General features: G+C 58.1%; 236 protein-coding genes, 1 tRNA gene and 3 pseudogenes (1 of these 240 only partly in view). 145 read left to right on the top strand and 95 right to left on the bottom strand.

The genetic code is table 11. The annotated features are described in order from the left end of the window. The 3 genes from topA to ACWKV9_RS14845 form a co-directional block, all read left to right on the top strand. A protein-coding gene (gene topA / locus ACWKV9_RS14855; RefSeq protein WP_483836864.1) for a type I DNA topoisomerase crosses the window boundary here: on the top strand, positions 1-193 show its end. 2,414 nt of this gene lie to the left of the window's left edge; 193 of the gene's 2,607 nt are visible here — the last part of the coding sequence; its start codon lies beyond the left edge, outside the window; the stop codon is at positions 191-193. Positions 194-331: 138 nt separating this feature from the next. Next, entirely contained in the window at positions 332-853 is a 522-nt protein-coding gene (locus ACWKV9_RS14850; protein ID WP_483836863.1) for a DUF6586 family protein, read from the top strand. A 75-nt stretch (positions 854-928) separates the two neighbouring features. Next, a complete protein-coding gene (locus tag ACWKV9_RS14845; RefSeq protein WP_483836862.1) occupies positions 929-1,162 on the top strand; it encodes a hypothetical protein in 234 nt (77 codons plus the stop codon). 89 nt (positions 1,163-1,251) lie between these two features. Here the strand turns inward: ACWKV9_RS14845 and sulA are convergent, their stop codons facing one another. Then, the gene (sulA, locus tag ACWKV9_RS14840; protein WP_483836861.1) at positions 1,252-1,743 is read right to left on the bottom strand and encodes an SOS-induced cell division inhibitor SulA; all 492 of its coding nucleotides are present in this window, start codon (positions 1,741-1,743) and stop codon (positions 1,252-1,254) included. A gap of 12 nt (positions 1,744-1,755) precedes the next feature. Then, positions 1,756-2,364 (bottom strand): transcriptional repressor LexA, encoded by a 609-nt coding sequence (gene lexA, locus ACWKV9_RS14835; protein ID WP_349802667.1) that lies wholly within the window; start codon positions 2,362-2,364, stop codon positions 1,756-1,758. 250 nt (positions 2,365-2,614) lie between these two features. Here lexA and psrA point away from each other — a divergent pair, with 250 nt between their 5' ends. From psrA to ACWKV9_RS14820, 3 genes are all read left to right on the top strand, one after another. Next, the gene (gene psrA, locus ACWKV9_RS14830; protein WP_483836860.1) at positions 2,615-3,319 is read left to right on the top strand and encodes a transcriptional regulator PsrA; all 705 of its coding nucleotides are present in this window, start codon (positions 2,615-2,617) and stop codon (positions 3,317-3,319) included. Positions 3,320-3,418: 99 nt separating this feature from the next. Beyond that, complete coding sequence (gene nagZ / locus ACWKV9_RS14825) at positions 3,419-4,417, top strand: beta-N-acetylhexosaminidase (protein WP_483836905.1); 999 nt, start codon at positions 3,419-3,421, stop codon at positions 4,415-4,417. Between the two features lie 9 nt (positions 4,418-4,426). Continuing rightward, entirely contained in the window at positions 4,427-5,167 is a 741-nt protein-coding gene (locus ACWKV9_RS14820; RefSeq protein WP_483836859.1) for an S-methyl-5'-thioinosine phosphorylase, read from the top strand. Between the two features lie 111 nt (positions 5,168-5,278). Here the strand turns inward: ACWKV9_RS14820 and ACWKV9_RS14815 are convergent, their stop codons facing one another. The 4 genes from ACWKV9_RS14815 to ACWKV9_RS14800 form a co-directional block, all read right to left on the bottom strand. Continuing rightward, the gene (locus ACWKV9_RS14815) at positions 5,279-5,692 is read right to left on the bottom strand and encodes a cupin domain-containing protein (RefSeq protein WP_483836858.1); all 414 of its coding nucleotides are present in this window, start codon (positions 5,690-5,692) and stop codon (positions 5,279-5,281) included. A gap of 147 nt (positions 5,693-5,839) precedes the next feature. Continuing rightward, complete coding sequence (locus ACWKV9_RS14810) at positions 5,840-7,171, bottom strand: OprD family porin (protein ID WP_483836857.1); 1,332 nt, start codon at positions 7,169-7,171, stop codon at positions 5,840-5,842. 344 nt (positions 7,172-7,515) lie between these two features. Continuing rightward, positions 7,516-7,809 carry a hypothetical protein gene (locus ACWKV9_RS14805; RefSeq protein ID WP_483836856.1) on the bottom strand — a complete coding sequence of 98 codons (294 nt, stop codon included), beginning with the start codon at positions 7,807-7,809 and terminating at the stop codon, positions 7,516-7,518. A gap of 101 nt (positions 7,810-7,910) precedes the next feature. Then, complete coding sequence (locus tag ACWKV9_RS14800) at positions 7,911-8,594, bottom strand: GntR family transcriptional regulator (protein WP_483836855.1); 684 nt, start codon at positions 8,592-8,594, stop codon at positions 7,911-7,913. Between the two features lie 296 nt (positions 8,595-8,890). On the opposite strand from ACWKV9_RS14800, the gene ACWKV9_RS14795 reads away from it, so the two are divergent. The 7 genes from ACWKV9_RS14795 to pstB all read left to right on the top strand — a co-directional run bounded on the left by ACWKV9_RS14795 (position 8,891) and on the right by pstB (position 16,398). Further along, positions 8,891-9,718 carry an enoyl-CoA hydratase/isomerase family protein gene (locus ACWKV9_RS14795; protein WP_483836854.1) on the top strand — a complete coding sequence of 276 codons (828 nt, stop codon included), beginning with the start codon at positions 8,891-8,893 and terminating at the stop codon, positions 9,716-9,718. A 1-nt stretch (position 9,719) separates the two neighbouring features. After that, complete coding sequence (locus ACWKV9_RS14790; protein ID WP_483836853.1) at positions 9,720-10,916, top strand: CaiB/BaiF CoA transferase family protein; 1,197 nt, start codon at positions 9,720-9,722, stop codon at positions 10,914-10,916. A 62-nt stretch (positions 10,917-10,978) separates the two neighbouring features. Then, on the top strand, positions 10,979-12,286 hold the full coding sequence (locus tag ACWKV9_RS14785; RefSeq protein ID WP_483836852.1) for an MFS transporter: 1,308 nt from the start codon (positions 10,979-10,981) through the stop codon (positions 12,284-12,286). 372 nt (positions 12,287-12,658) lie between these two features. Next, a complete protein-coding gene (gene pstS / locus ACWKV9_RS14780) occupies positions 12,659-13,678 on the top strand; it encodes a phosphate ABC transporter substrate-binding protein PstS (RefSeq protein WP_483836851.1) in 1,020 nt (339 codons plus the stop codon). Positions 13,679-13,748: 70 nt separating this feature from the next. Further along, the gene (gene pstC / locus ACWKV9_RS14775; protein WP_483836850.1) at positions 13,749-14,744 is read left to right on the top strand and encodes a phosphate ABC transporter permease subunit PstC; all 996 of its coding nucleotides are present in this window, start codon (positions 13,749-13,751) and stop codon (positions 14,742-14,744) included. Beyond that, positions 14,741-15,619 carry a phosphate ABC transporter permease PstA gene (pstA, locus tag ACWKV9_RS14770; RefSeq protein ID WP_483836849.1) on the top strand — a complete coding sequence of 293 codons (879 nt, stop codon included), beginning with the start codon at positions 14,741-14,743 and terminating at the stop codon, positions 15,617-15,619. The genes pstC and pstA overlap by 4 nt, the downstream gene beginning before the upstream one ends. Then, positions 15,619-16,398 carry a phosphate ABC transporter ATP-binding protein PstB gene (pstB, locus tag ACWKV9_RS14765; RefSeq protein WP_483836848.1) on the top strand — a complete coding sequence of 260 codons (780 nt, stop codon included), beginning with the start codon at positions 15,619-15,621 and terminating at the stop codon, positions 16,396-16,398. Before pstA ends, pstB begins: the two co-directional genes overlap by 1 nt. Here pstB and ACWKV9_RS14760 read toward each other — a convergent pair. Then, a complete protein-coding gene (locus ACWKV9_RS14760) occupies positions 16,395-17,330 on the bottom strand; it encodes a LysR family transcriptional regulator (RefSeq protein WP_483836847.1) in 936 nt (311 codons plus the stop codon). The two genes, pstB and ACWKV9_RS14760, sit on opposite strands and share 4 nt — an antisense overlap. A gap of 295 nt (positions 17,331-17,625) precedes the next feature. Here ACWKV9_RS14760 and ACWKV9_RS14755 point away from each other — a divergent pair, with 295 nt between their 5' ends. The 5 genes and pseudogenes from ACWKV9_RS14755 (at position 17,626) to ACWKV9_RS14735 (ending at position 22,481) form a co-directional block, all read left to right on the top strand. Continuing rightward, positions 17,626-18,426: an SDR family oxidoreductase gene (locus tag ACWKV9_RS14755; protein WP_483836846.1), complete on the top strand. Its 801-nt coding sequence runs from the start codon at positions 17,626-17,628 to the stop codon at positions 18,424-18,426. Beyond that, positions 18,419-20,269 carry a glycoside hydrolase family 15 protein gene (locus tag ACWKV9_RS14750; protein WP_483836845.1) on the top strand — a complete coding sequence of 617 codons (1,851 nt, stop codon included), beginning with the start codon at positions 18,419-18,421 and terminating at the stop codon, positions 20,267-20,269. The genes ACWKV9_RS14755 and ACWKV9_RS14750 overlap by 8 nt, the downstream gene beginning before the upstream one ends. A 195-nt stretch (positions 20,270-20,464) precedes the next feature. Next, a complete protein-coding gene (locus ACWKV9_RS14745; RefSeq protein WP_483836844.1) occupies positions 20,465-20,674 on the top strand; it encodes a hypervirulence associated TUDOR domain-containing protein in 210 nt (69 codons plus the stop codon). Positions 20,675-21,526: 852 nt separating this feature from the next. Beyond that, positions 21,527-22,023 (top strand): annotated as a pseudogene (locus ACWKV9_RS14740) (type VI secretion system amidase effector protein Tae4). Between the two features lie 29 nt (positions 22,024-22,052). Next, complete coding sequence (locus ACWKV9_RS14735) at positions 22,053-22,481, top strand: type VI secretion system amidase immunity protein Tai4 (protein WP_483836904.1); 429 nt, start codon at positions 22,053-22,055, stop codon at positions 22,479-22,481. Between the two features lie 479 nt (positions 22,482-22,960). Here ACWKV9_RS14735 and ACWKV9_RS14730 read toward each other — a convergent pair whose 3' ends face one another. From ACWKV9_RS14730 to ACWKV9_RS14700, 7 genes are all read right to left on the bottom strand, one after another. After that, the gene (locus tag ACWKV9_RS14730) at positions 22,961-23,485 is read right to left on the bottom strand and encodes a hypothetical protein (protein ID WP_483836843.1); all 525 of its coding nucleotides are present in this window, start codon (positions 23,483-23,485) and stop codon (positions 22,961-22,963) included. A gap of 200 nt (positions 23,486-23,685) precedes the next feature. Then, on the bottom strand, positions 23,686-25,125 hold the full coding sequence (locus ACWKV9_RS14725; RefSeq protein WP_483836842.1) for a DUF2723 domain-containing protein: 1,440 nt from the start codon (positions 25,123-25,125) through the stop codon (positions 23,686-23,688). Between the two features lie 46 nt (positions 25,126-25,171). Then, the gene (locus tag ACWKV9_RS14720) at positions 25,172-26,143 is read right to left on the bottom strand and encodes a lysylphosphatidylglycerol synthase transmembrane domain-containing protein (RefSeq protein ID WP_483836841.1); all 972 of its coding nucleotides are present in this window, start codon (positions 26,141-26,143) and stop codon (positions 25,172-25,174) included. Next, positions 26,140-26,880: an SDR family oxidoreductase gene (locus ACWKV9_RS14715; protein ID WP_483836903.1), complete on the bottom strand. Its 741-nt coding sequence runs from the start codon at positions 26,878-26,880 to the stop codon at positions 26,140-26,142. Before ACWKV9_RS14715 ends, ACWKV9_RS14720 begins: the two co-directional genes overlap by 4 nt. Before the next feature lie 32 nt (positions 26,881-26,912). Next, entirely contained in the window at positions 26,913-28,229 is a 1,317-nt protein-coding gene (locus ACWKV9_RS14710; protein WP_483836840.1) for an FAD-binding oxidoreductase, read from the bottom strand. After that, positions 28,226-29,677, bottom strand: a complete 1,452-nt coding sequence (locus ACWKV9_RS14705; RefSeq protein ID WP_483836839.1) for a UbiA family prenyltransferase — start codon at positions 29,675-29,677, stop codon at positions 28,226-28,228. The genes ACWKV9_RS14710 and ACWKV9_RS14705 overlap by 4 nt, the downstream gene beginning before the upstream one ends. A 217-nt stretch (positions 29,678-29,894) precedes the next feature. Next, a complete protein-coding gene (locus tag ACWKV9_RS14700) occupies positions 29,895-30,137 on the bottom strand; it encodes a transmembrane sensor/regulator PpyR (RefSeq protein WP_483836838.1) in 243 nt (80 codons plus the stop codon). Positions 30,138-30,353: 216 nt separating this feature from the next. Between ACWKV9_RS14700 and norR the strand changes: the two genes are divergently transcribed. Further along, entirely contained in the window at positions 30,354-31,910 is a 1,557-nt protein-coding gene (gene norR, locus ACWKV9_RS14695; protein ID WP_483836837.1) for a nitric oxide reductase transcriptional regulator NorR, read from the top strand. A 547-nt stretch (positions 31,911-32,457) separates the two neighbouring features. Here the strand turns inward: norR and ACWKV9_RS14690 are convergent. Next, positions 32,458-33,906, bottom strand: coding sequence for an MFS transporter (locus ACWKV9_RS14690; protein ID WP_483836836.1), 1,449 nt, complete (start codon positions 33,904-33,906; stop codon positions 32,458-32,460). A gap of 105 nt (positions 33,907-34,011) precedes the next feature. Here ACWKV9_RS14690 and ACWKV9_RS14685 point away from each other — a divergent pair, with 105 nt between their 5' ends. Continuing rightward, on the top strand, positions 34,012-35,331 hold the full coding sequence (locus ACWKV9_RS14685; protein WP_483836835.1) for an Nramp family divalent metal transporter: 1,320 nt from the start codon (positions 34,012-34,014) through the stop codon (positions 35,329-35,331). Between the two features lie 197 nt (positions 35,332-35,528). Beyond that, positions 35,529-36,995 carry an MFS transporter gene (locus ACWKV9_RS14680; protein WP_483836834.1) on the top strand — a complete coding sequence of 489 codons (1,467 nt, stop codon included), beginning with the start codon at positions 35,529-35,531 and terminating at the stop codon, positions 36,993-36,995. A 176-nt stretch (positions 36,996-37,171) separates the two neighbouring features. Here ACWKV9_RS14680 and ACWKV9_RS14675 read toward each other — a convergent pair whose 3' ends face one another. Further along, positions 37,172-38,806: a phosphoethanolamine transferase gene (locus tag ACWKV9_RS14675; RefSeq protein WP_483836902.1), complete on the bottom strand. Its 1,635-nt coding sequence runs from the start codon at positions 38,804-38,806 to the stop codon at positions 37,172-37,174. A 320-nt stretch (positions 38,807-39,126) separates the two neighbouring features. Between ACWKV9_RS14675 and ACWKV9_RS14670 the strand changes: the two genes are divergently transcribed. After that, positions 39,127-39,738: a glutathione S-transferase family protein gene (locus ACWKV9_RS14670; RefSeq protein ID WP_483836833.1), complete on the top strand. Its 612-nt coding sequence runs from the start codon at positions 39,127-39,129 to the stop codon at positions 39,736-39,738. 152 nt (positions 39,739-39,890) lie between these two features. On the opposite strand, the gene ACWKV9_RS14665 is transcribed toward ACWKV9_RS14670, so the two are convergent. Genes ACWKV9_RS14665 through ACWKV9_RS14655 form a run of 3 tightly spaced genes read right to left on the bottom strand, consistent with a single transcriptional unit; the run spans position 39,891 to position 42,785 of the window. Next, a complete protein-coding gene (locus tag ACWKV9_RS14665) occupies positions 39,891-40,652 on the bottom strand; it encodes a hypothetical protein (protein WP_483836832.1) in 762 nt (253 codons plus the stop codon). Between the two features lies 1 nt (position 40,653). Further along, on the bottom strand, positions 40,654-42,000 hold the full coding sequence (locus ACWKV9_RS14660; protein WP_483836831.1) for a GGDEF domain-containing protein: 1,347 nt from the start codon (positions 41,998-42,000) through the stop codon (positions 40,654-40,656). A 2-nt stretch (positions 42,001-42,002) separates the two neighbouring features. Beyond that, positions 42,003-42,785 (bottom strand): substrate-binding periplasmic protein, encoded by a 783-nt coding sequence (locus tag ACWKV9_RS14655; RefSeq protein ID WP_483836830.1) that lies wholly within the window; start codon positions 42,783-42,785, stop codon positions 42,003-42,005. A gap of 453 nt (positions 42,786-43,238) precedes the next feature. On the opposite strand from ACWKV9_RS14655, the gene ACWKV9_RS14650 reads away from it, so the two are divergent. The 5 genes from ACWKV9_RS14650 to ACWKV9_RS14630 all read left to right on the top strand — a co-directional run bounded on the left by ACWKV9_RS14650 (position 43,239) and on the right by ACWKV9_RS14630 (position 49,299). After that, the gene (locus ACWKV9_RS14650) at positions 43,239-45,296 is read left to right on the top strand and encodes a 2Fe-2S iron-sulfur cluster-binding protein (protein ID WP_483836829.1); all 2,058 of its coding nucleotides are present in this window, start codon (positions 43,239-43,241) and stop codon (positions 45,294-45,296) included. Positions 45,297-45,323: 27 nt separating this feature from the next. Further along, entirely contained in the window at positions 45,324-45,533 is a 210-nt protein-coding gene (locus tag ACWKV9_RS14645; RefSeq protein ID WP_483836828.1) for a hypothetical protein, read from the top strand. 118 nt (positions 45,534-45,651) lie between these two features. Next, positions 45,652-46,080 carry a TOBE domain-containing protein gene (locus tag ACWKV9_RS14640; RefSeq protein WP_483836827.1) on the top strand — a complete coding sequence of 143 codons (429 nt, stop codon included), beginning with the start codon at positions 45,652-45,654 and terminating at the stop codon, positions 46,078-46,080. Positions 46,081-46,182: 102 nt separating this feature from the next. Next, a complete protein-coding gene (bla, locus tag ACWKV9_RS14635) occupies positions 46,183-47,034 on the top strand; it encodes a class A beta-lactamase (RefSeq protein ID WP_483836826.1) in 852 nt (283 codons plus the stop codon). 153 nt (positions 47,035-47,187) lie between these two features. Beyond that, positions 47,188-49,299 carry a hybrid sensor histidine kinase/response regulator gene (locus ACWKV9_RS14630; protein WP_483836825.1) on the top strand — a complete coding sequence of 704 codons (2,112 nt, stop codon included), beginning with the start codon at positions 47,188-47,190 and terminating at the stop codon, positions 49,297-49,299. Positions 49,300-49,456: 157 nt separating this feature from the next. On the opposite strand, the gene ACWKV9_RS14625 is transcribed toward ACWKV9_RS14630, so the two are convergent. Next, positions 49,457-50,518, bottom strand: a complete 1,062-nt coding sequence (locus ACWKV9_RS14625; RefSeq protein ID WP_483836824.1) for an SDR family oxidoreductase — start codon at positions 50,516-50,518, stop codon at positions 49,457-49,459. A 109-nt stretch (positions 50,519-50,627) separates the two neighbouring features. Next, positions 50,628-51,110: a DUF2938 family protein gene (locus ACWKV9_RS14620; protein ID WP_483836823.1), complete on the bottom strand. Its 483-nt coding sequence runs from the start codon at positions 51,108-51,110 to the stop codon at positions 50,628-50,630. 215 nt (positions 51,111-51,325) lie between these two features. On the opposite strand from ACWKV9_RS14620, the gene greB reads away from it, so the two are divergent. After that, a complete protein-coding gene (gene greB / locus ACWKV9_RS14615) occupies positions 51,326-51,799 on the top strand; it encodes a transcription elongation factor GreB (RefSeq protein ID WP_483836822.1) in 474 nt (157 codons plus the stop codon). Between the two features lie 573 nt (positions 51,800-52,372). On the opposite strand, the gene ACWKV9_RS14610 is transcribed toward greB, so the two are convergent. After that, the gene (locus ACWKV9_RS14610) at positions 52,373-54,886 is read right to left on the bottom strand and encodes an ABC transporter permease (protein WP_483836821.1); all 2,514 of its coding nucleotides are present in this window, start codon (positions 54,884-54,886) and stop codon (positions 52,373-52,375) included. Continuing rightward, complete coding sequence (locus ACWKV9_RS14605; RefSeq protein WP_483836820.1) at positions 54,886-55,569, bottom strand: ABC transporter ATP-binding protein; 684 nt, start codon at positions 55,567-55,569, stop codon at positions 54,886-54,888. The genes ACWKV9_RS14610 and ACWKV9_RS14605 overlap by 1 nt, the downstream gene beginning before the upstream one ends. 10 nt (positions 55,570-55,579) lie before the next feature. Between ACWKV9_RS14605 and ACWKV9_RS14600 the strand changes: the two genes are divergently transcribed. The 3 genes from ACWKV9_RS14600 to ACWKV9_RS14590 all read left to right on the top strand — a co-directional run bounded on the left by ACWKV9_RS14600 (position 55,580) and on the right by ACWKV9_RS14590 (position 57,675). Then, positions 55,580-56,185: an arylesterase gene (locus ACWKV9_RS14600; RefSeq protein ID WP_483836819.1), complete on the top strand. Its 606-nt coding sequence runs from the start codon at positions 55,580-55,582 to the stop codon at positions 56,183-56,185. A gap of 66 nt (positions 56,186-56,251) precedes the next feature. Further along, positions 56,252-56,545 (top strand): hypothetical protein, encoded by a 294-nt coding sequence (locus tag ACWKV9_RS14595; protein WP_483836818.1) that lies wholly within the window; start codon positions 56,252-56,254, stop codon positions 56,543-56,545. A 164-nt stretch (positions 56,546-56,709) separates the two neighbouring features. Beyond that, complete coding sequence (locus ACWKV9_RS14590) at positions 56,710-57,675, top strand: L,D-transpeptidase family protein (RefSeq protein WP_483836817.1); 966 nt, start codon at positions 56,710-56,712, stop codon at positions 57,673-57,675. 161 nt (positions 57,676-57,836) lie between these two features. On the opposite strand, the gene oprI is transcribed toward ACWKV9_RS14590, so the two are convergent. Next, positions 57,837-58,088 carry an outer membrane lipoprotei OprI gene (gene oprI / locus ACWKV9_RS14585; RefSeq protein ID WP_003199355.1) on the bottom strand — a complete coding sequence of 84 codons (252 nt, stop codon included), beginning with the start codon at positions 58,086-58,088 and terminating at the stop codon, positions 57,837-57,839. 659 nt (positions 58,089-58,747) lie between these two features. On the opposite strand from oprI, the gene ACWKV9_RS14580 reads away from it, so the two are divergent. Further along, on the top strand, positions 58,748-59,029 hold the full coding sequence (locus tag ACWKV9_RS14580) for a GNAT family N-acetyltransferase (RefSeq protein WP_483836816.1): 282 nt from the start codon (positions 58,748-58,750) through the stop codon (positions 59,027-59,029). A 75-nt stretch (positions 59,030-59,104) separates the two neighbouring features. Here ACWKV9_RS14580 and ACWKV9_RS14575 read toward each other — a convergent pair whose 3' ends face one another. Further along, entirely contained in the window at positions 59,105-60,178 is a 1,074-nt protein-coding gene (locus ACWKV9_RS14575) for a 3-deoxy-7-phosphoheptulonate synthase (RefSeq protein ID WP_483836815.1), read from the bottom strand. A gap of 268 nt (positions 60,179-60,446) precedes the next feature. Between ACWKV9_RS14575 and ACWKV9_RS14570 the strand changes: the two genes are divergently transcribed. From ACWKV9_RS14570 to cysB, 5 genes are all read left to right on the top strand, one after another. Next, on the top strand, positions 60,447-60,782 hold the full coding sequence (locus tag ACWKV9_RS14570; RefSeq protein ID WP_483836814.1) for a thioredoxin family protein: 336 nt from the start codon (positions 60,447-60,449) through the stop codon (positions 60,780-60,782). A gap of 47 nt (positions 60,783-60,829) precedes the next feature. Beyond that, positions 60,830-61,786, top strand: a complete 957-nt coding sequence (locus ACWKV9_RS14565; RefSeq protein ID WP_483836813.1) for a putative 2-dehydropantoate 2-reductase — start codon at positions 60,830-60,832, stop codon at positions 61,784-61,786. A 378-nt stretch (positions 61,787-62,164) separates the two neighbouring features. Next, a complete protein-coding gene (locus ACWKV9_RS14560) occupies positions 62,165-63,085 on the top strand; it encodes a 5'-nucleotidase (RefSeq protein ID WP_483836812.1) in 921 nt (306 codons plus the stop codon). Positions 63,086-63,221: 136 nt separating this feature from the next. Next, on the top strand, positions 63,222-63,716 hold the full coding sequence (locus ACWKV9_RS14555) for a universal stress protein (RefSeq protein ID WP_483836811.1): 495 nt from the start codon (positions 63,222-63,224) through the stop codon (positions 63,714-63,716). Between the two features lie 137 nt (positions 63,717-63,853). Continuing rightward, positions 63,854-64,828: an HTH-type transcriptional regulator CysB gene (gene cysB, locus ACWKV9_RS14550; RefSeq protein WP_483836810.1), complete on the top strand. Its 975-nt coding sequence runs from the start codon at positions 63,854-63,856 to the stop codon at positions 64,826-64,828. Between the two features lie 98 nt (positions 64,829-64,926). Here the strand turns inward: cysB and ACWKV9_RS14545 are convergent, their stop codons facing one another. Then, positions 64,927-65,661, bottom strand: coding sequence for a phosphoadenylyl-sulfate reductase (locus ACWKV9_RS14545; protein WP_483836809.1), 735 nt, complete (start codon positions 65,659-65,661; stop codon positions 64,927-64,929). A 153-nt stretch (positions 65,662-65,814) separates the two neighbouring features. Between ACWKV9_RS14545 and thrH the strand changes: the two genes are divergently transcribed. Continuing rightward, positions 65,815-66,432: a bifunctional phosphoserine phosphatase/homoserine phosphotransferase ThrH gene (gene thrH / locus ACWKV9_RS14540; RefSeq protein WP_483836808.1), complete on the top strand. Its 618-nt coding sequence runs from the start codon at positions 65,815-65,817 to the stop codon at positions 66,430-66,432. 113 nt (positions 66,433-66,545) lie between these two features. Here the strand turns inward: thrH and pabB are convergent, their stop codons facing one another. From pabB to rloA, 4 genes are all read right to left on the bottom strand, one after another. Then, positions 66,546-67,889 carry an aminodeoxychorismate synthase component I gene (gene pabB, locus ACWKV9_RS14535; RefSeq protein WP_483836807.1) on the bottom strand — a complete coding sequence of 448 codons (1,344 nt, stop codon included), beginning with the start codon at positions 67,887-67,889 and terminating at the stop codon, positions 66,546-66,548. A gap of 71 nt (positions 67,890-67,960) precedes the next feature. Continuing rightward, positions 67,961-68,929, bottom strand: a complete 969-nt coding sequence (locus ACWKV9_RS14530; RefSeq protein WP_483836901.1) for an alpha-L-glutamate ligase-like protein — start codon at positions 68,927-68,929, stop codon at positions 67,961-67,963. Then, the gene (gene rloB / locus ACWKV9_RS14525) at positions 68,929-70,479 is read right to left on the bottom strand and encodes an osmotic stress tolerance membrane protein RloB (protein WP_483836806.1); all 1,551 of its coding nucleotides are present in this window, start codon (positions 70,477-70,479) and stop codon (positions 68,929-68,931) included. The genes ACWKV9_RS14530 and rloB overlap by 1 nt, the downstream gene beginning before the upstream one ends. Positions 70,480-70,483: 4 nt before the next feature. After that, complete coding sequence (rloA, locus tag ACWKV9_RS14520) at positions 70,484-71,017, bottom strand: retropepsin-like aspartic peptidase RloA (RefSeq protein WP_483836900.1); 534 nt, start codon at positions 71,015-71,017, stop codon at positions 70,484-70,486. A gap of 296 nt (positions 71,018-71,313) precedes the next feature. On the opposite strand from rloA, the gene ACWKV9_RS14515 reads away from it, so the two are divergent. The 5 genes from ACWKV9_RS14515 (at position 71,314) to prpF (ending at position 78,420) form a co-directional block, all read left to right on the top strand. Continuing rightward, positions 71,314-72,027, top strand: coding sequence for a GntR family transcriptional regulator (locus ACWKV9_RS14515; protein WP_483836805.1), 714 nt, complete (start codon positions 71,314-71,316; stop codon positions 72,025-72,027). Continuing rightward, positions 72,024-72,917, top strand: coding sequence for a methylisocitrate lyase (prpB, locus tag ACWKV9_RS14510; RefSeq protein WP_483836804.1), 894 nt, complete (start codon positions 72,024-72,026; stop codon positions 72,915-72,917). Before ACWKV9_RS14515 ends, prpB begins: the two co-directional genes overlap by 4 nt. Positions 72,918-73,103: 186 nt before the next feature. Further along, positions 73,104-74,231 (top strand): bifunctional 2-methylcitrate synthase/citrate synthase, encoded by a 1,128-nt coding sequence (gene prpC, locus ACWKV9_RS14505; RefSeq protein ID WP_483836803.1) that lies wholly within the window; start codon positions 73,104-73,106, stop codon positions 74,229-74,231. Positions 74,232-74,499: 268 nt separating this feature from the next. After that, positions 74,500-77,091 (top strand): Fe/S-dependent 2-methylisocitrate dehydratase AcnD, encoded by a 2,592-nt coding sequence (acnD, locus tag ACWKV9_RS14500; RefSeq protein WP_483836899.1) that lies wholly within the window; start codon positions 74,500-74,502, stop codon positions 77,089-77,091. Between the two features lie 138 nt (positions 77,092-77,229). Then, complete coding sequence (gene prpF, locus ACWKV9_RS14495) at positions 77,230-78,420, top strand: 2-methylaconitate cis-trans isomerase PrpF (RefSeq protein WP_483836802.1); 1,191 nt, start codon at positions 77,230-77,232, stop codon at positions 78,418-78,420. 126 nt (positions 78,421-78,546) lie between these two features. Here prpF and ppsR read toward each other — a convergent pair whose 3' ends face one another. Beyond that, on the bottom strand, positions 78,547-79,365 hold the full coding sequence (ppsR, locus tag ACWKV9_RS14490) for a posphoenolpyruvate synthetase regulatory kinase/phosphorylase PpsR (RefSeq protein ID WP_483836801.1): 819 nt from the start codon (positions 79,363-79,365) through the stop codon (positions 78,547-78,549). A gap of 182 nt (positions 79,366-79,547) precedes the next feature. Between ppsR and ppsA the strand changes: the two genes are divergently transcribed. From ppsA to ACWKV9_RS14450, 8 genes are all read left to right on the top strand, one after another. After that, a complete protein-coding gene (ppsA, locus tag ACWKV9_RS14485) occupies positions 79,548-81,923 on the top strand; it encodes a phosphoenolpyruvate synthase (protein WP_483836800.1) in 2,376 nt (791 codons plus the stop codon). A gap of 161 nt (positions 81,924-82,084) precedes the next feature. Then, positions 82,085-83,077 (top strand): alpha/beta fold hydrolase, encoded by a 993-nt coding sequence (locus ACWKV9_RS14480; RefSeq protein WP_483836799.1) that lies wholly within the window; start codon positions 82,085-82,087, stop codon positions 83,075-83,077. 186 nt (positions 83,078-83,263) lie between these two features. After that, a complete protein-coding gene (gene rraA, locus ACWKV9_RS14475) occupies positions 83,264-83,752 on the top strand; it encodes a ribonuclease E activity regulator RraA (protein ID WP_483836798.1) in 489 nt (162 codons plus the stop codon). 27 nt (positions 83,753-83,779) lie between these two features. After that, on the top strand, positions 83,780-84,775 hold the full coding sequence (locus tag ACWKV9_RS14470; protein WP_483836797.1) for a zinc transporter ZntB: 996 nt from the start codon (positions 83,780-83,782) through the stop codon (positions 84,773-84,775). A 98-nt stretch (positions 84,776-84,873) separates the two neighbouring features. Further along, the gene (locus tag ACWKV9_RS14465) at positions 84,874-85,122 is read left to right on the top strand and encodes a CrfX protein (protein ID WP_483836796.1); all 249 of its coding nucleotides are present in this window, start codon (positions 84,874-84,876) and stop codon (positions 85,120-85,122) included. A 2-nt stretch (positions 85,123-85,124) separates the two neighbouring features. After that, positions 85,125-85,949: a mechanosensitive ion channel family protein gene (locus ACWKV9_RS14460; RefSeq protein ID WP_483836795.1), complete on the top strand. Its 825-nt coding sequence runs from the start codon at positions 85,125-85,127 to the stop codon at positions 85,947-85,949. Positions 85,950-86,036: 87 nt separating this feature from the next. Next, on the top strand, positions 86,037-86,627 hold the full coding sequence (gene sigX / locus ACWKV9_RS14455) for an RNA polymerase sigma factor SigX (protein WP_483836794.1): 591 nt from the start codon (positions 86,037-86,039) through the stop codon (positions 86,625-86,627). Between the two features lie 106 nt (positions 86,628-86,733). Beyond that, positions 86,734-87,768, top strand: a complete 1,035-nt coding sequence (locus ACWKV9_RS14450) for an OmpA family protein (protein ID WP_483836793.1) — start codon at positions 86,734-86,736, stop codon at positions 87,766-87,768. A gap of 65 nt (positions 87,769-87,833) precedes the next feature. Here the strand turns inward: ACWKV9_RS14450 and cobA are convergent, their stop codons facing one another. The 5 genes from cobA to ACWKV9_RS14425 all read right to left on the bottom strand — a co-directional run bounded on the left by cobA (position 87,834) and on the right by ACWKV9_RS14425 (position 93,783). Then, entirely contained in the window at positions 87,834-88,595 is a 762-nt protein-coding gene (cobA, locus tag ACWKV9_RS14445; RefSeq protein ID WP_483836898.1) for a uroporphyrinogen-III C-methyltransferase, read from the bottom strand. Positions 88,596-88,684: 89 nt separating this feature from the next. Next, positions 88,685-90,379 carry a bifunctional protein-serine/threonine kinase/phosphatase gene (locus ACWKV9_RS14440; RefSeq protein WP_483836792.1) on the bottom strand — a complete coding sequence of 565 codons (1,695 nt, stop codon included), beginning with the start codon at positions 90,377-90,379 and terminating at the stop codon, positions 88,685-88,687. A 34-nt stretch (positions 90,380-90,413) separates the two neighbouring features. After that, positions 90,414-91,625: a nitrate/nitrite transporter gene (locus ACWKV9_RS14435; RefSeq protein ID WP_483836791.1), complete on the bottom strand. Its 1,212-nt coding sequence runs from the start codon at positions 91,623-91,625 to the stop codon at positions 90,414-90,416. A gap of 360 nt (positions 91,626-91,985) precedes the next feature. Then, positions 91,986-92,561 (bottom strand): ANTAR domain-containing response regulator, encoded by a 576-nt coding sequence (locus ACWKV9_RS14430; protein ID WP_483836790.1) that lies wholly within the window; start codon positions 92,559-92,561, stop codon positions 91,986-91,988. A gap of 13 nt (positions 92,562-92,574) precedes the next feature. Further along, complete coding sequence (locus tag ACWKV9_RS14425; protein ID WP_483836789.1) at positions 92,575-93,783, bottom strand: CmpA/NrtA family ABC transporter substrate-binding protein; 1,209 nt, start codon at positions 93,781-93,783, stop codon at positions 92,575-92,577. Between the two features lie 293 nt (positions 93,784-94,076). Here ACWKV9_RS14425 and ACWKV9_RS14420 point away from each other — a divergent pair, with 293 nt between their 5' ends. Next, complete coding sequence (locus ACWKV9_RS14420) at positions 94,077-95,108, top strand: quinone-dependent dihydroorotate dehydrogenase (RefSeq protein WP_483836788.1); 1,032 nt, start codon at positions 94,077-94,079, stop codon at positions 95,106-95,108. 125 nt (positions 95,109-95,233) lie between these two features. Here ACWKV9_RS14420 and rmf read toward each other — a convergent pair whose 3' ends face one another. Continuing rightward, positions 95,234-95,449 (bottom strand): ribosome modulation factor, encoded by a 216-nt coding sequence (gene rmf / locus ACWKV9_RS14415; protein WP_080290409.1) that lies wholly within the window; start codon positions 95,447-95,449, stop codon positions 95,234-95,236. Between the two features lie 589 nt (positions 95,450-96,038). Here rmf and rlmKL point away from each other — a divergent pair. Together rlmKL and ACWKV9_RS14405 are read left to right on the top strand one after the other, a co-directional pair. After that, the gene (gene rlmKL, locus ACWKV9_RS14410; RefSeq protein ID WP_483836787.1) at positions 96,039-98,291 is read left to right on the top strand and encodes a bifunctional 23S rRNA (guanine(2069)-N(7))-methyltransferase RlmK/23S rRNA (guanine(2445)-N(2))-methyltransferase RlmL; all 2,253 of its coding nucleotides are present in this window, start codon (positions 96,039-96,041) and stop codon (positions 98,289-98,291) included. 161 nt (positions 98,292-98,452) lie between these two features. Then, positions 98,453-100,462 (top strand): sensor domain-containing diguanylate cyclase, encoded by a 2,010-nt coding sequence (locus tag ACWKV9_RS14405; protein ID WP_483836786.1) that lies wholly within the window; start codon positions 98,453-98,455, stop codon positions 100,460-100,462. Positions 100,463-100,638: 176 nt separating this feature from the next. Here ACWKV9_RS14405 and dacB read toward each other — a convergent pair whose 3' ends face one another. Beyond that, positions 100,639-102,105 carry a D-alanyl-D-alanine carboxypeptidase/D-alanyl-D-alanine endopeptidase gene (gene dacB, locus ACWKV9_RS14400; RefSeq protein ID WP_483836785.1) on the bottom strand — a complete coding sequence of 489 codons (1,467 nt, stop codon included), beginning with the start codon at positions 102,103-102,105 and terminating at the stop codon, positions 100,639-100,641. A gap of 379 nt (positions 102,106-102,484) precedes the next feature. Here dacB and ACWKV9_RS14395 point away from each other — a divergent pair, with 379 nt between their 5' ends. Continuing rightward, positions 102,485-102,829, top strand: coding sequence for a YggL family protein (locus tag ACWKV9_RS14395; RefSeq protein ID WP_483836784.1), 345 nt, complete (start codon positions 102,485-102,487; stop codon positions 102,827-102,829). 104 nt (positions 102,830-102,933) lie between these two features. Here ACWKV9_RS14395 and ACWKV9_RS14390 read toward each other — a convergent pair. The 10 genes and pseudogenes from ACWKV9_RS14390 to ACWKV9_RS14345 all read right to left on the bottom strand — a co-directional run. Continuing rightward, positions 102,934-104,634: pseudogene (locus tag ACWKV9_RS14390) on the bottom strand (ATP-binding protein); the annotation flags it as partial. A gap of 87 nt (positions 104,635-104,721) precedes the next feature. Then, positions 104,722-105,825, bottom strand: a complete 1,104-nt coding sequence (locus ACWKV9_RS14385) for a phage integrase Arm DNA-binding domain-containing protein (protein ID WP_483836783.1) — start codon at positions 105,823-105,825, stop codon at positions 104,722-104,724. Continuing rightward, positions 105,806-106,048 carry an excisionase gene (locus tag ACWKV9_RS14380; protein WP_483836782.1) on the bottom strand — a complete coding sequence of 81 codons (243 nt, stop codon included), beginning with the start codon at positions 106,046-106,048 and terminating at the stop codon, positions 105,806-105,808. Before ACWKV9_RS14380 ends, ACWKV9_RS14385 begins: the two co-directional genes overlap by 20 nt. Before the next feature lie 19 nt (positions 106,049-106,067). Next, on the bottom strand, positions 106,068-106,325 hold the full coding sequence (locus ACWKV9_RS14375) for a hypothetical protein (RefSeq protein ID WP_483836781.1): 258 nt from the start codon (positions 106,323-106,325) through the stop codon (positions 106,068-106,070). A gap of 104 nt (positions 106,326-106,429) precedes the next feature. Continuing rightward, positions 106,430-106,669 carry a hypothetical protein gene (locus ACWKV9_RS14370; RefSeq protein ID WP_483836780.1) on the bottom strand — a complete coding sequence of 80 codons (240 nt, stop codon included), beginning with the start codon at positions 106,667-106,669 and terminating at the stop codon, positions 106,430-106,432. Then, on the bottom strand, positions 106,666-107,055 hold the full coding sequence (locus tag ACWKV9_RS14365) for a DUF7694 domain-containing protein (protein WP_483836779.1): 390 nt from the start codon (positions 107,053-107,055) through the stop codon (positions 106,666-106,668). The genes ACWKV9_RS14370 and ACWKV9_RS14365 overlap by 4 nt, the downstream gene beginning before the upstream one ends. After that, a complete protein-coding gene (locus ACWKV9_RS14360; protein ID WP_483836778.1) occupies positions 107,052-107,714 on the bottom strand; it encodes a hypothetical protein in 663 nt (220 codons plus the stop codon). Before ACWKV9_RS14360 ends, ACWKV9_RS14365 begins: the two co-directional genes overlap by 4 nt. After that, positions 107,711-108,277, bottom strand: a complete 567-nt coding sequence (locus ACWKV9_RS14355; protein ID WP_483836777.1) for a hypothetical protein — start codon at positions 108,275-108,277, stop codon at positions 107,711-107,713. Before ACWKV9_RS14355 ends, ACWKV9_RS14360 begins: the two co-directional genes overlap by 4 nt. Continuing rightward, positions 108,274-108,600, bottom strand: a complete 327-nt coding sequence (locus ACWKV9_RS14350; RefSeq protein WP_483836776.1) for a hypothetical protein — start codon at positions 108,598-108,600, stop codon at positions 108,274-108,276. The genes ACWKV9_RS14355 and ACWKV9_RS14350 overlap by 4 nt, the downstream gene beginning before the upstream one ends. Before the next feature lie 90 nt (positions 108,601-108,690). Then, complete coding sequence (locus tag ACWKV9_RS14345; RefSeq protein ID WP_483836775.1) at positions 108,691-109,371, bottom strand: hypothetical protein; 681 nt, start codon at positions 109,369-109,371, stop codon at positions 108,691-108,693. Between the two features lie 441 nt (positions 109,372-109,812). On the opposite strand from ACWKV9_RS14345, the gene ACWKV9_RS14340 reads away from it, so the two are divergent. Continuing rightward, a complete protein-coding gene (locus ACWKV9_RS14340; protein ID WP_483836774.1) occupies positions 109,813-110,028 on the top strand; it encodes a hypothetical protein in 216 nt (71 codons plus the stop codon). 130 nt (positions 110,029-110,158) lie between these two features. Here ACWKV9_RS14340 and ACWKV9_RS14335 read toward each other — a convergent pair whose 3' ends face one another. The 3 genes from ACWKV9_RS14335 to ACWKV9_RS14325 all read right to left on the bottom strand — a co-directional run bounded on the left by ACWKV9_RS14335 (position 110,159) and on the right by ACWKV9_RS14325 (position 112,220). Continuing rightward, positions 110,159-110,509, bottom strand: coding sequence for a DUF4406 domain-containing protein (locus tag ACWKV9_RS14335; RefSeq protein WP_483836773.1), 351 nt, complete (start codon positions 110,507-110,509; stop codon positions 110,159-110,161). A gap of 66 nt (positions 110,510-110,575) precedes the next feature. Then, a complete protein-coding gene (locus ACWKV9_RS14330; RefSeq protein WP_483836772.1) occupies positions 110,576-110,830 on the bottom strand; it encodes a hypothetical protein in 255 nt (84 codons plus the stop codon). Positions 110,831-110,876: 46 nt separating this feature from the next. Continuing rightward, positions 110,877-112,220: a DNA-methyltransferase gene (locus tag ACWKV9_RS14325; RefSeq protein ID WP_483836771.1), complete on the bottom strand. Its 1,344-nt coding sequence runs from the start codon at positions 112,218-112,220 to the stop codon at positions 110,877-110,879. Positions 112,221-112,283: 63 nt separating this feature from the next. Between ACWKV9_RS14325 and ACWKV9_RS14320 the strand changes: the two genes are divergently transcribed. The 4 genes from ACWKV9_RS14320 to ACWKV9_RS14305 all read left to right on the top strand — a co-directional run bounded on the left by ACWKV9_RS14320 (position 112,284) and on the right by ACWKV9_RS14305 (position 114,378). Further along, positions 112,284-112,499: a hypothetical protein gene (locus ACWKV9_RS14320; protein ID WP_483836770.1), complete on the top strand. Its 216-nt coding sequence runs from the start codon at positions 112,284-112,286 to the stop codon at positions 112,497-112,499. A 117-nt stretch (positions 112,500-112,616) separates the two neighbouring features. Continuing rightward, entirely contained in the window at positions 112,617-112,943 is a 327-nt protein-coding gene (locus ACWKV9_RS14315) for a hypothetical protein (RefSeq protein ID WP_483836769.1), read from the top strand. A 162-nt stretch (positions 112,944-113,105) separates the two neighbouring features. Next, positions 113,106-113,318, top strand: a complete 213-nt coding sequence (locus tag ACWKV9_RS14310) for a hypothetical protein (protein WP_483836768.1) — start codon at positions 113,106-113,108, stop codon at positions 113,316-113,318. A gap of 139 nt (positions 113,319-113,457) precedes the next feature. Beyond that, on the top strand, positions 113,458-114,378 hold the full coding sequence (locus ACWKV9_RS14305) for a hypothetical protein (protein ID WP_483836767.1): 921 nt from the start codon (positions 113,458-113,460) through the stop codon (positions 114,376-114,378). A gap of 71 nt (positions 114,379-114,449) precedes the next feature. On the opposite strand, the gene ACWKV9_RS14300 is transcribed toward ACWKV9_RS14305, so the two are convergent. The 9 genes from ACWKV9_RS14300 to ACWKV9_RS14260 form a co-directional block, all read right to left on the bottom strand. Beyond that, positions 114,450-115,196, bottom strand: a complete 747-nt coding sequence (locus ACWKV9_RS14300) for a DUF2303 family protein (RefSeq protein ID WP_483836766.1) — start codon at positions 115,194-115,196, stop codon at positions 114,450-114,452. A 38-nt stretch (positions 115,197-115,234) separates the two neighbouring features. Next, the gene (locus ACWKV9_RS14295; RefSeq protein ID WP_268797550.1) at positions 115,235-115,582 is read right to left on the bottom strand and encodes a hypothetical protein; all 348 of its coding nucleotides are present in this window, start codon (positions 115,580-115,582) and stop codon (positions 115,235-115,237) included. Positions 115,583-115,667: 85 nt separating this feature from the next. Continuing rightward, on the bottom strand, positions 115,668-116,051 hold the full coding sequence (locus ACWKV9_RS14290) for a hypothetical protein (RefSeq protein ID WP_483836765.1): 384 nt from the start codon (positions 116,049-116,051) through the stop codon (positions 115,668-115,670). After that, positions 116,048-116,314: a hypothetical protein gene (locus tag ACWKV9_RS14285; RefSeq protein WP_483836764.1), complete on the bottom strand. Its 267-nt coding sequence runs from the start codon at positions 116,312-116,314 to the stop codon at positions 116,048-116,050. The genes ACWKV9_RS14290 and ACWKV9_RS14285 overlap by 4 nt, the downstream gene beginning before the upstream one ends. Before the next feature lie 619 nt (positions 116,315-116,933). After that, positions 116,934-117,113, bottom strand: coding sequence for a hypothetical protein (locus tag ACWKV9_RS14280; protein ID WP_483836763.1), 180 nt, complete (start codon positions 117,111-117,113; stop codon positions 116,934-116,936). 44 nt (positions 117,114-117,157) lie between these two features. Next, positions 117,158-117,328, bottom strand: a complete 171-nt coding sequence (locus ACWKV9_RS14275) for a DUF3927 family protein (RefSeq protein ID WP_483836762.1) — start codon at positions 117,326-117,328, stop codon at positions 117,158-117,160. Continuing rightward, complete coding sequence (locus ACWKV9_RS14270; RefSeq protein ID WP_483836761.1) at positions 117,329-117,766, bottom strand: tellurite resistance TerB family protein; 438 nt, start codon at positions 117,764-117,766, stop codon at positions 117,329-117,331. It abuts the gene before it with no gap. A 637-nt stretch (positions 117,767-118,403) separates the two neighbouring features. After that, positions 118,404-118,655 carry a DUF1654 domain-containing protein gene (locus ACWKV9_RS14265; RefSeq protein ID WP_483836760.1) on the bottom strand — a complete coding sequence of 84 codons (252 nt, stop codon included), beginning with the start codon at positions 118,653-118,655 and terminating at the stop codon, positions 118,404-118,406. Between the two features lie 143 nt (positions 118,656-118,798). After that, positions 118,799-119,458, bottom strand: a complete 660-nt coding sequence (locus ACWKV9_RS14260) for a LexA family protein (protein WP_483836759.1) — start codon at positions 119,456-119,458, stop codon at positions 118,799-118,801. Positions 119,459-119,568: 110 nt separating this feature from the next. Here ACWKV9_RS14260 and ACWKV9_RS14255 point away from each other — a divergent pair, with 110 nt between their 5' ends. The 30 genes from ACWKV9_RS14255 (at position 119,569) to ACWKV9_RS14110 (ending at position 141,232) form a co-directional block, all read left to right on the top strand. Next, complete coding sequence (locus tag ACWKV9_RS14255) at positions 119,569-119,745, top strand: Cro/CI family transcriptional regulator (protein WP_483836758.1); 177 nt, start codon at positions 119,569-119,571, stop codon at positions 119,743-119,745. Between the two features lie 82 nt (positions 119,746-119,827). Beyond that, a complete protein-coding gene (locus tag ACWKV9_RS14250; RefSeq protein WP_483836757.1) occupies positions 119,828-120,250 on the top strand; it encodes a phage regulatory CII family protein in 423 nt (140 codons plus the stop codon). A 145-nt stretch (positions 120,251-120,395) separates the two neighbouring features. Then, entirely contained in the window at positions 120,396-121,070 is a 675-nt protein-coding gene (locus ACWKV9_RS14245; RefSeq protein ID WP_483836897.1) for a phage antirepressor KilAC domain-containing protein, read from the top strand. Continuing rightward, positions 121,070-121,819: a DnaT-like ssDNA-binding domain-containing protein gene (locus tag ACWKV9_RS14240; RefSeq protein WP_483836756.1), complete on the top strand. Its 750-nt coding sequence runs from the start codon at positions 121,070-121,072 to the stop codon at positions 121,817-121,819. Before ACWKV9_RS14245 ends, ACWKV9_RS14240 begins: the two co-directional genes overlap by 1 nt. Next, positions 121,816-122,604, top strand: coding sequence for a replication protein P (locus ACWKV9_RS14235; RefSeq protein WP_483836755.1), 789 nt, complete (start codon positions 121,816-121,818; stop codon positions 122,602-122,604). The genes ACWKV9_RS14240 and ACWKV9_RS14235 overlap by 4 nt, the downstream gene beginning before the upstream one ends. After that, positions 122,597-122,797, top strand: coding sequence for a hypothetical protein (locus ACWKV9_RS14230; RefSeq protein WP_483836754.1), 201 nt, complete (start codon positions 122,597-122,599; stop codon positions 122,795-122,797). The genes ACWKV9_RS14235 and ACWKV9_RS14230 overlap by 8 nt, the downstream gene beginning before the upstream one ends. A 106-nt stretch (positions 122,798-122,903) precedes the next feature. Then, positions 122,904-123,209, top strand: coding sequence for a DUF1364 domain-containing protein (locus tag ACWKV9_RS14225; protein ID WP_483836753.1), 306 nt, complete (start codon positions 122,904-122,906; stop codon positions 123,207-123,209). Positions 123,210-123,220: 11 nt separating this feature from the next. Beyond that, complete coding sequence (locus ACWKV9_RS14220) at positions 123,221-123,637, top strand: VRR-NUC domain-containing protein (protein ID WP_483836896.1); 417 nt, start codon at positions 123,221-123,223, stop codon at positions 123,635-123,637. Further along, positions 123,634-124,929, top strand: coding sequence for a tyrosine-type recombinase/integrase (locus tag ACWKV9_RS14215; RefSeq protein ID WP_483836752.1), 1,296 nt, complete (start codon positions 123,634-123,636; stop codon positions 124,927-124,929). The genes ACWKV9_RS14220 and ACWKV9_RS14215 overlap by 4 nt, the downstream gene beginning before the upstream one ends. Before the next feature lie 4 nt (positions 124,930-124,933). Beyond that, positions 124,934-125,182, top strand: a complete 249-nt coding sequence (locus ACWKV9_RS14210) for a hypothetical protein (protein WP_483836751.1) — start codon at positions 124,934-124,936, stop codon at positions 125,180-125,182. After that, positions 125,179-125,478, top strand: a complete 300-nt coding sequence (locus ACWKV9_RS14205; RefSeq protein ID WP_483836895.1) for a hypothetical protein — start codon at positions 125,179-125,181, stop codon at positions 125,476-125,478. The genes ACWKV9_RS14210 and ACWKV9_RS14205 overlap by 4 nt, the downstream gene beginning before the upstream one ends. Positions 125,479-125,488: 10 nt before the next feature. Then, positions 125,489-126,187, top strand: coding sequence for a hypothetical protein (locus tag ACWKV9_RS14200; RefSeq protein ID WP_483836750.1), 699 nt, complete (start codon positions 125,489-125,491; stop codon positions 126,185-126,187). 129 nt (positions 126,188-126,316) lie between these two features. After that, positions 126,317-126,688: a hypothetical protein gene (locus tag ACWKV9_RS14195; protein WP_483836749.1), complete on the top strand. Its 372-nt coding sequence runs from the start codon at positions 126,317-126,319 to the stop codon at positions 126,686-126,688. 202 nt (positions 126,689-126,890) lie between these two features. Continuing rightward, positions 126,891-127,229: an MFS transporter gene (locus ACWKV9_RS14190; protein ID WP_483836748.1), complete on the top strand. Its 339-nt coding sequence runs from the start codon at positions 126,891-126,893 to the stop codon at positions 127,227-127,229. After that, on the top strand, positions 127,226-127,558 hold the full coding sequence (locus ACWKV9_RS14185) for a hypothetical protein (protein ID WP_483836747.1): 333 nt from the start codon (positions 127,226-127,228) through the stop codon (positions 127,556-127,558). The genes ACWKV9_RS14190 and ACWKV9_RS14185 overlap by 4 nt, the downstream gene beginning before the upstream one ends. Before the next feature lie 3 nt (positions 127,559-127,561). Continuing rightward, positions 127,562-127,690 carry a hypothetical protein gene (locus tag ACWKV9_RS14180; RefSeq protein WP_483836746.1) on the top strand — a complete coding sequence of 43 codons (129 nt, stop codon included), beginning with the start codon at positions 127,562-127,564 and terminating at the stop codon, positions 127,688-127,690. A gap of 9 nt (positions 127,691-127,699) precedes the next feature. Beyond that, a complete protein-coding gene (locus ACWKV9_RS14175) occupies positions 127,700-128,425 on the top strand; it encodes a hypothetical protein (RefSeq protein ID WP_483836745.1) in 726 nt (241 codons plus the stop codon). A gap of 315 nt (positions 128,426-128,740) precedes the next feature. Next, a complete protein-coding gene (locus tag ACWKV9_RS14170) occupies positions 128,741-129,268 on the top strand; it encodes a terminase small subunit (RefSeq protein WP_268797528.1) in 528 nt (175 codons plus the stop codon). Beyond that, a complete protein-coding gene (locus ACWKV9_RS14165) occupies positions 129,240-131,147 on the top strand; it encodes a phage terminase large subunit family protein (protein WP_483836744.1) in 1,908 nt (635 codons plus the stop codon). Before ACWKV9_RS14170 ends, ACWKV9_RS14165 begins: the two co-directional genes overlap by 29 nt. Before the next feature lie 2 nt (positions 131,148-131,149). Next, a complete protein-coding gene (locus tag ACWKV9_RS14160) occupies positions 131,150-131,359 on the top strand; it encodes a hypothetical protein (RefSeq protein ID WP_483836743.1) in 210 nt (69 codons plus the stop codon). Between the two features lies 1 nt (position 131,360). Continuing rightward, entirely contained in the window at positions 131,361-132,980 is a 1,620-nt protein-coding gene (locus tag ACWKV9_RS14155; protein WP_483836742.1) for a phage portal protein, read from the top strand. Between the two features lie 2 nt (positions 132,981-132,982). Beyond that, entirely contained in the window at positions 132,983-134,212 is a 1,230-nt protein-coding gene (locus ACWKV9_RS14150; RefSeq protein WP_483836741.1) for a S49 family peptidase, read from the top strand. Then, positions 134,209-134,559: a head decoration protein gene (locus ACWKV9_RS14145; protein WP_483836740.1), complete on the top strand. Its 351-nt coding sequence runs from the start codon at positions 134,209-134,211 to the stop codon at positions 134,557-134,559. Before ACWKV9_RS14150 ends, ACWKV9_RS14145 begins: the two co-directional genes overlap by 4 nt. A gap of 59 nt (positions 134,560-134,618) precedes the next feature. Then, positions 134,619-135,620: a major capsid protein gene (locus tag ACWKV9_RS14140; protein WP_483836739.1), complete on the top strand. Its 1,002-nt coding sequence runs from the start codon at positions 134,619-134,621 to the stop codon at positions 135,618-135,620. Continuing rightward, the gene (locus ACWKV9_RS14135; RefSeq protein WP_483836738.1) at positions 135,617-135,943 is read left to right on the top strand and encodes a head-tail joining protein; all 327 of its coding nucleotides are present in this window, start codon (positions 135,617-135,619) and stop codon (positions 135,941-135,943) included. Before ACWKV9_RS14140 ends, ACWKV9_RS14135 begins: the two co-directional genes overlap by 4 nt. A 5-nt stretch (positions 135,944-135,948) precedes the next feature. Further along, entirely contained in the window at positions 135,949-136,419 is a 471-nt protein-coding gene (locus ACWKV9_RS14130) for a hypothetical protein (RefSeq protein ID WP_483836737.1), read from the top strand. Continuing rightward, a complete protein-coding gene (locus tag ACWKV9_RS14125; RefSeq protein ID WP_483836736.1) occupies positions 136,412-136,621 on the top strand; it encodes a DUF7210 family protein in 210 nt (69 codons plus the stop codon). Before ACWKV9_RS14130 ends, ACWKV9_RS14125 begins: the two co-directional genes overlap by 8 nt. A 3-nt stretch (positions 136,622-136,624) precedes the next feature. Further along, entirely contained in the window at positions 136,625-137,383 is a 759-nt protein-coding gene (locus tag ACWKV9_RS14120; RefSeq protein WP_483836735.1) for a phage tail tube protein, read from the top strand. Positions 137,384-137,447: 64 nt separating this feature from the next. Further along, positions 137,448-137,735, top strand: a complete 288-nt coding sequence (locus ACWKV9_RS14115) for a hypothetical protein (protein WP_483836734.1) — start codon at positions 137,448-137,450, stop codon at positions 137,733-137,735. 116 nt (positions 137,736-137,851) lie between these two features. After that, positions 137,852-141,232, top strand: a complete 3,381-nt coding sequence (locus ACWKV9_RS14110; protein WP_483836733.1) for a tape measure protein — start codon at positions 137,852-137,854, stop codon at positions 141,230-141,232. 4 nt (positions 141,233-141,236) lie between these two features. Here the strand turns inward: ACWKV9_RS14110 and ACWKV9_RS14105 are convergent, their stop codons facing one another. Further along, positions 141,237-141,749 carry a DUF4124 domain-containing protein gene (locus ACWKV9_RS14105; protein ID WP_483836732.1) on the bottom strand — a complete coding sequence of 171 codons (513 nt, stop codon included), beginning with the start codon at positions 141,747-141,749 and terminating at the stop codon, positions 141,237-141,239. Positions 141,750-141,929: 180 nt separating this feature from the next. Between ACWKV9_RS14105 and ACWKV9_RS14100 the strand changes: the two genes are divergently transcribed. From ACWKV9_RS14100 to ACWKV9_RS14060, 9 genes are all read left to right on the top strand, one after another. Beyond that, the gene (locus ACWKV9_RS14100; RefSeq protein WP_483836731.1) at positions 141,930-142,439 is read left to right on the top strand and encodes a hypothetical protein; all 510 of its coding nucleotides are present in this window, start codon (positions 141,930-141,932) and stop codon (positions 142,437-142,439) included. A gap of 65 nt (positions 142,440-142,504) precedes the next feature. Then, positions 142,505-144,169, top strand: a complete 1,665-nt coding sequence (locus tag ACWKV9_RS14095; RefSeq protein WP_483836730.1) for a hypothetical protein — start codon at positions 142,505-142,507, stop codon at positions 144,167-144,169. Continuing rightward, on the top strand, positions 144,170-144,628 hold the full coding sequence (locus ACWKV9_RS14090) for a hypothetical protein (protein WP_483836729.1): 459 nt from the start codon (positions 144,170-144,172) through the stop codon (positions 144,626-144,628). Between the two features lie 8 nt (positions 144,629-144,636). Continuing rightward, the gene (locus ACWKV9_RS14085; protein ID WP_483836728.1) at positions 144,637-145,326 is read left to right on the top strand and encodes a hypothetical protein; all 690 of its coding nucleotides are present in this window, start codon (positions 144,637-144,639) and stop codon (positions 145,324-145,326) included. Positions 145,327-145,343: 17 nt separating this feature from the next. After that, positions 145,344-146,873, top strand: coding sequence for a hypothetical protein (locus ACWKV9_RS14080; RefSeq protein WP_483836727.1), 1,530 nt, complete (start codon positions 145,344-145,346; stop codon positions 146,871-146,873). A gap of 28 nt (positions 146,874-146,901) precedes the next feature. Beyond that, positions 146,902-147,642, top strand: a complete 741-nt coding sequence (locus ACWKV9_RS14075) for a hypothetical protein (RefSeq protein ID WP_483836726.1) — start codon at positions 146,902-146,904, stop codon at positions 147,640-147,642. A gap of 3 nt (positions 147,643-147,645) precedes the next feature. Continuing rightward, the gene (locus ACWKV9_RS14070; protein WP_483836725.1) at positions 147,646-148,140 is read left to right on the top strand and encodes a hypothetical protein; all 495 of its coding nucleotides are present in this window, start codon (positions 147,646-147,648) and stop codon (positions 148,138-148,140) included. Between the two features lie 3 nt (positions 148,141-148,143). Further along, on the top strand, positions 148,144-149,349 hold the full coding sequence (locus tag ACWKV9_RS14065) for a hypothetical protein (RefSeq protein WP_483836724.1): 1,206 nt from the start codon (positions 148,144-148,146) through the stop codon (positions 149,347-149,349). Next, the gene (locus ACWKV9_RS14060; protein WP_483836723.1) at positions 149,316-149,864 is read left to right on the top strand and encodes a hypothetical protein; all 549 of its coding nucleotides are present in this window, start codon (positions 149,316-149,318) and stop codon (positions 149,862-149,864) included. Before ACWKV9_RS14065 ends, ACWKV9_RS14060 begins: the two co-directional genes overlap by 34 nt. A 118-nt stretch (positions 149,865-149,982) precedes the next feature. Here ACWKV9_RS14060 and ACWKV9_RS14055 read toward each other — a convergent pair whose 3' ends face one another. Then, positions 149,983-150,480: a helix-turn-helix domain-containing protein gene (locus tag ACWKV9_RS14055; protein ID WP_483836722.1), complete on the bottom strand. Its 498-nt coding sequence runs from the start codon at positions 150,478-150,480 to the stop codon at positions 149,983-149,985. Positions 150,481-150,664: 184 nt separating this feature from the next. On the opposite strand from ACWKV9_RS14055, the gene ACWKV9_RS14050 reads away from it, so the two are divergent. From ACWKV9_RS14050 to ACWKV9_RS14040, 3 genes are all read left to right on the top strand, one after another. After that, complete coding sequence (locus ACWKV9_RS14050) at positions 150,665-151,090, top strand: cell wall hydrolase (RefSeq protein WP_483836721.1); 426 nt, start codon at positions 150,665-150,667, stop codon at positions 151,088-151,090. After that, positions 151,087-151,602 carry a DUF2514 domain-containing protein gene (locus ACWKV9_RS14045; protein ID WP_483836720.1) on the top strand — a complete coding sequence of 172 codons (516 nt, stop codon included), beginning with the start codon at positions 151,087-151,089 and terminating at the stop codon, positions 151,600-151,602. Before ACWKV9_RS14050 ends, ACWKV9_RS14045 begins: the two co-directional genes overlap by 4 nt. A 178-nt stretch (positions 151,603-151,780) precedes the next feature. Then, on the top strand, positions 151,781-152,548 hold the full coding sequence (locus ACWKV9_RS14040) for a DNA adenine methylase (RefSeq protein WP_483836719.1): 768 nt from the start codon (positions 151,781-151,783) through the stop codon (positions 152,546-152,548). Between the two features lie 627 nt (positions 152,549-153,175). Here ACWKV9_RS14040 and ACWKV9_RS14035 read toward each other — a convergent pair. The 11 genes and pseudogenes from ACWKV9_RS14035 to ACWKV9_RS13985 all read right to left on the bottom strand — a co-directional run bounded on the left by ACWKV9_RS14035 (position 153,176) and on the right by ACWKV9_RS13985 (position 162,399). Beyond that, positions 153,176-153,412, bottom strand: a complete 237-nt coding sequence (locus tag ACWKV9_RS14035) for a hypothetical protein (protein WP_483836718.1) — start codon at positions 153,410-153,412, stop codon at positions 153,176-153,178. Next, on the bottom strand, positions 153,409-154,062 hold the full coding sequence (locus ACWKV9_RS14030) for an SOS response-associated peptidase (protein ID WP_483836717.1): 654 nt from the start codon (positions 154,060-154,062) through the stop codon (positions 153,409-153,411). Before ACWKV9_RS14030 ends, ACWKV9_RS14035 begins: the two co-directional genes overlap by 4 nt. A gap of 12 nt (positions 154,063-154,074) precedes the next feature. Further along, positions 154,075-154,827, bottom strand: a complete 753-nt coding sequence (locus ACWKV9_RS14025) for a hypothetical protein (RefSeq protein WP_483836716.1) — start codon at positions 154,825-154,827, stop codon at positions 154,075-154,077. Positions 154,828-155,083: 256 nt separating this feature from the next. After that, positions 155,084-157,039: pseudogene (locus ACWKV9_RS14020) on the bottom strand (transporter substrate-binding domain-containing protein); the annotation flags it as partial. Between the two features lie 8 nt (positions 157,040-157,047). Beyond that, positions 157,048-157,674: a response regulator gene (locus ACWKV9_RS14015; RefSeq protein WP_483836715.1), complete on the bottom strand. Its 627-nt coding sequence runs from the start codon at positions 157,672-157,674 to the stop codon at positions 157,048-157,050. A gap of 291 nt (positions 157,675-157,965) precedes the next feature. Beyond that, positions 157,966-158,364 (bottom strand): response regulator, encoded by a 399-nt coding sequence (locus tag ACWKV9_RS14010; protein WP_483836714.1) that lies wholly within the window; start codon positions 158,362-158,364, stop codon positions 157,966-157,968. Positions 158,365-158,658: 294 nt separating this feature from the next. Continuing rightward, entirely contained in the window at positions 158,659-159,990 is a 1,332-nt protein-coding gene (locus ACWKV9_RS14005; RefSeq protein WP_483836713.1) for a deoxyguanosinetriphosphate triphosphohydrolase, read from the bottom strand. Positions 159,991-160,062: 72 nt separating this feature from the next. Next, positions 160,063-161,226 carry an EAL domain-containing protein gene (locus ACWKV9_RS14000; protein WP_483836712.1) on the bottom strand — a complete coding sequence of 388 codons (1,164 nt, stop codon included), beginning with the start codon at positions 161,224-161,226 and terminating at the stop codon, positions 160,063-160,065. 122 nt (positions 161,227-161,348) lie between these two features. Next, positions 161,349-161,690, bottom strand: coding sequence for a hypothetical protein (locus tag ACWKV9_RS13995; RefSeq protein WP_483836711.1), 342 nt, complete (start codon positions 161,688-161,690; stop codon positions 161,349-161,351). Then, the gene (locus ACWKV9_RS13990) at positions 161,687-162,079 is read right to left on the bottom strand and encodes a phage holin family protein (RefSeq protein ID WP_483836710.1); all 393 of its coding nucleotides are present in this window, start codon (positions 162,077-162,079) and stop codon (positions 161,687-161,689) included. Before ACWKV9_RS13990 ends, ACWKV9_RS13995 begins: the two co-directional genes overlap by 4 nt. A 5-nt stretch (positions 162,080-162,084) precedes the next feature. Then, the gene (locus ACWKV9_RS13985) at positions 162,085-162,399 is read right to left on the bottom strand and encodes an ElaB/YgaM/YqjD family protein (protein WP_483836709.1); all 315 of its coding nucleotides are present in this window, start codon (positions 162,397-162,399) and stop codon (positions 162,085-162,087) included. A gap of 233 nt (positions 162,400-162,632) precedes the next feature. On the opposite strand from ACWKV9_RS13985, the gene ACWKV9_RS13980 reads away from it, so the two are divergent. After that, on the top strand, positions 162,633-162,869 hold the full coding sequence (locus ACWKV9_RS13980; protein WP_483836708.1) for a glutaredoxin family protein: 237 nt from the start codon (positions 162,633-162,635) through the stop codon (positions 162,867-162,869). 39 nt (positions 162,870-162,908) lie between these two features. On the opposite strand, the gene ACWKV9_RS13975 is transcribed toward ACWKV9_RS13980, so the two are convergent. Then, positions 162,909-163,175 (bottom strand): hypothetical protein, encoded by a 267-nt coding sequence (locus tag ACWKV9_RS13975; protein ID WP_483836707.1) that lies wholly within the window; start codon positions 163,173-163,175, stop codon positions 162,909-162,911. A gap of 463 nt (positions 163,176-163,638) precedes the next feature. Between ACWKV9_RS13975 and ACWKV9_RS13970 the strand changes: the two genes are divergently transcribed. Beyond that, positions 163,639-164,529, top strand: a complete 891-nt coding sequence (locus ACWKV9_RS13970) for an RluA family pseudouridine synthase (RefSeq protein WP_483836706.1) — start codon at positions 163,639-163,641, stop codon at positions 164,527-164,529. A gap of 150 nt (positions 164,530-164,679) precedes the next feature. On the opposite strand, the gene ACWKV9_RS13965 is transcribed toward ACWKV9_RS13970, so the two are convergent. Both ACWKV9_RS13965 and mobA read right to left on the bottom strand, forming a co-directional pair. Continuing rightward, positions 164,680-164,901 (bottom strand): YgdI/YgdR family lipoprotein, encoded by a 222-nt coding sequence (locus tag ACWKV9_RS13965; RefSeq protein WP_483836705.1) that lies wholly within the window; start codon positions 164,899-164,901, stop codon positions 164,680-164,682. A gap of 88 nt (positions 164,902-164,989) precedes the next feature. After that, entirely contained in the window at positions 164,990-165,583 is a 594-nt protein-coding gene (gene mobA, locus ACWKV9_RS13960; RefSeq protein ID WP_483836704.1) for a molybdenum cofactor guanylyltransferase MobA, read from the bottom strand. A 79-nt stretch (positions 165,584-165,662) separates the two neighbouring features. Between mobA and moaB the strand changes: the two genes are divergently transcribed. Both moaB and ACWKV9_RS13950 read left to right on the top strand, forming a co-directional pair. Next, on the top strand, positions 165,663-166,202 hold the full coding sequence (gene moaB, locus ACWKV9_RS13955) for a molybdenum cofactor biosynthesis protein B (protein WP_483836703.1): 540 nt from the start codon (positions 165,663-165,665) through the stop codon (positions 166,200-166,202). Between the two features lie 3 nt (positions 166,203-166,205). Beyond that, positions 166,206-167,420, top strand: coding sequence for a molybdopterin molybdotransferase MoeA (locus ACWKV9_RS13950; protein WP_483836702.1), 1,215 nt, complete (start codon positions 166,206-166,208; stop codon positions 167,418-167,420). A gap of 799 nt (positions 167,421-168,219) precedes the next feature. Here the strand turns inward: ACWKV9_RS13950 and ACWKV9_RS13945 are convergent. Then, positions 168,220-170,028 carry a monovalent cation:proton antiporter-2 (CPA2) family protein gene (locus ACWKV9_RS13945; protein WP_483836701.1) on the bottom strand — a complete coding sequence of 603 codons (1,809 nt, stop codon included), beginning with the start codon at positions 170,026-170,028 and terminating at the stop codon, positions 168,220-168,222. A gap of 214 nt (positions 170,029-170,242) precedes the next feature. Between ACWKV9_RS13945 and ACWKV9_RS13940 the strand changes: the two genes are divergently transcribed. From ACWKV9_RS13940 to ACWKV9_RS13930, 3 genes are all read left to right on the top strand, one after another. Continuing rightward, positions 170,243-170,431, top strand: coding sequence for a hypothetical protein (locus tag ACWKV9_RS13940; RefSeq protein ID WP_483836700.1), 189 nt, complete (start codon positions 170,243-170,245; stop codon positions 170,429-170,431). A gap of 103 nt (positions 170,432-170,534) precedes the next feature. Beyond that, a complete protein-coding gene (locus ACWKV9_RS13935) occupies positions 170,535-170,801 on the top strand; it encodes a PepSY domain-containing protein (RefSeq protein WP_483836699.1) in 267 nt (88 codons plus the stop codon). A gap of 153 nt (positions 170,802-170,954) precedes the next feature. Further along, positions 170,955-171,392 (top strand): GNAT family N-acetyltransferase, encoded by a 438-nt coding sequence (locus tag ACWKV9_RS13930; protein WP_483836698.1) that lies wholly within the window; start codon positions 170,955-170,957, stop codon positions 171,390-171,392. Here ACWKV9_RS13930 and ACWKV9_RS13925 read toward each other — a convergent pair whose 3' ends face one another. Together ACWKV9_RS13925 and ACWKV9_RS13920 are read right to left on the bottom strand one after the other, a co-directional pair. Further along, complete coding sequence (locus ACWKV9_RS13925) at positions 171,393-172,121, bottom strand: aspartate/glutamate racemase family protein (protein WP_483836697.1); 729 nt, start codon at positions 172,119-172,121, stop codon at positions 171,393-171,395. Positions 172,122-172,211: 90 nt separating this feature from the next. After that, the gene (locus tag ACWKV9_RS13920; RefSeq protein ID WP_483836696.1) at positions 172,212-173,453 is read right to left on the bottom strand and encodes an NAD(P)/FAD-dependent oxidoreductase; all 1,242 of its coding nucleotides are present in this window, start codon (positions 173,451-173,453) and stop codon (positions 172,212-172,214) included. Between the two features lie 125 nt (positions 173,454-173,578). On the opposite strand from ACWKV9_RS13920, the gene ACWKV9_RS13915 reads away from it, so the two are divergent. The 5 genes from ACWKV9_RS13915 (at position 173,579) to map (ending at position 177,158) form a co-directional block, all read left to right on the top strand. Continuing rightward, positions 173,579-174,610, top strand: coding sequence for an Ldh family oxidoreductase (locus ACWKV9_RS13915; RefSeq protein ID WP_483836695.1), 1,032 nt, complete (start codon positions 173,579-173,581; stop codon positions 174,608-174,610). Positions 174,611-175,086: 476 nt separating this feature from the next. After that, the gene (locus ACWKV9_RS13910) at positions 175,087-175,293 is read left to right on the top strand and encodes a hypothetical protein (protein WP_483836694.1); all 207 of its coding nucleotides are present in this window, start codon (positions 175,087-175,089) and stop codon (positions 175,291-175,293) included. A gap of 381 nt (positions 175,294-175,674) precedes the next feature. Then, positions 175,675-176,019, top strand: coding sequence for a helix-turn-helix domain-containing protein (locus tag ACWKV9_RS13905; RefSeq protein WP_483836693.1), 345 nt, complete (start codon positions 175,675-175,677; stop codon positions 176,017-176,019). Positions 176,020-176,097: 78 nt separating this feature from the next. Next, positions 176,098-176,352 (top strand): ParD-like family protein, encoded by a 255-nt coding sequence (locus ACWKV9_RS13900; RefSeq protein WP_483836692.1) that lies wholly within the window; start codon positions 176,098-176,100, stop codon positions 176,350-176,352. Then, positions 176,349-177,158, top strand: coding sequence for a type I methionyl aminopeptidase (gene map, locus ACWKV9_RS13895; protein ID WP_483836691.1), 810 nt, complete (start codon positions 176,349-176,351; stop codon positions 177,156-177,158). The genes ACWKV9_RS13900 and map overlap by 4 nt, the downstream gene beginning before the upstream one ends. A 180-nt stretch (positions 177,159-177,338) precedes the next feature. Here map and ACWKV9_RS13890 read toward each other — a convergent pair whose 3' ends face one another. The 4 genes from ACWKV9_RS13890 to ACWKV9_RS13875 form a co-directional block, all read right to left on the bottom strand. Then, positions 177,339-177,593: a hypothetical protein gene (locus ACWKV9_RS13890; protein WP_483836690.1), complete on the bottom strand. Its 255-nt coding sequence runs from the start codon at positions 177,591-177,593 to the stop codon at positions 177,339-177,341. Between the two features lie 84 nt (positions 177,594-177,677). Further along, positions 177,678-177,902, bottom strand: a complete 225-nt coding sequence (locus ACWKV9_RS13885) for a DUF6555 family protein (protein WP_483836689.1) — start codon at positions 177,900-177,902, stop codon at positions 177,678-177,680. Between the two features lie 339 nt (positions 177,903-178,241). Continuing rightward, a complete protein-coding gene (locus tag ACWKV9_RS13880; protein WP_483836688.1) occupies positions 178,242-178,943 on the bottom strand; it encodes an endonuclease in 702 nt (233 codons plus the stop codon). Positions 178,944-178,946: 3 nt separating this feature from the next. Then, complete coding sequence (locus tag ACWKV9_RS13875) at positions 178,947-179,195, bottom strand: DUF1654 domain-containing protein (RefSeq protein ID WP_483836687.1); 249 nt, start codon at positions 179,193-179,195, stop codon at positions 178,947-178,949. Positions 179,196-179,396: 201 nt separating this feature from the next. On the opposite strand from ACWKV9_RS13875, the gene ACWKV9_RS13870 reads away from it, so the two are divergent. Next, positions 179,397-179,621 carry a YgdI/YgdR family lipoprotein gene (locus ACWKV9_RS13870; RefSeq protein ID WP_483836686.1) on the top strand — a complete coding sequence of 75 codons (225 nt, stop codon included), beginning with the start codon at positions 179,397-179,399 and terminating at the stop codon, positions 179,619-179,621. A 72-nt stretch (positions 179,622-179,693) separates the two neighbouring features. Here the strand turns inward: ACWKV9_RS13870 and ACWKV9_RS13865 are convergent, their stop codons facing one another. Next, the gene (locus ACWKV9_RS13865; protein WP_483836685.1) at positions 179,694-180,797 is read right to left on the bottom strand and encodes an asparaginase; all 1,104 of its coding nucleotides are present in this window, start codon (positions 180,795-180,797) and stop codon (positions 179,694-179,696) included. A 440-nt stretch (positions 180,798-181,237) separates the two neighbouring features. Here ACWKV9_RS13865 and ACWKV9_RS13860 point away from each other — a divergent pair, with 440 nt between their 5' ends. From ACWKV9_RS13860 to ACWKV9_RS13830, 7 genes are all read left to right on the top strand, one after another. Beyond that, a complete protein-coding gene (locus tag ACWKV9_RS13860; protein ID WP_483836684.1) occupies positions 181,238-182,197 on the top strand; it encodes a substrate-binding domain-containing protein in 960 nt (319 codons plus the stop codon). Positions 182,198-182,266: 69 nt separating this feature from the next. Next, complete coding sequence (locus ACWKV9_RS13855; protein WP_483836683.1) at positions 182,267-183,817, top strand: sugar ABC transporter ATP-binding protein; 1,551 nt, start codon at positions 182,267-182,269, stop codon at positions 183,815-183,817. Further along, positions 183,817-184,815, top strand: coding sequence for an ABC transporter permease (locus ACWKV9_RS13850; protein WP_483836682.1), 999 nt, complete (start codon positions 183,817-183,819; stop codon positions 184,813-184,815). Before ACWKV9_RS13855 ends, ACWKV9_RS13850 begins: the two co-directional genes overlap by 1 nt. A gap of 1 nt (position 184,816) precedes the next feature. Continuing rightward, positions 184,817-185,839 carry a LacI family DNA-binding transcriptional regulator gene (locus ACWKV9_RS13845; protein ID WP_483836681.1) on the top strand — a complete coding sequence of 341 codons (1,023 nt, stop codon included), beginning with the start codon at positions 184,817-184,819 and terminating at the stop codon, positions 185,837-185,839. A gap of 27 nt (positions 185,840-185,866) precedes the next feature. Further along, positions 185,867-186,784 (top strand): ribokinase, encoded by a 918-nt coding sequence (rbsK, locus tag ACWKV9_RS13840; RefSeq protein ID WP_483836680.1) that lies wholly within the window; start codon positions 185,867-185,869, stop codon positions 186,782-186,784. Continuing rightward, positions 186,781-187,185: a D-ribose pyranase gene (rbsD, locus tag ACWKV9_RS13835; protein WP_483836679.1), complete on the top strand. Its 405-nt coding sequence runs from the start codon at positions 186,781-186,783 to the stop codon at positions 187,183-187,185. Before rbsK ends, rbsD begins: the two co-directional genes overlap by 4 nt. 44 nt (positions 187,186-187,229) lie before the next feature. Further along, positions 187,230-188,258, top strand: coding sequence for a nucleoside hydrolase (locus tag ACWKV9_RS13830; protein ID WP_483836678.1), 1,029 nt, complete (start codon positions 187,230-187,232; stop codon positions 188,256-188,258). A 7-nt stretch (positions 188,259-188,265) separates the two neighbouring features. Here ACWKV9_RS13830 and ACWKV9_RS13825 read toward each other — a convergent pair whose 3' ends face one another. Beyond that, positions 188,266-188,463 carry a hypothetical protein gene (locus ACWKV9_RS13825; protein ID WP_483836677.1) on the bottom strand — a complete coding sequence of 66 codons (198 nt, stop codon included), beginning with the start codon at positions 188,461-188,463 and terminating at the stop codon, positions 188,266-188,268. A 370-nt stretch (positions 188,464-188,833) separates the two neighbouring features. On the opposite strand from ACWKV9_RS13825, the gene ACWKV9_RS13820 reads away from it, so the two are divergent. Further along, complete coding sequence (locus ACWKV9_RS13820; protein WP_483836676.1) at positions 188,834-189,160, top strand: I78 family peptidase inhibitor; 327 nt, start codon at positions 188,834-188,836, stop codon at positions 189,158-189,160. Positions 189,161-189,222: 62 nt separating this feature from the next. On the opposite strand, the gene ACWKV9_RS13815 is transcribed toward ACWKV9_RS13820, so the two are convergent. Continuing rightward, a complete protein-coding gene (locus ACWKV9_RS13815) occupies positions 189,223-189,435 on the bottom strand; it encodes a cold-shock protein (RefSeq protein WP_007905882.1) in 213 nt (70 codons plus the stop codon). A 297-nt stretch (positions 189,436-189,732) separates the two neighbouring features. Further along, complete coding sequence (locus ACWKV9_RS13810) at positions 189,733-190,047, bottom strand: hypothetical protein (protein ID WP_483836675.1); 315 nt, start codon at positions 190,045-190,047, stop codon at positions 189,733-189,735. Between the two features lie 406 nt (positions 190,048-190,453). Between ACWKV9_RS13810 and thrS the strand changes: the two genes are divergently transcribed. The 10 genes from thrS (at position 190,454) to ACWKV9_RS13760 (ending at position 198,297) form a co-directional block, all read left to right on the top strand. After that, entirely contained in the window at positions 190,454-192,376 is a 1,923-nt protein-coding gene (gene thrS, locus ACWKV9_RS13805; RefSeq protein ID WP_483836674.1) for a threonine--tRNA ligase, read from the top strand. Beyond that, the gene (infC, locus tag ACWKV9_RS13800) at positions 192,376-192,927 is read left to right on the top strand and encodes a translation initiation factor IF-3 (RefSeq protein WP_170826312.1); all 552 of its coding nucleotides are present in this window, start codon (positions 192,376-192,378) and stop codon (positions 192,925-192,927) included. The genes thrS and infC overlap by 1 nt, the downstream gene beginning before the upstream one ends. 60 nt (positions 192,928-192,987) lie before the next feature. After that, on the top strand, positions 192,988-193,182 hold the full coding sequence (gene rpmI, locus ACWKV9_RS13795; RefSeq protein WP_483836673.1) for a 50S ribosomal protein L35: 195 nt from the start codon (positions 192,988-192,990) through the stop codon (positions 193,180-193,182). A gap of 28 nt (positions 193,183-193,210) precedes the next feature. Further along, complete coding sequence (gene rplT, locus ACWKV9_RS13790) at positions 193,211-193,567, top strand: 50S ribosomal protein L20 (protein WP_056839923.1); 357 nt, start codon at positions 193,211-193,213, stop codon at positions 193,565-193,567. A 105-nt stretch (positions 193,568-193,672) separates the two neighbouring features. After that, the gene (pheS, locus tag ACWKV9_RS13785; RefSeq protein ID WP_483836672.1) at positions 193,673-194,689 is read left to right on the top strand and encodes a phenylalanine--tRNA ligase subunit alpha; all 1,017 of its coding nucleotides are present in this window, start codon (positions 193,673-193,675) and stop codon (positions 194,687-194,689) included. Positions 194,690-194,725: 36 nt separating this feature from the next. Then, the gene (gene pheT, locus ACWKV9_RS13780; protein ID WP_483836671.1) at positions 194,726-197,104 is read left to right on the top strand and encodes a phenylalanine--tRNA ligase subunit beta; all 2,379 of its coding nucleotides are present in this window, start codon (positions 194,726-194,728) and stop codon (positions 197,102-197,104) included. A gap of 3 nt (positions 197,105-197,107) precedes the next feature. Then, positions 197,108-197,410 (top strand): integration host factor subunit alpha, encoded by a 303-nt coding sequence (gene ihfA / locus ACWKV9_RS13775; protein ID WP_002553164.1) that lies wholly within the window; start codon positions 197,108-197,110, stop codon positions 197,408-197,410. Continuing rightward, positions 197,391-197,747 (top strand): MerR family transcriptional regulator, encoded by a 357-nt coding sequence (locus tag ACWKV9_RS13770; RefSeq protein WP_483836670.1) that lies wholly within the window; start codon positions 197,391-197,393, stop codon positions 197,745-197,747. The genes ihfA and ACWKV9_RS13770 overlap by 20 nt, the downstream gene beginning before the upstream one ends. Positions 197,748-197,835: 88 nt before the next feature. Then, positions 197,836-197,912, top strand: a tRNA-Pro gene (locus ACWKV9_RS13765). An 85-nt stretch (positions 197,913-197,997) separates the two neighbouring features. Beyond that, positions 197,998-198,297 (top strand): excalibur calcium-binding domain-containing protein, encoded by a 300-nt coding sequence (locus ACWKV9_RS13760; RefSeq protein ID WP_483836669.1) that lies wholly within the window; start codon positions 197,998-198,000, stop codon positions 198,295-198,297. A gap of 22 nt (positions 198,298-198,319) precedes the next feature. On the opposite strand, the gene ACWKV9_RS13755 is transcribed toward ACWKV9_RS13760, so the two are convergent. Further along, complete coding sequence (locus ACWKV9_RS13755) at positions 198,320-200,839, bottom strand: PAS domain-containing protein (RefSeq protein WP_483836668.1); 2,520 nt, start codon at positions 200,837-200,839, stop codon at positions 198,320-198,322. Positions 200,840-201,181: 342 nt separating this feature from the next. Here ACWKV9_RS13755 and ACWKV9_RS13750 point away from each other — a divergent pair, with 342 nt between their 5' ends. Next, positions 201,182-201,715 carry a putative ATP-dependent zinc protease gene (locus ACWKV9_RS13750; protein ID WP_483836667.1) on the top strand — a complete coding sequence of 178 codons (534 nt, stop codon included), beginning with the start codon at positions 201,182-201,184 and terminating at the stop codon, positions 201,713-201,715. Positions 201,716-201,722: 7 nt separating this feature from the next. Here the strand turns inward: ACWKV9_RS13750 and ACWKV9_RS13745 are convergent, their stop codons facing one another. The 6 genes from ACWKV9_RS13745 to ACWKV9_RS13720 all read right to left on the bottom strand — a co-directional run bounded on the left by ACWKV9_RS13745 (position 201,723) and on the right by ACWKV9_RS13720 (position 207,908). Beyond that, positions 201,723-202,688 (bottom strand): hypothetical protein, encoded by a 966-nt coding sequence (locus ACWKV9_RS13745; RefSeq protein WP_483836666.1) that lies wholly within the window; start codon positions 202,686-202,688, stop codon positions 201,723-201,725. 14 nt (positions 202,689-202,702) lie between these two features. Next, positions 202,703-203,671, bottom strand: a complete 969-nt coding sequence (locus tag ACWKV9_RS13740; protein ID WP_483836665.1) for a diacylglycerol/lipid kinase family protein — start codon at positions 203,669-203,671, stop codon at positions 202,703-202,705. A 15-nt stretch (positions 203,672-203,686) separates the two neighbouring features. Next, positions 203,687-204,766, bottom strand: coding sequence for an LPS export ABC transporter permease LptG (gene lptG, locus ACWKV9_RS13735; RefSeq protein ID WP_483836664.1), 1,080 nt, complete (start codon positions 204,764-204,766; stop codon positions 203,687-203,689). After that, positions 204,763-205,836 (bottom strand): LPS export ABC transporter permease LptF, encoded by a 1,074-nt coding sequence (gene lptF / locus ACWKV9_RS13730; protein ID WP_483836663.1) that lies wholly within the window; start codon positions 205,834-205,836, stop codon positions 204,763-204,765. Before lptF ends, lptG begins: the two co-directional genes overlap by 4 nt. Positions 205,837-205,969: 133 nt before the next feature. Then, a complete protein-coding gene (locus tag ACWKV9_RS13725) occupies positions 205,970-206,782 on the bottom strand; it encodes a nucleotidyltransferase family protein (protein ID WP_483836662.1) in 813 nt (270 codons plus the stop codon). Continuing rightward, entirely contained in the window at positions 206,766-207,908 is a 1,143-nt protein-coding gene (locus ACWKV9_RS13720) for an N-acetyltransferase (RefSeq protein WP_483836661.1), read from the bottom strand. The genes ACWKV9_RS13725 and ACWKV9_RS13720 overlap by 17 nt, the downstream gene beginning before the upstream one ends. A 377-nt stretch (positions 207,909-208,285) precedes the next feature. Here ACWKV9_RS13720 and ACWKV9_RS13715 point away from each other — a divergent pair, with 377 nt between their 5' ends. From ACWKV9_RS13715 to cptA, 8 genes are all read left to right on the top strand, one after another. Beyond that, the gene (locus ACWKV9_RS13715) at positions 208,286-210,037 is read left to right on the top strand and encodes a fatty acyl-AMP ligase (RefSeq protein ID WP_483836660.1); all 1,752 of its coding nucleotides are present in this window, start codon (positions 208,286-208,288) and stop codon (positions 210,035-210,037) included. Continuing rightward, positions 210,037-210,948: an NAD-dependent epimerase/dehydratase family protein gene (locus tag ACWKV9_RS13710; RefSeq protein ID WP_483836894.1), complete on the top strand. Its 912-nt coding sequence runs from the start codon at positions 210,037-210,039 to the stop codon at positions 210,946-210,948. Before ACWKV9_RS13715 ends, ACWKV9_RS13710 begins: the two co-directional genes overlap by 1 nt. Positions 210,949-210,982: 34 nt before the next feature. After that, on the top strand, positions 210,983-211,243 hold the full coding sequence (locus ACWKV9_RS13705; protein WP_483836659.1) for an acyl carrier protein: 261 nt from the start codon (positions 210,983-210,985) through the stop codon (positions 211,241-211,243). Then, positions 211,230-212,420 (top strand): serine palmitoyltransferase, encoded by a 1,191-nt coding sequence (gene spt / locus ACWKV9_RS13700; protein ID WP_483836658.1) that lies wholly within the window; start codon positions 211,230-211,232, stop codon positions 212,418-212,420. The genes ACWKV9_RS13705 and spt overlap by 14 nt, the downstream gene beginning before the upstream one ends. Positions 212,421-212,529: 109 nt before the next feature. Then, positions 212,530-214,254 carry an ABC transporter ATP-binding protein gene (locus ACWKV9_RS13695; protein WP_483836657.1) on the top strand — a complete coding sequence of 575 codons (1,725 nt, stop codon included), beginning with the start codon at positions 212,530-212,532 and terminating at the stop codon, positions 214,252-214,254. A gap of 24 nt (positions 214,255-214,278) precedes the next feature. After that, positions 214,279-215,079: a nucleoside/nucleotide kinase family protein gene (locus ACWKV9_RS13690; protein ID WP_483836656.1), complete on the top strand. Its 801-nt coding sequence runs from the start codon at positions 214,279-214,281 to the stop codon at positions 215,077-215,079. A 6-nt stretch (positions 215,080-215,085) separates the two neighbouring features. After that, a complete protein-coding gene (locus tag ACWKV9_RS13685; RefSeq protein ID WP_483836655.1) occupies positions 215,086-215,814 on the top strand; it encodes a nucleoside/nucleotide kinase family protein in 729 nt (242 codons plus the stop codon). Between the two features lie 46 nt (positions 215,815-215,860). After that, on the top strand, positions 215,861-217,606 hold the full coding sequence (gene cptA, locus ACWKV9_RS13680; RefSeq protein WP_483836654.1) for a phosphoethanolamine transferase CptA: 1,746 nt from the start codon (positions 215,861-215,863) through the stop codon (positions 217,604-217,606). Between the two features lie 25 nt (positions 217,607-217,631). Here cptA and ACWKV9_RS13675 read toward each other — a convergent pair whose 3' ends face one another. Continuing rightward, a complete protein-coding gene (locus ACWKV9_RS13675) occupies positions 217,632-218,441 on the bottom strand; it encodes a TatD family hydrolase (RefSeq protein WP_483836653.1) in 810 nt (269 codons plus the stop codon). A gap of 186 nt (positions 218,442-218,627) precedes the next feature. Here ACWKV9_RS13675 and ACWKV9_RS13670 point away from each other — a divergent pair, with 186 nt between their 5' ends. From ACWKV9_RS13670 to ACWKV9_RS13660, 3 genes are all read left to right on the top strand, one after another. Continuing rightward, a complete protein-coding gene (locus tag ACWKV9_RS13670) occupies positions 218,628-220,046 on the top strand; it encodes an MltF family protein (RefSeq protein WP_483836652.1) in 1,419 nt (472 codons plus the stop codon). A 102-nt stretch (positions 220,047-220,148) separates the two neighbouring features. After that, the gene (locus ACWKV9_RS13665; RefSeq protein ID WP_483836651.1) at positions 220,149-220,583 is read left to right on the top strand and encodes a DoxX family protein; all 435 of its coding nucleotides are present in this window, start codon (positions 220,149-220,151) and stop codon (positions 220,581-220,583) included. 226 nt (positions 220,584-220,809) lie between these two features. Further along, on the top strand, positions 220,810-221,118 hold the full coding sequence (locus tag ACWKV9_RS13660; protein ID WP_483836650.1) for a class I SAM-dependent methyltransferase: 309 nt from the start codon (positions 220,810-220,812) through the stop codon (positions 221,116-221,118). Positions 221,119-221,238 lie beyond the last annotated feature (120 nt).

The following is a 221,238-nucleotide window of genomic DNA, read 5'->3' as shown; positions in this document are numbered from 1 at the left end:
CAAAGACGAGATAGATCCCAAGTATCACTTCTTGTGCGAAGCGCCGAAGAAAGACCCGGATGGCCGACCGACTGTCATTCGCTACAGTCGCAAGTCCAAAGAGCAGTACGTGCAGACTGAAGTGGAAGGCAAGCCAACGGGCTGGCGTGCGTTCTACGACGGCAAAGCGTGGAAGGTCGAAGATAAGCGCTGATAACGGTCGCCTGACTCCACTGGCAGGCGCCTGCGGTTTGCGTTAAAAGTGTCCCTCGGTTCGCCGGGGGATTTTTTTGTCCCGACGATGAATACCGTCTGCGCCGGTTCTTATTCGTTAATGGTGGAGGCCACTGTCATGGCTCACGAACTTTATACCCGTACCAATCAGAAACTGTTTTTTGCAGGCCTCGCACTTGAGGCCATGGCTAAGGCAAAAACCAGCGGTGCGATGAACGCTCAAGGGCTTGAGACGGCTGAGCGTGAAGCGGCGGTGTTTCATTTGTATGGCGCGCTGCTTGGGCTATGCCATGAGATTGCAGGCTACTACCGCCTTCCACAGGCGAGCGCGCCTCGTGCTGAAGCGCTGCTGACCCCGCAAGTACTTGAAGCCATCGCCATTCCGGAAATGGCCGAGCTGGTCGAACTCGCCCAGCAGCGGGAAACCTGGCTGGCGCAGTTGCTGGCTTCCTACAATGCGTTGTTTCAACCGCCACGCGAGCCGAAGAAACCCAAGGGCGATGTCACCCAGCCGCTAATTATCTCAGTGGGCAATGAGGAACAGGCTGAGCCGGAATTGAGTCGTGAGGAGATGGAAAGCTGGCGTCAGCAGCTCAAAGGGCTGGCAATTCGTTTCAGGGAAGGGCTCAGCGAGTGCTGAATCCGGGTGATCGATGGGCTAGGGCCTGAGGCATCCGGCTGGTACAATGCCGGCCTTTCGTGGAGAACTGTGTTAATGCCAACGTCTTTTCTGGAAATTGTCGAACTGCCTGACGGCCGTATCGAGTTACGTCGTGCTGAAGATGAAGGGTCGCTGGTTACCCTGAATTTCTCGGAAGACGCCAAAGTGTTTCTGCAAGGCCAGCATGTTGAAGTGGCCAAGGCGATGTTGAGTGTTGGTGTACAGATGGCTGGTCGTCTTGCCGAAGGCGAGCTGGAAAAAGACGATGGCCCGCGGGTGCTTCACTGAGTCGTCGTTGCTCGGTTCACGGCAACTGTTTTTTTCGGACTTTCGCCTGAGAAGTCCTGCGAGCCCTGAAACGCAATTGCCTGGCGACCTTAGCCCAGGCGAATGTTCAGGCTTTGTGCATCCCCGATCTTCGCTGCGCTGACAAGCTGTTGCCGCGCGGCGCCGCCGATTAGATTGATCCAGCTCACTACGGTATGACTACGCCCGAGTCTCAACGCTTCTTGCGTCAACTCAAGTGCGCTTTGTGTGCCCCTTGGTTGCAACAAGAGAATGCGTTCCCGATTCAGCCCTGCGTCCCTCAGCCATGCCTGCGTAACGCTGGCGGGTGGAGCGATCAATGTCAGCCAGCGTGCATCCTGATCCTGGCTCAGTTCGCGCAGGATAGGTGCCAGAAGATTCAGGCAGTTCCCGGCAGCGCCACGCAATGACAACTCACTGAAAGCTTCCGGTTCATTACCCCACGGAGCTTCGATCACCTCTTCGAGGATCGGCACATTGCGCATTGGCGTCAGCGGCTGTGCCATGAATGCTTCGAACAATGGCAGTTGCGCATGCTGTTGCTGTGTGTGTGGGAACTGCATAGACGTTCTCCTTTAGCGGCGAATAACGCCGACGCTCAACCCTTCGATAACCAGATCCTGGTCTTTTAGGTTCACTTCAATGGGGGCGAAGTCCGGGTTTTCTGCGATCAACCAGACCCTGCTGCCTTCACGCTTGAATCGTTTGACGGTGACTTCATCACCGATGCGGGCTACTACGATCTGACCGTTGCGAGCCTCACGAGTGGTGTGTACCGCGAGCAGGTCGCCGTCCAGAATGCCGACGTCCTTCATGCTCATGCCATGCACACGCAGCAGGTAGTCAGCACTTGGATGGAAGAAGGCAGGATTGATGCTCAGGGATTCTTCGATGTGCTGCTGAGCCAGGATAGGCGCGCCGGCAGCGACTCGGCCAATGATCGGCAGCCCGCTATCGTCAGCCTTGGCTTCGAAGCCTGGAATGCGTATGCCGCGGGAGGCGCCCGGGGTCATTTCGATAGCGCCCTTGCGGGCAAGGGCTTTAAGATGTTCTTCAGCAGCATTGGGCGACTTGAAGCCCAGTTCCTGAGCGATTTCCGCACGGGTAGGCGGATAGCCATTGTCTTCCAGGCAGCGTTTGATGAAATCCAGGATTTCGGCTTGGCGTGACGTGAGTTTGATCATTGGGCTCGCTCTGTCTTTTTATACAGTGACTGGGATTATATACAGTGAATTGAACTTGGCAATCTTCCTTTTTAGTCCATGCGCCAGGTGGTAATGACGACGCTGAAGCGTCCACGGGCATCGGACCGCTACAGCCCCCGGCTGATATGATTAAATGGGCGTGACCGGGCGGCCAGAAAACGAACGGCAGGGTTGACAGTCACCCGGCTGAAACGTATGTTTCAAACAGTTGTTTGTCAGGCAGAGAACCATGGCCCAGTCGGAAACAGTTGAACGAATTCTCGATGCAGCAGAGCAGTTGTTCGCAGAAAAAGGTTTCGCCGAAACCTCCCTCAGGCTGATTACCAGCAAGGCATCGGTCAATCTTGCGGCAGTTAACTACCATTTTGGCTCCAAGAAGGCGCTGATCCAGGCGGTCTTTTCGCGTTTCCTCGGGCCGTTCTGCATCAGTCTCGATCGCGAGCTGGAGCGTCGCCAGGCCAAGCCTGATCACAAGCCATCCCTTGAAGAATTGCTCGAAATCCTCGTCGAGCAGGCACTGGTAGTGCAGCCACGCAGCGGCAACGATCTGTCGATATTCATGCGTTTGCTGGGCCTTGCGTTCAGCCAGAGCCAAGGCCACTTGCGGCGTTATCTGGAAGACATGTACGGCAAGGTGTTCCGCCGCTATATGTTGCTGGTCAACGAAGCTGCCCCCCGCATCCCTCCCATCGAGTTGTTCTGGCGTGTGCATTTCATGCTCGGCGCCGCTGCGTTCAGCATGTCGGGCATCAAGGCTTTGCGCGCGATTGCCGAAACCGATTTTGGCGTCAATACCTCGATCGAGCAGGTAATGCGCTTGATGGTGCCGTTCCTGGCAGCTGGCATGCGCGCCGAAACCGGCGTGACTGACGCCGCGATGATCAGCGCCCAGCTCAAGCCGCGCACCAAAAGTCAGGCCCCCGCCAAAGTCTGATCTCCGTCGGATGCGCGCGTATTTGCGTCGCATCCGTCGATCAAGCACCATGCCCGCCATGTGCATGGTTTGTTGAAGGATTTCCGTATGAGTTCTGGCCTGCAAGGCTCCCTGATGGTAGACGTCGCCGGTACCTGGCTGACGTCTGAAGACCGTCAGTTTCTGCGTCAGCCCGAAGTGGGCGGACTGATCATTTTTGCCCGCAATATCGAAAGTCCGCGCCAGGTGCGTGAACTGAGTGCGTCCATTCGTGCAATCCGTCCTGATCTTTTACTGGCAGTGGATCAAGAGGGCGGGCGTGTTCAGCGTCTGCGTCAGGGCTTCGTTCGATTGCCCGCCATGCGCCTCATCGCCGGCAAGCCCAATGCTGAATCCCTGGCGGAAGACTGCGGCTGGCTGATGGCGACCGAAGTCCTCGCCGTCGGCCTGGACCTGAGTTTCGCCCCCGTGCTCGACCTCGATTACCAACGCAGCGCTGTGGTCGGTACCCGTGCGTTCGAGGGTGATCCCGAGCGTGCGGCCTTATTGGCAGGCGCTTTTATCCGGGGCATGAACGCTGCGGGCATGGCCGCAACCGGCAAGCATTTTCCCGGACACGGTTGGGCCGAGGCCGATTCCCACGTCGCCATCCCTACCGACGAGCGCAGCCTGGAGTCCATCCGCGCCAACGATCTGGTGCCGTTCGCCCGTCTGAGTAAACAGCTTGCAGCGGTCATGCCTGCCCACGTTATCTACCCTAAAGTCGATGCTCAGCCCGCCGGTTTCTCCCGCCGCTGGTTGCAGGACATCCTGCGCGGCGAACTGGGTTTTGACGGAGTGATTTTCAGCGACGATCTGTCCATGGCAGGTGCGCATGTGGTGGGGGATGCTGCCAGTCGTATCGAAGCTGCACTGACTGCCGGTTGCGACATGGGCCTTGTCTGCAATGACCGAGGCGCTGCCGAGTTGGCCTTGAGCGCGGCGCAACGGATGAAGATCAAGCCGGCCTCGCGTATCGCCAGAATGCGTGGGCAGGCTTGGGCCACGACCGAATATCGCCAGCATCCACGCTGGCTCGCAGCGTTGTCCTCACTGCGCGCTGCGCAACTGATCGATTAAGGAAACCCCATGACGGTCTACGCGATTATCGGCGGCACAGGTCTGACGCAACTCGAAGGGCTGACTATTCGGCAATCGCTACCGATGAACACGCCTTACGGCGCGCCGTCTGGCGATATTCAGTTGGGCGAGTACGCAGGCCGTGAAGTGATGTTCCTGGCGCGGCACGGGCAGCCCCATCGCTTTCCCCCGCACAAGATCAATTACCGCGCCAACCTGTGGGCTTTGCAGCAGGCGGGCGCGCAAGCGATTCTCGCGGTGAATGCGGTTGGCGGTATCCATCCTGACATGGGCACCGGCCACTTCTGTGTGCCCCATGACCTGGTGGACTACACCAGCGGCCGTGAGCACACATTCTTCGCCGACGATCTGGAGCAGGTCACTCACATCGATTTCAGTCGTCCCTACAGCCAACCGCTGCGTGCGCGATTGATCGATGCGCTGAACGCCGAAGGTGGCGGCTTCAGTGATTTTGGGGTTTACGCCTGCACCCAAGGCCCGCGTCTTGAGACCGCCGCCGAGATTGTTCGCTTGGAACGTGACGGCTGCGACATCGTCGGCATGACCGGAATGCCGGAAGCGGCACTCGCTCGCGAGCTGGGGCTTGAATATGCCTGTCTGGCGCTGGTGGTGAACCCGGCGGCAGGCAAGTCGTCCGCCGTGATTACCATGGCTGAAATCGATCAGGCGTTGCAGGCAGGGATGGGGAAGGTCAAAGCGACCCTGGCTCGTGTGCTGAGCGCGGCGTAACGATGTCGCAACTCTGTAGGAGCCAACTTGTTGGCGAGCTGACAGCGCCGTCTGTCAATTGCATCCTCTCGCGAACATTTCGCTCCTACAGAAACGTGCACTTGTGGCAGATCACTTACCCATCGGCGTCAGCACCTCACCTTTCTCGTCCATGAACACAAACACCAGCAATCTTGCTGGCTTGGTCGCGCTGGCATTTTTGGATTCGTAGTGTTTGGAGCCCGCAGGCTCATAGAACGTCTGACCCGGCTTGTAGGTGATCGCCTTGCCATCGTTGACCCGTGAGATCACTTCGCCTTCCAGCACGTAAGCCATCGCCGAGCCCTTATGCGTGTGGGCGATGGAGGCCTGGCCCGGCGCGTAATCAACCGTGAGCATCACGGCTTTCTTACCAGGCGCGTTGAGCATCGAGTGTTCTTCGAGCACAGTGACCTTTTCAGATCCGGCTTCATGGGCTACAGCGCTGAGCGAGATTGACAACGCTACGCAGGACAACGCTGTGGCCATCAGTTTGAGAGAGTTCATGATCGATCCTTGGATAGGGGGTGTGCAGACAAGTTAGGCCTGCGCCGCACCCGGTCACACTCCCAATAAGCACAAAGATCACCAGTCCAATTTTTCCGCAGGACCCGCGTCATTCGTCCTTGAATGACGCAAGCCAATCAGCCGCTGTTAAAGAATCGAAATCGGGTAGTCGACGATCAGCCGAAACTCATTCTGATCGCCCTCGGCCTGATCGGCGTTGCCCCGATGCCAGGCCTGGCGGATGCGAAAGGAAAGGTCTTTGGCGGGACCGGCCTGCACCACATACTTGGCTTCCAGGTTAGTCTCGTGATGCTTGCCGTCTGAGCCGTAGCCGTATGCCTGATAGGGGCTGTTGGCGGCCATCTTGCTGCCGTCAATGTCCGTGCCGTTGGCATAGCGCGCCATGAAACTCAGCCCCGGCACGCCGTAGGCGCCCATCGCCAGATCGTAGCGTGCTTGCCAGGATTTTTCGCCGGGGCCATTGAAGTCCGAGTACTGGATGGAGTTGGCAAGGAAGATCGAGTCGCCTGTGGTCCCCGGCCCGTTATCGCCGAAGGAGGCATAGTCGAACGGCTCATCGCCGTGCACTTTCTGGTAGGCGAGGGTAAAGGTATGGCCTGCCATGAAGCTGTAGGCCGCCGCAAGAGACCAGGTGGTGTTATTGATGTCACCGGCCTTGGCCTGACCTTCATCGGTGGTTCGATAAATATTGAAATCGAATGCCAACGATTGGTCGCTCGGCAGTCCCAGCACGTAGTTGGCGTTACCGTAGTACTGACGCCAGATGTCTTCGAATTCCGAACCGTACAGCGAGACCGAAAGGTTGTCGCTGATCGCGTACTTACCCCCGACAAAATCCACGCTGTTGGCCGTTACGCCTGCGTAACTGGCGTAGATTTCTCCGCTTGAACTGGTGTGTTGCGGGCCATTGCCCGCTGTGAAATGACCGCCTTCCAGATCAAGCCCACTGAATTCGCTGCTTTGCAGACTGAACCCGGTGGCCGTCTGCGGGAACAACCGCGTGCCGCCCGCCGCGAACACTGGCGCTGTAGGTTGCATCGTGCCCCACTTAAGTTCGGTCTTGGACAGGCGCATTTTGAGCGCCCCGCCTGCGGTAGAAAATTCGTCTTCGGGGCTGCCGCTGCTGTCGACCGGAATGTTGCCGGTGCCGGAATGCCCTGCGCCGCCGTCGAGTTTCAGGCCATACCAACCGTAGGCGTCTACGCCGAAGCCAACCGTGCCGGGCGTAAACCCTGAGCTGAAATTGGCCATCGCGGCCTGGGACCAGTCACGTCGATCCCCTGCGCCACTTTTGCCGTCACGATTGAAGTAATAGTTACGCAGAAGCACTTTGAGTTTGGCGTCCTCCACAAACCCTTTGGCATCAGCCTGATCGCTGACTAGCGCGTCAGCTTCCACCGTCTGGACGTACCCTGCTGACACCGCTAGGGCAATCAGACTTAGACCTATCGCTTTCATGATGACTTCACCTCTGGCTGCTTTAAGGCTGTTTGCCGTTCCTGTGAACCGAACGGCACCGACTTACGCGCAAGAGGCAAAGGATAATCGCTGACACTCAGTTCGCCACCAACACCTGCCAAACAACCGTGCGCATCCACCTGTTTCAGACGATTGGTTTAATAACAGCCAATTAAGCGATGAGGTTCATCTGGTTTGTGAGGTCGGGTCGCATACGTCCAACCCCGTGAAGGCAGCCTGAGTTCAAGACATGGTGCTCTGGATGTGTAAGCAGACAGCAAACGAGGCGGGGATCGATTTGATCGCCGCCTCGTTCACAGATTGACGTGGGTCCAGCGTGCCGCTTATTTGGTGCCGCTTGCTTTGTCTTTGCCGCTCTCGGTGCTGCCGCTGGCGTCGCCGTTGGTGGTTGGCGTGCTGCCGTTACCGTTGTTGCTGCCCATCCCTTTCGTGCCTGGTGTAGAGGAGGTATCGGAACGGGTGGTGCCGTCAGTGCTTTGGCCCATGCTCGATGAGCTGTTTTTCGGGCCGGTGCTGTCTACCGGATTAGTTGGGCCGGTGGAACCTGCGAATGCGGAGCCAGTGGCGGCCAGCATGAGACCGGTAAGAGTAAGGGCAGTAAGTTTTTGCTTGATCATGATGTGAATCCCTTGTTGTCGTGGATACACATTGGTCTTGTGCCCATTGGAAGAGGTGCCCTTCGACCCGACAGACGGTCATGGCCTCTTGCGATCATTCCTCAGGCGGAGCGCTGCACACTGACAATTCCGTGCTCAAGCATTGTCGCCAGAAACACATCGACCTTATTACGCAGGTGGTCCTCCATCAGGGTGCGCAGTTTTTTGCTGTCGCCTTTCTTCAGATATACCAGCATCTGTTCATGCTCTGTCACCGCCTGCAGCCAGCGGCCCGGCGTAGGCGTCAAGCGTTTGCGCACATGACGCAATCGGGCGTTGAGGTTGCTGAACATCTCCGAGAGCACGCGGTTGTCAGCCACCGCCAGGATCTTCAGGTGGATGGCCTGGTTCAGTTCGAAATAGCCGGGCAGGTCGCCTTGATCGTAGCTGACGCGCATGGCGGCTTGCAGGGTCTCCAGCTCGGCGATGTCGGAGCCGGAAATCTTCTGACACGCCTGTTCGCCTGATAAGCCCTCAAGCGCTGCGAGCAGCGTCAGCATGTTGGCCGCTTCATCCAGGGTCACGCTGGCAACTTTCGCCCGCCGAGTGGCCGAGATTTCTACCAGTCCCTCACGCGCAAGCATTTTGATTGCTTCGCGAAGCGGCGTGCGGGACACCTCCAGCGCTTCGCACAGCGCGCGCTCCGAAAGCGGGGCGCCGGGCTGCAATTCACCGCTGATGATGCGTTCGCGCAGCGCGGCATAAGCCGCCTCGTTGATGTTTGTCGACGTAGTGGTCTCAGGCATCGGCTCAATCTCCATCGGTATCCCAGATCCTTTTTATTGGGTGCGGTCAGCTGCTCACCGCAATGCACCCGATTATCCGGGCGAACGAAGAAATTATCTACGCGCGCCCTGTATATCGCCCGCTGACCCACTGTTTGCGCTGTTTTCACAGTTGAATTCAGGTGATGTCATTCGTCAGCGCGGGCTCTGATCCGAAAAAAATCTCTTGCGAAGAAAGAAACCAAGTCTATATTTGGGATACCAAAACGAAGAAACGGTATCCCAAATACCGATTTTTAGAACAAAAAAGGTACGCTATGAACAGCCACGCTATTCCTCAAATCCCTTCCGCCGAATCATCCTTGGCAGCGCCGCTGATCTTGGTCGTGCGCGATGCGGATGTTGTTACCGTCATCCTCAATCGCCCCGAAAAACTCAACGCCACCACCATGCCCATGTGGCAATTGCTCGACGAAACCGTCAGCGCACTGGATGCCGACGATTCGATTCGCTGCATCGTGATTCGCGGCGCTGGCACTCGCGCATTCGGGCCGGGCAACGATATCTCCGAATTCGAAAGTCATCGCAGCAATGTCCAGCAGGCGCGTTTGTATGGCCCGGTGATGCATGGCGCATTGCGTGCCATTGCCCGCTGCAGGCATCCGCTGGTGGCGATGATTCACGGCATCTGCGTCGGCGGCGGTCTAGGTATCGCGTCACTGTGCGACATCCGCATCTGCGGCGAATCGAGCCGCTTCGGTGTGCCAGTCAACAAGCTGGGCCTGGCGATGTCCCACGATGAAATGTCCGGGTTGATGCGCATCGCCGGTCCCGACATCACTTTGGAAATGCTCCTGGAAGGGCGCGTATTCGGTGCGGCTGAAGCGCTGCAAAAACGTATTGTCAGCCGCGTCGTCCCTGATGCCGAAGTCGAGCAACATGCACTGGAAAGCGCCCGCGCAATCGCTACAGGTGCGCCACTGGTTGCGCGCTGGCACAAGAAATTCGTGCAGCGCAGCACCGACGCCAGCCCATTGACCGCCGATGAATACGACGAGGCCTTCGATTGCTTCGGGACCGAAGATTTCCAGACCGGTTATCAGGCTTTTCTCGCCAAACGCACCCCTGTTTTTGGAGGCAAATGACATGGCCGGTCCACTGCAAGGCATGAAAGTCATCGAGCTGTCGCACATCATGTCCGGCCCCATCTGCGGGATGATGCTGGCCGACATGGGCGCCGACGTGATCAAGGTCGAGAAAATGGACGGCGGCGACGATTGCCGTCGTTTCGCGCCGATCCTTGAACACGGCGAATCGGCGTCGTTCATGATCCTCAACCGCAACAAGCGCGACATCGCTCTTAATCTCAAGACCGAAGGCGGCAAGGCCGTGCTGCGGCGCATGTTGGCCGACGCCGACGTCGTCACCGAGAACTACCGCAAAGGCACGATGGAGAAACTGGGACTGGGATACGACAGCCTCAAACAGCTCAATCCCGGCCTGATTTACTGCTCGGTGTCCGGATATGGCCGCACAGGGCCTTACGCCAACAAGGGCGGTTTCGATCTCATTGCCCAGGGCCTGTCGGGCATGATGAGCGCCACCGGTGAGCCGGGACAGGACCCGATCAAGGCCGGTTCGCCGATTGCCGATATCAACGCCGGGATTCTCGCGGCGCTGGGTATTGCCGCCGCTTACGCCCATAAACAGAAGACCGGGCAGGGCCAGGTGGTCGACACCTCGTTGCTCGAAGCAGGGTTTCAGCAGATGTACTGGCCCGCCGCCAATTACTTTTCCGAAGGCGTGATCCTGCCGAAGATGGGCTCGGCCAACTCCACCAGCACGCCGTATCAGGCGTTCCGCACACAGGATGGCTGGATCAACATTGGCGCGGCCAATCAAGGCAACTACGAGCGCCTGGTGCAAGTGCTCGACGCACCTCACATCAGTGACGATCCGCGTTTTGCCAGCAATGTGTTGCGCATGAACAACCGGGAAGCGTTGGTCGCCTTGATCACCGAATGCCTGTCTCACGACACCACTGACAACTGGGTCAAGCGGCTGGATGTTGCGGGTCTGCCAGTAGGCGCGGTGCTGGATATCTCCCAGGCGGTGGAGCATCCGCAGATCCTCGAGCGCGAAATGATCGTCGAAACCCATCACCCGGTCACTGGAACGGCGCGGAGCATTGCGCTGCCGATTCGTTTCTCCGAAACCCCGAAACAGGTCAGCCGGCCGTCGCCGCTGCTGGGCGAGCACACCGAGGAAATTCTCCAGGAATACGGCTTTGACGCCGAACAGATTGCCGACCTGCGACGGGAGGGCGCGATCCTGGCGTTGTAAGCCCGATCCAAACACGAGCGCGTTAGTGAACAACTACAAAAAAGACACTGAGGATCGCAACCATGAAACGGCTAAAACTCAAGGCCACCACCACCGTATTGGTGATGCTGTGCCTGATGTACTTCATTACCTATGTCGACAGGGTCAACATCAGCACTGCAGCGAGCCAGTTCAGCTCCGAACTGGGGCTGAGCAACACGCAGCTGGGCTTTATCTTTTCCGCGTTCGCGTATCCCTACGTGATCTTTCAGTTCATCGGCGGCTGGGTGAGTGATCGCTACGGCGCCAAACGCACGCTGATCGCCTGCGCGTTTATCTGGGCGATCGCCACGGCGTTGACCGGCATGGCCGGCGGTTTCGTGTCGCTGGTGCTGGCGCGTTTGCTCCTGGGGCTGGGGGAGGGCGCGACTTTTCCTGCGGCCACCAGCGCCATGGCTTCGTGGATTCCCAAGGACAAACGCGGCATGGCCCAGGGCATCACCCATTCGGCGGCGCGCCTGGGTAACGCCGTTGCGCCGGTGCTGGTGATGGGGTTGATGACGGCTTACGACTGGCGCTTTGCGTTTTACCTGCTGGGCGCCTTGAGTTTCGGCTGGCTGGTGCTGTGGGTTGTGACCTACACCGAGAAGCCGGCCGATCACCCGCGCATCACCGAAGAGGAGCTGCGCAGCTTGCCCGCGCCGAAGATTCATCCCAAGGACGTGCCCGGCACCTGGGCGCGGCTTTATAAAAGGATGCTGCCGGTCTCCAGTGTTTACTTTTGCTACAACTGGATTCTCTGGTTGATGCTCAGCTGGATGCCGCTGTACTTCATGCACAACTTCAACCTGAACATCAAAAGCGCGGTGATCTTCACCTCCGGCGTGTTCTTCGCAGGGGTCGTGGGAGATTTGGTCGGCGGCATGATCAGCGACCGTTTGCTGCGCCGTACCGGGAATCTGCGTGTTGCCCGCAGCTATATGGTGGCGACGTGCATGGCGCTGACCGGCCTGTCGCTGATTCCGGTGCTGATCCTGCATGAGCCGATGTATGCGCTGCTGTGCCTGGGCGCGGCGATGTTCTTCAATGAAATGACCATCGGCCCGATGTGGGCGATCCCTATGGACATCGCTTACGACCGCTCAGGCACCGCCAGCGGAATCATGAGCGGCACTGGTTTTACCGCAGCCATCGTCAGCCCGGTGCTAGCCGGTTACCTGATTGACCAGACCGGTAACTGGAACATCACCTTTCTGGTGTCCATCGGCATCATGGCCTGTGGGGTGTTGCTGACCTTCACCATGAAACCGGAAAAACCCTTTGTGGCCGACCTGAAGCCGGTGCCGCAAAACTTTGCAACACATGAGGGCAAAGACGCTATCGCGAAGTAGAAATCCTTTGCTTAGCGGTGGCATAAGGGAGGGTGCCCTGTAGGAGCGAACTTGTTCGCGAAACGCCCGCCCTGACAACGCGTATGAGGACCCCTCGCCAACAAGTTGGCTCCTACAGAAGAAGTTTGCAGCGTGTGTCGGGGGCAACATGGCCCATTGATACTAATTTTCAACAAAACTAGACAACCCCCGGTTTCTTCAATGAAACCGGGGGTTTCGTTTTTACAGGCTGTAGGAAAACGCCTACAAAAACCCGCTGATTTCCGCCGTTGTCGAGAGACTGTCATCAGACTGAAATGTTTCCAGTTTTAAATCTGCCTCGGGTCATGAAGAGTGACCACACACACCAAATTCCCTTGTTGAGGTACTGCCGTGATTCTGCTGACTAAAAAACGCCTGTCACTCCTTCTGGCTTCAATGTGCTTGAGCGGGATGGCACACGCTGTTGACGTCACTGGTGCAGGTTCGAGCTTCGTATTCCCGGTGATCTCCAAGTGGTCGCAGGACTACAGCAAGAGCGCTGACAACCGCGTCAACTACCAGTCGATCGGTTCGGGCGGTGGTATCGCTCAAATCAAGGCCGCCACCGTTGACTTCGGCGCTTCCGACGCACCGATGTCTGCCGAAGACCTCAAAGCAGCAGGCCTGGGTCAGTTCCCAAGCGTAATCGGCGGTATCGTTCCGATCTACAACGTTGAAGGCATCGAATCCGGCAAGCTCAAACTCGACGGCCAGTCCTTGGCTGATATCTTCCAAGGCACCATCAAAACCTGGAACGACCCTAAACTGGTTGCTCTGAACCCTGACCTGAAACTGCCAGCGACCGCGATCACAGTGGTTCACCGTTCGGACGGTTCGGGTACTTCGTTCAACTTCACCAGCTACCTGGCAAAAGTCAGCGACGCCTGGAAATCCGGTCCAGGTACTGGCTCAGCCGTTCAATGGCCAGTGGGCGTGGGCGGCAAGGGTAACGAAGGTGTGGCTGCCTACGTAAAACAGATCAAGGGTTCGATCGGTTACGTTGAATATTCCTACGCTACTCAGAACAAAATCTCCTACTCGCAGTTGAAAAACGCCGCAGGCAAGTTCATCGAGCCTAACGCCAAAGCCTTCGCTGCTGCCGCTGACACCGCCGATTGGGCAAGCGCCAAAGACTTCAACCTGATCATGACCAACGCTCCGGGCGACGCTGCATGGCCGATCACCGCGACCACCTGGATCATCATGTACAAGCAACCTAAGAACGCCGAGAAAAGCGCCGCTGCTTTCGACTTCTTCAAATGGTCGCTGGAAAAAGGTCAGTCCCAGGCTGAAGCCCTTGAATACGTAGCACTGCCAAAATCGCTGGTCAGCAAGATCGAAGACTATTGGAAAACCGAGTTCACCAAGTAACTCAACGCTTCTGAGTCTTACCCCTGTCATCGCCACCCGGTGACAGGGTTTCTTTGCGAGTGGACCTACCATGACTGAAAACACCCAATACATGTCCGCTGTCATTCCGGATGTCGAATCCGAGAGCGAAAAACGCGCGGCCCGCGATCACCGTCATGACGCCTGGTTTCGGCGCACGATGCTCGGCGCGGCTCTGTTGGTGCTGGTTCTGCTGGCAAGTATTGCTGGCTCGACGCTGTGGGGCGGTGCCCTGGCGTTCAAGACCTTTGGTTTCGAATTTCTCACCAGTACCGAATGGGACGTGGTCAACGGCAAGTTTGGCGCGTTGGTCCCAATCTACGGCACGTTGGTGACCTCCTTTCTCGCACTGCTGATCGCCGTTCCGGTGAGTTTCGGCATCGCGATTTTTCTGACTGAAGTTGCGCCGCCCTGGTTGCGCATGCCGATCGCCTCGGCCGTCGAGCTGCTGGCAGGCATTCCTTCTATCATCTACGGCATGTGGGGCCTGTTCGTCTTCGGCCCGTTCATGGCGGAAAACATGGCGCCCTGGATCAACGACAATCTGGGCGCCTTGCCTTTGATCGGTCCGATCTTCCAGGGTCCGCCGCTGGGCATCGGTATGCTCACCGCCGGTATCGTGCTGGCTATCATGATCACCCCGTTCATTACCTCGGTGATGCAGGAAGTGTTTCGCAGCGTCCCGGTTGCACTTAAAGAATCGGCCTACGCCCTGGGCGGCACGACATGGGAAGTGGTCTGGGACATCGTCCTGCCTTACACCCGCTCGGCGGTGGTCGGCGGGATTTTCCTGGGTCTGGGCCGCGCCCTTGGCGAAACCATGGCGGTGACCTTCGTTCTGGGTAACGCCCATCAATTTTCGGCCTCGTTAATGATGCCGAGCAGCTCGATCGCTTCGGTGATCGCCAACGAGTTCAGCGAGGCCTACACCGACCTGCACCGTTCGGCACTGATCGCTCTGGGCTTCCTGTTGTTTGTTGTGACGTTCATCGTGCTGGCGCTGGCCCGTCTGATGCTGTCTCGTCTGTCGCGCAAGGAGGGAGTATGAGCAAGGTCGAAAACGAGAACCTGTACCGCGTTCGCAGCATAAAAAACATCATCGCTATGGTGTTGAGCTGCGGCGCTACGGCGTTCGGGCTGCTGTGGCTGGTGTGGATTCTGCTGACCACCGTGGTCAACGGCTTCCAGGCGCTCAACACCCGTTTGTTCACTGAAATGACGCCGCCGCCCGGTTCCGAAGGCGGTTTGGCCAACGCCTTCTACGGCAGCTTCCTGATGTCCGGGATCGGCTTGTTGATCGGTACACCGATTGGCTTGATGGCCGGTATCTGGCTGGCCGAGTTCGCTCGTCACACCAAGCTCGGCAATGCCGTGCGCTTCATCAACGACATCCTGTTGTCGGCGCCGTCGATTGTGTTGGGCTTGTTCGTTTACACCGCTGTGATTTTGCCGTTGAGCGCTGTCACCAACCATCAGGTCGGCTTTTCGGCACTGGCTGGCGCCTTGGCCCTGGCGCTGCTGGTCATCCCGGTCGTCGTGCGTACCACCGATGAAATGCTTCAGCTGCAACCGTCGACCATGCGTGAAGCCGCGCTGGCCCTGGGCGTGCCGCAGTGGAAACTGACCCTGCAAATCGTCCTGCGTGCCGCCAAGGCTGGCGTCGTCACCGGCGTGTTGCTGGCGCTGGCGCGCATCACCGGCGAAACCGCGCCGCTGTTGTTCACCGCCTTCGGTAACCAGTTCTGGAGCAGCGACATCCTCAAGCCGATCGCCAGTGTCCCGGTGGTGATCTTCCAGTACGCCATGAGCCCCTTCGATGACTGGCACTCCCTGGCCTGGGCCGGCGCGCTGATCCTGACAATGTTCGTTCTGGTCCTGAGCCTGAGCTCCCGTTTAATTCTTTTGCGTAATAGGTCGTCCTGATGAATAACCTTTCCCTTGCCGATGAAAAAACCAAGATCCAGGTGCGCGGCCTCGAGTTTTTCTACGGCGACAACAGGTCGCTCAAGTCCATCGACATGAACATCCCCGAGAAGCGCATCACGGCGATCATCGGCCCGTCCGGTTGCGGCAAGTCCACGCTGCTGCGGGTGTTCAACCGCATCTACTCGATGTACCCGAAACAGGAAGCGCGCGGCGAAGTGCTGCTCAACGGCGAGAACATCCTGGCCCCGAGCTATTCAATGAACCGCCTGCGCAGCAACGTCGGCATGGTGTTCCAGAAGCCGGTTCCGTTCCCGATGTCGATTTTCGAGAACATCGCCTACGCCGTGGGTCACCACGAGAAGCTGTCGCGCCGCGAGATGGAAGAGCGTGTTGAACAGGCGCTGCGTGGCGCGGCGTTGTGGGATGAGGTGAAAGACAAACTCAAGCAGAGCGCCCAGAGCCTGTCCGGCGGTCAGCAACAGCGTCTGTGCATCGCCCGGACCATCGCGCTGCGCCCGCAAGTGTTGCTGCTGGACGAACCGACTTCAGCGCTTGACCCAATCTCCACCGGGCGAATCGAGCAGTTGATCACCGAGCTCAAAGAACAGTTCACCGTGATCATCGTGACCCACAACATGCAGCAGGCCGCGCGTTGCTCGGACTACACCGCGTTCATGTTCATGGGTGAGCTGATCGAACACGGCGACACCGACACCATCTTCACCAAGCCGTCCAAGACTCAGACCGAGGACTACATTACCGGTCGTTTCGGTTAAGGCTTTTTCGGCAAAGGGGGGAGCACGCTGTGGTCCCCCATGAACAACTCCAGCTTCCTGCGCAACCAGCGTTCCGCCGGGTCAGTGTCCATGACGCTGAGCCAGACCATCGATAATTCCAGATTAGGCGTGATGAATGGCAGCGGCTCTCCGTAGAGCAGGCCGCTTTTGATCATGGCTGCCGTCAGGTGGTCGGGCAGATTACATAGCAAGTCTGTATTAGCCATCAAGGCGGGCAGGGTGCTGTACTGAGGCACCGACAGCACGGCTTGGCGTTTGCGGCCGATAGCGTCTAGCCACTCATCGGCGAAACTGCTGATGTTCGCCACATGCGACACCACCACATGCGGGCGCGAGCAATAGTCGTCCAGCGTCAACGGCTTGGTCGGTTTGTCGGCCCGCGCCACCATCGGCTGTACGCTTCTGAGCAGCTTGCGCTTGGCGTTGGCTGGCAATTCCCGGGTCAGGCAGACGCCTACAGTCACTTCGCCGGACATCAGCAGTTCCGAGATATTCCAGTAGTTGACCTGTTTGATCACGATCACTATGCCCGGCGCTTCCTGACGAATCGAACGCAGCAGGGCAGGCAGCAGGCTGTATTCGACGTCATCGGACAGGCCCAGGCGAAAGGTCATGTCGCTGCTGGCGGGGTCGAATTCCCGGGTCAGGCTCAACGCCACTGACATGGCATCCAGCGCGGGCGACAGGTGATGAATGATCTCTTGAGCCCGGGCGGTGGGCTCCATGCGGTGTCCGACCCGAATGAACAACGGATCGTTGAACAGCGCTCGCAAGCGGTTGAGGGCGGCACTGATGGTGGGCTGGCCGAGGAACAGCTTTTCCGCGGCGCGAGTCACGTTACGTTCTTGCATCAAGGTCTCGAACACCACCATCAGGTTGATGTCGGCCTTGCGCAGTTCATTTCGATTCATCGGTCGATGTCCCTAATTCCCATCATTTGGTCACCCGCTGTTACGAAATGATGGGCGACAGTTTATGGAGTGGGGTTGCGCTGCGTCTAGCGCGGTGGGCCAGATAACCGATATTTCATCTCGATGAAACTGATTTCTGTAGGAGCTGACGAGCTGCCGAAGGCTGCGAGCCGGTACATCTGACCCACCGCAATCGCAGCCTTCGGCGGCTCGTCAGCTCCTACAGTGACGGGCACTGAACTTACATCCGCAGCCACCAGTCAGCATTTAAACGCTCACATGAGGCTCGACATTTATGCTGATTTCTTTGAAAGGCCAGGTTGCCTTGGTCACGGGCGGCAGTTCAGGGCTGGGCGCTGCGTCCGCCAAGGGGCTGGCCGATGCAGGCGCGGCCGTGGTGATCAACTACAACTCCCAGCAAGAGCCTGCTGAAAAGCTTGCGCAACAGATTCGCGATGCTGGCGGCCAGGCCATCGCCGTTGGCGCTGATGTCTCCAAAGAGGAAGACGTTGAAAAACTGTTCGCCAAGACCCTGGAAGCGTTCGGCCGCCTGGACATCCTGCTTGCCAATTCAGGCCTGCAGAAGGATGCCGCCATCGCTGACCTGACGCTGGCGGACTGGAACAAAGTCATCGAAGTCAATCTGACCGGGCAGTTTCTTTGTGTGCGCGCCGCGTTGCGCCAGTTTGCCAAACAAGAGATCCGCCCTGAAATATCCCGTGCTCTGGGCAAAGTCATCCACATGAGCTCGGTGCATCAATTGATTCCCTGGGCCGGGCACGTCAACTACGCGGCGTCCAAGGGCGGCATCGACCTGTTGATGCGCAGCATCGCCCAGGAAGTCGGCGAGCAGCGCATCCGCGTCAACAGCATTGCGCCAGGCGCCATCCGCACGGCCATCAACACCAAGGCCACCGAGGGCGATGCTGAGAAAAAGCTGCTGGAATTGATTCCTTACGGGCGCGTGGGGGAGGCCGAAGACGTTTCCAACGCCGTGGTCTGGCTGGCTTCCGATGCTTCGGATTACGTGCATGGCACCACCCTGTTTATCGACGGCGGCATGAGCCTGTATCCGGAGTTCCGAAACAATGGTTGAACACGCCCAACAACCCCAGACCAAGCCCCGCGACGAGTTGCAAAACCCGATCGAGAATCACGGCATCATCGGCGACATGCGCAGCGCAGCCTTAGTGGCCGACACCGGCAGCATTGATTTTTGCTGCTGGCCGGATTTCGACAGCCCGTCGATCTTCACGGCGCTGCTCGACACCCCCGACGCCGGGATTTTCCAGCTTTCTCCCGACTTGCCAGATGCGCGCCGCCAGCAGTTATACCTGCCGGAAACCAACGTGCTGATGACGCGCTGGATCGCTGAGGATGCGGTCGTTGAAGTTACTGATCTGATGCCGATTGCGGCCGAACCCGAAGACTTGCCGCGTCTATCTCGAAGGGTTCATGTCCGACACGGGCGCTGCACAGTGCGCATGGTCTGCCGGGTTCGCCACGACTACAGTCGCGCCGACACCACGGCACGCATGGACGGAGCGGATGTGTTGTTCGAAGCCGAAGGGCAGCCGTCGATGCGTCTTTCATCGACCACCGAGCTAGGTCTGGATGACTACGCGGCCGTGGCCGAGTTTGAAGTGGAGCAGGGCCAGATCGTTGAATTCATTCTGGGCGGCGCAGACGATGAACAGGTCAGTGCCGGCAAGTGCGATCGCTACCTGCAAGACACCCTGAAGTTCTGGCGCAGCTGGAGTCGACAGTCCGAATACCGTGGGCGTTGGCGCGAGATGGTCAACCGCTCGGCGTTGGCGCTCAAGCTGCTCACCTCCCGCAGGCACGGCGGCATCGTGGCGGCGGCAACCTTTGGTCTGCCCGAAGAAGCCGGTGGCGAGCGCAACTGGGACTACCGCTATACCTGGATCCGTGACGCCTCGTTCACGGTTTACGCCTTCATGCGCCTGGGTTACACCGACGAGGCAAACAGTTTCATGCGCTGGGTCCGAGAACGCATGGGCGATTGCTGCGAAGACGCCAACAAGCTCGGCATTTTGTACGCCCTGGATGGGCAGGAAAAATTGCCGGAAGAAGAGCTGGATCACTTGTCCGGCCACGGCGGCGCCACGCCGGTGCGTATTGGCAACGAGGCCTATAAACAGACGCAACTGGATATCTACGGCGAACTGCTGGACGCGGTGTATCTGGCGAACAAATACGGCGAAGCGATCTCCCACGAAGGCTGGAAGCACGTTACCCGACTCACCAACGAACTGTGCGACACCTGGCGCAGCAAGGACGTCGGGATCTGGGAAATGCGCGGCGACGATAAGCACTTTCTGCACTCGCGGCTGATGTGCTGGGTGGCGTTTGACCGAGCCATCCGTTTGTCATTGAAACGCTCGTTACCCGCACCGTTCGACCGCTGGGACAAAGAGCGCCAGGCCATTCACGACGACATCTGGAACAACTTCTGGGACGCCGAGCGCGGGCATTTCGTGCAGCACACCGGCAGCAAAAACCTCGACGCCTCCATGTTGCTGATGCCGTTGGTGCGATTCGTCGGCGCCAGCGATCCGCGTTGGTTGTCGACGCTTGAAGCCATTGAACGCACGTTGGTGCGCGACGGCATGGTCTATCGCTATCGCAACGACGATACCCACGACGATGGACTGATGGGCGAAGAGGGCGCTTTTGTCGCGTGTTCGTTCTGGTACGTCGAATGCCTGGCGCGGGCCGGTAAGGTCGAACAAGCGCATCTGGAATTCGAGCAGCTGCTGCGCTACGCCAATCCGCTGGGCCTGTACGCCGAAGAGTTCGACGCCCATGGGCATCATTTGGGCAACACGCCACAGGCGTTGAGTCATTTGGCGTTGATCAGTGCTGCAAGTTTTCTGGACCGCAAGCTTGATGGCACCAAGACCCAGTGGCAGCCGTGAATTCAATGACGTCTTCGCGGACAGGTCCGCTCCCACAGGATCTGCGCAACCGGTAGGAGCTGCCGAGCCGCCGAAGGCTGCGAAACGGTGTGTCAGACGAACCGCAATCGCAGCCTTCGGCAGCTCGGCAGCTCCTACAAAGGATTGCGTCGGACTCACTGTCTTATTCATTCATCCACTTCGGTGCTTCTTACCATGACCCATCCTTTCAAAGTCGGCGACCACGTTACCTGGAACTCCGAAGTCGGCCACATCAAAGGCAAAGTGACCAAGGTCCACACCAGCGATGTGGAATTCATGGGCCGCCATCGAAAAGCGTCCAAAGACGAGCCGCAATACGAAGTCAAAAGCGACAAGACCGGGCATCTGGCAATGCATAAAGAAGATGCGCTGAAAAAGGTCTAGTCGCCTCGTCGGCAAGCCGTTTCAGGGCTGCTTTGCGGCCCATCGTCGGCAAGCCGGACTCCTACGCCCTCCGGGCAGAGGCGCAACGTCGCCCGCCGCGTATTGCTTTTGATTCTGGGCGCAGCCCGTAGGAGCCTTGCTTGCAGGCGATCTGCCGGGCACCGGCAGCAAAACCTGTGCATGCGGTATGACGGATGTGCCGAGGTGCCTGGTTTCAGGGCTGCTTCGCGGCCCATCGTCGGCAAGCCGGACTCCTACGCCCTCTGGGCAGAAGCGCAACGTCGCCCTCCGCACATTGCTTTTGATTCTGGGCGCAGCCCGTAGGAGCCTTGCTTGCAGGCGATCTGCCGGGCACCGGCAGTAAAACCTGTGCATGCGGTATGACAGATGTACCGAGGTGCCTGGTTTCAGGGCTGCTTCGCGGCCCCATCGTCGGCAAGCTGGACTCCTACGCCCTCTGGGCAGAAGCGCAACGTCGCCCCCCGCGTATTGCTTTTGATTCTGGGCGCAGCCCGTAGGAGCCTTGCTTGCAGGCGATCCGCCGGGAACCGGCAGCAAAACCTGTGTATGCGGTATGACGGATGTACCTAGGCCCGGTTTCAGGGCTGCTCGGTCAGACTGATCCCGACCACGTCGCTGCCCTCCGGGCACCATCATCATCCGCCCCATGTAGGAAAACTCCTGATCTCCTCATAGGACAAATCCGGATTTTTCCGCTTGGCGTCGATACCTCCTAAATGCTGATAGCGTCGAGGCTCTGGTCGTGAATCGAACTTTGTTGCTCGGATCAACGGAGTGAGACCACTGGAGCATTGCACGACCGTCACCAGGAACTGAAATCAAGGAAGACAAATGAATCGACCGTCGTTTGCTACCGCATGGAGTGCATCCCAGCGAATTTATGAACCTTTGAACACAAGCGCAAAAGTCGCAGAGATGATTGGCGGATATGTTGAATTCAATATAAACAACCCTGATCCGGAACAACAATGGACCAATACTTGCGCCGTGCGCATGAGTTATATCTTGAATGAGGCTGGGTTGGTTATCCCGACGATTCCCCGAGAAACAGTCTCAGGAGCGGATAAGCGTCAATATTTCTATCGCGTCAAAAATCTCATCAAATTCCTGGAGCGTCGCTGGGGACGCCCGGAGATTGTGAAATATCCAACTCTGCAGACGCCTTGGCAGGCAGGAAGGGCCTCATTCTTTTTGAGATATCTGGATGGTCGGATGCGCAGGGGCACGCGACTTTGTTCGACGGACGACTTTGTTACGATCATTGCTACTTCAATCAGCCAGAGGCTGCATATCGTACCGATAAGGCTAACTTTTGGAGTTTAAAGTGATAAAAAAAGTACTAGGTGTATATAGCGCCATGCTTATTGGCATTTGTTCGTCAGTCACTCATGCCGAGGACCAAAACCGAAATTCTCCACAAGCCGGGGCTCGTACTTATGCTCAGAACTACAAGGATATAGCTCTCGCAACATGTATCACCACAGCCTACAAATATGACGCGGATGTGGGCAAAGACGCCGGGAGCAGTGTGAGCGCGTTGAGGGACTGGGGATCTTACGATTTGGAACAGGGCCCACTTGCCATCCGCAGGTTGGTGAATGATTACCTTGCCAGGGATTATCACAATCCGATGGTAGAGTCAGAAATCAAAGGTGTGCGTTTTGATTTATTGAAGTGTCTTGACCTTTATCACAGCACCGATCTAGAAGTGCAGGTGAAGCAAATGGTCTTCGATCCTGAGCGCACTTACAGACAAGACGCATCATCGCCGCTGAATTCGAAATAAGCGGACGGCTTCTGAGCGATCCGCCAACAGGCAATGATCGGTTCCACGCGCAGCATTAGGATCATTTGCCGGACCCGCTTCTGCCGAAGGCGTAGGAGCCTTGCTTGCAGGCGATCTGCCGGGCACCGGCAGTAAAACCTGCGCATGCGGTATGACGGATGTACCGAGGTGCCTGGTTTCAGGGCTGCTTCGCGGCCTCATTGTCGGCAAGCCGGACTCCTACGCCCTCCGGGCAGAAGCGCAACGTCGCCCCCCGCGTATTGCTTTTGATTCTGGGCGCAGCCCGTAGGAGCCTTGCTTGCAGGCGATCTGCCGGGCACCGGCAGCAAAACCTGTGCATGCGGTATGACGGATGTGCCGAGGTGCCTGGTTTCAGGGCTCCTTCGCGGCCCATCGTCGGCAAGCCGGACTCCTACGCCCTCCGGGCAGAAGCGGCAATTCGACGCGCAAGCTCACACAACTTCGTAACCGCCCCACTTCTAAACCCTGATACTGACCGATGATTGGGCCCGAGGGGTTTTACCGTGCGCTTCAAGCGCTTTCACTACCGCTATAGCAGCATTTAAATCAATGAGCGTAGCTTTCGAATAGTCGTCACCCTGCGCGATGTGCTTTTTCAAGAACTCCAGACTTTGGTTAAAGAACGCATACGCATCGACTGCTTTGTCGCTGTAGATCTCTTTGCCCTGGTTGTCGAACTCGACATCGATGCTGGCGATGGTAGTTACTAAATCTTCGTCAATTATTCCGAGGTCGCTCAGCATCGTCGCAACCGAAAAAAGCTCTTTTGAAGTGGTGTTACGAGGGTCGAAGCCTCTTAAGTTGATGTTCAATCCCTGCAGCTTTTTTACGTTGGAAATGTCTGGGTCCGCCCAGTACTGGCGTACTTTTTCCTTAACTTCGGACCCGGGAGTATTGGCCTGGGATTTGATGCTGAACCGCTTGTCAGGCACTGCGAAATACGATTCCAGTCGCCCCTGAACTTTACTTAGATTTCCGATCATAAAACCTCCTGAGATCCTGGTGGGTCTTCAGAAGTGTCGGGCGTGCTTTGGAGATATTGAGCGGTTAGTCGTGAAGACGGAATCATTGCCTTATTCAGAGACCGTTCCTACATCGTCCGCAGTAGCCATCCTACAAGCCAACTAAAAAATGCGCCCCGAAGGACGCATTTTCGACCACCAACAGTTTGAGCCTGAGCGCGCTACAGATTCCCCTTCGCCTTCACCGCATACCCCACCGGTAACGCGTCTAGCTGGAACCGGTTGGCGATCACCCCGCAATAGCTGGTACGTGCCAGATACGCCCCCGGCCCTTGCAGATAAGGGGTAATGTCCTGCACCTCTTCACACAACTCAAAGGTGCGGTTTTTCAGGCGTCCGCTCGCTTGTGCCGAGCGCAGGGCGCCGTTGGGCGTCCAGTCGGAGATGATCAGCGCGCCTTCCGGGGCGGATTCTTCGTAGCTGCGCACGAACGCTTCGGCGGAGCGGTCGGGCAGGTAGGGCACCATGAAGTAGTGAATATCATCGCGAAACGGCAGTTTTTCGGTGTGGGTCGGCAGCTGAATGATGTTGCTGGCGTAGACCGAATACACCACCAGGATCGCTACCGGGGAGCAGAGTGCGGACGCTGGCATCAGCTTCTCTGCGCGCACTTTGTGCAGCAACTTCTGCAATTGAAGCACTCCCAGCAGGCTCAGCAGCACCACCCCCGGCAGAAAAAAAGTAAACCGGTCAGTGACGTTGTAAGACACCGCGAACACAAAGTTGAGCATCGCCGCCGCCCACAGCAGGCGCAGCGCCGGGCTCTTGGGGAACAGCACCAGACCGAGTATTTGCGGGCCGATCAGCGACAGCATGAGCAGCACTACCGAGTTTTTCTCGTGCCACATATCATCGAAGCGAAACAGCGAACCCTGCCAAGTCAGCTCTGATGCCCGGTCAGGAATGCCGATCAGGTAGCGGTGGCCAATCTCGATCAGGCTGCGGCCGGCTTCCAGGTCCTGGATGATCGCCGGAAAGGTCACGGCAAACCCCAACGCCGCGCCGGGAATGGTCATCAGCGTACGCCAACGCTGCTGCCACAGCAGTTGCAGGTACAGCGGCAGCAACACAATGAAGGTCAGTTGATGGATCGCCGCGGCCAGGCCGGTAAACACACCAATGAGAAACAACCGCTGCAATTGCCCAAGCTTCAAACGCGCATCGAAATGCACCATGTACGCCAGCATCACCAGCAGCGTGTGCAGCAGATACACCTCGGCTTTGGTCGAGATCCAGAACACCGCATGGGACAGAATCGCCACGGCCACCGCCAGCAGCGCCTGGCGCGAATTGGCGCCGACACCGATCCCCAGCCGGTAAACCACCCACGCCAGCGGAATCAGCAGGAACGAGTTGAGCAGGCTCAGCAGCAGCGGGCCGAACAGGTTGTACACCGCCGTGATGAAAAACTGATACAGCGGATGATCCAGCGGCCCCAGCGATTCGCTGAAGTACTGGCCCTGTGAGGCATCGGCGAGGAACACGCCATTGTCCATCCATTGAATCGGCCCGCTGGACGCCAGAAAGCTCCAGACGATAGCGCCGATGACCAACAACAGCGGGATGAGCGTCGATGACCGACCTCGTTTGCCTGCAACCATGACTTCTACTCCTGTCCCTTTCTTGCTTGAGAGTGCGTGTTGAGTGTTATTGGGCCGGCTGACTGTGCAGCGGCGTCTGGCCCTTGATCTTGAGCAACATCACCGCGCCGATGGCCACCGCGAACCACAAGGTCGCCAGGCGGATCAGCACCGTGGCAGCAATGGCGTCTGCGCTGGACATGCCTTTCCAGACCAGCAGACCGACCATTACCGCTTCGGCGCCACCCAGCCCGCCAGGCATGAAACTCACCGCGCCTGCCAGCATCGCCAGGGCGTAGACGAACACGGCGAAAGTCAGCGGAATGTCGGCGCCCATCCATTTCAGAATCCAGTCGAACGCCAGCGCTTCGGCGCTCCACGCGATCACGCTGAGCAGCGTCAGGCCCAGCAGCAGCCCCAGGCGATTACAGCGTTGCGCCTGCAACAGCACCTGCATCAGGTGTTGCAGCAGTTTGATGACCTTGCCGCCCTGGGTCGGCAGCATCAGGGTCAGGCGTTCGAGCAACCGGCGTTGCGACAGCACCAGCAAACCGACCAGCACCAGGCTGACGCCCACCACGATCATCGGCAGCGCTTCGGGGTACAGCGACAGGCCGAACAACGTGAGCAGCACCACAGCGAACAGGTCCGACAGGCGCTCACTGATGAACGCCGCAAAGCTCTTCGGATACGGCACGCCCCATCGCTTGAGCAGCACGCCGCGCAGCGCTTCCCCAGCCTTGCCGGGCGTGGTGGTCAGGGCAAAACCGGCCAGATAGATATTCAGGCTTGGGCGCCACGGCATCGGGTGGCCCAGCACTTTCAAATACGCTTGCCAGCGCACGAATCGCAGCCCGTAGTTGACCGACGACATAAAGAGCGCGATGAGGATGCCAATCAGGCCGACTTCGCCTACCGCCAGGCCGACAGCGTGCCAACCGCCCCAGAGCGAGAAGCCCAGGTAGCCCAGCGCCGAGCAGACCACCGACAGCACCACCGCCCGGAAGCGCCAGCCGGACAGCTGCACTGGCTCGGTCACAAGTTGAGCCTCTTGAACACCGGTTGCGGAATCGAGCGGATGATCCACATGATCAGCGCCCAGAAGCCTGGGGCATACAGCGTCGGCACTCTGTTGGCGATGCCGGTGACAATGCGCTGCGCCACCTGCGCCGGTTGTGCGAGCAACGCTGCAGGCAGCGCCAGGCCCTTGGTCATCGGCGTATCGACAAAGCCCGGCTTGATGGTGGTGACGTGCACGCCGACCTTGAACAGCCGGGCCTGCAAACCTTCGCAGTAGGTCGAGACCGCCGCCTTGGCGCTGCCATACAAGTAGTTGGAAGGGCGACCGCGATCCGCTGCCACCGACGAAATAATCGCCAGACTGCCACAGCGCTGAATCTCGAACTGCACTGCCAGCACCGTCAGCAGTGCAATCACCGACGTGCAGTTGTTGGCGAATTCCCGCAGCGCCAGGTCAACGTCCACTTCGCAGGCTTTCTGGTCGGGCAGGGTGCCGTGGGCGATCAGGGCGATGTCGATCTGGCCCAGCGCGGTCAGGCAACGGCTCACCATCAAGGGGTGCGCCTGAATGTCGTTGGCGTCCATTTCATGCAGCGTGACATTGCGCGCGCCACGCCCTTTGAGGTCGGCAGCGGTCTGTTGCAGTTTGTCGACGTTGCGCGCCACGAGGAAAAAATCACTGCCCTGAGTGGCCCACAAACGAGCGCAGGCGCTGGCGATGGCCGAGGTGGCGCCGATGATCAGAACGCGTTTCATGGCGGTGGGGGTAGCGGTGTTCAGAGCTGGTTTCATAAGATCACGCGTCTCCAGAAACGGGACATCAGGGAGGGATCGCGCAGCGCTTCCAATTGCTCCCAGGCGGGGTAGGCCTGACGAAAGTCGGCGCCGCTCATGTGGGCATCCTTGGCCGGATACAAGCGGCCTCCCGCTGCCCGAACGATGTCGTCAAGGCGCGGGAATACAACGTTTTCAAGGGTTTCGCTCTGGGGGAAATCCAGCGCCAGTGAGGTGCCCGGCAGCGGGAACGACAACAGCCCCGGTGAGCGGATGTCGCCACAGCGCTTGAGTACCGCAAGAAAGGACCCCTGACCCGACTCGGCGATCGCTGCCAGCAACTCGCCCATGGCGACTTCGGCATTGGCGTCGGGGATGACGCACTGGTATTGCTGAAACCCGCGCCGGCCGTAAATCCTGTTCCAGTGCAGCACACGGTCCAGTGGGTAGAAAAACGGCTCGTACCGGCTGCGTTTCTGTGTGCGCTGGCTGGGGTGCAGGCGCCAGTAGGCGTTGTTGAAAGCGCTCAACGACAGCTTGTTGATCAACGAAACCGGCGGCGTCACCGGCATGCTCAGCTTCGAGCGCTGACCGACTTCCAGTGAGCCGTATTGCGCGTGATCGCCGACGATGAACACGCCGCGCCCGGTGTCGGCGCCCTTGGCCAGACAATCGACCCAAGCCACGCTGTATTCATGCTGAGCATCTAACTCAGCGGACAGCGCAAAGAACTCCGCCAGATTGCCGAAGCGCTGCACCGTGAAATCAATCTGGCTGGCGCGGATGGGTATCAGCTGGATGTCCGCCCACTCAATCACCCCGGTCAGGCCGAGGCCGCCAATGGTGGCAGCGAACAGCTCGGTATTGAGGCTGGGTGAGCAGGTGATCGCAGCCTGACCCTGTCGCAGCAGGCCGAAACTGCGCACATGCCGGCCAAAGGTGCCGCGCACGTGATGGTTCTTGCCGTGTACATCGTTGGCGATGGCGCCGCCGATGGTCGCAAATTGGGTGCCGGGAGTGACGGGCAAAAACCAGCCCTTGGGGATTGCCACCGCCAGCAAGGCGGCCAGGGTGATGCCCGCTTCGACACGCAGGGTGCCCGCCAGCCAGTCGGCACCGATCACCCGGTCCAGCGCGGTCATGTGCAGCACTTCATTGCTGCTGGCAAGACAACTGTCGCCGTAACTACGCCCATTGCCGAACGGCAGACTGCTCTGGTGGCGGTCGATGACCCGGTCCAGATGCGCGGGCAAATCGTCGAGCCATTCACAACGGTGACCACGCTGCGGCGTACGCGGGAAGCGCCCCCAGGAATACAACGGCGTGCTCATGCCGCGATCCAGAACATCATCATGAACGCCGCGCCGATGAGCTGGCTGGTGCGGTCACGGATGGCAAACACCACCGGATCGTCGTTCATCATGCCGCGATGGGTCAGCATCCAGACGCGCGTCACCCAGAACAACAGCAATGGGCACGCCAGCCAGATGATGTGCGGAGTGCCATACAGCGCCGTGGTCGCAGCGTCCTGGATGTACAGCGCCAGGACCATCACCGCCAGGTAGCCGGATGACGCGCCGAGGGATGCGATCATGTCTAGATCGCCCGGGTAATAGCCGCGCCCTCGGGCCATGGTGTTCACCTCTCGCGCCCTCGCGTCGCGCAGTTCGGCGTAGCGTTTGACCATCGCCAGGCTTAGAAACATGAACATCGAGAACGCCAGAATCCAGAACGTCAGCGTCAGGTTGAACGCGGCGACGCCGGCGATAATGCGCGCGGTGTAGAGCATTGCCAGCACGATCACGTCCACCGCCATCATGCGTTTGAGGTGCAGCGAATACGCCAGCGTCAGGCCGTAATAAGCGGCCATGACGGCTGAGAATTGCCAGGGCAACAGCATCAGCGCGCCGCCGAACGACAGTACGAGCAGGGTCGGTACCAGCAACAGTCCGGCCTTGATTGACAACTTGCCGCTGGCAAACGGACGGTTGCACTTGCTTTTGTGATGGCGGTCGTCGCCCAGATCCAGCAGGTCGTTGAGGATATAAACGCTGGAGGCGCACAGGCCGAAAAACAGAAACGCCAACACCCCATCACGCACCAGTTCGAACTGGCTGATGCGATGGGACGCCAGCAACGGCACGAACACCAGCGCGTTTTTCAGCCACTGATGCATGCGCAACGCTTTGCGCCAGTCGCGCAAGGAGGAGGTGTTGGAATGAATAACCGGCTCGATCTGGCGCACTGCTTTAATGCGCTGTTCCACACCGGAATCGGGATTCACTAAATACGCCTGGCGGGACACGTTCCAGATTGGCAAGTCATCTTTGGAGTTGCCCAGATAATCGAAACCGCCTTCACCGTAGTGCGCGACTAACAAGTCTCGCTTGTTATTGCCGGACAAGTTGCGCTGCGCATTGGAGGCCAGTACCAGATCAAACAACTCCAGATGATCGGCGATCTTCTCGGCCAGGCTGACATGACTGGCAGTAGCCAATACGATCATCCGCCCATCGGCCTTTGCGGCCTTGATCATCTCGATGACCTGAGGATCGTAAGGCAGCACCGACACGTCAATCTGCGTCTCCAGCGCCAGGCCTTCCTTCAGCGCCGCCTTGCCCTTGAGCAACCAGCCAAGCAGCTTGTAGGCCTTGAGCGGCTGGCTTCTGACGAAGGCCATGGCGGTTTCCATCAGCAAGTCTGAACGCAGCAAAGTGCCATCCAGATCAACTACCAGCGGCGGATAAGTTTCGAGAACTCGTCCCTGAATTCTGGCCATAGTGAGTGCTCCTTTGGGGTCGACCCGACTATAGCCACAATTGTTTTTTTTCCGACTTCATTTAAATTAAACAGCGCCGGGGAAGACGACGGCGACCTGACGTCAGAATTTTTTACTATGTTGAAGAGGCACTTTAGCCAGGGGCCGTTTCAATAATGAAACAGTGGGCTGGCAACTTTTTGGCGAACGGTTGATGCCTGTTATTTGGCGATAGGCATCAAGCCGATATCGTGTGCTTACGCAGATTGTGTTGAGCCAGCAGGCGCATGACATAGCCAATTTTGATCAGCGTCGGGCCAACAATGGTCATAGCGTGCAGGCTGACCAATTCCACCAGGTTTACATGCAGGTCCAGCACGTAGGCGCCGATGATGCCTGTCAGCAGCATGACCAACCCGGTCCACAGCACGCGAGTGGAAAGGGACAGCACATTGATTGGGTTGTTGAGGAAGTCAAACATGGCCGTATCTCCTGAATCGATGATGACGTGGCAAGTGCCCGCCGGTATCTAGTCTTTATCAGGAACCGTGCCAGTTATATCGGGCTTATAAATCAAGTGGTTAGCAGTGCTGTGTCTTATCGACCTGTTCGGTGTGCTGTCGATTTAACGAGGGTCGCTGTCATAATGACCGCGATTTAAATTCCGTTGCCTGCATTAGCCGCTTCTGAGGTTGTTATGACGAATCCCTTGCTGTTGGCGTTGGTGCCGCTGGTGGCCGACCTTTCCCGCGAGCTGCCGGATGAAGAGCGCTATCGACGTCTTCTGCGCTCGTTGCGCCAATTGCTGCCGTGCGACGCCGTTGCACTGCTCAAGCTCGACGGCGATGTGCTGGTGCCGCTGTCAGTGGAAGGGTTGAGTCCTGACACCCTCGGGCGGCGCTTCAAAGTGGAGGAACATCCTCGGCTCAAGATCATTCTGGAGCACCGGGGTCCGACGCGTTTCTCCACTGACTGCGATCTCCCGGACCCTTACGATGGTTTGGTCGATGGTCATCACGGGCATCTGGAAGTCCATGATTGCCTGGGCTGTCCGCTCTATGTGCAGGACAAACCGTGGGGCGTGATTACCCTCGACTCTCTGGACCCCTCCAACTTCGGCGCGCTGGATCTGGACAACCTTCAGGCGTTTTCCAGTCTGGCAGCAGCGACGGTGACCGCCAGTGAGCGGATCAATCAGCTGTCGCGCAATTTTGAAGACCAGCGCCAGTTGGCCGAAGTCTATAAACGCGCCGCTGGCGGTCGCGGACCTCGGGAGCTGATCGGCCAAAGCGCGGTTCACAAACGTTTGCAGCAAGAAATCCAGTTGGTCGGCAATAGTCCGTTGACGGTGTTGATCACCGGCGAGACCGGCGTGGGCAAGGAGTTGGTGGCCGAATCCATCCACCTCAGCTCGTCACGGGCGCACAAGCCGCTGATCAGCCTCAACTGCGCGGCGTTGCCGGAACTGCTGGTGGAGAGCGAGCTGTTTGGTCACGTCAAGGGCGCGTTTTCCGGCGCGGTCAATGGCCGCAGCGGCAAGTTCGAACTGGCCGATGGCGGCACGATCTTCCTCGATGAAGTCGGTGAATTGCCGCTGCCGGTGCAGGCCAAACTGCTGCGGGTTTTGCAGAGCGGGCAGTTGCAGCGTGTCGGGTCCGATCAGGAACACCGCGTAGATGTGCGGATCATCGCCGCGACCAATCGCGATCTTGCGCAAGAAGTGAAGGAGGGGCGTTTTCGTTCTGACTTGTACCATCGTCTGAGTGTGTACCCGCTGGTGGTGCCGCCGCTGCGCGACCGTGGCCGTGATGTGTTGCTGCTGGCCGGTTTTTTTCTCGAAGAAAACCGCGCGCGTATGGGGCTGCGCAGCTTGCGCATGAGCCCCGAGGCGCAAAAATTGCTGGTGGGTTATACGTGGCCAGGCAATGTCCGCGAGCTTGAACATTTGATCAGCCGCGGCGTGCTGAAGGCCTTGTCCGGGCACGTAGAGCGTCCGCGAATCCTGACCATTGAAGCTGAAGCGCTGGGTCTTGACGAGGGCGCCGCTGTACCGGCACCGACCCATGCGATCAACGGCGCCGTGCCCATCGTCAAACCTGGCGAAGGGCTGAAGGAGGCGGTGGACGCCTATCAAGCCATCCTCATCAGCGAAGCCCTGCAGCGACATCACGGCAAATGGGCCGACGTGGCGCGGGAGCTAAACGTCGACCGCGCGAACCTGAGCCGACTGGCCAAGCGGTTGGGGATTCGGTGAAGCAATAAGCACGACAGCGAGTTCTCTGTAGGAGCGAACTTGTTCGCGAGGCGATGTTACTGCCGAAACCATAAACCGCCTCGCCAACAAGTTGGCTCCTACAGAAATACGGCTCATGCGTTGATCGTCAGCGCGAGGCGTGCCCGTGAAGCTCTTGCTTCTGCCCGCAGGCCGTGTCGATCAATGCACAAATCCGTGGGAGCGGACCTGTCCGCGAAGGCAATGTGTCAGGCGCTACAGATGGACTGGATGTACCGGCCTATTCGCGGACAGGTCCGCTCCCACATGTCTCATACCCCATGATCAACTACAGGACGCTCTGGATTCTGGCCGCAGGCCGTAGGAGTCCGGCTTGCCGACGATCTGCCGGGGTCGCGCTCGACCGCGCAGCGGCAGTAATCCGGTGCCTCCGGCGTGTCAGGTGTAAACGATGTCCCGGTTTCAGGGCCGCTGCGCGCCCCATCGCTGGCGTCGTAACCTCCGTGAGCTCCTACGCCTTCGGCAGAAGCCAGTCACCGTTAATATCTGTGAGCCCGCGTCCCGGGCCTCAATGCGCAATATCTTCCAACGCCAGATTCCGCGTTCTGGGCCCGAACGTGGCGATGGTGATCATGACGATCAACATGCTGACTACGATGAATGTCAGCACTCCAGGCGTGCCGAAGTGATCGAGGAAGAAACCGATCAGCAGGCTGCTGAACACCGTCGACAACCGGCTGAACGAATAGCAGAAGCCCACCGCGCGGGCGCGGATGTTGGTGGGGAAAAGCTCGCTCTGGTACGAGTGATAGCTAAAGCTCAACCAGGCGTTGCAGAAGGTGATCATCACGCCACAGAAGATCAGCCCGAAAGCGGTCGTCTGTTGCGCGAACAAGGTGCCGAAAATCATCGCACCCAGCGCCGAGCCAACGATCTGCCATTTGTTCTCGAACCGGTTGGCGAATTTGACGAACAGCAACGGCCCCAACGGATAGGCGAGGGTGATGACGAAGGCGTACGCCAGACTGTGGGTCACGCTTACGCCCTGACCGGACAGCAGCGCCGGCAGCCAGTTGCCGAAGCCGAAAAAGCCGATGGCCTGGAACACGTGAAACACGATCAACATCAACGCGCGGCGGCGATACGGCGGCTGCCAGATGTCGGCGAAACGGCCTTTGCCTTCCACCGTCACGGTGTGAGTCTCGGGCTCGTCGAGGGCTTTGCCGGGCTCTTTGCGTTGCAGGTCGGTGACGCAGCGCGCTTCTAGGTCATCCATGATCCGTTCGGCTTCATCGAAGCGTCCATGCTGCGCCAACCAGCGCGGCGACTCCGGCAAGCGTGAACGCAGCCACCAGATAAACAGCGCGAACACCGCGCTCGCCAGCACCACCCAACGCCAGCCGGAAATCCCGAACGGCGCTTGCGGCACCAGCCACCAGGACATCAACGCCACAGACGGCACCGAGAGAAACTGCACGAAGAATGCAAAGGCAAACGCTGAACTGCGCATGCGCTTGGGCACCAGTTCCGACAGGTACGCGTCGATGGTCACCAGCTCGATCCCCAAGCCGATGCCCACCAGAAAGCGCATGCAGATGATGCCCAGCGCCGAAGTCTGGATGCCCATCAACACAGTGGCAACGGTGTACCAGATCAGCGCAAAAGTGAAGATCGCCCGACGGCCGAAACGGTCTGCAATAGGGCTCAGGCAACTGGCCCCCAGAAATAGCCCCAGGAAGGTGGCAGACGCAAACGCCGCCTGATCGGAGAAGCCGAACACACCCTGATTCCCCGTCGCAAACAGCCCGTCACGAATCAGACCGGGGCTGATATAGGCGGTCTGAAACAGATCGTACAGCTCGAAAAAGCCGCCGATGGACAGCAGGGCGACCAGTTTCCAAAGCGTAGCAACAGCGGGCAGGCGATCAATGCGCGCCGAAATATGCGCGGCCCGCACCGGGTCGATACCGTCGGAGCCATTAGCCGTCTTCGCGGCCGTTTGTGCAGAAGCAGACATGTCGAAGTTCCAGTTCCGTGGGACCGACCATGGTAACGGAATCGAGACAAAACATTTCTGCGCGTTTAAGCTCCGTGGCTTGTCGCCATCAGCCACCGGATTCCTGTGAAGTACAAACTCCCCACCACCGCCACAGCGCCGTTTTGCCCTTCTGCTGTGACTGACACGGTCGCGATTCCGGCCAATGCCTCATTCGCCCGCAAAATGATGCTGTTCGTCGGGCCGGGATTGTTGATTTCCATCGGCTACATGGACCCCGGCAACTGGGCCACAGCCATTGAAGCGGGTTCGCGTTTCGGCTATTCGCTGCTGTTTGTCGTAGTGCTGGCCAGCCTGTCGGGCATGGTCCTGCAAAACCTCTGTTCGCGCCTGGGCATCGCCACTGGCCGGGATCTTGCGCAGCTGTCGGCGCAGCGCTACAGCCCTAATGTCGCCAAAGGCCAATGGATACTGGCGGAACTGTCGATTCTGGCCACCGATCTGGCCGAAGTGCTGGGCGCGGCGCTGGCGTTCCATCTGCTGCTGGGCGTATCGATTACCACTGGCGTGGCGCTGACAGCGTTCGACACGGTTATCGTGCTGGCGCTGCAGGGCGCCAATTTCCGACGTCTGGAAGCGATCATTCTCGGGCTGATCGTCACCATTGCGACGTGCTTTTTCATCGAGCTGGTGCTGATCAAACCGTTCTGGCCCGACGTGGTGGCCGGGCTCAAGCCTTCGTGGGACGTGCTCAGCAATCAGGAGCCGCTATACATCGCCATCGGCATTCTGGGCGCGACGGTCATGCCGCATAACCTGTATCTGCACTCATCGGTGGTGCAAACCCGGGTCAATGGCACGACACAAGCGGCCAAGGCCAGCGCGATCAAATACGCGCGGGTCGACACCATTGGTTCGCTGAGCCTGGCGCTGATCATCAACGCGGCAATCCTGATTCTCGCGGCAGCGGCTTTTCATGGCACCGGGCATACCGCAGTGGTTGAAATTCAGGACGCTTATCACCTGCTCGACCCGCTGGTGGGCGGCACATTGGCCAGCGTGTTGTTCGGCGTAGCCTTGCTGGCGGCCGGGCAAAGCTCGACGTTCACCGGGACCATTGCCGGGCAGGTGGTGCTGGAGGGGTTTCTCAACGCGAAGATTCCGTGCTGGCAGCGGCGGCTGATCACCCGAGGGCTGGCGCTGATCCCGGCGTTCATCGGGGTGATCTGGTTCGGTGACGGGGCGGTGGGCAAGATGCTGGTGCTGAGCCAGGTCGTGCTCAGCCTGCAACTGCCGTTTGCGCTGTGGCCGTTGATTAAGTTCACCAGCGACAAACAGCTGATGGGGCCGTTCGCCAACAGCATTACCACCAAAGTCCTCGCTTGGGGCCTGTTCGGCCTGATCTCGCTGGCCAACCTGACGCTGATGTATTTTTGGGTGAGTTGAACGCGCAGCGCCCTGTAGGAGCGAATTCATTCGCGAGACGCCGGTTCTACCGATACATCTTTATCGCCTGACACTTTGCTTCGCGAATAAATTCGCTCCTACAGGATCTGTGAGGGGTCGTGATTTCGCTGAACTCCATGGCCGCCCAGGAACTCTGAACCCAAAGGCCGCCACGGCCTGACGGTGAGGATGAGGGCATGGCGACCACCAGCATTTGCGCGCAGGCCGACACTCGGGGCAAGTTGTTTGAAACCGATCTTCCTGCACGGCTGGACCGTTTGCCGTGGGGCCGGTTTCATACGCTGCTGGTGATTGCACTGGGCATCACCTGGTTGCTCGATGGCCTTGAAGTCACGCTGGCAGGCTCGGTATCCGGCGCGCTCAAAGACAGCCCCGTCCTGCACCTGACCAACAGCGACATCGGTCTGGCGGGCGGCGCGTACATCTGCGGTGCGGTGCTGGGCGCTTTGTTCTTCGGCTGGCTGACCGACCGTCTCGGGCGGCGCAAGCTGTTTTTCATCACCCTCATTCTTTACGTCAGCGCCACAGCGGCCACCGCGTTCTCCTTCAGCCTGTGGAGCTTCATGCTGTTCCGCTTTCTCACCGGTATGGGCATCGGCGGCGAGTACACGGCGATCAATTCAACCATTCAGGAATTCACCCCGGCGCGTTTTCGCGGCTGGGTAGACCTGACCATCAACGGCACTTTCTGGATCGGCGCAGCCCTTGGCGCTGTGGGCTCGATTGTTCTGCTGGACCCCGGCTGGATTGGCGGCGATCTGGGCTGGCGCCTGTGCTTTGGCATCGGCGCGGTATTGGGCTTGTTGATCCTGGTGATGCGCCTTTGGCTGCCGGAAAGCCCGCGCTGGTTGTTGATCCACGGTCAGACGAAGGAAGCGACGCAGATCGTCGAAAACATCGAAAAGCGTTTTCGCGAACAGGGCCATGAATTGCCAGCGCCCACCGGGAAACCCCTACGCCTGCACGCTCGGGATCACACGCCGCTGAAGGAAATCTTCCAGACGCTGTTCGTCAGTTATCGCCAGCGCGCGTTAGTGGGCATGACGCTGCTTACTGCTCAGGCGTTTTTCTACAACGCGATTTTCTTCACCTACGCGCTGGTGCTGACTGAGTTCTACGATGTGCCGTCCTCCCACATCGGCTGGTACGTATTGCCGCTGGCGCTGGGCAATTTCTGCGGCCCGCTTTTGCTGGGGCGGCTGTTCGATGTCATCGGCCGCCGCGTGATGATCAGCCTGACCTACGCGGTTTCCGGCGTTTTGCTGGCCATCAGCGGTTACCTGTTTCAGCAAGAACTGCTCACCGTGACCCAGCAAGCCATTGCGTGGATGGTCATCTTCTTCTTCGCATCGGCGGCTGCAAGCTCGGCTTACCTGACCGTGGCAGAAACCTTCCCTCTGGAAATCCGCGCATTGGCGATTGCCGTGTTCTATGCCTTCGGCACCGGACTCGGCGGGATCATCGGCCCGACGCTGTTCGGTGAATTGATCGACAGCCATGATCGCGGCAACGTGTTCATCGGCTATCTGATCGGCTGCGCGCTGATGCTGATCGCGGCGTCCGTGCAAGCCATCTGGGGCGTGGCGTCGGAGCGCAAATCCCTCGAAGAAGTGGCCCGGCCGTTGTCCCAGGCTCATGACTGATTCAGGGCCGCTGCGCGCCCCATCGTCGGCAAGCCGGACTCCTACGCCTGCGGCAGAAGCGGCTATGCGGCGAGGCCACGCTTTTGATTCTGGCCGCAGGCCGTAGGAGCCTGACTTGTCGGCGATCTGCCGGGCACCGGCAGCAAGCCATGCCTGCGTGGTGGATCAGATTATCCTCACCCACCTGTCCTGCAACTGCTGAAAATATCCAGCTTGGGCTGATACTCCGCCGTCGTTACACCCAGCAAACCCAGCACCGAATGGAACATGTAATCGTGGCTCAGGTCCGGTTGATCGCGCTTGGCTTGCAGGCATTTGAGGTCGACGGCGGCGTCTTTGAGTGTCTGATTGCCGAACCACATGACCATCGGCACATGGGTTTGCGCAGCCGGGGCAATGGCGTATGGGGCGGCGTGCAGGTACACGCCGTTTTCACCCAGGGATTCGCCGTGATCGGACACGTAGATCATTGAGGTGTCGACCTTGTCCTGATTGCGCTTGAGCAGTTCGATGGTCTGCGCCAGGAAATGATCGGTGTACAGAATAGTGTTGTCGTAGACGTTTTTCAGCTCGTCCGAGGTGCAGCTCCCCAGTTGATTGGTGTGGCAGACCGGAGTGAAACGCTCCAGCGACTTGGGGTAGCGGTCGTAATATTCGGGTCCGTGGCTGCCATCGGAATGCAGCACGATGATGGCGTTGTCCTGGAGTGTGTCGATGTAGTCCTGCAGCCCCACCAGCAGCGACTCATCCAGGCAATTGGTGCCGTCGCAGAACGGGCTCGGCTGGTTTTTCGGGATGTCACTGTGGGGCACGCGCAGACAGGCGCCTTTGCAGTCACTGTTGTTGTCCAGCCACACTACTTTCAAGCCCGCGCGCTGGAGAATGTCCAGCAGGCCTTCGTAGGTTTTGCCCTTCTTGTCGCTGTAATCGGTGCGCGGGAATTTGGAGAACATGCACGGCACCGAAACCGCTGTCGACGTGCCACAGGACTGCACCTGGGTGAAGTTGAGAATGTCCAGCTTCGCCAGCTCAGGGTTGGTCTCACGGCCATAACCGTTGAGCGAGAAGTGATCCGCCCGAGCGGTTTCGCCGACCACGAAGATCATCAGGCTTTTCTTCGGACGTTGCTGCGCTTGGGCGCTGAGTGCGGCATCGGCGCCCACGGTCTGAACCTTCAGGGTTTCCTTGATCGCCACGCTTTGCTTGGTCAACTTGCCCAATGCGTACACGTAATTGGTCGGATTGATGAAGTGCGTGAGTTTGTCTTCGTCGCGAAAGATCGGCGCGTAGGTCGAATAAAACGCGCCCACCGACACCGCAATCACCAGCACGCAGCCAATAGCGACCAACACTTTGTTGACCAGACCCGGCAATACCCGGCGATAGCTCACTGGCGCCCACCAGATCAGCACGATCGGCAGCACGCCGAGCACCAGCAGATACCCGAACAGCTTGGCACTGAGCAAGGCGCTGGCTTCAGCAGGATTGGTTTCCAATACGTTCTGCATCATCACCGTGTCGATGGCGATGCCGTAGCTGCCCATGAAGTAAGCCGCCGCCGCTGAGCACAGCGCCACCAGACTCAGCACCGGCTTGAGCGTTGGACGGAACGAGAAGGGGATCAGCAGCAGCGTGAACGCGGCCCACAGGAAAAACGCAAACGACACCTGAAACGCTATTGCCTTGATCCCTTGCAGCTCGGTCAGGCCGACCAGCGCATGCCAGGTCGAGAGGTTATAAAACGCCACCAGGCACAGCGAAAACAGCAGAACCAGGCGGGTGGAAGTCAGGCGCTTGAACATCGATTTCATTTCCATATAAAACGCTGATCATGGCGAAGCGGGCGCGCACTGGTCTGCGCCGTCAAGGTCAGGGGAGACCTGCGCGTACGTTCGATGGCTCAGCCTATGAAGCATGGGGAAGGAGTTGTCACAAAGTTTTTCAGATCAAATGTGAATAACTCGTGAAGCCCGCAGCGCTCGTCCGTGGATTATGCTCAATTGGCCGAAACGGCTGCATTGGCAAGCGCATACGTCCAAGAATCTATCCAAATGCTATGCCAACGTGGGCTGGATCGGGAAGGTGTCCCAAGGGTCGCCAATCGTTGAAAGAGAGCGAAAAAGGAGAGCACATGAAACTCATCGGTATGCTGGATTCGCCCTATGTTCGGCGGGTCGCTGTCAGTCTGAAACGCATGGGTGTTGCATTCGAGCATGAGTCGATTTCGGTGTTTCGCGGGATCGAGCAATTCAAAGCCATCAATCCGCTGGTCAAGGCGCCGACGCTGGTGACCGACGACGGTGTGGTGCTGATGGAGTCGTCATTGATTCTGGATTATGTGGAAAGCCTGGTCGGGCCGGGACGAGGGCTGATGCCCGACGCGTTGGCAGAGCGTGTTCAGGTATTGCGCATGACCGGCCTGGCGCTGGTGGCCTACGAGAAAGCCGTGCAGATTTATTACGAGCGCAATTTGCGTCCCGCCGAGATTCAGCATGCGCCGTGGCTTGATCGGGTCGGGTCGCAACTCAAATGCGCGTGCGCAGAGATTGAAGCCGAACTCGCCCGGCGCCCACTGGCTAGTGATGCGCGCATCGGTCAGGACGGCATCAGTGTCGCGGTGGCGTGGAGCTTCATTCAGCTGGTAGTGCCGGATCAGGCTTCGGCGCAGGAATATCCGCTGCTGGCGCAATTCAGTGCCGAGGCCGAGAAGCTGGAGATATTTATGAGTTCGCCGTTGGTGTGAGGCTTCGCTCTTTGAGCGCAAGTAATCACAGGTCATTGCAGGTGTGGGAGGGGGCTCGCTCGCGAAAAGTCCGGTGCATCATTAGCGGATCAGCGACCGGATTCGCGAGCAAGCTGCCTCCCACCGGTTAGATCTGGGAATTGCCATGCACCTCAACGCGGCCTTTGCGCCAGCGCCCTGGCCAGGCTGCCATCGGCTTTGAGCGTCTCGAATGCCTGGCGTATGCGCTTGACGGTGGTGTCGGGGGTGGTCTGGCTCAGAGCGATGTAAAGACCTTTTGAAAGCTCGTCCAGGGTGTAAACCGCTTCCAGATCCTCAAACGCAATATGCAGGTCTTCGCATTGTTCCCGCGCCTCGCGTTCGGGCATAGGCACCAGTTCCAGCTGACCACTGACCAGTTTGCGCAGGTTGTCCAGATTATTGGCCGACACCACCACTTTGGTAAAACCCTTGCCTTCGAGGTATTGCTGCCGGGCGTCATCACGCACAACCCCTACGCTGTAGCGCATTGCATCCGGCAAATCCTTGACCACGACATCCCTGCGCTCACGCAGCTTGTAGAAAACCGGCGTGACCTGATCCAGTTCGCCCACCCATTTGAACAACGCCTCGCGCCCGGCACTGCGGATGATCGGGAAGATCATCACGTTGGATTCCAGGCGCGCGATGTCGTAGGCGCGGGCCCACGGGTACAGCGTCATCCGGTAATCGGTGATCCCCGCCAAGGCCAGCGTCTGTTCGACAATGACACTGGCGGAACCGGCCACCTTGCCGTTTTCCAGATAGCTGTAGGAAGAGTCCTCGGTAACAACCTGCAGGGTCTCAGCCTGCGTCATCGCGCAGGGCGTCGCCAGAATCGCTGCGCAGATCACGCTCGCGCAACGGCTAAAGGAGTACTTCGAAAAAGCGCTCATGTCAGCTCACGCTCCTGTTTCTGCCTTGGCTTTTAGCACGGTATAACGCTTTGTCGGCGCTTTGCAGCAACTGATCGAAGCGCTCCATCGTGCCTCGGTTCAGCTCGGCAATGCCGATGCTCAGCGTGACATACGGTGAAACGGGTGAGGCCCCGTGAGGCAATTTTCTGCGGCCGAGCATCTGGCGCAGATGCTCGGCCGCAGCGTGGGCCTGCAACTCGTCGAAACCGGGGAGCAATACCGCAAACTCCTCACCCCCCAGGCGCGCCACCAACTCGCCGGAGCGGGTGAACAGCGTGCTCATGATCAACGCTACATCGCGCAGGCACTGATCGCCCACGGCGTGGCCATAGGTGTCGTTGTAAAGTTTGAAGAAATCGATGTCGCACATCAGCACCGACAATGGCTGGTGATGGCGCAAGGCGCGATTGAATTCCAGCTCTTTGAGTTCGTCGAAATGCCGGCGGTTGGCCAGGCTGGTCAGCGGATCAAAACGCGACAGCGCTTCAAGCCGGGTATTGGCTGCCTGCAACTGCATGGTGCGTTGTTCCACCAGTTCGGCCAAATGGTCACGACTGGCGGCCAGTGCCACTTCGTCACGGGCCTGACGCTCAAGGTGCGTGGCCAGTTTGTCCTGCAAATCATTGACCCCGGCTTCGAGCAAGGTCAGCTCATCGCCGGTCTTGCGGCGTCGTTCCAGGGTCAGGCGTTGCGTCAGATTCTGCGGCGTCAGCTGGCTCAGATGCCGGGCAATGTGCCGCACGTGCAGCGTCACCGAGCGGTTGAACATGCCCATGATCAGCCCGGCCAGCGCCAGCGACTGAATGATCTGGGTCAGCATGATGATTGCCACTTCCCGCCAAAGCCTCGTCCACAGCAGGCTTTCATCGCCCTCGATCGACAGCTCGCCAACCACTTCGTTTGCGCCGGGGTAGGGTGCAACGGTCAGTTGTCGGTGCAGGGCCGGCGCAAGGCTTGAGCCGTTGTGGCCAGGCCGATTGCGCTCAAGCACTTCCGGCACACGGCCGGGTCGCAGGATCTTCAATTCGACCCGACCGACCGGCGCGGCCAGTGCGACGCTATCGACCTGAGTCTGCAACGCGTCGCTGTCCATTTCCCAGACGGCTTTGGACAACGTGCCCTGGAATACTTGATCGATCAGCGTGAGTTCGGCATTCATGGTCGCCAGGTTGCTGTCCCAGGCAAACCATGTGCGCACAGCTACCGTCGCCACAGTAAACAGCACGCAGAACGCCAGCGTCGCCACCACCAGTCGCCGCGCCAGCGAGCCTGTCTGCAGCGGCACTTGAGGAGTTGCTTGCAGCGGTTTTTCGGGCTCTGGCGGCATGCTCAATTCCATTTTCGGGCAATCGCGTCATAGGTCCCGTTGTCGCGAATGGCCTGCAGGCCGTCCTGAAAGCGCTGCACCGTGGCGTCCGGTGTCTTGCGGCTGAAGGCCATGCTGAAACCGCCGCTGTCCTCCAGTTCTGGCAAGCGCAAGGACTGGACCAGGACGCTGGAGGGATCATCACCGGCTTTGCGTGCCAGATAACGTGCATTGAGTTCGTCGGATATCCAGAGATCGACGTGGCCCAGCTTGAGTTTTTCGTAGTTGAGCTCGTACCGGTTACTGCTCTGCAATTGAACACCGAGCTTGAATTGCTTGCTGATCAGGTATTGCTCACCGACGTCTTCGTTCACGGTTGCGGTCTGGAAGCGCTTGGCATCGTCGAGTTGCTGCAGCGTCAGACGGTGGTTGGCGTAGGAATACAAATACCAGCGGCACGGCGCAATGCTGCCCACCCACTTGAACAGTGCCTCGCGATCGGGGCTGCGGGTGATCGAGTAAATCAGAATATTTTCGCCGTGCAGTGCCAGGTCATAGGCCCGCGCCCACGGCATCGACTGAATGCTGGCCTGCACACCGACGTGCTTGAGCACCGCCTGGACCACCTCGGTGCTCATGCCCGTAAGCTTGCCGTCCTGAGTCATGTTGTAAGGAGGCAACTCTTCGGTAACGATGCGAATCGCCGGTGGTGCGTCGGACGCACAGGTAGGCGCCCCAAGCAGGCACAGCAGGGCGGCACTCACAAGCGCTGGGATTAATCGACGAAGCAACAGCGGCGATGTCATGGACAACAATCTCATTGACTGCAATCGCGAGCGTTACTGCGCCCCGGGCAGGGTTGGCAGCTAACGAGCGGACGGCTTCTTACAGTTGCTTTATCGGCGCGTATGGCGGCGGCTTTAGCCACTGCGCATCAATACACCCAATCCGGCCGAAGCGTGCGATAACCCGCCAGCATCGCAGTTGCTTTGGCGTTTTGCTACGACGCACTTCACTCGCGGTGCGATATAGAAGCGAATTTCCTTGCGAAGGCTGATTGTCAGGCGCGACAGGTGCGTCGGATGTACCGGCCCTTTCGCGGGCAAGCGCGCTCCTACAGGTTTCGGGTCGGACGGGTTTAGATGGGCATTGCAATTTCTGCAACGGTGGGTTGCCTTGTCTGGTTATTCCGCTCACAAGATGAAGCGATCAAACTGATTTCCCTGCGCAGTCTGACGCTGCTGACCGGAGACGCCGCCATGAACCCATCTTCCCAAACCACTCCATCCCTCTGGCACGCTGGCGAACAGCGTTTGCAGGCCCATGTCGGCGTAGCTAAACGCATGGAGCAGCACGGCAGGAAGGTGGTGCGTGATTACATGCCCGAGCAGCATCGGCATTTCTACGAGCAGTTGCCGTATATCGTTGTCGGCGCGGTCGACGATCAGGGCTGGCCATGGGCGAGCGCGCTGGATGATCACGCAGGCTTTATCGCCTCGCCTGATCCTCGTCTGCTGAGGATCACCCGGCTGCCAAATGCCGATGACCCGATCAGCCAGGGTTTCACTGCGGGTGCGGCACTGGGCATGCTGGGGATCGAGCTGAACACGCGACGGCGCAATCGCATCAACGGCCGAATCGGCGAACTCGATGCCAGTGGTTTTTCCGTCGAAGTCGAACATGCCTTCGGCAACTGCCCGCAGTACATCCAGTTGCGTCAGCTCAAGCAAACATCCCGCCCCGCGCCTGTCGATGGACCAAAACCGACGCCCATGAGCGAACTGGACGACGCGGCCATGGCCACAATCCGCGCTGCCGACACGTTCTTTGTCGCCAGCTACGTGGACGTGGATGGCGATCCGCAGCGCCGGCAGGTGGACGTGTCCCATCGCGGCGGTCAGGCCGGATTCGTCAGGGTCGAGAGCAATGTGCTGACCATCCCTGATTTCGCGGGCAATCTGCATTTCAATACCCTGGGCAATTTTGTGCTCAATCCCAGAGCAGGCCTGCTGTTCATCGATTTCGAGTCCGGCGATGTCCTCCAGCTAATCGGCCACGTCGAAATCATCCTCGAAGGGCCCGAAATCAACGCCTTCCAAGGTGCCGAACGGCTCTGGCAAGTCACCGTTCACGCCGTGATCCGCCGGCCTGCTGCCTTACGCTCACGCTGGACGCTCGAAGCTTTTTCCCCCAACAGCTTGATGACCGGCAATTGGCAACAGGCCGCCACCCGCCTGAAAGCCCACACCCTCGCAGATCAGTGGCGGCCCTTGCAGGTGACGCGGATTGAGGACGACGCCCAAGACATCCGGTCTTTCTACCTGGAGCCCACTGACGGCGCCGGACTGCCGGTGTTCAAGGCGGGTCAGCACCTGCCATTGCGCTTGATGCTGGCCGGACAAGAAAAACCCGTGATCCGCACCTACAGCCTGTCCAGCGCGCCCTCGGACGACTTTTTCCGCATCAGCGTCAAGCGTGACGGCGCGGTGTCGACGCACCTGCACGACCAGGTTCGCGTGGGTGATGTGCTGGACGCGCGCGCGCCCCAAGGCGGCTTCACAGTTGATCCTTCAGAACAGCGGCCGCTGGTGCTGATGGGCGCTGGCATTGGTGTGACGCCGATGCTGTCGATGCTGCGAGAGGTCATCTATGAGGGCAAACGCGTGCGCCGCATGCGTCCGACGTGGTTCGTCCAGAGTGCACGTCGTCTGGTCGATCTGGCATTCCGCGCAGAAGTGGACACACTGATTGAAGAAGCTGGCGATTCGCTGACCGCCATCCGGCTGCTCAGCCAGCCTGAATCAGGCGGATGGCAAGGCGAAGGGCTGCAGGCTCGCGGCCGGATTGACCTGGCGCTGCTCAAATCATTGTTGCCGTTCGACGATTTCGATTTTTACCTCTGTGGACCGACAAGTTTCACGCAGGCGTTGTACGACGGCCTCAGGGCCATGCACATCCGCGACGAGCGCATACACGCCGAAACGTTCGGGCCGTCGACACTCACCCGCACCCGCGATCAACTCTCTGCGGGCCTGGAACAGCCGCCAGCCTCCACCACTTCAGTGGCGGTGGTATTCGAAAAGTCAGCCAAGGAAGGGCGCTGGCAGCCAGACGGTGGCAGCCTGCTGGAACTGGCCGAAAGCCGAGGCCTCAACCCCGAATACAGTTGCCGTGGCGGTTCATGCGGCACCTGCAAGACCCGGCTCATCAGTGGCCAGGTGCATTACCCGGTTCCACCCGCCGATATACCGGCGGCGGACCATGTGCTGATCTGCTGCGCAGTCCCGGCTTCAGGGCCGTTGGTGCTCGATCTGTAATCATCCATGCGTGTGCAGGAGGTTGTGATGAGTCAATGGCCGGTAGGAAAAGACGAAACACCCACCCCCTTTCAACAGACGGAACAGGAAGCGTCGTGGCTGGCGCCGCAGTGCATGTGCCCGCTCTCCGGCGAGATGCCGGAATCGCAACAGCCCGAGCAGCGTCCGGTCACGCTGGGGTTCATCGCCTGGGTGCGCACGGCGTCGATCTTCCATCGGGGCAGGCATCGGCATTGAGCGTTAGCGATTAGGGAAGCACCAGGCTCAATGACGGGGTTGAATGCGCGACAGGGTAGCGGGATGATGAGCGCCGATTCGTCAGCCATATTCTTTCCCCAAAAAGGACTGCTCCCGCATGAAAGTCAGCGCCCGCAACGTGTTCAAAGGCACCGTCAGCAAGATTCAGGAAGGTGCCGTCAACGCCGAAATCGTTCTGCAACTACCGGGCGGCGAGCCATTGGTGGCCGTGGTCACTCTGGCTAGCGTCAAGAGCCTGGGTCTGGCGGTGGGTAAAGAGGCCATCGCGTTGATCAAGGCGCCGTGGGTCATGTTGATGACCGACTCCAGCGGGTTCCGTCTGTCGGCGCGCAACTGCCTGGAAGGCACTGTCACCCGCGTCAGCGATGGTGCGGTCAACGCCGAAGTGGTCGTGACGCTGCCCGGGGGCACCGAAGTTTATTCCATTGTGACCCGCGAAGCCGTCACTGAGCTGGGCCTCAAAGCGGGCGTAGGTGCCACTGCCGTGATCAAAGCCTCGCATATCATTCTGGGCGTGCCGGCCTGATTTTCACCCCTGTTCCGTCCGAGGGCCGCGCCGCAAGGCTCGGCCTTTTTGCATTGAACTGCCGTCACAAGGACGTCCATTTTGATCTCAAGAAGAAGCGTTTTGACTGCCTCGTTGCTGGCCGCGCCAGCGTTGTCCAGCTTTAGGGCTTTGGCGGCTGATTCATTGAAGCCGTTGCAGTCCCGGCTCGTTGAGCTTGAACGTCGATGGGGCGGGCGACTGGGCGTTGCCATTCTCGACACCGGCAGCGGCGAAACGCTGTCGCAGCGCGGCGATCAACGCTTTGCAATGTGCAGCACCTTCAAATGCCTGGCCGTAGCATTCGTTCTGGCAAGGGTCGATGCAGGCAAGGAAAAGCTGTCGCGGCGTATTACCTACGCCACGAACCAGTTGGTGCCGTACTCACCGGCCACTGAATCCCACGCTGGAAAAGACGGCATGACCATGGGGCAGCTGTGCGAAGCCGCCGTCACCCTCAGCGACAACACCGCTGCCAATCTGATACTCGACAGCTTCGGCGGGCCTGCAGGCCTGACCGAGTGGCTACGCACCCTGGACGACCTGGTGACCCGACTGGACCGGCGCGAACCACAGCTCAACGAAAACAAACCCGGCGACCTGCGCGACACCACCACGCCGATCAGCATGCTCTACACCCTGAAAAACATTGTGCTGGGCATGGCGCTGTCGGACGCATCCCGCGACCAACTCATCACTTGGCTGGTAGCCAATACCACCGGCGATAAAAAACTGCGGGCGGGCCTGCCGAAAGATTGGCGCGTGGGTGACAAAACCGGCTCCGGTGCAAACAAGGCGACCAACGATGTGGCTGTGATCTGGCCCCCTCAACGCGCACCGATCATCGTCACGGTTTTTTATTCCGAGGGCGGCGGCAGCGACGATGAGCGCAGCGCGGTGATCGCCGACGTTGGGCGCCTGGTGGCCGCGCTTTGAACAAGGCGCAGGGGTAGACGTTCGCCTGATTGCAACGATCAGTGAAGTTAGCTATACGACGTTGAAATTTTTCTCATTTCCAATGCTCGAAACATCGGTGAGAGGAACCAATAGCAGCAGGCCTGTCGGGCCGTCGTAGAGCAGAGTACACCGATGCCTTTTTTGACTGATGATCATGGATGTGCCGGATGGGGCGGCGAAATGGCCGAGCGCATTCGGGTGTTCAACTGGTCCATGACCGGCTTGGGACCGATTGACAGCTGGTCGCGCAGTTTGCGTACGGCGGTGCAGTTTTTACTCGCCTCACCGGTGCCGCTCGTAATGCTCTGGGGCCGCCAGGGCTACATGATCTACAACGACGCCTATTCGTTATTTGCCGGTGGTCGCCACCCGTATTTGCTCGGCACGCCAGTGGAGCTGGGCTGGCCGGAAGTCGCCGAATTCAACCGCAATGTGGTCGACACCTGTCTGGCGGGCGGCACCTTGTCTTTCCGCGACAAGGAACTGGTACTGCTGCGCGACGGCAAACCCGAAGACGTATGGATGGACCTCTATTACAGCCCGGTGCCGGGAGACGATGGAGCGCCCGCCGGGGTCATGGCGATCGTGGTCGAGACCACTTCGCACGTTGTGTCCGAGCGCCTTCGAGAGTCCGCCGAACAAGCTTTTCGGGCGACCAATGAGCGTCTGCAACTGGCGCTCAATGCCGGTTCCCTGGTGGGCTCGTTCGTCTGGGACATCAAGGCTAATCGGCTGTCGGGTGATGAACGCTTCGCCCGTACGTTTTGTTATCCCGCTGATCAGCCTGTCGAAAGCGTACCCATTGAGGGCGCAGTTGACATCATTCACCCCGATGACCGCGAGCGCGTAGAACAGTTGATTGCGCATACCGTTGCGCACGGCGGGCCGTACAACGCCGAATATCGGATTCGGCGGCCTGACGGCAGTTACATCTGGATCCTGGCCAGCGGGCGTTGCGAGTTCGACGCCGATGGCGAGCCGTTGCGTTTCCCCGGTGTGCTGATCGATATCCACGAGCGCAAGATCGCCGAGGAGTCGTTGCTCCAGCTCACCCGCACCCTCGAACAGCGCGTGGCAGAGGAAGTGCGTGCTCGCTCGGAGGTGGAGGAGCGGCTGAGGCAATCGCACAAACTCGAAGCCATCGGCGGACTCACCGGCGGTGTCGCCCACGACTTCAACAACCTGCTGCAGGTCATTGCCGGCAACTTGTATTTGCTGGCGCGTCAGGAGCCGGATAATCCGCGGGTGCAAAAGCGCGTCAACGCGGCCACAGCGGCCGTTGAGCGGGGCGCCAAATTGTCTTCGCAGTTGCTCGCATTCGCCCGGCGGCAGGCACTTTCACCTGCGGTTTACGACCTGCGGCGCATTTACGAGGGGCTGGGTGAACTCCTGCAGCGCGCGCTCGGAGAGACCATCCATGTGGACATTCTGCTGCCCGAAGACAGCTGGCGGATTCATGTGGATCGTAACCAGTTGGAAAACGCTCTGCTGAACCTGGCAATCAACGCTCGCGACGCCATGAAGGGCGAGGGAACGATCACCGTCAGCGCAGAAAACGTGGTGCTTGATAAAAAAGCCTGTGCGGGCAAAGAACTCAGCCCCGGTGATTATGTGCTGTTGAAAATAGCCGACACGGGCAGCGGCATGGCGCCGGATGTCGTGGCGCGAGCCTTTGAACCCTTCTTTACGACCAAACCCGACGGCCACGGAACGGGGCTTGGCCTGAGCATGGTGTTCGGCTTCGTCAAACAAACCGGTGGTCATATCGAAATCATCAGCGTCGTGGGCAAGGGCACCGAAGTGCGCATGTATTTTCCGCGAAGCCTCCAACCCGAAGTGCTGGAGAAACCCAATCACACCATCATGTTCGCAGGCGGCCACCAAACCATTCTGGTGGTCGAGGACGACGAGGCGGTGCGCGCGACTTCCGTGGAGCTGTTGCAACAGGCGGGCTACAACACATTGGTCGCCGCCCATGGAGATGACGCCATGGCCATATTGCGCAGCGGCGTGATGATTGACTTGATCTTCACCGACGTCGTGATGCCGGGACTGATCAAGAGCGCGGATCTCGCGATCTGGGCCCGGCAGCAGTCACCGCAGGTGCCGGTGCTGTTCACCTCCGGCCACACCCGCGACGTGCTGTCTCGCAATCATGAGCTAGACAGCAGCACATTTCTGCTGAGCAAACCCTACGGGCCTGATGCGCTGGGCGAGATGGTTCAGGCGGCTTTGAGGGGGTAGAAGTCGCGACCCATACCAGTGCGAGCATGAAGACTGGTGACTAGACGCAAATCCAGTGGGAGCGGCCCTGTCCGCGAAGAGACCAGTACATCCGACGCATGTGTTGCGCCAGATGAATGGTCTTCGCGGACAGGTCCGCTCTCACAATGGATGTTGATCAAGGAATCAAACGTGCCTCGCGCAGCCGATCGAACACATCGAAAAATGCCTGATCACTGGCTTTGAATCCGGTAAAGCCCAGAGCGCGGCTTTTCGACATGTCAGTGACCACTTCAATCGGACGCCCCAGGTCTGCGTCGGTGTGCCAGGCCGAGACCAGACGGCTGATATCTGACTCTTTCAAACCGTGCTCGGCAACGATGTCATTCCACGCGGCTTGATCGTCAGCCATCTGGGTCTCCAGCGGGGAGAGCTTCTCAGGGTAATCGGCTGGGTGCAGGCCGAAATATTCAGCGATCTGGCCCCACATCCAGCTCCAGCGGAACACATCACCATTGGTGACGTTGAACGCCTGATTCGCGGCCGCCGGGGTGGTCGCTGCCCACAGCTGTTGCTCGGCCAGTTGGCGCGCGTCAGTCATGTCCGTGAGGCTGTCCCATTGCACACGGGACCCTGGAAACACGAACGGCCGGCCAGTGGCTTTGCAGATCGAGGCGTAGACGGCGAGGGTGGTAGCCATGTTCATCGCATTGCCGACTGCAACGCCAGTGACTGTGTGCGGGCGATGCACGCTCCAGGTGAACCCGTCTTTTTCAGCGGCAGCGAATACTTCATCTTCCTGGGCGTAATAGAAGTTTTCGATGTCCAGACGGCCTTGAGATTCGCGGAACGGCGTCTGCGGCAGGCTGCCTTTGCCATAGGACTCGAAGGGCCCGAGGTAGTGTTTCAAACCGGTCACCAGCGCCACGTGCTGGACACTACCGGCTGGTCGCAGAGCGTCGAGGACGTTGCGCACCATGGCGGCGTTGACCCGAATGTTTTCGGCTTCAGTGGCCTGTCGCGACCAAGTGGTGATGAACACGTGAGTAGGTTTTACATCCGCCAGCGCTTGGGTGAGCGAAGCGGGGTCTTGCAGGTCGGCGGCCACCGGGATCACGCCCGGTACTTGTGATGGCTGGCGTGAAAGCGCAGCGACCTGCCACTGGTTCTCAAGCAATAGTTGAGTGATGGCGCTGCCGACGATGCCGCTGGCGCCGACGACCAAGGCGGTCTGGGTCATGGGGTTCTCCTGAGAAAAAAGATGAGGCGATGACCCGAAGCAATTTCTGTCCGGATGAGGTTGTCAGAGCCTGGGCGAGCGGCAGAGGTTCAACCGGATGCGCTGCGCCTCAGCCCACCAGCACCGCCGTGGCGTACATCCCGATGGCAAACACCACGTGGCCGACGACGTTCTGTAACCGGGCAACCGGCGGGTTCGGCGCCTTGTTGCACGCCATGCCCACGCCCATCCCCGGCTGCAAAATGAACCAACCCGCACCTACCGTGACCAGTCCCACCACCAGCGCAGGGAGAAAGCTCGGGCTATGCGCCCACTGCACGCCCCAGACAATCAACACGACAGCGGCGAAAAGGATGCCGACGGCGTAATGCATCGCCCAGCCGATGGTCAGCTCGTTGCTGACGGGCGCTGCATTGGCAATGCCTTCACGTCGCACGAAGCGCCCCCGGGGCAGACCGGCAAACCAGCGTCCGACCAAATGCCAGGGCGGGGTCGGCAGGCCCAGGGTGGCTTTGAGCAGTAGCGCCCACAGGTCCAGCAACGCAGTGCCGCCGATGCCGATGAGTATCGACAGGTAGATGAATTCGAACATTACGATCCTTGGCTTTATCGAGAGAGAAGTCGTGGCCGGCTGGCGCGCAGGCGACCCTGGGGCTCTATGATTCGTTACGACATCAAAAGGCCGATCAGCACGTTGTATCCGGCGCAGTGGGCAAAGGGAAGTCAAAGGCGCAAATACTTCGAACCATGGGTTACGCTACGCGCCAACAAAAACAGCGGCCGGTCAGGGTTGGGAGACGGATTTAAGTGAACACCAAAATCATCACCCGCGAGGGCCATGAAGCGCTCAAACAGGAGCTCGACCATCTCTGGCGTGTCTACCGGCCGGAGATCACGCAAAAAGTTGCGTGGGCGGCGTCGCTGGGTGATCGCAGTGAAAACGCTGATTACCAATACAACAAGAAGCTGCTGCGCGAGATCGATCGACGCGTGCGTTATCTGCGCAAGCGCCTTGAAGACATGCGAGTGGTGGATTACGCCGCGGAGCAAGAAGGGCGAGTGTATTTCGGCGCCTGGGTCGAAATCGAAAACGAAGCCGGGGAGTGCAAGACTTTTCGGGTCGTGGGCTACGACGAGATTTACGGGCGCATGGATTACATCTCCATCGACTCACCTATGGCCCGAGCGCTGTTGAAAAAAGAAGTCGGCGATGAATTCGTCGTGCAAATCCCCACCGGTGAAGCGTTGTGGTGGATCAACGAAATCAGGTATCCCAAGTAGCCCGAATCATCCTGACCTGAAGCCGATCCCGGGGGAGCAGCAGTGTTATTGAATCCACGCATGACGCTGGATCTGTAGGAGCGCGCTTGCCCGCGAAGACGGTGGTACATCCAACCGACCTTCGGCGCCTGACGAGTAGCTTTCGCGGGCAAGCGCGCTCCTACAGTGGTTTCAGCGACGCTGGCATCCGATTCAACACAATGACTGTTGGAGCGAGGCTTGCCCGCGAAGCTAGCGCTCCGGTTTACCTGACACTGCACGAAGGAAGCGCCTTGCTTTGACCAAGACACTGCACGAAGAAAACGCCTTGCTTTGACCTGACACTGCGCATCGTTAGCTTCGCGGGCAAGCCTCGCTCCAACAAGATCAATGGCGCCTCGGATATCCCGAGCTGACGCTGACCCCTTGGGACCTGCAGTGTTGTTGAATCCAGGCATGGCGCTAACTCGGTAGGAGCCAACTTGTTGGCGAGCCTTAGTACCTGACACACCGCGTTGTCCGGCTCGCCAACAAGTTGGCTCCTACAGATTCGATTGCCTGTCAGCGTCCACCGCTGAGGTCCGATGGGATCGATCACCCCTCACGCAATACCGTCAACGGACTCGCATTGAGCGCTCGCCGGGTGCCGAACACGCCTGCGCCGCCGACCAGCAGGGCGCCGATCACCGGGAGCAACAGCAGCCACACGTGCGGCGCCCATTGCAGGTTGAAGGCGTAGCGGTACAGGGCGAAGCTCACCAGTTCGCAACCCAGCGCTGCCAGCACTCCGCTGACCGCGCCCAGCAGGCCAAATTCGATGCGACGCGCCTTGGTCAACAGTGCCCGGTTGGCCCCCAGTGCCCGCAGCAGCGCGCCCTGTCGGATGCGTTCATCCAGTGTCGCCTGCAGCCCGGAGAACAATACCGCCATCCCCGCGGCCAAGACGAACAACAGCACGAATTGCACCGCGAGCGTTACCTGATCGAGGATGCTGCGCAGTTGTTCCAGCAGCGCCTCCACTTGCAGGATGGTCACCGCCGGGAAGGTCCGGGACAGCTCGACGATCTGCTTGTCGTTGCCCGGCGCCAGATAGAAGCTGGTGAGGTAAGTGGCGGGCACATCCCTGAGCGTGCCCGGCTGGAAAATCATGAAGAAATTGGGCTGGAAGGTGTCCCAGTTGATGTCACGCAGACTGGTCACCTTGACCTCACGCGTCAGCCCGCCAATCACGAAGCTCAACGTATCGCCCAGCTTCATGTCCAGACTTTTCGCCAGTTTGGTCTCGACCGAAACGCCGGGAACGGTATCAGCTGCAGGCGGCTGATCGCTGGCCCACCACTGACCTTCGGTGATGGTGTTGCCCTCCGGCATGGTGGCGGCCCACGTCAGATTGAGATCGCGCTGGGTCGCGTTTTCGCCGCGCGAATCCTTGGTGACGAACTTGCTGACCGGCTCACCGTTGATGCTCATCAAACGCCCCGGAATCATCGGGTACAACGGGGCGCTGTGGGTCGACAGCTGACCGATGCGCTCGGCAAAATGGTCCTTGTCGTTGGGCAGAATGTTCAGCGCGAAATAGTTGGGCGCGTCTTTGGGCAACTGGTTTTGCCAAGTGTCCAGCAGCTCGCCGCGCAGCAGCGCAATCAGCCCCATGGACAGCAGAATCAAACCGAAGGCCAAAGATTGACCGGCGGCGGCCAGCGGGTGACGCAACAACTGCCCCAAACCCAGACGCCACGGCAGTGACGCATTGGCCAACAAGCGGCGCAGGCTGGTGAGCGTGAGCAGCAAAATGCCGCCCAGCACCAGCGCCGCAATCAGACCGCCGCCGAGCAGGGCGAAAGTCAGCACCAGATCCAGGCTCAAACGCCACATGATCAAACCCAATGCAAACAGCGCAGCGCCATACACCAGCCAAGTACTCGCCGGGATCGGCAGCATGTCGCGGCGCAAAACTCGCAGCGGTGGCACGCGGCCCAATGCAGCCAGCGGCGGCAACGCGAACCCGGCCAAAGCCACGAGACCGGTGCCGATACCCGCCAGCGCTGGCAGCAAGCCACCCGGCGGCACAGCTGCTGGCAACAGGTTTTCCAGCAAATAAAACAGCCCCAGCTGCGCGAGCCAACCGACGAATGCGCCCGCCAGGCTCGCCGCAACGCCGAGCATCGCCAGTTGCAGACTGAACAACACCAGCGCTTCATTGCGTGACAGGCCAAGGCAGCGCAAAAGTGCGCTGGCATCAAAACGGCGTACGGCAAAACGCGACGCCGACAGCGCCACCGCCACACCGGCCAGCAACACCGCCACCAGACTGGCCATGTTCAAATAGCGCTCGGCCTTGCCCAAGGCGCCGCCGATCTGTTGGTTACCATCGCGGGCGTCGTCGATTTTCTGATTCGGTGCCAGACCCGGTTCAATGGCCTTGCGATAGGCCGCCAGGGCTTCAGGCGTGCCACGCCACATCTCGCGATAGCTCACGCGGCTGCCCGGTTGCACTACGTTGGTGGCCTTGAGGTCGGCGAGGTTGATCATCACCCTTGGCGTCAGGCTGTAAAAATTGCCAGCGCGATCAGGCTCGTAAGTAAGCACGCGGCTCAGCTTCAGAGTTTTGGCGCCGACATCAATGCTGTCGCCGACCTTGATGTTCAGTGCTACTAACACCCGCGCTTCCGCCCAGGCTTCACCGGGCTGCGGCTCACCGCCGGTGGTTTCGGTTTCGTAAGGAGCAGGGGCGCTTTTCAGCTCGCCGCGCAGGGGATATGCCGCGTCCACCGCTTTGACACTCGCCAGCTGGATGCCTGCGTCGGTGGCTACAACGCTGGAAAAAATCACCGTCTGTGAGTGATCAAGCTTGAGCGCTGTTCCGGTGTCGATCTGCTCGGCACTAGCCGGGCTGGACCCGCCCAGTACCAGATCGGCCCCCAGAAACTCTGTGGCCCGAAGGGTCATCGCGCTGTTGAGCCGCGCGCCGAAATAACCAATCGCGGTACTGGCCGCGACCGCCACTACCAGCGCGAAAAACAGCACGCGCAGCTCGCCCGCGCGGAAGTCGCGCACCAACTGGCGGCTGGCGAGATTGAGCAGACGTTGAAACGGCAGACGTGCCATCAAGGCTCCAGAGGGGCGACCAGACGGCCACCTTCAAGACGGATCAGGCGCCGGCAGCGATGGGCCAGGCGTTCGTCGTGCGTGACCAGCACCAGTGTGGTGTTGCGCTCTTTGTTCAGCTCGAACAACAGATCGCTGATGCGCTCGCCAGTGTGGCTGTCGAGGTTCCCGGTGGGTTCGTCGGCAAACAGAACGCTGGGGTCGGCGGCGAATGCGCGGGCAATCGCGACGCGCTGTTGCTCGCCACCGGAGAGTTGGCGTGGCGTGTGGGTCAGGCGTTGGCCCAGACCGACACGTTCGAGCAAGCCGCGCGCCTGTTCACGGGCGTCCTTGCGGCCTTCGAGCTCCATGGGCAGCATGACGTTTTCCAGTGCGTTCAAACTGTCGAGCAGTTGAAAGGACTGAAATACAAAGCCCACGTGTTCGGCGCGAATGCGCGCGCGTTGGTCTTCGTCCAGATCGCTGAGATTGCGACCGGCCAGTGTGACCGAACCTGCACTCGGCAGATCGAGCCCTGCCAACAGCCCAAGGAGGGTAGATTTGCCCGAACCCGATGCGCCGACGATGGCCAGCGTGTCGCCCTTGTTTAGTTCCAGGGAGAGTTCGTGCAGGATGGTCAGGTCACCTTCGGTGCTGGGGACCACTTTGCTGAGGTTCTGCGCACTGAGAATACTTTCGCTCATGGAGAATCCGATGCGTGCGTGGTTTTTAAGTGCTGGCCTGGGTTTGCTGCTGTTGTCTCAAGGGGCTACGGCGGGCACGGTGCTGATCGTTGGCGATAGTATCAGCGCGGCTTTCGGCCTGGATACCCGGTTGGGGTGGGTCAGCTTGCTGGAGCAACGCCTGGCGAAGGAAGGTTACAACGACAAAGTGATCAATGCTTCGGTCAGCGGCGACACCAGTGCCGGTGGCCAGGCGCGGCTGCCGGCGCTGCTTGCGGAGCATAAACCGGATCTGGTGGTGCTTGAATTGGGCGGCAACGACGGCTTGCGCGGCCAGCCTCCGGCGCAATTGCAACAGAACCTTTCAGCGATGATCGACAGCTCCCGCGCTGCCGGAGCAAAAGTCCTGCTACTGGGGATGCAGATTCCTCCCAACTACGGACCGCGATACACCACCGCGTTCAAGGAGGTCTACAGCAACCTGGCGACTGATAAAAAGGTCGCGTTGGTGCCGTTCATGCTTGAAGGGGTAGGGGGTGTTCCGGAGTTCACCCAGGCCGATGGTTTGCATCCGGCCGCCAACGCTCAGGGCAGATTGCTGGAAAACGTCTGGCCGAGCCTCAAACCGCTACTTTAAAGGGCTGCGGGGCTTTTCTGGGCAAGGGGTTTGGGCTAAGGTGGCGCCCCCGCTCCGGAGCCCCCCATGCCGCGCCGTCCGTCCTGGTCCCTTTTTGCTTATCAACTGATCGAGCCTGATGAACAGCTCGACCTGTTTGCGTGCCAGGAAATCCGCGTGCACCTGGTCGCACGCCAGCTTGAACTGGCCGGTTCTGCGGACCGTACGCTGTGTGGTTCACTGCTCCCGGCGCAGCCGCGGTGGTCGGCGGTCGAGCAGACGATTTATCAGGACGAACGACTGTGCCCACTGTGCCGCGCGATCATCGATGCACAACGCCGGGGCTGGGCGCCGATCTGGCCGGAGCTTGAAGACGCTTGAGGTTCATGTAAGCGCGAACTTGTTCGCGAGAAGGTCGGCACAGCCCGTGCCTTCGTCTGCGCTTGTAGCCCGGGCTTCGCGAACAAGTTCGCTCCTACAGACGGGTGTTGGCAGTGTACAATCGCTTTTTTCGATCCCGCCCTGTTTACCCAAGGATTCTCCGGATGTTGTCGCGCATTCCAGCCTTCGCTCGCTGTCTGTCGCTCGCTGCACTGTGTGCGGCCGGCCCTGTTTCCGCTCTGGAGTTTCCGTTGCCGCCCCCTGGCGAGGACATCATTGGTGAGGTCCAGACCATCACCGCCAAGTACGAAGACACCTTCGCCGATCTGGGCACCCAGTACGATCTTGGCTATCTGGAAATGATCGCCGCCAACCCCGGCGTCGATGCCTGGCTGCCGGGCGCGGGCAAGCAGATCGTCTTGCCGACCCGTTTCATCCTGCCGCCGGGTCCCCGTGAAGGCATCGTTATCAACCTTGCCGAGTACCGTTTGTACTACTACCCCAAAGGCCGAAACGTGGTGTACACCTTCCCGCTGGGTATTGGTCGCGAGGGCTGGGGTTCACCAATTTCCACCACCAAGGTCACAGCCAAGACGCCGAACCCGACCTGGACCCCTCCGGCCTCGGTCAAGGCCGAACATGCCGCTGATGGCGACATCCTGCCGAACGTCGTACCGGCTGGCCCTGATAACCCGCTGGGCCCGTTCAAGTTCGGCCTGAGTCTACCCGGCTACTTGATTCACGGTTCGAACAAGAAGTTCGGCATCGGCATGCGCACCAGCCACGGCTGCTTCCGCATGTACAACAACAACGTGCTGGAAATGGCCGACATGGTGCCGGTGGGCACGACCGTGCGCATCATGAGCGAGCCGTACAAGTTCGGCGTCAGTGGCGGGAAGGTCTATCTGGAAGCGCACACGCCTCTGGACGAGAGCGGCAATCCTTCCGTGGTCGACAAGCACACAGCGGTGATCAATGCCCTGCTCAAGCGCGAAGACCTGGCCAACAAGGTGCTGATCGATTGGAATGAAGTGCGGGACGTGGTCGCCGCTGAGGACGGGATGCCGGTGGAGATTGCGGTACCCACTAGCGCGCCTGTGGTGCCCAGCGCTCCTGTCGTACTGCAATAGCTTATAGCGTGCAGTAACAGGGCGCCGATACCCGTCCGCAGGGCCTTGTGAAGGGGCTGAGCGGACGGGTTTTTTATTGTCCGGATATCGCCTCTTGAGCGTCCGGCAACAAAAAAGCCGATCCGAAACCGGATCGGCTTATCAATAATCCCGGGGGACTATTACTTGCGGCTTGCCTTGTCCAACATACGCAGAGCGCGTTCGTTGGCTTCGTCAGCAGTTTGCTGAGCTTTCTGAGCAGCAGCCAGAGCTTCGTCAGCTTTGCGATAAGCTTCATCGGCACGGGCTTGCGAACGAGCTGCTGCGTCTTCAGTTGCAGTCAAACGAGCTTCGGTTTCTTTGGATGCGCTGCTGCAACCGGTGGCCAGAACTGCGGCCAGAGCCAGAGCAGAGAATTTCAGAACGTTGTTCATCGTGTTCCCCTTAAAGGACTTCTATCAAATTAGTCATCTCTCGGAAGTGAGAAAATGACCGGCGTACATACTACCCATTGTTTGTAGTAAGTAAACGGACGAAGCGCAAGATGTGAACAAAATTCTTTGCTTTGAAAGTGTTCCATTCAACTTCTCACGCCTTTTGTACGAAAAAAGCCCGCACTGTCGGGCGAACTGCCGACAGTCCATTGATATTAGGCGACGACTCAAAGGTCTGCCTATTATCGATAAATCAGTCGCGTGCATGTTGAGAAGTGCGTCGCATGTATGCGCTGTTCGCTGTGGCTGTATATCGCATTTATGTGTCTTATGTGTACTCGCGGCATTAGGCAGCAATCTGACTGTGTCAATGGACATTACTGGCGTTGTCAGGTTCCACCGTTAACACAGTCTGATGTTCGGCGATGCATTTACCGATGATTCACTTGAGCACGTTCGGCAATGACGCCTACTATTTGCTGGTGCTCATTTGTTTGAGAACAGCGATGCTCTTCTCGGTGTCCAAATCTGGCACAAGGTGGCGTAGCACGTTGCGTAAAAACCACGTGAATTGGTTTTCCCGCTGCGTGAAGAGGTTCCTTCGCCGGGGAAACATCGGTAAGGTAGGGGTCAAAATCCAAGACCCGCGAGGAGTAGTGATGAGCGAGGCGTTGTCGATCCACCATGACAAGACCGGTCACCAGTTTGAAATAAACATAGACGGTCACCGTGCCTATCTGACGTACATGGACCTGGGCAAGGAAACCCTGGACATCTACCGTACGTTTGTCCCCAACGCACTTCGGGGACGAGGCATCGCAGCGGCATTGACCGAGGTTGCCCTCGATTACGCCGACAGCATTGGCTATACCGTCATTCCATCGTGCTCGTATGTCGAGCGCTATATGGAGCGCAACCAGCGCCAGGCTGCAAAGATCTGACGCGTCGCACTGTTTCACCAGCACCATGAAAAACGCCGAGCATATGCTCGGCGTTGTTGTTTCTGCGTTGCGCGATCAGCGCTTGCGGTTAGGCAGCACGCCCTTGAGTTTGGCGTGCATGCTGCGCAGGGTTTTCTCGGTACTTTCCCAATCGATGCAGGCATCGGTGATGGACACGCCGTATTTGAGGTCAGCCAGATCCTTGGGAATCGACTGAGCACCCCAATTGAGGTGGCTCTCGACCATCAGGCCAATGATCGATTCGTTGCCTTCCAGGATCTGGTTGGCAACGTTCTCCATCACCAGAGGTTGCAGGGCCGGGTCTTTGTTGGAGTTGGCGTGGCTGGCATCGACCATGATGTTGGGCTTGATGTTGGCTTTGTTCAGCGCCTGTTCGCACAGAGCGACGCTGACCGAATCATAGTTCGGTTTGCCGTTGCCGCCACGCAGCACCACGTGACCGTAGGCGTTGCCTTTGGTTGTGACGATGGAGACGCCGCCTTCCTGATTGATGCCCAGGAACCGGTGGGGGCTGGACACAGACTGCAGAGCGTTGATCGCTACCGTCAGGCCGCCGTCGGTGCCGTTCTTGAAGCCCACGGCCGAGGACAGGCCTGAAGCCATTTCCCGGTGCGTCTGGGATTCAGTGGTACGCGCGCCGATGGCCGACCAACTGATGAGATCCTGCAAGTACTGCGGGGAAATCGGGTCCAGCGCTTCGGTGGCGGTGGGCAGACCTTTTTCGGCCAGCTCCAGCAGCAATTGCCGACCGATGTGCAGACCGTCCTGAATCTTGAAGGAGTCATCCAGATACGGATCGTTGATCAGGCCTTTCCAGCCCACTGTCGTGCGAGGCTTCTCGAAATAGACGCGCATCACCAGATACAGCGTGTCGGACACTTCAGCGGCCAGCGCTTTAAGGCGGTCGGCGTATTCGTGGGCAGCCTTGAGGTCGTGGATCGAGCAGGGCCCGATCACGATGAACAGGCGGTGATCCTTGCCATCGAGAATGTTGCGAATCACTTCGCGACCCTGGCTCACGGTCTGCTGGGCAGCCGCAGTCAGGGGGATTTCGCGCTTGAGCTGATCCGGAGTGATCAGTGTCTCGTTGGAAGCAACGTTGAGATCGTCAATCGGTAAATCAGCCATCGTGTTACTCATCAGGTCACGGATGCTGGCCGCCAACGTCCCCGTGCGGCGGAGCCGAGCATGATTGAGCGCAGCGGGGGAGCGGAACCTTAGCGCGTTATCCTGCCTTTGGACAATGGGCAAACAGCGCTTTCGTCCAGTCTGCGCGGCTCAAGACGACGCGCTACGACAAAAAGTTCGGGCTCGCGAAGGCTTTGCATCGCAGTTTTTGTAAACTGCCCACGCGCCAGGCCTATAGTGTGCAGCTAACGCCAGAAGGGGGAACCGCGTGGAACAACTGCAATTGACCGATTTCGACGTGGACCAGCAACTGCTCTCGCTGGACGGCACTTCCCTGCTGATTTTCACCGGCGCAGGCTGCGCCAGTTGTCGCTGGGCCCGCGACTATCTGCCGCAGCAACCGCTGCCGCTGGATCGACTCTGCTGGATCGATGCCGAGGAAAATGGCGGAGCAGTGCAGCGCTATGGGGTGTTTCATCTGCCCGCGCTGTTCGTCATACGTGACGGCGAATTTTTCGGGGCCCTGCGCAGCAAGCTGCTCCTGCCGGACATCAGTCTCGCACTTGATCGAGCGTTGAGCCTGGCCCCAGACGAATTACCCTGACACAACCCACCGCTTACACCCCGATGAATGCTCTAAATGGGACCCACATGACCAAAGACACCTCGAAACCGCGCATCGGCATTATTGGCACCGGCGCCATTGGCGGCTTTTATGGCCTGATGCTGGCGCGTGCCGGCTATGACGTTCACTTTTTGCTGCGCAGTGAGTTCAGCGCGGTCTCGGAAAACGGGCTGCGGCTGGACAGTAAAGTCCACGGGCTGTTGACCCTGGACAATGTGCAGGCGTACTCGTCAGCCTCCGACATGCCGCCTTGCGAATGGCTGTTGGTGGGCGCCAAGACCACCAGCAACGCCGACCTTGCCCCTTCGATCACTCAGGCGGCTGCGCCGAACGCCAAGGTGCTGTTGTTACAGAACGGGCTGGATGTCGAAGAAGAGTTGCGTCCTTTATTGCCGGACTCGCTGCACTTGTTGGGCGGTCTTTGTTTCATCTGCGTGCATCGCTCTGGGCCTGGGCAGATCGCCCATGAAGCTTTCGGCGCCGTCAATCTGGGTTATCACAGCGGCCCTGGCTATGGAAATAACCTGCGCCAGTCGATTCTTGAACACGGCGCCGACTTGTTCCGCGCCGCCGGGATCGAAGCTACCGCGATGGAAGATCTGGAGCATGCGCGCTGGCAGAAGCTGGTGTGGAACATCCCGTACAACGGTCTGTCGGTATTGCTGGGTGTGGGTACAAGCGGGTTGATGGCCGATCCGGACAGCGCCGAGCTGATCCATGAGGTGATGAACGAAGTGGTCGAAGGCGCGGCGGCGTGCGGGTTTGACTTTCCGGCGGGTTACGCCGAGCGCTTGTTCAACGTCACCAGGCAGATGCCCGATTACCGCCCGAGCATGTTCCACGACTTCATCGAGAAACGCCCGCTGGAGCTGGAGGCTATTTATGCCAAGCCATTGGCTGCGGCGTTGGCAGGCGGGTACGACATGCCCAAGATCCGTGCGTTGCTTCATGCGCTGGCGTTTATGGATCGGCGTAATCGGTAGTTCTGAGTATTTCCGATATCTGTAGGAGCGAATTTATTCGCGAAGAGATGGGCCTGACGCCGGAGGCAGATCGGATGCACCGCCGTCTCGCGAATAAATTCGCTCCCACAGAATTGCGGGTTGTGCCGAGATCAATCTGTAGGAGCGAATTTATTCGCGAAGAGATGGGCCGGACTCCGGAGGCAGGTCGGATGCGCCGCCGTCTCGCGAATGAATTCGCTCCCACAGAATTGCGGGTTGTGCCGAGATCAATCTGTAGGAGCGAATTTATTCGCGAAGAGATGGGCCGGACGCCGGAGGCAGATCGGATGCACCGCCGTCTCGCCAATGAATTCGCTCCTACAGAACAGTGTGATGCATTCAACGATGGGAGCACCGATGTCAAACGAGCTAACGACAAAAGCCCCGAACAACAAACTGGTGCTGGCGATTTCCTCCCGAGCGCTGTTCGACCTGCGTGACAGCCATCAGATTTACATGGCCGAAGGCGTTTCCGCTTATCGCCAATACCAGATTGACCACGAAGACGAAGTGCTGGAGCAGGGCGACGCGTTTCAACTGGTACAAAAGCTGCTCAGCCTCAACACCAGTCTGAGCAAAGCCCGGGTCGAAGTGGTGCTGGTCTCGCGCAACAGCGCCGACACCGGTTTGCGGGTGTTCAACTCGATTCAGCATTACGGCCTGGATATCTCCCGTGCGGCGTTCGTTGGTGGGCGCAGTCCGTTTCCTTATCTCGCCGCATTCGGCAGCCATCTGTTTCTCTCCACCCATGCCGAAGATGTGCGCAGCGCTCTGGATGCCGGGTTCGCTGCCGCGACCATTCTTTCCGGCGGTGCTCGACGTGCCGCCAGCGCTGAACTGCGCATCGCGTTCGATGGCGACGCCGTGCTGTTCTCCGATGAGTCCGAGCGGGTTTATCAATCCGGTGGTCTGGAAGCGTTTCAGGCCAGTGAGCGGGAAGCCGCCCGGCGTCCGCTGAGTGGCGGGCCGTTCAAACCGTTTCTCGAAGCGCTGAATCTGTTGCAACGCGAGTTTCCCGAAGAAACCTGCCCGATCCGCACCGCGCTGGTGACTGCCCGATCAGCGCCGGCACACGAACGAGTTATCCGCACATTGCGTGAGTGGGATATCCGTCTGGACGAGTCGCTGTTCCTTGGCGGGCTGGAAAAGTCTGCGTTTCTTGAAGCCTTCGCCGCCGACGTATTTTTCGATGACCAGCCGGGCCACTGCGAGAAGGCCCGTGATGTGGTCGCCACCGGGCACGTCCCCCACGGCATCAGCAACGAACTAAAACCGTGAGCCGTTAGACCTTAATGATGTATCGGACCGGTTGGTTTGCTGCGGCACTGCTAAGCTGAATCAGATCTGAGCAAATGGCCGCAGGCCGATCGTCGTCCAGTGTCTGCGTTGCCGTTCCTGGTTGTCCGGAGGTCCCATGATTCGTTCGATGCTGTATGCCACGGACCTCGGTCTGTACGCGCCTTACGTGTTGCAACATGCGTTGGCGCTGGCTCGAACGTTCAACGCCGAGCTGTATGTGATCCATGTCGTCGAGCCAATGGGGCTGTTTGCGGAGTCGGTTTTACAGAGCTATCTGGAAGAGGATGTGCTCAAGACGCTGCACAGTGAAGGCGTCAATAATGTCATTGAAAGCATTGAGTCGCGGGTACTGGACGGCTTTCGGGATGAGCTGGGGGTGGGCAACACAGACCTGGAGCTAATTCGCACGGTAAGGGTGGTTCAGGGCGATCCGTCCAACGTGATACTCGATCAAGCGCAAAAGCTGGCGGTCGATCTGGTAGTCGTCGGCAGCCACAGTCATGGGACTCAAGGCGATACACCCATAGGGCGTACGGCAGCGCGGGTTTTGCAACTTTCCGAGGTGCCGGTGTACATGGTGCCGATGATTCAGAACCGTGCTGGGGGCTAATGACGCGCAACGGGTGAAATGCAGCGTGCCATTACCGTCTAAAAGTGATAAAAAGTTCTAGCTGCGCTCTCCTGACCAATAATCCAGTTATATACCGTCGTGATGCCCGTGGCGTCTGCCGGCCTTGAGGGATACATATGAAGCTTCAACAACTGCGCTACATCTGGGAAGTGGCGCACCACGACCTCAACGTTTCGGCCACGGCACAGAGTCTTTACACCTCTCAGCCCGGCATCAGCAAACAGATCCGTTTGCTGGAGGACGAACTGGGCGTCGAGGTTTTCGCTCGCAGCGGCAAGCACCTGACCCGAGTGACACCAGCAGGAGAGCGCATCATTACCACCGCAGGGGAAATCCTGCGCAAGGTCGAGAGCATCAAGCAGATTGCCCAGGAATTCTCCAACGAGAAAAAGGGCACCCTGTCGATCGCCACCACCCACACCCAGGCGCGCTATGCCTTGCCGCCGGTGATCAGCAATTTCATCAAGCAATACCCGGACGTGGCGCTGCACATGCACCAAGGCTCGCCGATGCAAATCGCCGAAATGGCCGCCGACGGCACCGTGGATTTCGCCATCGCCACTGAAGCGCTGGAGCTATTCGGCGATCTGGTGATGATGCCGTGCTACACTTGGAACCGATGCGTGGTCGTACCCCAGGGCCATCCGCTGACTAAGGTGCCGAAACTGACCCTGGAAATTCTCGCCGAATACCCGATCGTGACCTACGTGTTCGGCTTTACCGGTCGCTCGAAACTCGACGAAGCCTTCAGTCATCGCGGCCTGACACCGAAAGTGGTGTTCACGGCTGCCGATGCCGACGTCATCAAAACTTACGTTCGACTGGGTTTGGGTGTGGGCATCGTCGCCAAGATGGCGGTGGACCCGAAACTCGACAGCGACCTGGTGGTGCTCGATGCCAGCGAATTGTTCGAAGCCAGCGTGACCAAGATCGGTTTCCGTCGCGGCACCTTCTTGCGCGGGTTCATGTGCGATTTCATCGAGAAATTCGCCCCGCACCTGACTCGCGATGTCATGGCCAAGGCTATCGCCTGCCACAACAAGCAAGAGCTCGAAGAGCTGTTTGCCGGGGTAAAACTGCCGGAGCATTGATTAAAGCGATCCCTGTAGGAGCGAACTTGTTCGCGAGGCGGCATTACTGACTCGCCACTGGATCGCCTCGCCAACAAGTTGGCTCCTACAGAAAGCGGTTAGGCTTTCCCGATGATATTCCCCGCATGCAGCCCGCATTCCTTTTGCGTCGCTTCTTCCCACCACCAGCGGCCTTCGCGTTCGTGCTGGTTGGGCAGAACAGGGCGGGTGCAGGGCTCGCAGCCGATGCTGATGAAACCGCGCTCGTGCAACGGATTGAACGGCAGCTCCAGCATGCGGATGTAATTCCACACATCGGCGCTGGTCATCTGCGCCAGCGGATTGAATTTGTACAACGGGCGTTCCGGGGTCGAGAACGCACCGTCGATTTCGACCACCGCCACACTGTTACGAGTGCTCGGGCTCTGATCCCGACGCTGCCCCGTGGCCCAGGCCGTTACACCACTGAGTTTGCGCCGCAGCGGTTCGATCTTGCGCACGCCGCAACACTCGCCATGCCCATCCTTGTAGAAACTGAACAGACCTTTCTCTTTGACGAACGGCTCAAGTGCCCGCTGGTCGGGGGAGACGATCTCGATCTGGATCTTGTACTGCTCGCGCACCTGCTCAATGAAGCGGTAGGTCTCGGGATGCAAACGACCGGTGTCCAGACTGAACACCTTGACGTTCTTGTTGATCTTCCAGGCCATGTCGACCAACACGACATCTTCCGCGCCGCTGAAGGAAATCCACAGCTCGTCACCGAAGTGCTGGAATGCAAATTTGAGAATGTCCTGGGCGGACTTGCTGGCGTAAGTCGCGGCGATATCAGCGATGTCGAAGGGATGGCTCATCAGGCGGCTTCCTAATATGAAGTGGCGCTTAGGCGCTCGTAATGGCGGCGATGGTAACAAAATCCTTCGCCTGTTTGCCCATAAGCTGTGTTTACGCAGGCCTCAGCCAGTGGTTAGAGTGCCGCTTCATCAATGTGCATCAAGGAGTGTGCTGTGGAAATTGCCTGTCTGGACCTGGAAGGTGTGCTGGTCCCGGAAATCTGGATCGCGTTTGCGGAAAAAACCGGTATCGAGTCGCTGCGCGCGACCACCCGGGACATTCCCGATTACGACGTACTGATGAAACAGCGCCTGCGGATACTCGATGAACATGGGCTCAAGCTGTCGGACATTCAGGAAGTGATCAGCATGTTAAAGCCCCTGGACGGCGCCATTGAGTTTGTGGACTGGCTGCGCGAGCGGTTTCAGGTGGTGATTCTGTCAGACACGTTCTATGAGTTTTCCCAGCCGTTGATGCGTCAGTTGGGTTTTCCAACGTTGCTTTGCCACCGCCTGATCACCGACGACACCGATCGCGTCGTCAGCTACCAGTTGCGCCAGAAAGACCCCAAGCGCCAGTCGGTGCTGGCGTTCAAGAGTTTGTATTACCGAGTGATTGCCGCCGGCGATTCCTACAACGACACCACCATGCTGGGCGAGGCGGACGCCGGCATTCTGTTTCACGCACCGGACAACGTGATCCGCGAATTCCCGCAGTTCCCGGCAGTGCATACGTTCGAGGCGCTGAAGCAGGAATTCATCAAGGCGTCGAATCGGGTGTTGAGTTTGTAAACCGGGGGGCAAGTGTAGGAGCGCGCTTGCCCGCGATATCGGTGTGTCAGGCGCTGGTAATTGGAGGGTGCAGACGCAATCGCGGGCAAGCGCGCTCCTACAGGTTTGCGGCGTTACAGCTTTTCCAGCGTCTGCAACAACACCCGCACCTTGGTAAACGTCTCCTGATACTCGGACTCACAATCCGAATCCGCAACGATCCCGCCGCCGCCCCAGCACGACATCTGCCCATCTTTCGCCAGCAAGCTGCGAATGGTGATGGAACTGTCCATTTCCCCACGCACGTCCAGGTACAGCAACGACCCGCAATATAAAGCGCGCCGGGTCGGCTCCAGTTCGTCGATGATCTGCATCGCCCGAATCTTTGGCGCGCCGGTGATCGAGCCACCCGGGAAGCTGCCGCCGAGCAAGTCCAGTGCGTCGTTTTCAGCGGCCAGCTCGCCCGTGATGCTGCTGACCAGGTGGTGCACGTTCGGGTAACTCTCCAGACTGAACAATTCTGGCACCTTGACCGAGCCGGTTCGGCAACTGCGGCCCAGGTCGTTGCGCAACAGGTCGACGATCATCAGGTTCTCCGAGCGGTCCTTTGCGCTGGCGAGCAGTTCTGCGGCGAGCGCTGCGTCTTCCTCAACAGTTTTGCCCCGTGGCCGCGTGCCCTTGATCGGGCGTGTTTCCACCAGGCGCTCGCTGACTTTGACGAAGCGTTCGGGGGACAGGCTCAGAATCGCATCGCCCTCGGGCAGCGCCATATAACCGGCAAAAGGCGTGGGGCAGGCGATGCGCAAAGCGCAGTACGCAGTCCAGGGGTCGCCGGTGTAAGGGGCGCGAAACCGTTGCGTGAGGTTGACCTGATAGCAGTCACCGGCGTGGATATACGCCTGAATGCGCTCGAATGACTCCCGGTATTGCTCGGCGTTGATATCGGTACGGAAGGGGGCGTCAAGCTTGAAAGCTGGCGCGTCATCGGATGACGGCTGTGCGAACAGCCGGATCAGGCGATCACGCTCGTCGTGTGGCAGTGACGGATGAAACACCAATTGGCTGGTCTGTTGCTGGTGATCGCTTACCAGCGCCCAGGCAAAAAGACCCAAGTGCGCAGAGGGAAAGTGCAGGTCATCTGCAGCTTGGGCGGGCATCGGCTCCAGCAACCGGCCAAAGTCATAGGCCAGATAGCCTATCAATCCGCCTGCAAAGGGCAGCGGGCAATTCTCGGGTAGTTGCGCTTCGCCCAAGCGCTTGAGGCTGTCACGCAAGCGCTGGAGAAAAATCAGTCCTGACTCGTCGGCATACGGCGAAAATTGCTCCAGCGGCCAAGCGCTGAGAATGTCAAAGCGCCCGCGATCCGCTTCAGGCCGACCGCTGTCCAGCAATACCGCGCCGGGCTCATGGCGCACGGCCGCAAAGTAAACGGCAGGGTTGGCGTGATAGGGCAGCGGATGTACGGAGCAGATTGGCATACGAAGACAGTCATGGAGCGCGGGGAGGGCGATTGTAAGCTTCTATGTAAGGATTCGCGAAAGGTCATGACTCAAACATGCCCAAACAACTCCTGCACGAACTGCACGCGCTCTTCCGGGCTTTCTACTCGACCATTCAGGGCGAACATGTCGAGGCGGTCTTCCACCGCGCGGGTGCGATGGGTCAGGCCGCAATCGTTAGCGATCTGGATGTTCAGGCCGGGGCGGGCGTTGAGTTCCAGAATCAAGGGACCGCGTTCCTGGTCCAGCACCATGTCCACGCCGATGTAACCCAGTCCACACAGCTCATAGCATTCAGCGGCCAGCTTCATGAAACCGGTCCAGTTGGGCAGTTGCACGCCATCCACCGCGTTGGTGGTGTCCGGGTGTTTGCTGATGATGTTGTTCAGCCAGGTGCCGCGCAGGGTCGTGCCGGTCGCAAGGTCGACGCCGACCCCGATCGCGCCCTGATGCAGATTGGCCTTGCCGCCGGACTGTCGGGTTGGCAAGCGCAACATCGCCATCACCGGGTAGCCCATCAACACGATAATCCGGATGTCCGGAACGCCCTCGTAGCTGATGCTTTTGAAAATCTGATCGGGGGTCACCCGGTATTCGATCAGCGCTCGATCGCGATGCCCGCCCAGAGAATACAGGCCGGTGAGGATGCTGGAAATCTGATGCTCGATCTCATCATGGCTGATGATCCGGCCGGAAATGGTGCGGTACCGATCTTCAAAACGATCGGCGATCACCAGGATGCCGTCGCCGCCAGCCCCTTGTGCGGGCTTGACCACGAAATCGCTGCGCCCGCCGATGATCTGGTCCAGCTTGCTGATTTCTTTTTCGGTGGAAATGATCCCGTACATCTCCGGCACGTGCATGCCGGCAGCGATGGCCCGTTCCTTGGTGATGATCTTGTCATCGACGATAGGGTAGAGGCTGCGCTTGTTGTACTTGAGCACGTAATCGGCATTACGCCGGTTGATGCCCATGATCCCCTTGGCTTCCAGTGCCTTCCAGGTTTTCCACCATCCGATCATTTGGCGTCTTCCCTCGCTTCATCTTCTTTGATGAATGCTTTGAAACGGATCAGTTCGGTCAAGCGATAGCCGCGGTAGCGACCCATTGCCAGCATGAAGCCCACCAGAATCAGTAGCACCGCCGGGAAGGTGAACACGAAATAGATCAGCTCCGGCACGCTCATGATGATGTGCGCCAGGGATGCAGCAAACAGCGTGCCGATGGCGACTTTCATGGCATGGCCGCCGCCGCGTTCTTCCCAGGTGATCGACAGGCGTTCGATGGTCATGGTCAGAATCACCATCGGGAACAGCGCCACCGAAAGGCCGCGCTCCAGGCCCAGCTTATGGCTGAACAGGCTGATGGCGGCAATCAGCACCACCACGAACGTCAGCACCACCGACAGACGCGGCAGCATTTGCAGCTTGAGATGCTCCAGATAGGAGCGCAGTGACAGCCCGAGCGCAGTAATGATCGTGAACAGCACAATGCCGAAGCCCAGTTGCGTTTCCCTGAACGCCAGCGCAATCAGCACCGGGGTGAAGGTGCCGAGGGTTTGCAGGCCGATCAGGTTGCGCAGGATCAGGATCACCAACACGCCAATCGGGATCATCACCATGATCATGAAGGTCTGCTGGGTCTGCAGCGGCAGTCCGTACAGCGAGTACTCCAGAAAGTCGGCGTCGGTGTTTTCGTCGGTCAGCTTGGCCAGGCGGATGGCGTTCATCTCGCTGTTGTTCAGGCTGAAATTGACCGTGGCTTTTTTACCACCCTCCACCGAAATCAGGTTTTCATCGCCGATCCACCACAGCAAACGGTCCTGTGGCAGGCCTGCCTCGCCGGTGTCCGGATTGAAATACAGCCAGTCCTTGCCATTGAAGCTGCGCAGCCACAGTTCAGGTGTTTGCGGCTGATCGGCCACCAGGCGAATGGTGTGCACCTTCTCGACCGGCACATGGGCAATGGACAGCAGGATTTCAGTAATACGCGCCTTGTTGGCCACTGATGTATCGCCGGCCAGCAGCAGCTTGACGTTGTCGTCGCTCAGGTTGTTGACGCGCTTGATGGCTTCGGTGACGAACGTCTCGACGTCAGCCGAGTGCTGGCGAATGGGCGCAAGCAGGGCGTCGGCGGCGATTTTCTCAGGACCTTCGACGACGATGCTGTCGCGAAAGATAGGGCCTTTGACCTTGGCTTTTTCGCCGCTGTAGCGCTTGGTCAGGACCAGTCGGTAATACAAGGTCTGATTGCCAGTGGCACGTCGCGCGGACCAGGTGACCTTGCGGTTGCCATCGGCGCGATTGACGCTGACACCGTAATTGTTGGAGATAAAGCTCTCATTGAGGCTGATGTAGTCTCGGGCCAGGGGCGGGACGAACATCTGGATCTTGACCGGGTCTTTGGGATTGGCGACGAACTCGACCTTGGCGTCGATGTTCCACAAGTCGTCGGTTTCGTCTTCGGTCACCGGAATCCCGAGAACCAGTATCTGATAGGCCGTGATCGCAATACCCAGTCCTACCAGGATTGTGATCAGGATTTTCAGATGGAGGGTAAGCGCGCGCATGTAGTTACTCTGCGGTTAAAGCATCGGTCGCACAGGCTGGTTTGCCTGCTGCGTATTTAAGGCCGGGATCGACCAGCGCATCGAAGTGTTTCAGGGCTTCGGAGCCAATCAAAAGCGGGTATTGGAATGCACTTCGGTCGGTCAAGTTCACTTCCACGGTTCTTAAAGCTGAACCCATGCACACATTCAGGCTGATAACAGGCCGAGCGGTGTATTTTTTCTCGTCATCGGGGTCGATGTCGCCCGCGCGCCGCTTGATTTTGCTGACCCGCGCCAGAGGCCGCTCGATCGGATGTGCGTGGGCATCGTCGATGGCCAGGTAGAAGCGCACCCAGGATTCGCCGTCACGCTTGAAACGCTTGATGTCGCGCGCACTGAGGGACGCGGTTTTTGCGCCGGTGTCGAGTTTAGCGGCCACTTGCAAATCGATGTCTGCAAGCTCTGCGTACTCATTGAGGCCGTAGACGGTCTTTTCGGCGGCGAGGCTCATGCCGGGCAGCAGCAGGCACAGCACAATAAGGAAGGGGTTGAGGCTCATAAGTCCTGGCAAGGTAACAAAGGGGTCAAGCAGCCGTCGTGAAGTCGGGGCAGCGGCGCGACGCATTCTAGCATGAAGGTTTTGCCGCTCCGGAAAATCCCCCGAACCTGGACAGCTCTGTAGGAGCGCGCTTGCCCGCGAAGGTTGCTACTGCTGGAGGGTATCTATCCGATGCGCAAATTTTTCGCGGGCAAGCGCGCTCCTACAAAGCACACTGTCGACAATTGTGTTTTTGGCTTTGACTATTCAGGGCGAATTGGCTAGCTTTAGCGCTATAAATTTAAAAGGTGTCAACAATGTTGGATACCGCAGAAATTCTTCCTCCCGCCCACGACGAATCGGAAACACTGTCCGAAAATGTCTTCCGGCGCATTCAGGCCGCTATCGTCAAAGGCGATATCAAGCCTGGCAGCAAGATCTCCGAACCAGAACTGGCGCGCACCTATGGCATCAGCCGTGGTCCGCTGCGTGAGGCCATTCACCGCCTTGAAGGTCAGCGCCTTTTGGTGCGCATTCCCCATGTTGGCGCCCGAGTCGTTTCGCTCAGCCATGCCGAACTGGTCGAGCTGTACGAAATCCGTGAGTCCCTCGAAGGCATGGCCTGTCGTCTGGCCGCCGAACGTATGACCCAAGTTGAAATCGACGAACTGCGCGCGGTGCTCGAAACCCACGAGCGCGATACGGCGTTCCAGGCTGGCGTGGGTTATTACCAGCAGGAAGGCGACTTCGATTTCCACTACCGAATCATTCAGGGCGCGGGCAACAGCACGCTGACCCAGATGCTCTGCGGCGAGCTGTATCAATTGGTGCGCATGTACCGGATTCAGTTTTCCACCACGCCTAACCGTCCGCGTCAGGCGTTTGCCGAACACCACCGCATTCTCGACGCCATCGCCGACCGTGATGGCGAATTGGCCGAATTGTTGATGCGCCGCCATATCGGCGCGTCGAAACGCAACATTGAGCAGCACTATCACGCTGCGCCTGCCCGAGGTGAAAAAGAAAAATGAGTCTGATCAGAAGCACTCCCGGCCAACGTTTCCGCGATGCCGTGGCCAGCGAACATCCGCTGCAAGTGGTCGGCACGATTAACGCCAATCACGCATTGCTGGCCCAGCGCGCCGGTTTCAAAGCTATTTACCTGTCTGGCGGCGGCGTGGCGGCAGGCTCACTTGGCGTGCCGGACCTGGGGATTACCGGGCTGGATGATGTGCTCACTGATGTTCGCCGCATCACTGACGTCTGCGATCTGCCGCTGCTGGTGGACGTCGACACCGGTTTCGGCGCCTCGGCGTTTAACGTGGCGCGCACGGTCCGGTCGATGATCAAGTTCGGCGCAGCAGCGATGCACATCGAAGATCAGGTCGGCGCCAAGCGCTGCGGTCATCGTCCGGGCAAGGAAATCGTTTCGCAGCAGGAGATGGTCGACCGCATCAAGGCGGCAGTGGACGCGCGCACCGACGAGAGCTTCGTGATCATGGCGCGTACCGATGCGCTAGCCGTCGAAGGCCTGGAATCGGCGCTGGATCGTGCCGCCGCGTGCATCGAAGCCGGCGCGGACATGGTGTTCCCGGAAGCGATCACCGAGCTTGAGATGTACAAGCTGTTTGCCAGCCGCGTGAAGGCGCCGATTCTGGCCAATATCACCGAGTTCGGTGCGACGCCGCTGTTCACCACCGACGAACTGAAAGCCGCCGAAGTGGCGCTGGTGTTGTATCCGCTGTCGGCGTTCCGTGCCATGAACAAGGCGGCCGAAAACGTCTACAACGCGATCCGCCGCGACGGCACCCAGCAGAACGTCGTCGATACCATGCAAACCCGCATGGAGCTGTACGAGCGCATCGACTACCACGTCTTCGAGCAGAAACTCGATGCGTTGTTTGCGCAGAAGAAGAGCTGAAACACTCAACATGGATCAACCGATGATCCCCCGTGGGAGCGGACCTGTCCGCGAAGAGGCCGGTACATCCGGCATCTGTCTGTCGGACAAACGATTGTCTTCGCGGACAGGTCCGCTCCCACGAGTCCCTATTCATAGAACGAACGAATTGCCAAATCCCTAACAAATTCAAGATTGGAGACAGCAATGGCTGAAGGAAAAGTATTGAGCGGTGCTGGCCTGCGGGGCCAAGTTGCGGGGCAGACTGCATTGTCGACCGTCGGGCAGGCCGGGGCTGGTCTGACGTATCGAGGTTACGACGTCCGCGAACTGGCAGCAGATGCGCAGTTTGAAGAAGTGGCCTACCTGCTGCTTTACGGCAACCTGCCGAACCAGAGCGAGCTGGACGCCTATTTGAAAAAACTCCAGGGCCTTCGCGACCTGCCGCAAGCGCTCAAAGAAGTGCTCGAACGCATTCCGGCTGATACCCATCCCATGGACGTCATGCGCACCGGCGCGTCGATGCTTGGCAACCTTGAGCCCGAAGAAAACTTCGGTCAGCAGCACGACGCCACCGACCGCATGCTGGCCGCCTTCCCGGCGATCATGTGCTACTGGTATCGGTTCAGCCACGACGGTAAACGCATTGATTGCGTGACCGATGAAGCTTCCATCGGAGGCCATTTTCTCAAGCTGCTGCTGGACAAGACCCCGAGCGAGCTGCACCGCAAGGTCATGAGTGTGTCGCTGATCCTCTACGCAGAGCACGAATTCAACGCCTCGACTTTCACCGCTCGGGTTTGCGCGTCGACCCTGTCTGATCTGTATTCGTGCATCACCGCCGCCATCGGCACCTTGCGCGGCCCGCTGCACGGCGGCGCCAACGAGGCAGCCATGGCGATGATCGAAAAATTCGCTTCGGCCGATGAAGCGGTCAAAGGCACCCTCGGGATGCTGGAGCGCAAGGACAAGATCATGGGCTTTGGCCACGCGATCTATAAAGACAACGATCCGCGCAACGAAGTGATCAAGGGCTGGGCGAAGAAGCTGGCGGACGAGGCGGGCGACACGGTGCTGTATCCGGTCTCTGAAGCCATCGACAAAACCATGTGGGAACAGAAAAAGCTGTTTCCCAATGCCGACTTCTACCATGCCTCGGCGTACCACTTCATGGGCATCCCGACGCCGCTGTTCACGCCGATTTTCGTCTGCTCGCGCCTGACCGGCTGGGCTGCGCATGTGTTTGAGCAGCGTGCCAACAACCGCATTATCCGTCCAAGCGCCGAATATATCGGCGTCGAACAGCGCAAGTTCGTGCCAATCGAACAACGCTGAAGGGGTGAGGAGAAGGCTGCGCCGGACTGACTGAGGCGAAGCATCCCTGTAGGAGCCAACTTGTTGGCGAGAAGGCTTGACGCGGTGCATCAGGCCTGACGCGCTCGCGAACAAGCTCGCTCCTACAGGTGAGTTTGAAATCTGTAGGAGCCAACTTGTTGGCGAGAAGGCTTGACGCGGTGCATCAGGCCTGACGCGCTCGCGAACAAGTTCGCTCCTACAGGTGCCAGCCCCCGCCTTCTGAAATAACCGTGACCGAGTGCTGATGATGAACACTGAATACAGAAAACGCCTGCCCGGCACCGACCTGGATTATTTCGACGCCCGCGCGGCGGTCGATGCCATCCATCCCGGTGCCTACGCCACGCTGCCGTACACCTCTAGGGTGCTGGCGGAAAACCTGGTGCGCCGCTGCAACCCGGCCACTTTGAAGGCCTCGCTGACGCAACTGATCGAGCGCAAACGCGACCTCGACTTCCCTTGGTTCCCCGCGCGCGTGGTTTGCCATGACATCCTCGGACAGACCGCGCTGGTGGACCTGGCCGGTTTGCGTGACGCGATTGCCGACATGGGCGGCGATCCGGCGCAGGTCAATCCCGTGGTGCCGGTGCAGTTGATCGTCGATCACTCGCTGGCGGTGGAGTGCGGCGGCTACGACCCGGACGCCTTTACCAAGAACCGCGCCATCGAAGACCGCCGCAACGAGGACCGATTTCACTTCATCAACTGGACCAAACAGGCGTTCAAGAATGTTGAAGTCATCCCGCCAGGCAACGGCATCATGCATCAGATCAATCTGGAGCGGATGTCGCCGGTGATTCAGGTGCAAGGTGGGCTGGCTTTCCCCGACACACTGGTCGGCACTGACAGCCACACGCCACACGTCGACGCCCTGGGTGTTGTCGCCATTGGCGTTGGTGGGCTGGAGGCGGAGAACGTCATGCTCGGCCGCGCTTCGTGGATGCGCCTGCCGGACATCATCGGCGTCAGCCTGTCGGGCCGTCCGCAACCGGGTATCACCGCCACCGACGTGGTGCTGGCGCTGACCGAATTCCTGCGCAAGCAAAAAGTCGTGGGCGCCTGGCTGGAGTTCTACGGCGAAGGTGCCAGCGCCCTGACCCTGGGCGACCGCGCGACCATTTCCAACATGGCCCCGGAATACGGCGCTACGGCGGCGATGTTCTCCATCGACCAGCAGACCATCGACTATCTCAAGCTCACAGGCCGTGAGGACGAGCAAGTGAAGCTGGTGGAAACCTACGCCAGAGAAGCCGGGTTGTGGGCGGACACCCTGACCGCTGTGGAGTACGAACGGGTTTTGAGCTTTGACCTGTCCAGCGTCGTGCGCAACATGGCCGGGCCGTCCAACCCTCATGCCCGCGTTGCGACCAGTGATCTTGCGGCCAAAGGTATTTCCGGCGCGTGGGAAGATGTGCCAGGGCAGATGCCGGACGGCGCGGTGATCATTGCCGCCATCACCAGTTGCACCAACACCAGCAATCCGCGCAACGTGATCGCCGCCGGGCTCTTGGCGCGTAATGCCAATCGGTTGGGCCTCACTCGCAAACCGTGGGTGAAATCCTCGCTGGCGCCGGGCTCCAAGACCGTCGCGCTGTATCTGGACGAAGCGGGCCTGACCACCGAACTTGAGCAGTTGGGTTTCGGCGTCGTCGCCTTTGCCTGCACCACCTGCAATGGCATGTCCGGCGCGCTGGACCCGGTGATCCAGCAGGAAATCATCGACCGCGACCTGTACGCCACGGCGGTGCTGTCAGGCAATCGCAACTTCGACGGGCGCATTCACCCTTATGCCAAGCAGGCTTTTCTCGCCTCGCCGCCACTGGTGGTGGCCTACGCCATTGCCGGGACGATTCGCTTTGATATCGAGAAAGATGTGCTGGGCGTGGTCGACGGCAGGAAAATCCGCCTGAAAGACCTCTGGCCCACCGATGAAGAAATCGACGCGGTGGTCAAGGCCTCGGTCAAGCCGGAGCAGTTCCGCCAGGTCTACATTCCGATGTTCGCCATCCACGAAGACACTGGCCCGAAAGTGGCGCCGCTGTATGAGTGGCGGCCGATGAGCACCTACATTCGGCGCCCGCCGTATTGGGAAGGTGCGCTGGCCGGTGAGCGCACCCTCACTGGCATGCGCCCGTTGGCGGTTCTGCCGGACAACATCACTACCGATCACCTGTCGCCGTCCAACGCGATCATGCTCGACAGCGCGGCGGGCGAATACTTGGCGCACATGGGCGTGCCGGAAGAGGATTTCAACTCCTACGCCACCCATCGCGGCGACCACTTGACCGCGCAGCGTGCGACGTTTGCCAACCCGAAGCTGTTCAACGAAATGGTCCTGGAGGACGGCAAGGTCAAACAGGGCTCCTTCGCACGGGTCGAGCCGGAAGGCCAGGTCACGCGCATGTGGGAAGCCATCGAAACCTATATGGCGCGCAAGCAGCCGCTGATTATCATTGCTGGTGCCGATTACGGTCAGGGTTCGTCCCGGGACTGGGCGGCCAAGGGCGTGCGGCTGGCGGGTGTGGAAGTGATCGCAGCCGAGGGCTTCGAACGCATTCACCGCACCAATCTGGTGGGCATGGGCGTGCTACCGCTGGAGTTCAAGCCGGGGGTCAATCGCCTCACGCTTGGCATTGACGGAACGGAAACCTACGACGTCATTGGCGAACGCACACCGGGCGCCACGCTGACCCTAGTGATTCGTCGCCGAAACGGGGAGATCGTTGACGTCCCGGTGACCTGCCGTCTGGATACCGGTGAGGAAGTGTCGATCTACGAGGCGGGCGGTGTGTTGCAGCGCTTTGCCCAGGATTTCCTTGAGTCTTCAGCCGTCGCCTAAGCGTATTTCTGTAGGAGCCAACTTGTTGGCGAGCGGGACGATGCGGTGTGTCAGGCACGACGTCTCGCGAACAAGTTCGCTCCTACAGAAGGCGCCTGGCGCAGGAATTCTTGTGGCTTATATATAGGAAGCATCTTTATGGCCCACCCAGCACAAATCAAAATCGCCGCCACCTACATGCGTGGCGGTACCAGCAAGGGCGTGTTCTTCCGCCTGCAGGATTTGCCTGAAGCCGCACAAGTGCCGGGCGCTGCTCGCGATGCTTTGCTGTTGCGCGTCATTGGCAGTCCGGACCCCTACGCCAAGCAGATCGACGGCATGGGCGGCGCAACGTCGAGTACGAGCAAAACCGTGATCCTGTCCAAAAGCACTAAAGCGGATCACGACGTCGATTACCTGTTCGGCCAGGTGTCCATCGACGAGCCGTTCGTGGACTGGAGCGGCAACTGCGGCAACCTGTCGGCAGCGGTCGGCCCTTACGCCATCAGCAACGGGCTGGTGGCGGCCGATCGCATCCCGCATAACGGCGTCGCGGTCATCCGCATCTGGCAGGCCAACATCGGCAAGACCATCATCGCCCACGTACCGATCACCGACGGTGCGGTGCAGGAAACCGGTGATTTCGAACTGGACGGCGTGACCTTTCCCGCAGCCGAAGTGCAGTTGGAGTTCATGGACCCAGCGGCGGAGGAAGAGGGCGCAGGCGGCTCGATGTTCCCCACCGGCAACCTGGTGGATGAGCTGGAAGTGCCCGGCGTCGGCACGTTCAAAGTGACGATGATCAATGCCGGTATCCCGACCATCTTCGTCAACGCGGGCGACATCGGTTACACCGGCACGGAACTGCAGGACGCGATCAATAGTGACCCGCAGGCGCTGAACCGTTTCGAGACCATTCGTGCCTATGGCGCCTTGAAAATGGGCCTGATTGCCGACGTCGATGAAGCCTCAAAACGTCAGCACACGCCGAAAGTAGCCTTCGTTGCGCCGCCGGCTGAGTACGTGTCGTCCAGCGGTAAAAGCGTCGGGGTGTCGGACACCGATCTACTGGTGCGGGCAATGTCCATGGGCAAACTGCACCACGCGATGATGGGCACGGCGGCGGTGGCGATTGGCACGGCGGCGGCGATTCCTGGCACGCTGGTGAACCTGGCAGCGGGCGGCGGCGAGCGCAGTGCGGTACGTTTCGGGCATCCGTCGGGCACCTTGCGAGTGGGAGCCCAAGCGGTGCTGGTGGATGGTGAGTGGTCAGTGAAAAAAGCCATCATGAGCCGCAGCGCGCGGGTGTTGATGGAGGGATTTGTTCGGGTGCCGGGTGATGTCGTCTGATCGACGCCAATCCCTTTGTAGGAGCGCGCTTGCCCGCGAATAGGGTTTGTCAGCGACAGAATGGGTAACTGACAAAACGCTTTCGCGGGCAAGCGCGCTCCTACTGGGGGCGTCGCCGCATCTGGTTTATTTAAAACGCCGCTCTACGCCTTTCTCCACCAGCACTTTCGCTGAGATTTCCTCGACGGAAAAGTGAGTGGAATTGATGTTCGGGATGTTCTCGCGGCGGAACAGGTTTTCCACTTCGCGCACCTCGAATTCGCATTGGGCGTAGCTCGAATACCGGCTGTTGGGTTTGCGTTCGTGCCGAATGGCGGTGAGGCGATCCGGATCGATGGTCAGGCCGAACAACTTGTCGCGATGCTGCTTCAGCGCTGCCGGCAGTTGAAGGCGCTCCATGTCGTCTTCGGTCAGCGGATAGTTGGCGGCGCGGATGCCGAATTGCATGGCCATGTACAGGCAAGTAGGGGTTTTCCCACAGCGTGAAACACCCACCAGAATGATGTCTGCCTTGTCGTAATAATGCGTGCGAGCCCCGTCGTCGTTGTCCAGGGCGAAGTTCACCGCCTCGATGCGTTCCATGTAATTGGAGTTGTGACCGATGGAATGCGATTTCCCCACCGAGTAGGAAGAGTGTGAACTAAGCTCCTGCTCAAGCGGCGCCAGGAAGGTCGAAAAAATATCGATCATGAAGCCGTCGGACGTCGCCAGAATCTCGCGGATGTCCTGATTGACGATGGTGTCGAAGATGATCGGACGCACCTCGTCTTTCTCGGCCGCCTTGTTGATTTGCTGCACCATTGCTCGCGCTTTCTCGACGCTGTCAATGTAGGGGCGCGTGAACTTGTTGAAGGTAATGTTTTCAAATTGTGCCAACAGGCTCTGGCCCAGGGTTTCGGCCGTAATGCCGGTGCCGTCGGAGATGAAGAAAGCGGATCGTTTCATTTGCGCTCTGGGCCTTAAGCTGGTGACGATTGTTGGATATCATAGGCGCGTTTGCGGGCCATGACCTGACCGCATTCTTACCTGTAATCCAGATCCAGACCAACCCGTGCAACGAGCCGCCTTTATAAGGGTTTGAGCACCGAAGCTTTTCCCAACAACAATCGGTTAGTGGAGAGATCACCTTGGTAGAGTACGTAGTTTCCCTCGATAAGCTCGGCAAGGACGATGTTGAGCACGTAGGGGGCAAGAACGCATCCCTCGGCGAGATGATCAGTAACCTCGCGGGCGCCGGTGTTTCGGTCCCCGGTGGCTTTGCCACTACAGCTCAAGCCTATCGTGACTTTCTTGAGCAGAGTGGTCTGAACGATCAGATACACGCGGCACTCGATGCCCTTGATGTCGACGACGTCAACGCCCTGGCCAAAAACGGCGCGCAGATTCGTCAGTGGATCATGGAGGCTGAATTCCCCGAGAAACTCAACGCCGAAATCCGCGTCGCCTTCGCCGAGCTGTCGGCAGGCAATCCGGACATCGCCGTTGCTGTGCGTTCTTCTGCCACCGCAGAAGACTTGCCCGACGCATCCTTCGCAGGTCAACAAGAAACCTTCCTCAATATCCGCGGCGTCGAGAACGTCATCCGTGCGGCCAAGGAAGTCTTCGCTTCACTGTTCAACGACCGCGCCATTTCCTACCGTGTGCATCAGGGTTTTGATCACAAGCTGGTCGCGTTGTCCGCTGGCGTGCAGCGCATGGTCCGCTCCGAAACCGGTACAGCTGGCGTGATGTTCACCCTGGACACCGAATCCGGTTTCCGTGACGTAGTGTTCATCACCGGCGCCTACGGTCTGGGCGAAACCGTCGTACAAGGCGCGGTTAACCCGGACGAATTCTACGTTCACAAACAAACCCTTGAAGCCGGTCGCCCGGCGATCCTGCGCCGCAACCTGGGCAGCAAGGCGATCAAGATGATCTACGGCGAAGTGGCTACGGCCGGCAAGTCGGTCAAGGTGATCGACGTCGATGCCGCCGATCGTGCGCGTTTCTGCCTGACCGATGAAGAAGTCAGCAACCTTGCCCGTCAGGCGATGATCATCGAAAAGCACTACAAGTGCCCGATGGACATCGAGTGGGCTAAAGACGGTGACGACGGCAAGCTCTACATCGTTCAGGCTCGTCCTGAAACCGTGAAAAGCCGCACCTCGGCCAACGTCATGGAACGCTATCTGCTCAAAGAGAAGGGCACCGTGCTGGTTGAAGGCCGTGCCATCGGTCAGCGCATCGGCGCGGGCAAGGTCCGGATCATCAAGGACGTGTCCGAAATGGACAAAGTCCAGCCGGGCGACGTGCTGGTGTCCGACATGACCGACCCGGACTGGGAACCGGTGATGAAACGCGCCAGTGCCATCGTCACCAACCGTGGCGGCCGTACCTGTCACGCGGCGATTATCGCCCGCGAACTGGGCATTCCTGCTGTCGTCGGTTGTGGCAATGCAACTCAGCTGTTGCGTGACGGCCAGGGCGTGACCGTCTCCTGCGCTGAAGGCGACACCGGTTACATCTTCGAAGGCGAGTTGGGTTTCGACATCAAGCAGAACTCCATTGATGCCATGCCCGAACTGCCGTTCAAGATCATGATGAACGTCGGCAACCCCGACCGTGCGTTCGATTTTGCCCAGTTGCCCAACGCCGGTATCGGCCTGGCGCGTCTGGAGTTCATCATCAACCGCATGATCGGCGTGCACCCCAAGGCGCTGCTTAACTACCCGAACCTGCCGCAGGACATCAAGGACAGCGTCGACAAGCGTATCGCCGGTTACGACGACCCCGTCGGTTTCTACGTCGAGAAGCTGGTTGAAGGCATCAGTACGCTGGCCGCCGCGTTTTCCCCGAAAAAGGTCATCGTGCGCTTGTCGGACTTCAAGTCCAACGAGTACGCCAACCTGATCGGCGGCAAATTGTACGAGCCGGAAGAAGAAAACCCGATGCTGGGTTTCCGGGGTGCTTCGCGCTACATCAGCGAAAACTTCCGTGACTGCTTCGAGCTGGAATGCCGCGCCCTCAAGCGTGTGCGCAACGAGATGGGCCTGACCAACGTCGAAATTATGGTGCCGTTCGTGCGCACCCTGGGCGAAGCGAGTCAGGTCATCGACCTGCTGGCGGAAAACGGTCTGGCCCGTGGCGAGAACGGTCTGCGCATCATCATGATGTGCGAATTGCCGTCCAACGCGATTCTGGCTGAAGAGTTCCTTGAGTTCTTCGACGGCTTCTCCATCGGTTCCAACGACCTGACCCAGCTGACCTTGGGTCTGGACCGTGACTCCGGGATCATCGCGCACCTGTTCGATGAGCGTAATCCGGCGGTCAAGAAGCTGTTGTCCAACGCTATTCAGGCCTGTAACAAGGCCGGCAAATACATCGGTATTTGCGGCCAGGGCCCGTCCGATCATCCGGATCTGGCGCGCTGGCTGATGGAACAGGGCATCGAAAGCGTTTCCCTGAACCCGGACTCAGTGCTGGAAACCTGGTTCTTCCTGTCGGAAGAAGACGCACCGACCTGATGGAAATTGGGTAAAATGCTGGCCCACTTCGGTGGGTCAGTTTATTTGGAAGGGCGGTTTCACAGATACCGCCCTTTTTTGTGCGATTTTTTCAGCGTCTGCCGGCTATCTGTCTAATCACAGGCCCCAGGCGATGAGCTTTCCGAGCCCAGCAAGACGATATGCAAAGCAGCAGCGATCTTTTTCCCGTGGCCTTGATCAGCGCCGAACGCCGTGGCGACCTGATCGAGGACGTGTACCGTTTAAAGCCCGGCAACAGTCTGGATTTCACCGTCGAGCTGGCCGTCACGCGCCTGGGTCTGGTTACAAACCCCGATGTGCGAGGGGTGCCGGTCATCCTCTTGCACGGCAGTTTTTCCAATCGTCGTTTCTGGTATTCACCCAAGGGCATCGGCTTGGGCGCCTATCTGGCGCGTGCCGGGTTTGATGTCTGGATCCCGGAGATGCGCGGCCACGGCCTGTCCGCACGTAATCAGGCCTACCCCCATAACCGCGTCGCTGATTACGCGCGATACGATCTGCCGGCCATTGCCGCGTTCGTGCGTGAGCAGAGTGGCCAGATTCCTCACTGGATCGGCCATTCCTTGGGCGGCATCACATTGGCAGCTGCGCTCGGCGGTCATTACATCGGTGTCGAGCAGGCCGCGTCTGTGGCGTTGTTCGGCAGCCAGGTCACGCGCAATTTTTGGCCGCTGAAAATACCCCCGGTGCAATGGGCCGGGCGCATCCTGCTCAAGCGTTTCGAGCACTTTTCGGGGTCGCGTTTCAAGCGCGGGCCTGAGGACGAGCCCATGGGCGTGATCCTTGAAAGCATGAGCTGGCGCGGGCTGTTCGGGCGTTTCGGTGACAAGAAGGAAGACTGGTGGGCGGGGTTGCAGCAGGTTCAGGTTCCATTGCTGGCGGTAACTGCAACTGGCGACCATCAAGACCCGTCTTGGGCCTGTCGCGAGCTGTTCGAGCAGTTTGGCAGCGAACGCAAACAGTTTCTTTGTCTGGGCCGTGAGCAAGGCTTTACCGAGGACTTCGATCATGTGCAGATGCTGGTCAGCAAAGCCGCGCAAACCCAGGTCTGGCCATTGGTTCAGGACTGGCTGAATCAGGCGGCGGTGGCACCGGTTGCTGAATCTACGCTGAACGCCTCGGCGACGGCCTGACAGAGCGGCGTGCTGAGCATTTCGCTGAGCGTGAGTTGCGGCTAAGCTACGACGCACCCGCCGGCTGACGGCAAATTGTTCTATCTATATGGAAGCAATGCGTGATTGAGTGTGGTCCGATTCAGGTGCCATACGAGCCTTGTCAAAACAGCTTTACCCTTGCTCATCACTGACAGGAGTTACCCCATGCACTACCTCACTCCGGATTTGTGCGACGCCTACCCTGAACTGGTTACGGTCGTTGAGCCAATGTTCAGTAATTTCGGTGGTCGTGATTCATTCGGTGGCGAAATCGTCACCATTAAGTGTTTCGAAGACAACTCACTGGTGCGCGAACAAGTGGACCAGAACGGCAAGGGCAAGGTGCTGGTGGTCGATGGGGGTGGCTCGTTACGCCGTGCGTTGCTCGGTGACATGTTGGCCGAGAAGGCTGCCAAAAGCGGCTGGGAAGGCATTGTGATCTACGGCTGCATTCGCGACGTCGATGTCATCGCGCAGACCGATCTGGGCGTGCAAGCGCTTGCCAGTCATCCACTCAAGACCGACAAGCGCGGCATTGGCGACCTCAATGTCGTCGTGACCTTCGCCGGCGTGACGTTCCGCCCCGGAGAATACGTGTACGCCGACAACAACGGCATCATCGTCTCACCCAGCCCTTTGAAGATGCCGGACTGATCGGTCAACGATTAAACAGGACACCGAATGTTCGACGAGACAAACGCGCAATGGGGTTTGCTGCACGCCCTTGTACTGGATGGTAAAGGCGGTTCGCGCTCGATCGCTCGTACTGAACTTGATTGTCTGCAACTGCAGCCCCACGAAAGCGTGTGGCTGCACTGGGATCGCAGTCATCCGCAAACCCAGACCTGGCTGCGCACTGCCAGTGGGCTTAGTGAGTTTGTCTGTGATTTGCTGCTTGAGGAGAACACGCGTCCCAGATTGTTGCCGTTGCCGGATGACGAATTGCTGCTGTTCTTGCGCGGGGTCAACCTCAATCCCGGTGCCGAGCCCGAAGACATGGTGTCCGCAAGGATTTTCGCCGCCGCGCAGCAGGTGATCTCCCTTCGCTTGCGTTCGTTGCGCGCAACCGATGAGCTGATCGAGCTGCTTGGTCAGGGCAAAGGTCCGAAAACCGCGTCCGAGCTGCTTCTGTATTTGTCCCAATACCTGACCGACAAGGTGCAAATGGTAGTCAGTGAACTCACTGAACTGGTCGACGAAGTGGAAGAAGCGATGGATGCCGACGAACGGCATGTGCCAGAGCACGGCAAGATGCTTCATATTCGTCGGCGAGCGGCCGGGCTGCGTCGTTTTCTGGCTCCCCAGCGCGAAATCTACGCGCAGTTGACCAGGATCAAAGTGCCGTGGTTCGTTGTCGACGATGCTGATTACTGGAACGAGCTGAACAACAGTCTGACTCGCTATCTTGAAGAGCTGGAATTGAGTCGAGAGCGAGTAGGGCTGGTGCTCGAGTCCGAAGATAGACGGCTTAGCGAGCGCATGAACAGAACCATGTATCGATTCGGAATCATCACCGGAATCTTTCTGCCCATGAGTTTTTTGACGGGTTTGCTGGGGATTAACGTGGGGGGTATTCCGGGCTCGGATAATCCTTATGGTTTCCTGATTGCATGCTCTTTGATGGTGGTCGTTGCACTGGGCCAGTGGTGGATGTTCAGGCGTTTAAGATGGGTTTGAAACGGGCTCGAGTAGGCCTTTTCCTACATCAGTGAAATTGCAGTTGTGACTCTTCCAAATTTGGCTGCGTCTTTCAGTGACATTGCGAGAGATACCCGATGCACGATCCGTTTGAAGAATCATTGCGTGACATGCTTAATTCGTCTTCCTCCAGCCGGGATGACGATGCTTGCCTGGGTCGTGTTCTGAAAACGGCCAACCGTCAGGTCGGGGCAGGTGATTTGTTTGGATTGCTGGGTCGTTGTTCTCAAGCGTTGATGATCGCGCTGAATAACGGTTCGGCCCATGTTTCTCCGGTTTCACGTCGCAAGGCGACGCTTGCCAGTATTACAGACAAGGCTGATTGAATATGGAATTGGATCTCTGGACGCAGAGCCTCGTTACAGCAATGACTGCGTTGTGGACCAAAGTTGCGAATTTTATTCCGAACCTCTTCGGAGCGCTGGTTGTCGTACTGCTGGGATTTGTCGTAGCCAAGCTGCTTGACACCCTGCTGTCGAAATTGCTGGCCAAGCTTGGCCTCGACCGTTTGATGGGTGGCACTGGCCTGACCAAGCTGTTAAGTCGTGCTGGCGTTCAGGTTCCGATATCGACGCTGATTGGCAAGATCGTTTACTGGTTTGTGCTGTTGATTTTTCTGGTGTCGGCGGCAGAGTCCCTTGGGCTGGAACGGGTTTCTGCGACGCTGGACATGCTGGCTCTGTATCTGCCGAAGGTTTTTGGCGCGGCGCTGGTGTTGTTGGTCGGTGTACTGCTGGCGCAATTGGTGAACGGGATTGTTCGCGGCGCAGCAGAAGGCGTAGGTCTGGATTACTCGGCAGGCCTGGGGCGTTTGGCTCAGTGGCTTGTGATCATCATCAGTATTTCGGTGGCGATCAGTCAGCTTGAGGTCAAAACCGACCTGCTGAACCACGTCATTGTCATTGGTTTGATTACCGTTGGTCTGGCGGTTGCGCTGGCAATGGGTTTGGGTAGCCGCGAAATCGCGGGCCAGATACTGGCAGGAATTTATGTGCGGGAGTTGTACCAGGTAGGGCAACAAGTGCGTGTTGGCGAGGTCGAAGGGCAGATCGAAGAGATTGGCACGGTGAAAACCACCCTGCTGACCGATGAAGGGGAGTTGGTGTCAATGTCCAACCGAGTCCTTCTCGAGCAGCGAGTGAGCAGCCGCTGAACCGGCGAATCTGCTAATGTATGCCGCCGCAAAATCCTGGAGTTTCCGGGGTGGCGGACATTCACCTGACTGTCGGCACGACTTGTTTTGAATAGACCCCAACCGCTCTCCCTGCGCTATGATCCCCGCGAGCTCTCTGATGAGGAGTTGGTCGCGCGCGCGCATGACGAGCTGTTCCATGTGACGCGGGCTTATGAAGAGCTGATGCGTCGCTATCAGAGAACACTTTTTAACGTCTGTGCACGTTATTTAGGGAACGATCGCGATGCTGACGATGTCTGTCAGGAAGTGATGCTTAAGGTGTTGTATGGCTTGAAGAATTTCGAGGGTAAATCGAAATTCAAAACCTGGCTCTACAGCATTACGTACAACGAATGCATCACGCAGTACCGTAAGGAGCGAAGGAAGCGGCGATTGATGGATGCCCTGAGCCTGGATCCGCTGGAAGAAGCGTCTGAAGACAAGACGCCCAAGCCGGATGAGAAAGGTGGGCTTGATCGCTGGCTTGTGTATGTGAACCCGATTGATCGGGAGATTCTGGTCCTGCGATTCGTCGCCGAACTTGAGTTTCAAGAGATCGCAGACATCATGCACATGGGCCTGAGTGCCACGAAAATGCGATACAAAAGGGCACTTGATAAATTACGTGAGAAATTTGCAGGCGTTACCGAAACTTAACTCGGTGCAAATATCTCTAACGAGCAGGCAAGTTCTGATAGACTTGCCGATGAGTTGTCCCCGTTATGCGGGACTGCTTTACAATCACCAGATGGGGATTTAACGGATGAAACTGAAAAACACCTTGGGCTTGGCCATTGGTACTATTGTTGCCGCAACTTCGTTCGGCGCTCTGGCACAAGGCCAAGGCGCAGTCGAAATTGAAGGCTTCGCCAAGAAAGAACAGTTCGACAGCGCTCGTAATTTCAAGAATGACGGCAACCTGTTCGGCGGTTCGATCGGCTACTTCCTGACTGACGACGTTGAATTGCGTCTGGGCTACGACGAAGTTCACAACGTCCGTAGCGATGACGGCAAGAACATCAAAGGCGCTAACACCGCTCTTGACGCTCTCTACCACTTCAACAACCCGGGCGACATGCTGCGTCCATACGTTTCCGCAGGTTTCTCTGACCAAAGCATCGGTCAGAACGGCAGCGGCGGTCGTAACCGCTCCACCTTCGCCAACATCGGCGGCGGTGCGAAGCTTTACTTCACCGACAACTTCTATGCTCGTGCTGGCGTTGAAGCTCAGTACAACATCGACCAGGGTGACACCGAGTGGGCACCTAGCGTCGGTATCGGCGTAAACTTCGGTGGCGGCTCCAAGAAAGTTGAAGCAGCACCTGCTCCAGTTGCTGACGTCTGCTCCGACAGCGACAACGATGGCGTTTGCGACAACGTAGACAAGTGCCCAGACACCCCAGCCAACGTAACTGTTGATGCTAGCGGTTGCCCGGCAGTTGCTGAAGTTGTTCGTGTTGAGCTGGACGTGAAATTCGACTTCGACAAGTCGGTAGTCAAGCCTAGCAGCTACGGCGACATCAAAAACCTCGCTGACTTCATGACTCAGTACCCACAAACCACCACCACTGTTGAAGGTCACACTGACTCCGTCGGTCCTGACGCTTACAACCAGAAACTGTCCGAGCGTCGTGCAAGCGCCGTTAAGCAAGTTCTGGTTAACCAGTACGGTGTTGGTGCAAGCCGCGTGAACTCGGTTGGCTACGGCGAAACCCGTCCAGTTGCTGATAACGCAACTGACGCTGGCCGCGCTGTTAACCGTCGCGTAGAAGCTGAAGTAGAAGCCCAAGCTAAGTAATTAGCCAAAGCCTCAAAAAAACCCGGCCTCTGCCGGGTTTTTTCATGCCTGGAATTCGCTCTATCTCAAGCTTCGTATTGATGCATGACTATGGCAGCTGCGGTACTTGCAACCATCTCTGCATTGCCCACGACTTCACCAATCACAAGAATGGCCGGACTCTTGAGTTCAAATGCCAATGCATCACGATGCATATCCAGCAATGAGGTTCTGCATTCCCGTTGATGGGGCAGGGAAGCGTTTTCGATCATCGCTACCGGCGTATTCTCCCGCAAACCGCCATTCAATAGTTGGCCCTGAATTTCTGTCAGCTTCGCAACGCCCATATACACCACAAGCGTCGTACCACTTTGTGCCAGTGCCTGCCAGTTGAGCGTACTGTCGTCCTGAGTGTGAGCCGTAACCAACGTTACCCCCCGCGCAACCCCTCTCAATGTCAGCGAGATGCCGCATTGCGTTGCGCCCGCCAACCCTGCCGTAATGCCATTGACTACTTCTACCTCAACGCCATTTTCGCGCAGCCACTGCGCTTCTTCGCCGCCGCGTCCAAAAATACAGGGGTCTCCGCCTTTCAGGCGCACCACGCATTTGCCTTGACGGGCATAACGCAGCATCAGGCGATGGATGAAGGCCTGTGGCGTCGAGCGGCAGCCGCCTCTTTTGCCGACAGGGATGATACGAGCGCCGCGGCAGTGTTCGAGCGCCGCGCTGTTGACCAGATCGTCGATCAAGACGATATCGGCCTCACGCAATGCCCTGACAGCTTTCAGGGTCAAAAGCTCGGGATCGCCGGGACCTGCGCCCACCAGCCAGACTTTTGCGTTCATTGCGTTACCTCGACTTTTGATACCAGCGCGCAGCAGGCTGCCCGCCATGGGATTATGTGAAGTACATCAGCCGCAAGCTGCGCGGCGTATCAGGTCTTGATCAGCCAGAGCCACATCAATAAGTTGGCGATCAGCGAAAGCACAGCGATGGTCTGCCAGACCTTTAGCGGCTCTCGTTCAAGCAATGGACGGGGGCGTGCGTTCAGGGTTTTCAACTCACCCTGTTGCAACTGCAACAGCCATTGTTCTGCGGTTTCGTAGCGTTTTTCCGGATCGGCCTGGAGCGCCTGGCTCAGGTTGTGTTCGATCCATTCAGGCACGTCTGGACGGTATCGCCCGGCAGGCACGGGGCTGCCAAAGCGCGGATGCTGAAATGCTTCGATCTCGCCGTAGGGGTAGTGACCCGTGAGCAGGAAATACAGGGTGACGCCCGCAGCATAAATATCCTGCCGCCGTTCAGGCGCCTGGCCGTTGAATGCCTCCGGGGCAATGAAGCTGGGCGTTCCCGGCAGATCATTGGGCTGGACCGCTGACAGCCCCGGGCAGAATGCCAAGCCAAAATCCAGGACTTTCAACGCACCATCGTCGTCGAGCAGGAGGTTTTCCGGTTTGATATCCCGATGCACGATGTTGCGACGATGCAAAAGCCCGAGTGCACTGACCAGATCAGTTGCAAGGCTCAGCCAGAGCGACAGGCGCAGCGGTCCGTTCTGCTCGAAGATTTCGCCGAGTGTCTGGCCGGAGTATTCACGCATGACGTAGTACAAATGCTGGCGCTGCGCTGCGGCATGCACCTCCGGATAGAAGCGCCCGGCCACTCGCCGCAAAAACCACTCTTCCAGCAGCAGCGCCTGCTCGGCGCCTGATTCGCCTGATAGCGCGGCGGGCAAGGTTTTTAGCAACCAGGGCTGATTTTGCGCATCCCGCACGCGGTAGATTCGTGATTGCCTGGAGTCGGCCAGTTGCGATTCAACGTGCCAGCCCTCAAAAGTCTGGCCCGGCTTGAGTTGCGGTAGCATCGGCCATCGCTGCAGTTGCAGCAGCGCGTCCCCGAGACTGTCAGTGCCGAGCTGATGGACATTAATCAGCAGTGCACTGGCGTTGTCTTGACTGCCCGCCAGATGTGCCGCGCTGACCAGCGTTTTGACGGCGTCATCGAGATTGTCCTGCTCATTGAGAATCGAGCGGATGCGCTCGTCCCCTAAAGTCGCCCATACACCATCGCTGACCAGCAGCAGGCGTTCGCCTTCACGCAACTCGCCGTCCAGATAGTCCATGACCACGTATTGATCCAGCCCGAGCGCACGTTTGAGTACGTGCTGCATGTCGCGCTGTTCCCAGACATGATCTTCGCTGATGCGTTGCAGCTCGCCAGCGTACCAGCGGTAAACCCTGCAATCGCCGACGTGGGCAAGAGTGAAACGGCGACCGCGCAAGACCAACACGCTCAAGGTAGTCAGCAAGCCATTGGCTTGCAGCCAGCGATTTTGCGCAAGCAACAAGCGATCGAGTGCTTGCGCGATCCCCCAGGTTTCTGGCGTCGAATAGTAGTCCAGCGCCAGGGCCTGAAGGGTGGAGCGAGCAGCGAGCCCGCCGTCCAGGCATTGACTTACCCCATCCGCCAGCGCAAATAAATAGCCTTTGCTCGCGGCCAGTGCCGGTGCGGGGGTCACCCAACGCACCGCGTCCTGATTTTCATCACGCGGACCGCTCGCGCTGAACTCGGCGCAGCTAAATTGCAAGTCCGTCGCGGTGACGTTGGGCAAGTCTGCTGACGAGTTCATTGGCCGATTCTCGCGTCTGACATTTTAGAAGCGTTCAGACCCGAGCCGCCGTCACTGCCGCCGAACCCCACGTGGTTCTCCAGCGACGCTTGACGTTCATCAGTCCAAACCACGCCAGTACACCGAGCAAGGCAAACAGCCACAGGCCCAGTTGGTAATCGCCGGTGTTTTGCTTGATTGCGCCAAGACCAGCCGCCAGCAGGAATCCGCCGATGCCGCCAGCCATCCCGATCAACCCGGTCATGACCCCGATTTCCTTGCGAAAACGTTGTGGGACCAATTGGAAGACGGCGCCGTTGCCTGCACCGAGACCCAACATGGCGGCGACGAACAGCGCCAGTGCCGCCCAGGAACTTGGCAGGTTGAAGCCAACCGCAGCGATGCAGATTGCGGCGACCGCATACATGCCCGACAGGGTGCGAATGCCGCCGAAACGGTCGGCCAGTGCGCCACCCAAAGGACGCATCAGGCTGCCACCGAACACGCAGGCCGCCGTGTAGTAGCCGGCGGTAACCGGGCTGAGGCCATATTGGTCGTTGAAATAGCCGGGCAGGGCACTGGCCAAGCCAATGAAGCCGCCAAAGGTAACGCTGTAAAACAGCATGAACCACCAGCTGTCGCGGTCACCCAGGGCTTTGAAGTAGTCGGCCATGGATTTGGCTTTAGGCCGTTCCGGGGCGTTGCGGGCCATCAGCGAGAAAGCGATCAGCGTGAGCACCAGCGGGATCACTGCAAATCCGAACACGTTGCTCCAGCCGAAACTGGCGGCCAGCAAGGGTGCGATCAATGCCGCAAGCACGGTGCCGGAATTGCCTGCGCCGGCAATGCCCATGGCTTTGCCCTGGTGTTCAGCCGGATACCATTGCGAAGCCAGCGGCAGGGCAACGGCGAACGATGCGCCAGCCATGCCCAGGAACAGACCTAGCACCAACGCTTGTTCGTAGCTGTGAATGCCCAGCTGCCAAGCGCCGAACAGCGCCACGATGACGATGATCTGGCCGATGATGCCGGCGGTTTTCGGCGACAACTGATCAGCCAGCATGCCCATCAAAAAACGCAGGATGGCGCCTGCCAGGATCGGCGTGGCGACCATCAGCCCTCGTTGTTGAGTGGTCAGGTGCAGGTCGGCGGCAATTTGAACGGCCAGCGGACCGAGCAGGTACCAGACCATGAAGCTCAGGTCGAAATACAGGAACGCTGCAAACAGTGTCGGTTTGTGGCCGGCCTTCCAGAAACTCGTATTCATCAAACACCTCATCTGCAAAGGAATGTGGCGGGCGAGGCGAACTCGCACTGCAACGGGTCAGATCCTGCAGGTGAAGCACCACAATCCGGCGCTCCACCCGGCCCAAAAACACTGGGTCCAAAACGCAAAAAACGTCGCAGCCCGATCCGCCTGAGCGAAGAGGGGTGCGACGTCTTTGTCGTGAGTGGGGCAACCGCCGTTGGCTACCTGTGCGGTTTACAAAGCAAAACGTGGGCCAGTATGTCCGGTGATCGAAATGTAGGAGCGCGCTTGCCCGCGAAAACGGTGTGTCAGTTTCATATCCCCTTGCGGACAGAAAACCTTCGCGGGCGAGCGCGCTCCTACAAGGGTTGTTGGACGCTAGCCCAGCAACTCGCTCATGGCGATGATCTGCTCGGCCACTTGAATCAGCTTCTGTTGCCGGCTCATGGCCTGACGGCGCATCAGGGTGTAAGCCTCTTCTTCGTTACAGCTTTTCATTTTCATCAGCAGCCCCTTCGCCAGTTCTATGCGCTTACGCTCGGCGAGTTGCTGATCACGGGCATGCAGCTGGGCGCGCAAGTCCTGATCGCTTTCGAAACGCGCCATGGCGACATCAAGAATCGGCTGCAAGCGCTGTGCGTGGATGCCTTCGACGATGTAGGCGCTGACGCCTGATTTGATTGCCTGGCGCATGACGCCGGGGTCGTGTTCGTCGGTGAACATCACGATCGGTCGCGGCAGATCGCGGGTCACCAGCACCACTTGCTCCATCACATCGCGGCCCGGGGATTCGGTGTCGATCAAGATTACGTCCGGACGTACCGCCTCGACGCGCGCGGGCAAGTCGATGATCAGTCCTGACTCGTCGATGACCTCAAACCCGGCTTCGATCAGTGCGGCCTTGAGGCGTCCGACCTTTTTCGGCGTGTCGTTTATCAGCAGGATACGCAGCATGTTGGCATCCTCCTCAACGATCGAGCGCGATGGGGGCGGTATCGGCCAACGCATGCAGCTTGAAGCTGCGCGCATAGCCCGCCGGATCACTGCCGTCCCAGACCTTGCCGTCGATCAACTGACTGCTGCGCATGGGCGCGGAGGGGACCGGCACGCCGAGCGCTTCGGCCGCCTGGGCATAAAGCGCAAGTTGCTGCACCTGCCGGGCAATGGCCAGGTAGTCGGGGTCTTCGCGCAACAATCCCCACCGACGGAACTGGGTCATGAACCACATGCCGTCGGACAAATAGGGCAGGTTGACCTCGCCATTATTGTAGAAACGTACCGGGTGATGGTCCTGCCAGTGATTACCCAGCCCGTCGACGTACTTGCCCAGCAATCGCGACTCGATGGATTCCACCGGGGCATCGACATAGTCGCTGGCGCTGAGCAATTGCGCCGTACTGCAACGGTTGTCGACACTTTGTTCGATGAAGCGGCTTGCCTCTAGTACCGCCATGATCAGTGCCCGTGCGGTGTTGGGATACTGCTCGACAAATTCACGGGTACAGCCGAGTACTTTTTCCGGGTGATCCGGCCAGATTGCCTGAGAGGTGGCCATGGTAAAGCCCAGATCCTGAGCCACTGCGCTGGCGCCCCACGGTTCACCCACGCAGAAACCGTCAATGCGGCCAGCCTCAAGGTGGGCAACCATTTGCGGCGGCGGCACCACCACGCTGTCGACATCGTTGAGCGGGTGAATGCCTTGACTCGCCAGCCAGTAGTACAACCACATTGCGTGATTGCCGGTGGGAAAGGTCTGGGCGAAGGTCAGTTTTGGATCGCTTTGGTGCGTGCGCCGGTCCAGCGCCTCAGGAGTGATCACTCCGGCGTCCTGCAAGGCCCGGGAGACATTGATGCTCTGGCCATTCTGATTAAGCCCCATCAACACCGCCATGTCCGTGGCTTGTCCGCCAATGCCCAGTTGCGCGGCGTAGATCAGGCCGTACAGGCTGTGGGCGGCGTGGAGCTGGCCGTTGACCAGTTTGTCCCGCAGATTGGCCCAGGACGTTTGCCGATGCAGATTGATGTTCAGTCCATACGGCTGCGCGAAGCCCTGAGTCGCCGCGACCACCAGGGATGCGCTGTCGGTCAGCGCCATGAAGCCGACATCGATACTGCTAAGTTCCGGGGCGTCGCTGCCCGCCACCCAGGCCAATGTGCTGCTTATTGATTCATTCATGTTTTCGGTCCCGCTTGAAGTCGCGATGGCTGGCTTATGTTGCGTCGCTGAGCTGTACCACACGACTTCCATAAAAAAAGCGTCGCTCCACCCGCTGCCTGAGCAAGGATAGTCGCGACGCCATTGTCAGATGATCCGCTCCGTCATTGGAACGAGTTCGATGCATAAGCGAAGCAAGCGATATGCCAGCGACGGGGCGGTCGCTGCGCAAAGTTCAGGACAGGCCTCGCGCTGCATCGGTGTGGCGTCTATAATCGCCCGCTGAATTCAGCCGCAACGAGCCGCGCCCGCCCATGTATAACCTGGCCCGCCAGTTACTGTTCAAACTTTCCCCGGAAGCCTCCCACGACCTGTCGATCGACCTGATCGGTGCGGGAGGGCGGTTGGGCATCAACAGTCTGTTCAACAAGGCGCCGGTCAAGTTGTCGACGACGGTCATGGGCCTTGAATTTCCGAACCCGGTTGGTTTGGCGGCAGGCCTGGACAAAAATGGCGCGGCCATCGACGGCTTCTCGCAACTGGGCTTCGGTTTCGTCGAAATTGGCACTGTCACCCCCCTGGCACAGCCCGGCAATCCCAAGCCACGCATCTTCCGCCTGCCCCATGCCGAAGGCATCATCAACCGCATGGGGTTCAACAACCTGGGCGTTGATAACCTGGTCAGCCGCGTGCAGGCCGCCAAATTCGACGGCATCCTGGGCATCAATATCGGCAAAAACTTCAGCACTCCGGTGGAGCGCGCCGTTGACGATTACCTGATCTGCCTGGACAAGGTTTACGCCCACGCCAGCTACATCACGGTCAATGTCAGCTCACCCAATACACCGGGCCTGCGCAGTCTGCAGTTTGGCGATTCGCTCAAGCAACTTCTTGAAGCGCTGAAGGTTCGCCAACTCGCTTTGACTCAAATCCACGGCAAGCACGTGCCACTGGCAATCAAAATCGCGCCCGACATGAGCGATGAAGAAACCGCGCTGGTCGCTCGCGCTTTGATCGAATCCGGAATGGACGCCGTGATCGCGACCAACACTACCCTCAGCCGCCAAGGCGTCGAAGGGCTGCCCCATGCTGATGAGACGGGCGGGTTGTCCGGCGCACCGGTACGTGAACAAAGCACGCACATCGTCAAGGTGCTGGCCGCTGAGTTGGGCGGTAGGTTGCCGATCATTGCCGCTGGTGGGATCACGGAGGGCAAACACGCGGCCGAGAAAATCGCTGCCGGTGCCAGTCTGGTGCAGATTTATTCTGGCTTCATCTATAAAGGGCCGGCGCTGATACGCCAGTCTGTCGATGCAATCGCGGCGATGCCTCGTCCCGCCAGCTGAACCTGGACCAATAAAAAGGGGGTTCCTTGACGGAACCCCCTGGGCTTTGGCCCGCGGCCCGGATGGGGCACGCATGGTGTGATGAGATCGAAAAATTATTTAGTCGCACGTTCCCTTATGTGTGTTTAGCCGACCGCGTGAAGTTCGTTGAGTCTGTGGATACCCGCAGTGCCGGTCATACCGTCCCAGTTGTCGCCGCGTCCTTCTCGCCAGCCGTTGATCCAGGCTTGGCGTACTGACGGTAGAGTAAAGGGGCAAAGCTCACGGGATTTTCCATGAACACCAAATTGATATCCGCGTAAAAATGCTCTTTCCAACGGATCACGCTTAAGTCTTCTCATAGGGTGTTGCCCTCGTTTGTTGACTGTAATGTCCCTTGAGACCTCATGTCGAGGTCGGGCAGAAATTCTCTGCCGTTGGTACCCGCTGCCGGCGTCGCGGGCTTAGGTGCTGCCGTCATTGCGACGACAACCTGTGTTGTTTCTAACCAATGCATCGGGCGCTGTGAATGACCGTTTTGTCATAAGAAAGTCATGTTTGGGGTATTAAGACCATAAGCAGAGGCTTCATTCGCAGGCAGTTATTTTTGTGAACCCCTGTATATGGGGCTCTACAGGCATATCGAGACTGTGTCTCAATATCGACTGCTGGCTTTTTGAAGTCAGGGTCAAAACGACGAAGGGTCGGGGATGTGACTTTTTATTACTGACGTCGTCGGGCTCAATAGTGGTTTTTTAATATCAGTTTTACTCAGGTTTTCGGGCCTGCTAACCGACTGCCATGGCATTCGCCTTCTTTGATGGAGGCATCGTCGTGGTGGACCGGCACAATGTATGTGCCACGCAGGCGCTCTCCAAGAAAGACGCCTGTTTTAAATCGGGTGGGGCAATGCGTTGTCCCGCCGCTCAAGCCAAAGGCTCTGGAATAATCATGTCGGACCGTTACGAACTCTTCCTCACTTGCCCCAAAGGCCTGGAAGGCCTGCTTGCTGAGGAAGCCACCGCGCTTGGCCTCGAAGACACCCGCGAGCACACTTCGACCATCCGTGGCACCGCCGACATGGAAACAGCCTACCGGTTGTGTCTGTGGTCGCGTCTTGCCAACCGCGTTCTTCTGGTGCTCAAGCGCTTCCCGATGAAAGACGCCGAAGACCTCTACCACGGCGTGCTCGACGTCGATTGGCAGGATCATCTTGAGCCGGACGGTTCATTGGCGGTCGAATTCAGCGGCCACGGTTCGGGCATCGACAATACCCACTTCGGGGCATTGAAGGTCAAGGACGCCATCGTCGACAAACTGCGCACGCCTGAAGGCCTGCGTCCTTCCATCGACAAGCTCAATCCTGATCTGCGCATCCATCTGCGCCTGGACCGTGGCGAAGCCATTCTATCGCTGGACCTGTCCGGTCACAGCCTGCACCAGCGTGGTTATCGCTTGCAGCAAGGCGCCGCGCCGCTCAAGGAAAACCTGGCGGCAGCGATCCTGATTCGCTCCGGCTGGCCACGTATTGCTGCCGAAGGCGGCGCGCTGGCTGACCCGATGTGCGGCGTCGGTACATTCCTGGTCGAAGCGGCCATGATTGGTGCCGATATCGCGCCCAACCTCAAGCGCGAGCGCTGGGGCTTTTCGGCTTGGCTCGGTCACGTTCCGGCCCTGTGGCACAAGCTGCATGAGGAAGCCTCGGCACGGGCGCAAGCGGGCCTGGCCAAAACCCCATTGTGGATTCGCGGTTATGAAGCCGACCCTCGTCTGATTCAACCGGCACGCAACAACATCGAGCGCGCAGGGCTGAGCGACTGGATCAAGGTTTACCAGGGCGAAGTCGCGACCTTCGAGCCGCGTCCTGATCAGAACCAGAAAGGCCTGGTCATCTGCAACCCGCCGTACGGCGAGCGTTTGGGCGACGAAGCGAGCCTGTTGTATCTCTATCAGAATCTCGGCGAGCGCCTGCGCCAGGCCTGCTTGAACTGGGAGGCTGCGGTGTTCACCGGCGCGCCGGACCTGGGCAAGCGCATGGGCATTCGCAGCCACAAGCAGTACGCGTTCTGGAACGGTGCCTTGCCGTGCAAATTGCTGCTGATCAAGGTTCAGCCGGACCAGTTCGTTACCGGCGAGCGCCGCACCCCGGAGCAGCGCCAGATCGAACGCGAGCAGGCCGAGCACGAGGTTGCGCCCGAGCCGGTCAAGCTTAACAAGAATGGCAATCCGATTCGTGAGCCGGCACCTGTGGTTGAGCAGGCGCGCTTGAGCGAAGGCGGGCAGATGTTCGCCAACCGCCTGCAGAAGAATCTCAAGCAGTTGAGCAAATGGGTGCGTCGCGAAGGTATCGATTGTTATCGCGTGTATGACGCCGACATGCCTGAGTATTCCCTGGCGATCGATCTCTATGAAGACTGGGTTCATGTCCAGGAATACGCTGCGCCCAAGTCCATCGATCCGGAGAAGGCCTCGGCCCGTCTGTTCGATGCCCTGGCCGCTATCCCTCAGGCGCTGAACATCGACAAGAGTCGCGTGGTCATCAAGCGTCGCGAGCGCCAGAGCGGCACCAAGCAGTATGAGCGCCAAAGTGCTCAAGGCCAGTTCGTCGAGGTCAAGGAAGGCGGGGTCAAGCTGCTGGTCAACCTGACAGACTACCTGGACACCGGCCTGTTTCTGGACCACCGTCCGATGCGCATGCGCATTCAACGCGAAGCAGCCGGAAAGCGATTCCTCAATCTGTACAGCTACACCGCGACCGCCAGTGTGCATGCGGCCAAGGGCGGCGCGCGCAGTACCACCAGTGTCGATCTGTCGAAAACCTATCTGGACTGGGCGCGCCGCAATCTGTCGCTCAACGGTTTTTCCGACAAAAACCGTCTGGAGCAGGGCGACGTCATGGTCTGGCTGGAAAGCAGCCGTGAAGAGTACGATCTGATCTTCATCGACCCGCCGACCTTCTCCAACTCCAAGCGCATGGAGGGCATCTTCGATGTGCAGCGCGATCAGGTGCAACTGATCGATCTGGCCATGGCACGTCTGGCGCCGGGCGGCGTGCTGTATTTCTCCAACAACTTCCGCAAGTTCCAGCTGGAGGAAAACCTGGCCGAGCGTTACGCGGTCGAGGAGATCACCGCGCAGACTCTGGACCCGGATTTTGCCCGCAACAGCAAGATTCACCGTGCCTGGAAAATCACTGCACGGTAAGTGAGGGCTACCGTTCACCTGATCCGGCGGCCGCTTCGTCGGGCAGGTGCGCGATGTCCCCCATGAGCGACATGCAGCACTAGGCAAGCTAGTGGCGAATCGCTATAAGAGATGCATGGCCATATGTCGCGGCAACACAGTGGCGTCATGAGTTTTTGCATATGTCGTCAACTCCCCCAAACCCCAAGATAATGGGCTTTATCAGCGAAGAGGCCAGCTCGTGGGTGGTCGCCGTTCTGACGTTCGCCTCCGGTGCAGTACTGACCGGTTTGCTGGCATGGGCCAATATCGAATTGTTCCGGCGCCAGTTGCAGCAGCGTTTCGAATTGCTGGGCAACGAGCGTTTCAGTCGGGTGCAGGAGCGCCTGGACGGTCAGGTGCAACGCCTGGACGGCCTGCGGCGTTTCTTCGTTTACTCCAATGAAGTGTCCCAAGACGAATTCAACGGTTTTGCCAATACCATGCTCAACTGGACCGAGGCCTATTCCTGGGCGCCTCGCGTGCTGGATGTCGATCGCCCGGAGTTTGAAGCACAGGCCAGGCGCGACGGACTTCAGGGGTATTCGATCAGGTCGATCGCAGCCTCTGGCGCATTGGAGCCATCGCCCCGACGTGAGCTTTACTACCCGGTCCGCTACAGTCAGACGCGCGCCGCGACGCCAGCAGCCTTGGGTTTTGATCAGAACTCCGAGAGCGTAAGGCACGCGACTTTGGAACAGGCTCGCGAGTCAGCGCGTATGGCGGCCTCTCCGCGTATGGAAATCCTTGGCGTTGATCCGCGCTTCAGCAATGGCGTTTTGCTGGTTGCGCCGGTGGTCAGCCGCGATCGCAACGGGGTCATCGATCCCACGCTGCTCGATGGTTATGTCTCGGCGGTAATCAGTCCGCGCAAATTGATGTCCGACGGCTTGCCACGACCGGATCAGGACAATCTGTCACTTACGCTCAGCGACATGACTGTGCCGCAATGGCCAGACGTGCTGTACCAGTCAAGCGTCGACCCGGCCGCCAGCCAGCTATATATCCGCAGCGAACTGACCTTCGCCGACCGAAAGTATCTGCTGGAGATCAAGCCGACCGCTGCATTCTTGACCGCCAATCCTTCGGCCACAGACAGCGTTGTGATACTGGGCGCTTTGCTGAGCTTTATGCTTAGCGCGCTGTTGTATGTGCTGATTAGTCAGCGCCAGCGTGCGCTGCGGCTGGTCGAACAGAGCACGGTGCAGTTGCGTCAGCGCGAACTCCAACTTCGCGATGCTCACGGGCAACTGCGCAACGTACTCGACGCCGCTACCCAGGTGGCGATCATTGCCACCGACCTCAATGGCGTGATTACCACCTTCAACATCGGAGCAGAGCGGATGCTTGGCTACGACAGCGCCGCGGTTTGCGGACGGCTGACGTTGCAACAGTTGCACCTGCCGGCCGAGCTTCAGGCGCACACCCGCGAACTGACCCAGCGCTATGGTCGGGCGATCGACTCCAGCGACGCCATGCTGGTCGAAGCGGTGGACGAGCCGGGTCAACAGGCCCGTGACTGGACGTTTTTGCGCCAGGATGGCAGCACGCTACTGGTCAGCATGCAGGTCAGTGCGGTGGTGGACGAGCACGATCAATGGGTGGGTTATCTGGCGGTCTGCCTGGACGTGACCGAGCGCAAGCGGGTTGAAGAGGAACTGCGCACGATGTCGGTCACTGACTCCCTGACCGGGGTCTATAACCGGCGTTATTTTCAGGAGCAATTGCAGACGGAAATGGTGCGCGCCGAGCGTCAGGGCGGACGGTTCTCGGTGATCATGCTCGATATCGATCACTTCAAGGCGATCAATGACAATCAAGGGCACGCCACCGGTGATCTGGTGTTGCAGATCGTGTGTCAGCGCATCGGCAAACGGCTTCGGCGCAGCGACGTGTTCTGCCGGCTGGGCGGCGAGGAATTCATGATTCTGTGCCCTGACACCGATCCCTCTCAGGCTTACCAGCTGGCGCGAGAACTCTGGAGCGAATTACGCGCCGCGCCTGTGGACGGTGTGGGACAGGTGACCGCCAGTTTCGGTCTGGCAAGTTGGCGGGCAGGGGAGAAGGGCGATGCGTTGCTGTTGCGCGCAGATTCAGGTGTCTACGCTGCCAAGCTCGCGGGGCGTGACCGGATTGAGCCGGAGTTGCTTTGACCGTAGATCTGTATCGCTGATCTGTAGGAGCGAACTTGTTCGCGAGCCTCGATCATTCCCACACCGTATCGCCAGCAAGTTGGCTCCTACAGAGGTATGTGTTTGGCTTCGCTAGCGTGCAGCACGTACAAAAAAAGGCCCATCAAACGATGGGCTTTTTGCTGGTGCGGTAGCGCTTATTGCTGCAGCGAAATCGCCGTGTTGGCAAGTTTAGGCTGCGCATACATATCGACGAGGATTTCATCGAGTACCGAGGATGCGCCCCATGGACGCGGGTCGTTGAGGATCGCTACCACCGCCCATGTGTTGCCGTTGCTGTCGCGGCTGAAGCCGGCGATGGCTCGCACAGTGTTCAAGGTCCCGGTTTTGATATGCGCCTCGCCACGCAACGCGGTGCGTTTGAGGCGTTTGCGCATTGTGCCGTCCATGCCTGCAAGCGGCAGCGAGCTCATGAATTCAGCCTGGTAAGGACTGTTCCAGGCGGCCTGAAGCATTTGTGCCATCTCGCGGGCGCTGACACGTTCCGCACGGGACAGCCCGGAGCCGTTTTCCATGACCAGGTGCGGCGCAATAATGCCTTTCTTCGCCAGCCACTGACGGATTACCCGTTGCGCTGCTTTGGCATCGTCGCCGTCAGCCTCGTTGCGAAACTCCGCACCCAGGCTCAGAAACAACTGCTGCGCCATGGTGTTGTTACTGAATTTATTGATGTCGCGAATGATTTCCGCAAGGTCAGGCGAAAAGGCTTTGGCGAGCAACTTTGCATTGCCCGGTACGACGTCCAGTCGATCCTTTCCCAGGATAGTGCCGCCCAACTCCTGCCAGATCGCCCGGACGGCACCTGCTGTGTAAGTGGGATGGTCCAGCAGCGACAGATAGGTCTGAGAGTTGCAGCCGTCGCCCAACTGACCGCTCACCGTGACCAGGATGCCGCCATCGGCCTGGGGGACCGGGTTGTACAGAACATCGCCAGCGCATTTGCTGGAAGACAGTGCCTTGACCTGATTATTGATATGAATCGCGGCAATCGGAGGCTCGACCGAAACCACAATCTTGCCGCCGTCGTTGCGGGTCACGAAGCGTAGGGCTTTGAGGTTGACCATCAACGAGTCCGGCTTGACCAGAAACGGTTTGTTCTTGTCATTGCCATCGTCATCGAACACAGGCAGTTGCGGCTGCACGAAATGGCTGCGGTCGAGCACCAGATCACCGGTGATCTGTTGCACGCCGTTGGCGCGAAGATCGCGCATCAACAGCCAGAGCTTTTCCATGTTCAGCTTGGGGTCGCCGCCGCCCTTGAGATACAAGTTACCGCGCAGCACGCCATTGCTAAGTGTGCCATCGGTGAAGAATTCGGTTTTCCACTGGTGAGTCGGGCCAAGCATTTCCAGCGCAGCGTAAGTGGTAACCAGCTTCATGGTCGATGCAGGATTGACCGACACATCAGCGTTGAACACGGTTGCGGTGCCGGGGCCGGTAAGTGGCAGCATCACCAGCGACAAAGCGTTGTTATCCAGTTTACTGGCCTTGATAGCCTGCTGGACCTTTGGGGGCAGTGCGGTATTGATTGGAACGGCGAAAGCAGGGAGGGACAACGGCAAAAGAAGGGTGGCAAGTACTAACGGACGCAAAGATTTGATCATCAATAAAACCCTACTGCAAAGGGGATACGAGGAGGGGATGGATTCCCTCAATACTCATGTCGCTCAAATGACCCCGCGGCAACGCAGTGCAAATACCTTCGCGAAGCGCGCCGACAGGTGAAAAATGTATTCGACCCACGCTGTATGTGTAGAAAGTTACAATTGGCATGGGTAATAACGCGGCATTATGCCCCAAGCGGGCGTGACTTGCGCCGGGGTAAGGCCGTCGAACCGAGCTATTTTTTTATAAAGCGCACCGTGGTATTGGTCGCGGCCGGTTTTCTGCCCCGTTCAAGGGCGGGGGATGGCGTCGGTTTCGGGCTTTTATCGATACAAACTGGTAAAGTGCCGCCCGATATTTACTTCTGAGGATTGTTTCATGGCGACTAACCGTTCCCGCCGTCTGCGTAAAAAACTGTGCGTAGACGAATTCCAAGAGCTGGGTTTTGAACTGAACCTGGATTTCAAGGAAGACCTGAACGAGGCGGCAATCGATGCATTCCTCGACGCGTTCCTGACAGAAGCCATGGATGCAAACGGTCTGGACTACGTTGGCGGCGACGACTTCGGTCTGGTTTGCTCGGCCAAGCGTGGCTCGGTTACCGAAGAGCAGCGCGCTACCGTTGAAAGCTGGCTCAAGGGCCGCAGCGAGCTGACCAAGGTCGAACTGACCCCGCTGGTCGATGCCTGGTATCCGGAAAAGCCGATCAATCCGGCTGCCTGATAGCACAAAAGGGGAGGCTGGCATCGCGCCGGCTTCCCCTGATTTTACCTCGACGACATTGCGCCGAGTTCTGCACTACCCCGGTTACCCCCTATTGCCTACCCTCACAGCGTCTTCTCCAGATGCGCGCGCAGCGCGTGTTCCAGTTGTAGCAGTGCTGAGTCCAAAGCCGTCAGCCGCGCGACAATGACCTCGTCCGGCGTATCTTCATCGCACGCATCTTCAAGCGCTTCGCACATTTCGATCACATGCCGTGCGCTGATAATTCTCGCGGCACCACGAATCTTGTGGCCGATATCACGCAGCTGTTGACGATTGCCCTCAGGTTTCAATGCCTCCAGCTCTTGGCGGTCGTCTACGTTACTGACGATGAGTTGTTCGATCAGGCGCCGGGACATACCTGCCCGACCTCCCGTCAAGACAGTGATGCTGTCCGGAGCGAATGTGTCTGTATCTTCAGTCGGCGCAGGTTTGGCAAGGGGGCTTACCTTCGATAGCCGGTCATTGAGGGCAGTGAGGCTGATGGGTTTGAACAGGCAGTCGTCCATGCCTGCGTCGCGACAGCGCTGGATTTCTTCGGCCTGGGCGTTGGCGGTGAAGCCCAGGACTGTGCAGTGAACACGCGAGTCGCTGCGTTCCTGATCCCGAATACCCCGGGTCAGGTCATAGCCGTTCATGACAGGCATGTTGCAGTCGGCTATCACCAGATCGAAATGTCCGCTGCGCCAACGCTGCAACCCCTGCGCGCCATCGACCGCCATCTCGCAGCGGTGACCGAGAAAGCACAGTTGCTCGAACAGGAGCAACCGATTGGCGGGGTGATCGTCGACGATCAGAATGTTCAGCTGCCCTGCGGTGTGAGGTGTCGTGTCGCGGGGCAGGCTGCCCACTTCCAGATCGTCCAGCGTGGTGAGGTCGAAGGTCATGTCGATGCGCGTGCCCTGTCCTGGCTGGCTGTCGAGGCTCAGCGTTCCGCCCATCATTTCACACAGGCTGCGGCAGATGACCAGTCCGAGCCCGGCCCCGGTTCGCGCCAGTTGACCTGAGTTGTCAACCTGGGCGAACGGTTCGAACAGGCGCTGCTGATCCTCCTGACTGATGCCGATACCGCTGTCATGAATGATCACGTGCACCCGCAATCGCTGGGCCCCCGCGCCGTCTTCGGTTTGCAGGCTTATCTTGATCTGCCCATGCTCGGTGAACTTGATGGCATTGCTGATCAGGTTGGACAGGATCTGTTTGAAGCGCATCGGGTCGATCAGCACGTCGGTATTGATTCTGGCGTCCAGATCCAGCACCAGCGTCAGGCTCTTCTGCCGCGCGAGCCCGTCGAACACCCGCACCACAGACTCGACCAGTTGTCGCAAGTTGGCGCGTTCGGGGCTCAGGCTCAACCGGCCCGATTCTATGCGCGCGATATCCAGAATATCGCCGATCAGTTCCAGTAAATCCTTGGCCGAGCTGTAGGCAACCTCGATGGCGGGGCGGTCAAGTTGACCCTGGTCGGCGCGCATGAGCGCCAGTTCGAGCATGCCGATCACGGCATTCATCGGGGTGCGGATCTCGTGGCTCATGGTCGCCAGAAAGGTGCTCTTGGCGCGGTTGGCGTCATCGGCAAGGTCCTTGGCGGCTTGCAGCTCTTCGATCAGTTGTCGGCGATCACTGATGTCGATCCATCCGCCGATGATGCCTTGTACTTTACCCAGCGAGTCGCGAAAGGGCAGGATCCAGTGATAGATCGTCAGGTGCCGATCGCCCAGGTGCAGCGACCGATCTACCACCAGCGGCGTGTCCTGCTCCAAGATACTGCGGTCGTTTAACTAGCTGAATTAAAAGGGGAAATATTCCTCCCCAATATCTCCCCAATATATTCCTAAAACTCTTTCCGTGGATCATGCAACATCGATCCATTCTGTCCCGCGGCTATCCCGGTACAGCTCGGTCATGGCAGCGTTGCGGTGTCCTAGCAGTTTCTGAGGATCGCGGCCTTCAGCCGCATGCAGTCGTGCTGCCAAAGATCGCATTTCGTGAAATGACGGGGGGGTTCCACCGAGAGTGATTCCAAGTTTCTCGGCCGCTTTATCCCTGGCTTCGGCGAATGCTCTAGATAAGCTGTCCAGCTTCAACCGTGTCCCGGCTTTAGCGCTGCCGACGGTTTTCGGATGGTGAATCATGTACTTTGAAACAACGCGGTCCCGGCAACGCTTAATTGCTGTCGCAAGATCTAGGTCAAGTGCGTCTAATCGGATAGCGGTATTGATTCGGACCTTGGCCTTCGTCTTCGACTGCACCACATGAAGGAATCCACCGACTTCTTCGGAAAACAGCATTGCACCGATATCTTCACGGCGCTGGGCTGTTAGAAGAGCCAGTTCCATCGCGCGCTTCAGCCATGGCCTTTCGGCTTCTTCATAGATCGCTTTCCACAACTCTAAACTCAGCCTCTCCCGCTTCACTTGGATGCGGGGTGCCTTCGTTGCATCTACTGGGTTACTGTCACACCAACCCGCTGCAATTGCCTCGGCGAAGACATCGCGTAGTAACGAACGCAAAGCCTTCGACATATTGCCTTTGCCTGCCTTCGATAGTGACGACAGGAAACCCGCGACATCCATTGTGCGGATGCCCCGTATTTCCTTCGAGCCAAATTCATCCTCCAGCCTCTGGATCCGGCTTTTGTAGCTCTTCAGGGTGTGGGTGGACAGCCCTTTATCCGCGTAAATAACCCTATGCTCGGACACCCACTCAGAGAAGGTGCGGCTTTTTTCTGCTGGCTGTGCGGAAACCCTTGAAGCCAAGGTAGGTTTCAAAACCTCCGCATGATTGGCTGCCACGGCTTCGCGTATTGCCGATTCCTTTTCTTTGCCCAGGCCGAACATGCGCCCGCTCACGGGATCACGGTAGGTGTAGTAAGTCATCCCGTTGCGTTGGTCCGTTTTGCGGTAGAGGTTTGGGGGCAGATCCTTTGATCCTGGATTACGCGGCCTTGGCACCATGTCGAGCGCTCTCTATTCGGCTAATTAGGCTTGAGCCCATTGGGATTTTGTTCTGCTTCTCAGGTTCACGGTAGCAGGCGTCAGACTCAACGTAGTACCGCTTGCCGTGCTTCACTGGCGCGGGAGATATCCGGCCTTCGCGAGCCCAGGTCCGGAGTGTGTTGAGGTTGGGCGGCGATTTGAACTGGTCCGTTGCCCACTCTTCAAGTGTCAGCTTTGTCATGGCTTTCTCCGTCCGGGGTCTATGCGGGGTTGAGTGATTGCGTGGCAAACCACTTGATCAGGTTGGCCTCATCTTCCGGATAATTCTTGAGCTGGCTCCAGCTCAGGCCGTTAATGATTCCTAGGATCTCGCAGGCATTCATCCCGCCGCGTTCGGCCAACCTCTGCAAAGACTGGCTGTGATTGCGCAGCGCTTGCTTCTCAAATGGCTGCAGCAACCGCATAGGGATCGATTTGATTTGCTTCCCGTGCATGACGGGCATGTTTCCGATAGGCATAGGAATTTCCTCGCCCGCCATACACCGGCAGGCATTCAAAGGTGATTGTCTTGTATGCGATGCATAACCGCTGATTGGCGCGGGATGCATTGGAGGTGATGCAGTCAGCCGTCCAGGGAAATCCGGCCGGTGAGGCGTTCGCGCCAGGTGAGTCGGCGCGGGAGATGTTCGCGGTCGTCGATCTCGACCAGAGTGAAGTCGTTGGTGTAGAACCCGCGCCGCTCACGATGGAGAAGAGCGGCTTCCATCTCTGCCTGAAGCCGATCGAGCGCGCTCAGCGCCACCGTTTCAAACCCTCGACTATGCACATGCCATTCATGAAATACCGCGATGAACCTGCTCATGATCGCTTCCACTTGAAAGTGACAGGGGTTGGTGGGAAGAACAGATGCCGCATGTTGGCAACGTTCACGATGTCGACGTCAGCGGGGTAAACCTCCAACGCATCTTTGTCACCGCGCCCGCACTCACGCTTGAGCTGCATCAGCTCGTCCCACGTCACCTGGTCCACCCAGCTATCACCATTGTGGAATGCCCGGCACACGCTCATGCGTTGAAAGTCGCTGGGCTCAGTGTAGACCTGCACAAGAAAACCCCGCGATCGCCAGACCTCAATCAGGTGTGCGGGAGCGAAAGCTGGCCACTGCTCCCGAGGAACTTGTTGAAGCGTGGCAGGGCGGCTGGCGCTTTCCTTAACGAGCAAGCGGCGCTGATTGCGATCCAACTTCATGGCATCACCCGCTTGAACTCGACGACCCACACCCAGGGGTTTGCATCCCATGCGCCGGTGCCGTTGATGTGATCCCACAAGATTTCGTAAAGCTGCTTCGCTGTCAGCGTCTCATCGAAGTCAGGCGCGGCGCGCAGAAAGTCCACCCCTTCTGCCTCTGATTGTTCTTCGCTGACGCCCTGCAGCCGCTCGACTCGAACGTCCGTGATTTCTAAAAGAATGCGGCTGGCCCAGCGTGGCATATGGATGCTGGGGCGGCCTCGGCCTTGAGAAATCATCGAGCAACCCGATGTGCGCGTAACGCCATCCGCTGGGTACAGAATTGGTTCGCCGCGGCTTAGATCACGGGGCGCCACTGCGTCGACTTGTGCATCTGCCGCCCAAGCCTCGCGCACCCATAGCCGATCGCCTGGTTGGCCGTATGGGCACCCGAAATCCCAACCTTGGCTTGGTACGCCGTTGAGGTGTCCATGCTGCGGGCGCCAGTACCAATCAGAGGTGGGGGGACCATGCGGGAAATTTCGTTTCGGAATGGCATCGGACACAGGAACTTCAGGCTGATGTTTAACCGCCCGCCGCGTAACTGTCTTCCGCCCATCCAGCAGGGCGCGCACCATCGGCGCCGAGAACAGGATGCCGCGTTCTTTGATGGTGGTCATGGCGTCACCCGCTGGCCCAGCAGCACATCGGTGACGATTTCCCAGAGCTTGGCCGGTGACCACTGGAAGCGGTCGAAGTCGGTGTCTGGATCGAATCCTGCCCGGCAGGTGGAGTGGGCACCGGCCGGCCATTCGCCTGTTTTCTGCATGATTGTCGCCACTCGACCTTCACCGCCCGGCTCGGTGCGGTGGTACACGTACGCGGTGCTGTTGTATTCCTCCCCGGCGCGGGCGTTGAACGAAGCAATTAGGGTCAGATCGGCGCAGCCGTCTGGGGTCCATGGGCGTCCGCCATTTGCTGACCGCTTCCCTTCGTGCAGATAAAGGATGAAATCGCCGTCGTGTTTTTTCCGGATCGCGTAAACGTGATTGGTCTGCGTCCCTACCAGCACCCGCGACACAAAGTCGAAGCGGTGATCGTGGATGGCCGAGTGCTCGAAGCAGGAGCGGCGCGGCAATTCGGGGTGCCAGGCATGCAGGCGCTGACCGCCTTCAAGCTGAACCTGGACAAAGCCCAGGCCGTGCAGGGTGATTTTGTCGGTCATGATGTCGTCGATGATCATGGCGTTACCTCCCGACGAGCCCACCAGCAGACCGGGCCATCATCGGCGTCATGCATGGCGAGGCAGAACCACCCATCGCCATCTGGGGGCTCAGGCTCCCAATAGCTGAAATCAGCTTCACCGGCCTCGAAGTAGCGCTCGGCAATTGCCTCCTCTGCATATTCAAGGCTGACCATGGCAACTGTCAGGCCCTGCTCAGATACCCAGGCTTTCACCTTGTCTCCATCACCTTCGTCGAAGTCGGGCATGTCAGGGTGAGCAAATGTGCCCTCGGCATCGCGCACTACCGGCGCCGGCTGGATCAATTTGATTTCTTCAGGCATGACTTCGTCCTTGCCCCCGCAAGGGGGCACTGATGTGAGATTTATGAATGCTTAAATAGACTGCATTAAATATTTAGTTATGTTCAACGGTTACTTTGTTACTTCGAAAATCCACTGGATGAACGGAGTGATTGCAAGTCTGACTATAGCCAATAGCGAGGCGGTGATCGCAAGCCAGGAAACAAATTTATTGTGGCGCTCAAAAAAGTTTCTAATTTTGAAATCGACTCTTTCTTTATTTACTACCCATTCGCGGCCATTAAAATAGGTCATATAGAAATCGATGTAATGTGACCCGGATTTTATGTTCTTCCTCGTAGGAAGGCTGTAGGTGAATGGAGCGTTTGTTAGCCTGAGCTCAGTTATTACACTGTTGATTTGGTCGCTGTTTCCATCTATGAATGGGGTTTTCCGTTCCGCAGAAGTTCCCCGATGAAATACAAACATATTGGGAGACAATCTAAATCCATCGTCTTCAACATTGTTTCTTTCAACCCCCCATCTGGCAGGCTGGGATTCGCCACTGCTGCCCAACCCCAGAAGTACATGAGCTTGAGCGTTATCAAAAACGTTAGAAGATATGTAGCACTGAATTTTGACGTCTGTCGCCTCACCGTAGCCAGTCACAAACTGCTCGAATTTCAGCGTGTCTCCAGGATTAAGGATTGTTTCTCCGACCCGCGTTGCGATACTGTATGAGCCGGGACTGTCGCAATTGGGGAAGCTTCTTGGTGTTACCCTTTCCATTATATTAATGCTTGGTCGTTCCATCCGTATTTCTCCTTAATGTAATCCCTAAGCTTTGATGCAGCAGACGGTTGCTAATCTTGTTCTTAATTGTTATCCCAACGCTTGGGAACCTTGAACTCCATTTTCGAATGATTCCGCTGTCACCATTGTCTCGCAACCAATTTTTTTTACCATCGACCTGAACGGCTAGAACATCGAAACTGTCGGCTTCAGCGCCAACACTTCCAGCCGGGAAACTGTCGAAATCGCCCATCATGGGTGGACAGAGATTAGCATCCCCTTCGATTTATTGATCGGTATTCGGGGTTCACGCGGCATACGCAGCAGGCAATAGGGATAGGGATTGTTCGAGTAAGACGGCAGCTATTTGCCATCTATCCGACTGGGTTGAATTAAGCGGAAGGTGATGTGGTCGGTTGTATATGTGGTCGATCACCGATTGCCTTACAGAAAGGCGTCATCATGCAAAGCGCTGAAGATTTTCGTTTTACGTCGCATCAACTCTTGCTGGCGCTCGACGCCTCCACGATAGAGATGATGAAGCTAGTCGCGATCTCGGGTATGGGCTCGATTGAGTGGCACGATATCGTGCGTTTGCACCATGAATCCTACGCAGCGCTCCATCTGCACCTTGAACATCCTGATGCAGCGGTCCTGATGGATCAGGTATCTCATTGAGCGATTCGGATAGTGCCGGTTTAGCGGGTGAGTTCGCGGAGGAGCGGGCCTACCCGTAGGGCGATCTTGAACGAGATGTACGTCCACGCGGCCAGGACGCCGCAGACGATGATTGTCCATTCAAGCCAGTTCATGGCTTCACCTCTGCGGATGGCGTCACCTGGTGTTCGGTGAGGCTGGCGGCCTCTACGCTTGGGATTTCCAAGCGGTCGGCCAGATACACCTCAAGCTGTGCGCCTATCGATTTGTGCCAGTCGGGCAGGGTGGCCACAACGTCGCAGACAACCATCTGGCGGATGGCAGCGCGCATGCACTGATGCCAAGGCGCCTCGGCGGGCAGCGGATTTTCTGCGGGGTTTTCCACACGGTATCCCAAGGCCCGGAGTCGAGCAGCTTCGGCGTTGAAGGCTGGGTAGTTGAACTCGGGAAGGCCAGTCATCGGCCCGGCCAGATAGACCCGAGGAACTTTGGTCGATAGCATTTTGACCCCAATGTAGCCTCACAAGGCTACTATTGGAAAAGTAGCCTCTAGAGGCTACATCTGGGGTTAAGCGGCTGGCGCTTCATTCAGAATCAGCGTGACCGGCCCTTCGCGCGTATCGCCGGCCAACCGGCCATCCAACTCCTCGATTTCCTCTTCGGTCAGATTTCGCCATTTCGCAATGACCACATCACCCTTCATCACCCCTGCGGGCGAGCCGCGACAGGTTGATGCGTAGCTGTAACCGTTCTGGCTAAGCCACTTTTCGGCCGCATATAGCGCCTGGAAAGTGCCGACGTCATTGAAGGTTTTTGTAAACATAGTGATCCTCGCCAGGCGGCGTGATTTGTTAGAGAAGAGGGTCGGGTTACGCGGTGAACAGGCTCAGTTGTTGATCCTGCAGGCGCCGCTCGCGCTGCTGGCGCTGAATTTGGGCATGGGCATATGCGATGCGGGCCTTCGCAATTGCCATGTACTCGGGATCACGCTCGATCCCGATAAAATCGAATCCCTCGAGCGCTGCCGCTTTACCGGTGCTACCTGAGCCCATGAACGGATCCAGAGATTTACCGCCCGCTGGCGTTACAAGTCTGAGCAGGTAAGCCATCAACCCTGTGGGCTTCACGGTGGGGTGGTTGTTGCCCTTGGTGTCAGTCGTTTGAACCTTGCGCAGCGTGGTGCCCTGTTTAAACTGTGGGCCGGGGTCGATCAGGCCTTCATGGCGATCGGCGCGTGATGTCTTGGCACAGTAGAAGAAACGGGCAGCGCTTCCCGAGTCGAGGCGCCGTTCGCCTGGCTTCATCTTGAAGCCGACAAATCCAAAGTTCTCGCTCTGTGCGGATGCTTCTGTGCCTCTTCCTCGCTTCATGACCCCGTATGTGTTCTGTCCACCGCGTAGGGTATCGCTGGTGCTGGCGTTGGCCAGCTGGCCTGGCGCGTCGGGGAAGATAGCCAGAACATCGGGGCTGCCGTCGTGGATGAGGTTCGCTGGCCATCGGCCCGGCTTCATGACACCAATGAACGGGACGTCCTGTTTGTATGCGCCGGTAGCGTTGACGACATGACCCGGCGCCATACGCATTTGGGAGTACTCGCCGCCGATCGCGTCTTCTGCGTGAATCCGGCAAGCGTCGATGTTTATTGCGCCGGTTCCGTGAGCCTCCACATTGGAGGCTACTGTTCCGGGGAATGGCTTGCGGGCCATGCATATTGGCTCATGTGCCGGTTTCAGCGCCGTGCCCCAGCCTTCGTGATCACCCTTGAGGTTGTGCGACTTCGGGAAGCCAGAACCGAAAACCCACATGATCTGGTCGCGGATCTCGAAGCCCGCCATTTCAATGCCGACCGCCATGTGGTGGTACGTTCGAGCGGCGGCAAAGGAGAGCAAGTGTCCACCCGGCTTGAGTACTCGCAGCGCTTCTGTTGCCCATTCCAGGGTGAAGGCCTGAAAGGCGCGCATGCCTGCGGGAGTTAGGTCGTATTTCCCGGCTTCAGCGGCAACAGATCGATGACCACCATTTGGCCCGCAAGCATCTGCGTGTGAGGGCATGCTGGCGCGGTAGGCCGCTCGGTCTTCAATGTCCTGTCCATCCCAGCTTTTACCCATGAAGCGAATGCCGTAGGGTGGGTCGGTTACAACGCTATCAACCGAGTTCGCAGGCAGGCCCCGTAGCACCTCCAGGCAATCGCCCAGGTGGAGTTCGTATTTCATGGCTCGATTCCGGTGGAAGTTGAGATTCGTCTACGCTTACAGCTCCACAGGGAGGGAACCGTCATGAGCGAAGAGCGAGTGATTGCGCTGGAGATAGCGCTGAAGGCCGTTTTGAACACGGCGCGGGAACAGGGGATAGACGTTGAGCAGTTATCCGAAGCTGCGATTGACGAGCTGGTGAAGTACCAGCGCTATAAGTGCAGGCATCTTTTTAATGCGGTATATCAGATCGAGAACACCGTTGATGCGCTGGAGTATCCGTGGCCTGCGGTGGGCTGATCTAAAAAAGTTTGATCTGGTCAAATGGCCGTATTACTAGCTTGGCTCCCTTCAGTTGGACCTTGGCCGCTTGGATATCGAAAGCTAAAATGGCCATTCATTCAGTTGGATAACGCCATGCCGTACAGCTACGCCGCAGAACAGTTTAGAAACGCAAGTCGTTTGCTACACACTGAGCACCCTCAGGGCAAAGCCTATTCCATGGGCGCGGCTCTGAGAGCGTGCGCTCTTGGCATTGCCGAGGTGCATCGTTTCGGGTTGGATCCTGAAGCCCAGTCGAGCTTCCGGATGATGGACTACATGATTGAGTCGTCAGGACTAAGCGAAGCCGCTCCGCTTGATGCTTGGGTATCCAAGGCCGGTGCATTTGAACCTGATCAGGTAGCGAAGCTGTCCGAACTCATTAATGATTTATTGGCGTGGTTTGAAGATCACAACGGCTAGAAACGTCGGCCGCATGCGCGCGAGTACTCGCACCCCGCTGCGGGTTGATCAGCGCGTAATTTCATTTTTCTACCCCGCTTTTGAAATACTTTCTCCTCGCTGGACGGCGCTTTAATAAGATCAGTGCCGGTCTACGCTTACCCTCCACGCGGAGGAACAGTCATGAGCGAAGATCGAGTGAAGGGTTTGCAAATCATGTTGCGGCTGGTGCTGGAGGACGCGCGGCGCCAGGGTGTTGATGTGGACGCGCTTGTGGAGCGGGTGCATCGCAAGCTGATCTTTTCGCCGATCACCAATGATGTCGGCGCGTATGCGCTTATTGCGATTGAAGATGCGGTTGATGCGATGGAGCAGCCGGGGCCGGAGTTGGGGTGACTGGCGGCTGCTTTAAATAGACGGTTATCGGGCCATTGCGGAGATCACCGTCAATACTTCCATCCAGCGCCGCTACCTCTGCCTTGGTCAGATTTTTCCATTTGGCGATAACGAACTCACCCTTCAAGACCGGGATTGGGTGCATTACGCAGCTCGACCCGTAGCTATACCCGTTTTCTTCCAGCCAGTGCTGAGCGGCATAAAGCGCCTGGAAGGTGCCAGGCTTTTCAAAGACTTTATTGAACATCGTATTCTCCCGCCACAGACCGGCAAGCAGGGGTGGCATTCGTATTTTAAGTGCGGTATGAGGGAGGCCTGGGCTGTCGCGGCCTGCATTTTATCGTTAGCTATTGGAGGCCGTGTGCAGCATCAAACAGCAGTGGTATATCTTGAGGAGATACCTAAAATCGTGGTGGATGCCGGATTTGATCTGGCGACGTTTTTGAGTTTTCTAGTTACGATCGTCATTTTCATCATCGGTACTTGGTTGACTATCCGGAACTCAAACACGAATGCGGCCGGGCAGCAGGAACAGATGAATAAGACGCTGGACGCGCAGAGGGCTTCCCTCGAACTTACGATTGCAAACCAGAGAGAGACTCTCGATTTAACCATCGCAAACGAGAAGGCCATTGCTAGATCCACTGCTGTAAAAGTAAGCAGGCAAGCGTGGATCGATGAGCTTCGCCAGTGTTGCTCTCTCTACATGGCACAGCTTTATATCCTCAATGGGCACTGCCAAGCGCAGGATGTGCATTCAGAGCTCGGAATGAGCCTCACGAGAGCCAACGAAGGTCAAACCGGAGTGAGCGTCGTGGTAGCGTATGCCACAAAGCTGACCGAGCTAAGATCTCAGCTGTTCGAGCTTCGCTACAGGATTGAGCTTTTAGCAAACCCTAAAGAGGCACCCTTTCAACGGTTGATCACCAGCGTGGTCAACTCGCTTTCGATAGCAGAATCAGCGACCTCCGAACAAATGCTTCGCGCATGTGACGAAATTAAACGCGCTGCTCAGGATATTTTGAAGATCGAATGGGATAAGACAAAGGCGATGCTTTAGGCTCATGTATCGAGGTAATGAATTATGGCCTGCGCATCATCCTTATTCTGATATACGCAGGCCTTGAATTATCAAGCGGTAAAGCTACCAAGTGATAAATTGGCAGACGATCCGATCTTCGCTTCCAGCACCGGCACAGGACCACTTGTGATCACCGAAACGCGCAAGGTGATCTGCTGTTCAGTCAGCCCCTCGAACGGCACGACATGGAAGTGCAAAGCCGCCGGCAGGGTTTCTTTGCTGCGCGCTTCAATCTGGTCCATCGCGCTACGGCTGGCGCTGGTGTCACCAACCGTCGTTTCTGACTCGCTGGTTGCTTTGATCGTGATGGTTCGAACTGCCGCGATTGCCTTAGCGATCGGGATGGCGGTGCCTGCGTCGTCAACCGGCGTCAGGTACTGGTGCCAGTCCTCGATCCAATCGCTGAGGTCCTTCTGCGCGAGGCGCTCACCGGCAATTGCCTGGACGGCCTTATAGCCAGCGGACGCTTTCAGCTTCAGCACAGCGCGGTCATCGGCGTGACCAGGCTCGTTCACGTCGCCGAGGTTGAAGAGCAGTGCGCAGCTCATTTCATCCTGATTGATGAAACCGCGAGCAGCATCAGTGGGACGGTCAGTCACGTAGGCGCTGAAGTCGGCAAGCGAATGGGTGGAGAAGATGCCGCGAAAGCGACTGCGCAGCGCCTGGTATTTCTCAAGGTCGACGACCTTGGTGTTTTCAGGCAGCACCACCGTCGGCACCAAAGTGGCCAGCGACTTGCCGGTCGCCTGGAGCGACGTGTCGGTGATGAGTTGAATTGCTTCTTTGCTCAGGGACATTTTCAAAGTCTCTTGGGGAAGGGAGGTGCAGCGGTGAATCAGGTGCGTGGTTTGATCGGCGCTTCGTCACGGCTGAAGAGCTGGTCGTGTTTCTCCTGAAACAGTGAAATCTTGCCGCCGGTGCCGACATGCATCGGGGTGTCGAGGCTGGTGTTCTCGCTGCGGGTGCCGCGTTTGGTTGGCACCTTGTAGTCGAGCTTGTGCTTAATCTTCACCATCTGGCCTTCGCCGATTTGGCTCAGGTCCAAGGTGATGACCAGCTTCCCTGCTTTGCCGTGGTCAACAACGCCGGCGGCTACCTCTGAGAGGGCGTGACCGATCTGGCTGGCGAAGGCCCCGCCGTTGAGCTCCTCGAGGAACTCGGCGGTATCAGTTGGTGTGGACATGCATGATTCTCCGGAAGGCCCTTGAGGCCGCTGGGTGGAAGTTGGTGCTGGGATGCGCGTTTGTGGCGTTGAGGCAGGGTTCGTCTCACTGGCCGAAAACCGTCTTGCCGCAGCCTGATCTCTGCTTCGGATAGTCGAGGTTGTATGTCTCGATAAGCCGGGTTTGCCGCGTTCTGCTGATGCCCAGGCGTTTCGCGGACGTCCACTGGCTGACGCCCAGATCACGCATTGCGGTGATTCGCTCCAGCAACACGCGGTCAGACGACTCGTCGTTGTACCGGCGGAATTGCGCGCCGTTGGGTCTGGGGCGTTTCACCGTCGGCGCCGGTTCGTTGCGCGGTGGGCGTGGTTCGAACTTGAAAGGCTCCAGCACCTCGGCCTGACCGCCAGCCGAAAAGTACTGATCAATCTGGGCAGCCAGCCGCGCGGCGTTCAGCTTGTGCTGATCTGGTACGTTCTCGCCGATCATTGCACCAGCCTCAAAGGAAGCTGGGATTCGAGGCGCTGCGCGAAATTGACAGCCTCTTTCCAGCTGGTGAACGTGCGGCGAACAACGCGGGTGCTCAGCTCAATGACGCGGTAGCAGTCACTGGTCTGGCTGATGACCTGAAATCGAACCTTGCTACCAGGCATTGCCCGGTCGGTGCGCTTGCTGAACTCGCCGCGTGCGGCGCTTGAGCGCTGGAGCAATTCCCCCAGCTCAACGATACGATCCTGAAATGCCTGATGCATGGCGTGTCCTCTTGTGGTGTTGCGTCTATTCGTCAGCGCTCTGGTGGGAGAGGGCTGGCGGATAATCGCGGGCATTAAAAAGCCCGGTCGGAACCGGGCTTTCATTGGGTGAGCATGCCTCCATACGTCACCCCGGGCTGGCCGGCAGCATGAGGCTGCGTGACAGTTGATTTCGTTTACATGGCTGCAAATCCTCCGCGTTAAAGTGAACGGTGGTCAGCTTTAGCCACGTTAGGGCTCACCGTGGTGGGTATTACTGACTTGATACAGGTGGCCAGCACTTTCTGGTGCCAGGTGTTCGTCCGCATCGGAGATTGATCGAAACACCGGGGTGCTGACCCGCTTGTTTCCCGCCGCGTTTTTGGTATTGGCCGTCATGCGAGTATCGGCTCAGGACATTTACGGGGCTTTGCGATCCTAGCGCTGCAGCCCGCTTGGGCACGCTTCGATCAATCTCCGATGCGGCCTGGTGCTGGGGAGTACCAGGGCTCGGGCCCGGGCTTGCACCGGACTTCCACGTCACCATTACTTTTATATGGGGTTCATACGTGTAGTTCGCCCATTTCCGGAGGCTTTCGCCATCCCGCTGCCCACTCATTGAATGGGCAGAAGTGATGATTCAGCGCTTACTGCTGAGCAGGTGCGCAATCAACCAACCGATCCCCACAAATGCCATGAAGATCGCCAACACCGCGAGCGGAGCCCAGAATGGCGCAGTCACCCACCACCAAGACCATGCGATATATCCGGTCAGCTTGAGTACGACGAAAGCCACCCCGAGCAATCCCAGAACACTCACGCCCCTGCCTGTAGAACTGCTTTTTGTCGACATCGCGACAGCTCCTATTTGGATTTGATCAGCGGCCAGATCAGCACCAGGATCAGCACCGCAAGAAACCCGTCGGCGCACATGCTGATGATTCGTGAAACCGAGTCGATCAGCACTACGCCGATGAGAAGGGCCAGAACGAGAACCGCTCGGAGGCGATTGCCCATTGCCTTGACCCATGGCATTTACAGGTAGTCTTTCAGGTTAAGGTTCAAGATCTTTGCTGCCTTCTCCAGCACGGACGTTTCTTCCGGCTCGATCTCGCCGTCAGCTTCGGCAACGGTGAGCATGAAGTTCAGGACCGTCGCTGCGTCTTCAGTGCTGTGAGCCAGGTCCTTCAATTCCTTCTCAGCGTTCTGGCGCAGAATGCGCGGTCCGCCGTTCAGGAAGTCATTCTTGGCGCGGTCGATGGTGTTGCTCAGCTCCGAACCAAAGCCCTGGAGCGCCGGCGCGTTGCTGATGAGTTTTTCGATTTTGTCGAGTTCGGATTGCTCCAGATCGCCGTCTGCCGCAGCAACGTAGAAGCAGCCATAAACGCAGGCCTGCATCAGGTCGCGGTTGGTCATCACGGCAATCGCCTGACGCGCTTCACCGGACTTCTTGCCAAACAATTTGCCGAACATGTGGTTTACCTCGGATGGGTTGGGGCATTTCCCAATGCAGCCTGTTGCCAAGCTGCATCAGGAAGCGACCGCTCTGTCTGTGCGCCCCGTGCCCGCTGCTGATTGCAGGCCGTGGGATCTGGTTGGGTTGGGCATTGCGCTTCCTCCTCGCCACCGCAATCAGCATCTGTGGGTGTCGAATCGAGGGTCTATACAACATGCACGCTGCAGCGCGATATGCCCGATTGAGTGGGGCAGGGTGCATGAGGTCCGGCGTTCCCAGCCGAGGCTATCGGGACCGCTAATTCAGTTCTGTGTCTCTCCCTTCTGCCGCTGGGATTCGCGGTTTGCATTGCTTGCCGGGTCATTCACGCGGTTCGGGCATTTCGCCCTCGATCAGCCGGCCAGGGTTCTCCCTGTCGTTGGCAGGCTTTCCTCTTTCGCCTGTCTAATCGCCGGTCGCCGGTAGAGGCAATGCGGTCTGTTGTGTTGTTGCGCTGGCTTTTAAAGAGCGGCGCTGCTTTCGCGGCTGGCCGATGTTGTCTGGCTTGAGATGGATTTAAGCAAGCTGAAATAAACTAGTCAAGCATTCTGAATAAATAATTTCACCTTGCTTAATTCTCGGCGCGCAAAAAAGCCCGCACTTAGCGGGCTTTGTTTAACCATCGATGTATTTTTGCCAGCCTATCCGTACTGAACCGTCAGTAAAGCGCTCGAGTACTACACCGTCAGTAGCCTCCAGATCCGCAAGCACGCGCTGCCATAGCGCGTCGGGTTCATCATCAAGCTTCGTCACAGTTACCGCCATGACCTTCTGTACGCCCGGCGCCGCAACAATTCTCTGTATTCGCTGCCCTACTTGCTCGTAGGAAAGGGGAAGGGTTCTGGTAAAGCTACCGCCGTCTCTCATGTCGTCCTCCATGCATGACTGTATGCATAGACAGTATTTCAAGCGCGAGAAATCGGCAAGTGTTACGAGTACATTTGTACTCTTTTGGGCGTTAGGCATAAAAAAGCCCGCGCAACGGCGGGCAGTGGTTTCGCATTCAGGCCTCAATAAAACTTCTGTAATGCCTGGACAACTACGCCAACTATCCGGCAATTTTCCCCAAAGGGCTCAATTGGATAGGCGCTGTTCAGAGGCTTCAGGTAGAGCCTCCCGCCATCACTGACAAGCTTTTTGAAAGTCGCTTCATTGCTGTCGGGTAGTTTTGCAATAACCAGTTTGCCAGGTGTGACTTCAGCTTCTGTATCTACCAATATCAAGGTCCCTTCAACGACTGTCTGTCCGTTGGGGGAGGTCATTGAATCACCCTTGACCTTCAGCCAAAACGCCGGCCCTTTCGAGTCGTATTCCGAGAATTCGTAGGTGTCTGAGAACCCATCAGGATATGGCTGCACCGCCTCCGACCAAGATCCGGCGGAAACCCAGCTGATTACTGGATAGCGGAAAGCCAAGTTTGGCTGATCAACTTGACCGACGTTCCCATCTTGCATGGAATCTCGTTCTGGACCCTTGCCGATCGCGATCCATTCGGCACGGAAGCCCGTAGCCTCAGCCAGCGCATAGAGATTTTCTGGGCGCAAGCTTTTGCTCTCTCCAGAAATCCATTGAGTCACGGCTGAGTTGGCCACCCCGCATGCGGCGGCAATTTCGCCCTTCCTTTTGCCACTGGCCGCAATGGCCTTGGCGATTCGTTCATGTCTGTCCATAGGCTCAATATTAAGCTAGCTGAATTTAAGTATGCAGATTGCTGAAGAATTCGTTGACTGCCTCTTATTAAGCATGCTGAAATTACGGCAAGCTCCAGAGAGGACGCGTGATGAAGACCCAGCAAGTGGCTGAATTTTTCGGCAACAAGAAAAAACTAGCGGAAGCCCTGGGCATTCGTCCGAGCGCCGTGACCATGTGGGGAGAAACCATTCCCGTATCTCGCCAGTTTCAAATCGAAGTCCTGTCGAAGGGCAAGTTCAAAGCAGATCGATGCCTCGCTGCCTGACATCCGTGTCTCCTAATTCATGAGACACATTCTGATACGCGTGATGGCACGCCGCCACATAAACAAACTCGGGGTTTTATGAATGCAAAGTTTTCTGAAGGCTTGTGACGCGGTGGTTGAAGAGGCTGAGACCAAGAGCCTCGCGACGCTCATGAACATGCCGCCGGTAAGCCTGCTTCAGCGTGCCAACGCGAATTACGACGGCGCATGGTTCAACGTCAAGCACCTGTACGCCTTGCTGCTACATACCGGTGACATCCGGCCATTGGCTGCTCTCGCTGGTGAGTTCGGTTACACGATCGCGAAAGCGGTTGAGCCGGTGCCGATCGACATCCACCAAGCACTTGGCCGCGCCACCCTGGAGTTCGCAGAGGTCACCGTCGAGACGCACTCGGCAATGGCTGACGGTCGAGTCGACCAAGTCGAGCGCGCTCGAATCTTGAAAGAGATCGCTCACGCCGAGAATGCGCTGGCTCAGCTGAAGGCTTCCATCAAGGTCGCTTAAATCGCAGGCAATAAAAAAGCCGGTGGCTAGACCGGCTTCTTCAACAACACTTGTGGAGCCGATTATGCACACCACGACCACCCAGAGCAATAGGGCCACTGATTCGTCAGCTTTCCCGATGCGCAAGAATATGACACGCCAGTCTATGTCTTCGCGTGAGATATCAGATCTGCTGAATTCGCGCCACGACAAGGTGAAGCAGTCAATCGAACGCCTCGTTCAGCGCGGGACTATCGTCCAACCCCCAGTGGGGGACGAACAAAATAACGACTCGTTGGGGCGTCCTCGGACCGAATCCGTTTACCACCTTTGCAAGCGTGATAGCTTCGTCGTGGTCGCCCAGCTCAGCCCGGAGTTCACCGCGCGACTCGTTGACCGCTGGCAGGAACTGGAAGATCAGGCCGATGGCCGTATTCGCATCCCTGCTAACTACGCCGAGGCGCTGCAGGTCGCAGCCGATCAGGCCAAAGAGAGTCAGCGCCTCCAACTGCTGGTTGATTATCAGGCGCCCAAGGTAGCCGCAATCAACCGTCTTGCTGCTGCCTGTGGCTCGATCTGCATCACTGACGCCGCCAAGCACCTTCAGATGCGTCCAGCGCAGCTGTTCGACTGGATGCAGCAGAATCGGTGGATCTACCGGCGCAGCGGTTCCACACGATGGATTGCCCGAGAGCCTCGCATCACCTCGGGTCTGCTGATCCACAAAGTCACATCCCTCAAGCCTGATCAAGAGACTGGAGTAGAGCGCGCGGCATTCCAACCCCTGGTAACTCCGAAGGGCCTTACTCGCCTCGCTGAGCTTTTACAGGAGCGTGTGTAATGGCCGGTGATTGGATCAAGTTCGAGCTGACAACCCTGGATAAGCCTGAAGTTTGCCAAATAGCAGACCTTGCTGATATCGATCCTGACGCTGTCGTCGGTAAGTTGATGCGTGTCTGGGGTTGGTTCGATCAGCAGACTCAAGACGGTAACGCTCCAAGCGTTAGTAAAAAGTTACTCGATCGTATGGTTGGCGTTACCGGTTTCTGCGAACACATGAAGTCTGTCATGTGGATGGTGGAAGCCGACGGAGTGATCAGCCTTCCGCATTTCGAACGACACAACGGCAAGACCGCCAAGAACAGGCTTCTTACTGCGAAACGGGTAGCAAATCACAAATCCGCTAACGCCAAAGGTAACGCTCCAATCGTTAGCGATGCGTTACCTAAAGAAGATGTAGAGAAGAATAAACACCCTCTCTCTGCGCAGGGTTCTGTTGATCCTCGCATGCCCAGCGAAATGACCCTCGATTGGCAGCCTGACGCCAAGTTGCTGAAGACCTATGCGACACATTCTGGTGTGGCCATGGACTTGTTCACCGATGAGATTCACCGGGCATTCACCGCTTTCTACGAGTCGCGTGGGCAAGTGAACACTCAGGCTGAATGGGTGCAGATGCTGGTGAAGTGGGTGCTGAGCGATAAGGCTCGCGCTGCTTCATCAAACGTTCGTCAGTTTCCAGCCCGCCCGGCGAGCGGTCCTGACTTCGATGACACCACCTGGGCAGACGATTTCGGGGGTGGCCTGTGAACGCCAAGCCCAAAGCTCCGCGAAGCGCCGAGCAGCTCCTGAAACTGGCAGGCGCAACGACCGATATTCGGGTGGCAGTCGTTAGCTACCAGTCGCCGGCTCCAACTCCAATGCCTGAATCCCTCCCGTCTGGAACGGTCGAGGTCGTCAACGCATTGTTCAAGGAGCTGCAGTCCATATTCCCCGCTTGGAAGCAGGCATGGCCGACCGATGCCGCATTAAATTCCGCGAAGCGCAGTTGGACCAAGGCTTTCATCGTTGCGGGCATCAATCGGATTGAGCAGATTCGCTTCGGCATCGAGAGATCGCGGGCTCTCGGCGTCGACTTCATTCCGAGCGTTGGTAAGTTCGTATCGCTTTGCCAGCCAACCCCAGAGATGCTGGGCATCCCGTCGCACATCGCGGCGTTCACCGAAGCCTTACTCAATCTGCATGCAGCGCGCCGGACATCCCGTGAATGGTCTCACCCGGCGATTCGCCATGCTGCTCTCCAATGCGAGATGTACAACCTGACTGAGTTGACGCCGGAGAAAGCCAGCAAGGTATTCGACCGGGCCTACGACATCACCATTCGCATGTTGGTCCAGGGACTGCCGCTGGAAGATATCGCTATTGGCATTGGGCACGACGGCCAGAAGACTGAGGCTGAACTGGCCGACGAACACGCGAATCAGTTTCAGGCGAGGGTGATGGCGAAGCAGGGCATCCCGTCATCTGGCGCCGTAGCGCGGGAACAATTGCTCGCAAAGTTTGGATCAAGGTCACGGGGTCAGGGTCATGCGTAATCCAATGCTGCTCGCTCCAGCTCCTGATGCTCATCACTTCGCCGTGTACAGCGGCTCATACGAACTGGATCTGACTACTGATCCTGAGCCACCTCAAGCGTTATTCGCGGACCTGATGCTTGCGGTTGCCTACGGCGCTCGTAAGTGGCCCAGCACCTTCAAAGTTGTCGACCTTTCGGAGCTGCACCCATGAGTGCCATCAAGTCACTAATACTCGTCGCGCAGTGCTTCATCACCTTCATGGAAGCCGGGTACGACGGTTCAGTTCCGCCTGTGGAATATCAGTTTGGGACCTGGCTATGAGCAAACAGACCAAGCTGACGAAGGCTGCGCGCGGCCGTGACTGTCAGATTCGTGTACCCGGCATTTGCAATGGTAATTCGGACACCACCATCCTCGCGCATTTCCGCATGGCCGGTACCCGCTGTGGCACTGGCTTGAAACCAAACGACTTGCAGGGCGCCTGGTCTTGCAGCGCTTGTCACGATGCTGTCGACGCCCGGGCCAAGACTGAATTCAGCCACGCTGAATTGCGCGTCATGCATCTGGAAGGCGTGGTCCGCACCATCGACATTCTGGTCGCGGAAGGGAAGGTGGCCGCTTGAAAGCACTCTCCATGAAAGCCTTCAAGCCGAAGGTAACCCGCGCCAAGCCAATCGACTGGGAAGGCATGGAGCAGAAAGCCTTGCTGCTGGAGCTGGCGCTGCGTCATCCACTGGCGGCCAAGCTGATCTTCCACGTTCCCAACGGTGGGCATCGGCACAAGCAGGTCGCCATCGAATTGAAGAAGCAGGGCGTTAAGGCTGGAATTCCTGACCTCATTCTGCCGATGGCCCTCGGCGGCTTCTTCGGTCTGTACCTGGAGTTTAAGGCCACGCCGCCGCACGACTCACCAGTGTCGCCCAGTCAGGACGCAATGCTTCATGCCCTTATTGAGCAGGGCTATCTGGCGATTGTCTGCCGTGGTCACGCCGATGCCATGGATGCGCTGACCGCATATCTCAAACTCCCCCGCACTCAGGTGGCTGCATGACTCTTGCGATCGCGTTTTCAGATGCCGAGCTGCGCCGGCGCGCCGAAGATCCGGCCGCAGTTCTGATGCGTGATCCGCGTCATCCGGGGCTTTACTTCCGGTTCACCGAGGCTCGCCCGCGTGGCACATGGTCGTTGGTGGTTCGCAAGAAGTGGAAGCGCATCGGCGCGTATCCCGACCTGACAGCAAAGGCCGTGCTGGCTGCATTGCCTGACTTGCGCATGCGCCTGGGTGCTGATCCGGCATCGGGCGCTGCTGTGTCGCCTTGGTCGACGCTGGGCGAACTGCTGGCCTGGTACTCCGACCGCATGAGCCGCGACCGCAATCTGTCGAAGAAGCGCAAGGACACCAGCAAGTCGGCTATCGCCTGCCACCTGATCCCGCGCTTGGGTGATCTGCCGCTGACCAACATCACGCACGGCACGCTGGACACGCAGCTGATGTGGCCGCTGCAGGAGACGTTGTCGCTTGAGTTCGTGCGACTGATCTTCGGGCTGCTGGTCGTTGCTTGCCGCCAGGCGCATAAGCTCGGGCTGCTTCCCACCAATCCGATGGCCGCCATCAAATTCAGCGACTTCTCCAAGACCAAGATCAAGGCCAAGCCCGGGCGCCTGCGTGGCGCGCAGATCGACAACCTGCTGGCGCAGTTGGCCCGGGTGATAGTGGTGGATCGGCAGTCCGCCATGCTCGCCCTGATGATGCTCTGTCACGGCACGCGCATTGGGGAAACCCGGAAGGCCCAGTGGTCGCACATCAGCATCGCCGACCGCACCTGGTATCTGCCAGTAGGGAACACCAAGACCCGCGTCGAGCACTCGCTGCCGCTGACCGATCAGGTATGCGCGCTTCTCGTTCAGCACCGTGCCGCGCAACAGGCCAGTGGCTACGACGGCGACTTCCTGTTCCGCTCCCACAAGATCCGCAGCGGTAAGGGCATGAGTGAGGGCCAGGCCAGTGCCGTGTTTACCGGTCTGGGAAAGGGTGCTTGGAGCAGTCACGACCTGCGCAAGTTGGCGCGCACCAGCTGGGCCGACCTCGGCATCGACTTCATGATCGGCGAGATGCTGATCAACCACGCCATGGGCCACAACGTGCAGGCCTACATCCACACCACCGTTGAAGAGCGCAAGCGTGCTGCCCTCGAACTGTGGCACTCCCATTTAGACCTGAAAGGTTTTGCCCTGATTCATGGTCTGGAGGGAGTCGGAAACGAAAATTCGGGTAACGGGCTGAAAGCCACGTCGCACAAGGGCTGCGACCCCATTCAAAAATCAACCATAGGCGAGGTTTAAAAACGTGGAAATCGAACAGAAAACCGTCCTCGTCGCTGGCATTGATGTCGCAGAGGATCGCTTTGAAGGGGAAATATTCATCTTCGATAACGGCGACTGGGGGCGGGTTGGCTACTTCAATCGCAATCCCACCGTCGTAAAGCTGACCCCTGATACGCCTTCGCCTATTCCGACGCGTGTCGCTGTTGCGCCGTCTTACCGCGCAGGTTCTCGTCCATGGCTTGGCCGCAAAAAGGGGAGGGCAATTCATTGAAAAAGAGCCACGGGCCGGCCTTCCGGAAAGAACTGATGAAGTTAATCGAGTGCGGCATCTGTCGCGGAACCACAGTGACCAGCGGCATGTTCCATCAGCTCGACTGCATTGCGTGCAATGCCTCTGGCTGGGTCTGCGCCGAGACAGGCGACGCCCTGCCGGTCGAGGTGATGGTCCAGCAGTTGAGCATGCGGCTTCGCAACACCACCGCCGCCTTGGCCAGGGCGAACAATCGCGGCACAGAAGAACTGAACAACCGCCGGGGCGCCGGCGGCTCGCATTACACCGTTGATTAAAGGGGAAGTCATGAGCATTTATACAAGCGTACTAAGCGGTGTCGTGTCAGCCCTCGCTGCTGAGGCAATCGACAACACCAGCAAGCAGGCGTGGCAAAAGCTGTACAGCCCGCATGAAGAAGACCAGCGCGATCTTTCTTCATTGTTCCGATCCGGTGCGGGCGGCTCGATTTATCGAACTCATGCCGATTGCTGGCTCGCCGCTCGCCTGCACCATGGCCTTGAGAAACGGCACATGAACGCCTTGGTCGCGAAGTTCAGCACCCATAAAGCCCGAAAGGTGCAGGCGATTACTGAGCTGCGCCTGCTGGTATCCACTCCCGCGCCAGCTCTCTTCCTATATAAGGCAGTGACGGCTTGGGCAATCCCCAAGCTGAAAGGCATTGCCCCTGCGGTAAGCAAGAACGTGACAATCACCATCCCTGTGGACGCGCCGGATTGGCGGCGTGATGCACTGGTCGCTGCGTCAGTTGCTGCCGGGCGCGCCAATAACAAGAAAGCTGAGTCGCGATCGGCTGACATGATTGTTTTGCCGAAGAGCTTCTACGACATGAACACCTGGGATATGGATGCCCGCCCCGAATCGACTCGCCGCGAATGGCGCCGCAATATAAATGCCGCCCTCGACGCTCTTGTCGATGTGGCTCTGTGCCACGCTGGGGAGATTCTCGACATAGAAGGGCTGATCATTTCCGAAGCTGCCGCGTAATGTAATATTGACAGCGACCCATCGTTCCATCAGTATTCGTCCCATCCTGTCATTCCTGCGCGTTTAGGAGTGAGCAAAAAGCCTCGCCGCCGTGCGGGGCTTTTTTGTAATCATCGAAGGACACGTCACATGGAAATGTGGGAGCTCATAAAACACCTTCTCGCCGGAGCGGTCGGCGGAGGTCAATCTTTCAGCCCGGAGCTGATTGCGTCATCACTGCATCGCAGACTCACGCGAGCCGGTCACGTAGTAAATCAATCAGTTCTTGAGGCGCAGGACGCTTCCGTATATTTGGCGGAGCAGATGCAGGAGGCTGGCTTGATTCGCGCAGCCGGAGTTCGTGGCGGTGGCATCGCGATAATCAATGCGATGGAGCGAACCGAGTTTGGTGACGAGCTTTACGAATCTCTAGAAAGGGGGGCAACTGTCCTTTTCGAGGCAATGCATGTTGAGGTTGACTCGGGCGAGATCCGCCGCGTCCTCCACCAGTGGAACTCCTGATGGGTAGCTGAGACGAGACTCAGTATTCGTCCGATACTCCAACTGACGTTCACAGAAGCCCCGCCATTGTGCGGGGTTTTTTGTTTTCGGCTCACCCACCCCCATCGACCTAGCTGGGAGTGCCGGTGATGCCGTCTCAAACTGCTCCTCCTTGCCCGTTCCCTCGGGCCTTTTATTCCTACCCATCTCAAGAGGTCCGAGCATGGAGTTCTTTCAGCGCCTGCTCGACAAGACCGATTGGGTCGTTGCCGGACTTGTAGGCGCCATCGTCGCGAGTTGGTGGCACAAGGATGACCTCACGAGTAAGCAAGCCTGGGCAATCTTCCTGATTACCGGGGTGGCCTGCTCGCTTTACCTGACAGGGATTGTCAGTTCGCACCTTGGCATCACCGAGCCAAGCAACGTCGCCGGCGTCGGCTTCCTGCTTGGCACCTTTGGCGGCTCTCTCATGGCTGCCATTAACCGAGCCATCAAAGCCGCCGACTTCTGGTCGTTCCTCAAGGAACTGATCAGAGCCAAATTCGGGGGAGGCGCCCCATGAATACCCAACTGTTGAGTACGTTCTTCATTTCAATTATCGCCATTTGGGCAACCTGGTCTGTGCTGAGCCACAAGGTTCGAGACGGCGTTATCGGCAAGGTGATCTACGCCACCATTGCGCTCGCCGGATACGCCATCGTCACCCGTAGTGAGATGATCATCTTTACGCCCACGGTTGCAGGCGTGACGTTCCATGCGTCTCTGGCATGCGCCGGGGTGAGGCACATTTTCATGGTTACTTGGTGGGTCAGGGTCAAGCGCTGGCTGTGCGCTCACATGAATTGCGAGCATTGCCTGAGCTGCGATAAGCATCCTGAAAAGCAGGAGTAGCCTGTGAAGAAGAGTTGGTATGTCACAGCACCCGGCTACAAGCCCTTTCCAATGATCATGCAAGAAGATCGCGACCACGCTGACGCATTGGCATTTGCCCAATGCATCTGGCCTGCCTGCACCGTTGAGTGAGGACGTCCAATGATCCGCGTGCAGACGTCAGGACTTGCCGACAACCTCGCAGAGCTGACGGACATTGAGCGTAACCAGATCCCGTTCGCTACTGTTCTCGCCCTTACTGAGACGGCCAAGCTGATCAAGGAACGGTTGGTCGGTGAGATGCGGACAGTGTTCGATAGGCCGACGCCTTACACGCTCGATAGCCTAAGGCTGATACCGGCGACCAAGCAGAAGTTGGAAGCGCGGGTTTGGATCAAGGATGAGGCAGACGGCGCGGCCCCGGCCACACGCTGGCTTACGCCTGAGGTGTATGGCGGTGATCGCAGCCACAAGCGCAGCGAGGCGCTGTTGCGAGCACGCGGCATTCTTCCTGAAGGGAAGTTCGTCGTACCTGGTGCGGGCATGAAGCTCGACAGTTACGGCAACATCGGGCGAGGTCAGCTCCAGAAGATCCTGTCTGGTCTCGGCGCTCAGGGTGATCGGCATCAGAACAGCACGGACAGCAAGCGCAGCCGGGCGAACCTCCAGCGCTACTTCATCATGAAGCGTGGCAGCGAACCCATCGGCATCGCCGAGCGGACGGGCACGAAGCGGGGACAGGTTCAGATCCTGATCGCATTCATCAGCAAGCCAGGCTATGCCAAGGCGCTCGACTTCTTCGGCATTGGTGAGCGGGAGGCTGAGACGCAGCTGCCTATCCAGTTCGAGAAAGCTTTCGAGCGGGCCTTGGCAACTCGCCGGCGATGATGATGGTGGAGTGCACCATTGTGGTGCGCTCGAATCGACGGGAAAGGCTCATGCTCGAAAAATCGCGATACGGGAATGGCCCTCAGAAAAAAAGGGTCCTTTCCCCCACCCCCCTGGGGTGAGGGTAATTCGAGCCCCGGCTTTGAACTATGTATGACTTTTTTTCAGGGGGGTTGGTTGTTGTATTGTCGATGGCCTGAAAAGCCCGTAATAGAGCTGTTTTGGCCGTTTAATACACCAACCTGACCCCCGGAAATACCAACTAAACACCAACCGGCTCGCGGCAGCTCCCAGCCTCGTCAATGGAGGAGGCAAATGGAGCCCAAACCTCACTGGCTGAACAAGAGCCAAATGGCGGCAAGCCTCGGCATCACCGTCCAGGCCTTTGACAAGTGGAAGGTCGAGTCCATCGCCAAGATTGGTCGGGAAAACTTCTACGACGTCCGAACCATTCTGAACAACCGGCTTGCCCAGGCCGAACAAAAGAACGCCGGGTCCGAAACCCCTGACGGTATTGATCCGCTAATTGAATACAAGTTGATGGAAGAGCGGCGGGGGTTAACGGCGGCTCAGCGCATTGGTCAAGAAAAGAAAAACGCCATCGCCGAGAAACAATTGGTGCCGGTTGATTTCGCGATTTTTGCCCTGTCAAAGATCGCTGCACAGCTTGGCTCTTTGCTGGATACGGTCCCGCTTAAGCTCAAACGCAAACACCCAGATATAGATGTACGACACATCGAATCCTTACAGCGCGAGATAGCGCTGGCGCGGAACCTCGCCTCCGAATCCGGCGATCAATTGCCGGAATACCTCGATGAGTACCTCGAATCCTTGGTTGATTGACCTGCAGAAGGCAATCAAAGCCGGGCTTCGTGCACTTTATAAAGAGCCGCCGTTGACTGCGGTTCAGTGGGCTGACACTCACTTTTACCTGTCATCCGAGTCGTCCTACCAGGAAGGGAAGTGGGAAACCGCCCCGTTTCAGGTTGCAATCCTCAACAGCATGGGAAACGACCTGATCCGGGTTATCAACCTGATCAAGTCTGCCCGCGTCGGTTACACCAAGATGTTGATGGCGAACATCGGCTACAAGATTCAGCACAAGCGTCGCAACGTGCTGAGTTTCTGCCCGACCGATCCCGACGCTGAAGAGCTGATGAAGCGCCACGTCGAGACGATGGTTCGCGACGTACCTACGCTTCTAGAACTGGCCCCTTGGCACGGCAAAAAACACCGCGACAGCTCCCTGAGCGCCAAGCGTTTTCAAAACGCCAAGATGCTTTGGTGTCTGGGCGGTAAGGCGAGTCGGAATTACCGGGAAAAATCCCCGGACGAAGTCATTTACGACGAACTGTCAAAGTTCGAAGCTAACGTGGAAGGCGAGGGGGCCCCGACCTTCCTCGGTGACAAGCGTCTTGAAGGCGCCACATTCCCGAAATCCATCCGGGGATCGACGCCTAAGACCAAAGGTACATGCCAGATCGAGAAGGCCGGCGAAGAGTCGCCGTATTTTCTGCGGTACCACGTTCCGTGCCCGCATTGCTCAAGGGAGCAGCACTTAAAATGGGGCGGTAAAGATTGCGACTTTGGTATCAAGTGGGAAAAAAACGAACACGGTGAAGTGGCGAAAGCTTGGTACACCTGCGAGCACGCGAAGTGCGTGGTTTGGTATCACGAGATGGTCGAGGCGGCTCGAAGTGGCCGTTGGATTTGCGAAAAAACCGGTATATGGACTCGCGACGGCATCGACTGGTATTCGCCGAACGACACGCTTCGGGCGACCCCGAGAATTGTCACCTTCCACATATGGACCGCGTACAGCACTTTCACTACCTGGCTCGACATGGTCACCGAGTTCGACAAGGTCAGGGACAACCGTGAAAACCTGATTGCCTTCGTCAACACCACGCTCGGCGAAACTTGGGAAGACGACCAGGGCGAGAAGGTCGACTGGGAACAGCTCTACATGCGCCGCGAAGTCTTTGCGCAGGTCCCAGCGCGCGGCCTGACGCTGATGGGCTCAATTGATACGCAGGATGATCGATATGAAGGCCGCGTCTGGGCTTTCGGTGTCGGTGAAGAAGCCTGGCTGGTCGATAAATGGGTGCTGATGGGCGATCCAGCCAGCGAGGAGCTTCGGCGCAAGGTCGGTTTGAAGATCCAGCAGCAATACACCCGGGCCGACAACGCCAAAATGCGTGTCGAGCGGTGGTGCTGGGACTCCGGCGGTCACTACACCGATGAGGTGTACGCCGAAAGCCGACGCCATGGCGAGATGTGGGTGATTCCGGTCAAAGGTGCCAACAAGCCTGGCAAGCCAATCGCCAACTGGCCTAAATCGCGCAATGCGAAGAAGGTCTGGCTCGTTGAAGTCGGCACCGAAAACGCCAAAGAGCTCATTTACAGTCGCTTGAAGATTCAACCCAACACCGCCGGCGCAGCCGTCCCGGGATGCGTGCACTTGCCCGCTAACGATGACATCTGCGGCGAAGATGAACTGAAGCAACTCACCGCTGAAATCAAGGAACTGAAGATAGTAAAGGGCGTGCGCGTTTATCGCTGGACCGCAAAGGGTCGGCGAAACGAAGCCCTCGACTGTTTTGTGTATGCCTTGGCAGCACTTCGTATCAGCCAGCAGCGTTTCGGCCTCGACCTCCAGTTACTTGGGGGGGCTCGCCGGGCTCCAGCACAACGCGGTACACGTAGTCGCGCTCGAGGATAACTATGACCGAAGCACAGCAGCGCTTGGCGGATGTCCGCACGGCAATTGAAAAGGTTCTGAAAGGTGGCCAGATCGTTCGCTACGGCGAGCGCCAGGTAACGCGCGCTGATCTGGCGACGCTTCGTAACCTCGAATCCGACTATGCCGCCGCAGCAGCGGCGGAAGGCAACAAATCACGCGGGCGTAACCGCATCAGCTATATGAGGTTCTGAAATGGGTTGGTTCACACGTACCACTCCAGAAGAGCGGATGGTGCGTGAGGTCACGCGCGCCGCATCTGACCTGGTCCAGAGCCAGCCAAGAGCACAGGGTGGTGGCGGCAGCGAAACCCGCTGGCATGGCGCCTCCCGTGCTTTGCGCAGCATGTCGAGTTGGTTGCCATTCCTCGGCAGCCCTAACCGGGACTTGAGCACGCCGGAGCGCAAAACCCTTGTTGCTCGCTCCCGCGATGCGATGCGCAATCACCCGATCGCGCGCGCCGCCATTGTCCGGACACGCACCAACGTGGTGGGCACTGGCTTGATCTGCCGTCCGCAGGTTGATCATGAGGTTCTCGGGCTTACGGAAGAGCAAGCCGACATTCTGAACGCGCAGATCCAGCGCGAATGGGAGATGTACGCCGGCGACCCGCGCGAGTGTGACGCCGAGGCCACCCTGAACCACTACCAGCTCCAAGCCTTGGCGTTGGTTTCTGCGATGACCGGCGGAGACTGTTTCGTCACAACTCCATGGATTGATCGCCCCGGCACGATTTACAGCACTCGGCTCCAGCTCATCGAGACCGACCGTGTTTCCAATCCGAACGGTCAGCCTGACAGCCAATTTATGGTCGAGGGGATTGAGTTCGACGAATACGGGGCACCCGTTGCGAACCACATCTGCACCGGATATCCCGACGATAAGTTTTTGAAATACCCGCTGCGCTGGGAACGTGTCGAAGTGTTCGGCGCGCAGACCGGGCGCCGTCGTGTGCTGCAGGTCTGGTGCGATAAAGAGCGCCCGGGCTTGAAGCGCGGGGCGCCCTATCTGGCACCAATCCTTGAGCCACTGCAAAAGCTCGAGCGTTACGCTAGCGCTGAACTGATGAGCGCAGTCATTTCCGCGATGTTCACCGTGTTCATCAAGAAGAACGACAGTTTCAACGATGGTGGCCAAGGTCAGCCGCTTTTTGGTGACGAAGATCCGGGCCCCGGAGTTGGTGGCGGGGTCAGCGGGGCGGTCGAGCTAGGAGAGGGCGCTATCGTCGACTTGGCTCAAGGTGAAGAGCCGATGGTTGCTAACCCGGCGCGACCGAACGCTCAGTTCGATCCGTTCTTCTCGGCAATTGTGAAAGAAATCGGCGCCGCGCTGGAATTGCCGCTTGAAGAGCTGATGTTGCATTACAGCAGCAGCTATAGCGCCGCGCGCGCTGCGATGCTTCAGGCCTGGCGCTTTTATACGATGCGCCGTTGGTGGTTGGTCTGCGATTTCTGCCAACCAAGCTATGAGCTGATGTTCGACGAGGCGGTTGCTCGTGGCCGGATCAGCGCCCCGGGCTACAGTGACCCGGCATTACGCAAGGCTTACACGAAATCGATCTGGATCGGCCCAGCGCGCGGAGCAATCGACGAGCTCAAGGAAGCGAAAGCTGCGCGCGAGCGGATCGATGTCGGCATCAGTAACGAAACTATTGAGACGGCAGCAATGACCGGCGAGACCTGGCAGCAGGTCAACCGGCAACGGGCGCGTGAACTTGTGCAGCGTCGTGCGAACGGAACAACTGTTGAGGTGGCTCCCGCTACACCGGCGGTTGCCACCAAGCCAGAACCCGAAGAAATCGAAGAAGAGGATTGATCATGCCAAGAGCTTTTGAGCTGGCCAGCGCTCAGCCTTGGCTGATGCTGCCGGATGCGCTCGACAATCTGCTTTCCATCGCCGATCGGCAGAATGATCTGGAGGCGCTGGAAACTCGATTGGGCAAACAGCTAGACAACACTCGCACTGTTACCCAGCGCGGGAACGTTGCCGTCATCCCTGTAACCGGCCCTATCTTCAGATACGCGTCCTTCTTTACCCGAATCAGCGGAGCGACAAGCACCGGCACCATCGCGACTGACCTTCAGGCCGCTCTCGACAACCCGGCGATCAAATCAATCGTCCTCAACATCGACAGTCCTGGTGGCGAGGCCAACGGGATTAACGAACTGGCCGACATGATCCACGCGGCGCGCGATAAAAAACGCATCGTCGCGTATGTCGGCGGAAGCGGCGCGAGCGCCGCGTACTGGATCGCCAGCGCGGCTAGCGAAGTCGTCGTGGATGACACCGCGCTGATCGGTTCCATCGGTGTCGTGCTGAACGTGTCCGTCAACAAGGATGAGGGCGGCAAGAAGAGCTACGAAATCGTAAGCGGCACCGCCCCGAACAAACGGCCAAACATCGAAACCGACGAGGGTCGGGCAGAAATCACCAAAACGGTGGATGCCCTGGCTGACGTGTTTGTCGGCAAGGTGGCTCGAAACCTCGGCGTCTCCGCTGACAAGGTCCCAGAAATGGGCGGTCACGGGGGGCTGAAAGTCGGCGCCGAAGCTGTTGCATCAGGGTTGGCGCACCGCGTCGGCTCGCTCGAATCTGTTATTGCCGAGTTGGCCGGTCCTGCCAGCAACCCACCGAGGAAAACCTTTGTGACTACCGTAAAAACCACGGCGGAGCTGCACGCAGCTATTGAGGCCGGCGCCGATCCGAAGACCATCACCATTGCGGCCGCAGAAACAGTCGATGCCGAGGCCATCCGCGCCACTGCGACTACCGATGCCACCGCTTCCGAGCGGGCTCGCTATGCCGGCATCACTGCTCTCTCAACGCCAGGCTTTGACGCTGAAATCAAAGCCGCTCTGGCCGACGGTTCCACGGTTGAGGCAACTGCCCTGGCGTTGTACACCGCAGCCAAAGATCGTGGCATCAGCTTGAGCGGCATCGAAAACGATTCCACTCGCGCTGCGGCCGCTGCTGCTGCCGCTGCAAAGGGCAAGCAGGCGTTTTCTACCAAGAGCATTTGGGACCGTCGCAAAGGAGCGAAAGCATGAACTATGACATCGTCACACAAGGTGCTCGCACCGCAGCATTCCTGCTCAACGAGGCCAACGGCGAACGCTCGCGTGAGCAGATCACGCTCCTGGCAGGTGGCGCCGCATTTCCTCCAGGGCAAATTCTCTCAGTTGGTGCCGATGGCAAATACATTGCTTTTGCCGCACCGGCGGAAGGCGATGCAGCCGAAATCGCGATTCTTTACGAAGGTCGCCCGGCGAGTCCTGCCGCTGATCAGCGCGCTACCGGGATCAAACGTGACTGTGAAGTGATCGAGAGTTTGCTGGTCGGTCTGACCGATGCTTCTCGTACCGCTTTGGCCGCTGCCGGAATTATCCTGCGCTGATTCATCAACCCAATTTATAAAGACCGCCGCTGGCGGTTTTTTCGTTTCTGGAGAACGGAATGGCTGATCTAAGTATTTTCGGGGGCGACGAGTTTGGTCGCATCGCAATGACCACCGCTATCAACCAGCCTACCGAAGGCCAAGCGGTGCCAACGCGTCTGGACGAGCTTTTCGAAGAGTCCGGCGTTACCACCACCGCCGTGTTCATCGAGCGCGAAAATGACAGTTTGACTCTGGTTCCTGCTGCCGAGCGCGGCGCACCGAGCGACCCAACGACTGGTGCTGCGCGCGATATGGTCCCTTTCCAGACCATTCACCTGCCAACCACTGCGGTAATTCGCGCTGACGAGGTCCAGGGTATTCGTGCTTTCGGCACCGAAAGCGAGCTGGAAACCGTAACGGCGCTGGTCGAAAAGCGCCTGCAGAAGATGCGCAAGCGTCTCGACGCAACGATTCGCTATCAGCGTGTAGGCGCTATCACCGGTAAGGTTTACGACGCCGACGGTCAACGCCTGTTGCTGGATCTGTACGCTCGTTTCGGGATCGAACAGCAGGTTGTGGCATTCACGATGAACACTACCACCACCAAACTGTTGGCCAAGGTAACTGAAGCCAAGCGTAAAGCCGAAGACGCCATCGGCGGAACCGGCATCATTACGGGCTGGCTGGGCATTTGTGGCCGTAACTGGTTCGACGCATTTACCAATCACGACTCTGTGCAAAAAGCTTACGACCGTTGGAACGATGGTCAGTTTTTGCGCGAAGACCACCGCGCCGGCTTTAGCTTCGGTGGCGTGAACTGGGAAGAGTTTTACGGCAAGGTCGGTGCGATCGAGTACATGGATGCGGACGCGGCGTATCTGGTTCCTGTTGGTGTTGACGGCCTGTTCATCACCAACTTCGCCCCGGCTGATTACATGGAAACGGTCAATACCACTGGTGTTCCGTTCTACGCCAGCCAGGAAGCGCTGCGCCACAACAAAGGCATCGACATGGAAGCACAGAGCAACCCGCTCAGCCTGTGCACCCTGCCGCGCGCCATCATCAAACTGACCAAATGATGGGTGGCTCGGAGTTCGACGACATCTTCGATGATGCGGACGACGAGCTGTTCGACATGTTCGGCGAGCGGGGCGGAGCTGTTTTCCAAGCCAAGGATGGCGGCCCTACCAAGGAAGTGGGGGCGGTGATCCAGCGCAATGTTGGTTCCGCCGGCGGCGGCAGCTTTGTTGCCGTCGCGCTCGCCGTGGATCTGCGAATCAGGGAAATCCCTGACCCGCAGCGCGGCGATGTGTTGACCATCAACTGCAAACGCTATGCCTTGGGCGAGTGGATGGGCACAGACGGGCTCATCAACCGCTATTCACTCATGTCGTCGGACTGAAACTGATGATCAATCTGTTAACTGCGGGTCGCAAGGCCCTGATTGAGCGGCTGTCCACAATATCTGTGAGCAGCGGCTACCTCACCCCGGCCGGGGCGAATACCCGTTCTGGCTGGTTCAACGAGGTGATCAAGGATCGATCCGTCGCGTTCCCTCTCATCGTCGTGCAGAAAGCAAAAGGGCTGGCCCCGGTGGCCGGTCCGCATGCGCTGAAGGTTTTTTCCGGATTCAACGTAATCGGCGCCGTTCAGGCGGGTATCGACGATTACGAGGATGCGGTCGAGGCGTTGGAGCACGACCTGTTGCAGTGCCTTATGCCGACGCAAGGTGTCCTTCCGTACTGGCTTCCGCGCGGCATCAGTGGAATCACTGTGGGCGCTCCTGAAATCTTCCCTCCCGCCGAGGGTGTCACGGCCGCCACGGTCCTGATCCCCGTTCACCTTCATACCATTATCCAGGTGCAACCAAATGCCTAAAGACGAAGTTGTCGTGGTGGCTCCGGCCCCTGCCGACGAACAGCCAGACCGCGCGCCGCCACGGTTCGAAGTCGAGCTGGCCAAGCCTCATACCCAAGCTGGGATATCTTTTCAGTCGGGTGCAAAAATCAAAGTCACCGCCGCGCAACGCACCTGGCTCAAAGCTAAAAAGGTGATCGCTGGCGACACCCAGGAGAAGTAGAACATGTCCCGCGCAATTGAAACGTTTGTTGTTGGTGGCTTGGTCAAAATGCGTGAGTACGGAAAGGGCGGTCCATTTTTTCCGGTCGGTCTAGTCTCGACATTGGTTCAGGCAATTGAAAAGACAGACCTCACTCTGGCCGATACCACCACCCCCGCAGGCGGTGAGTATGACTCGATCAGCCGAATCACCAGCATGGGCCTGACCATGAACTGGCGTGAGCTGTACACCGAGAATCTGGCGCTGCTGTACTGGGGCGACGTGACCCGTATCCCTTCTGAAACGGTCAGTGACGAAGCGCATACGGCCACCAAGGGCGGCACCATCAAACTGGACAAGATGCCGCTCTCCATCACTTCGGTGACGTTGGCCAGTGCCCCGGCCACCGTGTTCACGAAGGACGAGGATTACCAGATGACTGGCTCCGGCATCGAGATCCTGTCCGGGGGCGTAATTGCGGATGCCGCAAGTCTGCTGGTGGATTATGAAGCCGCGGAAGTTGATGTCATCGAGGCGCTTACCAACAGCGGCAAAGTGGTGGAGTTCCTCTTTGAAGGCGCCAACGCCGCGGGCACCAAAAAGCGCGTGAACCTTCAGTACTACCGTTGCCAATTGAGTCCGGCTGCGAGCACCGACTGGATCAGCGCTGATGACTTCATGGGCTCTGAAGTTACTGTCAAAGTGCTTTCCGATCCTAAGAAAGTGGGCGACAGCAAGTCGAAGTACATGCGCATCGAGAAAGAAGTCCCAACGACTGTCTGAACTCGTTAATTCTCGTCGATTGATATTCACAAGCCCGCTTCGGCGGGTTTTTTGAGGGCAGAAGATGGACCTGAGTACATCGAGCGTTTTGGTCGTCGCTGGGCAAGAGGTGGTTATTCGTGAATTGACTGTTCAGGGCGCACGGCTGATTTTGCAGCCAAATCCTCAATCAGATTTGATTGGAGACGCCCTGTTCACGGATATGCGGCTGTGCGATCTGGAACACCTTACCAGTTTAAAAGCGGCCGAAATTGAAGGGATGTTTCCAAGCGACCTTCGCAAAGTGATTGAGGCGTGCAAGGCGAAGAATCCCGATTTTTTCGAGATGCTGGCCCGGGTGTTCAAACCCTGAGCCAGGCATTGAACTCGCTTGAAAAATGTATCTGCCAACTAATTGTCGCGGGGCACGTCCATGTTTTGGACTACCCCTGGCGGCTCTTCCTGCGTGCACTCAAGAGTTGATAAATAATGCGCGACATTGAGCTACGTATCACCGCCGATCTGGACGGTGCCACAAAGGAAGTCGCCGGATTCAAGAAAGAGTATGGCGATTTGGTAAAGGTGGTTGAAAAGCCGCTTCGCCAAATCAACGCATTCAAAGACGTTGAGTCGAGCGTTGAGAAAGCAGGAACTGCGATGCGTGATGCGCGTGAGCGCGTGCGTGATTTGAGTGCTGAGATAGTAAAGGCTGACGCACCGTCAAAGCAGTTGCAGGAGTCATATAAAGCATCGGTAAAGGAGCTGCAGCGTCTCGAAAGAGTTGAAGCGGTGCAGATCAACCAGCTGGCGCAGATGCGCGAAGGACTGAAAAGCGCGGGCGTCGATACGCGCAACTTGGCAGCAGAGCAATCACGGCTCAGCGCTGCATATGTCAAAGCTTTATCGGCTGGGCGTGCCAACACTGCGCTGAACAACGCCAAGACGTCTCTCGGCGCAGGTGATGTCCGAGATACGCAGCGTGAACTTGCGAAGCTTCGTCAGCAATTCGACTTGGTCAGAAATTCGGGCGAGATATCGGCTCGCGATTTGGGGATTGCCCAGGCGAATTATCGCCGCAGTGTCAGCGAGACCCTTGCCAAGCTGCGTGAGCTTCGCGCTGTCAATGCAGCGCCGGTTAAAGCGCCTGTTGTCGCCCCAAAAGATACATCCTTGCAGACTCTCGGCATCAGTCGGCTCAGAGACCTTAGAGCCCAGTTGACCGCTTTAACAGCCGATTACGCCCGTCTTACTCGATCCGGCGTGTTGTCTGCTACTGAACGCGGGGTAGCAGAGGCGCAATACCGCAAAAAGGTCGACGACACAAAGCGAGCGATTGCAGACCTTAACTCAGAGTCAGGTAAATCTAGCGGTGGTTTGGGCGTCAAGTCCGCGCTAGGGGCGCTGGGCGGCACAGCAGCCGCTACAGCGACATTTGCCGCTTATGTAGAGGCGTCCGATACAGTTAAGAAAATGGATGCGCAGCTCCGGCTCGCAACCAATAGCCAAGACGAATTCAACATTGCCCAGACTGCCACGCGCGAGATTGCGCAGCGATCCCAGGCACCGCTCGAAGATGTTGTCACTTTGTATAGCCGGCTTGCCCCCGCTGTTTCGGCTATGGGCCGGAGCCAGGGCGATACGCTCAAAGTGATCGATGCTGTAACGCAGTCGCTGAGAATCAGCGGCGCGACCACCTCTGAGACCAGCAGCACTATTACTCAATTCTCCCAGGCCTTAGGTTCAGGCGTGCTGCGCGGTGAGGAATTCAACTCCATCGCAGAAAACTCCCCTCGTCTGCTGCGGGCGTTGGCCGAAGGTTTCAAAGTGCCAACTGGCCAGTTGCGAGTGATGGCGGCGGCAGGTCAGTTAACTTCTGACGCGATCACGAGTGTAGTGATCGACGCATTGCCGCAGCTTCAAAAAGAAGCCGCAGTGCTCCCGGAGACTGTCGGCGGGCAGTTCACCGTCATGAAAGACAAAATCAATCTGGCGTTGGGCTCGGTAGATACGGGGCCATTCATCAGCCAGATGAAAAGCCTTAGCGATACCGTTTCTGATCCGACCGTCGCGACGAACTTGAATAGGCTGGGTGGAGCCCTTCTTAAATTCGCTGAAATTGCTGCGAAAAGCGGTTCCGGTGCAGTCAATATTGCGGACGATGTCGCGTACTCGGCCGCCAAAATTGCCGGCCAGGTCAGCCCGCTTGATAAGGTCGAGCGGGACATCAAGGCGGCAGAAGAGGCCCTGAAAGGGTTTTCTTTAACGACTCTTTTTACAGGGGACGATGACACCATCCTCAACGCTTTCTATTCGAAAGCCACCCTTGAGAAGAAACTGCAGGAGTTCAAAGACTTCCGCGCGCAGTTGCTGCAACAAGCTAGCGGATTAAATTCGGAGCAGTCGAGCGCGCAGCAAGAGGGCCGCAAGGCTGCTGCAAATGCCAACGAGCAGCAACTAAATGATCGTCGGGAATACACTGTGCGGATGGCAGCTGAGCAAGCCCGCTTGGTCGATGCCACCAAAAAGGCCATTAAGGCTCAAGTTTCGGCTGAGAGAACAGCTGCCAGCGATCTTAAAAAGGCGAAAGCTGAACAGCTCGAAACACAGAAGAAATACGCGGATGCGATTGCCGGTCTGCAAACTGGTGGGTCGTCAGGTGAAGCCACTTACGGCAATGCTCAAGCTTTGAAGGTAGCGGCGAAACAGTCGCTTCAGAGCGGCGATGCCGACGGCGCTAAAAAGAAAGCTGATGCATCGCTGGCCATCTTGCAGAAAATGGCTGATGCGGGCGAGAACACCCTGGGCTTTGCTGGCTTCATCAAAGAGTTGCAGGGGATTGCTGTTGCCGCCGATGGAATCAATGTCGACAAGGCAGAGGCAAGTCTTAAAGCCGCCACCGACAAAACCGCCGACTTGAAAGCGCGCCTGGACGAACTGAAAACGCTTCAAATCACCCCGAAGATATCGGATGAAGCGATTGCCGCTGTCGTCAAACAGATGCAGGATTTGAAGGTCAAGCTGGGCATTGCATTCGACCTGCCCAATGCGGTTAATCCTACGGATGAAATGCAGGCAATAGCCGGGCAGTCCAACAGCGTTGTCACTTACCCGGCTCCCGCTCCTGTAAATGCCACGGCTCCTGCAGCGGCGGCTGCGGCTACGAGCAAGCTGAAATACCAGCCAGGCGTTACGGACTATTCGCAACAGGATGCTCCGGTAAAGGTCGAGCCAGTACTAGAAGAGGACTATTACCAGAAACTGGTTCGGGAGGTTGCGGCCAAAGGAGCGCTTCCCGTTCCAGTGCAACCCGATCTCGCAGAAGGTGCCGTGGGCAATCTGGACGTTCCAGTAACGCCTCTCATAGACGAGGCATCGGTCATTGCTGCGCAATCGCAGATAGCGGCCGTGGCGGCACAGATGAGGCAGGCGCTGACTATTCCGGTAACGGTTGTAGGCGGCGGCAGTGCTTCCGTTGATGCTGCGCCTTCATCTGATCTTCCAAGCTATGCCGATGGCGGCAAGATCCGGGGAACAGGAACAGGAACAAGCGACAGCATATTGGCCTGGGTTTCCAATGGGGAATATATGGTCAAGGCTGACGCAGTTCAGCACTATGGTCCGGAGATGTTGAGACAGATCAATGAGCGACGTTTACCGCGTTTTGCGGAGGGCGGGAGCGTCAATACGAGGTCTGTCCCAATGATTCCGGCGCCGAGTCAGGCACTGATTGACCGTGTTAATCCGCCACCTCTGGAGAACTGGGGCACCATGAGCCTGAACGCTGGCGGCGAAAGCTATCAGGTTCAGGTCAAGCAGCAGGATGTGGGCAAGATGTTGCGCAATCAGGCCATCAAATTCGGCAGGCCCTGAATAATCAGGGCTTATGCCCCGATTGATATGAAGATCTCACGCAACCGTTGCGGTCGTAGCTAACGCTTGTGACATCAACGTATTTGTCATTCCAGTAGGTGCTCGATCCTGCGCCGCGAGCGCTGTCTTTATTCGGTTTCCCGCGAATGCTTTCGATGTCTTTCCGAGTCATGCCAGGTGTGATTTCGCCGCGAACTTTCGCTGTTCTGAGCTCTTGAGCCGTGAGCCCGGTGGAGCAGGGCGCCGGGCCAGTTTGCGTTGCTGCGGCTGTAGCGTCGGCGCGGGGTGCGGATCTGTTTTGCGGACTCACAGGGGCAGCCATCAAGGTCCCTTCCGCTGCGCCGCTTGGCCTTGCGTTGTGCGCTGACACTACATCGTCCAGAGCGCTATCACTGGGGCAGTTTGCTCGCGCGGTGAAAGTTACATGGCCTTGCGAGTCGACACATTTGAAAACGGTATCCGCCATGCAGGCGGATGACAGCAATAAGAAGCAGGTCCCGAAGACTATCTTCGTCATGTAAGAAATCCCTTTTCAGCCTCGGACAGCGACCTTCGCAAACAGCTAGGTTCAGCGCCCGTCATTTGAATATTGCCTGATTAATCATCAATGCGTGATCAGCGCGCCAACCTTGATGCAGTTGAGTGTGACGCTCATTAGAGCGTTATCGGCTGCAAACTTATTCGCTGGAGTAACTGGATGAGCGTTCCACTTGTCACACTCGGCGGCGTGCCGATCGTATTGCACGCCGGCGCGCCTGACCAGTCCGACACGCCGCTACTTGGCGAAACTGTGGTCAGGCTTTCCGGTGGCGCTGGCGTGAAGATGACACATTGGGGGAAGGCCTCGGGCGCTATAAGTGGCCAGGGTTGGATGCCGCCCGGGCTTGATGGTCTTGATTACAGCCAGCCACTCGAACTTCGCCTGACGTCTCAGGAATGCATAGTTGGCGATGGCCGGGCCTATATGTTGACGAGTCTTCCTCGTCCCGACACAGAGCCCGCAGCGTTCGCTTTACTTGGTGCTGAGTGGGTACAGGTTGGTTGCTCATTGGAGAATGGGGTGGCGACTGCGAACGTATTGGCCGGTGCCAGCAAGTACATGATCCAGTGGATGCCGGTATATAGCGTGTTTGCCAGCAAACCGCCCAAGTCGATGAGCGCGTCGCAATCTACTTTCGGCTGGTCGATTGCTTGGGAGGAAGCGTGATGCTTAACGGATCACCGCTAAACGCAGGCCCCCTCAACGCTGCCGGAAGTGGCAGCGGAGCTGTAGTGGATCCTCAACCGATCCTGCCAGGCTATGCGTTCCGCTGGGCGCTTCGCGTCTTGGTTGGCGGTGCGGATTTCACGGCTCGGCTTAGTGGGCAAGTTGAAGTGGATCGGGAGCGCGGCGCGGCCGGCGTAGCAACTTTTACGTTGCAGATGTTGCCGGGAGCCATCTTGCCCATGGCTTGGGTGGGGCGAGAAGTCACAATCGACTACATCACTACCGCAGTGGGTGTGACGACTGAAAAGCGGCGTTACACCGGGCGAGTGGTAACGACAGAGTGGGATTCAATCGGTCGCCTACTGCTGTGCCACTGCGGTGATCAGCTTCAGCAGCGCGTCGAAAAGCTCACTGTCGCGGAGGTCGACGCGTTGGCCCCGGCGTTCTGGTCAGCAGATGTATTCGAAGCGCCTGATGGCCGTAGCCGTTGGGACTATCTTGGCGAGCGCCTGGGCACCATCCAGGCAAGCTTGGACTCGTCCGCAGCTGGCGCGCTGCGGCTGACAAGCTGGTATGCCGGGAACGTGGACTTTGTATTCGGGGAAGGCAGCACGATTTACGACTCGGTGAAGGTCAGCTATGCCGACTTGACCAGTTTGACGAATAAGGTAGTGATTGAGGCGAGCTATCGGTTCTCCAGACTCCACCAGCTCAACGAAACGTTCACATGGGTTCACCCGGAAACGAGTGGGCTTGGCGGAACTCAGGGTTTTTGCTTGTGGCGCCAAGCCAGTTCGGAACTGCCTGATGTCGCGATGGTGAAAGACTCTGCGTCGTCAGCAGGGATGAGCATCATCAAATCGCCGATCTACATAAAAACACCTGGGTCTGGCGGTGACATTTGCGGCAACGGGATTCCGTGGATCAATAACTATCCTGACCTGCTGTTGGGTGTGACGTATACGGGTGGGCGTCGCTGGGTGCAGCCGGTGACAGAAAAGTACGAGCTCACAGTTGTTGCACAAGCCAGCGTGGACCAGGCTGGGGAAGTTATTGCCCGGGACTCTGTGTCGATCGATTACGCGACCGACCTCGGCAGCACATGGGAGAGCGCCGCGTTCGGACTTGATGTTCCGGGCGCAATCGATGGACATTCAGGCCACGTCGACGAGCGTGACGAAGTGCAGCGCAAAGCAGCACTGCAGTGTCTGTTGAATCAGGCGAAGACTACTGTCGTGCTGGCGCATACGGCTACCGCCGTGAGCTGGAGCGTTCCGACAAGCATGGTGCTGGATGTTGACTTGGTACACACGCTGAGTTTGGTTGACCAAGGCGTAGTTGCTCAGGCGCGCTGCAGTCGTGTTGTGGATAGCTTCGATCTAGGAAGCGGATCGGCTATCACGACGCTGACAGTAAAGGTCATGCGGTGCGGCGGATCAAATCAAGATCCACTGTCAGCTCCCGCGATTTCAACGGTGCCTCAGGCGGAGGACGTCATCGCGCCAGCGCTGGCGACACAATTGGGCGGAAAGTCGGACTCTCCAATTTATGACGACACGCTAGACGGCTTTTCCGGCAACTACGACAACGCAGACCCGACGCTGCCTGTGTTCGAGCGTCGCCTGCAAATCACAGCGTCTGAAATCCCCGCAACTGAGCGCGACGAACTGGTCGTCGATATCCCAGCTACCTATCGCATCACCATTCCCAACGACCCGCTGGAGCTTTAAATGAGCCTTGAGAGTGATCGTCGCAGCGGCGGCGCGGCGAATCTGGCCACCCGTCAATCGTCTGCGGCGTCGATGGTGTCCGAGCGCAAGGCCATCGGCGCAAGCATCAACACGGATCGATCTGGATCCGGATCGCAGGTCAGTAACGACCTGAGCAAGTTGGTTTCTGCCAAGAGGCAAAGCACCTCGCTGCCAGTGCTGGCGGCTCGTGGCGCGGTACCGGCCACGAAAGGAAAGGGCACCTACAACCCCAAAAATGCCCCGTCCACGTCCGGCGGGATTGCCAGCCCGCTCTCCGAAACCGATTTCACAAAGCGAGAGTATTGGTCAAACGGCCTGTTGAGCAGTGACGGTCTGTTCACCATCCCCTCCATCAAAAAGCTGGTGCTTATTGACGCAAACGGCGGTGAAGCCGTGATCAACCTGGCGCAGCCCATTACCCCTGAAGCCAACCCATAGGGTCTGATATGAATTTCATTAACAACTGGCTTACCCAGCTCACCGCCGGGCTGTCAGCGGTCGACACCAACTTGCCTATCTCCGCCGAGTCGCTCGCGCTTTTGCCGGACGGCGAATACATCCTGACGCTCTCCAGCTCGCTGAATCCAATTGATGCCGCGCCCGTTGAGGTTGTTTCTGTCCGGGTCCTGTTCGGTGGGGTGTCGATCGTACGCGCCCAGGAAGGCACCACGGCGCAAGATTGGCCAAGCGGTGCCTTTGTTTACTGTGCTGTGACGGCCGGAACGCTGAATAAGCTGTCGGCTCTGATCGGGACCGGCGGGGCTGTCCGCAGTCCGATCAGCCTGGCCATCGAGTTCATCGTCAGCCTCGAATATCAGAGCATGAGCTGGTCGCTTGTCTCGGGCCTGCCTCAGCCTTTTGCCATCACCTTCCCGGCTCCGCCCGAAGGGGCCCAAGCCTTTAGACTCGAAATCTTGATGCTCAACTTCGCGGCTGGTGACAGTAACTGTTACCTGTCCGCTGAATCGGCGCCGGTGATTAACGTCGCGGATGGGTTTCTGGTGGCTTCCGGAGCCAGCATCACCCGGTACGACATGCTCGGCATAGGTGGCGGCTGGTTTGTGGTGGGCCGTACTACTTCCGCTGTGTCGGCGTCTGGCGGATCTGGCGGCGGCGCTGGGTCGGGTACGGTCTAGCGTATTGAGGGTGGCCCATGAATAGAACACTGGTTTGGCCTTGGCATGGCTTGGTGCGAAACTCCCTGATCCATTTACCGAATGGAGACACCCGTCCATACGATCAGCCTCAAGGCTTGCAAACCGCGATTTTCGGCCCTGGCGATACGCACCTTATTTCGGTTAAGGGGATCGCGCCCATCACGCCCGAGGAAGCGGCCACCGCGCCGCCGGGCGGGCAGTATTGGGCCGGGCGAGCATTGATCACTGGCGCCAGTCTTTACGGCCGTTCCTTTCAAGGTTGGATGTTCCAGGCGGAGGATGGCAGCCGGTGGCAGGCGAGTATTATCGCGGGGACCATTAACGCCGGTTCCACCAACATCCGAATCACGCTGACCCGGTTCGGCGAGTTTGGCGTTGCGGGTGAGACTTTCACTACATTGCTTGTCGCTCCGATAGGCCAAGCCGATGACAACATGCGCCGGAAACTGTCGGGAAACCTGGGCTTTCCCGGTGATGAAGTGGTGAGGCTACACAGCTTCAGCCCTTCCGGGCGAACTGCAATATTGGCTTGGTCGCTGTTTAATCGGACGTCGGACAGGGACGCTCAAAATGTGGATGCACGGCCCCGGCCTTATACGTTCTATAAAGTCTCGCTTGATAGAACCGATTCGGTTTTGTCAATTGCCGGAGAAGTGCTATTTGCCTTTGACGATGTTTACACTGAGGAAAGAAACGAAAGTGGCAATAGTTTCGGACGGTTTGGAGATTCTGGTCCTGCCATAGAAATCGACAGAAAGCCCATTGAGCGCGACCCCAGCTTAGGGGATGTTGTTACTTACGATTTCTCCCCTACGATTGAGGTTATTAATGGGCCCAGCGGTTCCTGGAATGGACCGGCAAGCCTTGAAGTCACGCGTCAGTGGATGCTGATGGTTATCTTTGAGGGCGAAGATGTTCGGCCGTGCCACCTAAAGTGTCACGACACTTATGTGAGAGGTGCAGCCAGCTTTACGGTTTCTACCCTGTCCCCCCAAATCATAGAAGAATATAAAAACGGCGGGCAGAATGTCTTAGATGGTGGCAGTTCAAATATCAGTGGAGGCGGAATTGCCTCCGGGCAGGGCACAGCAACGTGGGACGGTCCAGGGTCAGAATGGAGCAGAACCAATAGTTATTCAGTGTCTTCAAATTGGAATAATGGTGACTTGACGGTTGTGTATGTGGATGGAATTTGGACCAATACAACCACTTACGCCGAAACACCTTTTAAAATGTGGACAGATCTAGGCGCAAGCTTTGGCGGTTCTGGTGGCTCACTTCCTTACTATGCAGCAAGCGCTAAAAAATGGTCATTCATTCTTTATAGTAATAATTTAATTGCCGTTACCGAATCTGATGCTAGAGGTGATGATATTGAAAGAGTGATTGGTGTGATGACCAGTGAAGGCTATCAGAGCCTTGATGGTTCAGAAGTTCTGCCATCTGACATGCGCCATTACGGAAGTTATAACCCGGCTACTGAAGAATTTATTATTTTATCCCCCGATAAAGTTAATTGGGTCTAACCCCCTTCCAACTTAGGAGAAGCCAGCCATGCAGCCGGCCTGTCAAGACCTGTCCGTCATTCCGGGGACTACTTACCGCGACACCATTCGGATTATGCAGCCCGAGTTTGTTTACCGGGATATCTCCAGCATTGCGGGCGCGCCCGTTCGCCTCACGGTGCCCAGCCACGGGTTGACCTCTGATTGGCCGGTCTGGGTGCGCGGCGTCCAGGGCATGACCGATCTGAACAGAGAGCCGATTCGTCAGTTACCCCACAAAGCGAAGTTGATCAGCGCTGACGTCATCGAGATTAATTCGCTGTCGGCGGCGGGATTGCGTGCCAGTGGCGGACAGATCATTTACCGGGCGCCGGTGAACCTCTCCGAATCATCGACCGTGATGACGATCAGCCGCGGGGAATTGCTGGTGCTGACGCTAGCGCTGGGCGCCGGTCTGGCAGTTACAGCGCCGGGGACCATCAGCCGCGTGCTTACCGCTGCGCAGACTGCGCTGCTCACAGGCGATGACCTCACCTACACGCTCGATGTCACCTACGCCGGGCCGACGCTTACGCGCTATTTCACCGGTTCCATTGGAGAAGCCTGCACAGGCAACTGCAATGACCCGCAGATTTTGACGGTGGGCGAGCAGGGCGCACCAGGTGTTGGTTCCGCCGAGCTGAGCGCCGATCCAAATAACCGCCTCAAGTTCGGCTCCGACCGAAAGCTATACGTCTCAGACGATTTAATCCCCGACCCACTCAACTACTACATTCTCGCCAAAGGATAAATCATGTCTCTTGAAACCCGCATCATCACTCTCGCCCAGGCTGTCGGCGCCGACATCAAAGCGTTGACCCTCAAACAGGGTGACTTGACGGCCTTGTCCACCACGGCAAAAGGCAACCTGGTCTCTGCGATCAATGAGCTGTACAGCCTGCTGGGATCCTCGGGCGCTGTGATCGACGACGGCGCAGGCGACGGTGCAACGTCTGTCACCTGGTCGGCCAACAAAATCTTCGACTCGATTGAGGCGGGCAAGGCTGCCGTCCAGGCTTCGATCTTGGGTGGCGCCAGTGCGGCGTTCGACACCCTGAAAGAGCTGCAGGACTTGATCGTGAACGATGAGGGTTTGCTGACGGCGCTTACCACCGCTGTTGCAAACCGTGTTCGCTTTGACGATGCGCAGACCCTGTCCACAGCACAGAAGCTGCAGGCCTGCCAGAACATCGGCGTGGGCAACCCCGAGACTGATTTCTCGGCCTCCTACGTCACCGCCAAGGCCTAACCGGTGAGCCTCGATGCGCGCATCATCGCGCTGGCGCAAGCCATCGGCGCCGACATAAAGGCGCTCATCAGCGGAAAGGTCGACAAAACCGGTTCCGTCACGTCTGTGGCGGGGCGCACCGGGGCAGTGCTTCTAACGAAAACAGATGTAGGCCTGCCGAATGCCGAAAATACAGCGGATAACGCCAAGCCAGTGAGCACACCGCAGCAGGCAGCGTTAGATCTGAAAGCGCCGATTGCGAATGCATCGCTGACCGGGAACGTCACCATGGGCGGGTCGCTGACACTCACCCCGGCAAGTTCGAAGCTGATCGTTCAGGGTTCCGGGGTTGAGCTTGGAAGAGTAGATGGGGTGGCTTCACCCGCATACCTCGATTTTCACAGCGGTGCGACCGCGACGGATTATGACGCTCGGATTATCTCAACGGGCGGCAACGGCGCCGCCGGCGGATCGGCTTTGCAAATGCAGGCTGCAACCATTGGCCTCAATGGCACGGTTACAAGCAATAGTTCACTCTCGACGGCGGGCGATATCACGGTTAACCGTGGCCCGAACACCGCGAGCGTGGTCATCAATGGTGACGCGGGTTATGCCAAGAACCTGAGCTTTAAAACAGGCAGTCTGGGCCGATGGGATTTTGTCTGCAGTGAGGTAGCCGAGTCTGGTTCGAACACAGGTAGTGATTTTGCGTTAATCGCCCGAACCGATGCAGGTGCTTACCTTGGTACACCATTGGGGATAAACCGTTCGACTCGGCTTGTGACCATAGGAGGGCTTGCAGTGTCGGCCAATGCTGACGTGTCGGGGACTCTATCAGCCGGTGGCGTGGTGTTTCGCGGGACGATGGAATTGGGCAATGTCACTTCGGGCGTGGCCACACCAACCTATATCGACTTCCACAGTGGTGCCGTGGCGGTTGACCGCGATGCGCGCATCCTTTCTAGCGGCGGGACTGGCGCAAACGACGGTGCGACATTGCAGCTCTCCGCCGGCACGGTCAATTTGGTAGGGACCGGTATTGGCCTACTCGGCGCCACGACTTGCACACAACCGCTTCGCACAGGCTCCTTCACCCTGTCGACTTTGCCATCAGCAGCGTCATATCCGAATTATTTGATCATCGTCAGTAATGCAACTGGCGGCGCGAAGCTCTGCTACTCCAACGGCACCAACTGGTGTCCAGTAAACACAACTACGCCGGTAAATTAATCATGCCTGTTTATGAAGAACCAACATTTCTGTACGAGGTGTTGCTCCGATTTGGTGAACTTGACCCCAACAAAGGGAAGCTGATTGGGGCAAGTCAAACCCAGATGACGCAATTCATCAAAGACGGGAAAGTGTTGAACAGCACTATCAACGCTCCCGAGCAGCTTGCGACTTTGCCCGAAGAGGCGGGCACCAAACTGTCTGAGGTTCTCGGGCAAGTCACTGCCGAAACGGTAATTCAGAACCAGTTGCTATCGGGGAAAGTCTCCTCGCTGTCCACCGAGCTGACGCAATCGAACGCCCAGGTTGAAGCGACCGAGAAAGCATCGGTGCAGTTACAGTCGCAGCTCGCGGAAGTATCGCAAACGCTTGGAGCGACACAGGCCGAAGTCATTCGCCTTCACGCGCTGCTTGATCAGGCCGCACTTGAAGCGGAAAAGGCACGACAGTCAGCGAAAGTCGAAATTCAGCGGCTGACGGATATGCTCTATGCGGCCCCTGTCGCTGAAGGTTGACTCCGCCGGAGAGCCCCAGCCAACGTAGTTAACGGGCAATACCGATGCCCGCCATGAGCGGGCTTTGTTTAATTGGGAAGCCCAGGTTTCTTAAAACTATTACCGACTCTAATCAGACTTACTGGTCGCGGCTGTCAGCGGCGGCTTTTGAAAAAGCGACATTGGCCAGATTGATGGAGTCAGCGATTAGGTGATCCAGCTGATTTTGTAGCGCACGGTCACTAGCTTGGTCGACTCCAGGATTGAGGATGTGCGCAGCTTCCGAGATGGCTTTAGCAGAAGTTTGAAGATTCAGCTTTAGCAGTTCAAATAGCTCATGCAGAGCGTTGCAACGGTAGGCATCAACAGCTTGGTCGCTACCTAAGTTTGTCATCGACTCGGATTTCGGATCCTGCGACTGCGTCTCTGAAAGAGTTGATGATTGGATAGTTAGCAGGAAGATCAGGTCAACGCCAGCAGTACCCACCCGTTGCAAATAATCTGCTCTGGGTCTGCGCCATCCGCTTTCGTAGTGACTCTGCGCATTCGGTGCAACCCCGCCGATTCTTGCAAAGGCCGCTTGGGAAAGCCCTAACCTGGTTCTTTCCTGTTTTAGCCGAAATCCAAAAGCTTTCATGGTGATACTCCTGCGAAATCCACGCGTAGTTCTTTCAAAACACGAGTGCGATGGGGGCTGGAGCACGAGGTTCTCCGAATAGCTGATGCCTCGTACGACTTTGTCTGTTCAAGATAGACCGTATTTAACGATGTGCCTCTGATCGCCCGCTACCTGCGGGTTTTTTTTCGTCTGGAGAAAAGTGATGCCTGTAACTGAGAAAGATCGCGATGTGCTCGCGCGTACGCTGTGGGGCGAAGCGCGCGGCGAAGGCCTTGACGGGATGGTGGCCACAGGATGGACGATCCGCAACCGGGTGAACGACGGCAATGATCGATCATGGTGGGGCGAGGGCTACGCCGGCGTCTGCCAGAAGCCGTACCAGTTCAGTTGCTGGAACTCTAACGACCCGAACTTTCCGTTCCTCAGCGGTGCCAAGCCGATTCCGGCAGCCGAGTTCGCGAAGTGCCAGCTCGCCGCGCAGCAAGTCATCGACGGCGCCAAGCCTGACCCTACCGGCGGTGCGACCCACTACTACTCGACATCGATGGCCAAGCCGCCGAAGTGGGTAGTGGGCGCGAAGCAGACATTGCGCCTGGGCCCCCACATTTTCTTCAAGGACGTGCCATGAACTCAGCCAGCTTGTACGTGAGGCTTGGGGGATTGGTGCTGATCATCCTGGCTTGCGCAGGCGTGCTCTACGGGTCTTACCACCATGGCGTGACCGTTACCGATCTTCGGTGGAAGGCGTTGTGGGCGGACCAGCAAGTTTTGCAGGCGAAGGGACTCGCCGCCGCAACGACGGCCAATCGAACCGAAGAGCAACGCCGCCAGACGGCAATCAACCAGGTGGGGAATGATGCGAGAGAACAAACAAAGGTTGCCGTTGCTGATGCTTCTGGCGCTGACGATGCTGGTGAGCGGGTGCGGGCCGAAGCCGCAAACCTTGCTGCCAGATCCACCTGCAGCTCCAGCGATACCGGCGCTACCGAGCGAGGCAAAGCAGCCACCCGCGCCGCAATGGTGCTTTCCGAACTGTTCCAAAGGGCTGACAAACGAGCGGGAGAGCTGGCGCGGGCTTATGACGGTGCCCGGATAGCCGGGCTGGCGTGTGAGCAGGCCTATCGGTCTTTGAGCAGATAATCCCGCGATATAATAGACGCCTAGCACACATAAAGAGGCGGCCAGCTCGGATGCGTCAACATCCGTTCTGGCCACCGAACTGCAGATCATCCCTGCAAGTCCAGCCAAGGCCCCCCGCTCTGTGCACAAAGCCGGGCGAGCCTAGCACCTGTTTATCCATACAGTAAAGGCTTGCAAAATGACCAATCCGATTGTCCCGTGGATGGGTGGCAAACGCCGCCTCGCCAAACCGCTCCTCGCTCTGTTTCCAACGCATGAATGCTATGTAGAAGTTTTCGCCGGAGGCGCCGCGCTTTTCTTTAAACGGCCGGAGCCTGCCAAGGTTGAAGTCTTGAATGATCTCAATGGAGAGCTAGTAAGCCTCTACCGTGTCGTTCAAAACCACCTTGAGGAATTCATTCGCCAGTTCAAGTGGGCGCTGAGCTCGAGGCAAATCTTTGAGTGGCAGAAGATGACCCGACCCGAGACGCTGACCGATATCCAGCGTGCCGCGAGGTTTTTTTATCTTCAGCATCATGCTTTCGGCGCCAAGGCCACCGGCCAGACCTTTGGTACTGCGACGACAGGCCGGCCAATCAATCTACTGCGGTTAGAGGAAGCGCTGTCGACGGCCTGGCAGCGACTGGCAGGCACTTACGTCGAAAACCTGCCCTGGCTGAAGTGCGCAGAGAAGTACGACCGCCCGCATACTTTCCACTACATGGACCCACCGTACTGGCAAACACAGGGCTACGGAACCGAGTTTGGCTGGGTCGAATACCAACTGATGGCGGACTTTATGCGCCGGTGCCAAGGGAAGGTGATGGTGAGTATCAATGACCATCCAGATATCCGAGAACTGTTCAAAGGGTTTCGGTTCGAAGAGCTTCGTATTCGATACACCACTACTAATGCGAGAAGTGGTAAAGCAGCTGTCACCGGCGAGTTGGCGATCATGAACTGGTGAGTTTCACAGCAGCCGCCTTCACAAAGCTGCCCACTTTAGTAGGCGTTGATTCCTCACGGTATCGCGCCTTCTTTTCGCGCCGCATTGGTGGTACCTGTTCCAAATGGCTGACAAACGCGCGGGAGAGCTGGCAAGGCTTATGGCGGTGTCCGAACAGCCTGATTGGCTTGTGAAGCAGCCTCTCAAGCCCTGTCCGTAGATCAATCCTCCCAGGCGCTCTTCAATGCAACCGCGCGTCACCGAATCAAGCTGGTTGCCCGGTTTACATATCAATTGGCGTTTGATGCGCCCATGGTGACACATCAATCCCGCTTCGAGGTTGTAGCTGGAGTAGTTGTAATGAGCAGCTCAGAGAAGCTTGTGAAATGGAATTCTTTTTGGAGAATTACAGAGGGCGTCATCTTTTGCAGGACCTGCCGGGCCGAGCAAGTGGAGGGTGAAGGATCGTGCGCATTCGAACACGCCCATGGATGTGGGCACGCCCGGTATGAAGATCATCCATGGGAGGACCTACACAAAATAGAGGCTGGAGCACGGGGGTAATGCCATGGACTTGCGCTTTGTTGGGTTTTTCATACTTTTGACGCTCATCTGGATTACGGTCGCGCTGGCCATCATGTGGGTAATTTACTGAGAAGCCAAATACTCAAGCCGCATCTGTATCGCGGCTTCGATCATCACGAATAGCTCCTCGACGTCGCTATCCCTCAGCGACTTGGCAACCTCAAACCCTCGCACGACTCCCTCCGCATACCGGCCAACGATTCGCGCCGTATCAGCATCCACTGCGGTGCTGATCATCGACAGCAGCCGTTGGACCTCCTCGCGATACCTTGGCGGTAAAGCGCTATCATCCAAAATCATGATTCCTTCTCCTTTGGCACCACTGCCATCCGGTCGGCCGGATACTGCCGCATGAATTCCATGCTTTCGTTGGCTGGCGCATCGAGCCAATCGTTGTAGAGCCCGGCGGGCAGAATCACCACCATCCGCTTTTCGTCGTCCGGCTTGTGGTAATCCCGCATGAAAGTATGGTCGTCGGCGTTGATGGTCAGCATCGAATAGCTGTGCACGATCTCGCCTTCGGGATTGCGCCACCACTCCCACAGCCCAGCGATGCCCAGCAGTTCGCCGTCTGCCCGGGCGATCCGAGTCGGGATGGCCTTGCCGGAACGCCAGTCCGGCTCGTAAATCGCAGCGGCGGGGATGATGCAATGCTGTCCGTTCTTCCAAGCGCTGCGGAAAGATGGTTTCTTCGCGGCCGTTTCCGATCGGGCGTTGTACGTGCGCCGGGCAATCTTTGTGTCTTTGCTCCAGCCAGGGATCAGGCCGAACGATCCAGACAGCACTTCAAGCGCTGGACCAGGCTCGTCTTGGCCTTCTTCGCGCTCGGGTCGCCGCAGGAATGGGCCCATGTAGGTCGGCCACAAATCAAGCCTGCCTTGTTCCGGGCCCTCAACACCGAACGCTTTCATGATCTGCGGGTGCGACGGGGCTTCGTAATGGCTGCACATGGCGCACCTCTATCAATCCGTTTTCGTCACCGGTTGACCGCGCATGGACAGAGGAAGTTTGCTGGGGCACTCAGGATCTTCGACAAAGCCTTGGCCATCGCAGGCGTCGCAGTCCTCACGCAGGTAGAAGCGATCGCAGCAGGTCGAGCAGCGGCGGAAGATTGAGAAGTTTTCTTTCTCCCACAGCTCGACGTACAGAGCCATGTTGCCTTCTTCGAGGGCGATCAGTGCCGCGTCGACTGTCGCGCGATAGCAATCCGGATCGTCCAGCCGCGTCCTGGCCACGCCTGCAAACAGCCGGTTGCGTTCGACCAGCGTCAGCTTCTGCCCGGTTTCCGTGTAGATGTGCCGGTCAATCAGTTCGCCATAGGGCTGGTACGACCGCGTGACGATTTTGGATTGGCCGTCAGCGCGCTGAATCTGGGCAAAGAAATCCATCGGGCCTGGCTGCGCCATACCAGCGTTCAGGAAATATCGATTCCCACGGATGCTCCCGACCGGTTCGCCGCCGGCGTTGTAAACGTCGTAATCGGAGGCGGGGTGACGCCATTCGGCTGGGGTCTCCTCGGTGAAATGGCAGAAGGCGGCGTTTGCAAGTTCAACCATATCGAAGCGTTCCAGCGGGTCGATGGCGCCGAGGTCCAACAGCCGGTCGGCCAGGCGCATCAGAAATTTGTAGTGGGCTAAGGGGTTGAGCCAATGCCGTCGGTTGCCGATCTGCTGATGCCAGTCGGCAAGAATCTCGTCCTTCTGGGGGATATCCATCGTTCGCACTTAATCAGAAATACTGTCTGCATATACAGTAATCAACTTGAGGAAGGATGGCGAAGGTCATCTGACGGGCAGCAGTAAAATAGGGAAGGATAGCAATCGGCAGGACGCCGGGAGATGGGAAAGCCTCCCCAATACACAACCGTAACTGATTGATTTCATTGAGGGGCTAACGTCTGAAAATTGCGTTGCAGAAATGCGTCGAAATCTACATTAACTATCTGAATTTTATAAAGTAATTGCCCTTCTCGGATGCGTCCTGCTCCATGACTTGCTGGTAGTCCAGGGCGTAATCCCGAGCCTCGTCTGTATCACTGAGCACTCCATCAAGAATGCTTTTCCCGATGACCTCTTCGCGTCGGGCGCCGAAGGCTGCGAGATAGCTTTCGTTGCAGATCTTCAGCAGGCCCTCGCGGTCACGCACGTAAATGGGGTGCGGCGTGCCGTTGACCAACGCGCTCATGAATTCGAACTGGTCATTGAGGGCGCGCTCGGCGCGTTCGCGCTGCTTGATTTGCCGCCGCATCCAGGCATTCCAGGCCAGCGACCCGAGCAGCAACAAGCCTGCGCCGACCACAATCTGATAGATGAGCAGCTGATAATCCTGCCACGCGCCGTGGCTGGCCGGGATATAGGAACGCCAGCGATTGTTGATGACCATCAAGTCTTCGGGCGCAATGCTCGACAGCGCCTTGTCGAGGATGCCGCTCAGCTCCGTGGCATTGCGGGCGGTGGCCATCGAAATTCTGGCTGGCTCGTTGCCTACCGTCACGCGCATCTGCAGCGAGTCATTCAGTGCTCTCGACGACAAGTAGTAACTGGCGCTGAGCAGTGAAGTGATCGCGCCTTCGACGCGACCATGGGCCAGCATGTCCAGGGCCCGGGCAGGATTGTCCACCTCCACCGGGTATATGTCGGGGGATTTCTGGCGCAGGTAATCCAGTGTCGGGCTGCCCAGGGTCAAGGCTACGCGCTTGCCATTGAGTTGCTCGAGATTGGCGGGGCTGGACGGCTGCTTGCGTGTAACCAGCACGAATGAGTTATCAAGATAAGGCCGACTGAAACTGAAGCGATTTTCGCGCTCGTCGCTGGGGATCATCGCGCCAATCAGGTCTGCCTGGCCGTTCATGACCTGATTCATCATGTCGTTCATGCTCGGCGCGTGGCTGACTTGAAATTTCAGCCCGGTGCGCAGCCTTACCAGATCGAGCAGGTCTGCGGTGACCCCTCGAAAGTTGCCGCTGGCGTCAAAAAAAGTCAGCGGCGCATAAGCTTCGTTGATCACAACCCGAACTGTGGGGTGCTGGGCAATCCAGCGTTCCTCTCGTTGCGTGAGCTGTAGTTTTTGGTCGGTCAGCATCAAATCGCTACCGGCACCCCAACGCTTGGAGATGGATATGCGCTCCTCCACCGGAATGCCCTTGAGCACCTGATTGATGATATCCGTCAAAGTGCTGTTGTCGGTGCGGGTGGCAAAGCTGAAACCGTTGGCTTCGTGCTTCCCGAAATTGGCCATCTGCACGTTGTTCAGGTAGCCCTTGTTGATCAGGTAGTGAGTGGAGATGGTATCGCCCAGAAACACATCGGCCTGATTGAAAGCCACCGCGTTGATGGCGCTTTGAAAGGACGGGAAAGTCTGCAGTCGGGCCTTGGGGTAAAGAGCGCTGATCGCTTCGGGCGGCAGGTAGTGGTAAACCATGCTCAGGCGAAGGCCATTGAGGTTGTCGCCCAGGGAGCGGCTTTCGCCGATGCGCGTGACCAGTACCGGTTGATCAACTGCGTATGGCGTGGACAGCGCAATGTTGTTTTTGCTGGCTTCAAAGCCGTTGGCGCTGCCCAGCAGATCAATTTCGCCGTTTTGCAGCCCGGCAATGGCGGCCTCCCTGGATTCATAGCGCTGGACCCTCACGGGCAGGTCCAGCGCACGGCCTATGATCCCCGCATAGTCGGCGGTGAAGCCTTCGTAATCGTGGCCGGTCATCGTCATGTCAAAGGGCGGATAATCCGGGGCGGAGGTGCCAAGGATCAGTTCGCGCTTGTTGCGTACCCACTGCCACTGCGCCCGATCCAGGGTCACGTCCATGTGCGCCGGATTGGATCGACTCAATAGCGTGTAGCTTTCGGCAGAAGCAGTGTCGGCCTGAGCACAAAAACCCAGGCAGGCAAGTATCGCCAGTATCCAATAGTCCTTTAAACCCTTCGGCATCCTATCTCTCACACTAACGAATTGCGTTTTGCCATCTCGATAAGTTCTACCAGGGTCTTTGCTCTCAGTTTTTGCATTAAACGCGTCTTGTAGGTGCTGACTGTTTTGTTACTGAGAAACATTCCTTTGGCGATTTCTTTGTTTGTGCGGCCCTGGGCGAAGAGTTGCAATACCATCAATTCGCGATCATTAACCAGTTTGAATAATTCAATTTCGCTCGGTCGTCCGTCCTCGCGGGGGGGCGTTGTCAGTGCCTGGCTAGGAAAGTAATTGTAGCCGGATAATACCGCTTTCACCGAACTGAGCAATTCGCTGAGGTCTTCTTGTTTGCAGACATATCCCGCTGCCCCCGATTGCATACAGCGAATGGCAAAGAGATTGGGCGTTTGTTCGGTCAGGATCAGAATTTTCGATGGCAGGTTCATGGCGTTGAAGCGGGCCAGCACTTCCAGGCCGTCCAGCTTGGGGATGCTGATGTCGAGGATGATCAGGTCAGGCATGCATTCACGAACCATTTGCATTGCATCAACGCCGTTGTCGGTTTCGCCCACCACTTTGTAATTTTCGTTTTCGAGCAACATCCGGATAGCCATGCGAATGACCGGATGATCGTCGATTATAAATACTGAGTTCATAGTTCAATCCATACAAGCAGCGAAGAAAGCGCGCACCTTATCTCAGTTGTTCAGGTAGTCACATGAACAGACCCTGCTACTGGGGAGATATAGGAGGTTTCCTACAAAAATAAGCGTATCAGCGTACGTAAATACCCCTGTAGAGCGTTGAAAATTAAACGCGGGAGTACACATTAGTCATCGAAATGGTTATTGCCGAATAGTGCCGTTATTTCGATTCGGACTTATCCTACAAGTATTCCGGCAACTGACTACAAAATTCACTCAGTGGATTATTAGCCTTCATATGAATCAATGAGAACGTCTTGCTTGCACCAGTAGCCGGGTTAGATCGGCCGCAAACAGCGGCTTGGTCAGGCAGCCCAGTAAGGGCAGCCCTCGCGCAGCGGCCCGCAGTTCGATCTCCTCCAGCCGGGCCTTTGCAAGCCCGCTGAATACCACTGCGTGAATGATCAGGCCGCGCCGACTGGCTTCTTCAATTAATTGCAGACCATTCCGATCCGGCAAGCGCTGGTCGCACAGCAGCAGATCATAGGGGCTTGGGCTGCGCTCCAGCGCAAGCATGGCCTCTTTGGCATTCATGACGGGCGTCAGACGATAGAACCCATGATTGTTGAGCAGGATCTGTGTAGCGATCAGCTGAAAGGGATGGTCTTCCACCAGCAGAATTCGAAGGTTTTCTTTGAGCATCGGAGTTTCCGGAAAGCGATGTACGCAGATGAGACTGGCTCGATTTCGGACGTCGTGTCAGCAGTGGTGGATAACGGCGACAAGGCCGCAGGAGGTGTCGGTGGGCGTGAAGCGATGGGGTTGCCGTTGCACCGGACTCGCGGAGTATTCGGCAGGTCGGGAGAGGTAGCGATAGGGGGATTCCGAAGTTGCTGTAGGACGCATCCGAAGCCGTGTACGGATTTGTCTTGCGTTGATGAAGGAACGGCCCGATTTCGAGATGGGAAACGGGCCGTGTGAACCGCTTGGCAATGTTTATACCGGGCTGGTGTGGCCGGTCATTTCTCTGGCCATCTCGCTGGCGTAGCTGTCAGTCATGCCAGCAATGAAGTCGATCACGCGCAGAAACGATGTGTGCAGCGGCCAGCTTGGTTCTGGTGCGTTATTGCCCAGCAGGTCAAGAATGCGTCGGCTTTTGAACGACAGGGTATGGCCACTGAATTGTTCCAGCGCGGCACCGCAGAAGGCATTCAAGAGGATTTCGAGCGTGGTGTAAGCGCCGATTTCATGCAGGGTTTTGCGTTTGTCCTGGAAGATTTTTTTGCGCGCCATGTCCTTGGCGTTAAGCACGCAGCGTTTGGCCGGGCCGTGCATATGTTCGACCAGATCACCCGGCAGCGTGCCCGCAAGCAACGCATCCTGCTGCTCGACGAACGCTCTGGCAGCCGCGTTGGTCAGGTGCTCGATAGCCTTGCCGCGCAGAATCGCCAGCTTACGTCGGCGTGAGTCGTCGGCGCCGAGCTGTCGGTAGGTCTCCGGCAGGTCATCACCGACCAACCCCAGCAGTAAGGACTCAACTTCGGCGTAGTCGAGCAGGTCCATTTCCAGCCCGTCTTCGAGATCGATCAGGGCGTAGCAAATGTCATCGGCGGCTTCCATCAGGTACACCAGCGGATGCCGTGCCCAGCGCTGTTCTTCCAACTGGGGCAACCCGAGTTTGGTTGCGATCTGCTCCAGGATAGGCAGCTCGCTTTGATAGCAGCCGAACTTGTGTTTTTTGTAGCCCAACGAGTCCGCATGGCGAGCGGTCCATGGGTATTTCAGATACGTCCCGAGGGTCGCATAAGTCAATCGCGTGCCGCCCTCGAATTGGTGATATTCAAGCTGGGTCAGGACCCTGAAGCCTTGGGCGTTGCCTTCGAAGTTCAGGAAATCGTTGCGCTCCACTTCGCTCATTGCGTCCAGCCAGCCGCGCCCGGCAGCCTGTTTGAACCAGTTGCGGATGGCGTCTTCGCCGGAGTGTCCAAATGGCGGATTGCCGATATCGTGTGCCAGACAGGCCGATTGCACGACCATCCCCAGATCGCTGGGCGCACACCAATCAGGCAGGGCGTCACGCAGGGTTTCGCCGACGCGCATCCCCAGTGAGCGGCCGACACAGCTGACTTCCAGTGAATGGGTCAGGCGCGTGTGGATATGGTCATTGCTGGTGACAGGGTGAACCTGGGTCTTGCGCCCCAGTCGACGGAAGGCGCCCGAGAAGATGATCCGGTCGTGGTCCTTGTGAAAAGGGCTGCGTCCCAGTTCTTCCGGACTATGCAGGGTTTTGCCGAGTCGCTCGCGGGTAAGCAGGGTTTGCCAATCCAAGGCGTGTACTCCATCGGGTGATTTGCGCGCCTAGCTTCCCGGTTCGCCCCGCAGCCTGCAAGTGCAATCGGCTCAGAAACCCGCGCCGTCTATATCGATCAGCAACAGGCGCTCCCCATTATCGAAAAACTGTCCGGCGGTAAGGCAATACTGGTTGCTGGTGGCATCGCGGTAAGTCGTGGACAAGGTCAGTCTGCGTTCGTGCCAGCCCTCTGCGAGCAGGTGATAAAAGTACGGACGCCACGACCAGTTATGCCCCAGGTATTTGGTGTCGGCCTGCCAGGCTCCATCGCGCCACTCAAGGTTGGGCGTGATCTGGGTGCCATGGCGATCACATTGATAAAAGCGCAGCAGCCAAGGAAAAGCTTCCAGCGGCGGCAAGTCGCCAAGGGGCTCCCGGCCTTCTGCCCAACCTTGCAGCACGTTCATCAATTTGGACAGTTGTTTGCGCAGCGTCATCAGCCGTTCGCGCTCGCCGACCTTTTGCAACACGTAGCGATCGCGCAAGGTAGCGAAGCGCTCGACAAAGGCATCGGTGGCGAAGAAATCCATCTCGCCCTGGGCGAACAGAAAGCCTTGAACATAGCGCGAGCCGCATTCCAGAGCGAAATTGAGTTCGGCCTCGGTCTCAACGCCTTCGGCAATGATCCAGCAGCCGGTTTTCTCGGCCATCTGCGCCAGGGCCTTCACCACATCACTGCTGGGCCCGCCGCGCGCCGCCGCCTGGAACAGACGCATATCGAGCTTGAGAATGTCCGGTTGTAGCGCCAGTACGCGGTCGAGCTGGGAATACCCGGCACCGAAATCATCGATGGCAATCCGTGCGCCAGCATCTCGATATTGCCCAACCACATCGCTCAGGCGTTGGGTGTCGCCACCTAATTCGGTGATTTCGAAAACGATACGTTCGGGGGCGATGTCATGCTGTTCGAGCTGAAGCAGGCTGGGCAGCGGCTGGCCCGGTCGCAGGCGGCTGATCCAGCGTGGCGAGATATTCAGACTGAGAAACCAGTCATCAGGTACTTCGTGCAAACGACTGAGGGCGTTGTCACGAATCAAGCGATCGAGGCGACGTAGCGCGGTCGCTGGCACCTTCGGGTCAGCAAACAGCGGACCGACCGATTGCAGACGGCCGTTTTCCAAACGCAGGCGGCCAAGGGCTTCGATGCCGGCGATGCGGCCAGTGGCGGTGTCGATGAACGGCTGAAAACAGGCTAGCGGTTGCCCATCGATCACGTGGCCTCCTCAGTGGGGGATTAAGGTCATTTACAAGCAAGCACGCACCTCTCTCCATTGGCGGACCAATAGAGAAAGGATCGGGCGGATTTTGTTTGCAAGAATGCAGCCAAATGGCTGGCTCAGCGGCGGCGGTTGCTGCTTTGTATCGCCATCTTGAGCAGAGGCAACAGCGTAGCGCTGAGCTTGACCAAACGGCCGACGCTACCGGTGCGTTTACTGCGTGCACCTTTGCCGGTCAGGAAGCCCAGCAATGAAACGATGCCCACGCCCCAGAGAGGGCCGTGCTTGATACCGAGCGTACCTTGCCAGTCTTGGGTCATGCCGCGCATGCGATGCAAAGGGCGCATCACTTGCGCTGATTCCTGACGGATTTCCTGGCGGTGCATTTCCATGCGCAGGCGGATCAATGCTTTGCGCAGGTCACGGCGATTATTGGTTTTAGGCAGTTCAGGCAGGCTCATGGCATCAATCGCTCACGGTCGTTAGCCAATTCTTCCAGTGTTGAATGGAAGGGTGAGGACTCATCGAAGATGGCAGATTTGAGTTTCATCGCGCAGAACAGCGCTGCCAGTGTGTAGAACCCACAAAGGCTGACGATGCCCATCAAACGATAACTGTCCCAAACCAGAATCAGGAACAACGCCGACAACCCAATGAGCAGCAACAGTGCGAACACCAGCGCCAGGCCTGCGAACAGCAGCAAGCTTACGGTGCGCGCTTTCTGTTCCTGCAACTCGATGCCGAACAGCTCAATGTGGCTGTGCAGCAAACCCAGGAACGCAGCCCCGAGTCGGCGTGGTGATGAGGTGTTTTCGGTCGAGGATGGACCGGATTCCGTTCCCAGATTCATAGCATTTAGCGCCTTGTGGCCAACAGACCCAGCAGAAAACCGGCACCTGCGGCGATACCGACGGACTGCCATGGATTGGTTTGAACGTAATCTTCGGTAGCGATAACAGCGGCCTTGCCGCGCTCACGCAGCGCTTCTTCTGTCAGCTTCAGTGTTTCGCGGGCACGCAACAGACTTTCCTGAATCTGCCCACGCAATTCGTCAGCTTGGTCGCCAGCGAGGGTCGCCGTATGTGCCAGCAGCTTTTCAGTGTCGGCAACCAGTGTCTGGAAGTCGGCCATCAGGATGTCTTGGGCTTTCTCTGCAGTTGGACGAACCATGGTTTTCTCCGTTGAGGTGGCAATATGGGTTTTCGAGTATGGCTGATTACTGAAGGTTCATTCCAATTGCTACATCTGCGTGCTTCGGACGGCTGGTAGAGGTTTTGCGTTCGATTGGTGCATCAGCAAAGAAGGGCGTTGGGTTATGAGCATTTGCGGTGCGAGACTGGGCTCGACGCTATTGGTGAGCGGGCCTAAACTGGAATTTATCCTGAATCTTAGAGGGCGCGTTCATGCCGCCTGAATGCCAATTGCTCGGCACGCTGGGCTGTCATTTGTGCGAAGTCGCGGAAGCCGAGTTGATGCCCATGGTTGAGCACGGCTTGATGGTCGAGTTGGTGGATATCGGCGAAAGCGCGGCTATGACTGACGCTTACGGATTGCGAATTCCCGTGCTGCGGCGTACTGACACCGGCGCCGAACTGGACTGGCCATTCGACGCCGGGCAGGTAGTGGAATTCTTGCGCTGAAGCCAGCGAGTGCCGGTCAGCGCTAGCAGCGTGTGACGATTACAGATATTGCGTATCGACAACCATCGCTTGGGAGACGGCCTCTTTTTGTTGTTCAGTCATGCCATCCCAAACGTGAACCTTGGCGTAGTAGCCCAGGCCTGCAATCACGTAAAGGCTAAGCGTGAAGACGATCGCAATTGACAGAAAAGTCCAGCGGCCGACATCACTTTCTTCACCGGAGAAGGTTTCGGAGTAGTTCTCGTCATTCTGCGGCGAAGTGCGAGTCGACAGGCGTTTGATCCATTGAAACAGTTGAACCAGCATGGGGATAACCTCAAAAGTTGTGAAAAGTTGAAAGCAGAAATCTGTGGTGGGCAATGGCAACTCTCTCGTACGTGAGTTGCCACTGCCGACGTAAAAAAGCTCGGCGTTCAGGCATGGCGCGCTGAACAAATGCTGAAAACGAAAAAAGCCCGTCGATGACGGGCTTTCTTTTTATGTAGTCAGGTCTTGCGGCGTTTTCGAAACCGAGAACGAAAGCGATCGTTGTCGTTCGTTCCTGCGCCAGCTTGCCGATTTAGAAACATTTTAGAACAAATCAAATTCGGCTTCCAGCCGTGTCATGTAGTTGTCTGACAACTGGCGCCGATTTAGCGTGCGGCATGTCGTCGCAGGTAGCTGGAATGCCTGATCCAGAGCCACGGCGCAGATCGGTGCGCTCGGTTGTCGCATCGCCCGGAAACTCTGAGTGATAATGTCGATCTGCCAACGATCCTTGAGTCACCTAATGTCCGAATCTGCCTTCACCGCCGCCCATCTTCAGGCCAGCACGTTGTATTTGCCCGCCGGACCATGGGCAACTGTCCTGGATTGCCTGTGTGATCGCTTTGGCGCGATCAGCCGTGAGCAGTGGTTGGACCGCATTGCGCGCGGTCGGGTGCTGGATGCAGAGGGCCAGCCGATTGCTCAGGACCTGGCGTATCGCGAAGGACTGCGCATTCATTACTTCCGGGAAGTGCCCAACGAGACGCCGATTCCGGTGCTGGAAACGATCCTCTACGCCGATGAGCATTTAGTGGTGGCCGATAAACCGCACTTTCTGCCGGTTACTCCTGCCGGAGAATATGTCGAACAGACGCTACTGCGTCGCTTGATTCATCGGCTGGATAATCCCGATCTGGTGCCGTTGCACCGGATCGATCGCCACACCGCAGGCCTGGTGTTGTTCTCTGCCAACAAGCGGACGCGGGCGGCTTATCAGGCGTTGTTTCCTACGCGCAAGATTGAAAAATGCTACGAGGCCATCGCGCCTGCACTGCCGGATATGGAGTTTCCGAAGTTGCACAAAACCCGGCTGGTCGAGGGCGAACCATTTTTCCGCATGCGGGAGGGGGCAGGGGACAGCAACACCGAAACCCTTATTGAGGTACTTGAGCGTAACGGCGAATTATGGCGTTACGGGCTGTATCCGGTGACCGGCAAGAAGCACCAATTGCGGGTCCACATGGCCGCATTGGGCGCCGGAATCTGCAACGACCCTTTTTACCCAGAGGTGCTGAAAGATGCGCCGGACGATTTTGATCGACCGCTGAAGTTGCTGGCCAAGAGTCTGAAGTTTGTCGATCCGCTGACGGGCCAGGAGCGGGATTTTCACAGCGAGCTGACGCTGGATTGGTGAAAAGCCGCGCCCTGTAAGAGCGAATTTATTCGCGAGACGGTCTTTTGGTAAACCGAGTCAAGTGGCTCGCCAACAAGTTGGCTCCTACAGAGTACTTTGCCGACCGACAAAAAAGCCCGCACGAATGCGGGCTTTTCTTTACATCAAGATTTACAGGTCCTTAACGGTACGCACCTGGTCTTTGTTGACGCGGGTTTCTTTGCCGTCCAGTTGTTTGAACTCGTAGAAGCCTGACTCTTCGTCGAATTTCGGCGTGTCGGTTGCCTGGATTTCACGGCCGTCGTTCAGCGTGATCACAGTCGGCGATGAGCAACCGGCAAGCGACGCGAGGCTCAAGGCGAGCAAAAAAGCTGCAGGGATAGTCCGTTTCATTACTGTGTCTCCGGTGTGGAATTCTTTGTAGGTGAGCTTTCTGACGCGGGCGTGGCGGGCAAAGTTCCATGAAATCTGCGGCGTTGCCTTACGGGTTGATCTGGATCAATAAATCCGGGGTGTTCAGGTTCGCCAAGCGAGGATCATTGGCTTCGCATTGCAGGGCGACGGCGCCCAGTTGGGCCATGGTTTTGCGCGGGCTGCGCTGGCCATCCTGCCAATCGCGTTCGAAGGCCTGGGCGAGAACCCGAGGAATGATGCACAGCAACGGCTCCCATTGTTCGCCCTGGCGCACCATGACCGGTTTATTCGGGTTTGCCTGCGCGGTTTCCCGAAGTCCCTGGATCAGGGCGACATCCAGCAACGGCGCATCGCATGGCAGTATCAGGACGAAGTCGTGACGCGCTACCGTCAGCCCCGCGCGGATGCCCGCGTAAGGGCCCGGAAAGTCTGCCTGATCATCGTGGACCAGTCGGTCAGCGTAAGGCTCATAGCGTTCCAGATTGCGATTGCACGACACGATCAAGTCATCGGTCAGCGGCCGCACCAGCCTTTGCACATGGGCAATCAACGGTTCCCCGCGCCAGTCAATCAAGCCCTTGTCCTGCCCGCCCATGCGTTGGCCGCGACCGCCAGCCAGCAGCACAATTGAACACGGAGCGAGAGCATTAATCGGGGGCATGGCGGACTCGACCAGAGCAGCAAAAAAGAAGTGCTGTGATATAACACCCGCCTGTTTTCCCTACAACCGGACCTAGCCGATGAAAGCCAAGGCAGACACACCTTTCGTACCCCTGAATATTGCCGTTTTGACGGTCAGCGACACCCGCACCCGCGAAACCGACACCTCCGGACAGATGTTCGTCGACCGCCTGACCGAAGCCGGTCATGGCCTGATCGAGCGAGTGCTGCTGCAGGACGATCTTTATAAAATCCGCGCGCAAGTCGCGACCTGGATTGCCGACGATGAAGTGCAGGTCGTATTGATCACCGGCGGCACCGGCTTCACCGGCCGCGACAGTACCCCTGAAGCTGTGGCCTGTTTGCTGGACAAGCAAGTGGACGGTTTCGGCGAGCTGTTCCGCCAGATCTCCGTACCGGATATCGGTACTTCAACCATTCAATCTCGCGCTTTGGCAGGCCTGGCCAACGGCACGCTGGTCTGCTGTCTGCCGGGCTCAACCAACGCTGTGCGTACTGGCTGGGACGGTATTCTCGCCCAGCAACTGGATTCGCGTTTTCGTCCGTGCAATTTCGTACCGCACCTGAAAAAAACCGAGCCTTGCGCGACCCGAGGTTGACCGATGAGCGCACCTGAAAAGTCGGGCCTGATCCCCGTCGAAGAGGCGATGGCGCGACTCATGTCCATGGCCGAATCTGCACCCATTCTTGAGCGTGAGCGCGTTGCTTTGGCCGACGCGCAGGGCAGGGTGCTGGCCGATGATCTTATTTCCAGCCTCGATCTGCCGCCGTGGCCCAACAGCGCCATGGACGGTTACGCCCTGCGCCTGGCGGACTGGACAGGCGAGCCGTTGGTCGTCACGCAGCGGATCTTCGCAGGCCAGGCCCCCGACCCATTGCAGCCAGGCACTTGCGCGCGAATTTTTACCGGCGCCCCTGTTCCTGAGGGCGCTGATTGCGTCGAAATGCAGGAAAATGCCGAAGTCATGGGCGACGAACGCGTGCGCTTCACCGAGCCGATGCAGGCGAAGCAGAACATTCGCCCCAAAGGCCAGGAAACCACTGTCGGCGATACTGTGCTCGACGCTGGCACCGTGATGGGCCCGATTGAGCTGGGCCTCGCCGCGACCATGGGTCTGGGCGAACTGGACGTGGTACGTCGCCCCCGAGTGGCGGTGCTGTCCACCGGCGACGAACTGATCGAGCCTGGTCAGCCGCTCGGCCCGGGGCAGATCTACAACAGCAATCGCGTATTGCTGTGCAGCTGGCTCAAGCGCCTGGGTTGTGAGGTGATTGACGCAGGCATCCTGCCAGACGACATGGACAAAACCCGCGCCGCATTGGGCAGCCTGAACGACGTCGATCTGATTCTCTCCACCGGCGGTGTTTCGGTGGGTGAGGCCGACTTTCTCGGCAAGGCCCTGCGCGAGGAGGGCGAGCTATCTTTGTGGAAGCTTGCGATCAAACCCGGCAAACCCCTGACCTTCGGCCATTTTCGCGGCGTGCCTGTGATCGGCCTGCCGGGCAATCCAGCCTCGACGCTTGTGACATTTGCCCTGCTCGCAAGGCCCTACTTGCTGCGCAGGCTGGGTGTGAAAAAGGTCAGGCCGTTGCACTTCAAAGTGCCAGCGGGCTTCGTCTGGGACAAGCCAGGTACGCGCCGCGAATACCTGCGTGGCAGGCTGGAACAGGGTCGCGTGTTCGCTTATCGCAACCAGAGTTCAGGCGTCCTGCGCAGCGCTGCGTGGGCTGATGGCCTGATCGAAGTGTTGGAAGGCACCACGGTGGCCGAGGGCGATTTGCTGAATTTCATTCCGTTGAGTGAAGTGTTGGGTTGATCCCGGAACACTCGGCGGCGAGCCAGTGAACGCGGTGTGTCAGGCCTGACGTCTCGCGAACAAGTTCGCTCCTACAGGGACTGCGTAGCGCGTGGGCTTCTGTAGGAGCCAATGTGTTGGTGAGTCGGTAAATGCGTTGTGTCAGGCCGGACGTCTCGCGAACAAGCTTGCTCCTACAGGAACTGCGTATGGCGTGGGCTTCTGCAGGAGCCAACTTGTTGGCGAGGCGGTAAATGCGTTGTGTCAGGCCGGACGTCTCGCGAACAAGTTCGCTCCTACAGGAACTGCGTATGGCGTGAGCTTCTGCAGGAGCCAACTTGTTGGCGAGGCGGTAAATGCTGTGTGTCAGGCCTGAGGTCTCGCGAACAAGCTTGCTCCTACAGGGACGGCGTATGGCGTGGGCTTCTGCAGGAGCCAACTTGTTGGCGAGGCGGTAAATGCGGTGTGTCAGGCCTGACGTCTCGCGAACAAGTTCGCTCCTACAGGGACGGCGTATGGCGTGGGCTTCTGCAGGAGCCAACTTGTTGGCGAGGCGGTAAACGCGGTGTGTCAGGCCTGACGTCTCGCGAACAAGTTCGCTCCTACAGGAACTGCGTGTGGCGTGGGCTTCTGCAGGAGCCAACTTGTTGGCGAGGCGGTAAATGCTGTGTGTCAGGCCTGAGGTCTCGCGAACAAGCTTGCTCCTACAGGGACGGCGTATGGCGTGGGCTTCTGTAGGAGCCAACTTGTTGGCGAGGCGGTAAATGCGGTGTGTCAGGCCTGACGTCTCGCGAACAAGCTTGCTCCTACAGGGGAATGCTCACGCCTTGGCTGCTTCCTCATCCAGGCGGTCGGCTTCGAACAGTTCGGCCAGTTCCTTGCGCGCTTCGAGGGCGGACTGTTTGACCTTCACCGCGTCGTCGTAAATCAGATGTTGGGCGTTAAGCACTTGTTCATCGTGACGTTTGAAGCGGCTGATGCGAGCGTCGGCCTGCGCCTGGCTCAACCCCAGGCCCACCAACGTGCGGCGGGTCATTTCCAGGCTGGAATAAAATGTCTCACGAACCGCTTGCGCATCGACGTCCATCAGCCGGTGTACGTGCTGACGGTTACGTGCGCGGGCGATGATTTTCATGTGCGGATACAGCTTGCGCACCAGCTCAGCGGTCTTGATGTTGGCGTCGGGATCGTCCGTGGCAATGACGAAGAACTCTGCCTCATCGACCTTCGCCGCGCGCAGGATTTCCGGGCGTAGCGGGTCGCCATAAAACACCGGCGCGTTACCGAAGCTGCGGGTGAACTCGATGGTCTCAACCGAGGTGTCGAGGGCCACGAATGAGATGTTTTGCGCCCGCAGGATCCGCGCGACGATTTGCCCCATGCGGCCCATGCCTGCGATCACCACGCGAGGATTGTCGGATTCGATGTCGCGGTATTCGTCCGGGACCTCTCTGACCACCGCTTTGGGTTTCAACCAGCGCGCCATGACCAGCAACAGCAGGGGCGTAACGGCCATGGAAAGCGTGATGGTCAGCACCAGCAGGTCGTAAAGTTGTGCTTCGAACAAACCTTGATCACGGCCGATCTTGAACACCACGAAGGCGAATTCGCCACCGGCCGCCAACACCAGGCCTAGGCGCAGCGCGCTTTGTTTGCCCAACCCACCGGCAAGCCGCCCAACCACAAACAGCAGTGGCAACTTCAATGCAATCAGCAGCAACGTGAGGCCGATCACTGTGAGCGGTGCGCTGAACAGCAAGCCGATGTTGGCGCCCATGCCAACACTGATAAAGAACAGTCCCAGCAGCAGCCCTTTGAACGGCTCGATCTGCGATTCCAGCTCATGGCGGTATTCAGAATCTGCCAACAGCAGACCGGCAAGAAACGCACCCAGAGCCATGGAAACGCCCACCAGATCCATCAACCACGCCGTGCCGATCACCACCAGCAACGCGGTGGCGGTGGACACTTCCTGCAATTTGGACTTGGCGACGATCCGGAACACAGGACGCAGCAAATAACGGCCGCCGATCACCACGATCGCAATCACCCCCAGCACTTGCAGACCGTGGCTCAATTGACTTCCCGAGGCGGGGTCGTGATCGGCTCCGGCCAGCAGCGGCACCATGGCGATCAGCGGGATGGCGGCGATGTCCTGGAACAACAGAATGGCGAACGCGAGACGACCGTGGGGCGCGTTGAGTTCCTTGCGTTCGGCCAGGCTTTGCAGGCCGAAAGCGGTCGACGACAACGCCAGGCCCAAACCCAGGACTACCGCTGTATTGAGCGGTTGGCCGAAGGCGAACAGCGCTACAGAACCGATCACCACGCCGGTCAGCATCACTTGAGCAAGGCCCACGCCGAACACTGATTTACGCATGACCCATAGCCGCTTGGGGGACAGTTCCAGGCCGATGATAAACAGCAGCAGAACCACGCCGAGTTCGGAAATATGCGCAACGCTTTGTGTGTTGCCGATCAACCCAAGAACTGAAGGGCCGATGATCACACCGGCAATGAGATAACCGATAACAGCGCCCAGTTGCAGGCGCTTGGCCAACGGAACTGCCAGCACGGCGGCGCATAAAAACACGACTGCGGCCTGTAGCAGGCTGCCTTCATCGGCCATTGGGAACTCCTTAGTGAATAACGTAAGTGGGAAAGTGGGGAACACGACAATAGGAATGCAGAAACAATCGGTATTAAACCACGGGGGGATGACCGATTAAGCGCGGCAATTGGCTGCATCCTCGTCCCGGTAGTGTCCGGGGCTGCATAACGGCGTAATATGAGCGCGCATTTGCCCCGGGTGAATGATTCCAAGAGCTTTCAGGAAAACAGCAATGACCAATAAGCAGCGTTTGATTTATTCGATCATCATCGCCCTGGCGGTATTGGCGATCATGTTGGGTCTGTCGCATTTGCAGAACAGCGGCGTGATCACTGAGCAGACCTTCCAGTACATCGCGATTTTCGTGGCTGTCGTGGTCGTGGTCATCAACGGCATCATGCGGCGCAAGGTCAAGCACTGAGGCCGACGCACCGGGTTACACAAAGCGGCCTGAACTATTTTTTCCCTCGTGAACTCCAAAATCCCGCAAGTCATAAAGCCCGAAAAGGGAATTGGAGTTCAAGATGATCAAAAAACTTACTGCTGCCATCCTCGCCACTGCCGCTCTGTCCACCGCCCAGGTTGCCTTGGCCGATAAGCCCGGCGCTGGCTGGATTACTATCGAGAAGGCCATCGAAAAGGCCAAATCGGCGGGCTACACCGAGATCTACAAAATCGAAGCCGATGACAACGGCTACTGGGAAGGCGAAGGGCGCAAGGCCGACAGCCTGACCTACGAGTTCCGCATCGACGGTACGTCGGGCAACGTGCTCCGCGACCAGAAAGACTGATTCAGCCCTCGGTTGAATCCCTACAACAGCGCGACCGGTTCGCGCTGTTGTCGTTTCAGCGCTGCGCCAGTTGACCGAAAACCTCACTTTACCCACGCCCTCGATTGCCTCTAGGCTTGCTGCCCGACATTCACTATCAGCAGGAAGCGGCGCATGAGCGTGCGGATCGAACTCAAAGCAAACCCCACCGAAGAAGAACGTCTGGCTATCCTGGCGCCACTTGTGGATTACAACGCGCAGCAGGCCGGCGATGGTCTCTCGGAAAAGCTGGCGTTGTTGGTACGCGACGAAGTCAGTGGCGAGATCCTTGGCGGATTGCACGCCCGAGTCCTGTACCGCTGGCTATTTGTCGAGTTGCTGGTGGTGCCCGAACAAACCCGCGGGCAGGGGATGGGCTCGACGCTGATGCAAAGGGCTGAAGATCTCGCCCGCGAACGAGGCTGCGTCGGCGTGTGGCTCGATACCTTCGAATTCCAGGCGCCGGACTTCTACCGCCAGCACGGCTATACCGAATTCGGTCATATCGATGACTATCCGCCTGGCCACAAGCGCTTCTTTTTTCAGAAACGCCTGACATCGTCAGAGAAATAATCAGCGGCGAAACGTCCCCGGCCAGCCAGTGATGGTTTTGGGTCGGGGCTTGGCGTAAGTCCTGACCTTGGACGTTGATAGTCCCAGTCGCACCAGTGATTCGGCGAGCATCACCGCTGCGGTCACGCCATCCACTACCGGCACCCCGGTGCGCAGACGGATTTGCTCGTCCAGTCCGGCCATGCCGCCACACCCCAGACAAATGACCTCGGCTTTATCGTCCCTGACCGCCAGCTGCGCCTGGCTGACAATTGCATCAACGGCGCGCTGCGGATCTTGTTCAAGCTCAAGCACGGCCAGTCCGCTGGCGCGCACCGATGCGCAACGTTCGAACAGACCGGCAAGCTTGAGGCGGTCTTCGATCAGCGGCACTGTGCGGTCCAGAGTGGTCACCACCGAGTACGCGTGACCCAGCAGCATCGCCAGACTGGCGCCGGCTTCGGTGATGTCCACTACCGGCACGTCTAGCAACTCTTGCAGGCCTTCGCGCCCGTGCTCGCCATACCCGGCCTGAATTACCGCGTCATATGGCTGATCGTAGGACAGCACCCGATCCATTACTGCGATGGCGGCCAGGTAACTTTCGAAATTGCCCTCAACCGAATCGGCGCCAAAGTGGGGCGTAAGCCCAATGATCTCGGTGCCGGGTGCGGCCACTGATTGTGCTTGGGCGGCGATGGCCTCGGTGATGGATTCAGTGGTGTTGACGTTGACGATCAGTATGCGCATGGGAAGACCTTAGGTTGCGACCAGCGTGATGAAGGAAGAAACCTGCAAAACCTGAACCATCCGGCTTGCCGGTCGAGGCGCCTTGGCGTGTCAGTCAAAGCGCGTGGCGCTGTAGGGGGCGGGATCGGTAAAGGGCTCGGCGCCGGACATCATTTGCGCCAGCAATCGACCGCACACCGGGCCAAGCGTCAGGCCGTGGTGCGCATGGCCAAAGTTAAACCACAGTCCTTTGTGTTTTGGCGCTGGCCCTATCACCGGCCGCATGTCCGGCAGACACGGGCGGCGTCCCAGCCATGGCTCGGCATCCAGCCGTTCCCCCAGCGGGTACAACGTGCGGGCAACCGCTTCGCAGCGGCGCAGCTGGATGTCGTTAGGCGGCGCATCACTGTCGGCGAATTCTATTCCAGTGGTCAGACGTATCCCTTGCGCCATCGGCGCGAGCACGAATCCGGCCTGCGCATCGATCACCGAATGCTGCAATTGCGCACCCGCAAGTGAGGCGTAGTGCATGTGATAGCCGCGCTTGATGCCCAAGGGAATTCGATAACCCAACGGCTTGAACAGCTGCGCCGATTGCGGGCCCAGAGCGATGACCACCTGCTCGGCAACGACCGCGCCTTGTTCACTGTCCACCTGCCATTGCCCGTTGTGCTGGCGCAAACTGCGCGCATCACCCTTGAGCAGCACGCCGCCGCGCGCCACGAACAAGGCCGCGTAACCGCGGGTCAGGGCGCCGGGGTCGCTGACACTTTTAGGGTCCAGCCAATGAATGCCGCCGACAATACCGCCGTGCAAGTCCGGCTCACGCTCCTTCAACTGCTGCACGTTCAGCACGTCATAGCGCAGGCCGAAACGGTCGTTGGACCTGGCATCAGCGACTGCCAGCTCCAACTCACGCGTATCACGATAGAACTCGATCCAGCCCTTGGCGCTGAACAGCCCACCCATTTCGGCCGCCTGGGCGAGCAAGTCGTGCTCGACAACGCAGCGCTCCACCAACGGCAGCATGGCACGGCCAGCGCTCGCCAGATTCTCGGGGGACGACTGCTGCCAATAGCGAAACAGCCAAGGCGCTGCTTTAAGCAAATAGCCGGGGCTGTAACGCATGGCCGATTGTTGATTCAGACCGTAGCGCACCAGCTTCCCGAGCTGACGGGGGAAGGCGTAGGGGATGACGCTGGAGCGCTCGATCAAACCGGCATTGCCGTGACTGGTGCCGCGACCGGGCTCGTCACGGTCAAGCAGTGTTACTCGGTGGCCCGCCGCTTGCAGATGAAGCGCAGAGCAGACACCAATGATTCCGGCGCCCAGAACGAGAGTCTGGCAATGCATTGTCAATCCTTGAACGGCTGATGAAGGGCGGGTGAGGGCCGCAGTTTACCTGTTTGCCACCACGCAGTACTCTCGGCGGGTTGTTCTGTCTGACTCGCACCTCTCACCTTCAACCGGAGTTTCAGATGTCCGCACCCCTCGACACCGCTGCGCTACAGATGATTTCCTTCGCTGATCTGACCGCGCTTTTAGAGCAGATTTTTGTACGTCACGGTACCTCGCCCCAGGTTGCCGCAGTGCTGGCGGCTAACTGTGCGAGTGCTGAACGTGATGGTTCTCACAGCCACGGGATATTCCGTATCAAGGGCTATCTGTCGTCGCTGGCCGCAGGTTGGGTCAATGGCCAGGCGGTGCCGACGGTTGAGGACGTGGGTGCGGCATTCGTGCGGGTCGATGCAGGGGGCGGATTTGCGCAACCGGCGCTGGAAGCGGCCAGAACTCTACTGGTCGAGAAAGCCAGAACAGCTGGCATCGCGATTCTGGCGATCCGTAATTCACACCATTTCGCTGCGTTGTGGCCGGACGTCGAACCGTTCGCCGAGCAAGGGCTGGTCGCGTTGAGCGTGGTCAACAGCATGACCTGCGTAGTGCCTCACGATGCGCAAAAGCCACTGTTCGGTACCAACCCGATTGCCTTTGCCGCGCCCCGTGCCGGTGGAAATCCGATTGTGTTCGACATGGCCACCAGTGCCATTGCCCACGGCGACGTGCAGATTGCCGCCAGGGAAGGGCGCATGTTGCCAGCGGGCATGGGAGTTGACCGAGCTGGCCAGCCGACGTGCGACCCCAAAGCCATTCTCGACGGCGGCGCGTTGCTGCCTTTTGGGGGCTACAAGGGCTCTGCGCTGGCGATGATGGTCGAGTTATTGGCGGCGGCTTTGACGGGGGGGAATTTCTCGTTCGAGTTCGATTGGTCCAAACATCCTGGCGCCCAAACGCCCTGGACGGGTCAGCTCATCATCGTCATCGATCCAGACAAGGGGCGCGGGCAAGACTTCGCCACGCGCAGCGAGGAGCTTGTCCGGCAGATGCAGGGCGTGGGCCAGGAGCGTCTGCCGGGTGATCGACGCTACGCGCAGCGCGCCAGATCCGCGCGCGACGGTATTGCGATCCCCGCGCAGGACCTTCAACGGCTCCGGCAACTGGCGGACGTTTAAACCGCAAGGCGATTGACCTGTCCGCAAGCTTTGAAGAGCACAGGCCGGCTGCGCAGAACCGCAATCGGTTGCGGCGACGCTTCTTGGCTGGCGAGGTGCAGCCGAACTTGAGGCTGTGTGTCCCGAACCTCTTGCAGCGCCCCTGCTCTTTGAGCGCATGGCATTGCAAGCGCACTGGCGCTGATGGCCGCAAGGATAAGAGTGATGATGAAAGCTAGGGTGGTTTTCATGGCCGCGGCTCCTGGGGCAAGTGGTCTGCACCCGAGAGAACCCTTCGTTCGGCAAGTGCAGTGATCGACACTTACAGGCTACGACCGACGGCCGCGGCAGCGCTATCCGATTACTGTCTGCTTCTTGCCTGATGCTGCGCGGCGGGACCTTTTGAAGCGATAGCCGCTCGTCAGAACGGAGCTTGCGTTTGGCCAATTATCCAAATACTGTATGTTTAACCAGTATTTATTGAAACGGAGTTGACCATGCAAACCGCTCGAATCGACAACAGCTTTGAATGTGTCCGTGCCCCGCTGGAACAGACGTTCAGCAGTGTCTGGGGCAATGAAATGCAACGAGAAGACTTTCTGGCACTGGCGTCGGGGCTACGCCACTACAATGCTTCGCTGTCCGCTGAGTATGCTGTTGATGGCTCAATCAGCTCAATGGAGCCTCAAGCGCGTGACGAGTGAGCAGCGCCGGGCTTGTTGCCGGTCCGGCATCAGGCTTGCGCGGTACGTTGCTGGCGGCAAACGGATAATTGACCTGCATGTCAAAATCATCAGCGTGCGGCTGACGTCGTTTCCCGGCTCGAATCATCGCCAGAGCGATCAAGGTAGCCACTACCGATACAGCGCACCAGGACAGCAAAAATGTAATCACTTGGGGTTCTCCGAACTGCAAAAAATCGGGTTGCCACTATAGTAATGGCACCGCTCAGTTTTTGATATCGGCCATAAGTAAAAATGCTTGAGCGGTTGCAAGCACAGTCGGACCGAATACCGGAAATAGCGCAACTCCCGACGTTCAACGCGGTCTTGAGTAAACGATAGTCAACTTTGAGGCAGCGGGTTATGAACGATCTCGGATCACGCTTAAAAGAGGCGCGCAAACGCATGGGGCTGTCGCAACAGGAGTTCGGTGCCATCGGTGGTGTGGAGGCCAATGCACAAGGTAAATACGAAAGCGGTGAGCGCATCCCCCGGTCCGATTATCTGGCGGCCCTGAAGAAGAAGGGTATCGATGTGCTGTACATCCTGTCCGGCGAAAAAACCCCTATGGCCACTGAATCGTTGAACAGTGCCGAGCGCAGCATCATCACCCACTACCGCGCGTTGAGTGAGGACGATCAGGGAGCGATTTCCCAACTGGCAACGTCTCTTTCGGAATGCAACGCCCATATTGATCAAGCTTCCTGAGCCTCGCTGCAGAGATACCCCCTTGCTGGACAATATATGAAACGTTTATGCTTCATATATTCCACGTGAGGTATATTCATGGGCCTGGTAAAAATTTCCGAACAAATGCACGCCAATCTTCGCTCTGTCAGCGCAGCGCTCAGCCGCTCAATCAACGCGCAAGCCGAGCACTGGATGCGAATCGGCATGCTCGCCGAATTGCACCCTGCACTGAACTACAGCGAACTGTGTCAATTGCTCATTCGTGCCGAAAACGCTGGTCCTCAGGTGCTATCCGCTTTGCCGGTTGATATCACCGACTTGATCCCCCAACACAGAGCGGTCTCCCGATGAGTATCAGTATCAAGAGCGAAGCCGATCTGGTGGGTCTTCGGGTAGCGGGCAGGTTGGCAGCGGATGTATTGGCGATGATTGCGCCACATGTCCGGGCCGGTATCAGCACAGAGGCGCTGGACGATATCTGCAATGAGTTCATCGTCAAGGAATTGAAGGTCATTCCTGCCAACGTCGGCTACCACGGCTTTACCAAGACCACCTGTATTTCACCGAACAGCGTCGTCTGTCACGGCATTCCCTCTTCTGAGGACATCCTCAAGGACGGCGACATCATAAATATAGATGTAGCGGTCATCAAAGACGGCTGGTATGGCGATACCAGCCGCATGTACCTGGTAGGTGATGTCAGCCCTTTGGCCAAGCGCCTTGTCGATACGACGTATGAGGCCACACTTGCCGGCATCCACGCGGTGAAACCTGGAGCGACGCTGGGGGATATCGGTCACGCCATCCAAACCGTCGCCTACCGAGAAGGATTCAGCGTGGTACGCGAATACTGCGGTCACGGGATCGGGCGCAAGTATCACGAAGAGCCCCAGGTATTGCATTACGGCGCTGCGGGAAAGGGTATGCGACTGAAGCCGGGCATGGTGTTCACCATCGAACCAATGATTAATGCCGGCAAACCGGGCACTCATGTTTTGGACGATGGCTGGACTGTACTAACCCGCGACGGTTCGCTTTCGGCGCAATGGGAACACATGGTGGCGGTGACGCAAACCGGCTTTGAGCTGTTGACGCCGTGGCCAGACGGCACAGGCGATTACCCGGCAGTTGCGTCGTTTGTCACGGTGACGGACTAATTAAGTCACAATTGCCGGGGTGAGATTCTCCGACTTCGCATGTAGTCTGCGTCTCGTTCCCCTGTAGTGTTGTGGCCTGACCGGCTCATGGATGATCAGGCCCGCAGCACTTGGGGAGAACACCAGATTCCAGACAAAAAAACCCGGCCTGAGCCGGGGTTTTTTTGCCAATCAAACAGGTCAATGATCGAGACTTTTAGCGGCCACGACCCCTGCAGAACTTAGCTTGATAGGGTAGTGCAACGATCGATCGCCTTTGCTGGCCTTGTCCACACTGCCGTCGTGAATCAGGCCGTGCTGCTGCAAGTGTTCCAAGGTATCGGCTACTGCATGTTCGCCCCTGTAGTTATCCAGTACTTCCTTGCCGAGACCGGCCGGATGAGCGTGGAGCAGGCGGGTGAGAACTTCTTTTTTAAGTGCGTTATCGATGGTCATATTTACCTCGCTTTGCTGGTGTCATGAGCGCTGCATGTAAATTGGGACCACTGGATCACGCATTTGTTTGGATTTTCTGACGCGTTAGCTGCTTTTCCATTGCACCTTGGTGATGCCCAGTCCTTCAGCCTGAATGATGGCCAACCGAACCGGATACGCAGAAACAGCGCCGTTCATCCCGCCCACGCCTGCATGTAGCGTGGCGAAATACAACGCTTCGCCGTCGCTGAGACGGTTGGCCTGATGGCAGAAATGCCTAGGTTCGCCGCGAAACTGGTAATGAATTTCAAAATCCTTGTAGTCGTTCATCGTAGTCCCCGCCCGTGCGACGCGTGATGCGGCGCTCTGAAATTAAGTACGGTCTGGAAGTGCCTGGCAGCATGTCTTTCCAATGCGTCCGGGATGCGGCCGTTTTATTTCGAGATCGATACAGGCATGCAAGACTTGGTGGCCATGGATCGTAATGCCGATTCTCTGCCCGTCCCCGAAAACATCTGCGCATTTTCTAGTGACGTGGCAGTGGAAAAACTACACCGTTTCAGGGTGTTTTGAACGTTGCTCCGATGAGCGGCAATGTGCCACACCTGTTCGGATACAACGCTCTCCTCAAGCAGCTAAAGCGCATATTTTTACCCGCGTTTGAAGGGCTCAACTGCAGGCGTTGAGGTTCACGGGGCCGACAAAATCGTTTCCATGACCCATCACGCAGGCAACACGTTGATTGCGCTGGCGCTCCCAGCTTTCAACGGGGTAGGTCTTGTTCCACGCTTGATAGAGTTGCTGATCCTGGCGCGAGATCCGCAGGTTGTACTGCTTGCTCATATAGAAGTAGGTGCGCGCAATCATTCCGCGAATCGACGGTCGTGGCATCACCTTCTTGGCCTTGAAATCCACTTGGGTCAGACACGAGCCGTACTGGCCTGCATGTTCAGGCAGCCAACCGAAACTGAAGTTGTTGCGGTCCCCATTGACTTCGCCAATGCTGGGCACAAGGTTGTGCAAATCAGCCTCGGCGCGCTTATAGACCTGATCGTTACGCGTGCAGTTTTTGCGTCCGCCGTTCTGCCAGCATTGGCGTAAGTGACCAATTTGCCAGGCAGGGACGATATGTTCCCATTCAATGCGTTTGGCCCGGGTAGCATTTTTACGAGGGATATAGCCGCAGGCGGCCAGATCGACTTTGTTGCCTGTGTATTTACAGCCGCAGTAGAACTCCGTGGACTGTGGAGCGTACAGGCCCCACGCGATCTTCTTCGCTTCACTGAAGGTTCGCGGTGCCTCGGCGTGCGAGGCGAAGGAGACAACCATCAAAATACCGGTAAACAGCAGGTTCGAAACCTTGAATCTCATCCGTCAATCTTCCTTGGGCAACGTCCAGAACACCTGGATACCGCCATCATCGCGATAGGCGAGGGTAACGTTGTCGTTCTCAGCGATTTCACCCAGCAACTGATTCCAGTCCTCTTCTGATTCGTCAGGCAGACGGAAGATCAACGCGGCCTTGGACTTTTGCGCAGTGGTTGAATTGATGATTTTTTGAATGCGGATACCCATTCGCTCGTAAGGGCCAGGAGCGGGGGCAGTGGTTGAGTTTTTTGACACGAAAATAATCCCTGGTTTTTGCTGTACATGCGTACAGTATTTCACTGCGGGAAGTTTCGCAATACCGCTGTAGGACAAAGCCCAGTCAATAGAAACGGGCAGGTTATTTTGCAACGCCACCTGGCGAACCAATTCAATGTGCGTCGATCTGATTGCGTATCGGCGGATGAGTTCGCTGCATTTTTAAAAAAAGGAGTCTGCATGAATATCAAACAGTTATGGCTGCCCGTCGCTCTTATTGGTTGCGCGATGCTTGCCGGGTGCTCGACGGCAACCGTGGTCACGCTGCAGAACGGCACACAGTACGTAACCAAAGATACGCCCAAGACCAAAACCAAAGACGGCTTTTACGAATTTGAGGACATTTCCGGAAGAATGATCAAGGTCCGCGCCGACGAAGTGGCGACAGTAAAAGAAGAAGATTGAAAAAGATCGGGGCTGAGCGCATTGAATGCGTCGGCCCCTTTTTTTGGCTCCCGATTATCGGAGCCTGGAAAATCAGTATTCCCAGAACATCCGCTGCAATTCTTTACTGTCGTTGGTTTTTGTCATCGCCACCATCGCCAGAATACGAGCCTTTTGCGGATTCAAGTCGTGTGCCACCACCCAGTCGTATTTGTCGTCGGGCTGTTCGGCATTGCGCAACACGAATCCACCAGCGTTGACGTGGGATGATCGAATGATCTGCACGCCATCCTTGCGCAGCGCTTGCAATGAAGGCACTACCTTCGAGGAGACCGAACCATTGCCGGTGCCCGCGTGGATGATCGCCTTGGCGCCTGACTGGGCCAACGCCTTGTACGCAGTGTCACTGACGTTGCCGTAGGAATAAGCGATATCGACCTGTGGCAAGCTGCTGATCTGCCTGATGTCGAATTCCGAGTTTTGCGTATGACGTTTCGCCGGTAGGCGGAACCAGTAGGATTTGCCTTCGACCACCATCCCCAAAGCGCCCCACGGGCTTTTGAACGCCTCAGTCTTGATGTTGACCATCTTGCTGACATCACGACCCGATTGAATCTCGTCGTTCATGGTCACCAACACGCCCTTGCCTCGGGACTCTGCGCTGCTGGCTACGGCCACTGCGTTGTACAGATTAAGCATCCCGTCAGCGGACATTGCCGTGCCTGGACGCATGGAGCCCACTACTACGATGGGCTTCTCTGTTCTTTCCACGAGATTCAAGAAGTAGGCGGTTTCTTCCAGGGTGTCAGTGCCGTGTGTAATGACGATACCGTCCACATCCGGGCTGTCGGCAAGCTCGGCGACACGTTTGCCCAGTTGCAGCAAGTTGTCGTTGCTGATGCTTTCGGAAGCGATCTGCATCACTTGTTCACCCCGGACGTTCGCCAGCGTGCTGAGTTCAGGCACACCTGCGATCAGCTTGTCGATTCCAACCTTCGCTGCCTGATAGGTCGCGCTGTTGGCAGAGCTGGCGCCTGCCCCGGCAATGGTGCCGCCGGTAGCGAGAATCACTACGTTGGCCAGCTTCGACTTGGCCACCGGTGGCTGTTCAGCGTTATCGGCCCAAGTGAGGGCGGGCGATAGCATCAGGCAAAGGGCCAAGGCGCCCGGAGCAAAGGTGTTCAATGCATTTTTCATTATTGTTCTCTCGCGGCTGAAAAACAGTGCCTTCATGACACCGTGAAAATCTGTCCTGCTGGCGCTGAACAGACTGCGAGAGGCAATTGCAGAAAACATACCAAATGATTCAGAAAGCGCAGGTGTCTGAAAGATATAGTTTTATTCGGTTAAGGCTATTCAAATGAATGTCTATGCGTACGGAGTTCCGAACACCAGTGGCATGACCTGTTCGGGCAGCCGACTGCTCGAGCAGGTCATGCTACCGACCGAGATCTCAATTCATTTAACGCGGTTCAAACAGCATTGAGCTGAGCGATGACTGGACGGTTCTCGCGGTTGACAAATCTTGTAACCCTTCCCATAGTTCCACTACGCAAACGTTTGCGCTTCGAATGCCTTTTACTCGATCGATGCGCTGACGGTGCCGATAAAATAATCATAAATGTCGGAGTGATCCCATGAAGCTGCCTTTCGCTGCACGCCTTCTCGCTGTTGCCATGCTTACCGCCACTGCTGTTTCCCTGCCTGTTTCATCCGCCTTCGCCGACGACGCCAAAAAGCCCACGGTCGCGCTGGTAATGAAATCCCTGGCCAACGAATTCTTCCTGACCATGGAAGATGGCGCCAAGGTCTATCAGAAAGAACATTCTGCTGACTTCGACCTGATCTCCAACGGTATCAAAAACGAATCCGATACAGCCGCGCAGATCGATATCGTCAATCAGATGATCGTCAAGAAAGTCGACGCCCTGGTGATCGCACCGGCTGACTCCAAGGCCCTGGCTTCGGTGATCAAGAAGGCGATGGACGCTGGTATCAAGGTCGTCAACATCGACAACCAGCTTGACGTCGATGTGCTCAAAAGCAAAAACATGGAAGTGCCGTTCGTAGGGCCGAACAACCGCAAAGGCGCCAAGCTGGTGGGTGACTACCTGGCCAAGCAACTGACCGCAGGTGATCAGGTCGGCATTATCGAAGGCGTTCCGACTACCACTAACGCTCAACAGCGCACTGCAGGTTTCAAGGATGCAATGGATGGCGCGCAGATGAAGATCGTCTCCACGCAATCGGGCAACTGGGAAATCGACAAGGGCAACGCAGTTGCCTCGGCCATGCTCAACGAATACCCGAACCTGAAAGCTTTGCTGGCTGGTAACGACAGCATGGCGTTGGGCGCAGTTTCGGCGGTCCGTGCCGCAGGCAAGGCCGGTAAAGTGCAAGTGGTTGGCTACGACAACATCAATGCCATCAAGCCGATGCTCAAGGACGGCCGCGTCCTCGCGACGGCTGATCAGTTCGCTGCACGCCAGGCAGTCTTCGGTATCGACACTGCGCTGAAGATGATCAAAGGCCAAAAACTCGACATCAAGGACGGTGTGATCGAGACCCCTGTCGAGCTGGTCACCAAGCCGCAATAAGCCCAGCTTCGTCTCACACACCTGAAACAGCGTCCGCCTTCGTCTGAAGGCGGGTGCGTGGAGAGCGTTATGTCAGCGTCTGCTCAGGCCGCTGTTCTATCTGTCAGCGGTATCGGCAAAACCTACGCCCAACCTGTTCTCGGCGACATCGACCTGACGCTGATGCGTGGGGAAGTGTTGGCCTTGACCGGTGAAAACGGCGCAGGCAAAAGCACCCTGTCCAAGATCATCGGCGGCCTGGTTACACCGACCACCGGCCAGATGCAATTTCAGGGTCAGCCCTATGCACCTGCCAGCCGTACCCAGGCCGAAAAGCTCGGCGTGCGTATGGTCATGCAAGAACTCAATCTGCTGCCGACGCTGTCGGTGGCTGAAAACCTGTTTCTCGACAACTTGCCCAGTCGCGGTGGGTGGATCAACCGCAAGCGCCTGCGTGAAGACGCGATCAAAGCCATGGCACAAGTCGGGCTAGATGCCATCGACCCGGATACGCTGGTCAGCGAGTTGGGCATCGGCCATCAGCAGATGGTCGAGATCGCCCGCAACTTGATCGGCGACTGTCATGTACTGATCCTCGACGAGCCGACGGCGATGCTGACCGCTCGTGAAGTCGAGATGCTGTTCGAGCAGATCACCCGCTTGCAGGACCGTGGCGTGTCGATCATCTACATCTCCCATCGACTGGAAGAACTGGCCCGCGTCGCCCAGCGCATCGCCGTGCTGCGCGACGGCAAACTGGTGTGCGTCGATGCAATGGCCAATTACAACAGCGAGCAGTTGGTCACGCTGATGGTCGGGCGTGAGCTGGGGGAAAAGATCGATCTGGGCGAGCGCAGGATTGGTGACGTCGCGTTGTCAGTCAAAGGCTTGAGCCGATCGGACAAAGTGCTCGATGTCTCGTTCGACGTGCGCGCCGGGGAAATTTTCGGCATTTCAGGGCTGATCGGAGCGGGGCGTACCGAGCTGATGCGCCTGATCTACGGCGCCGACATCGCCGACAGCGGCACTATCGAAGTCGGCAGCCCTTTGCGTGCGGTCAATGTGCGATCGCCAGTGGATGCGGTCGGTCATGGCATCGCACTGATCACCGAAGATCGCAAAGGCGAGGGCCTGCTGTTGTCGCAATCGATCAGCGCCAATATCGCGCTGGGCAACATGGAGGCGATCTCCAATGCTGGCGTTGTGGACGGTAGTGCTGAAATGAAACTCGCCCGCCGTCAGGTGGACGCCATGCGCATTCGTAGCTCCAGTCCGACGCAGTTGGTGTCCGAGCTGTCCGGTGGCAATCAGCAGAAAGTGGTGATCGGCCGCTGGCTGGAGCGTGATTGCCAAGTGATGCTGTTTGATGAGCCTACCCGTGGCATCGACGTCGGCGCCAAATTCGACATTTACACCTTATTGGGCGATCTGACGCGCCAGGGCAGGGCGCTGGTGGTGGTGTCCAGCGACCTGCGCGAACTGATGCTGATCTGCGACCGGATCGGCGTGCTATCCGCCGGCCGCATGATCGACACCTTCGAGCGCGACAGCTGGACCCAGGATGAACTGCTTGCCGCCGCCTTCGCTGGCTACCAAAAACGTGATGCGCTGCTGTCCGACGCCGCGCCCAGGATTGACTGATGAAAACGCCTACTCCTAACAGCGCCGCGCTGCCATCTCCCGGCAAACGCAGCGGTAACTATTTCGGCCTCGGCACCTACCTGGGGCTGGCTGGCGCATTGCTGGCAATGATCGTATTGTTCTCATTGCTCAGCGATCACTTCCTGTCTTACGAAACCTTCAGCACCCTGGCCAACCAGATCCCTGATTTGATGGTACTGGCGGTCGGCATGACGTTCATCCTGATCATCGGCGGTATCGATCTTTCTGTGGGTTCGGTGTTGGCGCTGGCCGCTTCGGCGGTCAGCGTGGCGATGCTCGGCTGGGGCTGGGGCGTTTTACCCTCCGCGTTGCTGGGCATGGCCTGCGCGACGGTGGCGGGAACCATTACCGGCTCGATCACCGTGGCCTGGCGCATTCCCTCGTTCATCGTCTCGCTGGGCGTGCTGGAAATGGCCCGTGGCGTGGCGTATCAGATGACCGATTCGCGCACCGCGTACATCGGTGACTCCTACGCCTGGTTGTCGAACCCTTTTGCGTTCGGTATTTCGCCTTCGTTCGTGATCGCCTTGATCGTGATCTTCGTCGCCCAAGCGGTGCTGACCCGTACGGTCTTTGGCCGCTACCTGATCGGCATCGGCACCAATGAAGAAGCCGTGCGTCTGGCAGGGATCAATCCAAAGCCCTACAAAATTCTGGTGTTCTCGCTGATGGGCTTGCTGGCCGGTGTCGCAGCGCTGTTCCAGATTTCCCGTCTGGAGGCCGCTGATCCCAATGCCGGTTCCGGCCTTGAGCTGCAAGTGATTGCCGCAGTGGTAATCGGCGGCACCAGCCTGATGGGCGGACGTGGCTCGGTGATCAGCACTTTTTTTGGTGTGCTGATTATTTCGGTGCTGGCGGCTGGGCTTGCGCAAATCGGCGCAACCGAGCCGACCAAGCGCATCATCACTGGCGCCGTGATCGTCGTAGCCGTTGTGCTCGACACCTATCGCAGCCATCGCGCAAAACGGCGCGGCTGATATGGCTACGATCAAAGATGTGGCGGCCCTTGCAGGGATTTCCTACACCACCGTCTCCCATGTTCTGAACAGAACCAGACCGGTGAGTGAGCAGGTGCGGCTCAAAGTCGAAGCGGCGATTGCCCAGCTCGATTACGTGCCCAGCGCCGTGGCGCGGTCGTTGAAGGCCAAGGCAACTGCGACTATCGGGCTGTTGATTCCCAACGGCATCAATCCGTACTTCGCCGAGCTGGCTCGAGGGATCGAAGACTACTGCGAGCGCAACGGATTCTGCGTGATTTTGTGCAACTCCGACGACGACCCTGACAAGCAGCGCAGTTATTTGCGGGTGCTGCTGGAGAAGCGCGTGGACGGCTTGATTGTGTCGTCGGTAGGCAGTGATGCCGGGCTCGTCGATGGTTTGGCGGGAGTACGCACACCGATGGTGATCGTTGACCGGGATCTGGAACACATTACTGCGGATCTGGTGCGTATCGATCACGAATTGGGCGCCTATCTGGCGACGTCGCATTTGCTGGAACTGGGGCATCGCCACATTGCCTGCATTTGTGGCCCGGCGCAGACCAGTGTCGCCCGCATGCGCCTGGCCGGCTATCGGCGTGCCATGCAGGAGGCCAAGATTGAAGTCCCTGCATCCTGGGTAGTCGAAAGTGATTTCACCAGCCCAAGCGGCTACACCGCGGCAGTGGTTCTGCTTGAAGGCGAGCGACCCACGGCAATTTTCGCGGCCAACGACATGGTCGGTTTCGGCGTGCTGCGCGCTGCGGCCGAGCGTAATATCCGCGTGCCCACGGACCTGTCGGTTATTGGTTTCGATGACATCCAGATGAGCCGTTATGTCTACCCGGCGTTGACCACGGTGGGCCAGTCGATTTTGCAGCTGGGCGAGCGCGCCGCCGAAGTGCTCTTGCGTAGAATCGCCGCTCCGGCTACCTCGACCGTCGAACAGTTGATCGTCGTGCCGAGCATCGTATTGCGCGAATCCACTGCTCCGCCGACCAATGCATTTAATGAATTTCGCTGAACCGCCCGGATTGAAGAGTAGAGAGCCATGCAAGCAAAAGTAGTGATAGTCGGCAGCCTCAACATGGACCTGGTGACACGCGCGCCACGGCTGCCACGGGGCGGCGAGACCCTCGCGGGACATTCTTTCGTGACAGTGCCGGGAGGCAAGGGCGCCAATCAGGCAGTCGCGGCTGCGCGTCTTGGTGCTAGCGTCGCGATGGTCGGTTGTGTCGGCGACGACGCTTATGGCGATCAATTGCGCACCGCGTTGCTCGCCGAAGGCATCGATTGCGACGCGGTGACTGCCATCGCTGGCGAGTCCACCGGAGTGGCGCTGATCGTGGTCGATGACAACAGCCAGAACGCCATCGTGATCGTCGCGGGCGGTAACGGGCATGTTTCTTCAGCGGTAGTGGACGGTTTCGATGCACTGCTCAGCCAGGCCGAGGTAATCATCTGTCAGCTGGAAATTCCTATGGACACCGTCGGACATGTCCTCAAGCGCGGCAGGGAGTTGGGCAAAATCGTCATTCTCAATCCGGCCCCGGCCAGCGCGCCGCTGCCGGCCGACTGGTACTCGCTGATCGATTACCTGATACCCAACGAAAGTGAGGCGACCATGCTGACCGGTCTGCCGGTGGACTCGGTGGCGACGGCCGATGCTGCCGCTACCGCATTGTTGGCAGCGGGCGCTTCCAAAGTCATCGTCACCTTGGGTGCCCAAGGATCGCTGTTCGCTTCAAACGCCCGCTCGCAACATTTCCCGGCGCCCAAGGTGCAGGCTGTCGACACCACGGCAGCCGGTGACACGTTTGTCGGTGGCTTTGCGGCGGCATTGGCCGAGGGCAAAAGCGAGTCCCTGGCCATCCAGTTCGGGCAGATTGCCGCTGCACTATCCGTCACCCGCTCGGGAGCGCAACCGTCCATTCCGACATTCAATGAAGTCCAGGGATTCAAGCCATGAAAAAAACTCCCTTACTCAACATCGCGCTGTCGCGAGTGGTGGCATCGCTTGGACATGGCGACGTACTGATGATCGTCGACGCGGGAATGCCAGTGCCTCCCGGCGTCGAGTTGATCGACCTGGCGTTGACCCATGGCGTGCCGGATTTCGTCAGCGTGCTGAACACCGTACTGACCGAAATGCAGGTTGAAAGCCACGTATTGGCGCAGGAAATCTTCGATAAAATTCCACCTGCGCTTGCCACCCTTAAAACCCTTGAGGCCAGTGGAAGCCTGGGTCTGCAGCGTCTGGTCAGCCATGACGAGCTGAAAGTCATCAGCCGCAGCGCCCGCGCCATAGTGCGCACTGGCGAATGCCAGCCTTACACCAACATTGCCTTGGTCTCAGGTGTCGTCTTCTGACGCCTTTGGCTTATTTGTCGTTCACGTGGAACAGGGAGTTTCCTATGCAGTACTTTCGTTTTTATCTTTCTCGTCTGATCAGGAGCGTGCTTGTTTTGGTCATCATCGGTGCCACTGCTGCCCAGGCAGCCGAAAAACGCAATCTGATCATCGACACCGATCCAGGCGCCGACGATGTGGTGGCGCTGCTGCTGGCGCTGGCGTCGCCGGACGAGCTGAATGTGATGGCGATTACCACGGTGGCCGGTAACGTGCGGGTGGATAAAACTTCGCGCAATGCCAGGCTTGCCCGGGAATGGGCGGGGCGCGAAGACGTTCCGGTTTATGCCGGTGCCGGCAAGCCGATGGTGCGTACGCCGATCTACGCCGAGAACATTCACGGTAAAGAAGGACTGCCGGGGATTGAGGTTCACGAACCCGCGAAAGGGCTGGCTGACGGCAGCGCCGTGCAATACCTGATCGACACCCTGAGCAATGCTCCGCCTCACAGCATCACTGTGGCGATGCTTGGCCCGCAGACCAATCTGGCGCTGGCGCTGATTCAGGCGCCGGAAATTACCCAGGGCATCAAGGAGGTGGTAGTCATGGGCGGCGCTCATTTCAACGGCGGCAACATCACGCCCGTGGCTGAATTCAACCTCTTCGCCGATCCTGATGCTGCCAAAGTTGTGCTCGCCAGTGGCGTGAAGCTGACCTACGTGCCTTTGGACGTCACCCACAAGATCCTCACCAGCGAGCAACGCCTCAAGCAGATCGAGGCGTTGAACAATCAGGCAGGGAAACTGGTCGGCGCGATTCTCAACGAGTACGTCAAGGCGGACATGGTGCACTACGGGTTGCCGGGCGGGCCGGTGCATGACGCGAGCGTGATTGCCTGGTTGCTCAAGCCTGAACTGTTCAGCGGCAAATCCGTCAATCTGGCGATTGACAATCGAGAAGGGCTGGGACTGGGCCAGACGGTGGCCGATTGGTATGACACTTTAGGAAGCGTCAAGAACGTTTTCTGGGTCGAAGACGGCGACGCTCAAGGTTTTTTCAACTTGCTGACCGAGCGTCTCGCACGCCTTAAATAGTTGTTGCTCAGGCTTGGGTCGATACTTCGACCGCATAGCGCAGCAGCATCTGGTTCATGAATGTCTGGGCGCCGCGGGTGCCCAGTTCTTTCACCAGCAGATCGATGGCGATGATCGCCAGTTCCTCCGCGCTTCCCGGGCTGTGGGCGCATTGGCCTTGTGGCCATTTGGCCTTGATATCAGCATCGATCGATACGACTGCCATGATCTCTCGTCTCTCTCCGGTGTCTCTAATGTCGCGTTCGGGACAGCTAGTCCCGACTCTCGTCGCCGAACTTGGACGTTGCGTCAGGCGAGGCAGTAAACCATCTTGAGCACGATTTCGCACTGATACTTAGGCATGAGTTGTCCACAGCTCGCAGTTCGACAGCACTCGGCGCCGGGCTGGAACATTCTCACCCGTGTAGATGATGAAAACGTTTTGTGACGATTTGGCCGTTCATCATTGAGCTGGGTGGGGCAGACTCCGCCGCTGAAGAGTGCCATCGGCCTCCCGCCCAGATCGTTGCGAATGCAACAAAGCACGGCGAGTGCGGTCGCACAGGTTCTGGTTTACGTAAATGCAAGGAGATTGTATGTCCTGGAAGCTGGCCCCAACGGCGGTTGTACTCGCCGCAGCGATGATGGCAGGGTGCAGCAGCACTTCTGAATCATCGGGTAGCGCAACCCAAGATTCCACCGCAGTTGATAGCGGTTATTCAAGCTGTGATGCATCCGCTGCGCAATTCACAGTCGGCAAGGCCGCTTCACCGGCTTTGCTGGAGCAAGCCAAGGCCAAGGCTGGTGCGCAGACGGCGAGGGCGCTTGGGCCCAATGACATGGTGACCCTGGAATACCGCTCTGATCGGCTGAACCTCAATACCGATCGGGCAGGCACCGTGACCCGCGTCAACTGCGGCTGATCGCCAAAATGCAGGCGTAAAAAAACCCCGTCAGTGACGGGGTTTTTTTTAGAACGCGTGGATTACTCCGCGCGAACCTGAGCAGCTTGCATGCCCTTTTGGCCTTTCTCAGCCACGAAGGAAACGGTCTGGCCTTCTTTCAGGCTTTTGAAACCGTCGCTTTCGATAGCTTTGAAGTGTACGAACAGGTCGTCACCGCCACCCTGTGGAGTGATAAAGCCGAAGCCTTTTTCATCGTTGAACCATTTTACGGTGCCGGTTTGGCGATTAGACATGGTGTATCTCCAAGAACATAATTTTTCAGTAGTACTGTGCTGCTCAGGCCAACTGGGCACACCGGGCTATCATAGTCGAAATGTACGAATGCAGAACTTTTTCAGTAAGAACTTTGCGCTTGTAGCTGAAATTCATACGCGGAAATGATTTCCTGACACTGGTCTGTAACGGCAAATTTCCCGGTGTCGCCATCCCTGCTGTATGGCTGAACACCTTGAATTACGCGGGCTTCGCAGTTGGGTCGGTAACAGTGGAAGAACCCGGCATCGACCCGAATCTGCAGAAGTGTAAATTTTTTATTTTTTGCCCTGAAGGCAGTGTTCACCTACTGCTTTTTGCAGTCGAGCGGTCAGTTCTGTGCTCGGCGGAGTATTCGTATCATTGAGCGAAGCGATCTCCTTGTCGGTGAAGCTCTTATTGATTTGCTGTGCGCCGCATTCGCAGTGGCTCTGAACCGCTTTTGCATCCATGCCAGGGTTGTTCTGGCCTGCCGCCGCTGCGCACTCAGTCATATAGGTGGTCTTGGTCTTGGCATCCATCGCAGCATGAGCGCTCATCGGCAGCGCAAAGGCGATAGGGGTGAGCAGGGCGGCAACACGTAGAAAATTCATGGTGGTTTCCTTCTCTTATATGGCTGTCTGACCGACAGCGTGAACAGGGGGCACGGATAATCTGACGGCAATCGTTGCAGCCAGTTCACCAAGACCAGTTCACTAAAAGCAGGAACATGCCGAACTGCCGATGCATTAATTCGCTTGCAGACGCCTGCGACCTGCCTGCGCAGCGGGGAGCTGTGCTAGGATGCGCGTCCTGCGGATTTGCTCAAACGTTGCGAGTGGTTACTTCGCTCGGCGCAGAACTCATTTTTTGAATCGTTAATTCCAGTCACTCTGGTTCGGTCATTGGTTGGCCTTCGGGCTCCTGCCACTGTGAGGCAGGCATACCGCCGAATCGCGTACTGGCTCTATCCCACCCACGTGACCTTTGGTAGGGGTCACCACTAGGAGAGGAGGCGCCATGCCCACCATTACTCTTCCCGACGGCAGCCAACGTTCTTTCGATCATCCGGTTTCCGTAGCCGATGTTGCGCTATCCATCGGCGCTGGTCTGGCCAAGGCCACCGTAGCCGGCAAGGTCAATGGTCAACTGGTCGATGCCAGTGACCTGATAAGCGTCGATGCAACCCTGCAAATCATTACCCCCAAGGATCAGGAAGGTCTGGAGATCATCCGACATTCCTGCGCTCACCTTGTGGGTCATGCCGTCAAGCAGCTGTACCCGACGGCAAAAATGGTCATCGGTCCGGTCATCGATGACGGCTTCTACTACGATATCGCGTATGAGCGCCCGTTCACCCCAGACGATCTGGCGGCGATCGAGCAGCGCATGCAGCAGCTGATCGAGAAAGATTACGACGTGATCAAAAAGGTCACGCCCCGTGCCGAAGTGATCGAGGTGTTCAGCGCTCGTCACGAAGATTACAAACTGCGTCTGGTCGAAGACATGCCAGAGCAGCAGACCATGGGTCTGTACTATCACGAAGAATACGTCGACATGTGCCGCGGCCCGCACGTGCCGAACACACGTTTCCTCAAGTCTTTCAAGCTGACCAAGTTGTCCGGCGCCTACTGGCGCGGCGATGCCAAGAATGAGCAGCTGCAGCGCGTCTACGGCACCGCCTGGGCTGACAAGAAGCAACTGGCGGCTTACATCCAGCGCATCGAAGAAGCTGAAAAGCGCGATCACCGCAAGATCGGCAAGCGTCTTGGCCTGTTCCATACCCAGGAAGAAGCGCCGGGCATGGTGTTCTGGCACCCGAACGGCTGGACCCTGTACCAGGTGCTCGAGCAATACATGCGCAAGGTTCAGCGTGAGAACGGCTATCTGGAGATCAAGACTCCACAAGTGGTCGATCGCTCCTTGTGGGAAAAGTCCGGACACTGGGCCAACTACGCCGATAACATGTTCACCACTGAGTCCGAGAGCCGCGACTACGCTATCAAGCCGATGAACTGCCCTTGCCATGTGCAGGTGTTCAACCAGGGTCTGAAAAGCTACCGCGAGTTGCCGATGCGCCTGGCCGAATTCGGTGCCTGTCACCGCAATGAGCCTTCAGGAGCGTTGCACGGGATCATGCGTGTGCGTGCGTTTACTCAGGACGATGCTCACATTTTCTGCACCGAAGAGCAGATGCAGGCCGAATCGGCTGCGTTCATCAAGCTCACTTTGGCGGTATACGAAGATTTCGGGTTCAAGGACATCGAACTCAAACTTTCCACCCGTCCTGAAAAACGCGTTGGCTCCGATGAGCTGTGGGATCGAGCCGAAGCTGCATTGGCCGCAGCGCTAGACAGTGCTGGCCTGCCATACGATCTGCAGCCGGGCGAGGGTGCCTTTTACGGCCCGAAAATCGAATTCTCCCTAAAGGATTGCTTGGGTCGCGTCTGGCAATGCGGTACATTGCAGCTCGATTTCAACCTGCCAGTCCGTTTAGGCGCCGAATTCGTCACCGAAGACAACGGTCGCAAACATCCTGTGATGCTGCACCGTGCGATTCTCGGTTCCTTCGAGCGTTTTATCGGCATTCTTATCGAGCACTACGAAGGTGCATTCCCGGCCTGGTTGGCTCCAACTCAAGCGGTGATCCTCAATATCACTGATAAACAGGCAGATTTTGCCCTTGAAGTGGAAAAAACTTTGGCTGAAAGCGGGTTTCGTGCCAAGTCTGACTTGAGAAATGAAAAGATCGGCTTTAAAATCCGCGAGCATACTTTGCTCAAGGTTCCCTACCTCCTCGTAATCGGAGATCGGGAGGTTGAAACGCAAACTGTCGCTGTGCGTACCCGTGAAGGTGCAGACCTTGGCTCGATGCCGGTCGCCCAATTCTCGGAGTTTCTTGCACAAGCGGTTTCCCGGCGTGGTCGCCAAGATTCGGAGTAATTACTATTAAGCGTGAAATGAGACAAGATAAACGAGCTGCACCGAAGGCCCCGATCAACGAGAATATCTCGGCCCGCGAGGTTCGGCTTATTGGGGCTGAGGGAGAACAGCTTGGGATTGTGTCAATTGAAGACGCGCTTCTTAAGGCTGAAGAGGCCAAACTGGATTTGGTGGAAATTTCCGCCGATGCAGTACCCCCTGTTTGCAAACTGATGGACTACGGCAAATCGATCTTCGAAAAGAAGAAGCAGGTTGCCGCCGCCAAGAAAAACCAGAAGCAGATTCAGGTTAAAGAAATCAAGTTTCGTCCAGGGACGGAGGAAGGGGATTACCAGGTAAAACTACGCAACCTGGTACGTTTCCTGAGTGACGGGGACAGGGCCAAGGTGTCTTTGAGATTCCGCGGTCGTGAGATGGCCCACCAGGAGCTGGGGATGGAGTTGTTGAAGCGAGTTGAAGCTGACTTGCTCGAATACGGCGCCGTCGAACAGCATCCGAAGATGGAAGGACGCCAACTTATTATGGTCATCGCCCCCAAAAAGAAGAAGTGACCACCAGGGCACGGCAGGCCTTGCGGTTATGTTTATCAACTGAATGCGGAGTATCCGAACATGCCAAAGATGAAGACTAAAAGTGGTGCAGCTAAGCGGTTTTTGAAAACTGCTAACGGCATCAAGCACAAACACGCTTTCAAGAGCCACATCCTGACTAAAATGTCGACCAAGCGTAAGCGTCAACTGCGCGGTAGCAGCTTGCTGGCACCGTGTGACGTGGCAAAAGTCAAGCGCATGCTGCGCCTTCGTTAATTTAGTCAAGATATAGAGGAAGTTACTCATGGCTCGTGTAAAGCGTGGCGTCATGGCGCGTAAGCGTCACAAAAAGATTCTGAAACTTGCTAAAGGCTACTACGGCGCGCGTTCACGCGTATTCCGCGTTGCCAAGCAAGCGGTTATCAAGGCTGGCCAATACGCCTACCGTGACCGTCGTCAGAAAAAACGTCAGTTCCGCGCTCTGTGGATCGCTCGTATCAATGCTGGTGCGCGTATCAACGGTCTGTCCTACAGCCGTTTCATCGCTGGCCTGAAAAAAGCATCGATCGAGATCGACCGCAAGGTTCTGGCTGATCTGGCAGTGAACGAAAAAGCGGCGTTTGCTGCGATTGTCGAGAAAGCTAAAGCCACCTTGGCCTAAGTCCCCGGCAATCACCGGACCTCTCATCGAGGTTCGGTGTTAAACGTCATAAATAGGGGAAGAGCCTTTCAAGCTCTTCCCCTATTTCGTATCTGGAGTCTGTAAATGGAAAACCTGGACGCGCTGGTCTCTCAAGCACTTGAGGCTGTGCAAAGCGCTGAAGACATCAATGCCCTGGAGCAAATCCGGGTTCACTACCTTGGCAAAAAAGGTGAATTGACTCAGGTGATGAAGACCCTGGGGAATTTACCGGCAGAAGAGCGCCCACAAGTCGGCGCCCTGATCAACGTTGCCAAGGAGCGTGTCACAGAGGTTCTCAATGTGCGCAAGGCATCGTTCGAGCAGGCGGATTTAGCCGCCAAACTCGCTGCCGAGTCCATTGACGTGACCCTGCCTGGCCGCGGCCAGACCTCCGGTGGTCTGCATCCCGTTACCCGGACTCTGGAACGCATCGAGCAATTCTTCACCCATATTGGCTACGGCATCGCTGAAGGCCCTGAGGTAGAAGACGATTACCACAACTTCGAGGCGCTCAACATCCCAGGCCATCACCCGGCCCGGTCGATGCACGACACCTTCTATTTCAACGCCAATATGTTGTTGCGCACCCATACCTCGCCGGTACAGGTACGCACCATGGAGTCGAACAAGCCGCCGATCCGCATCGTCTGCCCAGGCCGTGTGTATCGTAGCGATTCGGATATCACTCACTCGCCGATGTTTCACCAGGTTGAAGGCCTTTTGGTTGATCGCGATATCAACTTCGCAGACCTCAAGGGCACCATCGAAGAGTTCCTGCGGGTGTTCTTCGAGAAAGAGCTGGCAGTGCGTTTTCGTCCGTCGTACTTCCCGTTCACCGAACCTTCCGCTGAAGTCGATATGGAATGCGTGATGTGCAGCGGTAAAGGCTGTCGTGTCTGCAAGCAGACCGGCTGGCTGGAAGTGATGGGCTGCGGCATGGTTCATCCGGATGTATTGCGCATGTCGGGTATCGACCCGGAAGAATTCCAGGGATTTGCGTTCGGCATGGGTGCAGAGCGTCTGGCCATGCTGCGTTACGGCGTCAATGATTTGCGTCTGTTCTTCGACAACGACTTGCGGTTCCTCGCGCAATTTCGCTAGGTCGCACGCCCGTAACGAATCTTTCAGGAGAGCAGGATGAAATTCAGTGAACAATGGTTGCGTGGCTGGGTAAGCCCGCAAGTATCCCGCGACGAGCTGGTTGCTCGTCTGTCGATGGCCGGTCTCGAGGTCGATAGCGTCACCCCGGCTGCTGGTGAATTTAGTGGCGTGATCGTCGGCGAAGTGCTGAGTACAGAACAACACCCCGACGCTGACAAGCTGCGTGTCTGCCAGGTCAGCAATGGTTCGGAAACCTTTCAGGTCGTCTGCGGTGCGCCCAATGTGCGCCCTGGTTTGAAGATTCCGTTCGCCATGATTGGCGCCCAGTTGCCGGGCGACTTCAAGATCAAGAAAGCCAAGCTGCGCGGCGTTGAATCCAACGGCATGCTGTGCTCTCAGGCTGAGCTGAAAGTGGGTGAGGGTAATGACGGGCTCATGGAGCTGCCAGCAGATGCGCCGGTGGGCCAGGACTTTCGTGTTTACCTTGAGCTCGACGACGCCAGCATCGAAGTCGATCTGACGCCCAACCGTGGCGATTGCCTGTCGGTGGCCGGTCTGGCGCGGGAAGTCGGCGCACTGTACGACGCCACAGTCACCCGTCCGACGATCGCCGCAGTGCCCGCCGTGCACGATGAAGTGCTTTCGGTTGAAGTGCTGGCGCCCGCCGCGTGCCCGCGATATCTGGGCCGTGTCATTCGTAACGTCGATCTGTCTCGTCCCACGCCGTTGTGGATGGTTGAGCGTCTGCGCCGTTCCGATGTGCGCAGCATCGATGCTGCCGTAGACATTACCAACTACGTCATGCTCGAACTGGGCCAGCCACTGCACGCGTTCGACCTCGCCGAGATCAATGGCGGGATTCGTGTGCGCATGGCAGAGGAGGGTGAGAAGCTCGTCCTGCTCGACGGTCAGGAAGTCAGTTTGCGTGCCGACACGCTGGTGATCGCTGATCATCAACGGGCATTGGCCATCGCCGGTGTCATGGGTGGCGAACACAGTGGTGTGTCCACCACGACCCGCGACATTTTCCTTGAAAGTGCCTTCTTCGATCAGATTTCCGTTGCTGGCAAGGCCCGTTCATACGGGCTGCACACCGACGCGTCACATCGTTATGAGCGTGGCGTCGATTGGCAACTGGCCCGTGAGGCCATGGAGCGTGCAACCGGATTGCTGCTGGAAATCACCGGCGGCGAAGCCGGCCCGGTCATCGAGACCGTCAGCGAGAAATATTTGCCATCAGTGGCTCCTGTCATTTTGCGCGCTGATCGTATCGAGCAAATGCTTGGCCTGAAAATCGAGAGCGCTGAAGTCGAACGTTTGCTCACCGCGCTGGGCCTGAAAATTTCGTCGGATGTCGCTGGGCAATGGCGTGTTGACGTACCAAGCCATCGATTCGATATCACGCTTGAAGTCGATTTGATCGAAGAGCTGGCTCGTCTTTATGGCTACAACCGCTTGCCGGTTCGTTATCCGCAGGCGCGCCTGGCACCCCAGGCCAGGTCCGAATCGCAGGGCGATCTGCCTGCACTTCGCCGTTTGCTGGTAGCACGCGGTTACCAGGAAGCGATCACGTACAGCTTCATCGATCCTAAATGGTTTGAACTGTTCAGCCCGGGTGTCGAGCCTTTGCTGCTGGCCAATCCTATTTCCAATGACATGGCGGCAATGCGCGCGTCGCTATGGCCGGGCCTGGTCAAGGCTTTGCAGCACAACCTTAATCGCCAGCAGGATCGCATTCGTCTGTTCGAAAGCGGCCTGCGTTTCGTTGGCCAATTGGACGGGCTCAAGCAAGAGCCGATGTTGGCGGGTGTCATTTGCGGTAGCCGTCTGCCGGAAGGATGGGCGCAAGGTCGCGATGCGGTGGATTTCTTCGACGTGAAAGCTGACGTTGAAGCGGTGCTGGGCTTTGCCGGCGCGCTCGATGATTTCACTTTTTCGTCAGGTCAGCACCCGGCGTTGCATCCTGGGCAGACCGCGCGCATCGAGCGTGACGGTCGTGAAGTAGGCTTCATCGGCGCACTTCATCCTGAGCTGTCGAAGACCCTCGGGCTGGATCGTCCGGTGTTCGTCTTCGAGCTGATACTGGCCGATGTTGCGAAAGGCCGTTTGCCGGAATTCCACGAGTTGTCGCGCTTCCCTGAAGTACGTAGAGACCTTGCGCTCATAGCTGATCGCGACGTCGCTTCCAGTGCTGTGTTGAGCGTTATTCGTGAAAATGCAGGGGAATGGCTCACGGACCTCACGCTATTTGATGTTTATCAGGGTAAAGGCATTGATCCGCATAGAAAAAGCCTTGCCGTTGGCTTGACCTGGCAACATCCATCGCGCACTCTTACTGACGATGAGGTAAATGCTACGACGCAGCAAATTCTCACCTCGCTTGAGGAAAGGTTAAACGCCACGTTAAGGAAGTAGCGTATGGGGGCTCTGACGAAAGCTGAGATGGCCGAACGTCTGTACGAAGAGCTAGGCCTGAACAAACGAGAAGCCAAGGAACTGGTTGAGCTGTTCTTTGAGGAAATCAGGCACGCTCTGGAAGATAACGAGCAAGTCAAACTGTCCGGATTCGGCAACTTTGACTTGCGAGATAAACGCCAGCGGCCTGGTCGGAACCCAAAGACCGGGGAAGAAATCCCTATTACCGCTCGCCGTGTGGTCACCTTTCGCCCAGGGCAGAAACTGAAGGCCCGAGTTGAGGCTTATGCTGGAACCAAGTCATAACGACGAGCTACCGCCCATTCCAGGCAAACGCTACTTCACCATTGGTGAGGTGAGCGAGCTCTGCGCGGTCAAACCGCACGTTCTGCGATATTGGGAGCAGGAATTCCCTCAGCTCAACCCGGTCAAGCGCCGTGGAAACCGGCGGTATTATCAGCGCGAAGACGTGTTGATGATCCGCCAGATCCGCGGTTTGCTTTACGAGCAAGGCTTCACCATCGGTGGCGCGAGACTGCGCATGACCAATGGTGAAGAGAAGGATGATACCCAGCAGTACAAGCAATTGTTCCGGCAGATGATCGTCGAGCTGGAAGATGTTCTGGTTGTTCTGGGCAAATAGCCTCATCCCGGATACTTCCATAATTCAAAAGCTTAGGGTATATTCCTCGAAGTTTTCGCAGGTTGCGAAAGCTGATTCACGCCTTAGTCGGGGCGTAGCGCAGCCCGGTAGCGCACTTGCATGGGGTGCAAGGGGTCGAGTGTTCGAATCACTCCGTCCCGACCATTTATTCAAATGATTCAGCCCAATCGGCAACGGTTGGGCTTTTTCATGTGCGGAAAAAGTTACTCGATCCATCAAGGAGTTAAGAATGAAACGGATTTTGCTAGCAGGACTGTTCGTCCTGATACTGTTCGTGCTGGCAACTTCGCCAGTGGTCAAACGATGGACAGGCCACGATCCTGCATCGACAAGCATGTCTTCTCTACCAGATATTGCCCGTTCAATCCCCATTGCAAGTCGAGCCATCCCCGTCAAATGCGATGGCCGGAAATATTGTTCGCAGATGACGTCCTGCGCAGAGGCCAAAGCTTTTTTGCAGCAGTGTCCAGGCACTGAAATGGACGGCGACCATGACGGAATTCCTTGTGAATCCCAATGGTGCGAGTAATACCATTCGCAAACCCGTAGCCTTACATCGACCCTGCGTTCAACAACTCTCTGACCCGTGACACCAGGGCTTCAATCGCAAACGGCTTGGTCAGTACGAGCATCCCGGGCTCAAGGTAGGCGTTATCGATTGCGGCGTTTTCGGCATAGCCGGTGATGAACAGGGTCTTGAGTTCAGGGCGGACTTCCCGTCCTGCGTCCGCCATCTGTCGTCCATTCATGCCACCGGGCAGCCCCACATCTGTGATCAGCAAATCGATATGCACGTCAGAGCGCAACACTTTCAGCCCTGCAACGCTGTCGGCGGCTTCGATAAGGGTGTAGCCCAAATCCCCAAGCACCTCGGTCAGAAACACCCGCACCGTGGGCTCGTCGTCCACGATCAAAATCGTCACTCCGGTCTCCGTGAAGGTAGCCGGAGTGTTGATGGTTTCATCGGAGTTCTGCGTCGGGTTTCCGTGATATCGAGGCAGATAAATGCACATGGTAGTGCCTTGACCTACGTGTGAGTTGATGCGCACCTGTCCGCCGGACTGCTTGGCGAAACCGTAGATCATCGACAGGCCAAGCCCGGTGCCCTGGCCGATGGGTTTGGTGGTGAAGAACGGGTCGAATGCCTTGGCGATGACATCGGGCGCCATGCCGGTACCGGTGTCCGTGACAGACAGGGTCAGGTATTGCCCCTCAGGCAACTCGTCGGCATGGGAAGCTTCGAAATCCAGGCATCGATTGGCGGTTTCAATAACGATGCGTCCACCGTTGGGCATGGCATCCCGTGCATTGATGCACAAGTTAAGCAGCGCGTTTTCCAGTTGGCTGGCATCAACGAGCGTAGGCCAGAGCGCCGTCGCCGCGACTGTTTCCACCAAAATGCTGGGGCCAACCGTACGCTGAATCAGCTCGGTCATGCCCTCCATCAGCGTATTGACGTCGGTAGGGCGCGGGTCCAGCGTCTGGCGCCGGGAGAATGCCAAAAGCCGATGGGTGAGGGCGGCTGCGCGTTTTGTCGCGCCTTGGGCGGTGCCGATGTATTTTTGAACATCGTTGAAGCGACCTTGGGCGATACGCGTGCTCATCAGCTCCAAGGCGCCCGAAATACCGGCCAAGAGGTTATTGAAGTCGTGCGCGAGGCCTCCGGTGAGTTGGCCGACCGCTTCCATTTTCTGCGACTGGCGCAGCTTCTCCTCAGCCTGCATGAGTTCGGCGGTACGCGCGGCCACGCGTTGTTCCAGCGTGTCGTTGAGCGCCCGCAATGCCTCCGTTGCCCGGTCTCGCTGCGCCTCGACCGAGCGACGTTCATCGACATCGATCAACACGCCGGGGAAGCGCAGCGGGGTGCCATCGCTGGCGAAGTCGACACGGCCATTGGCCTCGATCCAGTAATATCTTCCGTCCGCGCGACGCACCCGGTATTGGTGGGAATAGGCGCCACCACGGGTGATGACTTCGTCGATGGTGGCCGTCATCTGATCTCTGTCTTCTGGGTGCACCGTTGCGGCAACCTGCACGAAGCTCAGGCCATCCAGGCCCAGGGCAGGGTCCAGGCCAAAGACCTGGGCAAAGGCCTCGTCCACAGTGACGCGATCCGTGGGCAGGTCCCAGTGCCAGGTGCCGATGATTGCGCCGGCGGCGAGGGCGAGTTGTACGCGCTCAACGTTTTCCCGAGACAGCGCTTCGCTAACGCGCAGTCGTTCAGCCGCCTCACGACGTTCGGTGACGTCGCTGAAGAAAATCGCGATTTGCCGCTCGACGGGATCACCCACCCGCACCGCGCGAACGTCGAACCAACGTTCGAAGGCTTTTGCGTAACTTTCAAAGTTGGCCGATTCGCCGGTCTTGGCCACATGCCCATAAGTCTCGAACCAGAACCTTTCCAGGTCCGGCGCGAACTCGGTCACCCATTTGCCTTGTAGATTGACCCCGGCCTGGCGTTCGAACGCCGGGTTGGCTTCGACGAATCGGTAATCAATGGGGTGGTCATCGGCATCGAACTTCACCTGCACGATGGCAAACGCCGCTTCGATGGTTTCCAGGATCGTGCTGAAGCGCTCCTTGCTTTGGCGCAATGCGGTTTCGGCGCTGCGGGTTCTACTCAGGTCAAGCATCGCTCCGATCATGCGCACCGCTTGGCCGCTAGCGTCACGGATGACATGTCCGCGGTCCAGCACTTCGGCGTAGGAGCCGTCCAGTCGTCGAAAACGGTATTCGTCGCTCCAGGCCTCTGCGTCTGCGTCGCCATCGATCACAGCGTGGATTGACGTTTCAATGCGCGCGCGATCATCCGGGTGGATCTGCGCAAGCCACCATTGGCCGGTGGTCTCCACTGTCGCCAGGGCGTGACCATAGGCCTCTTCCAGCGCCTCGTTCCAGGTCACGTGGTTAGCGGTCAAATCCCAATCCCAGATGGCGTCATTGGTGGCTTTGACAGCCAGACGATACCGCTCCCGGGTTTCCTCGATTGCCGCAACGACAGATTGCCACTCTGTCTGCTCCGCCCGCACCGCGACCGCAGCTTCGGCAGCTTCAGCAAAATGTCGGGACATGGGTTCAGCTGGAAGCGCGGCATTGATGCCGGCGTCTTCGAGAACCAGGCGAAGGCGCGCGACTTCGGCCTCAAGTTCCTCACGGGTAAGGTGTGTCAGATGCCGCCCCTATCAATGTCAGTTTGACGTGGCCCGGCTTCACCACCTCCGGCTTCAGGCGCAATCAAACCAGAAACCGCAGGGCTTTGCACTCAAGAACAAAGCGGTGCGCGGGCCAGCGTGTTTTTCAGCGACCGATTTTGGCTGCCCTTACCGACACATGAAGATTCGCCGCCGCCAGGTCCCGACCATGGCCCCGTTTCACCACATCAGGCAAAATAAAAAACTTCCTGGAGATCCCCAATGCAGACCCTCACCAAACTCATCATCGGTTCCACCGTTGCGTTGATGCTGCCTCAGTGCGTGCTCGCCGCATCGCCCAGTCAGGTTTTCGGCTGGGAAGAAGAGGCAGTGCTACTGCCCGAGCAAAACACCGTAAAAATTGAGCTCGACACGTCCTCCGAAAACTCCTATCTGGCGGCTGCCAATATCGAGCCTTTCGACAAGGGCAGCGAAAAATGGGTGCGGTTTTCGGTGCAGGTGCCCAAGGGTTTGACCGGTGCGCTGGTGGACGTACCCCTAGAGCGCAAGATTGTGCGCACGGAGAAGGGCAAGGGCCTGATCGGCGGCGGCGGGCATCGCCAGGTGGTGAAGATGGAATTGTGCATCGGCAACCAGACCTATCAGGAAGAGCTGGCGCTCAAAAGCCGTGGCAAGAAGGACTACGTGGTGATTCTTGGCCGCAGCACCTTGCAGCACCTTGGCGCGGTGGATGCTTCCCGAACCAACACCGTCAAACCGTCTTGCAGCGCGTCCACGGCCAAGCAAACCACCTGAGTCTGGCTTAGCGCAGGCGACGGTTTCTCAATAGTCGCCAAAGCAGCGGCCAGCAAAAGATGAGCGGGTATCGGTGCAGGTGCGGACTGACCTTCACCGGCTCGCCCAGATGCCGTTCAAGTTTCCAGAGCACATAATCCACGCCGTCTTCGAAGGTGAAGAGTGATTTGATCAGGCGCAGCACGTTCAGCGTGCGGCCCTGGACTCTTCTGACTTTCCAGCGCAGACGGTTTTTTTGTTGTTCCGACGCATCGCTTTGGCGGGTGAACACATCAGGCTGACGCTCTGACGGGAACAGGCCTTCGACTGAAGCTGCGCCGTCGCGCGTCACCTGGGCATAGTAATCAGCGTTATGGGTGACGATTTCCGTGGGGCGACTGGCTTTTTCCGGGCGTAACTCGGTGCCGTAGGTCAGCGCAAACGCCCGCTTCCAGAACGCAAAGCTGGAGAATGTCGGGTCCTGTCCCGGCAGAGTCTGCGACATCATGCGGATAACCGCGTTGGCCAGTGCGACGTGCACACGATCCCTGACGGCCACGTCGCGGTAATACACCAGTCGCGAGGGCTGGGAGAATCTTCCCCACAGATAGCTCTGAAACCAGCTACTCGTGCCTTCTTCGAAATCCCCCAATGAGATCAGCGCGCACTTGGCGTGCAGCGTCCGGCCATCCGGGGTTTGCGTCTTGAGCAGAAACACCGTGGGTGGCAGCCACTGGTTCGCAAGTCTGGGCAACAGGTTGGTGTGGACATTGGCGTAGTCGTCCACCAACACGTAAAGGTCAACCAGGCCTTGGGTCGGATCGCCGCTGCGCAGGCAGGAGCCGTAAAACAGTAATCCGCTCAGGGCCTCGCCGAATCGCAAGCGCAGTACCTGTTCCAGCGCCTGCAGTTCCTCGGCCACGGGTAACGCACATTCGCGGGCGATGGTGGCCAGCAGGGCGGGCGTCGGTGCAGGGGATTGGATCGCTGGCATCGTCTGGCCTTCGGCTAAAGCACAATGAAACGGATGGCGGGAGTCGCCGACAGGTGAAGCTGGCCGTGGCTCGGAAAGATCTCGCCGTCGAGCAGGTATTCGCTCAGGCCATCTATGGCCGTATCATCCAGATTGTGGCTGACATACGACGGACTACTTTTCATCGTCGCGCTGGATTTGCCGCGTAGCAGAAAGAACAGCGAGCGCACCAACCGTGGCGCCCGATGGGCAATGGCGGTGAAGTGCATAGGCGCTTTTTCACGTCCCCAATACGGCGTGCTGCCCAGCAGCAAGTTGTCCAGAGTCGTCGCCAAAATCAGCAGCCAAGGCGCCTCGATCGGCTGCCGTTTAAGGTGAAGCCGCGCAGGAGTCGCCGGCAGCGAAGTGTATTCGGCACCCCGAAACAGCGACAGCAACATGCGCACAAATGCCAATGACGGTCCGATAGCGCCGCGTATGCCCTTGGGCCGCAGGTTGCTGTGAAAGTACCTGACACCGTTGATGATTGCCCCGGCGCCAAAGAACATGCCGAAGCGGGGCGGTGTCTCGCTGGCATCAGAAACCTGGACCACCGCTCGAGCGCACACGGCGGGTGCGGAGGTCTTACCGCTGAGCCACTTGTCGAGGCTTTTCAGCGCGGCGGCCGGGTTCGAGCGCGATCCCAGGTCGGCGGCGCTCATGTTGGTGGTGCCGGCTGGCAGAGCGAGCACGTAGGGAACGTCCAGCAGCTCACGCCGCAGCATGGCGGTGAGCACAGCCTGCAAGGTGCCGTCGCCACCGATGACCACCAGCAAATCCGCAGGCCCCAGTCCCAGCGTATCGACCGCGTCAGTAAGCTGCCCGTCGGATGAAGCCTCGATCACGGTTGCGCCCGCAATGCGTGCGACTAGCGCGCGCAGCTGCTTGAGGTGGCGTCGCACGTAACCGCTTTCTGGATTGAGCACGATGCCAATCCGTTCCGGGCGAGGAGTCAGGTCAGTCATGTTGGCGCCATTCCTTCATCGGGCTCGGTCAAAGCGCAGGATCAACGCCAGCGCGATCCCCAGCAGCAAAATCGACGGCGCCAGCGTCGTCAGCATCACGTTGCCTTCCAGCAGCAGGCCAAGATTGGCGATGATCTGGTTACTGACGTAAATCAGCAGCCCGACGATTGCGCCGACGGCCAGCCTTCCCCCCAGTCCGGGCGAGCGTTGTTGCACGAAGGTGAACGGCACGGCGAACAGAATCATTGCCAGCGTCAGAATCGGGCGGCCGAGCTTTTGCCACATCGCCATTTCGTACTCGGCGGTGGGTTGGTCCGAGCCTTCCAGAAACTGGATGTAATGGTGCAGCTGGCGAATGGAGAAGCTGTCGGTGGGTAACGTCAGCTCTTTCAGGCGGCGGTCGGAAAACACCGAATGCCAGACCATGAAGTCCTGCTGACGAATGCTTTCATCTTCGCGGCCCCACTCCTTGATCTGCGCGTTTTTCAACAGCCAGGTGCCGTCGGGGCGGATCTCGGCGCTGTCGGCGAATACATAGGATTTAAGGCGCATCTCGGTGGTGTACTGGAAGATTTCAATGCTGACCGGCGTGTTGTGTCGCGACATGGCGCCGATTCGTGCAACTTCGTCACCACGCCGCGCCCAGATACTGCCTGTTGAGCTGGCGGCTTCACCTGATACAGCCAGGGCTTCGTTTCTGATCTGCACGCCGCGCTGCTGCAAGGGCGACGCCACCCATTCGTCAATCACGCCGAGCAGCAGCACCAGAATCACGCCGGCCATTACGGTAGTGATCGCGATGCGCACGATGGAAATACCGGCAGTGCGCATGGCGGTCAGTTCTTGCGTGATTGCCAGTTGACCCAAGCCGGTGATCCCGCCCAATAACGCGATGAAGGGGCCCAGGTCCACGGCACGACGTGGCAAGGTCATCAAGACCACTTGCAGCGCCTGTGTCCAGCGGTAGCCGCCGGAGGTCACGTCGTCGAGTTCGCTGATCAGATCGAAAGTGGTAAACAGCGGCAACAGTAATGCCGCTGCTGCCAGGAAGCCCATCAGCACGTTACGAATAAGGTAGAAGCTGGCAATCCTCATTTGGCGCGCAGTCGCAGAATGCGCAGATCGCGGGCGATGAATATCAACACGGCCACCGCCATCAGCAGCGGCACCAGCCAGACGCCCGGTATCAGCGGCAAGGTTGAGTTACCTACCAGAGTCCTGCAGATGTTCCCCGCATAGAAGATCACCGCGAACAGCGTGGCAATCGGCAGCAGAGTAGAGAAGCGGCCTTTGCGCGGGGCAGTCCGGCTCAGAGGCACGGCCAGTAACGCCAGCAGAATCGCGCTCACGCCACGGGTGTAACGCCACTGCAATTCGGCCTGGTCCTGTGGCACCGGTGACACGCTGAGCATCGCGGTGGACGTGGATTTTCGTTTGTTGTCCGGCTCCGGCTCGATAGGCTTGAGGTGCAGCAGCATGCTGGTAAAGATGCTGGTCACGTCCTTGGTGCCCTTGTGCTCCAGGGAATACGAGGTGCCGTGGGTCAATGACACGATAGGGTCATCCGGATTGGGGTCGACGACGCTGGCCTGATCGGAGCGGAAGATCCGGGATTTGCCTTCGCCTGGGTCGTAAATCAGCGCGTTTTTCAACGTGCCGGTGGCGTGATCGATGCTTTCTGCCAGGATCATCCGGCCATTGTCCTGATTGAGGTTGAAGCGCTGTGGCAGCAGGTGGTTGACGTCCAGATCGGTGCGCGATTCCTGCTCAAGCCGATAGGTCTGGGTGTACGCCCAGGGCCGGCCATAAACCGACAGCACAGTGACGGCAATGGCAATCGGCAGTGCAATCAGGCCGATGGCGCGGTACAGGCGCAAGGGGCTGGCACCGGAGGCCAGAATCGCCGTGACTTCGGAGTCGTGATAGAGCCTGCCCAGGGCAATCGCCACGGAGGCGTATAGGGCGACCGGCACCAGCATCTCCAGGGCAATGACCACCTTATAAATGACCATGTCCAGCACCGCTTGCAGTGCCAGCGTGCCATTGGCGGCTTGGGTCAGGTAGCGCTCTGCCGAATAACTGGCGAATACGAAGGTCAGGATACCGACCATTACCGACACGGGGCGCCGGATTTCGGCAATGATGTAGCGCTCGATCAGGAGCATTCTGCAGACCTTGTAGTCAGGCTGTGCCACAAAAAAAAATACCGCAACGTGCGAATCCGACGCAGGCTGGATGTTCAGCGCTTGAGCGTTTGGTTGTACGGATTGGGCAGGTGCAGGCAACCGCATTCGTGTTTCAGGTCAACGCTCTCTGTAGCAAGGTCTGTTCGACGAGCCGATGATCGCTCACCGAGTCGATATCGACCGCGGCTTCTGCGTACGGCATGACCACTGCGCCGATGCGCAAACCGACTGTCCGAGAGATGCGTTGCATCGCCTGGTCCAGCGACAACGTACCCAGCAGGTAGCGCAACGTGGCGGTGAAACCCAGCGCGCTGGCGATCACCTTCCTCGGGTTTTTGCGCTGCTGTTCGACGTTTCGCCAGAAGGCGGCGAGTTTCTCACTTTCCGGGGTCATGAACGCAAACATATTGCTTCCGCAGTACGGGCCGCCGTGCAACTTGATGGCGGTGCGGCGGTTGTCCGGGAACATCGCCATGACGGTTGCCAGCGGGGTCACGGCAACGGTCACATCGCAGCCGCTTGCAAGAGAGTGCTGAAGGAAGTGATCAACAATCTCCCGGCGCAGCAGCGCGTGGTCGGCCGTAGTGACGAACACAGGACGCGTCGGGATGTGTTCGAGCCCCATCAGCGCGCTGGCGCTCGGCGACACGGCCGGTTCCAGCGCCGTGATCGCATCGGCGCTCAGCAGGGCGTGCATGTGAGGATCGCGATCCAGCAGCGATCGGCTTGGCCCGACCAGCGTAATGTCCTTGATCAACTCACTGCTCTGCAGAGTGGACACGACCCGATGCAGCATCGGAACACCGTTGACCGGCGTTAATGCTTTGCAGCCGGCATTGCCGAGGGCTGCGACAGGATCGTTGGCGTTGCGATCGCCCGCTAGTACCAGCGCTGAAAAGCGCACCGGGTCAGATGCTCTTTTCATAGAGGCGATAGCGTTTGTAAGCGACGGCGCCGATGCGCTCCAGAATAGTGCGCATACCGGTATTGGTTTCCAGAATCCAGGACATTTCCAGTGCGTGAATCTTGCGTCGCACAAAGGGCTGTTTCAGCGCTTCAATCAGCAACAGCGCAAGCACCGGGCCTTGTCGGCTGAACTGATACTCCTGGCGCACGCCCATCAGCGGAACCCGCGCGGTGCGAGTGCCACTCACTTTGAGTTTCCACAACAGCTTGAGCCAGCCGAACGGCAGCAGACTGCCTTTCAAAGGCCCGAAGGCCTCCTGAAGGTTTGGCATCGCGACAATGAACGCGCACGCCTTGTTGTCGATTTCAGCGATGTAGATCAGGTCTTCAGGCACCAACAATTTCAGTTGTGCGCCCATCTCGCTGAATTCTTTCTCGGTGAACGGCACAAATCCCCAGTTCTTGGCCCAGGCGTCATTGAAAATTTCACGCAGGGTCTGCATTTCGGCTTCAAACTTGCTTCTGTCGAGCGTGCGAATCCGGATGCGACCACGTTCGCGGTCCATCATCCGCTGAAGCGGGGCAGGGAAGTTCAGCTCGTCGGTACGCATCCAGTAAGCCAGTAAATCCATCGCAGGCGTGTACTGCTCGGCTGTCAGGTGCTTTTCGTAATAAGGATGGTTGTGGTTCATGAACACCGAGGGCGGTGTGTCGAAACCTTCCACCAGCAATCCGCTTTCCTGATTGATGTTCAAGGTAAAGGGACCGGTGACTTTGTGTGCCCCTTGTTCGCGCAGCCACGCCTGAGCGGTGTTTATCAGGCTGTTGAACACGTCAGGGTCGTCGACAGCATCGAGCATGCCGAAGTGGCCGGTGTCAGGGCCATGAAGTTCGCGGTGTAACGTATCGATCTGGGCCATGATGCGGCCGACCGGCACGTTGCCGCGCTTGGCGATCCAGGCCTGCCAGGTCACGTGCTCGGAGGTAGGATTTTTGCTTGAAAGGTGCTCGCGACGTTCCATGTGCAGCGGCTCTACCCAGCATGGGTCGTCTTTGTAGAGCGTTCCCGGCAGCGAAATGAAGGTGTTCAAGTCCTGACGAGTCTTCACCACTTCCGTGACGACCGGGGAAGTCATTGTGTTCATTGATAGCGTGTCTTCTTCAATCGGCGGGTCGGAGTGGGGCGCGTGGATTAAGTGCTTTGGATCAGATCGTGTTTCGGGCAATAATACCTGACAATGGACGAAATACTTTGTTACGTCTATGTGTCATGATCAATGTACAGTATCGATCGATTCGATACTTGCCCTGGTGTGTTCAGGGGTTAAATTACCGGCGCCTTGTTGTTGATAGGCTGCAACAGTGTATTCGTTAAATTTTTTTGTCCTTATTACGCAAGCAGGCATTGGTTTTTTAGATTGATCACCTTTTGCTTGGCGTTGAGGATTTTACGCTCCGCTGCTCATGGCATTACGTTCAGCGCGGGCTTCTCCGCCGCAGTACCTGAAAGAGCTCAAAATCAATGGCTGTTCTTTATTTGTCAGAGACAAGCTCTGGGCATTCACTTGCACAGCGCCTTGCAGACTTTTCCTCTCTGGCTGATGCATTGGATTACGCTGCACTCGGGCAAACAGGCATGAATTTCTATGATCGTCGCTGTCACCTGACAGCGGTCATGGAATATCGCCTCCTCAAGCGGCGCGCCGTCGCAGCAGCCAAACGGTTGCTCAGCCTTGGCCTGGTGAAAGGCGATCGCGTTGCGCTGATTGCTGACACCACCCCAGGTTTCGTTGAAATCTTTTTTGCGTGTCAGTACGCAGGCCTGGTGCCGGTTCCGCTGCCGATTCCTATGGGCGTCGGGCATCACCAGTCTTACGTCGAAAAGCTCCGTGGATTGCTTGCCAGCTGTTCACCGTCTGCCGTGCTCGGCGGGGAAGAGTGGCTATCGTTCGTCAACGAAGCCATCGACGCCACCACCCAGAAATTCGTCGGCACCGCTGAGCAGCTTGAAGTATTGCCGCTGGTGGAAGTCGAGCTGGCACCGCCTCAGCCCGATGACATTGCTTATCTGCAATACACCTCCGGCAGCACGCGCTTTCCGCGCGGCGTGGTGGTGACGCAACGTTCGGTCATGGCCAACTTGCGTGGCATCAGTCTGGACGGCATTCGTCTGCGCCCCAAGGATCGCTGCATTTCCTGGTTGCCGTACTACCACGACATGGGACTGGTGGGCTTTGTGCTGACGCCGGTGGCGACGCAGTTGTCAGTCGACTACCTGCAGACCCAGGATTTCGCCATGCGCCCCAAGCAATGGTTGAACCTGATGAGTCGCAACCGCGGCACGGTTTCCGTGGCGCCGCCGTTTGGCTATGACCTGTGCGTGCGTCGTTGCAGCCCGTCCGAAGTCGAAAGCCTGGACCTGTCCCGCTGGCGTGTCGCCGGGGTCGGTGCCGAGCCGATTGCCATGGCGACCCTGAACCGTTTTGCCGAGCATTTCGCGCCAGCCGGTTTCAAGGCCAGCGCCTTCATGCCGTGCTATGGCCTGGCCGAAAATACCCTGGCCGTAAGCTTCGCCGCGCCCGACTCGGGTGGTCAGACCGATCGTGTCGATCGCGACATTCTTGAGCTTGAAGGTAAAGCAGTTACCGCCACCGAGCACTCGACGGCCATCAGTAACTTCGTCAATTGCGGCGCGCCGTTGCCAGGACATGAGCTTCACATCCTCGATGAAGCTGGCCACTCGCTGCCTGAGCGCAGCGTCGGGCGCATCGTGATTTCTGGTCCGAGCCTGATGCAGGGCTATTTTCAGGATGCCGAATCCACTCGCCAGCTGGCCGAAACTCAGCAGCTGGACACAGGCGATCTGGGCTACCTGTTCGACGGCAATCTGTATGTCACCGGCCGCAAAAAAGACCTGATCATCATTCGCGGTCGCAACATCTGGCCCCAGGACATCGAATTGGTCGCCGAGACCGAGGCTGACGTGCGCCCAGGCGACGCGATCGTGTTCATTGTGCAGAAAGACGGCGAGCCTGCCGTGGTGATGCAGGTCCAGTGTCGTCTCCATGACGAAGAAAAACGCGAGCGCTTGTTGCACACCTTGTTCGCCAAGATTCACAGCGAATTCGGTCTGTCGCCAACCATCGATCTGGTACCGCCCCACAGCATCCCGCGGACCTCGTCAGGCAAGCCGGCCCGGGCCGAGGCGCGCAAGCGCTTCCTGAGTCAGATTTCCGCGCGTCCTGAAATGCTGGCGGCTGTAGGCTCCGCGTGATGCCCCCCTGTGTGGCGTTGACCGGAGGCAGCGGTTTCATCGGCGGGCAGATCGCCCGGATGCTGGTGGCCCAAGGTATCAGCGTGCGCGCCTTGAGCCGGACTCAGTCCGGACTCAAGAACGGCATTTTCTGGGTGCGCGGTTCGCTGGAAGATCCTCAATCGCTGTCCGAGCTGGTCTCGGGTGCGAAGGCGGTGATCCACTGCGCCGGTGCCGTTCGAGGCCGCGATGCCAACAGTTTTCGCGCGGTCAACGTAGACGGCAGCCGCCGGGTGATGGAAGCCGCGCGCCAGTCCGGCACCTGCGAGCGCTTCCTGCACATGTCTTCGCTGGCCGCACGCTACCCGGAGCTTTCCTGGTATTCCCAGTCCAAATTCGATGCGGAACAGCAAGTGCTCAGCGCGGCGGGTCCGATCAGCGTCGGTATCTTTCGGCCAACGGCGGTCTATGGCCCCGGTGACCGGGAGTTGCAGCCGCTGTTTTCCTGGCTGCTGCGTGGCTTGCTGGTCCGGCTGGGGGCAGGGGAAGCGCACCTGAGCTTCGTCCACGTGTTCGACCTGACTGCCGCTGTCACGCAGTGGATCACCTCTCCGGTGGCGCGGCCTGCGACTTATGAGATCAGTGACGGCACGCTGGGCGGCTACAGCTGGAAAGGTCTGGCCAGCATTGGCGCGGACATCCGCAAGGCCCGCGTGCGGCAGATTCCGGTGTCGGTCACGCTGCTTAAATGCATCGCCAAAGCCAACCTGGCGCTTTCGTATCTGCTGCCGCGCGCACCGATGCTGACCACCAGTAAGGTCAACGAGCTGACCCACCACGACTGGACCTGCAGCAATACCGATATAACCGCCGCCATTGGCTGGGTGCCCCAGATCAAATTGCGCCGCGCCCTGCAGGATGGTCTGTTCTGAGCGCGCACCCATTCAGAAGTTGAAGAGGTCAATCATGTTTACGCAAGACACCATTTTAGAAAACGTCCTGATCTGTCTTCGGGATATGGTTCCGGTTTCAGAACACGTTGGGCCGGACAGCGACATGGTCAATGACCTGGGGCTGGAGTCCGTCAAGATGATGGACTTGTTGATGAAGCTGGAAGACGAATACGATCTGTCGATCCCGATCAATATTTTGATGGACGTCAGAACCCCTCGGCAGCTGGCAAGCTCCTTGGTGGCCTACGTGGAGAAAAGTCATGGGGCTGTATGACAAATTCAGCAGGCTGGCTGCTGAACGCACACATTTTCAGGATTCTGGCCCAAGCCCGTTCGGCACCAGCATCGACGCCGTTTACTCGCCCACCCAAGGGCGTATCGGCGACAAAGACGTCATCCTGGCGGGCACCAATAACTATCTGGGTCTGACGTTCGACGCTCAGGCTATTGAAGCGGCGCAACAGGCGCTGGCGGTCGAAGGCACCGGCACGACCGGTTCGCGCATGGCCAACGGCAGCTACGGCGGCCACACCGCGCTGGAAGCTGAACTCGCCGCGTTCCTGGACCGTCCTTCGGTCATGGTGTTTTCCACTGGTTATGTGGCAAACCTGGGCATCATCGGCGCCCTGGCGGGTCCCCGTGAAGTGGTCCTGCTGGACGCTGACTGTCACGCGAGCATCTACGATGCCTGCCAATTGGGCGGTGCGGAAATCATCCGTTTCCACCACAACGATGCCAAGGATCTTGAGCGGCGCATGGTCCGTCTGGGCGAGCGCGCCAAAGATGCGCTGATCATCGTCGAGGGCATCTACAGCATGCTCGGCGATACCGCGCCGCTCAAAGAAATCGTTGAAATCAAAAAGCGTCTGGGCGGTTACCTGCTGGTCGACGAAGCGCATTCGTTCGGCGTCATGGGCCCCAACGGGCGAGGGCTGTCCGAAGCGCTGGGCGTTGAAGCGGATGTCGATATCATCCTCGGCACCTTCAGCAAGAGTCTGGCCGCCATCGGTGGATTCGCTGCTGGCAGCAGCAGTATGGAAGTGCTGCGCTACGCCAGCCGCCCATACATTTTCACCGCATCGCCTTCGCCTTCGGTCGTGGCCTCGGTGCGTGCAGCCTTGCAGGCGGTTGCCACGCGCCCGCAACTGCGCGAGCAGCTGTGGAGCAATGCCAATCGCCTGTACGACGGCCTGGCGAACCTGGGTTATTCACTCGGGCCGCACGTCAGCCCGGTTGTCCCGGTGATGGTCGGCACCAAGGAGCAGGGCCTGCAATTCTGGCGCGCGCTCATCGACCAGGGCGTCTACGTCAATCTGGTATTGCCGCCAGCCACCCCGGCCGGCGTTACACTGGTGCGCTGCAGCGTCAGCGCTGCTCATACACCCGAGCAGATCGACCAAATCATTCAGGCGTTTTCGGTGTTGCGTCCCTTGGCCGATCTGGCAGCTTGATCGCCGCTTGAAGGGAGCAGCGCGCCTGGCCTGATCGCCAGGCGCGCGCACCGCATCATTCGCCGCCGGGTTCCCAGCGGCGCAGAACCTGATTTCGAATGTGAGTGTTATGCGAATTATCTTTGCTTTTGGCCGGTCCTACCCGCTGCGTACAGCGTTGATGCTGCTGAGCCTGGTGGTGGCGGGATTGGTCGAGAGCGTCAGTCTGACCACCATGTTGCCGCTGATGTCGGTAATGCTGGGTGACAACGCTCATTCGGCCTTTGGTGAGCGCATCATCAGCACCATGGCCTGGTTCGGAATGGAGCCTACCATTGTCGTGCTGTTGACCATCATCGTGGTGGGCATGGCACTGAGCAGTCTGTTGATCCTGATCGCCAACCGGCAGGTGGGCTACACCGTAGCGCACGTTGCCACCGACCTGCGGGTGGATCTGATCAACGCCACCCTGGGCAGTCGCTGGGAATATTACCTGCGCCAACCGGGCGGCGCCCTGGCCAATGCCGTCGCCACTGAGGCCTATCGCGCCTCCACTGCCTATGAACACGCAGCCAACATGGTTGCGCTGTCCATTCAGGCGGTGGCCTATGGGGTGATCGCACTGGTCGTGTCCTGGCAGGCCGCCGTGGTCTGTCTGCTGGTGGGGCTGGGCATTCTGCTGGCGTTGCGCGGGCTGGTGAAGACGTCGCGCAAGGCAGGCAGAAGCCAGACCAGCCTGATGCGCGATTTGCTGGTCAGCCTCAGCGACACCCTGGGTTCGGTGAAACCGCTCAAAGCGATGGCCCGGGAAGACATCGCCGATTCCCTGTTGCGTCATCAGGCCACCGAACTCAATGCCGCGATGGAAAAGGAAGTCACCAGCCGCGAAACCCTGCGCGCACTTCAGGAGCCGTTGCTGGCGATCCTCGCCGCTGCCGGGCTGTACGCCGGGCTGGTGATCTGGAATCTGCCGTTGTCATCGGTGATGGTGCTGATCTTCATGGTGGTGCGAGTGCTGGGCCTGATGCACAAGGCCCAGCAGCGCTATCACCGCATGGCCGCTCAGGAAAGCGCGTTCTGGGCGCTGCGCGAAGCGGTCGACAAGGCCACCGCCGAAGCCGAGCCCAAGGGCGGCAATGTTCAGCCGACGCTGAACCAGAGCATCGAATTCGAAAACGTGTCGTTCAAGTACGACGGCCGCACAGTGCTTGACGACGCCACCTTCGGATTCAAAGTCGGCACCATGACCACTCTGGTCGGGCCATCGGGCGCTGGCAAGACCACCATCCTCGATCTGTTGTGCGCATTGCTCAGCCCGCAAACCGGGCACATCCGCGTGGACGGCGTTTCGCTGGTGGACATCGACCGGCGCAAATGGCGGCGAATGATCGGCTATGTCACCCAGGAAACCCTGCTGCTGCACGACAGTATTCTGGCCAACGTCACGCTGGGCGAGCCTGCGTTGACGGCGGTGGATGCCGAGCGCGCCTTGCGTCAGGCCGGGGCCTGGGAGTTTGTCGAGCGGTTGCCCGAAGGCATGAACTCAGTGGTCGGCGAGCGCGGCGGCAAGCTCTCGGGCGGCCAGCGTCAGCGCATCGTCATCGCGCGGGCTTTGGCTCACCATCCGCGACTGCTGATTCTCGACGAAGCCACCAGCGCCCTCGACCCGCAAGCCGAACGCGAGATCTGCGATTCCCTGAAAGCACTGACGCCCGAGATCACTATTATTGCCGTGTCTCACCGACCGCGCCTGATCGAGATCGCCGACGAGGTGGTGCAGGTCAAGGACGGCGTGATCACGCGGCTGAGCCATCCAGACCGTTTGGCCGACCAGACTTTCATTGCCAGCGTTTAACCCACGACTGGCCGAGACCGACCAATGAAGTTTGTGACCCACAACAACCAGCAACTGCCTCCTCAGGAACCCGACCCGGCGCCGCCTGTTGAATCCTTTGAACACTCGAATTCCGGCGATCAAGCGAGCGGCTTGGCGCCGCTGATTGCCATCGTCGGTTGCGACGGGGCGGGCAAGTCCACGGTGTCCGAGGCCATTCTGAGCTGGATGCAGGAATCATGCAGCGCGCAAAGCTGCCATCTGGGCATTCAGTCCAAGGCGCTGGGCGAGGCGATGATGCAATGGCCGCTGGTGGGCCCACTCATCGCTCGGCTGATCGCGAAAAATGCCCCGCGTGACAATCCGACGGTCAAACAGAACGACGAGGGGCCCAGCAATCTCGCGGCGTTCGCCACGTTTCTGTTGTCCATCCGGCGCTGGCGGCGTTACCAGAAAATGATGACGCTGCGGCGCAACGGCGTAACGGTCATCGCCGACCGCTTTCCGCAGATCGCCGTGGCTAACCTGAAAGTCGACGGCCCGGGGCTGGTGGGCGTCAAGCACCGCAACGCCTTCGTCGGATTTCTCGCCCGTCGCGAAAAAGCTCTGTACGCCTACATGATCAGCCATCGCCCGGATCTGGTTATCCGCCTGAACATTGATCTGGAAACCGCCTTCGCGCGCAAGCCAGATCACCGCTACGAATCCCTGGCCGCGAAAATTGCCAACGTGCCGAAGCTGGAATACCAAGGCGCGCCGATTCTGGACCTGGACAGCCGCTTGCCACTGGCCGAGGTGATCGCCCAGGCCAAGGCGGCGGTATCGCGCAGCCTGCTGACCCGTTGATGGCCCATGACTGACTTCGACACTCGGCCGTTCGACGGCATCGGGCATGACGACCCTGAGCTGGCGCCGTTGATTGCGATCATCGGTTCTGACGGCGCGGGCAAGACCACGCTGGCAGCGTCCTTGTGCGCGGCGATGCAGGCCGAAGGAGCGGCGTACGCCTACCTGGGCCTGGGCTCGGGCACCTTGGGCTTGAAGATTCAGGCGTGGCCGCTGATCGGCCCGGTACTGGCGCGGCGTCTGACGGCCAAGGCCAAACAGGCGCGGACCAAAGGCCAGCGCATTCCCGGTGTCCTCACCGCGCTGGTCATTTACGTGTTCTCCCAGCGCCGAGTCCGGGGTTTCAAGCGGATGCTGGCGCTGCGCAAGGAGGCCAGCGTGGTCTTCTGCGATCGCTATCCGCAGCTGGACGTTGCCGGTTTTTATGACGGGCCGGGTCTGTCCGCCGCGCGCCCCGGCAACCGGTTCACGGCCTGGCTGGCACGACGCGAAATCACACTTTATCAACGGATGGTCAGTTACCGTCCGACGCTGGTCATCCGCTTGAACATCGACGCCGATACCGCTTTCGCCCGCAAGCCCGATCACAACCTGGCGCTGCTGCGGCAGAAGGTCGAGGCTACGCCGCTGCTGCGTTTCAATGGCGCGCGGATCGTCGAAGTCGATGCCAGCCAGCCCCAGGCTGACGTGCAGGCGCAGTGTCTGCAGCTTGTCCGGGAACTGATCGTCCGCTGACACAACGGCCGCCTTGGGCACGGGCCACTTATTTTTTGAGGAAATCATGCAATCCAGAAACACCGCACCGGCAATGCCACGCCCGGTAAATTGGCCCGGCCTTGGCTGGATGTTTGTGTTTTTCTGGTATTTCTCCGGCGTCGCCCAGCTGTTGATCATCAACGCCGGGGTAGCTGGCTGGAAGGGCATGGCAGAGGCGTCGATGGTTACGACGCTGTGGATGATTCCCCTGATCCTATTCCCCTCACGCACCCGGCTTATTGCAGGGGTGCTGGGCGTTATTCTCTGGGCGTCTTCGCTGTCGGGGCTGGGTTACTTTCTGGTCTACGGCCAGGAGTTTTCCCAGAGCGTGATTTTCATCATGTTCGATTCCAACCTGCAGGAGTCCAGCGAATACCTGGGGCACTATTTCTCCTGGTCGATCGTGGCAGCTGTCGTTGCCTACAGTGTCGGTGGGATTTTGCTGTGGACACGGGTTCGCCCGGTGTATCTGCCGCGCAAGTCGCTAATCGCCTGCTGCTTGCTGCTGCTGGGCGTCTCGGTGGGCTACAACGCGATTCATCAGTACATCAAGCGAGACACGATCAAGCGCGCGGTGGCCGAGTTCGAGGAAAACATAGAAGCCGCCGCGCCCTGGCAGCTGGTTGTGGGCTATCACCAGTACCTGCAGCAGCTCGACGAGATGTCGAAGATGCTCAACACCCAGGCGCAGATCCCGCCGCTGAAAAATCTCACCGACAACCACGCCGGGAAACCCTCGACGCTGGTGTTGGTGATTGGCGAATCGACTACCCGCCAGCGCATGAGCCTGTATGGCTATGGCCGCCCGACCACCCCAAATCTGGATCAGTTGAAGGGTCAGTTGCAGGTGTTTGATAACGTCATCGCGCCGCGTCCTTATACGATCGAGACGCTGCAACAGGTCCTGACGTTCGCCGACGAGGAGCATCCGGACCTGTATCTGAGCACGCCGACGCTGGTCAGCGTGATGAAGCAGGCCGGTTACAAAAGCTTCTGGATCACCAACCAACAGACCATGACCAAGCGCAACACCATGCTCACGCTGTTTTCCAAGCAGGCGGATGAGCAGGCCTACCTGAACAACAACCGCGACCAGAACGAAACCAGTCAGTATGACGAGGATGTGCTGGAGCCGTTTTCCAAGGCGCTGGCCGACGACGCTCCGCGCAAGCTCATCGTGATCCATTTGCTGGGCACGCACATGAGTTACAAATACCGCTATCCGCCGACCTACGATTACTTCAAGGATCGCATCGGCGTGCCGGCCACCGTGACCGACGAGCAGCTTGAGGTCTACAACGACTACGACAACGCCGTGCGCTACAACGATTACGTGGTGTCATCATTGATCAAGCGCTTCAGCCAGATCGACCCCAACGGGTTTCTGCTGTACCTGTCCGACCACGGCGAGTCGGTCTACGACCCGGTGGCACCGAACGTGTTGGGGCGCAACGAAGCGGCGCCGACCCGGCCGATGTACACCGTGCCGTTCATTGTCTGGAGCTCGCCTAGCTGGAAGGCGGCGCAGGGGAATCCGCCTATCGATGATGCCTACTTGCATCGGCCATACAGCACCTCGCATTTCATTCACACGTGGGCTGACCTGGCGGGACTGCATTTTGATGAGTTCGCGCCGTCCGAAAGCCTGATCAGCCGAGACTTCAAGCCGGGCCGGCTGTTGATCGGCAATCCCCACACGCCAGCCAGCCTGCGGGATTTCAACTCGTTGCCGACCGAGCCTGCTCCCACTGCACTGACCAAGGCTCACTAAAACAGCCCGCGTGCCGTGGCGGCCTTCAGGCGTCCAGCGCGGGCAATCCAAAAAAGTTCTGGGCGCACGCGGTGGTGTGCGCTGCGACATCTGCCTCGCTTTCCCCACGATGCAGGGCCACTTCTCTAAGCACCTCGGGCAGATAGGCGGGCTCGTTGCGCCCGTTTTTCGGTTTTGGCCGAAGGCTGCGGGGCAAGAGATAGGGCGCATCACTTTCCAGCATCAGCCGACCGCGCGGGATTTCCCGAACCAGTGGGTGCAGATGCGTGCCCCTGCGCTCGTCACAGATCCAGCCGGTGATGCCGATGTGCAAATCCAGATCCAGATAGCTGAACAGCGCGCGCTTCTCGCCGGTGAAGCAATGCACCACGGCGGCGGGCAGGCGATCCCGATAGTCGCGCAGGATTTCCAGCAACCGCTCGTTGGCGTCACGCTCGTGCAAGAACACCGGCATTTGCAGCTCGACGGCCAACGCAAGGTGCGCTTCAAGGGCCTTTTCCTGCTGCGGACGAGGGGAGAAGTCGCGGTTGAAATCCAGACCACACTCACCGACTGCCCGCACGCGGGTTTCTTTGAGCAGCGCGTGCAACTGTTTTTCGGTTTCAAGGGTCCAAGCGCTCGCCGAATGCGGGTGAATGCCCGCGGTGCAGAACAATCGAGCGGCGCTTTCATCTAGCTCATGACACAGCTGCAACGCCTGTTCGCTGCTTTCGACACTGGTGCCGGTGAGCACCAACTGGCCGACACCCGCGGCATACGCGCGCTCCAGGACGTCGCGTTCTTTGGCGGCGAAGCTGGCATTGGTCAGGTTGACGCCGATGTCGATTAGTTGCATGTTCGAACTCCAGCTTGCGGCCGAAGAGGATAGCAGACCCTCGATTGTTATAAAAAAATGAGCAGTCTCAACTGCTTGTGCCCATAGATTGATGTGATGTCCCACGCCGCACTCCAGACATGGAGCGCCGAGCGACAGTGGTTCACAGACTTCATGCCGTCTTTTTCGGCATTTTCGGGAGAATCAATGATTCGAGCATCGATTATTTCGTTGCTGTGTCTGGTGCTGGTGCCAGTCTGTGCATCCGCACGTCCTGTCGGGCCGCCGGTGGTCAGCAAAAAGACTCAGGTCAGAGATCTTCCGGCGATACGCAGCAGCAAGGTTTTACGGGTATTGGTCAACCAGAGCCGCAATAGCTCCGGCGAAATGAAAGGCGAAGCCACTGGCGTCGAATACCGCAGGCTCCAGGCCTTCGAAAGCTATCTCAACAGCCATGCCCGAGACGGCCAGAAAGTCTCGCTCAAGCTCATTCCCAAAGCCAAGGATCAGTTGCTCGCAGCGCTACAGCGTGGCGAAGGCGACTTGGTTGCGCCTGGGGAGTTACTTGACAGCAGCACCGCGCGCAACATTGAAATCACTGATCCTGTGGTGAGCCAGGTGCCGCTGGTGGTGGTCGGGGTCAAGGGCGAGCGCGGGTTCAAACATATCGAGCAACTGTCCGGCAAGACGCTGATGCTGACCAATGGCAGCGCCGCCGACGAGGCCGTCTTGCAGCTGAACCAGAGGCTTGCCCTGCGCAAATTGCCGCCGGTGAAGATTGAGTGGGTCGATCCCAGTCTGGCGGTGGAAGACGTGCTGGAGATGGTGCAAGCGGGGATTTACCACCTGACCGTGGTCGAGCAACCGATTGCCGAGCGCTGGGCGCGGATCATGCCCAAGCTGCGCGTCGACCGCTCGCTGACCCTCAGTACTCACAGCGACATGAGCTGGTTCGTGCGTCAGGACGCCAGTCAGTTGCATGCCGCGATCAACACCTTTCTCGACACTTACAAGGCGCCGGCCAACCAGGAAGTGGCATTCCAGAAGGCCTACAAAGATCTTTATCAGGTACACAACCCCTTGGCCCGCGGTGACCGTCAGCGTCTTGAAAGCCTGCGGCCGGTGCTGCAACGTCACGCCGATGCGCAGAACATGGACTGGCTGGATCTTGCGGCGATGGCTTTCAAAGAGTCGGCGCTGGACCCTAAGGCCAAAGGCGGCAGCGGCGCTACAGGCTTGCTGCAGATCACCCCGTCCGCAGCGCGGCGGGTGGGCGTCGACAACATTCAGAACGTCGATGGCAATGTGCAGGCTGCCTCCAAGTACCTGGCGATGATTCGTCGCAAATTCTTTTCCAGTCCAAAAATCAACGAGCGCGAGCGCATGGCTTTTGCGTTGGCTGCCTATAACCTCGGTCCGGAGCGGGTGCAGAACATGCGCAGCGAAGCGCGGCGCCAGGGTTTGAATCCCAATCAGTGGTTCTTCCAGGTCGAGCGGGTGGCGCTGGATCAGGTGGGGATGGGCGTGGTGAGCTACGTTAATAGTGTGAACAAATATTATCTGGCCTACGACCAGGAACGGGACTCGCTGGAGAGTCCTTCACCGCGCAGAGCGACGCTTCGATAGAATCGAATTATTAGATAGCTATTACGCTGTTTTTGCGGTTTTCATATTTGTCGATTCGATTAAGATGGCGCCATTCTCAATGATCAACATGGAACGAACCGCATGAACGCTCACATCAAATCCCTGCTCAACACCCGCGCTGGTTATGGCATCACTGTTTTGCGCATCATCGTTGGCATCATCTTTATGGCCCATGGCAGTCAGAAGCTGTTCGGCATGTTCGGCGGCTATGGCCTTGAAGGTACAGGTCAATACATGGCGAGCCTGGGCTTGAATCCTGGTTACCTGATGGCGCTGATGTCGGGCAGTGCCGAGTTCTTCGGCGGTCTGGGGCTGGTGGTGGGTTTGCTGGCGCGTCCGGCCGCAGTGGTACTGATTGTGATGCTGGTGATCGCGATTTTGTCGGTACACATTCACAACGGTCTGTTCATGGCCAACAACGGCTACGAGTTTGCCCTGGCTTTGCTCGGTGGAGCGATTGCGGTGCTGTTCGAAGGGGCAGGGCGTCTGTCACTGGACCGCTCGATAGCTAATTGATAAAACGCTGAAATCAAAGGCCCGCATTGCGGGCCTTTTTTGTTTGTGTGCAGATTTGACAAGCCCACCGACGCTTCTCTAGGATGCTGTCCATTGCGCCGATTTAAACAGCTACTTGCGGGGCGCCTGGAGTCGTGAAAACGATTTCGAAATACCGCTAAAGCGCTGGTTCGGTGTTGCCTCTCACCGCTGCCCAGCGGAATTCTGAGGCTGAGACAATCACACCATGAATCACCTGCGCCCCCTCGTTCGTCTGGCTCCAATCGCCGGGCAAATCAATCGACGTAATCCGAAAATCCTTCTTGGCGGCTCCCATCAGCCGACGCTGTTGCGCTATCTCGACGGCTGGCCGCGACGCCAGAACGGGCCCCACGCTTTCCTCATTCAATTCATCGATCAGCACCAATCCCTTGAGCGTTTCAGCAACGACCAGTTCGACCTCGCCGTCATCCAGGCGCCCACGGCCGAGCGCCGCGATGAAGTGATTCGCCACCTCACACGCATTGCGCGACAGGGATTGATTACGCGGGGTTGAGTGCAGCAGCGGTGGGATGCAGACACGCAGGACTGACGCCAGTCCTGTAGGAGCGTACGAGCAACGCGAGGCCGCGATCCAGTGCGCAGCGCTGGCAGCTTTTACGACTGCTGCGCAGCC

Source organism: Pseudomonas corni, from assembly GCF_057128765.1.
Note: the sequence above shows the minus strand (reverse complement) of the source record. Positions and strands in the feature narration are given on the sequence as shown.

What these genes read in the sequence shown, in the direction of transcription:
- ACWKV9_RS14070 (WP_483836725.1), top strand. Translation starts at nt 147,646, where the DNA reads ATGTCTCTTGAAACCCGCATCATCACTCTCGCCCAGGCTGTCGGCGCC.
- ACWKV9_RS14010 (WP_483836714.1), bottom strand. Translation starts at nt 158,364, where the DNA reads ATGCTCAAAGAAAACCTTCGAATTCTGCTGGTGGAAGACCATCCCTTT.
- norR (WP_483836837.1), top strand. Translation starts at nt 30,354, where the DNA reads ATGACGAATCCCTTGCTGTTGGCGTTGGTGCCGCTGGTGGCCGACCTT.
- ACWKV9_RS14815 (WP_483836858.1), bottom strand. Translation starts at nt 5,692, where the DNA reads ATGAACTCTCTCAAACTGATGGCCACAGCGTTGTCCTGCGTAGCGTTG.
- ACWKV9_RS14755 (WP_483836846.1), top strand. Translation starts at nt 17,626, where the DNA reads ATGCTGATTTCTTTGAAAGGCCAGGTTGCCTTGGTCACGGGCGGCAGT.
- ACWKV9_RS14430 (WP_483836790.1), bottom strand. Translation starts at nt 92,561, where the DNA reads ATGCTGCGTATCCTGCTGATAAACGACACGCCGAAAAAGGTCGGACGC.
- ACWKV9_RS13725 (WP_483836662.1), bottom strand. Translation starts at nt 206,782, where the DNA reads ATGAAAAGAGCATCTGACCCGGTGCGCTTTTCAGCGCTGGTACTAGCG.
- ACWKV9_RS14165 (WP_483836744.1), top strand. Translation starts at nt 129,240, where the DNA reads ATGAGTACCTCGAATCCTTGGTTGATTGACCTGCAGAAGGCAATCAAA.
- ACWKV9_RS14620 (WP_483836823.1), bottom strand. Translation starts at nt 51,110, where the DNA reads ATGTTCGAATTCATCTACCTGTCGATACTCATCGGCATCGGCGGCACT.
- ACWKV9_RS14275 (WP_483836762.1), bottom strand. Translation starts at nt 117,328, where the DNA reads ATGCCATGGGTCAAGGCAATGGGCAATCGCCTCCGAGCGGTTCTCGTT.
- ACWKV9_RS14320 (WP_483836770.1), top strand. Translation starts at nt 112,284, where the DNA reads ATGAGCGAAGAGCGAGTGATTGCGCTGGAGATAGCGCTGAAGGCCGTT.
- ACWKV9_RS14055 (WP_483836722.1), bottom strand. Translation starts at nt 150,480, where the DNA reads ATGAAAGCTTTTGGATTTCGGCTAAAACAGGAAAGAACCAGGTTAGGG.
- ppsR (WP_483836801.1), bottom strand. Translation starts at nt 79,365, where the DNA reads ATGAAACGATCCGCTTTCTTCATCTCCGACGGCACCGGCATTACGGCC.
- ACWKV9_RS13750 (WP_483836667.1), top strand. Translation starts at nt 201,182, where the DNA reads ATGCAGACCCTCACCAAACTCATCATCGGTTCCACCGTTGCGTTGATG.
- pheT (WP_483836671.1), top strand. Translation starts at nt 194,726, where the DNA reads ATGAAATTCAGTGAACAATGGTTGCGTGGCTGGGTAAGCCCGCAAGTA.
- rloB (WP_483836806.1), bottom strand. Translation starts at nt 70,479, where the DNA reads ATGCGCGCGCTTACCCTCCATCTGAAAATCCTGATCACAATCCTGGTA.
- ACWKV9_RS14405 (WP_483836786.1), top strand. Translation starts at nt 98,453, where the DNA reads ATGTCGTCAACTCCCCCAAACCCCAAGATAATGGGCTTTATCAGCGAA.
- ACWKV9_RS14325 (WP_483836771.1), bottom strand. Translation starts at nt 112,220, where the DNA reads ATGAAATACGAACTCCACCTGGGCGATTGCCTGGAGGTGCTACGGGGC.
- ACWKV9_RS14450 (WP_483836793.1), top strand. Translation starts at nt 86,734, where the DNA reads ATGAAACTGAAAAACACCTTGGGCTTGGCCATTGGTACTATTGTTGCC.
- ACWKV9_RS14085 (WP_483836728.1), top strand. Translation starts at nt 144,637, where the DNA reads ATGAATTTCATTAACAACTGGCTTACCCAGCTCACCGCCGGGCTGTCA.
- ACWKV9_RS14245 (WP_483836897.1), top strand. Translation starts at nt 120,396, where the DNA reads ATGTCTTCGCGTGAGATATCAGATCTGCTGAATTCGCGCCACGACAAG.
- ACWKV9_RS13980 (WP_483836708.1), top strand. Translation starts at nt 162,633, where the DNA reads ATGCCGCCTGAATGCCAATTGCTCGGCACGCTGGGCTGTCATTTGTGC.
- ACWKV9_RS14105 (WP_483836732.1), bottom strand. Translation starts at nt 141,749, where the DNA reads ATGACGAAGATAGTCTTCGGGACCTGCTTCTTATTGCTGTCATCCGCC.
- ACWKV9_RS14785 (WP_483836852.1), top strand. Translation starts at nt 10,979, where the DNA reads ATGAAACGGCTAAAACTCAAGGCCACCACCACCGTATTGGTGATGCTG.
- ACWKV9_RS14680 (WP_483836834.1), top strand. Translation starts at nt 35,529, where the DNA reads ATGGCGACCACCAGCATTTGCGCGCAGGCCGACACTCGGGGCAAGTTG.
- ACWKV9_RS14710 (WP_483836840.1), bottom strand. Translation starts at nt 28,229, where the DNA reads ATGAGCACGCCGTTGTATTCCTGGGGGCGCTTCCCGCGTACGCCGCAG.
- ACWKV9_RS13675 (WP_483836653.1), bottom strand. Translation starts at nt 218,441, where the DNA reads ATGCAACTAATCGACATCGGCGTCAACCTGACCAATGCCAGCTTCGCC.
- thrS (WP_483836674.1), top strand. Translation starts at nt 190,454, where the DNA reads ATGCCCACCATTACTCTTCCCGACGGCAGCCAACGTTCTTTCGATCAT.
- ACWKV9_RS13870 (WP_483836686.1), top strand. Translation starts at nt 179,397, where the DNA reads ATGAATATCAAACAGTTATGGCTGCCCGTCGCTCTTATTGGTTGCGCG.
- rpmI (WP_483836673.1), top strand. Translation starts at nt 192,988, where the DNA reads ATGCCAAAGATGAAGACTAAAAGTGGTGCAGCTAAGCGGTTTTTGAAA.
- ACWKV9_RS13925 (WP_483836697.1), bottom strand. Translation starts at nt 172,121, where the DNA reads ATGCGCATACTGATCGTCAACGTCAACACCACTGAATCCATCACCGAG.
- ACWKV9_RS14545 (WP_483836809.1), bottom strand. Translation starts at nt 65,661, where the DNA reads ATGAGCCATCCCTTCGACATCGCTGATATCGCCGCGACTTACGCCAGC.
- ACWKV9_RS14355 (WP_483836777.1), bottom strand. Translation starts at nt 108,277, where the DNA reads ATGATCATCGACGACATCATGACCGACAAAATCACCCTGCACGGCCTG.
- ACWKV9_RS14035 (WP_483836718.1), bottom strand. Translation starts at nt 153,412, where the DNA reads ATGATTTTGGATGATAGCGCTTTACCGCCAAGGTATCGCGAGGAGGTC.
- ACWKV9_RS13760 (WP_483836669.1), top strand. Translation starts at nt 197,998, where the DNA reads ATGAAACGGATTTTGCTAGCAGGACTGTTCGTCCTGATACTGTTCGTG.
- moaB (WP_483836703.1), top strand. Translation starts at nt 165,663, where the DNA reads ATGAAAGCCAAGGCAGACACACCTTTCGTACCCCTGAATATTGCCGTT.
- ACWKV9_RS13770 (WP_483836670.1), top strand. Translation starts at nt 197,391, where the DNA reads ATGCTGGAACCAAGTCATAACGACGAGCTACCGCCCATTCCAGGCAAA.
- ACWKV9_RS14030 (WP_483836717.1), bottom strand. Translation starts at nt 154,062, where the DNA reads ATGTGCAGCCATTACGAAGCCCCGTCGCACCCGCAGATCATGAAAGCG.
- rraA (WP_483836798.1), top strand. Translation starts at nt 83,264, where the DNA reads ATGCACTACCTCACTCCGGATTTGTGCGACGCCTACCCTGAACTGGTT.
- ACWKV9_RS13910 (WP_483836694.1), top strand. Translation starts at nt 175,087, where the DNA reads ATGCAAACCGCTCGAATCGACAACAGCTTTGAATGTGTCCGTGCCCCG.
- ACWKV9_RS14790 (WP_483836853.1), top strand. Translation starts at nt 9,720, where the DNA reads ATGGCCGGTCCACTGCAAGGCATGAAAGTCATCGAGCTGTCGCACATC.
- ACWKV9_RS13930 (WP_483836698.1), top strand. Translation starts at nt 170,955, where the DNA reads ATGAGCGTGCGGATCGAACTCAAAGCAAACCCCACCGAAGAAGAACGT.
- ACWKV9_RS13890 (WP_483836690.1), bottom strand. Translation starts at nt 177,593, where the DNA reads ATGACCATCGATAACGCACTTAAAAAAGAAGTTCTCACCCGCCTGCTC.
- ACWKV9_RS13860 (WP_483836684.1), top strand. Translation starts at nt 181,238, where the DNA reads ATGAAGCTGCCTTTCGCTGCACGCCTTCTCGCTGTTGCCATGCTTACC.
- ACWKV9_RS14080 (WP_483836727.1), top strand. Translation starts at nt 145,344, where the DNA reads ATGAATAGAACACTGGTTTGGCCTTGGCATGGCTTGGTGCGAAACTCC.
- ACWKV9_RS14330 (WP_483836772.1), bottom strand. Translation starts at nt 110,830, where the DNA reads ATGTTTACAAAAACCTTCAATGACGTCGGCACTTTCCAGGCGCTATAT.
- ACWKV9_RS14625 (WP_483836824.1), bottom strand. Translation starts at nt 50,518, where the DNA reads ATGACCCAGACCGCCTTGGTCGTCGGCGCCAGCGGCATCGTCGGCAGC.
- dacB (WP_483836785.1), bottom strand. Translation starts at nt 102,105, where the DNA reads ATGATCAAATCTTTGCGTCCGTTAGTACTTGCCACCCTTCTTTTGCCG.
- ACWKV9_RS14155 (WP_483836742.1), top strand. Translation starts at nt 131,361, where the DNA reads ATGGGTTGGTTCACACGTACCACTCCAGAAGAGCGGATGGTGCGTGAG.
- rbsD (WP_483836679.1), top strand. Translation starts at nt 186,781, where the DNA reads ATGAAAAAAACTCCCTTACTCAACATCGCGCTGTCGCGAGTGGTGGCA.
- ACWKV9_RS13920 (WP_483836696.1), bottom strand. Translation starts at nt 173,453, where the DNA reads ATGCATTGCCAGACTCTCGTTCTGGGCGCCGGAATCATTGGTGTCTGC.
- ACWKV9_RS14200 (WP_483836750.1), top strand. Translation starts at nt 125,489, where the DNA reads ATGAGCATTTATACAAGCGTACTAAGCGGTGTCGTGTCAGCCCTCGCT.
- rlmKL (WP_483836787.1), top strand. Translation starts at nt 96,039, where the DNA reads ATGTCGGACCGTTACGAACTCTTCCTCACTTGCCCCAAAGGCCTGGAA.
- ACWKV9_RS14610 (WP_483836821.1), bottom strand. Translation starts at nt 54,886, where the DNA reads ATGGCACGTCTGCCGTTTCAACGTCTGCTCAATCTCGCCAGCCGCCAG.
- ACWKV9_RS14090 (WP_483836729.1), top strand. Translation starts at nt 144,170, where the DNA reads ATGAGCCTTGAGAGTGATCGTCGCAGCGGCGGCGCGGCGAATCTGGCC.
- ACWKV9_RS14125 (WP_483836736.1), top strand. Translation starts at nt 136,412, where the DNA reads ATGCCTAAAGACGAAGTTGTCGTGGTGGCTCCGGCCCCTGCCGACGAA.
- ACWKV9_RS14800 (WP_483836855.1), bottom strand. Translation starts at nt 8,594, where the DNA reads ATGCCTGAGACCACTACGTCGACAAACATCAACGAGGCGGCTTATGCC.
- ACWKV9_RS14250 (WP_483836757.1), top strand. Translation starts at nt 119,828, where the DNA reads ATGCAAAGTTTTCTGAAGGCTTGTGACGCGGTGGTTGAAGAGGCTGAG.
- lexA (WP_349802667.1), bottom strand. Translation starts at nt 2,364, where the DNA reads ATGATCAAACTCACGTCACGCCAAGCCGAAATCCTGGATTTCATCAAA.
- ACWKV9_RS14460 (WP_483836795.1), top strand. Translation starts at nt 85,125, where the DNA reads ATGGAATTGGATCTCTGGACGCAGAGCCTCGTTACAGCAATGACTGCG.
- ACWKV9_RS13945 (WP_483836701.1), bottom strand. Translation starts at nt 170,028, where the DNA reads ATGGCCGATGAAGGCAGCCTGCTACAGGCCGCAGTCGTGTTTTTATGC.
- ACWKV9_RS14310 (WP_483836768.1), top strand. Translation starts at nt 113,106, where the DNA reads ATGAGCGAAGATCGAGTGAAGGGTTTGCAAATCATGTTGCGGCTGGTG.
- ACWKV9_RS14150 (WP_483836741.1), top strand. Translation starts at nt 132,983, where the DNA reads ATGCCAAGAGCTTTTGAGCTGGCCAGCGCTCAGCCTTGGCTGATGCTG.
- ACWKV9_RS14240 (WP_483836756.1), top strand. Translation starts at nt 121,070, where the DNA reads ATGGCCGGTGATTGGATCAAGTTCGAGCTGACAACCCTGGATAAGCCT.
- ACWKV9_RS14640 (WP_483836827.1), top strand. Translation starts at nt 45,652, where the DNA reads ATGAAAGTCAGCGCCCGCAACGTGTTCAAAGGCACCGTCAGCAAGATT.
- ACWKV9_RS13830 (WP_483836678.1), top strand. Translation starts at nt 187,230, where the DNA reads ATGCAGTACTTTCGTTTTTATCTTTCTCGTCTGATCAGGAGCGTGCTT.
- ACWKV9_RS13865 (WP_483836685.1), bottom strand. Translation starts at nt 180,797, where the DNA reads ATGAAAAATGCATTGAACACCTTTGCTCCGGGCGCCTTGGCCCTTTGC.
- ACWKV9_RS14255 (WP_483836758.1), top strand. Translation starts at nt 119,569, where the DNA reads ATGAAGACCCAGCAAGTGGCTGAATTTTTCGGCAACAAGAAAAAACTA.
- ACWKV9_RS14665 (WP_483836832.1), bottom strand. Translation starts at nt 40,652, where the DNA reads ATGAGCGCTTTTTCGAAGTACTCCTTTAGCCGTTGCGCGAGCGTGATC.
- ACWKV9_RS14190 (WP_483836748.1), top strand. Translation starts at nt 126,891, where the DNA reads ATGGAGTTCTTTCAGCGCCTGCTCGACAAGACCGATTGGGTCGTTGCC.
- ACWKV9_RS14650 (WP_483836829.1), top strand. Translation starts at nt 43,239, where the DNA reads ATGAACCCATCTTCCCAAACCACTCCATCCCTCTGGCACGCTGGCGAA.
- ACWKV9_RS14145 (WP_483836740.1), top strand. Translation starts at nt 134,209, where the DNA reads ATGAACTATGACATCGTCACACAAGGTGCTCGCACCGCAGCATTCCTG.
- ACWKV9_RS14515 (WP_483836805.1), top strand. Translation starts at nt 71,314, where the DNA reads ATGTTGGATACCGCAGAAATTCTTCCTCCCGCCCACGACGAATCGGAA.
- ACWKV9_RS13670 (WP_483836652.1), top strand. Translation starts at nt 218,628, where the DNA reads ATGATTCGAGCATCGATTATTTCGTTGCTGTGTCTGGTGCTGGTGCCA.
- oprI (WP_003199355.1), bottom strand. Translation starts at nt 58,088, where the DNA reads ATGAACAACGTTCTGAAATTCTCTGCTCTGGCTCTGGCCGCAGTTCTG.
- ACWKV9_RS14225 (WP_483836753.1), top strand. Translation starts at nt 122,904, where the DNA reads ATGAGCAAACAGACCAAGCTGACGAAGGCTGCGCGCGGCCGTGACTGT.
- ACWKV9_RS14115 (WP_483836734.1), top strand. Translation starts at nt 137,448, where the DNA reads ATGGACCTGAGTACATCGAGCGTTTTGGTCGTCGCTGGGCAAGAGGTG.
- rbsK (WP_483836680.1), top strand. Translation starts at nt 185,867, where the DNA reads ATGCAAGCAAAAGTAGTGATAGTCGGCAGCCTCAACATGGACCTGGTG.
- ACWKV9_RS14420 (WP_483836788.1), top strand. Translation starts at nt 94,077, where the DNA reads ATGTATAACCTGGCCCGCCAGTTACTGTTCAAACTTTCCCCGGAAGCC.
- ACWKV9_RS14335 (WP_483836773.1), bottom strand. Translation starts at nt 110,509, where the DNA reads ATGCTATCGACCAAAGTTCCTCGGGTCTATCTGGCCGGGCCGATGACT.
- pabB (WP_483836807.1), bottom strand. Translation starts at nt 67,889, where the DNA reads ATGCCAATCTGCTCCGTACATCCGCTGCCCTATCACGCCAACCCTGCC.
- ACWKV9_RS14565 (WP_483836813.1), top strand. Translation starts at nt 60,830, where the DNA reads ATGACCAAAGACACCTCGAAACCGCGCATCGGCATTATTGGCACCGGC.
- ACWKV9_RS14195 (WP_483836749.1), top strand. Translation starts at nt 126,317, where the DNA reads ATGGAAATGTGGGAGCTCATAAAACACCTTCTCGCCGGAGCGGTCGGC.
- ACWKV9_RS14120 (WP_483836735.1), top strand. Translation starts at nt 136,625, where the DNA reads ATGTCCCGCGCAATTGAAACGTTTGTTGTTGGTGGCTTGGTCAAAATG.
- ACWKV9_RS14040 (WP_483836719.1), top strand. Translation starts at nt 151,781, where the DNA reads ATGACCAATCCGATTGTCCCGTGGATGGGTGGCAAACGCCGCCTCGCC.
- ACWKV9_RS14295 (WP_268797550.1), bottom strand. Translation starts at nt 115,582, where the DNA reads ATGTCCACACCAACTGATACCGCCGAGTTCCTCGAGGAGCTCAACGGC.
- ACWKV9_RS13710 (WP_483836894.1), top strand. Translation starts at nt 210,037, where the DNA reads ATGCCCCCCTGTGTGGCGTTGACCGGAGGCAGCGGTTTCATCGGCGGG.
- ACWKV9_RS14315 (WP_483836769.1), top strand. Translation starts at nt 112,617, where the DNA reads ATGCCGTACAGCTACGCCGCAGAACAGTTTAGAAACGCAAGTCGTTTG.
- ACWKV9_RS14230 (WP_483836754.1), top strand. Translation starts at nt 122,597, where the DNA reads ATGCGTAATCCAATGCTGCTCGCTCCAGCTCCTGATGCTCATCACTTC.
- ACWKV9_RS13755 (WP_483836668.1), bottom strand. Translation starts at nt 200,839, where the DNA reads ATGTCCCGACATTTTGCTGAAGCTGCCGAAGCTGCGGTCGCGGTGCGG.
- ACWKV9_RS14795 (WP_483836854.1), top strand. Translation starts at nt 8,891, where the DNA reads ATGAACAGCCACGCTATTCCTCAAATCCCTTCCGCCGAATCATCCTTG.
- ACWKV9_RS14185 (WP_483836747.1), top strand. Translation starts at nt 127,226, where the DNA reads ATGAATACCCAACTGTTGAGTACGTTCTTCATTTCAATTATCGCCATT.
- ACWKV9_RS13880 (WP_483836688.1), bottom strand. Translation starts at nt 178,943, where the DNA reads ATGAGATTCAAGGTTTCGAACCTGCTGTTTACCGGTATTTTGATGGTT.
- ACWKV9_RS14645 (WP_483836828.1), top strand. Translation starts at nt 45,324, where the DNA reads ATGAGTCAATGGCCGGTAGGAAAAGACGAAACACCCACCCCCTTTCAA.
- rloA (WP_483836900.1), bottom strand. Translation starts at nt 71,017, where the DNA reads ATGAGCCTCAACCCCTTCCTTATTGTGCTGTGCCTGCTGCTGCCCGGC.
- mobA (WP_483836704.1), bottom strand. Translation starts at nt 165,583, where the DNA reads ATGCCCCCGATTAATGCTCTCGCTCCGTGTTCAATTGTGCTGCTGGCT.
- ACWKV9_RS14395 (WP_483836784.1), top strand. Translation starts at nt 102,485, where the DNA reads ATGGCGACTAACCGTTCCCGCCGTCTGCGTAAAAAACTGTGCGTAGAC.
- ACWKV9_RS14265 (WP_483836760.1), bottom strand. Translation starts at nt 118,655, where the DNA reads ATGAGAGACGGCGGTAGCTTTACCAGAACCCTTCCCCTTTCCTACGAG.
- ACWKV9_RS14700 (WP_483836838.1), bottom strand. Translation starts at nt 30,137, where the DNA reads ATGTTTGACTTCCTCAACAACCCAATCAATGTGCTGTCCCTTTCCACT.
- ACWKV9_RS13660 (WP_483836650.1), top strand. Translation starts at nt 220,810, where the DNA reads ATGAATCACCTGCGCCCCCTCGTTCGTCTGGCTCCAATCGCCGGGCAA.
- pstA (WP_483836849.1), top strand. Translation starts at nt 14,741, where the DNA reads ATGAGCAAGGTCGAAAACGAGAACCTGTACCGCGTTCGCAGCATAAAA.
- ACWKV9_RS14100 (WP_483836731.1), top strand. Translation starts at nt 141,930, where the DNA reads ATGAGCGTTCCACTTGTCACACTCGGCGGCGTGCCGATCGTATTGCAC.
- ACWKV9_RS13665 (WP_483836651.1), top strand. Translation starts at nt 220,149, where the DNA reads ATGAACGCTCACATCAAATCCCTGCTCAACACCCGCGCTGGTTATGGC.
- ACWKV9_RS14850 (WP_483836863.1), top strand. Translation starts at nt 332, where the DNA reads ATGGCTCACGAACTTTATACCCGTACCAATCAGAAACTGTTTTTTGCA.
- ACWKV9_RS14015 (WP_483836715.1), bottom strand. Translation starts at nt 157,674, where the DNA reads ATGAACTCAGTATTTATAATCGACGATCATCCGGTCATTCGCATGGCT.
- ACWKV9_RS14050 (WP_483836721.1), top strand. Translation starts at nt 150,665, where the DNA reads ATGCCTGTAACTGAGAAAGATCGCGATGTGCTCGCGCGTACGCTGTGG.
- ACWKV9_RS14215 (WP_483836752.1), top strand. Translation starts at nt 123,634, where the DNA reads ATGACTCTTGCGATCGCGTTTTCAGATGCCGAGCTGCGCCGGCGCGCC.
- ACWKV9_RS14810 (WP_483836857.1), bottom strand. Translation starts at nt 7,171, where the DNA reads ATGAAAGCGATAGGTCTAAGTCTGATTGCCCTAGCGGTGTCAGCAGGG.
- ACWKV9_RS13815 (WP_007905882.1), bottom strand. Translation starts at nt 189,435, where the DNA reads ATGTCTAATCGCCAAACCGGCACCGTAAAATGGTTCAACGATGAAAAA.
- ACWKV9_RS14805 (WP_483836856.1), bottom strand. Translation starts at nt 7,809, where the DNA reads ATGATCAAGCAAAAACTTACTGCCCTTACTCTTACCGGTCTCATGCTG.
- ACWKV9_RS14760 (WP_483836847.1), bottom strand. Translation starts at nt 17,330, where the DNA reads ATGAATCGAAATGAACTGCGCAAGGCCGACATCAACCTGATGGTGGTG.
- ACWKV9_RS14365 (WP_483836779.1), bottom strand. Translation starts at nt 107,055, where the DNA reads ATGAAGTTGGATCGCAATCAGCGCCGCTTGCTCGTTAAGGAAAGCGCC.
- ACWKV9_RS14440 (WP_483836792.1), bottom strand. Translation starts at nt 90,379, where the DNA reads ATGAACTCGTCAGCAGACTTGCCCAACGTCACCGCGACGGACTTGCAA.
- ACWKV9_RS14660 (WP_483836831.1), bottom strand. Translation starts at nt 42,000, where the DNA reads ATGCCGCCAGAGCCCGAAAAACCGCTGCAAGCAACTCCTCAAGTGCCG.
- map (WP_483836691.1), top strand. Translation starts at nt 176,349, where the DNA reads ATGAGTATCAGTATCAAGAGCGAAGCCGATCTGGTGGGTCTTCGGGTA.
- ACWKV9_RS14300 (WP_483836766.1), bottom strand. Translation starts at nt 115,196, where the DNA reads ATGTCCCTGAGCAAAGAAGCAATTCAACTCATCACCGACACGTCGCTC.
- ACWKV9_RS14655 (WP_483836830.1), bottom strand. Translation starts at nt 42,785, where the DNA reads ATGACATCGCCGCTGTTGCTTCGTCGATTAATCCCAGCGCTTGTGAGT.
- ACWKV9_RS14340 (WP_483836774.1), top strand. Translation starts at nt 109,813, where the DNA reads ATGCAAAGCGCTGAAGATTTTCGTTTTACGTCGCATCAACTCTTGCTG.
- ACWKV9_RS14480 (WP_483836799.1), top strand. Translation starts at nt 82,085, where the DNA reads ATGCAAAGCAGCAGCGATCTTTTTCCCGTGGCCTTGATCAGCGCCGAA.
- psrA (WP_483836860.1), top strand. Translation starts at nt 2,615, where the DNA reads ATGGCCCAGTCGGAAACAGTTGAACGAATTCTCGATGCAGCAGAGCAG.
- ACWKV9_RS13745 (WP_483836666.1), bottom strand. Translation starts at nt 202,688, where the DNA reads ATGCCAGCGATCCAATCCCCTGCACCGACGCCCGCCCTGCTGGCCACC.
- ACWKV9_RS14745 (WP_483836844.1), top strand. Translation starts at nt 20,465, where the DNA reads ATGACCCATCCTTTCAAAGTCGGCGACCACGTTACCTGGAACTCCGAA.
- ACWKV9_RS14435 (WP_483836791.1), bottom strand. Translation starts at nt 91,625, where the DNA reads ATGAATACGAGTTTCTGGAAGGCCGGCCACAAACCGACACTGTTTGCA.
- ACWKV9_RS13695 (WP_483836657.1), top strand. Translation starts at nt 212,530, where the DNA reads ATGCGAATTATCTTTGCTTTTGGCCGGTCCTACCCGCTGCGTACAGCG.
- cptA (WP_483836654.1), top strand. Translation starts at nt 215,861, where the DNA reads ATGCAATCCAGAAACACCGCACCGGCAATGCCACGCCCGGTAAATTGG.
- rmf (WP_080290409.1), bottom strand. Translation starts at nt 95,449, where the DNA reads ATGAGAAGACTTAAGCGTGATCCGTTGGAAAGAGCATTTTTACGCGGA.
- ACWKV9_RS14470 (WP_483836797.1), top strand. Translation starts at nt 83,780, where the DNA reads ATGTTCGACGAGACAAACGCGCAATGGGGTTTGCTGCACGCCCTTGTA.
- pstB (WP_483836848.1), top strand. Translation starts at nt 15,619, where the DNA reads ATGAATAACCTTTCCCTTGCCGATGAAAAAACCAAGATCCAGGTGCGC.
- ACWKV9_RS13685 (WP_483836655.1), top strand. Translation starts at nt 215,086, where the DNA reads ATGACTGACTTCGACACTCGGCCGTTCGACGGCATCGGGCATGACGAC.
- ACWKV9_RS14285 (WP_483836764.1), bottom strand. Translation starts at nt 116,314, where the DNA reads ATGCATCAGGCATTTCAGGATCGTATCGTTGAGCTGGGGGAATTGCTC.
- ACWKV9_RS14465 (WP_483836796.1), top strand. Translation starts at nt 84,874, where the DNA reads ATGCACGATCCGTTTGAAGAATCATTGCGTGACATGCTTAATTCGTCT.
- ACWKV9_RS13985 (WP_483836709.1), bottom strand. Translation starts at nt 162,399, where the DNA reads ATGGTTCGTCCAACTGCAGAGAAAGCCCAAGACATCCTGATGGCCGAC.
- acnD (WP_483836899.1), top strand. Translation starts at nt 74,500, where the DNA reads ATGAACACTGAATACAGAAAACGCCTGCCCGGCACCGACCTGGATTAT.
- ACWKV9_RS13705 (WP_483836659.1), top strand. Translation starts at nt 210,983, where the DNA reads ATGTTTACGCAAGACACCATTTTAGAAAACGTCCTGATCTGTCTTCGG.
- ACWKV9_RS13900 (WP_483836692.1), top strand. Translation starts at nt 176,098, where the DNA reads ATGGGCCTGGTAAAAATTTCCGAACAAATGCACGCCAATCTTCGCTCT.
- ACWKV9_RS14845 (WP_483836862.1), top strand. Translation starts at nt 929, where the DNA reads ATGCCAACGTCTTTTCTGGAAATTGTCGAACTGCCTGACGGCCGTATC.
- prpB (WP_483836804.1), top strand. Translation starts at nt 72,024, where the DNA reads ATGAGTCTGATCAGAAGCACTCCCGGCCAACGTTTCCGCGATGCCGTG.
- ACWKV9_RS14380 (WP_483836782.1), bottom strand. Translation starts at nt 106,048, where the DNA reads ATGACAAAGCTGACACTTGAAGAGTGGGCAACGGACCAGTTCAAATCG.
- ACWKV9_RS14590 (WP_483836817.1), top strand. Translation starts at nt 56,710, where the DNA reads ATGTTGTCGCGCATTCCAGCCTTCGCTCGCTGTCTGTCGCTCGCTGCA.
- ACWKV9_RS13810 (WP_483836675.1), bottom strand. Translation starts at nt 190,047, where the DNA reads ATGAATTTTCTACGTGTTGCCGCCCTGCTCACCCCTATCGCCTTTGCG.
- ACWKV9_RS14385 (WP_483836783.1), bottom strand. Translation starts at nt 105,825, where the DNA reads ATGGTGCCAAGGCCGCGTAATCCAGGATCAAAGGATCTGCCCCCAAAC.
- pstC (WP_483836850.1), top strand. Translation starts at nt 13,749, where the DNA reads ATGACTGAAAACACCCAATACATGTCCGCTGTCATTCCGGATGTCGAA.
- ACWKV9_RS14555 (WP_483836811.1), top strand. Translation starts at nt 63,222, where the DNA reads ATGATTCGTTCGATGCTGTATGCCACGGACCTCGGTCTGTACGCGCCT.
- ACWKV9_RS13855 (WP_483836683.1), top strand. Translation starts at nt 182,267, where the DNA reads ATGTCAGCGTCTGCTCAGGCCGCTGTTCTATCTGTCAGCGGTATCGGC.
- cysB (WP_483836810.1), top strand. Translation starts at nt 63,854, where the DNA reads ATGAAGCTTCAACAACTGCGCTACATCTGGGAAGTGGCGCACCACGAC.
- ACWKV9_RS14605 (WP_483836820.1), bottom strand. Translation starts at nt 55,569, where the DNA reads ATGAGCGAAAGTATTCTCAGTGCGCAGAACCTCAGCAAAGTGGTCCCC.
- ACWKV9_RS13970 (WP_483836706.1), top strand. Translation starts at nt 163,639, where the DNA reads ATGTCCGAATCTGCCTTCACCGCCGCCCATCTTCAGGCCAGCACGTTG.
- ACWKV9_RS14705 (WP_483836839.1), bottom strand. Translation starts at nt 29,677, where the DNA reads ATGGCCAGAATTCAGGGACGAGTTCTCGAAACTTATCCGCCGCTGGTA.
- ACWKV9_RS13965 (WP_483836705.1), bottom strand. Translation starts at nt 164,901, where the DNA reads ATGAAACGGACTATCCCTGCAGCTTTTTTGCTCGCCTTGAGCCTCGCG.
- ACWKV9_RS13825 (WP_483836677.1), bottom strand. Translation starts at nt 188,463, where the DNA reads ATGGCAGTCGTATCGATCGATGCTGATATCAAGGCCAAATGGCCACAA.
- ACWKV9_RS14735 (WP_483836904.1), top strand. Translation starts at nt 22,053, where the DNA reads ATGCTTATTGGCATTTGTTCGTCAGTCACTCATGCCGAGGACCAAAAC.
- ACWKV9_RS14260 (WP_483836759.1), bottom strand. Translation starts at nt 119,458, where the DNA reads ATGGACAGACATGAACGAATCGCCAAGGCCATTGCGGCCAGTGGCAAA.
- ACWKV9_RS14730 (WP_483836843.1), bottom strand. Translation starts at nt 23,485, where the DNA reads ATGATCGGAAATCTAAGTAAAGTTCAGGGGCGACTGGAATCGTATTTC.
- ACWKV9_RS14715 (WP_483836903.1), bottom strand. Translation starts at nt 26,880, where the DNA reads ATGAAACGCGTTCTGATCATCGGCGCCACCTCGGCCATCGCCAGCGCC.
- ACWKV9_RS14170 (WP_268797528.1), top strand. Translation starts at nt 128,741, where the DNA reads ATGGAGCCCAAACCTCACTGGCTGAACAAGAGCCAAATGGCGGCAAGC.
- ACWKV9_RS14725 (WP_483836842.1), bottom strand. Translation starts at nt 25,125, where the DNA reads ATGGTTGCAGGCAAACGAGGTCGGTCATCGACGCTCATCCCGCTGTTG.
- ACWKV9_RS14750 (WP_483836845.1), top strand. Translation starts at nt 18,419, where the DNA reads ATGGTTGAACACGCCCAACAACCCCAGACCAAGCCCCGCGACGAGTTG.
- ACWKV9_RS14360 (WP_483836778.1), bottom strand. Translation starts at nt 107,714, where the DNA reads ATGACCACCATCAAAGAACGCGGCATCCTGTTCTCGGCGCCGATGGTG.
- ACWKV9_RS13715 (WP_483836660.1), top strand. Translation starts at nt 208,286, where the DNA reads ATGGCTGTTCTTTATTTGTCAGAGACAAGCTCTGGGCATTCACTTGCA.
- ACWKV9_RS14690 (WP_483836836.1), bottom strand. Translation starts at nt 33,906, where the DNA reads ATGTCTGCTTCTGCACAAACGGCCGCGAAGACGGCTAATGGCTCCGAC.
- rplT (WP_056839923.1), top strand. Translation starts at nt 193,211, where the DNA reads ATGGCTCGTGTAAAGCGTGGCGTCATGGCGCGTAAGCGTCACAAAAAG.
- spt (WP_483836658.1), top strand. Translation starts at nt 211,230, where the DNA reads ATGGGGCTGTATGACAAATTCAGCAGGCTGGCTGCTGAACGCACACAT.
- ACWKV9_RS14075 (WP_483836726.1), top strand. Translation starts at nt 146,902, where the DNA reads ATGCAGCCGGCCTGTCAAGACCTGTCCGTCATTCCGGGGACTACTTAC.
- ihfA (WP_002553164.1), top strand. Translation starts at nt 197,108, where the DNA reads ATGGGGGCTCTGACGAAAGCTGAGATGGCCGAACGTCTGTACGAAGAG.
- ACWKV9_RS14045 (WP_483836720.1), top strand. Translation starts at nt 151,087, where the DNA reads ATGAACTCAGCCAGCTTGTACGTGAGGCTTGGGGGATTGGTGCTGATC.
- ACWKV9_RS14375 (WP_483836781.1), bottom strand. Translation starts at nt 106,325, where the DNA reads ATGCCTATCGGAAACATGCCCGTCATGCACGGGAAGCAAATCAAATCG.
- ACWKV9_RS13885 (WP_483836689.1), bottom strand. Translation starts at nt 177,902, where the DNA reads ATGAACGACTACAAGGATTTTGAAATTCATTACCAGTTTCGCGGCGAA.
- ACWKV9_RS14675 (WP_483836902.1), bottom strand. Translation starts at nt 38,806, where the DNA reads ATGAAATCGATGTTCAAGCGCCTGACTTCCACCCGCCTGGTTCTGCTG.
- ACWKV9_RS13915 (WP_483836695.1), top strand. Translation starts at nt 173,579, where the DNA reads ATGTCCGCACCCCTCGACACCGCTGCGCTACAGATGATTTCCTTCGCT.
- ACWKV9_RS13690 (WP_483836656.1), top strand. Translation starts at nt 214,279, where the DNA reads ATGAAGTTTGTGACCCACAACAACCAGCAACTGCCTCCTCAGGAACCC.
- ACWKV9_RS13990 (WP_483836710.1), bottom strand. Translation starts at nt 162,079, where the DNA reads ATGAATCTGGGAACGGAATCCGGTCCATCCTCGACCGAAAACACCTCA.
- ACWKV9_RS14130 (WP_483836737.1), top strand. Translation starts at nt 135,949, where the DNA reads ATGATCAATCTGTTAACTGCGGGTCGCAAGGCCCTGATTGAGCGGCTG.
- sulA (WP_483836861.1), bottom strand. Translation starts at nt 1,743, where the DNA reads ATGCAGTTCCCACACACACAGCAACAGCATGCGCAACTGCCATTGTTC.
- ACWKV9_RS13845 (WP_483836681.1), top strand. Translation starts at nt 184,817, where the DNA reads ATGGCTACGATCAAAGATGTGGCGGCCCTTGCAGGGATTTCCTACACC.
- lptG (WP_483836664.1), bottom strand. Translation starts at nt 204,766, where the DNA reads ATGAGGATTGCCAGCTTCTACCTTATTCGTAACGTGCTGATGGGCTTC.
- cobA (WP_483836898.1), bottom strand. Translation starts at nt 88,595, where the DNA reads ATGAACGCAAAAGTCTGGCTGGTGGGCGCAGGTCCCGGCGATCCCGAG.
- ACWKV9_RS13850 (WP_483836682.1), top strand. Translation starts at nt 183,817, where the DNA reads ATGAAAACGCCTACTCCTAACAGCGCCGCGCTGCCATCTCCCGGCAAA.
- ACWKV9_RS14290 (WP_483836765.1), bottom strand. Translation starts at nt 116,051, where the DNA reads ATGATCGGCGAGAACGTACCAGATCAGCACAAGCTGAACGCCGCGCGG.
- ACWKV9_RS14140 (WP_483836739.1), top strand. Translation starts at nt 134,619, where the DNA reads ATGGCTGATCTAAGTATTTTCGGGGGCGACGAGTTTGGTCGCATCGCA.
- ACWKV9_RS13975 (WP_483836707.1), bottom strand. Translation starts at nt 163,175, where the DNA reads ATGCTGGTTCAACTGTTTCAATGGATCAAACGCCTGTCGACTCGCACT.
- ACWKV9_RS14820 (WP_483836859.1), top strand. Translation starts at nt 4,427, where the DNA reads ATGACGGTCTACGCGATTATCGGCGGCACAGGTCTGACGCAACTCGAA.
- lptF (WP_483836663.1), bottom strand. Translation starts at nt 205,836, where the DNA reads ATGCTCCTGATCGAGCGCTACATCATTGCCGAAATCCGGCGCCCCGTG.
- ACWKV9_RS13820 (WP_483836676.1), top strand. Translation starts at nt 188,834, where the DNA reads ATGTCCTGGAAGCTGGCCCCAACGGCGGTTGTACTCGCCGCAGCGATG.
- ACWKV9_RS13995 (WP_483836711.1), bottom strand. Translation starts at nt 161,690, where the DNA reads ATGAGCCTGCCTGAACTGCCTAAAACCAATAATCGCCGTGACCTGCGC.
- ACWKV9_RS14345 (WP_483836775.1), bottom strand. Translation starts at nt 109,371, where the DNA reads ATGGAACGACCAAGCATTAATATAATGGAAAGGGTAACACCAAGAAGC.
- pheS (WP_483836672.1), top strand. Translation starts at nt 193,673, where the DNA reads ATGGAAAACCTGGACGCGCTGGTCTCTCAAGCACTTGAGGCTGTGCAA.
- ACWKV9_RS14425 (WP_483836789.1), bottom strand. Translation starts at nt 93,783, where the DNA reads ATGAATGAATCAATAAGCAGCACATTGGCCTGGGTGGCGGGCAGCGAC.
- ACWKV9_RS14670 (WP_483836833.1), top strand. Translation starts at nt 39,127, where the DNA reads ATGAAACTCATCGGTATGCTGGATTCGCCCTATGTTCGGCGGGTCGCT.
- prpF (WP_483836802.1), top strand. Translation starts at nt 77,230, where the DNA reads ATGGCCCACCCAGCACAAATCAAAATCGCCGCCACCTACATGCGTGGC.
- ACWKV9_RS14575 (WP_483836815.1), bottom strand. Translation starts at nt 60,178, where the DNA reads ATGGCTGATTTACCGATTGACGATCTCAACGTTGCTTCCAACGAGACA.
- prpC (WP_483836803.1), top strand. Translation starts at nt 73,104, where the DNA reads ATGGCTGAAGGAAAAGTATTGAGCGGTGCTGGCCTGCGGGGCCAAGTT.
- ACWKV9_RS13935 (WP_483836699.1), top strand. Translation starts at nt 170,535, where the DNA reads ATGATCAAAAAACTTACTGCTGCCATCCTCGCCACTGCCGCTCTGTCC.
- ACWKV9_RS14560 (WP_483836812.1), top strand. Translation starts at nt 62,165, where the DNA reads ATGTCAAACGAGCTAACGACAAAAGCCCCGAACAACAAACTGGTGCTG.
- ACWKV9_RS14595 (WP_483836818.1), top strand. Translation starts at nt 56,252, where the DNA reads ATGCCGCGCCGTCCGTCCTGGTCCCTTTTTGCTTATCAACTGATCGAG.
- ACWKV9_RS14270 (WP_483836761.1), bottom strand. Translation starts at nt 117,766, where the DNA reads ATGTTCGGCAAATTGTTTGGCAAGAAGTCCGGTGAAGCGCGTCAGGCG.
- ACWKV9_RS14025 (WP_483836716.1), bottom strand. Translation starts at nt 154,827, where the DNA reads ATGGATATCCCCCAGAAGGACGAGATTCTTGCCGACTGGCATCAGCAG.
- ACWKV9_RS14160 (WP_483836743.1), top strand. Translation starts at nt 131,150, where the DNA reads ATGACCGAAGCACAGCAGCGCTTGGCGGATGTCCGCACGGCAATTGAA.
- ACWKV9_RS14135 (WP_483836738.1), top strand. Translation starts at nt 135,617, where the DNA reads ATGATGGGTGGCTCGGAGTTCGACGACATCTTCGATGATGCGGACGAC.
- ACWKV9_RS14350 (WP_483836776.1), bottom strand. Translation starts at nt 108,600, where the DNA reads ATGCCTGAAGAAATCAAATTGATCCAGCCGGCGCCGGTAGTGCGCGAT.
- ACWKV9_RS13905 (WP_483836693.1), top strand. Translation starts at nt 175,675, where the DNA reads ATGAACGATCTCGGATCACGCTTAAAAGAGGCGCGCAAACGCATGGGG.
- ACWKV9_RS13940 (WP_483836700.1), top strand. Translation starts at nt 170,243, where the DNA reads ATGACCAATAAGCAGCGTTTGATTTATTCGATCATCATCGCCCTGGCG.
- ACWKV9_RS13720 (WP_483836661.1), bottom strand. Translation starts at nt 207,908, where the DNA reads ATGAACACAATGACTTCCCCGGTCGTCACGGAAGTGGTGAAGACTCGT.
- ACWKV9_RS14110 (WP_483836733.1), top strand. Translation starts at nt 137,852, where the DNA reads ATGCGCGACATTGAGCTACGTATCACCGCCGATCTGGACGGTGCCACA.
- ACWKV9_RS14220 (WP_483836896.1), top strand. Translation starts at nt 123,221, where the DNA reads ATGAAAGCCTTCAAGCCGAAGGTAACCCGCGCCAAGCCAATCGACTGG.
- ACWKV9_RS13950 (WP_483836702.1), top strand. Translation starts at nt 166,206, where the DNA reads ATGAGCGCACCTGAAAAGTCGGGCCTGATCCCCGTCGAAGAGGCGATG.
- ACWKV9_RS14630 (WP_483836825.1), top strand. Translation starts at nt 47,188, where the DNA reads ATGCCTTTTTTGACTGATGATCATGGATGTGCCGGATGGGGCGGCGAA.
- ACWKV9_RS14175 (WP_483836745.1), top strand. Translation starts at nt 127,700, where the DNA reads ATGATCCGCGTGCAGACGTCAGGACTTGCCGACAACCTCGCAGAGCTG.
- ACWKV9_RS14600 (WP_483836819.1), top strand. Translation starts at nt 55,580, where the DNA reads ATGCGTGCGTGGTTTTTAAGTGCTGGCCTGGGTTTGCTGCTGTTGTCT.
- ACWKV9_RS14370 (WP_483836780.1), bottom strand. Translation starts at nt 106,669, where the DNA reads ATGAGCAGGTTCATCGCGGTATTTCATGAATGGCATGTGCATAGTCGA.
- ACWKV9_RS14580 (WP_483836816.1), top strand. Translation starts at nt 58,748, where the DNA reads ATGAGCGAGGCGTTGTCGATCCACCATGACAAGACCGGTCACCAGTTT.
- ACWKV9_RS13740 (WP_483836665.1), bottom strand. Translation starts at nt 203,671, where the DNA reads ATGACTGACCTGACTCCTCGCCCGGAACGGATTGGCATCGTGCTCAAT.